This is a genomic window from Streptomyces sp. NPDC036815, assembly GCF_055609205.1.
Genome location: NZ_JBVJPW010000006.1, coordinates 56,139 through 286,824, shown reverse-complemented (window position 1 = coordinate 286,824; position 230,686 = coordinate 56,139). Strand labels below are relative to the sequence as shown.

158 protein-coding genes and 1 pseudogene (2 of these 159 only partly in view) are annotated in these 230,686 nt (G+C 73.0%); 103 read left to right on the top strand and 56 right to left on the bottom strand.

Translation table 11 applies throughout. The annotated features are described in order from the left end of the window. From ACZ69I_RS15985 to ACZ69I_RS15960, 6 genes are all read left to right on the top strand, one after another. Positions 1-707 carry the 3' portion of a beta-galactosidase trimerization domain-containing protein gene (locus ACZ69I_RS15985; protein ID WP_470832710.1) on the top strand. Its footprint begins 1,201 nt before the window's first position, so the window shows 707 of its 1,908 coding nt (coding positions 1,202-1,908); its start codon lies off the left edge, out of view; it ends in the stop codon at positions 705-707. Then, the gene (locus ACZ69I_RS15980; RefSeq protein WP_470832708.1) at positions 704-1,606 is read left to right on the top strand and encodes an amidohydrolase family protein; all 903 of its coding nucleotides are present in this window, start codon (positions 704-706) and stop codon (positions 1,604-1,606) included. Before ACZ69I_RS15985 ends, ACZ69I_RS15980 begins: the two co-directional genes overlap by 4 nt. Before the next feature lie 11 nt (positions 1,607-1,617). Beyond that, positions 1,618-2,424, top strand: a complete 807-nt coding sequence (locus ACZ69I_RS15975; protein WP_470832706.1) for a class I SAM-dependent methyltransferase — start codon at positions 1,618-1,620, stop codon at positions 2,422-2,424. Continuing rightward, positions 2,421-3,731, top strand: coding sequence for a condensation domain-containing protein (locus ACZ69I_RS15970; RefSeq protein ID WP_470832704.1), 1,311 nt, complete (start codon positions 2,421-2,423; stop codon positions 3,729-3,731). Before ACZ69I_RS15975 ends, ACZ69I_RS15970 begins: the two co-directional genes overlap by 4 nt. After that, positions 3,728-4,774: an alcohol dehydrogenase family protein gene (locus tag ACZ69I_RS15965; RefSeq protein ID WP_470832703.1), complete on the top strand. Its 1,047-nt coding sequence runs from the start codon at positions 3,728-3,730 to the stop codon at positions 4,772-4,774. The genes ACZ69I_RS15970 and ACZ69I_RS15965 overlap by 4 nt, the downstream gene beginning before the upstream one ends. Before the next feature lie 89 nt (positions 4,775-4,863). Continuing rightward, positions 4,864-5,175 (top strand): phosphopantetheine-binding protein, encoded by a 312-nt coding sequence (locus tag ACZ69I_RS15960; RefSeq protein WP_467675044.1) that lies wholly within the window; start codon positions 4,864-4,866, stop codon positions 5,173-5,175. A gap of 80 nt (positions 5,176-5,255) precedes the next feature. Here the strand turns inward: ACZ69I_RS15960 and ACZ69I_RS15955 are convergent, their stop codons facing one another. From ACZ69I_RS15955 to ACZ69I_RS15925, 7 genes are all read right to left on the bottom strand, one after another. Beyond that, complete coding sequence (locus tag ACZ69I_RS15955) at positions 5,256-6,587, bottom strand: ATP-grasp domain-containing protein (RefSeq protein ID WP_470832701.1); 1,332 nt, start codon at positions 6,585-6,587, stop codon at positions 5,256-5,258. A gap of 34 nt (positions 6,588-6,621) precedes the next feature. After that, entirely contained in the window at positions 6,622-7,044 is a 423-nt protein-coding gene (locus tag ACZ69I_RS15950) for an ectoine synthase (RefSeq protein WP_470832699.1), read from the bottom strand. A 104-nt stretch (positions 7,045-7,148) separates the two neighbouring features. Then, entirely contained in the window at positions 7,149-7,913 is a 765-nt protein-coding gene (locus tag ACZ69I_RS15945) for a metallophosphoesterase family protein (RefSeq protein ID WP_470832698.1), read from the bottom strand. Further along, positions 7,910-8,164, bottom strand: coding sequence for a hypothetical protein (locus ACZ69I_RS15940; RefSeq protein WP_467675052.1), 255 nt, complete (start codon positions 8,162-8,164; stop codon positions 7,910-7,912). The genes ACZ69I_RS15945 and ACZ69I_RS15940 overlap by 4 nt, the downstream gene beginning before the upstream one ends. Continuing rightward, entirely contained in the window at positions 8,161-8,847 is a 687-nt protein-coding gene (locus tag ACZ69I_RS15935; protein WP_470832696.1) for a nucleotidyltransferase family protein, read from the bottom strand. Before ACZ69I_RS15935 ends, ACZ69I_RS15940 begins: the two co-directional genes overlap by 4 nt. 193 nt (positions 8,848-9,040) lie before the next feature. Continuing rightward, entirely contained in the window at positions 9,041-9,529 is a 489-nt protein-coding gene (locus ACZ69I_RS15930) for a DUF5709 domain-containing protein (protein ID WP_470832695.1), read from the bottom strand. Positions 9,530-9,668: 139 nt separating this feature from the next. Then, a complete protein-coding gene (locus ACZ69I_RS15925; protein ID WP_470832694.1) occupies positions 9,669-10,859 on the bottom strand; it encodes a glutamate--cysteine ligase in 1,191 nt (396 codons plus the stop codon). 74 nt (positions 10,860-10,933) lie between these two features. On the opposite strand from ACZ69I_RS15925, the gene ACZ69I_RS15920 reads away from it, so the two are divergent. From ACZ69I_RS15920 to ACZ69I_RS15905, 4 genes are all read left to right on the top strand, one after another. After that, on the top strand, positions 10,934-11,899 hold the full coding sequence (locus ACZ69I_RS15920) for an LLM class F420-dependent oxidoreductase (protein WP_467675062.1): 966 nt from the start codon (positions 10,934-10,936) through the stop codon (positions 11,897-11,899). Positions 11,900-11,931: 32 nt separating this feature from the next. Continuing rightward, entirely contained in the window at positions 11,932-12,360 is a 429-nt protein-coding gene (locus ACZ69I_RS15915; RefSeq protein WP_470832692.1) for a hypothetical protein, read from the top strand. Between the two features lie 159 nt (positions 12,361-12,519). Continuing rightward, on the top strand, positions 12,520-12,924 hold the full coding sequence (locus tag ACZ69I_RS15910) for a hypothetical protein (RefSeq protein ID WP_470832690.1): 405 nt from the start codon (positions 12,520-12,522) through the stop codon (positions 12,922-12,924). 83 nt (positions 12,925-13,007) lie between these two features. Next, entirely contained in the window at positions 13,008-13,694 is a 687-nt protein-coding gene (locus tag ACZ69I_RS15905) for a DUF6766 family protein (RefSeq protein ID WP_470832689.1), read from the top strand. A 4-nt stretch (positions 13,695-13,698) separates the two neighbouring features. Here the strand turns inward: ACZ69I_RS15905 and ACZ69I_RS15900 are convergent, their stop codons facing one another. From ACZ69I_RS15900 to ACZ69I_RS15885, 4 genes are all read right to left on the bottom strand, one after another. Next, positions 13,699-14,748: an iron-containing redox enzyme family protein gene (locus ACZ69I_RS15900; RefSeq protein WP_470832687.1), complete on the bottom strand. Its 1,050-nt coding sequence runs from the start codon at positions 14,746-14,748 to the stop codon at positions 13,699-13,701. After that, positions 14,745-15,017: a CDGSH iron-sulfur domain-containing protein gene (locus ACZ69I_RS15895; RefSeq protein ID WP_470832685.1), complete on the bottom strand. Its 273-nt coding sequence runs from the start codon at positions 15,015-15,017 to the stop codon at positions 14,745-14,747. Before ACZ69I_RS15895 ends, ACZ69I_RS15900 begins: the two co-directional genes overlap by 4 nt. Then, the gene (locus ACZ69I_RS15890) at positions 15,001-15,696 is read right to left on the bottom strand and encodes a HemK2/MTQ2 family protein methyltransferase (RefSeq protein WP_470832684.1); all 696 of its coding nucleotides are present in this window, start codon (positions 15,694-15,696) and stop codon (positions 15,001-15,003) included. The genes ACZ69I_RS15895 and ACZ69I_RS15890 overlap by 17 nt, the downstream gene beginning before the upstream one ends. 284 nt (positions 15,697-15,980) lie before the next feature. Continuing rightward, positions 15,981-16,490 (bottom strand): DUF6328 family protein, encoded by a 510-nt coding sequence (locus ACZ69I_RS15885; RefSeq protein ID WP_467675588.1) that lies wholly within the window; start codon positions 16,488-16,490, stop codon positions 15,981-15,983. 161 nt (positions 16,491-16,651) lie between these two features. On the opposite strand from ACZ69I_RS15885, the gene ACZ69I_RS15880 reads away from it, so the two are divergent. After that, positions 16,652-16,882, top strand: coding sequence for a DUF5133 domain-containing protein (locus tag ACZ69I_RS15880; protein WP_467675076.1), 231 nt, complete (start codon positions 16,652-16,654; stop codon positions 16,880-16,882). Between the two features lie 28 nt (positions 16,883-16,910). Here ACZ69I_RS15880 and ACZ69I_RS15875 read toward each other — a convergent pair whose 3' ends face one another. Then, a complete protein-coding gene (locus ACZ69I_RS15875; RefSeq protein ID WP_470832683.1) occupies positions 16,911-18,308 on the bottom strand; it encodes an NADP-dependent succinic semialdehyde dehydrogenase in 1,398 nt (465 codons plus the stop codon). Positions 18,309-18,441: 133 nt separating this feature from the next. Continuing rightward, a complete protein-coding gene (locus tag ACZ69I_RS15870; RefSeq protein ID WP_470832682.1) occupies positions 18,442-18,915 on the bottom strand; it encodes a nuclear transport factor 2 family protein in 474 nt (157 codons plus the stop codon). 169 nt (positions 18,916-19,084) lie between these two features. Between ACZ69I_RS15870 and ACZ69I_RS15865 the strand changes: the two genes are divergently transcribed. After that, positions 19,085-19,636, top strand: coding sequence for a TetR/AcrR family transcriptional regulator (locus tag ACZ69I_RS15865; protein ID WP_470832680.1), 552 nt, complete (start codon positions 19,085-19,087; stop codon positions 19,634-19,636). Positions 19,637-19,671: 35 nt separating this feature from the next. Further along, positions 19,672-20,109 (top strand): nitroreductase/quinone reductase family protein, encoded by a 438-nt coding sequence (locus tag ACZ69I_RS15860; RefSeq protein WP_470832679.1) that lies wholly within the window; start codon positions 19,672-19,674, stop codon positions 20,107-20,109. Between the two features lie 70 nt (positions 20,110-20,179). On the opposite strand, the gene ACZ69I_RS15855 is transcribed toward ACZ69I_RS15860, so the two are convergent. Further along, positions 20,180-21,070, bottom strand: coding sequence for a glycoside hydrolase family 19 protein (locus ACZ69I_RS15855; protein ID WP_467675086.1), 891 nt, complete (start codon positions 21,068-21,070; stop codon positions 20,180-20,182). A 262-nt stretch (positions 21,071-21,332) separates the two neighbouring features. On the opposite strand from ACZ69I_RS15855, the gene ACZ69I_RS15850 reads away from it, so the two are divergent. From ACZ69I_RS15850 to ACZ69I_RS15840, 3 genes are all read left to right on the top strand, one after another. Beyond that, complete coding sequence (locus ACZ69I_RS15850) at positions 21,333-22,091, top strand: FadR/GntR family transcriptional regulator (RefSeq protein WP_470832678.1); 759 nt, start codon at positions 21,333-21,335, stop codon at positions 22,089-22,091. A 35-nt stretch (positions 22,092-22,126) separates the two neighbouring features. Then, positions 22,127-23,398 carry a CynX/NimT family MFS transporter gene (locus tag ACZ69I_RS15845; protein ID WP_470832677.1) on the top strand — a complete coding sequence of 424 codons (1,272 nt, stop codon included), beginning with the start codon at positions 22,127-22,129 and terminating at the stop codon, positions 23,396-23,398. 72 nt (positions 23,399-23,470) lie between these two features. Then, entirely contained in the window at positions 23,471-24,325 is an 855-nt protein-coding gene (locus ACZ69I_RS15840) for a GNAT family N-acetyltransferase (RefSeq protein WP_470832676.1), read from the top strand. Here the strand turns inward: ACZ69I_RS15840 and ACZ69I_RS15835 are convergent. Next, positions 24,322-25,254 carry an NAD(P)-dependent oxidoreductase gene (locus tag ACZ69I_RS15835; protein WP_470832674.1) on the bottom strand — a complete coding sequence of 311 codons (933 nt, stop codon included), beginning with the start codon at positions 25,252-25,254 and terminating at the stop codon, positions 24,322-24,324. The genes ACZ69I_RS15840 and ACZ69I_RS15835 overlap by 4 nt on opposite strands. 134 nt (positions 25,255-25,388) lie before the next feature. Here ACZ69I_RS15835 and ACZ69I_RS15830 point away from each other — a divergent pair, with 134 nt between their 5' ends. Further along, positions 25,389-25,769 carry a winged helix-turn-helix transcriptional regulator gene (locus ACZ69I_RS15830; RefSeq protein ID WP_470832673.1) on the top strand — a complete coding sequence of 127 codons (381 nt, stop codon included), beginning with the start codon at positions 25,389-25,391 and terminating at the stop codon, positions 25,767-25,769. A gap of 27 nt (positions 25,770-25,796) precedes the next feature. Here the strand turns inward: ACZ69I_RS15830 and ACZ69I_RS15825 are convergent, their stop codons facing one another. Next, positions 25,797-26,951 (bottom strand): serine hydrolase domain-containing protein, encoded by a 1,155-nt coding sequence (locus ACZ69I_RS15825; protein WP_470832672.1) that lies wholly within the window; start codon positions 26,949-26,951, stop codon positions 25,797-25,799. A 242-nt stretch (positions 26,952-27,193) separates the two neighbouring features. Here ACZ69I_RS15825 and ACZ69I_RS15820 point away from each other — a divergent pair, with 242 nt between their 5' ends. The 6 genes from ACZ69I_RS15820 (at position 27,194) to ACZ69I_RS15795 (ending at position 34,843) form a co-directional block, all read left to right on the top strand. After that, positions 27,194-29,095, top strand: coding sequence for an ABC transporter ATP-binding protein (locus ACZ69I_RS15820; protein WP_470832670.1), 1,902 nt, complete (start codon positions 27,194-27,196; stop codon positions 29,093-29,095). Between the two features lie 134 nt (positions 29,096-29,229). Then, entirely contained in the window at positions 29,230-30,447 is a 1,218-nt protein-coding gene (locus ACZ69I_RS15815; RefSeq protein ID WP_470832669.1) for a metallophosphoesterase, read from the top strand. Between the two features lie 347 nt (positions 30,448-30,794). Next, the gene (locus tag ACZ69I_RS15810) at positions 30,795-31,271 is read left to right on the top strand and encodes an ATP-binding protein (RefSeq protein ID WP_470832667.1); all 477 of its coding nucleotides are present in this window, start codon (positions 30,795-30,797) and stop codon (positions 31,269-31,271) included. Positions 31,272-31,463: 192 nt separating this feature from the next. Beyond that, a complete protein-coding gene (locus ACZ69I_RS15805) occupies positions 31,464-33,869 on the top strand; it encodes a molybdopterin oxidoreductase family protein (protein WP_470832666.1) in 2,406 nt (801 codons plus the stop codon). Next, positions 33,866-34,366 (top strand): hypothetical protein, encoded by a 501-nt coding sequence (locus tag ACZ69I_RS15800; RefSeq protein WP_470832665.1) that lies wholly within the window; start codon positions 33,866-33,868, stop codon positions 34,364-34,366. Before ACZ69I_RS15805 ends, ACZ69I_RS15800 begins: the two co-directional genes overlap by 4 nt. Positions 34,367-34,516: 150 nt before the next feature. Then, positions 34,517-34,843, top strand: coding sequence for a plasmid stabilization protein (locus ACZ69I_RS15795; RefSeq protein ID WP_467675109.1), 327 nt, complete (start codon positions 34,517-34,519; stop codon positions 34,841-34,843). Positions 34,844-34,906: 63 nt separating this feature from the next. Here the strand turns inward: ACZ69I_RS15795 and ACZ69I_RS15790 are convergent, their stop codons facing one another. Together ACZ69I_RS15790 and ACZ69I_RS15785 are read right to left on the bottom strand one after the other, a co-directional pair. Continuing rightward, positions 34,907-35,248: a hypothetical protein gene (locus ACZ69I_RS15790; protein ID WP_470832664.1), complete on the bottom strand. Its 342-nt coding sequence runs from the start codon at positions 35,246-35,248 to the stop codon at positions 34,907-34,909. A gap of 148 nt (positions 35,249-35,396) precedes the next feature. After that, positions 35,397-35,987, bottom strand: a complete 591-nt coding sequence (locus tag ACZ69I_RS15785; protein ID WP_470832663.1) for a TetR/AcrR family transcriptional regulator — start codon at positions 35,985-35,987, stop codon at positions 35,397-35,399. A gap of 51 nt (positions 35,988-36,038) precedes the next feature. Here ACZ69I_RS15785 and ACZ69I_RS15780 point away from each other — a divergent pair, with 51 nt between their 5' ends. After that, positions 36,039-36,590, top strand: coding sequence for a GNAT family N-acetyltransferase (locus ACZ69I_RS15780; protein ID WP_467675115.1), 552 nt, complete (start codon positions 36,039-36,041; stop codon positions 36,588-36,590). 243 nt (positions 36,591-36,833) lie between these two features. On the opposite strand, the gene rox is transcribed toward ACZ69I_RS15780, so the two are convergent. Continuing rightward, positions 36,834-38,306, bottom strand: a complete 1,473-nt coding sequence (gene rox / locus ACZ69I_RS15775) for a rifampin monooxygenase (protein WP_470832662.1) — start codon at positions 38,304-38,306, stop codon at positions 36,834-36,836. Between the two features lie 294 nt (positions 38,307-38,600). Between rox and ACZ69I_RS15770 the strand changes: the two genes are divergently transcribed. Together ACZ69I_RS15770 and ACZ69I_RS15765 are read left to right on the top strand one after the other, a co-directional pair. Further along, entirely contained in the window at positions 38,601-38,906 is a 306-nt protein-coding gene (locus ACZ69I_RS15770) for a hypothetical protein (protein WP_470832825.1), read from the top strand. Continuing rightward, entirely contained in the window at positions 38,831-39,457 is a 627-nt protein-coding gene (locus ACZ69I_RS15765; protein WP_470832821.1) for a methyltransferase domain-containing protein, read from the top strand. Before ACZ69I_RS15770 ends, ACZ69I_RS15765 begins: the two co-directional genes overlap by 76 nt. Positions 39,458-39,512: 55 nt before the next feature. Here ACZ69I_RS15765 and ACZ69I_RS15760 read toward each other — a convergent pair whose 3' ends face one another. Beyond that, entirely contained in the window at positions 39,513-40,268 is a 756-nt protein-coding gene (locus ACZ69I_RS15760) for an anti-sigma factor (protein WP_470832661.1), read from the bottom strand. Further along, on the bottom strand, positions 40,265-40,849 hold the full coding sequence (locus ACZ69I_RS15755) for a sigma-70 family RNA polymerase sigma factor (protein ID WP_467675123.1): 585 nt from the start codon (positions 40,847-40,849) through the stop codon (positions 40,265-40,267). The genes ACZ69I_RS15760 and ACZ69I_RS15755 overlap by 4 nt, the downstream gene beginning before the upstream one ends. A gap of 290 nt (positions 40,850-41,139) precedes the next feature. On the opposite strand from ACZ69I_RS15755, the gene ACZ69I_RS15750 reads away from it, so the two are divergent. After that, complete coding sequence (locus ACZ69I_RS15750) at positions 41,140-42,777, top strand: molybdopterin-dependent oxidoreductase (RefSeq protein ID WP_470832660.1); 1,638 nt, start codon at positions 41,140-41,142, stop codon at positions 42,775-42,777. A 160-nt stretch (positions 42,778-42,937) separates the two neighbouring features. Then, complete coding sequence (locus ACZ69I_RS15745; protein WP_467675127.1) at positions 42,938-43,588, top strand: fasciclin domain-containing protein; 651 nt, start codon at positions 42,938-42,940, stop codon at positions 43,586-43,588. A 2-nt stretch (positions 43,589-43,590) separates the two neighbouring features. Here ACZ69I_RS15745 and ACZ69I_RS15740 read toward each other — a convergent pair whose 3' ends face one another. The 3 genes from ACZ69I_RS15740 to ACZ69I_RS15730 form a co-directional block, all read right to left on the bottom strand. Further along, entirely contained in the window at positions 43,591-44,565 is a 975-nt protein-coding gene (locus ACZ69I_RS15740) for a helix-turn-helix transcriptional regulator (RefSeq protein ID WP_470832658.1), read from the bottom strand. Between the two features lie 66 nt (positions 44,566-44,631). After that, complete coding sequence (locus tag ACZ69I_RS15735) at positions 44,632-45,759, bottom strand: FAD-dependent monooxygenase (protein ID WP_470832657.1); 1,128 nt, start codon at positions 45,757-45,759, stop codon at positions 44,632-44,634. A 124-nt stretch (positions 45,760-45,883) separates the two neighbouring features. Further along, entirely contained in the window at positions 45,884-47,086 is a 1,203-nt protein-coding gene (locus ACZ69I_RS15730) for a PucR family transcriptional regulator (RefSeq protein WP_470832655.1), read from the bottom strand. 583 nt (positions 47,087-47,669) lie between these two features. Here ACZ69I_RS15730 and ACZ69I_RS15725 point away from each other — a divergent pair. The 16 genes from ACZ69I_RS15725 to ACZ69I_RS15650 all read left to right on the top strand — a co-directional run bounded on the left by ACZ69I_RS15725 (position 47,670) and on the right by ACZ69I_RS15650 (position 62,471). Next, positions 47,670-49,109, top strand: a complete 1,440-nt coding sequence (locus ACZ69I_RS15725) for a DUF6801 domain-containing protein (protein WP_470832653.1) — start codon at positions 47,670-47,672, stop codon at positions 49,107-49,109. A 66-nt stretch (positions 49,110-49,175) separates the two neighbouring features. Then, positions 49,176-50,279 (top strand): ABC transporter ATP-binding protein, encoded by a 1,104-nt coding sequence (locus ACZ69I_RS15720; protein WP_470832651.1) that lies wholly within the window; start codon positions 49,176-49,178, stop codon positions 50,277-50,279. Then, the gene (locus ACZ69I_RS15715; protein WP_467675137.1) at positions 50,276-51,073 is read left to right on the top strand and encodes an MlaE family ABC transporter permease; all 798 of its coding nucleotides are present in this window, start codon (positions 50,276-50,278) and stop codon (positions 51,071-51,073) included. Before ACZ69I_RS15720 ends, ACZ69I_RS15715 begins: the two co-directional genes overlap by 4 nt. A 3-nt stretch (positions 51,074-51,076) precedes the next feature. Then, positions 51,077-51,907 carry an MlaE family ABC transporter permease gene (locus tag ACZ69I_RS15710; RefSeq protein ID WP_467675139.1) on the top strand — a complete coding sequence of 277 codons (831 nt, stop codon included), beginning with the start codon at positions 51,077-51,079 and terminating at the stop codon, positions 51,905-51,907. Further along, positions 51,904-53,223 (top strand): MCE family protein, encoded by a 1,320-nt coding sequence (locus tag ACZ69I_RS15705; protein ID WP_470832648.1) that lies wholly within the window; start codon positions 51,904-51,906, stop codon positions 53,221-53,223. The genes ACZ69I_RS15710 and ACZ69I_RS15705 overlap by 4 nt, the downstream gene beginning before the upstream one ends. After that, complete coding sequence (locus ACZ69I_RS15700) at positions 53,220-54,254, top strand: MCE family protein (RefSeq protein ID WP_470832647.1); 1,035 nt, start codon at positions 53,220-53,222, stop codon at positions 54,252-54,254. Before ACZ69I_RS15705 ends, ACZ69I_RS15700 begins: the two co-directional genes overlap by 4 nt. Next, positions 54,251-55,330, top strand: a complete 1,080-nt coding sequence (locus tag ACZ69I_RS15695) for an MCE family protein (protein WP_470832645.1) — start codon at positions 54,251-54,253, stop codon at positions 55,328-55,330. Before ACZ69I_RS15700 ends, ACZ69I_RS15695 begins: the two co-directional genes overlap by 4 nt. Beyond that, positions 55,330-56,493, top strand: coding sequence for an MCE family protein (locus ACZ69I_RS15690; protein ID WP_470832644.1), 1,164 nt, complete (start codon positions 55,330-55,332; stop codon positions 56,491-56,493). The genes ACZ69I_RS15695 and ACZ69I_RS15690 overlap by 1 nt, the downstream gene beginning before the upstream one ends. Then, positions 56,490-57,671, top strand: a complete 1,182-nt coding sequence (locus ACZ69I_RS15685; protein WP_470832643.1) for an MlaD family protein — start codon at positions 56,490-56,492, stop codon at positions 57,669-57,671. Before ACZ69I_RS15690 ends, ACZ69I_RS15685 begins: the two co-directional genes overlap by 4 nt. After that, on the top strand, positions 57,671-58,903 hold the full coding sequence (locus ACZ69I_RS15680) for an MlaD family protein (RefSeq protein ID WP_470832641.1): 1,233 nt from the start codon (positions 57,671-57,673) through the stop codon (positions 58,901-58,903). Before ACZ69I_RS15685 ends, ACZ69I_RS15680 begins: the two co-directional genes overlap by 1 nt. After that, positions 58,903-59,400: a hypothetical protein gene (locus ACZ69I_RS15675; RefSeq protein ID WP_470832640.1), complete on the top strand. Its 498-nt coding sequence runs from the start codon at positions 58,903-58,905 to the stop codon at positions 59,398-59,400. Before ACZ69I_RS15680 ends, ACZ69I_RS15675 begins: the two co-directional genes overlap by 1 nt. 131 nt (positions 59,401-59,531) lie before the next feature. Then, the gene (locus tag ACZ69I_RS15670) at positions 59,532-60,098 is read left to right on the top strand and encodes a hypothetical protein (RefSeq protein ID WP_470832639.1); all 567 of its coding nucleotides are present in this window, start codon (positions 59,532-59,534) and stop codon (positions 60,096-60,098) included. A gap of 11 nt (positions 60,099-60,109) precedes the next feature. Beyond that, positions 60,110-60,655, top strand: coding sequence for a hypothetical protein (locus ACZ69I_RS15665; protein ID WP_470832638.1), 546 nt, complete (start codon positions 60,110-60,112; stop codon positions 60,653-60,655). Between the two features lie 11 nt (positions 60,656-60,666). Continuing rightward, positions 60,667-61,332 carry a hypothetical protein gene (locus tag ACZ69I_RS15660; protein WP_470832637.1) on the top strand — a complete coding sequence of 222 codons (666 nt, stop codon included), beginning with the start codon at positions 60,667-60,669 and terminating at the stop codon, positions 61,330-61,332. Between the two features lie 75 nt (positions 61,333-61,407). Further along, on the top strand, positions 61,408-61,986 hold the full coding sequence (locus tag ACZ69I_RS15655) for a hypothetical protein (protein ID WP_467675156.1): 579 nt from the start codon (positions 61,408-61,410) through the stop codon (positions 61,984-61,986). A 47-nt stretch (positions 61,987-62,033) separates the two neighbouring features. Then, complete coding sequence (locus ACZ69I_RS15650) at positions 62,034-62,471, top strand: glutaredoxin domain-containing protein (protein ID WP_470832635.1); 438 nt, start codon at positions 62,034-62,036, stop codon at positions 62,469-62,471. A 34-nt stretch (positions 62,472-62,505) separates the two neighbouring features. Here ACZ69I_RS15650 and ACZ69I_RS15645 read toward each other — a convergent pair whose 3' ends face one another. After that, entirely contained in the window at positions 62,506-63,642 is a 1,137-nt protein-coding gene (locus ACZ69I_RS15645) for a DUF6801 domain-containing protein (protein ID WP_470832633.1), read from the bottom strand. 90 nt (positions 63,643-63,732) lie between these two features. Beyond that, positions 63,733-64,980, bottom strand: a complete 1,248-nt coding sequence (locus ACZ69I_RS15640) for a DUF6801 domain-containing protein (protein WP_470832631.1) — start codon at positions 64,978-64,980, stop codon at positions 63,733-63,735. A gap of 413 nt (positions 64,981-65,393) precedes the next feature. Between ACZ69I_RS15640 and ACZ69I_RS15635 the strand changes: the two genes are divergently transcribed. Beyond that, positions 65,394-66,386 (top strand): DUF6801 domain-containing protein, encoded by a 993-nt coding sequence (locus ACZ69I_RS15635; RefSeq protein ID WP_470832630.1) that lies wholly within the window; start codon positions 65,394-65,396, stop codon positions 66,384-66,386. A gap of 168 nt (positions 66,387-66,554) precedes the next feature. Here the strand turns inward: ACZ69I_RS15635 and ACZ69I_RS15630 are convergent, their stop codons facing one another. Both ACZ69I_RS15630 and ACZ69I_RS15625 read right to left on the bottom strand, forming a co-directional pair. After that, positions 66,555-67,577, bottom strand: a complete 1,023-nt coding sequence (locus ACZ69I_RS15630; protein WP_470832628.1) for a COG1470 family protein — start codon at positions 67,575-67,577, stop codon at positions 66,555-66,557. Positions 67,578-67,749: 172 nt separating this feature from the next. Further along, entirely contained in the window at positions 67,750-68,823 is a 1,074-nt protein-coding gene (locus ACZ69I_RS15625; RefSeq protein WP_470832626.1) for a DUF6801 domain-containing protein, read from the bottom strand. Positions 68,824-69,323: 500 nt separating this feature from the next. On the opposite strand from ACZ69I_RS15625, the gene ACZ69I_RS15620 reads away from it, so the two are divergent. The 9 genes from ACZ69I_RS15620 (at position 69,324) to ACZ69I_RS15580 (ending at position 87,630) form a co-directional block, all read left to right on the top strand. After that, a complete protein-coding gene (locus tag ACZ69I_RS15620) occupies positions 69,324-76,487 on the top strand; it encodes an SDR family NAD(P)-dependent oxidoreductase (RefSeq protein WP_470832625.1) in 7,164 nt (2,387 codons plus the stop codon). A 7-nt stretch (positions 76,488-76,494) separates the two neighbouring features. Beyond that, positions 76,495-80,967 (top strand): beta-ketoacyl synthase N-terminal-like domain-containing protein, encoded by a 4,473-nt coding sequence (locus tag ACZ69I_RS15615; protein ID WP_470832623.1) that lies wholly within the window; start codon positions 76,495-76,497, stop codon positions 80,965-80,967. After that, the gene (locus tag ACZ69I_RS15610) at positions 80,964-81,272 is read left to right on the top strand and encodes an acyl carrier protein (RefSeq protein WP_467675174.1); all 309 of its coding nucleotides are present in this window, start codon (positions 80,964-80,966) and stop codon (positions 81,270-81,272) included. The genes ACZ69I_RS15615 and ACZ69I_RS15610 overlap by 4 nt, the downstream gene beginning before the upstream one ends. Before the next feature lie 2 nt (positions 81,273-81,274). Next, complete coding sequence (locus ACZ69I_RS15605) at positions 81,275-82,138, top strand: alpha/beta fold hydrolase (protein ID WP_470832622.1); 864 nt, start codon at positions 81,275-81,277, stop codon at positions 82,136-82,138. Further along, positions 82,135-83,346 carry a glycosyltransferase gene (locus ACZ69I_RS15600; protein ID WP_470832620.1) on the top strand — a complete coding sequence of 404 codons (1,212 nt, stop codon included), beginning with the start codon at positions 82,135-82,137 and terminating at the stop codon, positions 83,344-83,346. Before ACZ69I_RS15605 ends, ACZ69I_RS15600 begins: the two co-directional genes overlap by 4 nt. A 128-nt stretch (positions 83,347-83,474) precedes the next feature. Then, entirely contained in the window at positions 83,475-84,413 is a 939-nt protein-coding gene (locus ACZ69I_RS15595; RefSeq protein WP_470832619.1) for a class I SAM-dependent methyltransferase, read from the top strand. A gap of 1 nt (position 84,414) precedes the next feature. After that, positions 84,415-85,671 (top strand): lipase family protein, encoded by a 1,257-nt coding sequence (locus tag ACZ69I_RS15590; RefSeq protein ID WP_470832618.1) that lies wholly within the window; start codon positions 84,415-84,417, stop codon positions 85,669-85,671. A gap of 26 nt (positions 85,672-85,697) precedes the next feature. Further along, positions 85,698-86,894, top strand: a complete 1,197-nt coding sequence (locus ACZ69I_RS15585) for a lytic transglycosylase domain-containing protein (RefSeq protein ID WP_470832617.1) — start codon at positions 85,698-85,700, stop codon at positions 86,892-86,894. A gap of 10 nt (positions 86,895-86,904) precedes the next feature. Next, a complete protein-coding gene (locus ACZ69I_RS15580; RefSeq protein WP_470832615.1) occupies positions 86,905-87,630 on the top strand; it encodes a dienelactone hydrolase family protein in 726 nt (241 codons plus the stop codon). Between the two features lie 61 nt (positions 87,631-87,691). Here the strand turns inward: ACZ69I_RS15580 and ACZ69I_RS15575 are convergent, their stop codons facing one another. Further along, positions 87,692-89,161: an FG-GAP-like repeat-containing protein gene (locus ACZ69I_RS15575; RefSeq protein WP_470832614.1), complete on the bottom strand. Its 1,470-nt coding sequence runs from the start codon at positions 89,159-89,161 to the stop codon at positions 87,692-87,694. 174 nt (positions 89,162-89,335) lie between these two features. Between ACZ69I_RS15575 and ACZ69I_RS15570 the strand changes: the two genes are divergently transcribed. The 13 genes and pseudogenes from ACZ69I_RS15570 to ACZ69I_RS15510 all read left to right on the top strand — a co-directional run bounded on the left by ACZ69I_RS15570 (position 89,336) and on the right by ACZ69I_RS15510 (position 154,467). Beyond that, complete coding sequence (locus tag ACZ69I_RS15570; RefSeq protein WP_470832613.1) at positions 89,336-90,514, top strand: cytochrome P450 family protein; 1,179 nt, start codon at positions 89,336-89,338, stop codon at positions 90,512-90,514. 622 nt (positions 90,515-91,136) lie between these two features. Beyond that, positions 91,137-92,108, top strand: coding sequence for an ACP S-malonyltransferase (locus ACZ69I_RS15565; protein ID WP_470832612.1), 972 nt, complete (start codon positions 91,137-91,139; stop codon positions 92,106-92,108). A 1-nt stretch (position 92,109) separates the two neighbouring features. After that, entirely contained in the window at positions 92,110-93,216 is a 1,107-nt protein-coding gene (locus tag ACZ69I_RS15560) for an arylcarboxylate reductase (protein WP_470832611.1), read from the top strand. Positions 93,217-93,325: 109 nt separating this feature from the next. Further along, on the top strand, positions 93,326-107,332 hold the full coding sequence (locus ACZ69I_RS15555) for a type I polyketide synthase (RefSeq protein ID WP_470832610.1): 14,007 nt from the start codon (positions 93,326-93,328) through the stop codon (positions 107,330-107,332). Positions 107,333-107,349: 17 nt separating this feature from the next. After that, a complete protein-coding gene (locus ACZ69I_RS15550; protein WP_470832608.1) occupies positions 107,350-122,202 on the top strand; it encodes a type I polyketide synthase in 14,853 nt (4,950 codons plus the stop codon). 61 nt (positions 122,203-122,263) lie between these two features. Then, positions 122,264-122,311 (top strand): annotated as a pseudogene (locus ACZ69I_RS15545) (polyketide synthase docking domain-containing protein); the annotation flags it as partial. Then, positions 122,312-134,050, top strand: coding sequence for an SDR family NAD(P)-dependent oxidoreductase (locus ACZ69I_RS15540; protein ID WP_470832820.1), 11,739 nt, complete (start codon positions 122,312-122,314; stop codon positions 134,048-134,050). 46 nt (positions 134,051-134,096) lie between these two features. Continuing rightward, the gene (locus ACZ69I_RS15535) at positions 134,097-144,542 is read left to right on the top strand and encodes an SDR family NAD(P)-dependent oxidoreductase (protein ID WP_470832606.1); all 10,446 of its coding nucleotides are present in this window, start codon (positions 134,097-134,099) and stop codon (positions 144,540-144,542) included. Then, positions 144,535-150,765 carry a type I polyketide synthase gene (locus ACZ69I_RS15530; protein WP_470832604.1) on the top strand — a complete coding sequence of 2,077 codons (6,231 nt, stop codon included), beginning with the start codon at positions 144,535-144,537 and terminating at the stop codon, positions 150,763-150,765. The genes ACZ69I_RS15535 and ACZ69I_RS15530 overlap by 8 nt, the downstream gene beginning before the upstream one ends. Positions 150,766-150,793: 28 nt before the next feature. After that, the gene (locus tag ACZ69I_RS15525; protein ID WP_470832602.1) at positions 150,794-151,732 is read left to right on the top strand and encodes a 3-hydroxyacyl-CoA dehydrogenase family protein; all 939 of its coding nucleotides are present in this window, start codon (positions 150,794-150,796) and stop codon (positions 151,730-151,732) included. A 41-nt stretch (positions 151,733-151,773) separates the two neighbouring features. Continuing rightward, positions 151,774-152,058, top strand: coding sequence for an acyl carrier protein (locus tag ACZ69I_RS15520; protein ID WP_470832818.1), 285 nt, complete (start codon positions 151,774-151,776; stop codon positions 152,056-152,058). A gap of 19 nt (positions 152,059-152,077) precedes the next feature. Continuing rightward, positions 152,078-153,277, top strand: coding sequence for an acyl-CoA dehydrogenase family protein (locus ACZ69I_RS15515; RefSeq protein WP_470832816.1), 1,200 nt, complete (start codon positions 152,078-152,080; stop codon positions 153,275-153,277). A 140-nt stretch (positions 153,278-153,417) separates the two neighbouring features. Beyond that, positions 153,418-154,467 (top strand): HAD-IIIC family phosphatase, encoded by a 1,050-nt coding sequence (locus ACZ69I_RS15510; protein ID WP_470832814.1) that lies wholly within the window; start codon positions 153,418-153,420, stop codon positions 154,465-154,467. A gap of 63 nt (positions 154,468-154,530) precedes the next feature. On the opposite strand, the gene ACZ69I_RS15505 is transcribed toward ACZ69I_RS15510, so the two are convergent. Continuing rightward, on the bottom strand, positions 154,531-155,193 hold the full coding sequence (locus ACZ69I_RS15505; protein WP_470832600.1) for a class I SAM-dependent methyltransferase: 663 nt from the start codon (positions 155,191-155,193) through the stop codon (positions 154,531-154,533). Between the two features lie 528 nt (positions 155,194-155,721). Between ACZ69I_RS15505 and ACZ69I_RS15500 the strand changes: the two genes are divergently transcribed. The 6 genes from ACZ69I_RS15500 (at position 155,722) to ACZ69I_RS15475 (ending at position 160,633) form a co-directional block, all read left to right on the top strand. Continuing rightward, positions 155,722-156,237 carry an EF-hand domain-containing protein gene (locus tag ACZ69I_RS15500; RefSeq protein ID WP_470832598.1) on the top strand — a complete coding sequence of 172 codons (516 nt, stop codon included), beginning with the start codon at positions 155,722-155,724 and terminating at the stop codon, positions 156,235-156,237. A 264-nt stretch (positions 156,238-156,501) separates the two neighbouring features. Next, on the top strand, positions 156,502-156,933 hold the full coding sequence (panD, locus tag ACZ69I_RS15495) for an aspartate 1-decarboxylase (protein ID WP_467675207.1): 432 nt from the start codon (positions 156,502-156,504) through the stop codon (positions 156,931-156,933). Between the two features lie 72 nt (positions 156,934-157,005). Next, complete coding sequence (locus ACZ69I_RS15490; RefSeq protein WP_470832812.1) at positions 157,006-157,644, top strand: aspartate/glutamate racemase family protein; 639 nt, start codon at positions 157,006-157,008, stop codon at positions 157,642-157,644. A 176-nt stretch (positions 157,645-157,820) separates the two neighbouring features. After that, entirely contained in the window at positions 157,821-158,039 is a 219-nt protein-coding gene (locus tag ACZ69I_RS15485; RefSeq protein ID WP_470832597.1) for a hypothetical protein, read from the top strand. Positions 158,040-158,246: 207 nt separating this feature from the next. After that, the gene (locus tag ACZ69I_RS15480) at positions 158,247-159,233 is read left to right on the top strand and encodes an acetylxylan esterase (protein ID WP_470832596.1); all 987 of its coding nucleotides are present in this window, start codon (positions 158,247-158,249) and stop codon (positions 159,231-159,233) included. Positions 159,234-159,355: 122 nt separating this feature from the next. Next, on the top strand, positions 159,356-160,633 hold the full coding sequence (locus tag ACZ69I_RS15475; RefSeq protein WP_470832595.1) for a transglycosylase family protein: 1,278 nt from the start codon (positions 159,356-159,358) through the stop codon (positions 160,631-160,633). A gap of 32 nt (positions 160,634-160,665) precedes the next feature. On the opposite strand, the gene ACZ69I_RS15470 is transcribed toward ACZ69I_RS15475, so the two are convergent. Beyond that, positions 160,666-161,769 carry a DMT family transporter gene (locus ACZ69I_RS15470; protein ID WP_470832594.1) on the bottom strand — a complete coding sequence of 368 codons (1,104 nt, stop codon included), beginning with the start codon at positions 161,767-161,769 and terminating at the stop codon, positions 160,666-160,668. A gap of 259 nt (positions 161,770-162,028) precedes the next feature. Here ACZ69I_RS15470 and ACZ69I_RS15465 point away from each other — a divergent pair, with 259 nt between their 5' ends. The 3 genes from ACZ69I_RS15465 to glgC are packed head-to-tail and all read left to right on the top strand — an operon-like array spanning position 162,029 to position 165,207. Next, positions 162,029-162,751 (top strand): (2Fe-2S)-binding protein, encoded by a 723-nt coding sequence (locus tag ACZ69I_RS15465; protein ID WP_470832811.1) that lies wholly within the window; start codon positions 162,029-162,031, stop codon positions 162,749-162,751. A 47-nt stretch (positions 162,752-162,798) separates the two neighbouring features. Further along, positions 162,799-163,965, top strand: coding sequence for a glycogen synthase (gene glgA / locus ACZ69I_RS15460; protein WP_470832592.1), 1,167 nt, complete (start codon positions 162,799-162,801; stop codon positions 163,963-163,965). Between the two features lie 21 nt (positions 163,966-163,986). After that, positions 163,987-165,207 (top strand): glucose-1-phosphate adenylyltransferase, encoded by a 1,221-nt coding sequence (gene glgC / locus ACZ69I_RS15455; RefSeq protein ID WP_470832591.1) that lies wholly within the window; start codon positions 163,987-163,989, stop codon positions 165,205-165,207. Between the two features lie 9 nt (positions 165,208-165,216). Here the strand turns inward: glgC and ACZ69I_RS15450 are convergent, their stop codons facing one another. The 5 genes from ACZ69I_RS15450 to ACZ69I_RS15430 form a co-directional block, all read right to left on the bottom strand. Continuing rightward, entirely contained in the window at positions 165,217-166,212 is a 996-nt protein-coding gene (locus tag ACZ69I_RS15450; RefSeq protein ID WP_470832810.1) for an ABC transporter permease, read from the bottom strand. 29 nt (positions 166,213-166,241) lie between these two features. Beyond that, positions 166,242-167,159, bottom strand: a complete 918-nt coding sequence (locus ACZ69I_RS15445) for an ABC transporter permease (protein ID WP_470832808.1) — start codon at positions 167,157-167,159, stop codon at positions 166,242-166,244. Positions 167,160-167,229: 70 nt separating this feature from the next. Beyond that, positions 167,230-168,753 (bottom strand): sugar ABC transporter ATP-binding protein, encoded by a 1,524-nt coding sequence (locus tag ACZ69I_RS15440; protein ID WP_470832589.1) that lies wholly within the window; start codon positions 168,751-168,753, stop codon positions 167,230-167,232. Position 168,754: 1 nt separating this feature from the next. Continuing rightward, the gene (locus tag ACZ69I_RS15435; protein WP_470832588.1) at positions 168,755-169,858 is read right to left on the bottom strand and encodes an ABC transporter substrate-binding protein; all 1,104 of its coding nucleotides are present in this window, start codon (positions 169,856-169,858) and stop codon (positions 168,755-168,757) included. 169 nt (positions 169,859-170,027) lie between these two features. Beyond that, on the bottom strand, positions 170,028-171,041 hold the full coding sequence (locus ACZ69I_RS15430) for a LacI family DNA-binding transcriptional regulator (protein ID WP_470832587.1): 1,014 nt from the start codon (positions 171,039-171,041) through the stop codon (positions 170,028-170,030). Positions 171,042-171,213: 172 nt separating this feature from the next. Between ACZ69I_RS15430 and ACZ69I_RS15425 the strand changes: the two genes are divergently transcribed. Further along, entirely contained in the window at positions 171,214-173,844 is a 2,631-nt protein-coding gene (locus ACZ69I_RS15425) for a PA14 domain-containing protein (RefSeq protein WP_470832586.1), read from the top strand. 18 nt (positions 173,845-173,862) lie between these two features. Here the strand turns inward: ACZ69I_RS15425 and ACZ69I_RS15420 are convergent, their stop codons facing one another. The 4 genes from ACZ69I_RS15420 to ACZ69I_RS15405 all read right to left on the bottom strand — a co-directional run bounded on the left by ACZ69I_RS15420 (position 173,863) and on the right by ACZ69I_RS15405 (position 180,148). After that, positions 173,863-176,721, bottom strand: coding sequence for an NHLP bacteriocin export ABC transporter permease/ATPase subunit (locus ACZ69I_RS15420; RefSeq protein WP_470832585.1), 2,859 nt, complete (start codon positions 176,719-176,721; stop codon positions 173,863-173,865). Between the two features lies 1 nt (position 176,722). Next, complete coding sequence (locus tag ACZ69I_RS15415) at positions 176,723-179,008, bottom strand: NHLP family bacteriocin export ABC transporter peptidase/permease/ATPase subunit (RefSeq protein WP_470832583.1); 2,286 nt, start codon at positions 179,006-179,008, stop codon at positions 176,723-176,725. Beyond that, complete coding sequence (locus ACZ69I_RS15410; RefSeq protein ID WP_470832582.1) at positions 179,005-179,811, bottom strand: hypothetical protein; 807 nt, start codon at positions 179,809-179,811, stop codon at positions 179,005-179,007. The genes ACZ69I_RS15415 and ACZ69I_RS15410 overlap by 4 nt, the downstream gene beginning before the upstream one ends. A 109-nt stretch (positions 179,812-179,920) precedes the next feature. Beyond that, the gene (locus tag ACZ69I_RS15405) at positions 179,921-180,148 is read right to left on the bottom strand and encodes a type A2 lantipeptide (protein ID WP_361728297.1); all 228 of its coding nucleotides are present in this window, start codon (positions 180,146-180,148) and stop codon (positions 179,921-179,923) included. Between the two features lie 528 nt (positions 180,149-180,676). Here ACZ69I_RS15405 and ACZ69I_RS15400 point away from each other — a divergent pair. Together ACZ69I_RS15400 and ACZ69I_RS15395 are read left to right on the top strand one after the other, a co-directional pair. Next, on the top strand, positions 180,677-182,047 hold the full coding sequence (locus ACZ69I_RS15400) for a wax ester/triacylglycerol synthase family O-acyltransferase (RefSeq protein WP_470832580.1): 1,371 nt from the start codon (positions 180,677-180,679) through the stop codon (positions 182,045-182,047). A gap of 70 nt (positions 182,048-182,117) precedes the next feature. After that, positions 182,118-183,614: an SDR family NAD(P)-dependent oxidoreductase gene (locus ACZ69I_RS15395; RefSeq protein WP_467675241.1), complete on the top strand. Its 1,497-nt coding sequence runs from the start codon at positions 182,118-182,120 to the stop codon at positions 183,612-183,614. Between the two features lie 23 nt (positions 183,615-183,637). On the opposite strand, the gene ACZ69I_RS15390 is transcribed toward ACZ69I_RS15395, so the two are convergent. After that, the gene (locus ACZ69I_RS15390; protein WP_470832578.1) at positions 183,638-184,474 is read right to left on the bottom strand and encodes an SDR family oxidoreductase; all 837 of its coding nucleotides are present in this window, start codon (positions 184,472-184,474) and stop codon (positions 183,638-183,640) included. Positions 184,475-184,687: 213 nt separating this feature from the next. On the opposite strand from ACZ69I_RS15390, the gene ACZ69I_RS15385 reads away from it, so the two are divergent. Further along, positions 184,688-184,861, top strand: a complete 174-nt coding sequence (locus tag ACZ69I_RS15385; RefSeq protein ID WP_467675245.1) for a hypothetical protein — start codon at positions 184,688-184,690, stop codon at positions 184,859-184,861. Between the two features lie 111 nt (positions 184,862-184,972). Here the strand turns inward: ACZ69I_RS15385 and ACZ69I_RS15380 are convergent, their stop codons facing one another. Further along, positions 184,973-186,703, bottom strand: coding sequence for a pentapeptide repeat-containing protein (locus tag ACZ69I_RS15380; RefSeq protein WP_470832576.1), 1,731 nt, complete (start codon positions 186,701-186,703; stop codon positions 184,973-184,975). Positions 186,704-186,965: 262 nt separating this feature from the next. Here ACZ69I_RS15380 and ACZ69I_RS15375 point away from each other — a divergent pair, with 262 nt between their 5' ends. After that, positions 186,966-188,531 carry an alpha-L-fucosidase gene (locus ACZ69I_RS15375; protein ID WP_470832574.1) on the top strand — a complete coding sequence of 522 codons (1,566 nt, stop codon included), beginning with the start codon at positions 186,966-186,968 and terminating at the stop codon, positions 188,529-188,531. Positions 188,532-188,923: 392 nt separating this feature from the next. On the opposite strand, the gene ACZ69I_RS15370 is transcribed toward ACZ69I_RS15375, so the two are convergent. After that, positions 188,924-189,937 carry a LacI family DNA-binding transcriptional regulator gene (locus ACZ69I_RS15370; protein ID WP_467675253.1) on the bottom strand — a complete coding sequence of 338 codons (1,014 nt, stop codon included), beginning with the start codon at positions 189,935-189,937 and terminating at the stop codon, positions 188,924-188,926. 303 nt (positions 189,938-190,240) lie between these two features. Between ACZ69I_RS15370 and ACZ69I_RS15365 the strand changes: the two genes are divergently transcribed. From ACZ69I_RS15365 to ACZ69I_RS15345, 5 genes are all read left to right on the top strand, one after another. Beyond that, a complete protein-coding gene (locus ACZ69I_RS15365) occupies positions 190,241-191,539 on the top strand; it encodes an extracellular solute-binding protein (protein WP_470832573.1) in 1,299 nt (432 codons plus the stop codon). A 132-nt stretch (positions 191,540-191,671) separates the two neighbouring features. After that, positions 191,672-192,655 carry a carbohydrate ABC transporter permease gene (locus ACZ69I_RS15360; protein WP_470832571.1) on the top strand — a complete coding sequence of 328 codons (984 nt, stop codon included), beginning with the start codon at positions 191,672-191,674 and terminating at the stop codon, positions 192,653-192,655. Between the two features lie 89 nt (positions 192,656-192,744). After that, positions 192,745-193,566: a carbohydrate ABC transporter permease gene (locus ACZ69I_RS15355; protein WP_389722467.1), complete on the top strand. Its 822-nt coding sequence runs from the start codon at positions 192,745-192,747 to the stop codon at positions 193,564-193,566. A 55-nt stretch (positions 193,567-193,621) separates the two neighbouring features. Then, positions 193,622-194,899, top strand: a complete 1,278-nt coding sequence (locus tag ACZ69I_RS15350) for a glycoside hydrolase 5 family protein (protein WP_470832569.1) — start codon at positions 193,622-193,624, stop codon at positions 194,897-194,899. Positions 194,900-194,980: 81 nt separating this feature from the next. Beyond that, a complete protein-coding gene (locus ACZ69I_RS15345; protein WP_470832568.1) occupies positions 194,981-197,998 on the top strand; it encodes an alpha-mannosidase in 3,018 nt (1,005 codons plus the stop codon). Positions 197,999-198,004: 6 nt separating this feature from the next. On the opposite strand, the gene ACZ69I_RS15340 is transcribed toward ACZ69I_RS15345, so the two are convergent. Further along, a complete protein-coding gene (locus ACZ69I_RS15340; protein ID WP_470832567.1) occupies positions 198,005-198,718 on the bottom strand; it encodes a hypothetical protein in 714 nt (237 codons plus the stop codon). A gap of 134 nt (positions 198,719-198,852) precedes the next feature. Between ACZ69I_RS15340 and ACZ69I_RS15335 the strand changes: the two genes are divergently transcribed. Then, on the top strand, positions 198,853-199,941 hold the full coding sequence (locus ACZ69I_RS15335) for a hypothetical protein (RefSeq protein WP_470832565.1): 1,089 nt from the start codon (positions 198,853-198,855) through the stop codon (positions 199,939-199,941). A gap of 72 nt (positions 199,942-200,013) precedes the next feature. Here the strand turns inward: ACZ69I_RS15335 and ACZ69I_RS15330 are convergent, their stop codons facing one another. After that, on the bottom strand, positions 200,014-200,724 hold the full coding sequence (locus ACZ69I_RS15330; protein ID WP_470832563.1) for a FadR/GntR family transcriptional regulator: 711 nt from the start codon (positions 200,722-200,724) through the stop codon (positions 200,014-200,016). A gap of 183 nt (positions 200,725-200,907) precedes the next feature. Between ACZ69I_RS15330 and ACZ69I_RS15325 the strand changes: the two genes are divergently transcribed. Genes ACZ69I_RS15325 through ACZ69I_RS15290 form a run of 8 tightly spaced genes read left to right on the top strand, consistent with a single transcriptional unit; the run spans position 200,908 to position 208,955 of the window. After that, positions 200,908-202,026: a sugar ABC transporter substrate-binding protein gene (locus ACZ69I_RS15325; RefSeq protein ID WP_470832562.1), complete on the top strand. Its 1,119-nt coding sequence runs from the start codon at positions 200,908-200,910 to the stop codon at positions 202,024-202,026. Positions 202,027-202,034: 8 nt separating this feature from the next. Beyond that, entirely contained in the window at positions 202,035-203,570 is a 1,536-nt protein-coding gene (locus ACZ69I_RS15320; protein ID WP_470832560.1) for a sugar ABC transporter ATP-binding protein, read from the top strand. Further along, entirely contained in the window at positions 203,563-204,600 is a 1,038-nt protein-coding gene (locus tag ACZ69I_RS15315; protein ID WP_470832559.1) for an ABC transporter permease, read from the top strand. The genes ACZ69I_RS15320 and ACZ69I_RS15315 overlap by 8 nt, the downstream gene beginning before the upstream one ends. Positions 204,601-204,648: 48 nt before the next feature. Next, a complete protein-coding gene (locus ACZ69I_RS15310) occupies positions 204,649-205,989 on the top strand; it encodes an L-fuconate dehydratase (RefSeq protein WP_470832557.1) in 1,341 nt (446 codons plus the stop codon). After that, positions 205,986-206,741 (top strand): SDR family NAD(P)-dependent oxidoreductase, encoded by a 756-nt coding sequence (locus ACZ69I_RS15305; RefSeq protein WP_470832555.1) that lies wholly within the window; start codon positions 205,986-205,988, stop codon positions 206,739-206,741. The genes ACZ69I_RS15310 and ACZ69I_RS15305 overlap by 4 nt, the downstream gene beginning before the upstream one ends. Continuing rightward, on the top strand, positions 206,738-207,781 hold the full coding sequence (locus ACZ69I_RS15300) for an aldo/keto reductase (RefSeq protein WP_470832554.1): 1,044 nt from the start codon (positions 206,738-206,740) through the stop codon (positions 207,779-207,781). Before ACZ69I_RS15305 ends, ACZ69I_RS15300 begins: the two co-directional genes overlap by 4 nt. Next, complete coding sequence (locus ACZ69I_RS15295; protein WP_470832552.1) at positions 207,778-208,092, top strand: L-rhamnose mutarotase; 315 nt, start codon at positions 207,778-207,780, stop codon at positions 208,090-208,092. The genes ACZ69I_RS15300 and ACZ69I_RS15295 overlap by 4 nt, the downstream gene beginning before the upstream one ends. Then, positions 208,089-208,955, top strand: coding sequence for an amidohydrolase family protein (locus ACZ69I_RS15290; protein ID WP_470832550.1), 867 nt, complete (start codon positions 208,089-208,091; stop codon positions 208,953-208,955). The genes ACZ69I_RS15295 and ACZ69I_RS15290 overlap by 4 nt, the downstream gene beginning before the upstream one ends. A 3-nt stretch (positions 208,956-208,958) precedes the next feature. Here the strand turns inward: ACZ69I_RS15290 and ACZ69I_RS15285 are convergent, their stop codons facing one another. The 3 genes from ACZ69I_RS15285 to ACZ69I_RS15275 form a co-directional block, all read right to left on the bottom strand. Next, on the bottom strand, positions 208,959-209,252 hold the full coding sequence (locus tag ACZ69I_RS15285; protein WP_470832548.1) for a hypothetical protein: 294 nt from the start codon (positions 209,250-209,252) through the stop codon (positions 208,959-208,961). 214 nt (positions 209,253-209,466) lie between these two features. Beyond that, entirely contained in the window at positions 209,467-209,799 is a 333-nt protein-coding gene (locus ACZ69I_RS15280; RefSeq protein ID WP_470832547.1) for a hypothetical protein, read from the bottom strand. Between the two features lie 69 nt (positions 209,800-209,868). Next, entirely contained in the window at positions 209,869-211,302 is a 1,434-nt protein-coding gene (locus tag ACZ69I_RS15275) for a lipase maturation factor family protein (protein ID WP_470832546.1), read from the bottom strand. A 156-nt stretch (positions 211,303-211,458) separates the two neighbouring features. Between ACZ69I_RS15275 and ACZ69I_RS15270 the strand changes: the two genes are divergently transcribed. Genes ACZ69I_RS15270 through ACZ69I_RS15260 form a run of 3 tightly spaced genes read left to right on the top strand, consistent with a single transcriptional unit; the run spans position 211,459 to position 215,635 of the window. Beyond that, a complete protein-coding gene (locus ACZ69I_RS15270) occupies positions 211,459-212,586 on the top strand; it encodes a DUF6777 domain-containing protein (RefSeq protein WP_470832544.1) in 1,128 nt (375 codons plus the stop codon). 58 nt (positions 212,587-212,644) lie between these two features. Then, on the top strand, positions 212,645-214,765 hold the full coding sequence (locus tag ACZ69I_RS15265) for a SpoIIE family protein phosphatase (protein WP_470832542.1): 2,121 nt from the start codon (positions 212,645-212,647) through the stop codon (positions 214,763-214,765). 9 nt (positions 214,766-214,774) lie between these two features. Further along, positions 214,775-215,635, top strand: coding sequence for an Fpg/Nei family DNA glycosylase (locus tag ACZ69I_RS15260; RefSeq protein WP_470832541.1), 861 nt, complete (start codon positions 214,775-214,777; stop codon positions 215,633-215,635). Positions 215,636-215,642: 7 nt separating this feature from the next. Here ACZ69I_RS15260 and ACZ69I_RS15255 read toward each other — a convergent pair whose 3' ends face one another. After that, on the bottom strand, positions 215,643-215,903 hold the full coding sequence (locus ACZ69I_RS15255) for a zf-HC2 domain-containing protein (RefSeq protein ID WP_470832539.1): 261 nt from the start codon (positions 215,901-215,903) through the stop codon (positions 215,643-215,645). Between the two features lie 89 nt (positions 215,904-215,992). After that, a complete protein-coding gene (locus ACZ69I_RS15250; protein WP_470832538.1) occupies positions 215,993-216,505 on the bottom strand; it encodes a hypothetical protein in 513 nt (170 codons plus the stop codon). 288 nt (positions 216,506-216,793) lie between these two features. On the opposite strand from ACZ69I_RS15250, the gene ACZ69I_RS15245 reads away from it, so the two are divergent. Next, positions 216,794-218,023, top strand: a complete 1,230-nt coding sequence (locus ACZ69I_RS15245; protein WP_470832537.1) for a CapA family protein — start codon at positions 216,794-216,796, stop codon at positions 218,021-218,023. Here the strand turns inward: ACZ69I_RS15245 and ACZ69I_RS15240 are convergent. Further along, the gene (locus ACZ69I_RS15240) at positions 218,010-219,446 is read right to left on the bottom strand and encodes an amino acid permease (protein WP_470832536.1); all 1,437 of its coding nucleotides are present in this window, start codon (positions 219,444-219,446) and stop codon (positions 218,010-218,012) included. The genes ACZ69I_RS15245 and ACZ69I_RS15240 overlap by 14 nt on opposite strands. Positions 219,447-219,564: 118 nt before the next feature. Continuing rightward, positions 219,565-220,521, bottom strand: a complete 957-nt coding sequence (locus ACZ69I_RS15235; RefSeq protein ID WP_470832535.1) for an Lrp/AsnC family transcriptional regulator — start codon at positions 220,519-220,521, stop codon at positions 219,565-219,567. A gap of 122 nt (positions 220,522-220,643) precedes the next feature. Here ACZ69I_RS15235 and ACZ69I_RS15230 point away from each other — a divergent pair, with 122 nt between their 5' ends. Further along, on the top strand, positions 220,644-222,206 hold the full coding sequence (locus ACZ69I_RS15230; RefSeq protein ID WP_470832534.1) for an MFS transporter: 1,563 nt from the start codon (positions 220,644-220,646) through the stop codon (positions 222,204-222,206). Between the two features lie 17 nt (positions 222,207-222,223). On the opposite strand, the gene ACZ69I_RS15225 is transcribed toward ACZ69I_RS15230, so the two are convergent. Then, positions 222,224-222,685: a universal stress protein gene (locus tag ACZ69I_RS15225; RefSeq protein WP_467675309.1), complete on the bottom strand. Its 462-nt coding sequence runs from the start codon at positions 222,683-222,685 to the stop codon at positions 222,224-222,226. A gap of 110 nt (positions 222,686-222,795) precedes the next feature. Between ACZ69I_RS15225 and lysX the strand changes: the two genes are divergently transcribed. Beyond that, positions 222,796-226,092: a bifunctional lysylphosphatidylglycerol synthetase/lysine--tRNA ligase LysX gene (lysX, locus tag ACZ69I_RS15220; protein ID WP_470832533.1), complete on the top strand. Its 3,297-nt coding sequence runs from the start codon at positions 222,796-222,798 to the stop codon at positions 226,090-226,092. A 70-nt stretch (positions 226,093-226,162) separates the two neighbouring features. Beyond that, the gene (locus ACZ69I_RS15215; RefSeq protein ID WP_470832531.1) at positions 226,163-227,008 is read left to right on the top strand and encodes a polysaccharide deacetylase family protein; all 846 of its coding nucleotides are present in this window, start codon (positions 226,163-226,165) and stop codon (positions 227,006-227,008) included. 24 nt (positions 227,009-227,032) lie between these two features. Here the strand turns inward: ACZ69I_RS15215 and ACZ69I_RS15210 are convergent, their stop codons facing one another. Next, entirely contained in the window at positions 227,033-227,713 is a 681-nt protein-coding gene (locus ACZ69I_RS15210; RefSeq protein WP_467675315.1) for a class F sortase, read from the bottom strand. A gap of 348 nt (positions 227,714-228,061) precedes the next feature. On the opposite strand from ACZ69I_RS15210, the gene ACZ69I_RS15205 reads away from it, so the two are divergent. After that, the gene (locus ACZ69I_RS15205) at positions 228,062-228,556 is read left to right on the top strand and encodes a hypothetical protein (RefSeq protein ID WP_467675610.1); all 495 of its coding nucleotides are present in this window, start codon (positions 228,062-228,064) and stop codon (positions 228,554-228,556) included. Positions 228,557-228,685: 129 nt separating this feature from the next. Here the strand turns inward: ACZ69I_RS15205 and ACZ69I_RS15200 are convergent, their stop codons facing one another. Beyond that, on the bottom strand, positions 228,686-229,246 hold the full coding sequence (locus ACZ69I_RS15200; protein ID WP_470832530.1) for a hypothetical protein: 561 nt from the start codon (positions 229,244-229,246) through the stop codon (positions 228,686-228,688). Positions 229,247-229,511: 265 nt separating this feature from the next. Then, positions 229,512-230,686, bottom strand: partial view of an alpha/beta hydrolase gene (locus ACZ69I_RS15195; protein WP_470832529.1) — the 3' portion only. The gene runs 145 nt beyond the window's last position; the window shows 1,175 of its 1,320 coding nt (coding positions 146-1,320); its start codon lies beyond the right edge, outside the window; its stop codon occupies positions 229,512-229,514.

Here is a 230,686-nt window from a genome sequence, read left to right as displayed (position 1 = left end):
ACCTGGAGCGGCACGCGCTGGTGATCTGCCCCTCGGCGCGGCAGCTGTCGTTGCCCGACCGCCACCGCCTGGCCCGGTACGTCACCTCCGGTGGAGTGCTCCTGTACTCCACCGGCAGCCTGCTGGACGCCGCGGGCGACGAGGAGTTGTTCGGCGTCCGCGTGCGGGACTTCACCCGCGCCGACGACACCCGCGCCCACTTCACCTGGGCGGGCGTCCGCTTCCCGCTGCGCTGGGAACCCGGCCCGATCCCGGTGATCGACACGGTGGGAGCCGAGACCCTGGCCGCGTTCGCCGACGGCTCGCCCGCCCTGACCCGCCACCGCCTGGGCGAGGGGACCGCCTACTACCTCAACGCCCCCCTGGAGGCGCAGCTCAACGCCCCCTACCGCCTCGAAGAGGCCGCCTGGCACCGGCTGTACGAGGAGGTCGCCGAGGAGGCGGGCATCCGTGTGCCGCTGACCGCGGACGACCCGTCGGTGGAGGTCACGGTGATCGGGCGCGGCGACGAACGCTGCGGTGTGGTGATCAATCACGCCCCCGCCCCGGTCCGCACGGCCCTGCGGAGCAGGCCGGGGAACGGCGCCCCGGAGACCACGGAGCGCCTGAGCCTGGAGCCCAAGGAGGTGCGCCTGCTGTTCTGGCGCGGCGACGCACCGGCTCAGGGCCTCGGTTCGGGGGAGCGGCCCGAGGAGCGCCGGACGTGATCATCGACGCGCACGTGCACGCGGGGGAGTACTACCGCCACTACTCGGCCCGCTTCGCCGAACAGATGACGGCCACCACCGACCTGGCGCCCGAGGACCTGTCCGCGCCCGAGGCGAAGCTGCTCGCCGAGATGGACGCCGCCGGCGTCGACCGCGCCGTCCTGCTCGCCTTCGACGTGCGCCGCGTCGAGGGGTTCTCGGTGCCGAACGAGTTCGTCGCCGAGCTCTGCGCGCGCCACCCCGACCGGCTGACCGGCTTCGCCTCCGTGGACGCCGGCACCCCGGGCGCCGCCGGACGCCTGCGCGAGGCCGTGACCGGCCTCGGCCTGCGCGGACTCAAGACCGCCCCCTGCTACCTGCGGATGTCACCCGCCGACCGCCGGTGGTACGACGTGTACGAGACCGCCCTGGAGCTCGGCATCCCGGTGCTGATCCACACCGGGTACACGCCCTCGCGCAACGCGGACGCCCGGTTCTTCTCCCCGCTCCTCGTCGAGCAGGTGGCCCGGGACTTCCCCGGACTGCCGGTGATCCTCGCCCACCTCGGCACGCCCTGGACCCGGCCGTGCGTCGACCTGCTCGCCCGGCACGCCAACCTCTACGCCGACCTGTCCATCTTCGGCTCCTACCAGCCGCCCGCGACGGTGGCCCGGGCACTGGCCCACGCCCGCGAGAGCGGCGTCCTCGACCGGCTCCTGTGGGGCACCGACTTCCCCTTCGCGACCATGACGGCGGCCGCGGCCCGCATGACGGCACTGGCCCGGGACCCCGGGCCGTGGCCGCCCGGTAGCGACCCGCTCTCACCGCGCGAGTACGAGGCCCTCATGGGCGGCACCGCGGCGCGCCTGCTCTCCCTCGCCGCACCCAACACCCCGCAGGCTCCCCGTCCGACCCGATGACTCGAGGTGTCATGACCTTCTCTTCCGGATACGAGTTCGACGCCATGTCGCGCCGCCCCCTGTACGGCGACGTGACCCAGCGCCTGGTCGACATCTGCGAGGCCCCCGACGGCGGCGTCGTGGCCGACGTCGGCTGCGGCTCGGGCCTCGCCACCGAACTGCTCCTGGAGCGCTCCGCGCACGTGGGCGCCATCATCGGCATCGACCCCTCGGAGCACGAACTGGCCATCGCACGGCGGAGGTTGCGCGACCCCAAGGTCCGCTTCGTGCAAGGGCGCGCGCAGGACGTCGAGTCCCTGGCCGGGCCGGTGGACGTCGCCGTCCTGAGCAACGTGATGCACCAGATACCGGCGGCCGAACGAGGTCCCGTGCTGGCGGGCTGCCACCGGCTGCTCGCACCGGGCGGGCGCTGCGTCCTCAACACCCTGTTCTACGAGGGGGCCGTGCTCCCCGAGACCCGCGCCTTCTACGCCCACTGGCTGCGCGCCACCCGCGACGTCCTGCGGCGGAGAGGCGACGACCTCGTCCTCGCACGCGACAAGCCGGTCGCCCTCCAGACGCTCACGCCGCACCGCCACGAAGAGCTCTTCACCGAGGCGGGGTTCTCCCGGACGAAGTCCGAGGAAGCCGTGTACGCGTGGACGCTCCAGGACTGGGAGGCCCTGTGCACGTACTCGGTGTTCGTGGAGGGTGCCACCGGGATCAGCGACCTGGCCCTCGGCTCCGAGGCGCTGATCGAGGGCCTGCGGGCCACCTTCGAGCGGCTGGAGCTGACCGAGGTCCCCCGGCGCTGGCTCTTCGCCTGGGGCGACAAGTGACCGTGGCTGAGCGGCAGTTCGACGACGTGCCTCTCTCGTACGCCCAGCAGAGCGTGTGGTTCCTGGAGCGGCGGGCCGGTCGCACGCGGTACGCCGACCCCATGACGTTCCGTCTCGTCGGTGCGCTGGACGCGACGGCCCTGCGGGCGAGCGTGGAGGACCTCGTGCGCCGTCACGAGGCGTTGCGCACCAGCTTCCCCGTCGTGGACGGCCTGCCCGTCCAGCGCGTGGCCCCGCGGGCCGAGGTGCCCCTGCCGCTCACCGACCTCACCGCGCTTCCCGCCGCGGAACGCGAGGAGGCCGCCGAACGGTTCCTCGCCGAGGAGCTGCGCCGCCCGTTCGACCTGGCCCACGGCCCCGTCGTACGGGCGGTCCTGCTCAGGGTCGCGCCGCGCGAGCACATCCTGCGGGTCACCCTGCACCACCTGGTCTCCGACGCCTGGTCGTGGTGGGCGGTACTGCTGCGCGAACTGGAGCGGCTCTACAACGCCCACCTGCACGGACGCGCCTCACCGCTGCCACCCGTGCCCGCCCAGTACCGGGACTTCGTACACCGACAGCGCGAGTGGCTCGCCGGTCCGGCCTATCCGAAGCAACTCGCCTACTGGAAAAATGAGTTGGCGAACGTCACTCCGCTGCCACCGCTCACCCTGGCCTCCGCCGCCCCCCAGCGGACCGAACAGCCGCCACGGACCCGGTGGTCGGACATTCCGGCGCCCCTGTACGAGCGGCTGCGGACGGCCGCCCGGCGCGAGCGCGCCACCCTGTTCATGCTGTTGCTCGCCGCCTCCGCCCGGGTACTGCGCCGCTACGTGGACACCGACGACATCCTCGTGGCCACCCGCGGCGGATACCGCACCCGGGCCGAGTTCGAGAAGGCCGTGGGCTTCTTCGTGAACCTGCTGCCCGTACGGACCCGGGTGCCCGCGGCCGGAGACTTCCACGAGCTGCTGCACCAGGTCCGCCGCAACCTGATCGGGGTGTACTCCCACCGGGACGTGCCGTTCGAGCGGCTGGCCCCCGACCTCGGGCTGTGGCGGCCCGGATTCGGGTCGGCGATCAGCGTCTGCGTCTCCTTCCAGAGCACGCCGGAGGTGCCGCCCGCCCTCGAAGGACTCGACGTGACGCCGATCAACCACGACCCCTTCTCGCCCTACCCCCTGGACCTCGGCTTCTACGAGGACGGCGGCACGCTGCGCGCCCTGCTGATCCACCACCCCGGCCAGTACGACGACCCGGCGGCCGCCCGTCTGCTCGACGACCTGCACCAAGAGCTCGACGCGGCGGCGTCGTGGGGAGAGGCATGAGAGCGCTGCAGTGGCACGGCACGCGCCGGGCGGCCGTCGCGGACGACGTCCCCATGCCCCGTATCGAGGAACCCCGCGACGCCGTCGTCCGCGTGGTGCGCAGCGCGATCTGCGGCACCGACCTCCACCCGTACCGCGGGGAGATCGACGGGTTCGGGCCCGGCACGGTCACCGGCCACGAGTTCACCGGCGTGGTCGAGGAGGTGGGGCCCGAGGCGCGGGGGCTTCGGCCCGGTGACCGGGTCGTCGCCTCGGACATCATCGCCTGTGGGCACTGCCGGTCCTGCCGTCGCGGCTGGCACTACCAGTGCGCCCGGGTGGGTCTGTTCGGCTACGCGACCGTGGTGGGCACGCAGGCCTACGCCGGGGGACACGCCGAGTACGTACGGGTGCCCTACGCCGACACGGTGCTGCTCCCGATCCCCGACGATGTCGGCGACGAGCGGGCCCTGTTCGTCGGCGACGTGCTCGCCACGGGCTACGCCTGCGCGGTGGGCGCCGAGGTGCGTCCCGGGGACACGGTGGCGGTGGTCGGCTGCGGCCCGGTGGGCCTGCTCGCCCTGGAGGCCGCCCGGCTCTTCGGCGCCGCGCGGGTGCTCGCCGTCGACCCGCTGGAGAGCCGGCGGAAACTGGCCGCCGAACGCGGCGCGTGCCCGGTGCACGGCTCGACCGGCATCGAGGAGCAGGTCGCCGACCTGACCGACGGGCGCGGGGCGGACGCCGTCCTGGAGGCCGTGGGCACCGACGCCTCCCTGCTGACCGCGCTGAACCTCGTACGGCCGCGCGGAGTGGTGTGCGCCGTGGGCGCCCACGCCTCCGAGGCCATGCCCATGCCGACCCGGCTCGCGTTCGCCAAGGAGGTCACCCTCCGCTTCGCCGTCGGCGATCCGATCAGGGACTGCGAACCCCTGATGAACCTGGTGCGCGCCGACCGCGTCGACCCCACCTTTCTCATCTCGCACCGGATGCCCCTGTCCGAGGCCGCGGAGGGCTTCCGGCTCTTCGACTCCGGCGAGGCGAGCAAGGTGGTGTTCATCCCGTGACGTCGTCCACGACCGCCAACGCGCCGCCCGCGCCCCTTCCTGTCCCTGCCCCCGGCGATCAGCCGTACATCGTGACCCATGGAGGAACCGTGACGGACAACCTGACCGACCCCAAGACGCAGCTCGCCGTGGACGCGGCGGAAGTGGTGCGCCGGATCTGGGCGGAAGTGCTCGAAGTGGACGCCGAATCCGTCGACGTGCACCACAGTGACTTCTTCGAAATGGGTGGATATTCGCTGCTCGCCCTCCAGGCGATAGGGAGGATCCTGACGGAGTACGGGGTCGACGAAGTCGAATCGGTGGAATGGGAGGGAGAACTCCTGAACCGCCTCTTCGACAATGCCACGCCCATGGCCCAGGCGGAATTCCTGGCGGAAAAGGGCTGCCGACTCGTCTCGTAGCAGCGCACAAAACAGCGCCTGACCGGTGCCGAAAACACACCGGTCAGGCGCTGTTCCGTTTTCCTGTCCAGGTCTTTCTGTCAGGCCTTGGCCAGCGCCGCCTCGGCGCCGCACACGGCCGCGTTGACCGCTCGGTGGGCCTCCTTGGCGATGCGCTCGGCCTCGGGTCCGCTCCCGGCGCAGGCCACGATGCCCAGCGAGGGCCGGTGCCCGCCGAGGGCGCGGATGGTCGACGGATAGGCCCGCACGCCCCGCGCCCAGAGGTCCTCGAACACGGGACGGACGTGTGCCGGGTACGACGCGACGCCCGGGAGCCGCAGCGGCAGGGCGTCGTGGACGTAGGCGACCGGACTTTCGTCGGCCCACCGGTGGGCGAGGGCGACCGCGTGCATGGCGCCGGAACGCCGGGCGTTGATCTCGGTGACGTAGAGGTCCCCGTCCAGACCGAGGAGGCAGTCGACCGTCAACCAGCCCCGGTACCCCAGGGACCGGGCGAACGCGTGAACGGCCTTGCCCAGTGCGGAGAGCCGCCCCTCCAGACCGGCGTCGAGCACCCCGGGGCCGAGGACCAGGCTGCGGTACCGCAGCCCGTCGACGCCGAGCGCGCTGAACTCCATCCGCGGTTCCTCGTCGTCACCGACGAGGACGTCCACGGCCGGGACGTCGGCCGCGTGCTCGACGTAGTCCTGCACGAGGAGCGGGAACGTGCCGAAGAAGGGTTCGCGCCGCAGGGACTGCCAGAAGCGCCGGACCGTCCCGTCGGACTCGCTCTGCGCGACGGCGGAGCCGTAACCGCCCACGCCGTACATGCTCTTGACCACGGCCCGGCCGCCGTTGCCCGCGATCGCCGCGACCGCGCCCTTGAGCTGCTCCCAGCTGGCGACCGAGATGCCCCGCGGCACGCGGAACCCGGGGAGGTGCGAGGCGAGGTCGACGCAGCTCGTCTTCGATTCGAGGTACTCGCACGACCAGTAGTGCTCCGGGTCGGCGACGTCCAGCCGCACGTCCCGGCCCTGGCCGCGGAGCACCGAGGCCAGGGAGTACAGCTCGGGGGAGGCCCCGAAGGAGACGAACCGCACCACGCGCGCTCCGGCGGTCGCGGCGTGCAGTGCGGCGAGCGCCACGTCGTCGTGGAGCAGGTCGTGGACCAGGCGGCCGGTGCGCGGTTCCGGCGATACCACCGGAGGCACGGGGCCGCCGAGCCCGGCGTGGACGTCGGCGAGCCACTCCGGGGACCAGCCGGCCGGCAGCACGAGCACGCGGTTGTCGGTGCTCCAGAAGACGCACTGGTCGGTGAGGCCCGTGCCGTGATCGACGAGGTCGCTCTCGACGCCCGGGTCGAAAGCCAGCAGGTCGCGCTTCAGGTTGAACTCGACGACGTTCGGGATCACCAGGTCGATGGTTTCGGGCATGCTGTCCTGCCTTCCCTGAAACCCGGTCCGCCTCCTAGTAACTGGAGTGGACACCGGGCGTGAGCAGGTGCCTCTCCGGACCGAGCAGGGCCGGCGTGAACACGCACATCAGCGTCATGCCGTCCTGCGAGCGCAGCACGTGCGGCTCACCCGTGCCCGGGGCGTACAGCATTCCCGGCTTGATGTCGAAGATGCCGTCCGCCGTTTCCACGGAACCGGATCCGGAGACGCAATAGCAGACCTCTTGGTGGTTGTCGTACCGAAGGTACGACTCGCTGCCGGGCTGCACATAGGTCTCGGTCAGGCTGAATCCCAATTCATCGGCCTGCACGAGTAATCGTCGGCTTGTCCCGTTACCCCAGTCAACGTCGCATTCGCTTCCCACGACATCTTCAACCGCGCGCACCAGCAAGGGTCCACCTGCCCAGGAGTCAGTTTTTCTGTCAGGGTCGGGCATCGAGTCTATGGAATACGGGACCGGCATTCCACGGGAAGTACGGGTATGCCCACGTGGCTATGCCTGTCGGTGCGCGCTCACAAACCCTGACGGCGATTCCCTTACTACGTGGTGCTGTGGGCGGCCGTGGCGGGCTCGGCGGGGTGGCCGCCCCGGAGGTGGTACACGCTGAACGCCTTGTGGATGACGGGCTGGGCGACATTGCGCACCGGGACGCCGCCGCTGGTCATGCCGTGCTCGGTGCCCGCGTGGGCGTGGCCGTGGACGGCCAGGCCCGCGCCCGCCGAGTCGACCGCCTCCGCCAGCAGATAGCTGCCGAGAAAGGGGTAGATCTCCAGGGGCTCGCCCGCGAGTGTGTCGGCCACCGGCGCGAAGTGGGTCAGCGCCACCCGCGTCTCGCACCCCTGCTCGGCCAGTTCCTCCAGGGAGGTCCGCAGGCCGTCGGCGCAGCGCCGGGTGTAGCGGATGAACTCCTTCATCAGCGGCTCGCCGAACTCGCTGCCGCAGCGGCCGACGAATCCGCCGCCGAATCCCTTGGTGCCCGCGATGCCCAGGCGCGCCCCGTCGACCTCGACGACGGTGCCCTGCCCTTCGAGCACGCGCACGCCCGCCTCACGGAGGACGGCGGTGACCTCGTCGGGCCGCTCGTCGTGGTGGTCGTGGTTGCCGAGCACGGCCACGACCGGCACCGGCAGACCGGCCAGCTCCCGGGCGACCACCCGCGCTTCCTCCGGGGTGCCGTGGCGGGTCAGGTCTCCGGCGAGGAGCAGCACGTCCGCGCAGTCGTCGAGCGTCTCGAAGGCGGGCCGGAGCACTCCTTCGCTGTCCGGCCCCATGTGGATGTCCCCCACGGCCGCGATGCGGATCATGTCACTTCCTCCGAGTGGTCCGGGGCCGTCGCGTCTGCCACGGCGACGTCGAAGTGGACTGTCCGGTCGTCGAGTTCCTCGTGCACGGTGCGCAACAGCTGCTCGCGGCACTGCGCTGTGGACACCGTTCCGACAACGACCACGGACGACCCGCGGGCCTCGACACGGATGCCCAGTTCACCCAGTTCCTCGGCGGCGAGCCGCTCCTTGAGATGCGCGATGCGGTACTCGACGTTGGCTGGGTCGTTCATCGGTCTTCTCCTCGCGGCGCGATGACTTCCAGGCGTTCCAGCAGGAAGAGAAAGGCGGCCGGCATCGGTGTGGCCCCGTACTCCTCGCGCAGCGCCTCCCAGTCGACCATCTCGCGCAGCTGCCGCGCGATCGGCAGGACGGCGCCGAAGTCGCAGTGGTGCTCGGAGAAGGCGGCGAGCAGGGCCCGGACCAGGTCGGTCGGCGAAAGGACCGGCATGTGCACGGAGTCCACCGGCAGTTGCGCGGCGCGGCCGAGCAGCTCGGACGTGACCGGCTCATCGGCCAGTTGGAAGATGAGGTCGATGTCCTGGCCGAGGCACTTGGCCTTGAGCAGCCAGTCCTCCGGCGGCGCGTAGACCGGCAGCCCCGCCTCCTCCAGCGAGGCCGCCACCGCCTCGGCGTCCTCGGGCCTGATGCAGAAGTCGGCGTCGTGCTGGAGGTTGCCGGTCCCGCCGTGGGCGTGGACGGCGACGCTGCCCGCGAGGGCGAAGTCGTGTCCTCGTCTCTTGAGGATCGCGGCGACCTGCTTGGTCGCCTCCAGGATGGCCTGGTTGAGGTCGGGCGGAAGTTCCGCCGCGCACACCTCGTGGTGCGGGGAACCCCCGGCCGGGGCTCCCGCCGGACGCGGCCCGGCGCCCGGCTTCGGCGCGTCGGGCGTCGTGTCGTGTGCGTTCGGGCTCACCTGCTGCTCCGTTTCCGGACGCCGGCTGCTGCACTGACCGCGCGGGTTGCCGGTCACCGACGATCCCTGCTTCAGGTAGCACCGGTACCCGGGCCTCCGGGTTCGACACGGGCCAATTGCTGTACGGGTCGCCCTTCCCTTATACCGCAGGCCGAACCGGGCCACCTCCCCGGGCGACCCGGCCCCGCGCCCCTCAGTCGAGGCGGTCGGGAGCCGGGGGCAGGTCCTCCTCGGGGACGACGTGCACCGCCGCCTCCTCCGCGGTCGCCGCACCGCCGTCGATGCCCTGGTCCGTGGCGACGGCCTCCTTGGTGGTGTCCGCGTGGGCGCCCTCGTCCGGAGCGAGCAGACGGCCCGCGCGGTCCGCCCCGGCCTCGGGGTCCACGGGTTCGCCCTCGCCGTCCGGCAGGTCGCCCACGCCGTCCCCGTCGGGCGCCTCGGTGTCCGGCACCTCCTGCCGCAGCCGCTCGTCGAGCGACTCGCCCTCCTGCTGTTCCGCCGCCGTGGTGCCGCTCTTGTTCACGCCCAGGGGCTTCTCCGGCGGGGAGTAGCCCTCGTCGAGCATGTCGTCGTACGTGCGCTCGTCCAGCGCGTCCTGGAGGTCCAGCGGCGTGGCGTCCTCCTGCTCCTCGTTGTCACCGGTGGGCTGGTAGGCGTCGTCCGCCATGTTCTGCTCGCTCATGACTGCCTCGCGCTCCTCGGGGTCTGGGGTGGTCGCGCTTGCCCTTTGATGGTCGCGCGCCGGCCCATCGATGTGCCCGCGACACACGCTCCCAAACGATCTCTCCCGAGGTCCGTGGGCTCGTGCCGGGTCGCGTTTCTCACGTCGCCTGCGTGCGGCGCACGCACTCGGCGATCACGGCAGCCAGGCTCCCCGTGCGGTCGAGGAGGTCCCGCTGGATGCGGGCGCCGGTGCCGTGTTCCAGCAGGCCGTCGATGGTCGTGCGCACCAGGTCGAGGTCGCCGCTGTCCTCCAGGGCGTCCCGCAGGTGGTCGACGAGGGCCCGCAGGACCTCACGGCTGGGCGTGGGCCGCATGGTCAGGGGGTGGAGCAGGTCGTCCTCCAGGCCGGACCGCGAGGCCCGCCAGGCGGCGAGCCGCAGCAGACCGGTGCTGTGCGCCGCCGGTGGCCGGCCCGCCCGCCATTCGCGTGAGGCCGTCTCGACCAGAGCCCGCGCGAGGGCCGCGACCAGGACGGTGGACGACGCCTCCAGGCAGACGTCAGCGACCCGGATCTCGACGGTGGGGTAGCGGTGGGAGAGCCGGGCGTCGAAGTAGACCATGCCCCGGTCGCGCAGCACGCCGGAGTCGACCAGCCCGCGCACCTCGTCCTCGTACCGCTCGGCGGAGCCGAAGATCTCGGTCGGGCCCGCCATCGGCCAGCGGCCCCACACCTGGCTGCGATAGCTGCTGTACAGGCTGTCGTGCCCCTGCCAGAAGGGCGAGTTGGCGCTCAGGGCGACCAGGACCGGAAGCCAGGGCCGGATGCGGTCGATGACGGCCACGCCCTCCTCGTCCGACCCGACCGACACGTGGACGTGGCAGCCGCAGGTCAGCTGCTCCTGGGTGGTCAGCCCGAACTGTTCCTCCATCCACTGGAAGCGGCTGCCGGTGTTGACCGACGGGCTCACGGGCAGGGGAGAGGTGGCGAGGGCGGCGACCGCGGCGCCCACGTCGCCGGCGTGCCGCGCCGCGTCGGCGCGCCACCGGACCACCTCGTCCGCGAGGCTGTCCATGCTCTCCCGCGGCTGCGTGGCGAACTCGAGCTGCTGCCCGTGCAGTTCCCGCTCGAAGGCCTCCTCCTCGGGCTCGCGGTAGTCGCTCTCGTGCTTCTCGGTGTCCGGGGTCTCCGCGGTGTTCTTGGCCGCTCGCGCCAGGACCGCCGAGGAAAGGGCCCGCGGCTCGCCGCTGCTGCGGTCGATCAGGAGGAGTTCTTCCTCCACTCCTACAGTGCGCAAAGGAGGCTGCCTCTCTGTCCGTCGTGGCTGGTGGTTCCCCCTTACCCCCGGCATCGGATCCCAGCCGCTCGCGGACCCGTTCGACCGTAGGATGTTTCAGCGGAGGCGATTCGGCAAACCGATCATTTATGGTGCAAATCGGCTACACAATGATGACCGAGCAGGCCGGACCGCGCGCGCTCGTCGACGACCTGGTCGCGGCGGAGAAGGCGGGCTTCGACTTCTCCGTCACCTCCGACCACTACTTCCCGTGGCTCGACTCGCAGGGGCACTCCCCGTACGCGTGGAGCGTGCTCGGGGCGGCGGCGCAGGCCACCTCGCGCATCCCGCTCATGACCTACGTGACCTGCCCGACCACCCGCTACCACCCCGCCGTGGTGGCGCAGAAGGCCGCGACGATGCAGCTGCTCTCCGAGGGCCGCTTCCGGCTGGGACTCGGCTCGGGCGAGAACCTCAACGAGCACGTCATCGGTGGCGGCTGGCCCTCCGCACGGGTCCGCCTCGACATGTTCGAAGAGGCGGTCGGCATCATCAAGGCGCTCTTCACGGGCAAGAACGTCAACCACGAGGGCACCCACTTCGACGTGGCGAACGCCCGGCTGTGGGACCTCCCCGACGAGCTGCCGCCCATCGGCATCGCCGTCTCCGGCGAGCGGTCCTGCGCGCTGGCGGGGAAGTACGCGGACCTCGTCATCGCGACCGAGCCCAAGGCCGACCTCGTCGAGTCCTTCGAGCGGCACGGGGGCGCCGGAAAGCCCAGGGTGGGCCAGCTGCCCGTCTGCTACGACACCGACAAGGACGCGGCCATCGCGCGCGCCCACGACCAGTTCCGCTGGTCCGTCGGCGGCTGGCCGGTCAACTCCGAGCTGCCGGGCCCCGCCGCCTTCGCCGGAGCCACGCAGTACGTCACCCAGCAGGACATCGCGGAGCAGATCCCGTGCGGGGACAACGTGGACGACTTCGTCGAAGCCGTCCGCCCCTACGCCGACGCGGGCTTCACCGAGATCGCCCTCGTCCAGGTCGGCGGCGACCACCAGCGCCCCTTCATCGACTGGGCCGAGAAGAAGCTGCTGCCCGCGCTGCGGGAACTGTGACGCGCCGGGCGCCCACGAACCGAGGAGACACCGTGCACCACACACCGACCCCCGCCTCACCCGCCGAGGACCCCGGGTCCCACCCCTCCGCGGACCTCGTACAGGTGGTCCTGGGCGAGTGCTCGGTGGCCGACGCGGACACCGTCTTCACCGTCCTGCGCGCCCACTTCCCGTCCGATCGCGGGGTGGACGCGCCCCGCCAGACCGAGCAGGAGTCGCCCGCCGTCTGGACCGGCGAGTTCCGCGTCGCCGGGAGCCCCGGCCCCGCCCGTGGCGTCCTGCTCGCCGGCCCGGTCACCGCCGACCTGCAGGGCGGTCCCGTGGCGGTGGCCCACCTGCGCGAGGCGCTCGAAACGGCCTTCGTCGTCTCGCCCGTCGGCACCGTCTCCGGCGACCAGGAGATCGAGGTGCAGCTTCGCCTGACCGGCGTCGAGCACGGCGCGCCGCCCGGGGGCGCCTGAGCGGGTGCGCTCCGATCGGGTGCACGCCCGCGTGTCGCACCGGCAGGTTCCGCCCGCCGGGACGGGGTGCCGCATCGTCGGAAGGGCCCGCACGCGCCCGGAACACCGGGGCGGTGCGGTGGCCACCGACCGACGGGGCAGCGAAGGAGCGCGGAGCACGTGCGCGGAACGAGACAGGGCGTGGCCGTGGCGCTGCTGTGCTGCGCGCTCGCCGGGTGCGGTGGCGTCGCGGCCCGCGAGGACGCCGCCGCACGGGCGGTGAGCCGCTTCGAGGCGAGCCTGCGGACCTCGGACACCGCGCGCGGCTGCGGGGCGCTCGCGCCCGCCACTCTCGACGAACTGGAACAGTCCGCCGAACTGCCCTGCGCCCGTGCGCTGCCCGAAGCGGGACTGCCCACGGCCGCCGAGGTGCGGCACGTCGACGTGTACGGGCGCCAGGCACGCGTCGTGACCGACCGCGACACGCTGTTCCTGTCGTCCTTCCCGGGCGGCTGGAAGGTCACGGCCGCCGGCTGCACCGCGCGCCCCGAGAAGCCGTACCAGTGTCTGATCAAGGGCGGTTGACCGATGCGGACGATGTTCCTGCTGTATCTGCTGACGGTGACGGCCGGGCTGGCCTACTGCCTGGCGCTGGGGCTGACGCAACGGTGAGCCGGGCACGGCGCTTCCTGCGCGAGAACAGCCTCACCCTGGCCTTCGGCGCGGGGTTCCTCCTCACCCTGGCGGGTCAGGCGATCGCCGGGCACGCCGAATTCAACAACCAGCTCGTCGCGTCGGACCTGGCCCCGATGAGCTTCGGCAGCTACCTCCTGACCTCCGACTTCGCCGTGGACGTGACGGAGAACTGGCAGTCCGAGTACCTGCAGTTTTTCCTCTACATCTTCGGCACGGTCTGGCTGCTCCAGCGGGGCTCGCCCGAGTCCAAGGAAGTCGACAAGGCGGGCCCGGAGTCCGACGAACAGCAGCGGGTCGGCGCGCACGCCCAGCCGGACTCACCGCGCTGGGCCCGCGCGTCAGGCGCGCGTCAGGCCTGGTACGGCAGGTCGCTCGGCATCCTCATGTGCACCCTGTTCCTGCTCTCGTGGCTGGCCCAGTCCGTCGCGGGCGTCGCCGCGTACAACGAGGAGCACCTGCGCGAACTCCAGGCGCCCATCGGCTGGTTCGGGTATCTCGGGGCCGCCGAGTTCTGGGGCCGCACCCTGCAGAACTGGCAGTCCGAGCTGCTCGCCGTGGGGTCGATGGCCATCTTCTCCGTCTATCTGCGCCAGCGCGGATCGCCGGAGTCCAAGCCGGTCGGCGCGCCGCACGACGCGACCGGCGTCGAGGGCGGCTGACCGCTCACCCGGGCGCGCCCGGCGCGTCGGCCAGGGGAGTGCGCAGGGCGCTCCGCCCCTGGCGCCACGCCTCGAGGAGCCGCTCGCCGAGGCGGTCCTCCAGGAAGCCGGTGGCGTGGACGCCGAAGGCGACGTCCGCCGAGAGCCCGGGCTCGGCCGCCAGCAGACCGCCGACGACGTCGCGGCGCACCACCTGCTCGTGCACGGCGTCCGCCTCCACGTGCTCGTCGTAGAACCGCTGCGCCGCGGGGCCCGCGCCGGTCCGCCGCAACGCCGCGGCGAGCCGCCGCGAACCGGGCGAGGAGGTCACCTCGACAGCGGCGAAATGTCCCACCAGCGCACCGCGTTGGGCCCGGTGCAGCCCGAACAGGGACATGAGGTTCACGGTGGCGAGGGCCTCGGCGGGGGCCGCGTCCACATAGCGGCCGTACGCCGTCTCCAGACCGAGGTCGGCCATGAGGTCGGCGAACAGCCGGGCATGGATGTCCTCGGCGCGCCCCGCCCCGAACTCGTCGTACTCGATGGCCACCATCGCCGCCTTCGCCCGCCCGTGCAGGCGGGGGATGACCCAGGCGTGCGGGTCGGCCTCCTTGAGGTGGTAGAGGGAGCGCAGCGCCGCGTACTCGCGGAGCTGCCAGGTCTCCCCGTCGCGCTGGAGGTGGTGGCTGACGCTCGCCGGATCGTGCCCGACGGGCTCCACGAGGAGCGCGCCCAGCGCCTCCCAGGCGTCCTCGCACCGGGGCACGTCGGCGTGCAGGGCGTCGAGGAAGCGCCGCTCCAGCGCGCGCCGCAGGGCCAGCAGCCCGGGATCCCACTCCCACGCGTCGGCCACTCCGGAGAAGCCCTGGTAGTGGAGTTCGTAGAGGACGTAGAGGGTGAGCTGGAGGTCGTCGCCGTAGGCCTCGGCCCGTTCCGCCTCCGGCGGGCCGGGGACCGGTCCTTCGCCGCGCAGCGCGGCCAGGACGCCGCGGGACAGATCGCCGCGGGCGGTGGGGAGTTCGGGGTTGCGGTGGCGTGGTTCGACGGGGGTGGTCGCTTCGGCGGGGGCGGTCATGACGAGGCCTCCGGCTCCTCGGTGTCGGTCGTGTCGGTGGTGGATGTGCCGGTCGTGGACGGCTCCTCGCGGTGCTTCACCCGCCGCCGGTGACTGGTGTCGCACCAGGGGTACGTTCGGCTGCGCCGGCAGGTGCAGACCGCGACGGTGAAGCGGCGCGAGACGGAGACGGTCCCGTCGTCGGCGACCACCTCGACCGGGCCCTCCATCAGGAGCGGGCCTTCGGGGTCGACCGTGACGCGGCGGGGGCGGTCAGCGGCGTTCGGCACGGACGACCACCAGTTCCTCGCTCGTCCCGTCGGCGCCGAGGAGATCGTGACGGCGCAGCCAGGCCTGGCGCGAGCGCAGCACGGGCCCGAACGGGATGAGCCGCCGGTCGGTGACCTCGGCGTCCATGTCTCGCGAGGCCAGCCGTTCCAGCGTGGCGTCCACGTCGCAGAGCGCGGAGTGCACCATCAGCAGCACGCCCCCGGGGCGCAGCGCCCGCGGGGCCGTGTCGCAGACGCGGTCCACGACCAGCCGGCCCGCAGGTCCGCCGTCCCACGCGCGCGCCGCGCCGCGCCGGGGGAGCAGCGGCGAAGGGGAGGGTACGTAGGGCGGGTTGCTGACGACCAGGTCGAAGGGGCCCGACGACGCCCCCGTGGTCAGGTCGCCGCGGCGCACGGCGACGGACTGCCTGCTGAGCCGCGCGTTGAGCCGGGCGGTGAGCACGGCCCGCCAGGAGATGTCGAGGGCCGTCACCCGGGCCCCGCGCCGGGCGGCCGCCACGGCGAGCGCCCCGGAACCGGTTCCCAGGTCGAGCACGGAGGTGCCGTCATCGATGTCCTCGCGGTCCAGGGCCCGGCACAGCAGCGCGGTGTCGTGCTGCGGCGCGTACACGCCGGGCAGAGTGATCAGCGGCGCCGGACGAACCGGCGCCGGCATCGGTGTACGTGCGTGCGTGGTCATGCGGCATCTCCCGTCGACGGGAACTCCACGAGGGCGCTCCTCCTTCCACGCTCCGCCGGTTCACGGCCGACCACCACTCGAACGGTGACAGCTCGTGACAAGTGGCGGTAGATGGTGACTTTCCGCGAACAGGGCGGATTTCACTGCCTTGCTTCGGTCCTGAACCTGGGTGCCCCCGGTCCGGTGATCCACACCTGCGAGGGCGGCCGTTGCCCGCGGGGCGGCAGAGGGAGGGAAGCGCCGCCTCCCGGCAGCTCATCGTGACGGAGGTGGTGCGGGCCCGGTCAGTCCGGTGTCGTGTGCCGGTGGCGCGCCCAGGCGGGCAGCACGAACCAGCACAGCAGGTACCAGGCGACGACCCCGCCCACCAGCCAGGGCACGAGGGTGTTGTCGGTGGCGACCCGCAGGATGAGGAGGAGGGCGGCGGTCAGCGTGCCGAGCAGCAGGAGGAGCCCGAGGAACGTCAGCCGGGACGCCCACACCACCGCGTGCGGCTTGATCTTGCGGCCCGAGACGATGCGGTGGAACGACACCGGGCCGATCAGGGCGCCCGTCGCCGCCGAGCCGAGGATCACGGTCACGACGTAGATCGTCCGGTCGGTGTCGCTCAGCTCCTGGAACCGCGGGGTGAAGGCGACCGTCAGGAGGAAGCCGAACAGGATCTGTACGCCGGTCTGGGCCACCCGCACTTCCTGGATCAGCTCGCTCCAGCGGCGGTCGGCGCGCTCGGTCTCGGTCTCGCGGCGGCCGTCGCTCCTGGTGCGTGCGCGGGGCTCGTCGGCAGACTCGTCCACGGGGTCGTCTCCGGGCTCGCTTTTCGACGCGTCCACATCATGATTCTGCCCCGCGGACCACCGAGTCGACAAACGGGAGCGCCCATGCTGATTCGAGTGGCCGCGGGCGGGCAGGCGGGGTGCTGAGTGATCGTGTAACCCGACCCCCAGGGAGGCACTCCGTGCTGCTGGCCCACCCCGTCGTACTGGAAGACCTGCTGGAGCGCTACAAGGCCCTCGCCCTGCTCCGCGCCGATCAGGGAAGTGCCGAGAGCCGGCAGGCGTACGAGGACGTGGCGTACAGCCTCTGCCTGGCCACCGGCACCAGCGACGTCGACGCCGCCGTCGTCGCCGCGGGCCACCGGCTGCCGGGCGCGAGGACTCTGGACGACTCCCTGCTGACGGCTACCTGAACCGTCGGCCCGACGGCTCGGGGCGGGCTCACTCCTCCGCGCCGTGCCAGACGGTCGTGGCGTTGCAGAACTCGCGGATGCCGTGGCCCGAGAGCTCCCGTCCGTAGCCGGAGCGCTTGATGCCGCCGAAGGGCAGGCCGGGGTGGGAGGCGGTCATGCCGTTGAAGAACACCCCGCCCGCCTGGAGATCCCGCACGCACCGCTCGACGTCGGCCTCGTCGCGGGTCCACACGTTGGAACTCAGCCCGAACGGCGTGTCGTTGGCCAGCGTCACCGCTTCGTCCAGGTCCGCGACGCGGTAGAGCGTGGCCACCGGGCCGAACGCCTCCTCGCGGTGGATCCGCATCCGCGGGGTGATGTCGGCGAGGACCGTCGGGGCGTAGTACCAGCCCCGTTCCCGTGCGTCGGGGCGCTGACCGCCGCACAGCGCGGTGGCGCCGTGGGCCAGCGCGTCCTCCACGAGTTCTTCCAGGTCGTCGCGGCCCTGCTCGGTCGAGAGCGGGCCCACGTCGGTGTCCTCGTCCATCGGGTCGCCGACCGTCAGCTCCCGCATGCCCGCGACGAAGCGGTCGCGGAAGGCGTCGTAGACGTCGGCATGCACGATGAAGCGCTTGGCGGCGATGCACGACTGACCGTTGTTCTGCACCCGGGCGGTCACCGCGGTCTTCGCCGCGCGCTCCATGTCGGCGCTGGGCAGCACCACGTAGGGGTCGCTGCCGCCCAGTTCGAGGACGGTCTTCTTGATCTCGTCGCCCGCGGTGGACGCGACCGAGCGTCCCGCGGGCTCGCTGCCGGTGAGCGTCGCCGCGGCCACCCGTCCGTCGCGCAGGATGTCCTCGACGGCGTCGGAGCCGATCAGCAGCGTCTGGAAGCAGCCCTCCGGGAAGCCCGCGCGGGTGAAGAGGTCCTGGAGGTAGAGGGCGGTGCGCGGCACGTTCGACGCGTGCTTGAGCAGGGCGACGTTGCCCGCCATCAGGGCGGGGGCGGCGAAGCGCACGACCTGCCAGAGCGGGAAGTTCCACGGCATCACGGCCAGCACGACGCCGAGCGGGCGGTAGCGGACCACTGCCCGCGAGGCCCCGGAGTCGGTCACGTCCTCCTGCGCGGGATGCTCGTCCGCGAGCAGCCCCTCGGCCCGCTCCGCGTACCAGCGCATCGCCTTGACGCACTTCGCCGCCTCGGCCCTGGCCGCCTTCACCGGCTTGCCCACTTCCGTGGTCATGGTGCGCGCGATGTCCGGTGTGTCCTCCTCCAGGAGGTCGGCGGCGCGGTTGAGCAGCCGGGCGCGCTCGGCGAAGCCGGTGGCGCGGTGCCGGGCGTAGGCACTCTCCGCCGTCGCCAGCCGGTGCTGGATCTCGTCGGCCGTGAGCGGCTGGAACGTCTGGAGTGTCTCCCCGGTGGACGGGTCGACCGTGGCGATGGGCATACGGTTCCTCCTCGGGGTCCTCGGTGCCCAGGTCCTGGTGCGGCATGCGGTGCGGCCCGGGAATTTCAGCCTAGGCGGCGCAGGAGGAAGGGGCATGCGGGGATGCGGCCCCGCTGCCCGGTGTGCCGCCGGATCAGAGGCCGAGTTCGGTCAGACCGGGGTGGTCGTCGGGGCGGCGGCCGAGCGGCCAGTGGTAGAGCCGGTCGGCCTCCCGGAGGGGCAGGTCGTTGATGCAGGCGTGGCGCACGCGCATCAGGCCGTCGTCGTCGAACTCCCAGTTCTCGTTGCCGTACGAGCGGTACCACTGCCCGGAGTCGTCGTGCCACTCGTAGGCGAAGCGCACCGCGATGCGACGGCCGTCGTGGGCCCAGAGTTCCTTGATCAGCCGGTAGTCGAGCTCGCGGTCCCACTTGCGGCTCAGGAACCCGACGACGGCCTCGCGCCCGGTGACGAACTCCGCGCGGTTGCGCCAGCGGGAGTCCTCGCTGTACGCGAGGGCCACCTTCTCGGGGTCGCGGCTGTTCCAGCCGTCCTCGGCCAGGCGGACCTTCTCGATCGCGCTCTCCCGCGTAAACGGCGGGACGGGGGGACGGGCAGCGGTGGTCATGGGGCGCTCCAGGGGGTGGTGGGCAGGACGGACCGAGCGGGGAGAACGTGCGTTCTCTCCGCCCGTCGGCCACCCTAGGAGAACGTTCGTTCTCCCGCAATGGCGCGCGGCCCCAGTGGGCGTAGTAGCGTATGAGAACGTTCGTTCTCGATCACGGGTGGGAGCCCTCATGGATCACGTGGAGGCGGAGGCCAGACTCCTCGACGCCGCCGAGGCGCTCTTCTACGAGCGCGGCATCCAGGCGGTCGGCATGGACCAGGTCCGCGCCGGGTCGGGCGTCTCGCTCAAGCGGCTCTACCAGGTCTTCCCGTCCAAGTCGGAGCTGGTCCGGGCCTGTCTGGAGCGCCGTGACCGCCGCTGGCGCGAACGCCTCGCCGCGTACGTGGACGACCGCACCGGCGGCGACGAGCGCATCCTCGCCGTCTACGACTGGCTGTACGCGTGGTTCGGCGAGCCGGACTTCCGCGGCTGCGCCTTCGTGAACTCCTTCGGCGAACTCGGCGCCGTGGACCCGGCGGTGGCCCGTACCGTCCGGGCCCACAAGGCTGCCTTCAGGGACTACATGGCCGGTCTCGTGGCCGACGCGGGACGCCCGCAGGAGGCCGTCGGGCCGCTGGTCCTGCTCGCGGAAGGGGCCATGACGGCCGCCGCCATCGCCGGTTCCCCGGACCCGGCCCGCCAAGCCCGCGGCGGCGCGGTCCAGTTGCTGGCCACGCCGTAAGCTCCGACCGTTCGAAGGACGGACGAGGAGGGGTGATGGCGAAGACATATCGCGTGACGCCGGGCACGCGCGTGATCAACCGGGTGTTCCACGCGATGACCGGGCTCGGGCTCGGCAAGGCGTACCGGCACAACCTGAGCGTGCCGGGCAGGAAGTCCGGGCGGGTGTACTCCACCCCGGTCGACGTCATGACCGCCGGCGGTGAGCGGTGGGTGGTCGGCGCCTACGGAGTGGCTGAGTGGGTGCGCAACGCGCGCGCGGCCGGGCGGATCGGCCTCAGCCGGGGCGGCAGCTCGGAGAGTGTGGGGGTGGTCGAGCTCGGCCCCGCGGAGAGTGTGCCGGTGCTGCGCCAGTACCTGCGCGAAGTCCCCGTCACCCGGGCCTACTTCGACGTGACCGCCGACTCGACCGACGAGGAGTTCGCCGCGGAGGCGGCCCGGCATCCGGTGTTCCGGCTGGTGCCCGCGGAGTGAGGGGGGGCGAGCCCGTGTGCCGGGCCCGCCCGGTGGTGCCGGCCTGGAAATCGGCCGGCGGGGAGCCGCGTCAGCAGCTGAGGTTCGAGCCCGGTGTGGTGCCCAGGATCTGGGTGAACGCCTTGTAGCGGTCGATGCGGCTCTGGACCTGGCCGGGATTGCCGCCGTTGCACTCCAGGCTGCCGTTGATGGCGCGGATGGTCTCACCGAAGCCGGCGCCGTTGACCATCGCGTTGTGCGGGGTCATGGTGCCGGGGCCGTTCTGGGTGTTCCAGTACCAGAGGCCCGTCTGCCAGGCGATGGCCGGGTTCTGCTCGACGAGGTAGGGGTTGTTGAGCAGGTCGATGCCGAGCGCGTCGCCCGCCGCCTTGTAGTTGAAGTTCCAGCTGAGCTGGATCGGGCCGCGGCCGTAGTAGGCGGCCTGCCCGGCCGGACAGCCGTAGGGCTGGTTCCTGTCGCAGTAGTGCGGGTAGTTGGCCTGGTTCTGCTCGACCACGTGCACCAGGCCGCCCGTCTCGTGGCTGACGTTGGCGAGGAACGCCGCCGCCTCCTGCCGCTTGACCGTGTCGCTGCCGGTGTTGGCGAAGGCCGGGTAGGACTTGAGCGCGTCGGTCAGGCCCTTGTACGTGTAGAACGAGTTCCGGCTCGGGAACATCTGGTTGAACTGGGCCTCGCTGACGACGAAGCCGGACGGGTCGGGGTTGCCCGGGTCCGTGCCGCCGCCGCACGAGCCCTGGTCCGACCAGACGTCGGCGCGGCCCGGGGTCTCGTTCTGGGTCCACCACTTGGCGGTCCAGTTGTGGCCGTTGTACGAGGCCGACTTGCCGCCCGTGTAGACCGACGAGGAGTTCCACGGCGCGGCGCACTCGGCGGCGGACGCCGAGACGGCGGCCGGGCCCAGGACGATCATCGCGCCGAGGGCGGCGAGCGCGGCCGCGAAGCCGGTGATGCGTCTGATCATGCCAACTCTCCTTGTGAGCGGCGCGGTTGCGGGGGCGCGCCGCCATGGGGTGCTCGCGACTCAAGCGAAATGGTCTGAACCTGTCAAGGTCTAGACCAGAGGGTGAAGGTAAAACCTCGGACGGTCCAGCGGGCCTCGACGCGCGCTTCGATCGGTTGACAGCCGGAAACATGGGATGTTCCCATGTCCGGGATACATGGGATGTTCCCATGTATGACGCCCCTGGCCCCGAGGGGCGCCCCGAGAGAGAAGGTGCCGCCCGATGCCGTTGCGCAGCGCAGCCCGGACCAACCTCGTCGACCTCGTCATCGCCCAGATGGAGAGCCTCATCACCGACGGCGAGTGGAAGGTCGGCGAGAAGATCCCGGCCGAGCCGCTGCTCGTGGAGCAGCTCGCCGTGGGCCGCAACACCGTGCGGGAGGCGGTCCGCGCCCTCGTGCACACCGGCATGCTCGAACCCCGTCAGGGCGACGGCACCTACGTACGGGCCGACAGCGACTTCGGCGCGGCCGTGCAGCGCAGGCTGCGCAGGGCGGGGGTCCTGGAGGCGTACGAGGTCCGCGCCTGCCTGGAGCGGGACACCGCCCGGTACGCCGCGGAACGCCGGACGGACGAGGACCTCGCCACCCTGCGGGCCGCCCTCGCCGAGCGCGACGCGGCGTGGCGGAGCGGGAACACGGCCGCGTTCGTCGACGCGGACATGGCCTTCCACCGCACCGTCGCCGAAGCGGCGCACAACAGCGTCCTCGCCGAGCTGTACGGACACCTCAGCGACGCCCTGCGCTCCACGGTGCAGTCCGTGATCGGCGCGCCCGTCCCCGATTCCGTACGGCACCAGTTCGCGGCGCACGAGGCGATCGTCGACGCCATCGAGGCGCGCGACGCCGAAGCGGCGGAGGCCGCGGTGCTCGCCCATCTCGCCGAGGGCATGGCCGCGCTGCGCGAGCAGCCCCTCGACGGCTCCGACGAGGACAGCGGCGAAGCGGGGGCCACGCACGAGAAACAAGCGGGCCGTACATGAGAAACAAGCAGAACAACAGCCGAAAGCAGCAGCGCATGAGCAAGACAGCAGCGACGGCCACCGGCGAGGCCGCACACGACCGCACCGCCACGGCCCCCGAACCCCCCGCGCCCCCCGCCCCGGTGGCCGGGCGCCGCGCCCTCTACCTCGCCCTCGGCGTCGTACTCCTCGCGCTCAACCTCCGCCCCGCCCTCGTCGCCGTCTCCCCGCTCGCCGACACGATCCGCGACGACAGTGGCATGTCGGCCGCCGCGACGAGCCTGCTCACCGCGCTCCCGCTGCTCTGCTTCGGCCTCCTCGCCCCCGTCGCGCCGCGGCTCGGCCGCCGCCTCGGCATGGAGCGGGCGCTGCTCGCGACCATGGTGCTGATCTGCGCGGGCACGGCCCTGCGCCTGGCCGACTCGGTGGTCGCGCTCTTCGCGGGCACCGTCGTCATCGGCGCGGGCATCGCCGTCGCCAACGTCCTGCTGCCCGGTCTCATCAAGCGCGACTTCCCCGCGAAGGCGGGCCTGATGACCGGCCTCTACTCGATGTCGCTGTTCGGCGGCGCCGCGCTCGCGGCCGGCGTCACCCTCCCCGTGCAGCAGGCCAGCGGCATGAACTGGCGTACCACCCTGGCCTGTTGGGGTGCCCTCGCCGTCATCGCCCTGGTCGTGTGGCTGCCGCAGATCCGCTCGCGCACGCGGGTGAGCGCCGCGACGGCACGACAGGCCGCACACCCCGTACGGGGCCTGTGGCGCTCCCCGCTCGCCTGGCAGGTCACCGCGTACATGGGCCTGCAGTCCCTCAACTACTACGCGGCCGCCGCGTGGTTGCCCACCGTCTTCCAGGACGCCGGGATGGCCCCGGGCGACGCGGGCTGGATGCTCTCCTTCTCCTCGCTGCTCGGCATCGCGGGCTCCTTCCTCGCCCCGGTGATCGTCGGGCGGCGGCTGCGCGCGGGCACCCTCGCCGCGCTCGGCGCCCTGCTCTGCGCACTCGGCTTCGGCGGTCTGCTCGCCGCGCCGGTCGGCGGCGCCTACCTGTGGATGACGCTGCTCGGCCTCGGCCAGGGCGCGGCCATCAGCCTGGCGCTGCTGTTCATCGTGCAGCGGGCCCCCGACGCCCGGCACGCGGCGCAACTGTCCAGCATGGCCCAGTGCTTCGGCTACATCCTCGCGGCGACCGGACCGACCCTGCTGGGCGCCGTCCATGACGTCGCGCACAGCTGGACCGTGCCGCTCGTCCTGCTCCTCGCCCTGCTCGTGCCGCAGGTCGTGGTGGGATTCGGCGCCGCGCGCGACCGGCACGTGGCGGGCATCGGCTGACGCCGGGTCGGGCAGGATGCATCCGGTGCGGTTCTCCACGGCGCACCGTCTCGGATCGAGAAGGGTGCAGCGATGACGGATTCGGCCGGGCAGTTCGCGGTCTCACGGGCGACGCTCGACGACTGGCGAGTGGTGACGGGCTGGGCGGCGGACGAGGGCTGGAACCCCGGCCTCGGCGACGCACCCTCGTTCTTCGCGCAGGACCCCGACGGGTTCTTCCTGGGGCGGATCGACGGCGAACCGGTCTCCGCGATCTCCGTGGTCAACTACGGGGAGAGCTACGCCTTCCTCGGGTTCTACCTCGTCCGCCCCGACCTGCGGGGCCGCGGCCTCGGCCTCGCCACCTGGCAGGCCGGCCTCGCCCACGCCGAGGGCCGCACCGTGGGCCTGGACGGCGTCCCGGCCCAGCAGGGCAACTACCGGCGCTCCGGCTTCCAGCTCAAGCACGGCACCCTGCGCTACATCGGCCCGCTGCCCGCGGTCGACGTGCCCGACCGGCACGTGCGTCCCGTCGAGGCGGCGGGCCTGCGGGCGCTCCTCGCGTACGACAGCGCGTGCCTGCCCGCGGACCGGCGCCCCTTCCTGGAGTCCTGGCTCGCCGCCCCCGGGCACCGCGCCCTCGCCCGCATCGTCGACGGGAGACTGACCGGCTTCGGAGTGCTCCGTCCCGGCCGCGACGCCCGGCGCGTCGGGCCGCTGTTCGCGGACACCCGCGCCGACGCCGAGGCACTCCTGGACGCGCTCGCCGCCGAGGCGGACGGCGACCTCGTCGCGATGGACGTGCCCGAGACCAACCGGGAGGCGGTGGCGCTCGCGGAGGCGCGCGGCATGAAGCCCACGTTCGACACGGCCCGCATGTACACCGGCCCGATCCGTGCCTACGCCGAGGAACGGGTCTTCGGCGTCACCTCGCTCGAACTCGGCTAGCGCGCACGCAGGGCGTCGACGAGGGCCGCGGTGTCCATCGCGCCGCCGCCCTCCGCGACACGGCGCCGCATCAGGGCGAAGACCGGGGCGAGCAGGTCGGTGCGCACGCCGTACTGCTCGGCCGTCCCCGTGAAGGTCGGCACGCCCGCGGCCTGCATGCCCAGGCCGGAGACCACGCCGGTGGTGTAGTCGCCGCTCTCCAGACGGGCCGCCGTGTCGTGCACCACGCCGCTCATCGCGCCCAGCCAGCCGGCGAGCAGCGGAGCGAACTCGCTGGGCCTGATGTCCTGTTCGCCGCGGATCAGGGCGAACGCGTGGGTGATACCGGCGAACATGCCGTACATGCCGCTCAGCAGCGCGATGTCGTGCAGGGCGGCGAACCCGGCGTCCGTACCGACGAAATGGGTACCGAGCGGGACCGCGAGGGTCTCCCGGTGGGCGTCGAACAGGTCGCGGGAGCCGCTGTAGAAGACGTAGCCGCCCGCCTCCGGGACGCCGACCATCGGCGGGACGGCCATGATGCCGCCGTCGAGGAAGCGCGCGCCGCGCCCGGCCGCCCACGTCGCGCGGGCCCGCGCCGACTCCGGGGTGCCGGTGGTCAGGTCGACCAGGTCCTTGCCGCTCAGGTCGGCGCCGTCGAGCGCCGAGGCGACCGAGGCGTCGTCGAGCAGGACCGTCACGATCAGCGGGCCCGCGGCGACGGCTTCGGCGGCGCTCGCCGCGACCCTCGCACCCTCCTCCGCGAGGGCGGTGGCACGGGCCGGCGTGCGGTTCCACACCGTCACCTCGTAACCGGCGGCGAGCCATGCGCGGGCGAGGGCTCCACCCATCGCGCCGAGCCCGAGGAGCGTGACCTTCCGGCCCCTACCGCCCCCGGTCAGGGGAGTGTTCTTGCTGGTCAGCGTGTTGTACGTCAGGTTCTCCGTCATGTCGGCAACCCTCGCCCCGCGGGCCGGGACCCACAAGTACGCACTGTGAAGTCACTGGTTACCGGGAGGGAAGCATCCAGGTCCCCGCGGTGTTGCGAGGGTGGGAATATCCGTACGGGGAGGGTGTGGGGACGATGGCGAGTGAGCGGATGCGGCCGGGGCGCTACCACTGCGGGGTCGACGCCGCGCTCGGCGTGATCGGCGGCAAGTGGAAGGTGCTGCTGATCTGGGCGCTCGACGCGTACCCCGGCATCCGGTTCGGGGAGCTGCAACGGCAGGTCCCGGGCATCAGCGTAAAGGTCCTCGCCTCCCATCTGCGGGAGCTGGAGGAGGACGGCATCGTGCGGCGCGTCGCGTACGACGAGGTGCCGCCCCGTGTCGAGTACTCGCTCACCGACGCCGGTACGCGCCTCAACGCGGCCCTCGCCCCGCTCGGCGCCTGGGGCCGCGACCACGTCCTCGGGGGCGGCCACGGCCCGCGGGCGGAGTACGCCGAGGCCACGGCCTCCCCCTAGGACCCGCTCACGCCACGACCCCTCTTCCTAGGACCCCTTCTTCTGGTTCTTCTGGCACATCACCCGGTCCACGAGGCCGCTGATGGCCTTCTGGGTGTGCTGGTCGCCGTCGCCGGTGGCGAGCACCACGGCGGTCCTGCTCGCGTCCGGGGAGACACCCACCCACGTGCGGTAGCCGGACACTCCGCCCGGGTGGGTGAAGTAGCTGCCGCCGCAGGACAGCGGGAACTTGCCGAGCCCGAGTCCGTACTCCGCGCCCAGCGCCGGGGCGGGCACCGTGGTCGTCATCTCGTCGAGTTGCGCCGGTTCCAGGAGCCGGCCGTCGAGCAGGGCGGTGTAGAACCGGCTCAGGTCGCGAGCGGTGCTGATGATGGAGCCGGAGGCGTCCACCGCGCTCGGGTTGAACCGCGTGACGTCGGTGGTCGTGCCGGTGCTGAAGGCGCTGTAGCCGTGGGCGTGCGGGCCCGGGAGATCGGGGACGGTGCCGGGCGCGCTGGTGTCCGCCAGGTCCAGCGGGTCGATGATGCGGGCCTTCACCTCTTCCGCCCAACTCCTGCCGGTGACCTTCTTGATGATCATCCCGGCCAGGATGTAGTTGGTGTTGGAGTACGCCCAGCGGGGCGCGTCGTCGGGGGTGGGGTGCCGTAGCGCCAGCGCCACCAGTTCCCGTGGGGTGTACGTGCGGAACCGCTCGGTCCGGTAGCCCTCGGCGGTGTTGAGCGCGGGGATGTCGCCCAGCACGTCGGGGATGCCGCTGGTGTGCTGCAGCATCTGCCGGACGGTGATCAGCCTGCCGTCGTGACCCTCGCCGCGGACCACTCCCGGCAGCCAGCGCTCGACGGTGTCGTCCAGGGACAACTCGCCTTCGGCCACGAGTTGCAGCACGACGGTGGCCGTGAAGGTCTTGGTGGCGCTGCCCGTCCGGAACGTGCCGTCCCACGGCACCGGCTTCCCCGTGCCCAGCTCGGCCCTCCCGGCGCGTGCCCTGTCGCGCCCGTCGGGCGACCTCACCTCCGCGAGCACCCCGGCGGTTCCCGTCCGGTGAATCGCGTCCACCTCGTGCTGAAGGGGATCGGCCGGCCGCGGCGCCGCCGCTGCCACCCCCGACGATGCGGCCAGGAGGGCCGCGGCGAGTCCGATCGGGACGAGCAGCCCGCGCCGACGTCTACCGGATACATGCATGGTGTTCCCCAGTCTGTAGGTCGGCGTCCATCCCAGCAGCGGAGGGCGGGCCGTCCCATCCGGCTTTCCCCCGGCCGGACCGTGGGTCACCCTCAGGCATGACCTATGGCCAACCCCCTTACAGGGATTGGTTCTTGGGGGTATGAAGGTCGCGCGGCGCGGCGCGCGGGGAGGCGAGGAGGGGGTGAAAAAGAGGCCCGAGCCTTGACCTCAAGTTTAGTTGAGGTTCTAACGTTGTCCGCATGAGCATGGAAACGACGGCATGGACGCAGATGTACAGCGTCATGCATGCCCAGCAGGACCGCCGCCCCTTCGCCCGGGCCACCTTGCGCCGCATCGGCGTCTTCGCCCGGCCCCACCGCCGACGCATCTGGCAGTTCGTGCTGCTGAGCGTCGTCACCGCACTGCTCGCCGTGGCGACACCGGTCCTCGCCGGGTACGTCGTCACCGCCATCGTGTCGGGCGACGACTCCTCGACCGTCGTACGCTACGCCCTGCTCATCGCGGGCATCGCACTGGCCGAGGCCGGGCTCGGACTCGTCAGCCGCTGGCTGTCGGCGAACCTCGGCGAAGGGCTCATCCTCGACCTGCGGACCGCCGTCTTCGACCACGTGCAGCGCATGCCCGTCGCCTTCTTCACCCGCACCCGCACGGGAGCGCTGGTCAGCCGCCTCAACAACGACGTGGTGGGCGCGCAGCGGGCGTTCAGCAACACCCTGTCCGGCGTCGTCGGGAACATCGTCACGCTGCTGCTGACCCTCGTCGTCATGATGACGCTCTCCTGGCAGATCACGCTGCTCGCCCTGGTACTGCTGCCGATCTTCGTCGTCCCCGCCCGCCGGATGGGCTCACGCATGGCCCGGCTCCAGCGCGAGGCGGCGCACCACAACGCCGCCATGGGGACGCGGATGACCGAACGCTTCTCGGCGCCCGGCGCCACCCTCATCAAGCTCTTCGGCCGGCCCGGCGACGAGTCCGCGGAGTTCGCCGAGCGCGCCCACCGGGTGCGGGACATCGGCGTACGCACCGCCATGGCGCAGTCCGCGTTCATCACCGCGCTCACCCTCGTGTCGGCCCTCGCGCTCGCCCTCGTGTACGGCCTCGGCGGGTACTTCGCGCTGGAGGGCTCGCTGAAGGCGGGAGCCGTCGTGTCCCTCGCGCTGCTGCTCACCCGGCTGTACGCGCCGCTCACGTCGCTGGCCGGTGCCCGCGTCGAGGTCATGAGCGCGCTCGTCAGCTTCGAGCGGGTCTTCGAGGTGCTCGACCTGAAGCCGCTCATCGAGGAGAAGGCGGAGGCGGTACCGGTGCCCGACGGGCCCGTCGCCGTCGAGTTCGACAACGTACGGTTCGCCTACCCCTCCGCCGACAAGGTCTCCCTCGCCTCCCTCGAAGAGGTCGCCACGCTCGACACCCGCGGCGGCGACGAAGTGCTGCACGGCCTGTCCTTCCGCGCCGAGCCCGGCCAGACCGTCGCCCTCGTCGGATCCTCCGGAGCGGGCAAGTCGACCATCGCGCAACTGCTTCCGCGCCTGTACGACACCGACGAAGGCGCCGTGCGGATCGGCGGCGTCGACGTACGGGACCTGTCCGCCGAGTCCCTGCGGGCCACCCTGGGCATGGTCACGCAGGACGGCCACCTCTTCCACGAGTCCGTCCGCGCCAACCTGCTCCTCGCCCGGCCCGGCGCGAGCGAGGACGAGCTGTGGGACGTCCTGCGGCGAGCCCGCCTCGAAGACCTCGTACGCTCCCTGCCCGACGGTCTGGACACCGTCGTCGGCGAACGCGGCTACCGCCTCTCCGGCGGTGAACGACAGCGCATGACCATCGCGCGGCTGCTCCTCGCCGGACAGCGGGTCGTCATCCTCGACGAGGCGACGGCCCACCTCGACAACACCTCCGAGGCCGCCGTCCAGGAAGCGCTGAGCGAGGCGCTCGAAGGCCGCACCGCCGTAGTGATCGCCCACCGGCTTTCCACGGTGCGCTCCGCGGACCAGATCCTCGTCGTCGAGGCGGGACAGATCGTGGAACGCGGCACGCACGACGAACTCCTCGCCCTGGACGGACGGTACGCGGAGCTGTACCGGACGCAGTTCGCGAAGGGGACGGAGCCGGCGGACGCGCCGGAGGTCGTGGAGGCCGCCTGAGAAGCGGCAGTCCCGCCGCGGGGGGTGGGGCTGCCGCGGCTCGCGTCGTTCCAGGTGCGAGCCGTGTCCATTCGTCCACCAGGAGTTCATCGGTTCCCCACCATCGTCACGCGCTCCCGTGAGAGAAACCCTCCATGTGCGATGACGAGCTGATACCGCCGAGCGCGGATCTGACCGAGGACCAGTGGCTGCGGGCCGATCCGGCCCTGGCCGAAGGACCGGTGGGGGAGCGGGTCCGGGAGATGCGGGCGCCGCGGCGGCGGGCCGTGCTGGGTGGTGTGGTGGCCGGAGCGGCCGCCCTGACCGTCCTGCCGGGCGGGGCGCCCGCCCCCGCGGCCGCCGCGGCCCGCACCGGCAGGTTCCCCCTGCCGACCGCCCCGAACCGGTCCGGGGAGTACGCGGTGCTGCTCACCGGCGACGCCGGCACGGGCGAGGAGGCCCAGCACGCGGTGGCCGCCGCCGCCCGCGAGGTGTGCCGCGCCGAAGGCATCGGGCTCGCGGTCGGCCTCGGCGACAACATCTATGAGAACGGCCCCGAGTCCGCCGACGACTCGGAGTTCCGCACCAAGTTCGAGGACCCCAACACCGGTCTCGACATTCCCTGGCTGATGGTCCTCGGCAACCACGACTGCTCCGGCCTGATCCCGGGCAGCGGGGGTGACCCCTCGCGCGGCGACCGCGAGGTCGCCTACGCCACGGGCTCCCGGCGCTGGTACATGCCGAGCCGCTACTACAACGTGGCCCTGCCCGGCGCCGACGGCGACCCGCTGGTGGAGTTCTTCGCCCTCGACACGAACCCCGTCTCGTCGTACGTCACCCAGCTCGACCCGCACTACCGGTGGAACGGCCCCTACATGCGCGAGCAGCGCGCATGGCTGGACGGCGCCCTCACGGCGTCGCGGGCCCGCTGGAAGATCGTCCTCGGCCACCACCCGTACCTGAACAACGGCCAGCACGGCAGCGCCGGATCGTACGACGGCTTCGTGATCGGCCACTACACCAGCGGTATTCACCTCAAGGAGCTGTACGAGGAGGTGGTGTGCGGGCGCGCCGACGTGATCCTGTCCGGCCACGACCACACGCTGCAGATCCTGGAGCCCACGGCCCGCACCCGCGGCACCCGGCAGATCGTGTGCGGCGCCGCGGCAAAGTCCGGGGACGGCGAGGCCCACTTCGACCATCCGTCGACCTGGCAGAACTTCTCCGAGCACGGCTTCATGGTGCTGAAGGTGTCCGAGCGGGCGATGACGGTCGAGGCCTACACGGTCGACATCGCCACGCGCACGGCCCGCCTCGCCCACCGCACGCGCACCCGCTCTCCCCTGCGCGACGGGGCCGGCGCGCTCCGCTGACCCCCTCCCCTGGTGGCGGCTCCCGACCCTGGGCACTCCGGTGCGGCCCGGTGGATGTCCAGGGCGCCGTCGCCCCGCGCGGCCACGATCGCCCAGCCCCGTGCCGCCGCGCACCCCGTCATGCCGACCTCGCGGGACTCGCCCGTAATATCGTGTACGAGGGCCTGCGCCTGCCCGATCCGCCGGAGTTCCCCGACAGCTGAGGCCGTGGGGAACAGGCCTGGTCCGAGCGTCCGCGGGGCCGCTCCCGGACCACCGTCCGTGGCAAGCGTGTGCGGGGCATGCGGTGGTGATTCCGGGGTAAGCGGGTTGTTGAATGACGACGCTTCGGCAGTGAGGCGAACTGTATGAACCTGGCTGGGCAGAGCGAGGAGCACCGACCCCTCGCGGGCCGCCCCATCGAGACGTCCGCGGCGTTCGACGGCAGCGAAGAGATCGCTGTCGCGCGCGGGATGGCTCGTGACTTCCTGACATCGTTGCAGTCCCTGCACGGACTACCGGTGTCGTCGAGGGTGGCCGGCATGATTCAACTTGTCGTGAGCGAGCTGGTGACCAACGCCCGCAAATACGCTCCCGGGCCGTGCCTGCTGACCCTCGGGGTCGGTGAAGGCGCGGTCGAAGTGACCGTGTGGGACAGCAGCGCCACGATGCCGGTGGTCCTCGCCCCCGACGCGAGCCGGATCGGCCAGCACGGACTGGAGATCGTGACGGCGGTGTGCCGCAGCTTCGAGGTGCACCGCGAACCCGTGGGCAAGCGCATCAAGGCCGCCGTGGTCCTGGCCGACGAGCCGGCCGGAGAGACGGCGGACCGCCAGGTGGTGTGATCGGGCGGCGCCCCACGCCGAGGAGGCCTCGGCCCCGGTCCGCCCCCGCGGACGGGCGGCTCACGCTGCCACGCCCCGGAGCACCCCTCACCCGTCACGAGCGGCGGATCCTCCGGACGGCTGCCACAGTGAAACGAGTGGGGCCCGGCGCGGCGGGCCGTCGCGCGGGCGCCCTCACGAGAGAGGTGACCGGTGGCAGCTTCCGAGGACCGCATCGCCCGGCCGTGGGGGACCCGTACGCCCTACGACCGGCACGGCACCTGGCCCGTCAGGGTCGACACCCAACTCGCCGAAGGCGTCGCGGAAACAGCCGTCGAGCGCTGGGTGCGCAGTGCCTCGCTCCTGCACTCCGACGGTGACGCCATGGACATCGCCGTGCGGGACGGCGCCATCGTCGGCGTACGGGGCAGGGCGGGCGACCGGGTCAACCGGGGGCGCCTCGGACCCAAGGACCTGTTCGGCTGGCAGGCGAACGCCTCGCCCGACCGCCTCACCCGCCCGATGGTGCGCGAGGGCCCGGAACTCGTGGAGACCGACTGGCCGACCGCGATGGACCGGATCGTCGCGCGCTCCAAGGACCTCCTCGAGCGGCGCGGACCCGGCTCCATCGGGTTCTACACCAGTGGGCAGCTCTTCCTGGAGGAGTACTACACGCTCGCGGTGCTGGCCCGCGCGGGCATCGGCACCAACCACCTCGACGGCAACACCCGGCTGTGCACGGCGACGGCGGGCGAGGCGCTGAAGGAGTCGTTCGGCAGCGACGGCCAGCCCGGCAGCTACGACGACATCGACCACGCGGACGTCATCGCGCTGTACGGCCACAACATCGCCGAGACCCAGCCGGTCCAGTGGATGCGCGTCCTCGACCGGCTGGCGGGCGCCGACCCGCCCCGCCTGGTCTGCGTGGACCCGCGCCCCACCCCGGTGGCCCGCCGCGCCGCCGTCCATCTGGCCCCGCGGACCGGCACGAACCTGGCGCTGCTCAACGCCCTCCTGCACGAGATCATCCGCACCGGCCGGATCGACCGCGCGTTCATCGACGCGCACACCGTGGGCTTCGAGGACCTCGCCGACGGTGTCGCGGGGTGCACACCGGAGTGGGCGGCCGGGATCTGCGACGTACCCGCGAGCCGCATCGAGGCGGCCGCCGAGCTCATCGGCGGCACGGACCGGCTCCTCTCGACGGTCCTCCAGGGCGTCTACCAGTCCCACCAGGCGACCGCCGCGGCCGTGCAGGTGAACAACCTCCACCTGCTGCGCGGCATGCTCGGCCGGCCCGGCGCCGGGGTCCTGCAGATGAACGGGCAGCCGACCGCACAGAACACCCGCGAGTGCGGCGCCGACGGCGACCTGCCGGGCTTCCGCAACTGGCAGAACGACGAGCACGTGGCCGACCTGGCGCGGATCTGGAACGTGACGCCGGACACCATCGCGCACTACGCGCCGCCCACCCACGCCCTGCAGATCTTCCGGTACGCGGAGCAGGGCTCGCTGGGCATGCTGTGGATCAGCGGCACCAACCCCGCCGTGTCGCTGCCCGAGCTCTCCCGCGTCCGCTCGATCCTGCGGCAGGAGAGGCTGTTCGTGGTGGCGCAGGACCTGTTCCTGACGGAGACCGCGCAGCTCGCGGACGTCGTCCTGCCCGCGGCGACCTGGGGCGAGAAGACCGGCACCTTCACCAACGCCGATCGCACGGTGCACCTCTCCGAGAAGGCCGTCGAACCGCCGGGCCAGGCCCGCTCGGACCTGGACATCTTCCTCTCCTACGCGGCGGCCATGGACTTCCGCGACAAGGACGGCGCCCCGCTCGTCGGCTGGGACGGACCGGAATCGGCGTTCGAGGCGTGGAAGCGATGCAGCGCCGGCCGCCCGTGCGACTACACCGGCCTCGGCTACGACAAGCTGCGCGGCGCGAGCGGCATCCAGTGGCCGTGCACCGAGGACGCTCCCGACGGCACCGCACGGCTCTACTCCGACGGGGTCACGTGGGCAGGGCCCGGCAGCTGCGAGTCGTACGGGAAGGACCTGGCGACCGGAGCCGCGTACACCGCGACGGACCACCGGTCGTTCAACCCGGAGGGCAAGGCCATGTTCCGCACGGCCGAGTACCTTCCGCCGCACGAGGAACCGAGCGGCGACCACCCGTTCAGGCTGACCACGGGCCGGACGATCTACCACTTCCACACCCGTACGAAGACGGGACGCGTCCCGCGGCTGAACGCGGCCGCTCCCGACGTGTGGGTCGAGATCGCCGTCGAGGACGCCGCCGCCCTCGGGTTCGCGGAGGGCGACCTGGTCGACGTCTCCACCCCGCGCGGCACGGTGCGCGGCCGGCTGCGGGTGACGGAGATCCGCGCGGGCCTGCTGTTCATCCCGTTCCACTACGGCTACTGGGACACCGCGTCCGGACACGCCCCGCAGGACGGCACACCGGGGCGGGCGGCCAACGAGGCGACGAGCACCGACTGGGACCCGGTCTCCAAACAGCCCCTGTTCAAGACGGCCGTCGCGGCGCTGCGCCTCGTCGAACGCGGTGGCGGAACGCCTTCGCCCGCCCCCACGACGGGCGCCTCCGCCCCCACGGGAGGCGACGGATGAGCGGCATCGTGACGACCCTGTGGGCGCTGCGCGCGGGAGAGAACACCTTGGCGGCGGAGCTGCACCTGGTCGCCGAGCGCCACCGCGACGAGCCGGAGGTGGTCCACGTCGCCGGGGACCTGGCCCGCTGGGCGGGGGAGAACGAGCAGAGGCTCGCCGCCGAGATCGAGCGGCAGCAGGGTGACCCGGCGCGAGCCGCCGGCCCCGGCGCGACCCCGACCGCCTGCCTTCCCGCGCTGGCCGGACCGGGCGACCCCGCCGACGGGGACGCGGGCGCGCTGCTCCTGCACGACCTTCGCCACCTCCACCTGCGGGCGTCCGAGAACTCCCTGTACTGGGAGATGCTCGCCCAGGCCGCGCAAGCCGTCCGTGACCCGCAGCTGCTGGGCGTGGCCTCCGCGGGGCACTCACGGAGCCTGCGGCAGATGCGCTGGACCAACACGATGATCAAAGTTCTCGCGCCGCAGATCCTCACCGTCCCCGCGGAGCAGCCCTGAATTCCCGTGTACGTCCGGTGGCGCACGGCGGGCCGATTGGCCGGGCGGGGTCAGGGTACTGGTGTGAAACTGGGCGCTATGCCCACAAAGGAGGCTGCCGCGCGCACCATCCCGTGCTGTGTGCGGCGTCGATGAGGAAGCGAGGTCACCATGCCGGCCGGATCCAGCAACAAGCGTGAGCGCCAGTACGAACACATCAAGGACAGTGCCGAGGACCGAGGGGCGTCCAAGGGCCGCGCCAAGGAGATCGCGGCGCGCACGGTGAACAAGGAGCGGGCCCGCTCCGGCGAGTCGAAGTCCGCGAGCAAGACGTCGACGAAGGACCCGAAGTCGGCTTCGCAGCGCGGCGGGGAACGCTCGCACAGCGGCGCCCAGGGCCCCACGAAGGACCAGCTCTACGAAGAGGCCAAGAAGAAGAACGTCGAGGGCCGTTCCTCGATGAACAAGCAGCAGCTGAAGAAGGCGCTGGGGCGCTGAGCGACGAGGGCTGACGCCCGCGGCGGGAACGGCTGCCGCGGGGCGTCAGGACGTTCCGGCCGCTCAGGACGGGACGCGGCTGCCGATCGTCAGCTCGACCTCGGCTCCTTCCGGCGTGAACTCCCGTACCAGCCAGGCGCGTTCCTCGATGCGGGTGCCGGCGGCGGTGGTGTGGGCCGGGACGGTGAGCACGGGGCCGTCCTCGTCACCGGTGTGCAGCTCCGCATCGACGGACACCGCGTCGGAGAAGCGCAGGTCCACGCCGATCGAACGGGGCGCGCGGGCGAAGGCGCGAGGGTCGGACAGTCCCTGCAGGCGGCACCGGGCGCCAGGGAACAGGTGCGTGTGGCCGCAGAGGGCAGGGACGGTGTCCGGCTCGGAGGGGTCTGCGGTGGGCTGGGGCATGGGCGGGCTCCGGGAGTCGGCGGGCGACCGGTCCCGCGCAGTCTGGCGGCCGCGGACAGCGGGGCGGGGGATACGGCGGCCGCGCCGCCCCGCGGCCACCCGGTCGGCGTCGCGGCCGCGTGCCCGACGGTGGCGCCGACCGGCGTGGTCACGTCCGCGTCGTCAGCGCGGCGAGGTAGTCGTCAAGCAGCTTCACCTGTCGCTGTGGTGGGAACGCCGAGGGGTCGAACAAGGCCTGGACCACCAGGCCGAGAGTGAAGGACTCCGCACCGGCCGCGACGTCCGCGGGGTCGCCGGGGGGCAGCTCACCGAGCTCCTGGGCCGCGATCACCCGCTCGCGCACCCTGTCGCGGCCCTGGGCGTACTTGCGGGCGTAGTCGGCGCTCAGGGCGGGGTCGGACAGTGCGGTGTCCCACGAGGAGACCCAGATCCGGTTGCTGTCGACTGCCTCGGGGGTCAGCGGCAGGATGTCGAGGAGCGCGTCCCTGAGGGCAGCCAGGCCCTTGCCCGACGCACGCCGTGGGCGGTTGAGCGTGCGCTGTTCGAGCAGGTCGAGGGCGTACTCCACGAGGGCCCGCTTCGTGGGGAAGTAGTGCGTGAGCAGGCCGGTGGTCGCCCCGAGCTCGGCGGCGACGGCGCGCAGCGTCAGACCCGCGAAGCCGTGCGTGGCCATGACCTGCCAGACCGCCTCGGACACGTCGCGTCGGCGGGCTTCGTGATCTCCCTTGGTGCGTGGCATGCTGCCACGGTACATTGCCGTAACGCGTGTTATGTAAATAGGGAGGCCCTCATGTTCTCGCTGTCGCTGCGCGATGGTGTCCGCCTGGCTCCGCTGGAGGTCTGGCATGCCGAGGAGTTCGCCGAGCACCTGGACCGGGCCCGCGAGCACATCCGCCCGTGGGTCGGCGCCAAGTTCGTCACCGACGACGTAGCGGGCGCGCGGGCCACGCTCAAGCGCTATGCCGAGCGCCAGGCGGACGACGGTGCCCGCCTTTACGGGATGTGGCGGGACGGCGTCCTCGTCGGTGGCGTGATGTTCACCGACTTCGACGCGGCTGCCGGAATGTGTGAGGTCGGCTGCTGGCTGGAGCCGTCCGCCGAGGGCCACGGTCTGGTCACGCAGGCGTGTGGCGTCCTGCTGGACTGGGCGCTCACGTCCCGGGGGCTGCACCGCGCCGAGTGGCACTGCCGGGCCGACAACGAACGCAGTTCGGCGGTGGCCAAGCGGCTCGGTATGACGCTGGAGGGCGTTCGGCGCGAGGCGTGGCCGTACGGAGGCGCGCGCCACGACAAGCAGGTCTGGGCGGTTCTCGCTCCCGAATGGCGAGCCCTGAACCGGTGACCGACGGGGCTTCGCCCCCGTGTCCGGCGCGGGAAGCGGGCGCGGGCATCGCGCGGCCGGGCGGGCGGCGTCCGGCACGCACGCTCGCCGCGTTGCCGAAAGGCCCTGGTAGTTCTTCCCCCAGGCATTCAGGGCCCGGGGGACCTCCCATCCAGGACTTCCCGGCGCCTTGCGATCGCACGCACCAGACGCCGCCCGCTGGTCCGACCGCGCACGGACACGGCGCGGTGCTCCGCCGCCGCGTCAGCCGACGGGCCCGCCGAACCAACGGGAGAGATGGACGTCGAGGTCCCGCTGGTCGTCGCCGATCCAGGCGACGTGGCCGTCCGGGCGCAGCAGGACGCACGGAACGTCCAGCGCCGCCGTGCGATCCGCGAGGTGGTCGACCCGGTCCGACCAGCCGCCGACGGTCAGGCGTCCGGTGCGGTCGAGCAGCAACCCCCGGCCGCCGTGCAGCAGGTCGTAGAGGCGGCCCCGTTTCACGTCGATGTCGCGCAGACGGCGGCCGAGCAGGTCGGGGCCTTCGCCGACGTCGTAGCGGATGCCGATCGCGGTGATCTTCTCGATGAGGCGGCGGTTCACCTCGTCCAGGTCCATCAGTTCCGTGAGCAGTCTGCGCACGGCCCGCGGGCCCGGTTCGGGGGAGTGCAGTTCCATCTGGGCGCGGGTGTTGTCGAGGACGTCCTCGGCGACCGGACGACGTTCCGCCTCGTAGGTGTCGAGGAGTGTGTCCGGCGCCCAGCCGCGGATCTGCGCGGCCAGTTTCCAGCCGAGGTTGAACGCGTCCTGAACGCCGAGGTTCAGGCCCTGTCCGCCGGTGGGCGGGTGGATGTGTGCCGCGTCGCCTGCCAGCAGCACCCGCCCGACCCGATACCGGTCCGCCAGCCGGGTGGCATCCCCGAAACGGGACAGCCAGCGCGGGGAGTGCACGCCGAAATCGGTTCCGGCGACGGCGCTCAGCTGCTGCTTGAAGTCATCGAGGGTGGGCGGTTCCGCGCGGTCGCTGACCCCCGCGGCGGGCACCACGACGCTGTAGGCCTCTTCGCCGAAGGGCCTGAGCCAGAATCGCTTGTTGGTCCTGCCGATGTCGGCCACCTTGGCGGCGACCTCCTCCCGCGGCACGCCCACCTTCATCTCGCCCATCAGCGTCTCGGTCCGCGAGGGCTCGCCGGGAAAGCCGACACCGAGCAGTTTGCGCACCGTACTGCGCCCGCCGTCACAGCCGACGAGGTAGCGCGCACGCAGCCGCTCGCCGTCGCCGAGCTCCACCGTCACCCCCTCGCCGTCCTGCTCGAGACCGGCCACCGCGGCACCGCGCCGGATGTGCGCACCCAGGTGGGCCGCGTGTTCCTCGAGCTGGGCGACGAGGACCGGCTGGGGGATGCCCAGCAGATAGGCGTGCGCGGAATCCAGGTCCTCGGGCGCCGGTTTGTCGATGGCGGCGAAGAAACCGGCGGCCGGGCGCCGCCTGCCGTGGGGGAGGAGGCGGTCGAGCAGTCCGCGCATCGCCATCACCTCAAGGCTGCGGATGTGCAGACCGACGACGCGGACGAACGAGACGGGGTCGGTTTCCTTCTCCAGGACGAGTACCCGTACGTCGTGCAGCCGCAGTTCGGCGGCCAGCATCGCGCCGGTCGGCCCGCACCCGGCAATGATCACGTCGAACACGCGGGGTGCGTCGGGCGACGACGCGGCGGTGCATCGCGGAGAGTCCATGGGTGTTGCCCTTCAGGAGTGCCTTGTGGTCGAGGCGCTCCCGGCGACACCTGGTGTCAGTCGCCGGCCGTGACGCAAAGGGGGAGCACCCACGTCGATACGTTCATGGGTCTCACCTCCTCGGGCGGTGTCACGGACGAGCGCAAGCTACAAGTCCGGGCAGCGCACCGTCCAACCCTTTTCCCGGACTGCCGGACTGCCGGACTGCCGGACTGCCGGACTCCCTGACGCGGCCGCGCGAGCGTGTCCGAAAGCTGGGTTTGTGCCGGGCCGTCCCTGCCGAGGAATGCCCCCATGGCTGAGGACGATGCGGCGCGAGCCACCGATGTGGCCCGCGCGTACTACGACACCGACGACATCGACGCCTTCTACGCCCATACGTGGGGCGGCGAGGACATCCACGTCGGGGTGTACACGGACGAGGTGTACGGGGACGGGCAGGCGGGGATCGCCGCGGCCGCCGGGCGAACCGTCGCGCGGATGGCCGCGACGGTGGGCGACGGGCTCGGCCCCGGCAGTCGCTCCTGGATCTGGGATCCGGCTTCGGCGGCGCGGCCCGCAGGCTGGCCGGTGATTTCGGCTGCCGCGTCGTGGCCCTGAACATCAGCGAGGTCCAGAACGCCAGGCACCGCGAGCTCAACGCGCGGCGCGGCCTGGACGACCGGATCGAGGTGGTGTCCGGTTCCTTCCAGGACATCCCCGCCCCCGACGCGTCGTTCGAGGTCGTCTGGTCCCAGGAGGCCCTCTGCCACAGCGGCGACCGGCCCGGTGTGCTCCGGGAGGCACGGCGGGTCCTCGAGCACGGCGGCCACCTGGTGTTCACCGACATCATGATCGCCGAAGGTGCCCCCGCCGACGCGCTGCGGTCGGTCGCGGAGCGCCTGAGCCTCACCGACTTCGCCACGCCCGGGTTCTACGTCGAGCAGCTGCGGTCACTCGGGTTCACCGACGTCGGATTCGAGGACCTGAGCGAGCACATCGAGACGCACTACCGCCATCTGACGGAGGCCGTCCGCACTCCGTCCCCGGGCCTGGTGGACGGCGTCAGCTCCGCGTACATCGACCACCTGCGAACCAGCCTGCCCCAGATGACCGCCGCCTGCCGGGACGGTCACGTGAAGTGGGGCATCTTCCACGGCCGGCGCACCTGACGCCGGAACGCTCCCGCCCCCTCAAGCGGGGAACCCCCTCAAGCGGGGAAGCCCCTCAAGCAGGGAAGGCCATCAGCGCCACCGGTGCGCCGGTGGGCCGGGAGGAACCGCCGGCGGGTTCCAGTGTGACGCCCATGCCGACCGCCCGGCCGACCTGCCCGTCCAGCAGCAGGGAGTCCGTTTTCCTGCCGGGGTCCAGGAGGCCGGCGGGCCGCATGGTGCCGTCGTCGTTGAACCACAGTTGGTAGACCTTGCCCCGCGGGGGAGTGGGCAGTCCGGTCGCCAGGAACGCGGCCTGGTCACGGCTCGCGGACACGACCACGGTTCCGCTGCCGCCGCCGGAGAGTTTGCCGGTGCGGCTCCTGGCGTCCGGGGCCGCGAGCACCGCCGCGACGCCGTCCGCCTCACGCTGCGTCCGCTGCGCCCGCTCGCGGGCGTCCTCGGCCTGCTGATGCTGCCAGACGGTGGTGCCGCCCAGGCCCGCCGCCACAGCCAGGCAGGCCGCGAGCGCCCAGCGGGAGAAACGGTGGGCCCGCTGCCGTACGGCGCCCGGAACGGGGTCCGGCTTGGCGAGCGGGACGTCCTGCCGGACGGTGGTGATGCGGCGCAGCACCTCGTCCTTCATGCTCTGGCGGGGGGTGACCGCGGTGGCCTGCCCCAGGCGAGCGGTGGTCGCGGTGAACTCGCGCACCTCCTGTGCGCAGGCGTCGCACTCCGCGAGGTGTTCCTCCACCGTGGCGCGTTCCTTGTCGTCCAGCGCGTGCATCGCGTAGGCGCCGGTGAGCGTGTGCGGATCGTCGATGATGCTCATGCGCTGATCCCCAGGCAGTCGCGAAGGCGGATGAGTCCGTCCCTGAGGCGGGTCTTGACCGTCCCCAGCGGGAGAGCGAGGAGTTCGGCCACCTGCCGGTAGGTCAGGCCACGGTAGTACGCCAGGGTGACGGACTGCCGCTGGACCTCGGTGAGGGCACGCAGGCACCGGCGTACCTGCTCGTGCTCGAGGCGGGTCTCGACCTGCTCGCTGACCTCGTCGAAGTCGCGGTCGCGCGCCAGGAGCGCGGCCTTGTGGTCGCGGGCCGCGGACGCTTCGGCCGAGCGCACCCGGTCCACCGCCCTGCGGTGGGCGAGCGTGAGGATCCAGTTCCGCGCCGTCCCCAGGTCCGGCCGGTAGCGGGGCGCCGTGCGCCAGACCTCCAGCAGGACCTCCTGGGCCACTTCCTCGGACTGGGCGTGGTCGCGCAGCACGGCACGGACGACCCCGAGCACGGGTCCGGCCATGGCGTCGTACACGCCGGAGAAGGCCTCTTGGTCCCCCTGGGCGACCTGGGCGACGAGCTCTTGGAGATCGGGTCCCGGAGTGGTCCGGGACCCGATGTGCACGACTTCCTTCACGCAGCGGTCCTCCACGGAACAGGCGTACGGCGCTGGCTACTCCCATGATTCGGAGCCGACGGCGGTGGCGGATTGGTCCGCCCGTCGCACAGGTGATCCGGAGCGGACTTTGGTGCGGATTGCCCGTAATGTCAATCTTCTTGGTCGGGCGGATTCGCGGTCCTGCGGCTTTCACCTGGACACGGCCGCGAAGTCGGGCGACCGTCAGAGGCGTGCCCCGGACGGTGGTACGAGAGGGCCGTACGCGTGAACGACCAATCCGGACCCGGGGCAAGGACGGATTCCCGAGCATGGACAACGTGACACATCAGCCGCTCCGTGGCATCGGGCGGCTGGCCCTGGGCGCCCTGAGCGGCGTGCTCGCCGGATACGCCGCGGTCGCGGTCGCCGAACTGGTCGCCGCCGGAGTACGGCCCGAGGCGGGGTCCGTCATCGCGGTCGGCGGGGCGGCGATCGACCGGACACCGGCGCCGGTCAAGGACTGGGCCATCCGCCAGTTCGGGACCAACGACAAGCTGGTCCTGCAACTGGGCATCCTCGCCGTGCTGGGCGTGCTCGCCCTGGTCCTCGGCATGATCGCGACCCGGTGGCGACCGGCCGGTCCGAGCGGTCTCCTCGCCTTCGGCGTCGTCGGAGCGCTGGCCGCCGTCAGCCGTCCCGACTCGACCGGAGTCACCGACGCGCTGCCTTCCGTCCTCGGCGCCGTCGCGGGGGCCGCCCTGCTGTACTGGCTGATCGGCCGTCTCGACCGGACGACGGGTCCGACGGCACCGGCGGACGGTTCCGTGCCGTCGGCGGACGACGGGGCACCGGCGGGTGCGACGGCAGCCGAACCCGGCTGGGACCGGCGGGGATTCATCCTCGCGGCCACCACCGCGGCCGCCGCTTCGACCGGCGCCGGTCTGGCCGGGCGGGTCCTGAACGGCACACAGGGCCAGAAGGCGGTGGCCTCGCGCAACGCCGTGACGCTGCCCGTCCCCTCATCGAAGGCCGCGCCCGTGCCGCGCGGGGCCGCCCTGCGGATCAACGGCATCAGCCCGTTCACCACCCCCGACGGCGACTTCTACCGCGTCGACACCGCCCTGGTCGTACCCAAGGTCGACGCCACCCGGTGGCGGCTGCGCATCCACGGCCAGGGCGTCGGGCGTGAAGTCGGGCTCTCCTTCGACGACTTGCTCGGCATGCCGCTGATCGAACGGGACATCACTCTGACCTGTGTGTCCAACGAGGTCGGCGGTCCCTACGCCGGCAACGCCCGCTGGATCGGCGTCCGGCTCTCCGACCTCCTGGAGCGGTGCGGGGTGAAGCCTCCCTCCAAGGGCGGCTCCGCGGACCAGCTGGTGGCCCGCTCCGTGGACGGAATGACCATCGGCACCCCGGTGGAGGACGTCATGGACGGCCGTGACGCGATGCTCGCCGTCGGCATGAACGGGCAGCCGCTGCCGTTCGAACATGGCTTCCCCGTCCGCATGGTGGTGCCCGGCCTGTACGGCTACGTGTCGGCCTGCAAATGGATCGAGGACATCGAACTCACCACCTTCGACGCGTACGACTCCTACTGGGTGAAGCGGGGCTGGGCCCAACGCGCCCCGATCAAGACCCAGTCGCGCATCGACACCCTCAAGCCCTTCGGCCGCCCGAAGGCCGGTACGGTCATGGTCGCCGGTGTGGCCTGGGCGCAGCACCGCGGCATCGACAGAGTCGAGGTCCAGGTGGACGACGGCCCTTGGCGGGAGGCCCAGCTCGCCGCCGAGGACACCCGTGACACCTGGCGCCATTGGTCGTACGCATGGCAGGCGACCAAGGGCAGCCACACGGTCAGCGTCCGCGCCACGGACCGCACCGGAGAGACCCAGACGGACGAGCGCACCCAGACCGTCCCCGACGGCGCCAGCGGCCGGCACTCCGTGGCCGTCACCGTCGACTGATCCCTCTGCCGCCGGCTGCTCCTCCGCCTTCGGCCGACCCCCGTGCCGTGAGGGCGTCTCACGCTTTCGGGTGGTGGACCAATCCGCGGGGCGATCAGTTCCGGATTCCGGGTGATGAGGGCAGAGGGCCCTCACGGAAACCGATCGTCGAGGGATTGCCATGCAGACTCGTATCCGCCGTGTAGCCGTCGCCGTCGCCGCGGCCGCCCTGCTGCCGCTGGGGCTGACGGCCTGTTCCGACGGTGACTCCAAGGACAAGGCGTCCGACAGCGCGTCGAAGGCGTCCACGGAGGGAGCCGACAAGTCCGGCCCGTCCAAGGACACGGGGAGCATGAACGAGCCGTTCGGCCCGGCCTGTTCAACCGTTCCCAAGGACGGCAAGGGCAGCTTCGAGGGGATGGCCGAGGACCCGGTCGCCACCGCGGCCTCGAACAACCCGGCCCTGTCCACGCTCGTCACGGCCGTGAAGAAGGCCGGTCTCGTCGACACGCTGAACAACGCCAAGGACATCACCGTCTTCGCCCCGACCAACGACGCCTTCGCCAAGATCCCCAAGGCCGACCTGAACAAGGTCCTCGCCGACAAGGACCAGCTCACCAAGATCCTCACCTACCACGTGGTGGGCAAGAAGCTGGCCCCCGAGGACCTGGTGGACGGCTCCTTCGAGACGCTGGAGAAGACGAAACTCACCACGTCCGGATCCGGTGAGTCGTACAAGGTCAACGACAGCGCCGACGTGGTGTGCGGCAATGTGCGGACCGCCAACGCCCACGTCTACATCATCGACACCGTCCTCATGCCCAAGAGCTGACGCTACCGGCGGGCCGCGGTGTCGGAGGGCAGTTCGCCGAAGCGGCCGCGGTAGTCGGCGGCGAAGCGCCCCAGATGGGGTACGCCCCACCGATAGGCGATGGCGCCGATGGCGTCGGTGGTGGTGAGGATGTCCTGCCGGATCCGGTCCAGACGCAGGTTGCGTACGTAGGCCATGGGCGACAGGCCGAGCCGGTCACGGAACGCGGAGCTGACGGTCCGCGGGGCGCAGCCGGCGGCGCGGGCGATGTCGTCGAGGGCGATCCGCTCGGCGAGATGGTCCTCGACGAAGGCGAGAGCTGCCCGCAGGGAGCGCGGATGGCCCGGTCGCGGCCCGTCCCGCAGCGCGTCGGTGTGGGAGTGCGGCTGGGCCAGGAGCAGCGCGGTGACGATGCAGCGAAGTTGGCCGCGCTGCAGTTCGGCGCGCTGGAACAGGGGGTCTCCCGAGTCCAGTTGCTCAAGGAGGGAGCGCACGAGGAGGCGTACGGCCCGGCCCTTCGGCCCGGCCAGATCCAGGGCGAAGTCGAAGCGGACACCGGACTCCGGCGGGCCCCCGGTCAGCTCCGCGTACGCCTGGTCGACCAGAGCCGCATCGATCCGAAGCCCCAGGAAACGAGCGTGGGTTGACGCCACGGGGCGCAGCTCCTGGGTGTCGCCGGGGTTCACCACCCCGGCCGTGGCGCCGTCGAGGGTGGCGCCCAGGCAGCCGCGGGAGGCGGCGATCGCACCGGACACACCCATGTTGACGAAGTAGGAACTGCGCCCCGCCGCCGACGAGACGCGTACGCCGAGCGGCGAGGCGAAGTAACCGATGGCGAAGTCGTGCGCGGCCACCCCGCGCAGTTCGTGATGTCCCCCGCCCAGGCCGTCCAGCGGTGACGTGGCGACGGAACCGCCGAACAGGCGGGTGGCGGCGTTCAGGAGGTCGACGGGGTTCCGGGAACGCGTGATCAGGAAGTTGCGCAAGAGGCCCGGCAACGGGTTCGCCTCCTTCGGGGAGCCCGCCACGGCGTCCGGGACCACGGAGGTGCGGGCGCGCTCAAGCTACACGGGCTCTGCCATCAGCCGGTGGCAGGCGTCGGTCAGGGGGTACGCCTCGTCGTGGCGCTGGGCCTGCTCCAGGAGGGCGACGGCGACCGAGGTCTCCACGAGCGTCCTGCACCGACGCGCGCGTCGGCCCACGAACGCCTTCAGCCCCGCCCCGACCGACGCGTGCCGCCCCAACTCCTGGGCCAGTACGAGGCCGTCCTCGACGGCCAGGGCCGCGCCGCTGGCCAGCTGCGGTGCGGGGGCGTGGGCGGCGTCGCCGATGACCACCGTGCTGCCGCGGTGCCAGTCGCCATGGAGGAAGGTCGTCCGCACCGGGCGGCGTACCACCGACGCGGCCTCGGCCACCAGCGGCACGAGCTCCGCCACCCGGCCGGGGAACGGGGCCAGCAACTCCAGGAGGCGGGAGGTGAGTTCCACGGACGGGAGGACGCCCTGCTCCACCCCGTTCTCCGTCAAGAACACGTATGCCTGGCTGTCCGACAGAGGGACGAGGCCCGCCGTGTCGGTCGCCCCGGCGAACTGATGGATACCGGTGGCCCACGCCGGACGCCGCACCAGTGCCCGCCACACCATCTGCCCGTGATAGTCGAGCGAGGGCCGCAGGCCCAGCAACTCCCGTACCGAGGAACCAATTCCGTCCGCCCCGACGACGAGCGCGGTCCGACGCTCGGTCCCGTCCGACAGCCGCGCGCGGACCAGCTCCGCCTCCTGCTCCACCGCCACGACGGTCACTCCGTGGCGCACCACCACGCCGCACCGTTCGGCTTCCGCGTACAGGATGCGGTGCAGTACGGGACGTGCGATGCCGGCCATCGCGGGGCGCCGCGCACCGAGCAGACGCGGCAACCGGGCCCGGCCCGTGATCTCGCCGTGCACATCCACCAGCGTGACCTCGCTCATGCCGTGGCCCTCGGCCAGACACGTCTCCGCGAGCCCCAACTCGGCCAGCGCGCGCAGTGACGGCCCGGTCAGGCACAACCCCCAGCCGGAAGTCGTTCTTGACGGGCTGATCTCGACGATCTCCACCCGCCACCCCGCGCGGGCCAGGGCCGTGGCCGCCGACAGACCAGCGACACCCGCGCCCACGATCAGGGCCGTCCGCACACCTCGATAGCTGTCCATATACGCCTCCAGAGCACCACTGGTTTCTCCGGAACCGTAAGTTTCCCCGCCCCTTCGTGTTGTCCGCGGATGGCGGCGAGTATCCGATATCGGCAACGTCCCCGAGTCCGACCGGACCGTCCCGTCATGGTCGGCGCGAGCGTAACTCCAGGGCGCGCAGCACCATTTCCGTGGCGAAGCGGCGGTCCGGCGAGGCCAGCAGGTCGCCGAAGACCTTCTCCAGGTTGCGCAGCCGGTAGCGGACCGTCTGCGGGTGGAGATGGAGCGCGTCGGCCATCTGTAGGACGTTTCCCCGGGTGTCGAGCCAGGCGCGCAGGGTGTGGATGAGCCGGTCGCGCTGGTTGGCGGTGAGCCCCGCCAGAGGGGCGAGCTGCTGCTTGGCGAGCGCTGTGATCAGGCCGGGGTCGGCGAAGAGGGTGAGGGTCACAAGATGGTCCTCGCAGTAGACGTACGAGGTGTCGTCGAGGATCCCGGCCTCGGCGAGGCTCAGGGCTCTTCGGGCCCACTGCAGGGACTCCGCCGCGTCCGCGAGCGGCACCGTCAGGCCGACGGCCGCGCGGATGCTGCGCGGAGCGGCGTCCATGAAGGCGCGGCGGCACTCGTCGACGGCGCCGGGGATCAGGGCGTGCGGGAGCGGGGAGCTCAGGTCGACCAGGACGTCCTCGGAGACCGCGCCCCGCTCGGGCTTGCCGTCGGCGCTGAACGCGATCGGCGTGACCTCGTCGGGCAGCTTCCACTTGGCGCGCTCGGCGAGTTCGACGAGGGTCGCCCGGGGAGCGGCCACGTCCGAGAGCAGGTGTTTGAGGAGCCGTTGGCGCTGGATGTCCTGGCCCTGCTCCATCTCCGCCCGAGCTTCCAGGTAGCCCTCGCGGGAGACCTCGATCAGGTTGTCCACGTAGAGCAGCAGGGCGTCGGCGAAGGAGAGCATCAGGCCGGCCGGCAGGTTGAGCCGCCGGAGCACCCGCTTGGCCCGGTTGAGGGCGAGCCGGGTGCCGAGCCGGAAGATCGCCTGCATGGTGTCCAGGCTCCGGCCCTCGTAGGCCTCGAAGCGGCCGAACATGCGGCACACCTTGTCGCGTTGGACGGTGGAGGTGTCCGGGGCGGCGACCTGGTCCACGAAACTCGTCAGATTGTGCTCGACGACGAGGTGCACGGCCCGGGAGTAGGGGCCGTCGAGGACTTCGGCGTACTCGGGGTAGGAGCGGCGGATCTCGTCGATGACTTCCTGGATCAGGCCGGGCAGTTCGGGCCGCATGACCGCGGCGAACTCGCGCGGCAGAGCGGACGCCGGGTGTCCCGCATCCACCGCCTTCAGTGAAGCTGTCATGGAACTCCCCTTACTCCGCCCGTGATCGAAACCGCTGACCGGTGGTGATGGGGAACACGACCGGTCCCGGGCGACCTCGGTGGTCGCCGGCTGGCGGCAGGTCATAATTGATCTTGGCGCTTCGGGACCTCTGGCACGTTAGACCATGGGCAGTCGGTGTGCACCCTGCTCGCCACTCCCATCTGACAACTCCGTCCCTTCGGTGCCGTGTTCAGGGCGCCCTGCTCGTGCGCGGTCCGTCAAGGGTCTGGCGGCAGAGTGCTCACTTATGGACGAAGCCGCCCCCGGAATTGCTGCCCTGGGGACAAGGAAATGCCAGGTGGCCGCGGGCCGGGGCGCTTTTGCAATTCGACCGTTGCGCGGCTCAGTTACCCGTGCGTAAGGTCCGGATCGCAAGCTGAACAGAAAGCAGATCGGGCCTTGTCAGAAGGTATTTCCCGACGCCTGTTCCGGTCCTCCGAGGTGCGGATCTCCCCTTCGCACATGTGGCCCCGACGGCTTCAGGACCACTTGAGGACCTTCCCGACCGGACCCCGCGGCGGCCCCCCTGCCGCGGGGTCCGCCCTCTGATCGGAGAGCAGCGATGACCGGTGCCCTGAGCGGCGGGCGTACCACCCGAGCGGTGGCGGTCGCCGTCGTGGCCTGCGTGCTCGGTCTGCTGCCGGGCTCGGGCTCCGCCGCACGGGACCAGCGGGAGGCCCGGCTCACGGCCGCGTACGACTGCGCACTGCCGTCGGGCAGCCGGCGGATCCAGGTCGCCTTCGACGCCACGTTTCCCGAGCGCGGCGTGGCCGGGAAGCCGGTCAGGCCTCTGGCGGTGGGCGTACGGGCGAGCCTGCCGCGGCCGGTCCTCGCGGAGCTGCTGCCGGAGGGCACGACGTCGGTGACGGGGGCGGCCGCGGTCGCCATGGCGGTCGCGCAGGGGCGCGAGCGGGCCCGGGCCGAGTGGGCCGACCTGACGTCCGCACAGGTGCGGCTGCCCGCGCGGGGCTCCGTCGAGCTCGGCTTCGGCGGCGACGTGCCGTATGTGACGGTCGGCTCCGGGGGCGATGTCACCTTCAGGGCCGGGGAGTTGACCCTCACGCTCGACGCCGCCACGGCCCCGGCCACCGGCGGCACGGGCTCGACGTCCGCCCCGGCACGGCTCGCCTGCGCCCCCGCCCGGGGCGCGGACACCCTGCTCGCGACCGTCCCCGTCGCGGCCCCCGCATCGAGCACGCCGTCGGCACCGAACACCGGAAGCGGCGCCCCGGACAGCGGCGCCCCGAGCGGCACGCCGAAGGGCGTGGACACCGGCCCGCAGCCCCGCGCCGCCGCCACGGACGCGTGCCCTGCGGAGCCGCCCCAGGGCAGGCTCGACCCGGAGCGGCTGCCGCCCGTGCCCGCGGGCGGCGAGGTCAGCGAGCTGGAGCCGACCTCGACGTGCGCGGTGCCGGTGGGCTTCGCCACCCTGCGCAAACTGAAGAGCTCCACCCTCGTCAACGACCCGCGCGGAAGCCGGGTCGGGCTCATGCACCTGGCCATGCGGCTGCGGGAGGTCAGGGCGCCCGGATACGTGGAGTACGACCACCTCGGAGACATGCGCCTCCCCGACGCCGAGGGCACGTTCCTCACCTTCGGGTTCCAGCCGACCACCGCCAGGATCCGCTTCGAGCCCGAACCGGCGACCATCGTCAACGTCATCCGCCCCGGCAGGCCGCCGATGACCAGGGTCGGCTACCGCCAGCACCTGCGCCTCTACGACGTACGGGTCAACGGCGTGCCCCTGGACGTCGGACCCCGATGCCGCACCTCGCGCCCCGTGGAGACGGAACTGACCGGCAGCTATCCGGTGAGCGAGGGCGGGCTGCTGCAAGGAGAGCTGGACATCCCGCCGCTCGAAGGGTGCGGCGTGCGCGGCGAGGACCTGGACGTACTGCTGTCGGGCGCGGTCTCCGGACCCGGCAACGCGCTCAAGATCCGCCAAGGGCGCGTGTGCGGCGCCGGATCGCCGTGCACGGTCCCGGAGCTCCCCGGCCTCTGACCGGCGGGCGGGCGCGAGGCCGAAGCGTGAAGAGCGAGCAACCCGAACTCTGAGCAAGGAGGTGCGATGGGAGTCGAAGTGGTCGTCGAAGGTCTGACCAAGTCGTTCGGCCGGCAGAACATCTGGCAGAACGTGACGCTCACCCTGCCGCGCGGCGAGGTCAGCGTGATGCTCGGCCCGTCCGGCACCGGCAAGACGGTCTTCCTGAAGTCGATCGTCGGCCTGGTCCGCCCCGAGCGCGGGCACGTCCTCGTCGACGGCGTGGACATGGTCAACAGCCGCGAACGGGACGTGTACGAGGCCCGGAAGCTGTTCGGTCTGATGTTCCAGGACGGTGCGCTCTTCGGCTCGCTCAGCCTCTTCGACAACGTCGCGTTCCCGCTGCGCGAGCACACCCGCAAGAAGGAATCGGAGATCCGCCGCATCGTCATGGAGCGGCTCGACCTGGTCGGCCTCGCCGGCGCCGAGAAGAAGCTGCCCGGCGAGATATCGGGCGGCATGCGCAAACGCGTGGGCCTGGCCCGGGCCCTGGTCCTCGACCCGCAGATCATCCTGTGCGACGAGCCGGACTCGGGGCTCGACCCGGTCCGCACGTCCTACCTCTCGCAGCTCCTCATCGACATCAATGCCGAGATCGACGCGACGATGCTCATCGTCACCCACAATCTCGACATCGCGGCGACCGTCCCGGACAACATGGGCATGCTCTTCCGCCGCAACCTCGTGATCTTCGGGCCCCGCGAAGTGCTCCTCACCAGCGAGGAGCCGGTGGTCGAGCAGTTCCTCAACGCCCGCAGGGCGGGCCCCATCGGCATGTCCGAGGAGAAGGACCAGGCCACCCTGGACCTGGAGGCCGCGCACGGCATCGTCGCCGGGCCCGCCACGGAGCGCGCCATCGTGCCGCAGCTCGCGCCCACGCCCGGACTGCCGGAGCGCAGGGCGGTGCGCAGGCGCCGGGAGCGGGTCCGGGGCATGCTGCACGAGCTGCAGCCCGCGGCCCGCCGCGCCGTCGAGGCGAGCCTGCGGGGCGAGGAGGCGAGCTCGCGGGGCGGCGACGCGCACCGGCGGAGCGGCGAGGGGAGCCCGCAGGGCGGTGGGGCGAGTCGGCAGAGCGGCGGGGACGCGCCCACGCTCGCCGCGCCCCGCCTGAGCCGGGGAGCAGGCGCATGACCGCTCCTCCCGCCGCGCACAGGCCACTGCCGGGCCTGGGCGTACTGCGCGAGATCGGCCAGATGTTCATGCTCGCGGTGAGCGTCCTGCGACTGACCTTCAAACGGCCTTTCCAGTGGCGGGAGTTCGTCGAGCAGTTCTGGTTCATCGCGAGCGTCACGATCCTGCCCGCGATGCTGGTGACGATCCCGTTCGGGGCGGTGATCGCCCTCCAAGTCGGCTCTCTCATCGAGCAGTTCGGCGCTCAGTCCTTCACCGGCGGCGCCAGCGTCCTCGTCATCATCCAGCAGGCCAGCCCGCTGATCGTCTCCCTGCTCATCTCCGGCGTCGCCGGGTCCGCGATCTGCGCGGACCTCGCCTCGCGCACCATCCGCGAGGAGCTCGACGCCATGCGCGTCATGGGCGTCTCGCCCGTCCAGCGCCTCGTCGTCCCCCGGGTGCTCGCCGTGATGCTGGTCGGCCTGCTCCTCAACGGCCTGGTCTCCGTGGTCGGCATCCTCGGCGGCTACTTCTTCAACGTCGTGATGCAGAACGGCACTCCGGGCGCGTACGTCGCCAGCTTCTCCGCGCTGGCCCAACTGCCCGACCTCTACGTCAGCGAGCTGAAGTCGCTGGTCTTCGGCTTCATCGCCGGTGTCGTCGCCGCGTACCGAGGGCTCCATCCGAAAGGGGGGCCGAAGGGCGTGGGTGACGTGGTGAACCAGTCCGTCGTCTTCACCTTCCTCATCCTCTTCTTCGTCAACATGGTCATGACGGGCGTCTATCTGCAGCTCGTCCCCCCGAAGGGGCTGTGACCCATGGCCCTGACCGAACGCGGACGCAGGAGCCGCGCCTTCGCCTGGCTGGACCGGCCCGGCGACGAACTCCTCTTCTACGCGCGGGCGTTGTCCGGCATCCCGCGCGCCGTGCGCCGCTACCCGAAGGAGATCCAGCGGCTCCTCGCCGAGGTCGCCTTCGGCAGCGGCGGGCTCGGGGTGATCGGCGGCACCGTCGGCGTCATGATCGGCATCACCGTCTTCACCGGCACGGTCGTCGGCCTCCAGGGGTACGCGGCACTCAGCCAGATCGGCACCGACGCGTTCACCGGATTCGTCTCCGCCTATTTCAACACCCGTGAGATCGGCCCGCTCGTCGCCGCCCTCTCCCTGTCCACCACGGTCGGCGCGGGCTTCACCGCCCAGCTCGGCGCGATGCGCATCAACGAAGAGGTCGACGCCCTGGAGAGCATGGGCGTGCGCTCCACGCCGTTCCTCGTGAGCACCCGCATCGTGGCCGGCACGCTCGCGATCATCCCGTTGTACGGCATCGGCCTGCTCGGCTCCTACCTGGCCTCACGCGCCACGACCGTGCTGTTCAACTCGCAGTCCACGGGAACGTACGACCACTACTTCCATCTCTTCCTGGTCCCCGCGGACGTGCTCCTGTCCTTCCTCAAGGTGCTCGTCTTCAGCGTGCTCGTGATCCTCGCGCACTGCTACTACGGCTTCCGCGCCTCGGGCGGACCGGCCGGGGTCGGGGTGGCCGTCGGCCGCTCGGTACGGACCGCGATCGTGCTCATCAGCGTCACCGACTTCTTCCTCAGCCTGGCGCTCTGGGGCGCCACGACCACGGTGAAGGTGGCCGGATGAGCGCCCCGACGACGACTCGGCCCGGCCCGGCGGCGGTGCGGGTGCCGCACGCCCGCCCCACGGACCGCGCGCTGGCCCGCCGCAGACGGCTCGCCGGAGTGGTGTACCTCGTCGTGCCCGCCCTGCTGGTGTGGCTGTCGGTCGCCGTGTACGAGAAGAAGTTCACGGACTCCGCGACCGTCGTCGTCGAGACGGCGCGGGCCGGCAGTGAGATGCACCCGAGCGCGGAGGTCAAGCTGCGCGGCGTCGTCGTCGGCGAGGTCGAGAAGATCGACACGGGCGGCTCCATGGCGCGGCTCACCCTCGCCCTGCGGCCCGACAGGATCGGCCGGATCCCCGCCGACGTCCGGGCCCAGCTCCTTCCGACCACCCTCTTCGGGCAGCGGTACGTGGCCCTCGTACCGCCGGAACATCCCTCGACGCGGCCGCTCGCCGCGGGCAGCGTCATCCCGCAGGACCGCAGCAGCGGCGCCGTCGAGCTGGAGCAGGTGCTCGACAATCTGATGCCGCTGCTGACCGCCGTACAACCGCAGGATCTCTCGGCCACGCTGTCCGCCCTCGCCAAGGCCCTCGAAGGGCGGGGCGAGAAGCTCGGCGACTCGCTGGTCACGCTGAACGGCTACCTGAAGGACTTCAACCCCCACCTGCCGTCCCTGAACAGGGACATCAAGGAACTCGTCGAGCTGAGCGACACCTATGCCGAGGCGGCCCCCGACCTCGTCGACGCGCTGCACGACGCCACCGTCACGAGCGCCACCATCGCCGAGCGGCGGACCGAGCTCTCCGCCCTGTACGCGTCGGTGACCAGCGGCGCCCAGGAGTTCGGCGGCTGGCTGCGCGCCAACCGGGCCAACCTCATCCGGCTGACCGCGACCGGCCGGCCGACCCTGGAGATCCTCGCGCGGTACGCGCCCGCCTTCCCCTGCACCCTGCGCACGGTCGCCGGCTTCGTCCCCGCCATGGACGCCGCCCTCGGCAAGGGCACGGACCGGCCGGGCCTGCGCGTCGACGTACGGGTCGTCCCCTCGCGCGGCGCCTATGTGCCGGGGCGGGACGCGCCCCGCTACGAGGCGGGCGGCGGGCCGCGCTGCTACCCCGTCCCCTACACGGGCGGCTCGTACACCACGCGGCAGAGCACGGCCACCACCCTGAGCGGTGTGTCCGGCGGTCTCGGCGTGGCCAACTCGCCGCAGGAGAACGACCTGGTCACCGAACTCCTTGCCGCACCGGACCGGGCGCGGAGCGGCCCCCTGCCCGACTGGTCGAGCGTGCTCGCCGGACCGGCCTTCCGAGGGGCGGAGGTGAGACTGAGGTGAGCGGACAGCGCAGCCTGACCGGCCCCGCCGTGAAGTCCCTCGTCTTCATCGTGGTGACCGCCCTGGCGACCACCGTGCTCGCCCTGAGCGTCGCGGGCACCGAGGTCGGCAGGACCCACGGCTACAAGGCCTGGTTCACCGATGCCACCGGTCTGAACGAGGGCGACTCCGTGCGCATCGCCGGGGTGAAGGTGGGCCGGGTGTCCTCGATCGAGATCGTCCAACGCCGTTACGCCGAGGTCGAGTTCGCGCTGGACGCGGACCGGACCATGCCCGCGTCCGCGACGGCGTCCATCAAGTACCTGAACATGATCGGGCAGCGCTTCGTCGAGCTGGGCCGGGGCGCGGGTCCGGTCGGCCGCACCCTGCGCCCGGGGCAGACCATCCCGCTGAGCCGCACCACCCCGGCACTGGACCTGACGCAGCTCTTCAACGGGTTCCAGCCGCTGATGCGAGGCCTGTCCCCGAAGGAGACCAACCGGCTCGCGGCGTCGATCGTGCAGGTCCTGCAGGGCGAGGGCGGAACCGTCGAGAGCCTGCTGCGGACGGTCGGTTCGCTGACCACCACGGTCGCCGCCAAGGACCGCGTGATCGGAGAGGTCATCAGCAACCTCAACCGGGTCCTCGCCTCGGTCAACAACCGGCAGAAAGGCTTCACCGAACTCATCGGAACCGTCGAGAAGCTGGTCTCCGGATTCGCCGACGACCGCAGGACCATCGGCCGGTCCGTCGACTCCCTCGGCAAGCTCAGCGTGAGCACGGCGGACCTGTTCCGTAAGGGGCGGGCGCCCCTGAAGGCCGGGGTCCGCGACCTGGGGCGGGTGTCCGGGACCCTCGCCGCCCACGCGCCGCTGGTCGAGGACTTCCTGGAGAAGACACCGCGCAAGATGGCCGCCGTCTCCCGCATCGCGTCCTACGGGTCGTGGCTGAACCTCTACCTCTGCCAAGCGAAGCTCAGCGGCGTCACCACGTACGACAACAGCCCGCCGCCGACCGGGCTCGCGATCAAGGACGCGAGGTGCCGGGCATGAAGTCCCTGCGCGGGAAGCGGCCCGGACCGCGGAGGTTCCGGCGTCCTCGCCTCAAGCCCTTCGGGGAGCGCAACCCCCTAGCCGTCGCCCTGGCCGGGCTCCTGGCCATGGCCCTCGTCGGGCTGCTCGCCTACAACGCCGCGTCGCTGCCCCTGATCGGCGGTGGCGGCACCCGCTACACCGCCGACTTCCGGGATTCGGTGGGGCTCAAGGCGGGCGACGAGGTGCGGATCGCCGGCGTACGGGTCGGCGAGGTGGCGGACGTCGCCCTGGACGGCCCGAAGGTGAAGGTCACCTTCGAGGTGCGGGACGCCTGGATCGGCGACCGCAGCACCGTCGGCATCGCCATCAAGACCCTCCTGGGCGCCAAGTACCTGGCGGTGGACCCGCTCGGCAGCCGGAAGCAGGACCCCGGCAAGCGCATCCCGGCCCGGCGCACCACCTCCCCGTACGACGTCATGGAGGCGTTCAACGGCCTGAGCCGCACGACCGGTGACCTGGACGAGGACCGGCTCGCCAAGAGCTTCGAGGCGATCACCGGAGCCTTCGGGAAGACCCCGCCGCACGTCCGCAAGGCCATGACGGGTCTCGCCTCGCTGTCCCGGACGATCTCCAGGCGCAATGACGAACTGTCCGAACTCCTCGACGGATCAGCGAAGTTCACCACGTCCCTGAACAGCAGGAGGACGGAGTTCGAGCGGTTGCTCGACAACGGCAACCTGCTCCTGGAAGAGGTACGCCACCGGCGCAAGGCCGTCCACGCGCTGCTCACCGGCGCCCGCGACCTCGGCACGGAGATCAGCGGCCTGGTCGACGACAACGAACGGCAGCTGGGGCCCGCGCTGGCCGCGCTCGACCGGGTCACCGACGTGCTGGCCAAGAACCAGAAGAACCTCGACAAGGCCCTCGGGGCCGCCGGGCCGTACTACCGGCTCGTCGGGAACACTCTCGGCAACGGGCGCTGGATGGACGGCTATCTGTGCGGCCTCGTCCCCAAGGACTATCTGCGTGGGGGCACGGGCCCGGACGCCGGATGCATGCCGCCGAGGACGCCGGAAAAGGGAGGCGGCCGGTGATGGCCCGAAGACGTTCGACGCCCCGTACCCGAGCAACGGCCCGCGGATACGCCCGCGTGGTCATCCTCGTCCTCGTCGTCGCGCTGCTCGTGGCGGGCGGGATCGTCGGCGTGACCGCGCTCGCGGGCCGCGGCGACGGCAAGCACGTCACCGCCTACTTCGACCGGGCCGTCGCCGTGCACGAAGGCTCCGACCTCAGGGTGCTCGGGGTCCGTGTCGGCAGCGTCGAGGAGGTCCGGCCGGAGGGCAGACAGGTCAGGGTGCGGCTCACGCTCGACGAAGGGGTGAAGGTGCCCGCCCGGGTCCAGGCCGTCGTGGTGGCCCCCAGCGTGGTGTCCGGCCGGTTCGTCCAGCTCGCCCCCGCCTACGGAGGAGGCCCGCAGATCCGCGACGGCGCCGTCATCAGGGCAGCGCACACGGCGACGCCCGTCGAGGTCGACGAGCTCCTCGAGAGCCTGACCGACCTGAGCGACGCCCTCGGCCCCGAGGGCGCGAACAAGGACGGCGCACTCGCCGGGCTCGTCAAGGCGGGCGCGGAGAACCTCGACGGCAACGGCAAGGACATCGGCGACACCCTCCACCAGCTCGGCGGTGCGTCCGCCGTCCTCAACGGGAACAGCGGCGACGTCGTCCGGACGGTCGAGCAGCTCCAGCAGTTCATCAGCATGCTCAAGCGCAAGGACGGCCAAGTGCGGCGCGCGGTCACCCAGTTGTCGGACGTCGCGAGTTTCCTCGCCGACGACAAGGACGACCTCGCCGCCGCCCTCGGACAGCTGGGCAAGGCCCTCGGCCAGGTCAAGGGCTTCATCAGCGACAACCGGGGCCGACTCAAGTCGAACGTCGACAAGCTGGCGGGCCTCACCCGCTCCGTCGTCGACCAGCGGGCCTCGGTCGCCGAGGCCCTGGACGCGCTGCCGCTGGCCGCGGCCAACCTCGAACGGGCCTACAACCCGCGCACCCGCACCATCGACGGCCGGGCCAACATCAACGAACTCGCCGGGGCGTCGGGGACCGGGCTGGCGGGCCCGGCCGCACGCGGCGCCGCCGCCGACCGTCTCGTGGCCCTCCCTCACGAGCGGGCCGAGCACCTGCCCGCCCTGCCGCTGCCGCCGGTCGGCAGCGTGTACGGCACGCCGGACGGCGCCGGGGGAGGCCGACGATGAAGCGCCGCACCGCGCGCTTAGCGCTGGGCCTCTCCCTCACCGTGACCCTCGTGGGCCTCGCCCTCGGCGCGGGCGGCCTCCCGGACTTCGACGGTCTGCAGGACCTGCCGCTGCCCGGCGGGGCCGACCTCGGCGACCATCCGTACGAGATCACCGCGGAATTCCAGGACGTCGTGAGTCTCTTCCCGCACTCCGCGGTCAAGGTCGATGACGTCGACGTCGGCCGCGTGACCCGGATCGGCCTCGCCGACGACGGCTGGGCCGCCCGCGTCACCCTCCAGGTCAACGGCGACGTACGGCTGCCTGCCAACGCCTACGCCAACCTCGAACAGTCCAGCGTCCTCGGCGAGAAGTACGTCCAGCTCACGGCCCCCGACGACATGCGGGCCCGCCCCGACCTGCAGAGGACGAGGACCGGCACCCGGGCGGCCTACGCGCGCAACCGGGGCCGGTTGCGCGACGGGGCCGTGATCCCGGTCGCCCGCACCAACCGCAACCCCGAGATCGAGGAGGTCTTCGGCGCACTGTCGATGGTGCTCAACGGCGGTGGCGTACAGCAGATCCAGACCATCTCCCGGGAACTCAACAAGGCGCTCGGCGGCAATGAGGGCCAAGTCCGTTCCGCACTGCGGCAGATCAACACCACCGCGAAGAGCCTCGACAAGAACAAGAAGCACATCACCGCCGCCCTCGACGGCATGAACCGGCTCTCCACCACCCTCGCCACCCGCGACCGCAAGATCGGCGACATCCTGTGGGACCTGCCGCCGGGCCTGAAGGTCCTCAGCGACCAGCGCTCGTCGCTCGTGTCCATGCTGCGCGCCCTGGACTCGCTCTCCGGGGTCGCGGTGGACACCGTCGACCGCACGAAGAACGACCTCGTGGCCGACCTCAAGGCGCTCGCCCCGGTCCTGCGCAACCTGGCCGACTCGGGCGCCGACCTGCCGGAATCGCTCCAGGTGATGTTCACCTATCCGTTCACGGACGAGGTGCTCACCGGTGTGAAGGGCGACTACCTCAACGTCTATCTGAAGATCGCGGCGGCCCCCGGCACGGAGATCGTGCCACCGGTCCGTGGCGGTGGCGATGGCGGTGGCGGCGGTGGTGGCAGCGGTGGTGCCACTCGCTCCTCCCTGCCGCTGCCCGCGGTCACCGGAACGTCAGGAGGCGACTCCTAGTGCTCCCCCTCTCCACCCACCTCAAGAACATCGCCTTTCTCGTTCTCGGCGCGCTGGTCCTCGCCCACATCGCGACGGCGTACGCGGACCTCGGGCGGTACGTGGGCGCCCGCGACTACTACACGGTCAGGGTCGAACTCGCCGAGACCGGCGGCCTGTTCAGCCGCGGCAACGTCACGTACCGGGGCGTCGACGTGGGCCGGGTGGAATCCGTCGAGCTGACCGACGACGGGGTCGAGGCCCGTATCCGCATCAAGGACTCGGCACCGAAGATCCCCGCCGATCTGGAGGCGAAGGTCGCGAACCTCTCGGCGGTCGGGGAGCAGTACCTCGATCTGAGCCCGCGCACCGACGGCGGGCCCCACCTCGCCGAAGGCTCGGTGGTCCCGCGCTCGGCCACGCGGACACCCGCACCGGTCACCGACGTACTGACCAGCGTCGACCGGCTCGCCTCCTCGGTGGACACCGCCGCACTGCGCACGGTCGTCGACGAGCTCGGCAAGAGCTTCGAGGGGCGCGGGCAGGACCTGCAGATCCTCATCGACACGGGCAGCGAGTTCATCCGGGCGGCCGACAAGGCACTGCCCGCCACCACCAGACTCCTCATCGACGGCGAGACGGTCCTGCGCACCCAGAACGAGCGGTCCGACGCCCTGAAGTCCTTCGCGAGCGGAGCCGCCGAACTGGCCGAGCAGCTCAAGAAGTCCGACCCCGACCTGCGCCGCCTCATCGCCCGGACCCCGGAGGCGGCGACCGAGTTCACCGCGCTCCTTCGCGACACCGACCCGGGCCTCGGCGTCGTGCTGGCCAATCTCGTCACCACCTCCGAACTCCTGGTGACCCGCCAACGCGGCATCCGGGAACTGATGGTGCGCATCCCACGGGTCGCCTCCACCGGAGCGACCGCCATCGGCCCCGACGGAGTCCGCTTCGGCATGGTCACCACCTTCTTCAAGCCGCTGCCCTGCACGGCCGGATACGGCGGCACCACTTACCGCAACGGCCTCGACACCTCTCCGGCCCCCACCAACACCGAGGCGGCCTGCACGGCGGCTCCTGGAAGCGGCCAGAACGTACGCGGCTCAGCGAACGCGCCGCGCGGCGGCGTGCCCACCCCGGCCCGGCCCGGATCGGCCTGGCCCGGAGCGGCCTGGCTCGCGCGGAGCGACGCCCCGTCCGACGGTCCGAACACCCCGAACGGCTTGGCCGGCCTGCTCGGGATGGGGGAGTGATGAGGCGACGGTGGGTGTGGTCGGCCGCGCTGCTTCTGGGCGCCCTGTTCTGCGGCTTCGCGGCATGGACCTACGCGCAGGCGCGAGGCGACGACGATCTCGCGCATGCCCGCGACCGCGACGCCGCACTGGACGCGGCCCGCGAGCACATCGCGGTGCTCAACACCATGGACGGCACGGACGTACGGGCCTCGCTGCGCGCCTGGGCACGGGTGACGGACGGGCCGCTCGCGGACGAGTTGCGGCGCACCGGGGACGACGGCGCCAAGGCCCTCGAACAGGAGGGCACCAGCACCCGCGCCACGGTCACCGACGCGGCGGTCGTGGCCCTCGACACCCGTTCGGGCACGGCGAAGGTCATCGCCACCGTCCGCGTCGAGGTGACCGAACGCACCGGAAGGTCCACCACCGACCGCAAACGCTTCGAGGCGGGCCTCGACAAGGGCGCGGGCTGGAAACTCAGCTCGCTGACGGCGATACCGGCCGGAACGGAATAGGGGTGCGGCGGAATGAGGGGACGCGGATGAGTGCGGGACTGAGCCCCCGGGGTGGGGCGCCGACTGATGCTGTCGGGACAGCCGACGCCATCGAAACAGACGATGCTCATGGGACGGACAGTGCGCTCGGGGTGGAGGATGCCGCCGAGGACACGAACGACGGCGCGGGTACGAAGGCACCGCCCGCCTCCCGTCGCCACCACCCGGCCGCCCGCACCCCACTGGCCCTCCTCCTCGCCGCGCTGCTCCTGACCGGCGGCGGGCTCCTGGTCCTCAGCGACCGGACCGCTGACACACCCGCCGCCGCCAACCACGCGCTGACCGACAGCGAGTGGACCCGCCGGGTCGTCGGGGACATCAGCGACGCGCTCGCAGCGCTCTTCACCTACACACCCGAGGACCTGGCCACCACCGAGCGACGCGCGCGCGACGTGCTGCGGGGCAAGGCCGCCGAGGACTACCGGGCCCTGTTCGGCAGGCTCCGAGGGAAAGTCCGGAAGCAACGGCTGTCGCTCACCACGCAGGTGGTCCGCGCCGGAGCCGTCGAACTCGGCGACGACCGCGCGCGGTTGCTGTTCTTCCTCGACCAGCGGGCCGAGCGCGAGGGCGCCAGGGCGACGACCGCCGCCGCCCAGCTCTCGGTCACCGCGCGCCTGGCCGACGGCCATTGGACGATCACCGACATCAAGCCCCGTTAGGGGAGGCGGACATGGCACGTACGACATCGCGGGAGCGTACGAGACTCTCGCTCATCGCCGCGGCGGCGGTCCTCGCCCTGGGGTGGGCGGGCTGGACGGGCTCGTCCTGGTACGCGGCCGCCCACGACGACTCCGCGCGGTTCGCGGAGACCCGCGACGAGGTGCTCGCGGCGGGCGAGCAGGCCGCACTCAACATGAACACCCTCGACCACCGGGATCTGGAGCACGGCCTCGACGCCTGGGAGCGGTCCGCCACCGGGGATCTGCTCGAAGAACTACGCAAAGGCAGAAGCGAGTTCGAGAGGCAGGTGCGTGCCGCGCGCACGGTCACCACCGCCGAGGTGCTGTCCGGCGCCGTCACCGAACTGTATGAGAGAGAAGGCCGGGCAGGGGTCATCATCGCGATGCGGATCACCGTCGATCCGCCGAAGAAGAGGCCGAGCAGCAAGGAGAGCCGACTGCTCGGCGAACTCACCCGCACCGGTGAGGGCTGGAAGCTGAGCGGGCTCGGCCAGGCCCCCGCGGGCGAAGCGCCCACCGACACTCCGTCAGACTGAGGGGCCGTTCCATGTCGACGACACGCCATGTGGTCAACAGACAGCGGCGGTTGGCCGCGGTCGAGAGCCGGAAGGCAGCACCCGCGCCCGCGCCCACACCCGCGCGGCGAGTCCCGCGCCCGAAGCCCCGGGATCGGACCGCCCGCACCGTGCGCAGGCCCGTCCCCCGGCCCCTGCTGCTCGCTCTGCTCGGCCTGCTCGCCGTACTCGCCGCGGCCTTCGCGTTCCTCGCCCACACCCGGGCCGAAGACCTGCGCGACGTGCCCGCCCTGCGTAACGCGGCGCTCACCGACACGGTCCGCACCAGCGAGGTGAAGGGCACGGTCGGCCGGGCCGTCGACGCGGTCTTCTCCTACGACCACACGGACCCGGCCCGTACCGACAGGGCCGCGGACAAGTACCTCACCGGCAAGGCGGTCGGCCAGCACCGGGAGATGCTCGCGCAGGTCCGCGCCCAAGGGGCCCGGCAGAAACTCGTCCTCACCACCAGCGTGACGCACAGCGGCGTCCAGGCCATCGACGGCGACAGGGCCCGGGTCCTGGTCTTCGCCGACCAGAGCAACACCAGTACGGCCAAGGGGGGTTCGGCCACCCAGGCGGCAGCCATGTTCGCCGTGGACGTGGTGCGCCGGGGCGGGACCTGGCGGATCGCGAACATCGACACGTTCAGACGTTGAGGCGGAGCCGGACATGGATGAACGAACAGAGCCGGACATGGATGAAGCAGAGCCGGAGACGAAGGAGAGCCAGGCGTGAAGAGCACGGGACAGAAGCGGCGGACCGCCGCGCTCAGGCCCGCCGTCCTCGGAGTCGCGGTCGCGGCCATCGTGTCGGCGTGCAGTTCGCGGGTCGACGACGGTCCGCAGGTCGACTGGGCCTCGGACGTCTGTGACAGCGTGCAGGACGTCGGGTCCAAGCTGACGCTCCCGGCCTCGGGTCACAAGGACGCCAAGAAGTACCACTCGCAGGTCGTCACCTTCATGGACGCGCTGGACCGGCAACTCGGCGCGCTGGACGGCAAGATGCGCAAGGAGGGCGCGCCTCCCGTGGAGGGTGGCGACGCCGCGTACAAGAAGGCACTCGCGAACCTGCGCGGAGCCCGGAGCAAGCTCGCGGGCACCACCGCCGAGCTCAAGAAGGCGGATGTCACCGACGAGAAGTCGCTGAGGACCGCGTTGAAGAAGGCGGCCGAGGGCTTGGAGCGGGCGGGCGCGTACCAGGGTCCCGCCCAGGACTTCCGCGCCGACCCCGCGCTCAAGCGCGCCTTCGACAAGGCGCCGGAGTGCTCGGGGCTCAACGGCGCCGGGCACTCGGCGGCGTCGGCCGACTGAGAGCCTGGGGCGTATCCCCGGTCGGCCCACCGATAGCCTTCGTCCTCATGACGCGCGCCTGGATCTTGCCGATGCTGCTGCTGCTCTGCGGCTCATTGCTCGCGGCCGGTCGGATCGTCAGCGGGACCCCCGGCGCGGCCGCCGCCCTCCTCCTGGGGTTCGTGCTGCTCGCAGGCGTGAACTCGCCTCTGATCTTCCCGAGGGCGATCGGAGCGGTGGAGGCGCAACGCCGCAGCGCGGTCGACGGCCGGCCAGTCGTCTTCTGGCGACCCGGCTGCAAGTACTGCATACGACTGCGCATCCGGCTGGGGCGCGCCGCCCGACAGATGCACTGGGTCGACATCTGGCGCGACCCGGCCGGAGCCTCGGCGGTGCGGGCAGTCAACGACGGCAACGAGACCGTGCCGACCGTCATCGTGGCGGGCCGATCGCACACCAACCCCGATCCCGCATGGATGCGCGAGCAACTCTCCCGTTCCGGGTGATCGGAACGCCGCCGAGGTTGAGGGACCAGCTGAGCTACTTCTCGTAGGTGAGGTCCATGTCGACGGTGTTGCCGGGGCCCGCGGTGAAGGCGCTGATGACGTCGTTGAGGGCGCCGCAGCCCTTGAGGCCGGGCAGGGTGTACGTGCCCTTGAGCTTGCCGCCCTTGTAGGGGTCGAAGCGGCCCTCGCCGACGAGGTCGATCCTGGCGGGTTCGGCGGTCGTGCAGTCCGGCCCGCCGCCGATGGGCAGGCCGAACGCGCTCACGCCGGTGAGCTTGACGCGCGTCTCGGAGTGCGACGTGAGACTGCCCGCCGCGTTGACGGCTCCCGTCGTGCGGGCGGTCTGCTCGAAGGCGATGTCCGCGACTGCGGGCAGGAAGCCGAGCAGGGTGAACCGGGCCGTGGTCGGTTCGAGCCGCAGGTCGGCGTCGAAGGTTCCCTTGTCCAGGTCGTAGCGGGTGTCCAGGTCGCCCGCCAGCGGAAAGCCGCCGTTGCCCGCCTTGATGGACGAGTTGCCCCTGATGCCGAAGCCGAGCGGCACCGGTTCGCCGCCGGGGTCCGTCGGCGCCGGTTCCACCTGGATGGTGCGCAGGGTCTTGTTCTGGTCGGCCGGGTCGAGGGCGCACTCCGTCTCGAAGGTGTCGAGCGCGGTCTTGTCGCCCGCCGCGTCCCGCGCGGTCATGGTGAGGAGCAGGCTGGCGACGTCGATCCGCACGGCGCCGGGCTGCCGGAACGTCAGGGGCGGGGTGTGGCCGGTCGCGGTCACGTGGAAGGCGGCGGGCGGGTCGGGCAGGGGGGTCTTCCCGATGGTGTTGTCGATGCCGATGCTCAGCGGCCCCTCCGGCATGTGAACGGTGACGCCGGCCGTGGCTACCCCTTCGAGGGTGACGCCGCCGACCGTGCGCAGGGCGGCTGCCGCGGCCTTGCTGACCTCGGCCACCGAGACGACCTCGGAGGCCGGGACCCGCGCGCCGACCTGGACCTTCTCCGGCAGATCCGTCTTGATCACGACGGTGAGCGGGTCGTCCTCCATGATGGGGAACACGCACTTGTACGTCTGCGTGAGGGGCGCCGGTTCCGCGGCGGCCGACGGGCCGGAGCCGAAGCCGGTCAGCACGGCGAGCAGCGCTCCGGCGGAGGCGAGGCGCAGCGGTATCTCGCGCGATCTCAACACTGTCTCTCCAAGTCCTGTGGGGAACGGTCCGGCCCCCCGCCTGGAGTGGCGGGGGGCCGGGTCGGGATGCGGACTCACCACGGGGGGCTAGTTCTTGTAGGTGAGGTCCATGTCGATGGTGTTGCCGGGGCCCGCGGTGAAGGCGCTGATGATGTCGTTGAGGCCGCCGCAGCCCTTGAGGGCGGGCAGGGTGTACGTGCCCTTGAGCTTGCCGCCCTTGTAGGGCTGGAAGCGGCCCTCGCTGGCGAGGTCGATCTTGGCGGGTCCGCTGGTCCTGCAGTCGGGGCCGCCGCCGATGGGAATACCGAAGACGTTGACGCTGCCGAGCTTGACGGCCATCTCGGAGTGCGACTTCAGGGCACCGGCGGTGTCCAGCGTTCCGTTGGTCTTCCCGGCCTGCTCGAAGGCGATGTCCGCGGTCGTGGGCAGGAAGCCCATGATGGTGAACTGGCCCTTGGTCGGGTCGAGCTTCAGGTCGGCGTCGAAGGTGCCCTTGCTGAGGTCGTAGCGGGTGTCGATGCCGCCGGAGAGCGCGGCGTTGCCGTTGGCGGCCTTGATGAACGACGTGCCCTTGATGCCGAAGTTGAGCTTCACCGGCTCGTCACCCGGCGGGTCGGTGGGGGGATCGGTGGGCGGGTCGGTGGGCGGGTCCGTCGGCGGATCGGTCGGCGGGTCCGTGGGATCCGTGCCGCCGCCGTTGATGGTCATCGTGTGGAGGGTGGTGGGCTGCCCCGCGTCCATGGTGCAGGTAGCGGTGAACTCGTCGCCGTTCGGCGGCAGTTGGACCGGCTTGCCGTCCGCGTCCCGGGCGATCATGTTGTGCAGCTTGAGCCCCGTCACATCGAACTTGGCCGTGCCCTCCTTCTCCCAGGTCAGCAGGGAGCCGGGCGACTTGCCGCTGGCGATGACGGTGAACGCGGCGGCCGGGCTCGGAATGTTGGCCTTGGCGACGGTGTTCACGACCTTGATGGGCAGGTTGCCGCCGCCGCCCGGCAGCGTCACGTTCACATCGGCGGTCGCCTTGCCTTCCAGCGTGACCGCGCCGAGCACACCGAGGCCTTGGGCGGCCCGCGAACTGACCTTGGTGACGGCCTTGATGTCGTACTCGGGGACGGTCTCGCCCACCTTCATGGTGGCGGGCATGTCGGCCGTGATCTCGACCTCGATCGGGTCGTTGTTGATGATCGGGAACTTGCAGGTGTACTTCTGTGCGAGCTTCACCGGGTCGGCGGAGGCGGAACCGCCGCCCAGGCCGACCAGGCCGGCGACGAGGCCGGCGGCCGCCACCGTGCTCAGGGCGGTGCGTGCCCTGACTTGTCTCTTGTGCGCTCCCATGAGCTACCTCTCGGGCTACGTGAATGAGCACGAACGAACGTCGGTGCCACCTCTGCGATTCCGGACTCGCCGGCCCAGCCGTCCCGGGAAATCGGAGATGCGAAATGTTCCGCCGCGAGGGAGTTTTCCCGCTGAATTCCGGGGGTGATACGGCGGTGTTTCGAATACGCAAACTACTGATGGGTAGCGGGAGGGTCAAGGCCTGTCCCGACCTGTTGGTGAAAGGCGGTCGGCGGGCCGTCGGTTTTTGTGGTGGTGGTGAGCACGCGATGGTGCGTGGATGACAAATTGCGCACCCCGGCCCGTCGTGCTGTGCCGAACGGGTTGACGGGCTCCCCGCCCATGCGTAGTCATTTCTCGATTGCGCCAATTCTCGGTCAGGGCCACGCAGGGGAGATCGCATGGGGAACCGTATGAGAGAGCAACCAGGGAAAACCACGGCGAGGTTGGCGCGGGGGTCCGCCCTGACCGGGGTCGCCGCGGTGTTCCTCGCGCTGGTCGGTGGTGGTGGCAGCGCTTCGGCCGATCCGGTGTCGCTCACGCAGAAGTACACGTGCAAGTTCCCGATCATCAACAACGACGCCATCGAAGCCGCGATCACCACGGACATGCCCGCCACCATGAAGGTGGGCGAGACCGTCCCCGAGTACGACATCAAGGCCGTCACCAAGGTCAGTTCGCGGGCCGCCCAAGGCCTCGGTGTGCTCGGCGCGGTCACGCTGGAGGGCAAGGCCACGGCGGATGTCGTCGTCACCCAGCCCGGCGGCGACGGCGCGCTGCCCATCAAGGTCGTGAACACCGTCGCCAAGGCCGACATCCCCGACCCGCCCGCCGCGTTCGAGGTGACGGCCACGGGCAAGTCGCCCGGTGGGCTGCTGACCTGGGGCAAGGCGGGCGAGGCGGCCTTCGATGTGAAGGGCCTGAAACTGCACAACATGATCGCCCGGGACGCGGACGGCAAGCCGGTGCAACTGCCGCCGAACGGCGACGAGTTCACCGCGGAGTGCACCCTCGACGCGGGTCAGAAGACGCTGCTGCACAAGATGACGATCACGGGCGGCGGCGGCACGGACCCGACCGATCCCCCCACGGACCCACCGACCGATCCTCCCACCGACCCTCCCACGGATCCGCCGACCGATCCTCCGACGGACCCGCCCGCCGACCCCGTTGACCCCACCGACCCGGCCGACTCCGGCCTTCCGGCGACCGGCGGCGGGTCCACGACCGGCGGCTCCGGCGCCCAGTTGGACACGGAGGTGACCGGCGGCTCGGGCAGCCTCGCGTCGACCGGCCTGCCTGGCATCGGCCTGCTGCTTGCGGCGGCCGGAGGCCTCGGCACCGTCGGCGTAGTGGCCTTCCACTACCTCCCGCGGCGCTTGCGGCGGGACGGGGAAGCGGCCTGATCCGACTGCCGTGCGGCGCCCGGGACTTCGCGTTCCCGGGGCACTCCCCGCCGTACGGCAGCGCAGTGGGCCCGGAGCGGCAGCGGCGCTCCGGGCCCGCGGTCGTCTGCCGTCAGGGGCGGCTCGTCGCAACAGCCGTACGCCTCACCTCCCCCGCGGTCGTACGGCTCAACTCCCCGCAGCGGTACGGGTTCTGCGGCGCCGCACCACCACCCCCACCACCAGGAGCACCACCACCAGGGCGCACGCCACGAGCACGCCCCGGTTCACCGTGCGGTACGCCGTGCTCGCGCTCTCCACCAGCTCGCCGCCCTTGTCGCTCGCGGTCAGCTCGACGCTGCCCCAGTCCAGCGGTGGCGGCGCGGCCCACTTCTGGGTGATCCGCACCCGCTGGCCCGGCATGAGCTCGGCCGGCAGCGTATTGCCCGCACTGTCGAAGGACGTCCGGCCGAACAGGCCTTCGGCCTTGAGGTCGACCCTCGGCTCCAGCAGCACGTTTCCGCTGTTGACGAGGGTGTACGTGACGGTGGCGTCCTTGCCGAGGCCGGGCAGCAGGGGGACGTCGTAGTCGAAGCGGACGTCCTGGACGCGCAGGCCGGGCCTCCGCTCGCCCTTGACCTGGAGATAGATCCGGGCGCCGACCGCCTGGCGGATGCCGACGCCGGTGCCCTTGGCGCGGGCGACGCGCTTGTCCAGGGCGATGACGGCTCCGGGGTGGTCGCCGGGCGGGGCGGTGCGCGGGAGGTCGACGGTGAACGGGACCGTCACTCTGCCACCGGCCGGGACGGTGACCTCCGAGCGTTCCAGGTGGGTCCACACTCCGACGGACCGCTGCTTCGCGGTGGCTTCGCGGACCGCGAATCCACCGTCGCGCGGGGTGTTGTAGGCGTCGGCGGCGTAGAGCAGAAAGGTCACCGGCTCCTTGGCGAGATTGGAGACGGTGACCTTGTCGTGCACGGTGCGGCCGGGATCGGCCTTCATCCGGAAGTACGCCCGGCGCTTGCCGTCCTTGGCGGCCTTCTTGCCGGATTCGGCGGACGAGGCGGCGGGGAAGACGGACCAGCGGCCGTTGTCAGCGGCGTACGCGCCCGGTGGAGGGCTCGCGGTGAGCAGGCCCAACGCCAGGGTCAGGGCGGTGACGAATACGGCGGCGTGTCTGCGATGCGCGAGCAGCGCGCGAACGGGTTTCATACGGCCCCCGGAGCGAGATGGACGATGGGAAGAGGAGAAAGGAAGAGGAGGGGGAGGAGGGGGGAGGAGGGGGAGAAAGGAAGAGATGGGGGAGGAGGGGAGAGGGTGGAGCAACGCGCGAGAGGTGGACCGGCCGTCGCACAACGGCCGGTCCACCGGGCAGGGCGCGGAATCAGGTCAGCGTCAGCGTGAGCACGGCCGCGTAGTCACCGGCGGCCGCGGTCTTCGGCACGTCCAGCGCGAGACCCGCGCCGACCGTGAACTCTCCGCCGGTCCGCGCCGCGTCGGGCGCACTCGCGAGCGTGGCGCCCACCGTGCCGACCGGCCCCCGAGTGCCCGGCACACAGGTGCTCGCCGATCCGGCCGCCGTCGCGCAGGACGGTGTCCAGGCGAGCTTGTCCGCGCCGATGCTGCCGGCGCCGCCCGTGAAGTCGGTGACCTTCCCGGTGAGCGACCAGCCCGTGGCGCCGTTACGGGCGTCCTTGACGGTCACCTTCTGCAGATCGCCGGTCGAGTTGCCGCCCGCGCCCTCCTCGACCGGGGACAGCGCGACGGTGTCGCCCGCCTGGGCCATGGTGAGCTGGCCGCCGCCCTGCTTGGGCGTGACCTTGGTGTTCACGTTCTGCTTGCCGGTCGTGGGGCCGGGGCCAGGCCCGGGGCCGGGGTCGTCGCCCTGGATCTCCATCGTGTGCAGGAGCGTCGCCTGTCCCGCGTCGAGCGCGCAGGTGGCGTCGAACTCGTCACCGAACGGCGGGAGTTGGATCGGCGCGCCCGCCGAGTCCCGGGCGACCATGTTGTGCAGCTTCAGACCCTTCACGTCGAACTTCGCCGTGCCGGGCTTGGCCCACGTCAGCAGGGAGCCGGGCGACTTGCCGCTGGCGTTGACGTCGAAGGCGGCGGCCGGGTTGGGGATGTTGGTCTTGGCGACGGTGTTGACGACCTTGATGGGCAACGTGCCGTCGCCGCCGGGCAGCGTGACGACCACGTCCGCCGTGGCCTTGCCCTCCAGGGTCACCGCGCCCATGACGCCGAGGCCCTGGGCCGCTCGCGCGCCGACCTTGGTGACGGCCTTGATGTCGTACTCGGGGACGGTCTCACCCACCTTCATGGAGGTGGGCATGTCCGAGGAGATGTGGATCTCGATCGGGTCGTTGTTGATGATCGGGAACTTGCAGGTGTACTTCTGGTCCAGCTGCACCGGATCGGCGGCGGCGGTGCCTGCCGTCAGGGTGACCAGTCCGGCCACCAGTCCTGTGGCCGCGACTGTACACAGGACGCGGCGCGTCCTGGTTCTCTTTCGCTGAGCTCTCATCAGCTGCCTCTCGTACTGCGTGAAGGAGCAGAACGGGTGAAGGGAGAATGGCCGCACTTGTCGCTGTCCTCGCCAGTTACGGCCCTGTTTTGGATTCGTAAACTACTGACGGGTAGTTGGGCGGTCAAGGTGTGGATTACCAGGGGTATCCCGTTGCTCGTATTCGGTGACGGCTTCATCGCTGGGTGAGCATAGAGGCGCTGGGATTCATACGCGGTTGCCAAAAAACGCGGAGTGGTTCCGGATGACAAGTACTCCCGACTGCGTACTCACCGCACAACAGAACTTCGGTGCGCGGCGAAACGTCCCTTGACCTGTTTCTCGGGACGCCATAACTTCCGCTCTCGACTCGTTTTTCCATTCAACGTAAATGCCTGCGAAGCCGAGCGGTCGGAGTTCTGGTGCTGTTTTCTGAGGAAAGCCTGGACGCAGTCATGGGCGTGAGCCCTTTCGGCCGCCCGGATGCCCGTCTGGTGAGTGCGGTGTGCCGGGCCGGCGGTCTCGGCATGCTCGACCTCGGCACCGGCGACCGGCACGCACGCGAGGAACTCGCCCGGCTCTGCCGCTGGGAGCCCGACCGCTTCGGCGTACGGGTGGGGGAGCGCTGTGCCCTGCGCCCGGGCGACCTGGACGCGTCCGCGGACGGGCGGCCGCACACCGTACTGCTCGGCGTGGACTCCGCCTGGCTGCCGGGTGAACTCGGCAACTACTACTCCGTGTTGGTCGAGGTCACCACGCGGGACGAGGCCGTGCGGGCGGTGGCCGACGGGGCCGACGGCCTGGTCGCGCGCGGCAGTGAGAGCGGCGGACGCGTCGGCGACCTCAGTACGTTCGTCCTGTTGCAGCAGCTCCTCGCGGACCCCGAGGTGTCGCTGCCCGTGTGGGCGTGCGGTGGCATCGGGCCCCGTACCGCCGCGGCCGCCGTGCTCGGCGGTGCGAACGGGGTCGTCCTCGACACCCAGCTGGCCCTGCTCGCCGAATCCGGCCTGCCCGAAAGGGACCGGGCCGCGCTGGAAGGGATGGACGGCACGGAGACGGTGGTCGTCGACGGCAGGCGGATCCTGCGCCGAAGGGGCGTGGTACGGGGAGCGGCGGGCGGTGAGGCGCGGGGCGGCGACGCCCGCGACACCCGCGGCGCACGCGACACCCGCGGCGCACGCGACACCCGCGGCGCACGCGACGGCCTCGGCGAAGAGCCGGCGCTCCCCGTCGGCGAGGACGGCTTCCTGGCCGCCCGGTTCGCCGCGCGGTGGGGGACGACGGCGAAGGCGATACGAGGGATGCGTACCGCCCTCGCGGAAGCGGTGGCCCCCGAGCCCCCGTCGGCAGGCGTCCAAGGTGTCGAACTCCCGCTGGCACAGGGCCCGATGACCAGGGTGAGCGACCGGCCCGAGTTCGCCGCGGCCGTCGCCGACGAGGGCGGGCTGCCGTTCCTGGCGCTGGCCCTCGCGGACGCCGAACAGGCCCGCGCCCTCCTCAGCGCCGCCCGTGCCGCGTTGGGCGACCGCCCCTGGGGCGTCGGCATTCTCGGCTTCGCCGACGAGGAGATCCGCGAGGCGCAGCTCGCGGCGGTACGGGAGGCCCGGCCGAGCCACGCCGTCATCGCGGGCGGCAGACCGGGGCAGGGGGCCGAACTGGAGGCCGTCGGTATCCGGACCTTCCTGCACGTCCCGTCGGCCGGACTGCTGCGGCAGTACCTGGAAGCGGGCGCCCGCAGGTTCGTCTTCGAGGGCTCCGAGTGCGGCGGACACGTCGGGCCGCTTGCCTCCTTCCCGCTGTGGGAAGCGCAGTTGGCGGTCCTGGAGGATTACGCGGCCGACCACCCCGGCTCCCTCGCGCGGGTCCAGGTGATGTTCGCCGGTGGCATCCACGACGCGCGGTCCTCGGCGATGGTCACGGCCCTCGCCGCCCCGCTCGCCGCGCGGGGCATGGCGGTCGGCGTGCTCATGGGAACCGCGTACCTCTTCACCGAGGAGGCCGTCGCCCTCGGCGCCGTACAGCCGCGCTTCCAGGAGCAGGTCGCCGCGGCTCGGACGACCGCGCTCCTGCGTACCGCGCCCGGCCACGCCACCCGGTGCGTGCCGAGCCCCTTCACCGCGGATTTCGCCGCCGAGGAGAGGAGGCTGCGGGAGCGGGGCCTCGCGCCGGAGCGGATATGGGCGGAGCTGGAACGCCTGAACCTGGGTCGGCTGCGGATCGCGACCAAGGGCGTGGAGCGCCGCGACGGTGAACTGGCCCCCGCCGACGAGCAGCGGCAACTGGCCGCCGGAATGTTCATGGCCGGGCAGGTGTCCCTGCTCCGTACGCGAGCGACCACGATCCGCGCGCTGCACCTCGAGGTCGGACTCGGGGCACGGCAGTTCCTGGACGGGCAACGAGCCCTTCTGCAAGCCCGGTTCGCGCCCCCGGCGCCGAGGACCGTCGCCGCTCCCGAGCCGCTGGACGTCGCCGTCGTCGGCATGGCCTGCATGTTCCCCCAGGCGGACGGTCTCGACGCGTACTGGGCGCAGATCCTGGCCGGGACCGACGCGGTCACCGAGGTCCCGGCCGATCGCTGGGACCCGGCCGTGTACTGCGTCGGCGGCCCCGACGCCGACGCCGACGCCGACCTCGGTACCGGTGCCGGTACCGGGGGCGAAGGTTCACCCTCGCGCTGGGGCGGCTTCCTGCCCCGTATCGCCTTCGACCCCCTGTCCTACGGCATTCCGCCCGCCTCGCTCGGCGCCATAGAGCCCGTTCAGCTCCTCGCCCTCGAAGCGGCCCGCCGGGCACTCGACGACGCCGGGTACGCGGACCGCGCGTTCGACCGCTCCCGCGCGTCGGTCGTGTTCGGCGCGGAAGCGGGCAGCGACCTCGCCCACGCCACCACCCTGCGCACCGTCCTGCCCTCCTACCTCGACTCCGTGCCCGAGGCCCTGTCCGCCCAACTGCCGCGCCTCACCGAGGACTCCTTCCCTGGCATGCTCGCCAACGTCATCTCCGGCCGCATCGCCAACCGCCTCGACCTCGGCGGCGCCAACTACACGGTCGACGCGGCCTGCGCCTCCTCGCTCGCCGCCGTGGACGTCGCCTGCAAGGAACTCGTCCAGGGCGCCAGCGACCTGGTGCTGTGCGGCGGCGCCGACCTGCACAACGGCATCAACGACTACCTGCTCTTCTCCTCGGTCGGCGCCCTGTCCCCGACCGGCCGCTGCCGCACGTTCGACGCGGACGCCGACGGCATCGCACTCGGAGAGGGAGTGGCCTGCGTGGTGCTCAAGCGGCTCGCCGACGCCGAACGCGACGGCGACCGCGTCTACGCCGTGATCAGCGCGGTGGGCCGTTCCAGCGACGGCCGCGCCCTCGGCCTCACCGCGCCAGGACCCGCGGGCCAGCGCCTCGCTCTGGAGCGCGCCTACGCCCAGGCGCGTGTCTCACCGGCCGAGGTCGGTCTCATCGAGGCCCACGGAACCGGCACCGTAGTGGGCGACCGTACCGAACTGAGCGTGCTCACCGAGGTGTTCACGGAGGCGGGCGCCCGTGCGGGAGCCTGCGCGCTCGGCTCCGTGAAGTCGCAGATCGGGCACACCAAGTGCGCCGCGGGCCTGGCCGGCCTGATCAAGACGGCCCTGGCCCTGCACACCGGCGTTTTGCCGCCCACCCGGCAGCTCACCCGCCCCAACCCGGCCTGGGACCCACGTTCCAGCCCCTTCGCCTTCCACACGGTCGCCCGCCCCTGGGCGACAGGGCCCGCCGAACGCCGCGCCGGGGTCAGCGCCTTCGGATTCGGCGGCACCAACTTCCACGTGGTCCTGCTCGCCCACGAAGGCGGTGCGCCTCCCGCGCACGGGTACGCCCACTGGCCCGCGGAGCTGTTCACCTTCCACGGCGACGACCACGAAGGAGCCGCCCGCGAGGTACGGCTGCTGCTCGACCTGATGGACCGGCAGCCCGGCCCACCGCGCCTGCGGGACCTCGCGGCCGCCGCCGCCCGGCGGGCCGCGCGGCGCACCGGGCCGGTACGCATCGCCGTCGTCGCCTCCGACCCGCACGGCCTGCCCGTACTGCTGCGTCGAGCCGTGGCAGGTGAACACGACCCGGCAGCCGGGATCTTCCTCGCCGAGGCGGACACGTACACGTACACCGGCGCGGGCGCGTATGCGGAGAACCGGATCGCCTTCCTCTTCCCCGGCCAGGGCAGCCAGCGCCCCGGCATGAGCGGTGACCTGTTCATCGCCTTCCCCGAGGTGCAGCAGCACCTCCGCCGCGGATCCGCCTGCGTCCCCGCGCTCTATCCGCCCACCGGCTTCACCTCCGACGCCGACGAACGACAGCGCGCCGGGCTCACCGACACCCGCAATGCCCAACCGGCCCTGGGCATTGCGGGGCTCGCCACCGCCGATCTGCTCGCCCGCGCAGGGGTGCGGCCGCACATGGCCGCCGGGCACTCCTACGGCGAACTCGTGGCCCTGTGCTCGGCGGGCGCCCTCACCCCGGACGCCCTGATCGCGCTGAGCGGCCGCCGTGCCGAGGTCATGCTCGACGCGGCGGGCGACGTCCCCGGCGCCATGGCCGCGATCGGGGCGGGCGCGGCCCCGATCCTGGACGCCCTGCGCGCCGCCGGGCGGGCGGACCGGGTGGTCCTCGCCAACCTGAACGCCCCCGCCCAGAGCATCATCTCCGGCCCCGCCGACGCGGTGCGCGACGCGGTGAGCGCGCTGCGCGAGGCCGGTCACAGCGCCAAGCTACTGCCCGTCGCCTGCGCCTTCCACAGCCCGCTTCTCGCGGGCGCGGGACCTGCGTTCGGCGAAGCCCTCGCCGAAGTGGCCGTAGGTGTACCGGAGTTCGACGTGTGGGCCAACGCCACCGCGGCGCCCTACCCGGCCTCGCCCGAAGCGATCCGTGCCGGGCTCGCCGAGCAGATCGCCTCGCCCGTACGGTTCGCCGAGCAGATCGAGGCGATGTACGCGGCCGGGGCGCGGGTCTTCGTCGAGGCGGGCCCCGGCACCGTACTGAGCGCGCTGGTCGGCCGGATCCTGGGCGACCGCCCGCACCACGCTATTCCCACCGAACCGCGGGCCGGAGCCGGACTGCCCGGCTTCCTCACCGCCCTCGCCCGGCTCGCGGTCGCGGGCGTGCCCGTGGCCACCGGGTGGCTGTTCCACGGCCGTGCCGCGACCGGCCCCGAGCCGTCCGCGCCCGCCAGGACTGCCGCCTGGACCGTCGACGGCCACCTCGTCCGGGACGCCTCGGGCGAGCCCCTGCCCGGCGCGCTGCGTCCGGCCCGACGCATCACTCTGGAGCCCGACATGACCGGTACGAGCGCGCACCATGACGGGGGAGCGGGGGGCCGGGACGCGTTGCTCGCCGACTTCCTCCGTGGCACGCGGGAGCTGGTGGCGGCCCAACGTGACGTGCTGCTCGCCCACTTCGGTGCCTCGTCGGCGACCGGCGCCGAGGTCTTGCCCGCCGCCCCGGTACGAGACGGGCACGCCGCGCGCCCGGAGGCAGGCCAGTCGGAGCAGGAGCAGGAGCAGGGGCAGGAGCACGAGCAGGGGCACGAGCAGGAGCCGGTACGGCCGCGGCCCGTGACCGACGCAGACCTGCTCGGTGCCGTTCTGCGGATCATCAGCGACCGCACGGGCTATCCCGCGGACATGATCGAGCCCGACCTCGACCTGGAGGCCGACCTCAGCATCGACTCCATCAAGCGTACGGAGATCGCCGGGGAGCTCGCGGGGCTGCTCGGCGCGGGAGCGGACGCGGTACGGCTCGACGACGCCGCACTCGAAGCGCTGTCCCGGGCCCGTACCGCGGAGGCGATCACCGAGTGGCTGAGGGCACGCGCACAGGCGGGGCCTGCGGAGGAGGGCGATGCCCTCGGGCTGTCTGCGGATGGCCGCCTGCCCGAGGCCGGACCGTCCGAGGCCGGACCGTCCGAGGCCGGACCGTCCGAGGCCGGACCCCCCGAAGCCGGACCGCCCGAAGCCCCGGCTCGGGAAGACGCGCCGCCGACGGCACTCCCGGCAGCGGCCCCCCGACGCTACGTCGTCCGACCGGAACCCCTGGCGAGCCCGACAGGGGGCGCGGACCTCGACCTCACCGGTCAGCGATTCGCGGTGCTCGGCGAGGCGCCTGCGGGCCCGGGACCGGCTGACACCACCGGCGCGGACCAGAACGCCGAGCAGGTCGACCAGTCCGACCGGGCCGACCGGACTGACCGGGCCGACCAGGCCGACCGGGCAAGCCGCGTGACCGCCCTGGTGACCGCCGCCCTCCGGCAGCGCGGGGCCGACGCCATCCCGCTCGGCCGTGACCACGTGCTGACCGACGCTTTCGGCGCGCTGGACGGCGTCGTCCACCTCGGCGCGCTGGCGGACGACGCCGGGCCCGCGCTCCCCGCCGGGTTCGCGGGACTCGCCGCCGCGCTGGCGCGCCATCCCGCCCGGCTGATCTGCGCCTGCCCGGCCTCGGGCCCGGCGGGTGCCGGTCTGGCCGGTCTGTTCCGTACGGCGGCGCGTGAACACCCCGCCACGAGCGTGCGGTTGGTGCGCTTCCCGCAGTGGCCCCCGGACGCGGCCCTCGCCGACGCTCTGGTGGCCGAGTTGTCCGACACCCGCACCGACCTCGGGTCCGAGCCCGTGGTCGACCACACGCCCCGAGGCCGGTTCGCGCCACGCCCACAGCCCGCCGTGCTGGGCGCGTCCGCGCAGCGCGGCGCGGGACCCGCGGCCGACGGCGGGGCCGAGGCGGCGGCCTGCGGGCTCACCTCCGAGTCCGTCGTGGTCCTCACGGGAGGCGGGCGCGGCATCACCGCCCGCTTCGCCCTGGCTCTCGCCGCCGCCGCACGCTGCCGCGTCGAACTCCTGGGCCGTACCCCGCTGCCCGACGCCCCCGAACCCCCGGCCACAGCCGTGGCGCGGGACCGCGCCGAGCTGCGTGCGGCGCTCGCCGCGCGGGGCGCTCGCTCCCCGGGTGAGGTCGACCGGGCCGCCGGGCTGATTCTCGCGCAGCGCGAAGTCGCGGCCACGCTCGACGAGTTGACCCGCCTCGGCAGCCCCGCCCGCTACCACGCCGCCGATCTGCGCGACGCGGACGCCGTCGACAGGGTGCTGAAGGAGGTCATGGCCGAGCACGGCAGGATCGACGGCGTCGTCGGCGGTGCGGGCGTCATCGAGGACCGGATGATGGCCGACAAGGACGCCGCGTCGTTCGGCCGGGTGTACGGCACCAAGGTCGACGGGGCCCGGCACCTCCTGGACGCGGCGGCCGCGCTCTCCGAAGGGCGGCAACGCCTGTTCGCCGTCCTGTTCGGCAGCGTCTCCGCCGTGCTCGGCAACCGCGGCCAGTGCGACTACGCCGCCGCCAACGACGCGTTGGAGAGCCTCGGCGCCGACTGGTCCGCTCGTACGGGGCACCGCGCGCTCACCGTGCACTGGGGGCCCTGGGCACCCGTCGGCGCTCACACCGGCATGGTCACCCCGGAGCTGGGCCGCGACTACACGCGCCGCGGCATCGGACTGATCGACCCCGACGAGGGAGTGCTCGCCCTGCTCCGCGAGCTCGCCTGGGGCGACCCGGCGTCGACGTCCGTCGTCCTCACCGCGTCGGGTCTGTGAGGCCGCGATGACGGATGTGGCCATCGTCGGCATGGCGGTCCTGCTGCCCGGCGCCCCCGACCTCGCTGCGTACTGGCGGAACCTCGTCGCCGGAGCCGACGCCATCGCCGAGGTGCCGGGGCACCGCTGGGACGCCTCTCTCTATCCGGAGCGGATCTACTGCCGGCGCGGTGGCTTCGTCGACGAGTTCGCCACGGTGGACGCCGCGGGCTTCGGTGTGATGCCGGACTCCGTGCACGGCACCGAACCCGACCAGTTGATCGCTCTGAAGGTCGCCGCCCGCGCGATCGCCGACGCGGGCGGCGAGGAGCGCCTCCCCGGGCGCGACCGCATCGGTGTCGTCCTCGGCCGCGGCGGCTACCTCACCCCGGCCCAGGCCCGCAACGACCAGCGGGTGCGTACGGCCCGGCAACTGCGGCACACCCTGGGGGAGTTGCTGCCGGAACTGAGTGCCGACCGGCTCGCCCGCATCGAGGACGCCTTCGTCGGACAGCTGGGTCCCGACCGGCCCGAGGCGGCCATCGGCCTGGTCCCCAACCTCGCCGCGTCGCGCATCGCCAACCGGCTCGACCTGCGGGGACCCGCGTACACGACGGACGCGGCCTGCGCCTCGTCGCTCATCGCCGTCGACCAGGCGGTGGCCGAACTGACCACCGGGCGCTGCGACATGGTGCTCGCGGGCGGCGTCCACCACTGTCACGACATCACGTTGTGGAGCGTCTTCAGCCGCCTCGGGGCCCTGTCGCCGTCCGAGCGCAGCCGTCCCTTCCACGCCGAGGCCGACGGCATCCTCATCGGTGAGGGCACCGGCATCGTCGTCCTCAAGCGCCTCGCGGACGCGACGCGCGACGAGGACTGCGTCTACGCGGTCGTCCGCGGTACGGGCGTCGCGGCCGACGGCCGCGCCGCGAGCCTGGTCAGCCCCGATCCGGGCGGCCAGGCCCGGGCTGTCCGGCAGGCCTGGCGGGCGGCCGGGCTCGACCCGCGCGCACCGGGCGCCCTCGGCCTCCTGGAAGCCCACGGCACCGGGGCCCCGGCCGGTGACGCGGCCGAACTCGCCACGCTGGCAACGGTGTTCGGGCCACCGCACGGGAGCTCCGCGGACGAGCGACGCGGCGTCATCGGCTCGGTGAAATCGATGATCGGCCACACCATGCCTGCCGCGGGCGCCGCGGGTCTGATCAAGGCCGCGCTCGCCCTGCACCACGCGACGCTGCTGCCCACCCTGCACTGCGAGGACCCGCACCCGGCACTCGCTGCCACCCGCTTCCGGCCGCTCAGTGCGGCACGGCCGTGGGACGCCGAGGTCCGCAGGGCCGCGGTGAACGCCTTCGGATTCGGCGGCATCAACGCCCACGTGGTCCTCGAACAGGCTCCGCGGCCCCCTGCCGCACCGGCCCGCACCGTCGTCCGTGAGGCGGAACCGGTGCTCCGCCTCACCGCCGAGAGCCCCGAACTCCTCGCCGACCGGCTCACCGCTCCCGACGCCGCCCTGCGCGACCGTGCGGACACCGAGCCGCCGCCGGGCCGGATCCGCCTCGCGGTCGTGGCCCCCGACGCCAGACGCCTCGCCCTGGCCCGCCGCGCGGTGGCCAAGGGACGTGCCTGGCGGGGCAGGGGAGACGTGTGGTTCGCCCCGGACCCCCTGCTCACTCCGGAGGCCGGCGGCAGACTCGCGTTCGTCTTCCCCGGTCTCGAGGCGGAGTTCGCGCCCCGGGTCGGCGAGGTCGCCCGGCACTTCGGACTGTCGCTGCCGACGGGGAACGCCCCGGTCGTCGGCGACGTCGGACGCCACGGCATCGGCGTGCTCGCCGTCGGCCGCGTCCTTGACGGGGCCCTGCGCGCCCTGGGCATCGAACCCGACGCGGTGGCCGGACACAGCATCGGCGAGTGGTCGGCGATGCTCGCGGGCGGCCTGTACGATACCGCCACGGCCGACGCCCTCCTCGCGGACTTCGACCCCGACTCCCTCAGCGTCCCCGGCGTCGCGTTCGCCGCGCTCGGCACGTCCGCCGAGCAGGTCCGGGCCGTGCTCGGCGACCGTACCGACGTGGTCCTCTCGCACGACAACGCCCCGGCCCAGTCCATGATCTGCGGCCCGAAGGACGCGGTCGACGTCCTGGTGCGGGACTTCCGCGAGCGGCGGATCGTCGCCCAGATCCTGCCGTTCCGCTCCGGCTTCCACACACCGATGCTCGCGCCCTATCTGGCCCCCCTGACGGCCGGTGTGGACCGTGCCCCCGTGCGCACGCCCCGTATCCCCGTCTGGTCGGGCACCACCGCGGCGCCCTTCCCCTCCGGCGAGGCCGACGTCCGGGCCCTTTTCGTACGCCATCTCCTGGAGCCGGTCCGCTTCCGGCCGCTGATCGACGCGATGTACGAGGCCGGGTTCCGGGCCTTCGTGCAGGTGGGCACCGGTCGCCTCAGCTCCCTGATCGACGACACCCTGGCCGGCCGCGAGGGCCTGACCGTCGCCGCCGACACGCCCCGCTGCGGCGGTCTCGCCCAGCTGCGCCGCGTCGTCGCCGCGCTGTGGGCCGAGGGCAGCCCCCGGGCCGCGAACGCGCCGCTGCCCCGCCGTGCCACCGCCAGGACACCGGTACGCCTCGACCTCGGGGCCGCGTCCGTGTCGCTGCCCTCCGCCGTACGAGCGGAACTGCGCGCGGACCTGCTCGCCGCGCTGGACCGCACCCCGCCGCCCGCGCCCGGCCGTCTCGACGCGCTCGCGACCCGGTTCCCCGCGGCGGCCGAACTGCGGTCCGCGCTGGCCGAGACGGCGGACACGGCGGTGGCGCTGTTCACCGCGGCCGCGGCGTCCGAGCGGGCCACGGCCCCGCCGGGCCCGGCATCGCCCGCGACGCCGTCCACCGCCCGAACGGAACCGACCCGCCCCGCGGGGCGCAACACCCGCACGGCGCCGACGGCCCCCGAGCCCCTCGACCGCACCCGGCTGACCATCGACACCACCGCGATGCCCCACCTCCTCGACCACTGCTTCATCCCGCAGCGCCCCGGCTGGCCCGACCTCTCCGACCGGCACCCGGTCGTCCCCGCGACCACCGTCGTCCACCACATGATGCGGGCCGCCGAGCGGGCCCTTCCCGGGCGCCGCGTCGTCGCGGTGTACGACGTAAGGCTGGAGCAGTGGCTCGCGGCCGAGCCCGCCGGCCGGGTCGAGGTCGTCGTGACGCCCGAGCCCGACGAGCGGCTCGTGCGGGTGGCATTCGGGCCGTATGCGCGGGCCGTGCTCGAACTCGCCGACGGCTACCCCGGCCGACCGCCCGCAGCCTGGCCCCTGGAAACGGGCGAGCGGCCCTGCGCGATCACCGCCGAGGACCTCTACCGGGACCGGTGGATGTTCCACGGCCCGGCCTTCCAGGGGATCACCGAGCTGACCGGCATCGGCGACCGGCACGTCCGCGGGACCATCACCGCCCCGGCCGCCCCCGGCGCGCTCCTCGACAACGTCGGCCAGCTGCTCGGCCACTGGATCCTGGCCGAGCACACCGAGCGCACCGTCGTCTTCCCCGTACGGATGGATGCCTTCCGCTTCTTCGGCCCGCATCCGGCCCCCGGCACTCCCGTCGGGTGCCACGTCAGAATCGTCTCCCTCACCGGCCCCGCGCTCACCGCCGACGTACAACTGCGCGTCGGCGGCACGGTCTGGGCCGAGATCACCGGCTGGCAGGACCGCCGCTTCGACGTGCCCGGCGCCGACCGGCCCGGCGGCTACCCCGAGCGCCGCACCCTGTCGGAGGCCCGGCCCGGCGGCTGGACGCTGCTCACCGACGCCTGGCCCGACCTGGCCTCGCGCGACCTGGTGATGCGCACCCAACTGGGCGCCGCCGAGCGCGCCGCCTACGAACAGCACCCGCCGCGCGGCCGGCGACAGTGGCTGCTCGGCCGGATCGCCGCGAAGGACGCGGTACGGCACTGGCTGTGGCGGCGGTGCGCGGACGCGGTGTACCCGGCCGAGATCGCCGTCCGCAACGACGCCGAAGGACGGCCGTACGCCGTCGGCGTGCACGGCAGGGAACTGCCCGCCCTCGACCTGTCACTGGCCCACCGCGCGGAGACCGCCGTCGCGCTCGTACGGCCGCGCGGCGAACGGGAGCACCCCGACACGGGCGTGGGCATCGACGTCGAGGTCGTCGCCGAGCGGACCGATGCCACCCGGCACCTCGCGCTGGACGACCGGGAACGCGCCCTGCTCGCCACGGCCGCGGGCGGGGAGCGCGAGGCCGTGTGGTTCACCCGTTTCTGGGCGGCCAAGGAAGCCGCGGCAAAGGCCGAGGGCCTTGGCCTGCGCGGCCGGCCGCGGCGGTTCGCCGTCTGCGGGGTGCGCCCGTACGGACTGGTCGTCGAGACGGACCGGCAGCGCCACCACGTGCGCTGCGAACACCTGGGGCCCGCCCCCGCGCCCGGAACTCAGCACAAGGACTACGTCGTGGCCTGGACAGCGAAGGAGAACGACCTGTGAAGACGACCGCGGCGCCCGACGAGCGCCACGTGCTCGGAGAAGTCGCCGAGATGATCACCACGGTGCTCGGCGACTACGCCCCGGACACCGACGGGATCGGCCCGCACTCCCGCTTGGGCGACGACCTGGAGATGGAGAGCATCGACCTGGTCACCCTCGCCGGGCTGCTCGCCGACCGGTACGGGCCCGACGCCAACTTCGCCGCCTACCTCGCGAGCCTGGAGCTCGACGAGATCATCGCCCTCACGGTGGGCGATCTCGTCGCGTACCTCTGCCGCGCCCTGCGGCCCGGCGCGGGAGGCTGACCGTGGCCAGGGTGCGGGCGAACGGCCTCCTCCACCACGTACAGCGGCTTCCCCACCGGTCCGGGGCGCACGTCACGACGGCCGACGGCCGCGTGCCGACCGTCGTCTTCCTGCACGGCGCCTTCATCGACAGCCTCGCCAGCTTCTACTTCACGCTCGGCCCGCAGTTCGCGGACGCGGGCTTCGACGTCCTCATGTACGACCTGCGCGGGCACGGCCGCAGCGAACGCCCGCCCACCGGCTACACCCTGGAGGACTTCACCGGCGACCTCGTCGCCCTGCTCGACGCCCTGGGCATCGACGAACCGGCGCACCTGGTCGGCAACTCCTTCGGCGGCACGGTGGCGCTGGACTTCGCCGTGCACCACCCGGCGCGTACGGCGTTCGTCACCGTCGTCGAGTCGGGACCCGCGACCCGCGACTGGGCCGCCACGATGACCGGGGCCCTGCACCGGGCCACGGGGGAGCGGTCCGAGGAGGAGGCGCTCGCCTGGTTCGTCGCCGAGTACGGGGCGCTCGCCTCCACCCGGCAGGGCGACGCCCTGCACGACGCGCACATCGCCCGCCTCGGACGCGCCGCCGGGCGGCTGATCGCCACCACCTCCATCACGCGGGACATCCCGGGCGGCCGCACCCTCGCCGACGAGCAACTCCGCGCCCTCGACCGCCCGGTGCTGCTCGTCAACGGCCAGGGCGGCCTCGTCGCCGAGGAGACCGCCCGCCTGGCGGCACTCCTTCCGGACTGCGACGTCGTCGTGGTGCCCGGCCAGAAGCACTCGGTCCTGGTGGAGGCCGCCGAACACGTCGGCGCCCTCACCCTGGACTGGACGGTGCGGCGGCTGCTCTCCGGGGGCGTCGCCCGATGAGCCGCTTCCTCTTCGTCGTGCCGCCGCTCGCCGGTCACATCAACCCGGCCTCGGCCGTCGCCGCCGCCCTCACCGCCCGGGGCCACGAGGTGGCCTGGGCCGGGCAACCGGCCGCCCTGCGGGGCCTCGTGGCCGCGGACAGCCGCGTCTTCCCCTGCGCGGGCGCGCCGGGCATCGAGGACCGTCCCCGCGAGCTGCGCGGCGTGGCGGCCCTGAAGTTCCTGTGGGACGACTTCTTCGCGCCGCTCGCGTACGCCATGGCGCCCGGAGTGACCACCGCCGTCATGGAGTTCGGACCCGACCTGCTCGTCGTCGACCAGCAGACGGTCGCGGGCGCGCTGGTCGCGGAGCGGCTCGGCGTCCCCCACGTCACCTCCTCGACCACCTCCGCCGAGCTCTCGGGCAGCCTCATCGGCATCCCGAAGGTCGACCAGTGGCTCACCGACCTCCTGGACGGCCTGCGACAGCGCCTCGGCGACCCCTCGGCCCGCCACGACCCGCGCTTCTCGCCACGGCTCACGCTCGTCTTCTCGACCAGTGAACTCACCGGCCCGCCGGCGCGGGACCGCGGCCCGGTCCACTTCGTCGGACCGGCACTCGGCTCGCGCGGCGACATCGCCGACTTCCCCTGGAAGTGGGTCGACCGGGACGACGGCCGGGCGCTGGTCCTGGTCTCCCTCGGCACCGTCAACGCCACGGTGGGCGCCCGCTTCCTCGCCCGGTGCGTCGACGCCGTACGCGCCCGCTCACGCGACCTGCGCGCGGTGGTCGCCGATCCGGGCGGACTCCTCGGCCCGTCGCGCGGCGACGACGACGTCCTGATCCGCCCCGCGATTCCCCAACTCGCCCTCCTGGAGCGCGCGGACGCCGTCGTCTGCCACGCCGGTCACAACACCGTCACCGAGGCCCTGTGGCACGGGGTCCCCCTGGTGGTCGCCCCGATCCGCGACGACCAGCCCGTGGTCGCCGCGCAGGTCACCGACGCGGGAGCGGGCGTACGGGTGCGGTTCGGCCGGGCAGACGCCCAGACCGTCGGATCCGCTCTCGACACCGTGCTCGGGCAGCCCCACTACGCCGAGGCAGCCCGCCGCATCGCCCGGTCCTTCCGCGCGGCGGGCGGAGCGCCCACCGCGGCCGCACATCTCGAAGAGCTCACCGCCGAACACGTCGCAGAACAGGAGAACCCGTGGCACGGACTGCAGATATAGCCGCGCGAAGGCCCCACTACCAGCGGCTGCTCGCCGAGGGAACGGGCCGGTTCTTCCGGCCCCCGCGCACCACCTGCCCCTGGTGCGCCTCCGACCGGCTGCAGCACCGGCTGCGCAGCCGGGACCACGTGCAGAACAAGCCGGGGACCTTCGTCCTCGACGCGTGCAGCGACTGCGGGCACGTCTTCCAGAATCCGCAACTCACCTCCGAGGGACTCGACTTCTACTACGGCGACTTCTACGACGGCCTGGGCGGGGAGACGACGGCCAGGATGTTCGCCGGGCGCGGCAGCGTGAAGCGCTTCCGGCACAGCGCCCGCGCCCTGCGCGCCCACGCGAGCCCGCGGCGCTGGCTGGACGTCGGCACCTCGCACGGCCACTTCTGCGCGACGGCCAGGGAGGAGCTCCCGGACACCGAGTTCCACGGCCTCGACATGGGGGAGAGCGTCGAACTCGCCGTGAAGGAGGGGCGGATCGCGGCCGCGTACCGGGGGCAGTTCACGCTGCTCGCCGAGGAGCTGGCCGGACGCTACGACACGGTGAGCATGTTCCACTACCTGGAGCACACCCTGACGCCGCGTGGCGAACTCGTCGCCGCCCGCACCGCTCTGCGGCCCGGCGGGCACCTCCTCATCGAGGTCCCCAATCCCGAATCCCCGCTGGGCAGGCTCTTCCGCGGCCGCTGGATGCCCTGGTTCCAGCCCCAGCACCTGCACTTCGTGCCGATCGGGAACCTCTGCCGCGAGCTGGAACGCATGGGCTTCACCGTCGTGTCCGCCCACCGCCGCGGCGACCAGCACATCCCGGTCGACCTCGCCTGCGCCACCTGGTTCTGGGCGGCCCGCGCCATGCCCAAGGAGGACGCGCCCTGGCTGGCGCGACGGCCGGGGCGGGCCGCGGTCGCCGTCCGCTGGGCCGTGGCGCTCGCCGCGCTGCCGCCGGTCCTCGCCGCGTACGGCCTCGACCTGCTGCTCGCGCCGCTCGTACGGCGGACCTCGCTGAGCAACGCCTACCGGGTGATCGCCCGCCGCGGCCCGGACGACGCTCCCGCGAGCGGAGGGAACTGACATGCCGGTACCGGTCTTCCGCCGAGCGGGACGACTCGGCGTAGCCCTCGCCCTGATCCTCGCGGCCTGCACGCTGTCCGCGGGCACGGCGGGCGGCGAGCCCCGCCCGGCCCCCGCGAGCGCCGCCGCGACGCTGCCGCCCGACGACTTCTACGTACCCCCGGACGCCCTGCCCGACGGAAAGCCGGGCGACGTGATCCGCTCCCGCAAGGTCGACCCCGGCACCCCGACACCCCGCGCCCTGGCCGACACCTGGCAGGTGATGTACCGCTCGACGGACGCGCTCGGCAAGCCCCACGCGGCGACCGCCACCGTCCTGGTGCCCAAGGGCGGCGCCCCCGCGTCGCGGCCCGTCGTCGGCTGGGGACCCGGCACCCAGGGCCCCGCCTTCCGCTGCACCCCGTCCCGGCTGATCGCCAAGGGCGCCCTGTACGAACAGTGGGTCATCAACGCCATGCTCGAGGCGGGCTACGCGGTCGCCGTCCCCGACTACGAGGGCTACCGGCCCACTCCGAAGACGACGTACATGGTCGGCCGGTCCCTGGGCCCCGCTCTCATCGACGCGGTCCGCGCCGCCCAGCGACTGCCCGCCGCCGGGCTCTCCGCCGACGCGCCGGTCGTGTTCCGCGGCTACTCGCAGGGCGGTGGCGCCGCGCTGTGGGCGGGGGAGTTCCAGCCGGACTACGCGCCCGAGCTCAAGCTCAGGGGCATCGTCGCGGGCGGCGTACCCGGCGATCTCATGGAGGTCGCCCTGCCGCTCAACGGACGCCCCGGCTCCGGCTTCCTCCTCTACGCCCTCATCGGCCTCGACCACGCGTACCCGGAGCTCAGGCTCGGTGCCGTGCTCAACGACGCGGGACACGCCATGGTCGCCGACCTCGAAGCGGGCGGTTGCGCCCTGGAAATGATCAACAAGTACGGCAACAAGCCGCTGTCCGCGTACGTCACCCGCAGTCCGCTCGTCGACGCGCCCTGGGTCGCCCGTTACACGGAGAACACCCTCGGCAGGACGCCGAAGATCAAGGTGCCGGTGTTCCAGTACCACGCGACCCAGGATGCCCTCGTCGAACCGCACCAGGCCGACGCCCTGCACAAGGAGTACTGCGCGCAAGGCGTGCCGCTGACCTGGAAGACGTACGACACCACGGGCCGCGCGCCGGTCGCCGACCACCTCTGGCCGATCCAGGCGGCCAACGCCGAGGCCATGCGGTACCTCGCCGACCGTTTCGCCGGCCGACCCGCCGCCTCCACCTGCTGAGCGCCGCAAACCCCGAGAGGTGAGCCATGGCAACGAGCAACAGGCACCGCAGGAAGGGCAGCCGCCGCTTCCGCCGCGGCATGTCGGGCACCGTCGTCGCGGCCCTCGTGATGGCCGGGCTCACCGCGTCGGCGGCCCCCGACGGCCCACTCGCTCCGCCCCGCCACGGCGCCGCCCCGGAAGGCGGCACCGGGGGCGGCGGCTGGGATCCGCCCGCCGGGTCGTCGGCCGACTCCTACCACACCGAACTCCCGCCCCTGCGGGCGGGAAAGGGCGTTCCGGTCGGCAGGAGGGAGGCGGCCGCGGCGCGGGCCCAGTCCGGCATCCCGGCCACCGTCCTCGCCGCCTACCGGCGCGCCGAGGCCGCCCTCGCCGCCACCGACCCCGGCTGCGGGCTGCCCTGGCAACTCCTCGCGGCCATCGGCAAGGTGGAGTCCGGGCAGGCCAGGGGCGGCCGGGTCGACGCGGACGGTACGACGCTGACGCCCATCCTCGGGCCCGTCCTCAACGGCACCGGATTCGCCCGGATCCCCGACACCGACGACGGCGCGTACGACGGTGACACCACCTACGACCGGGCGGTCGGGCCGATGCAGTTCATCCCCTCCACCTGGGCCCGCTGGGGCGCCGACGGCAACGACGACGGCCGCGCCGATCCCAGCAACATCCACGACGCCGCGCTCGCCGCCGGACGCTATCTGTGCGCGGGCGACCGGGACTTGGCGGACGAGGCGGACCTCGACCGGGCGATCCTCAGCTACAACCACTCGGCCGCCTACCTGCGCACCGTCCTGGCCTGGCTGGACTTCTACCGACGCGGCGTCCACGAGGTGCCCGACGGCCGGGGCCCGTTGCCGACCGGCCCCGGGCCGGGTGGCAGGACGCCCGCGACCCGGCCCGCCGGCGTGGTCGTCGGCCCCCGGCCGTCCCACCCCTCCCGCCCGCGCCCGGGCGACTCCTCCTCCCCGAACCCGCCCCGCCCCGGCCCCAGCCCTTCCGCCCCCGGAACGAGCCCCGCCCCTTCCGACCCCGACCCCACTCCGACCCCGACCCCGACCGACCCGGAGTGCCCCACCCCCACCCCTTCCGGGGAGCCATCCCCCTCCGGCACCCCATCCCCCTCACCTACGGGACCGTCCGACCCGCCCCCCTCGCCCTCACCGTCGGATTCGGTGTTCTGCCCGTGGCAGAACAACGGCCCCATCGGGCGCGACGATCACTAGGGTCCGTCCCATGACAAGGGTGACGACGCGTACGGTGACGTATCCGGCCGACGGCCTGACCATGGTCGGCCACCTCGCGCTGCCGGGCGGTGCGGGCCGCCGCCCCGCGGTCCTGGTGGGGCCCGAGGGCACGGGGCTCAGCGATGTCGAGCGCCAACGGGCCGACGCACTGGCCGAGTTGGGGTACGTCGCGCTCGCCTTCGACATCCACGGCGGGCGCTATTTCAGGGACCCCGAGGAGATGCTGGCGCGGTGCATGCCGCTGCTCGCCGACCCCGGGCGGATGCGGAGCATCGGCCATGCGGCGCTCGACGTGCTGCGCGCCGAACCGCGTACCGATCCCGACCGCATCGCCGCCGTCGGCTACGGCACCGGGGGCGCGATCGGCCTGGAGCTGGGACGCGACGGTGTCGGTCTGCGGGCGATCGGCACGGTCAACGCACTGACCACGGGCCGGCCGGGCGAGGCGGCGCGCATCCGCTGCCCGGTGTGGGCCGGGGTCGGGTCCGAGGACCCGATCATGCCGCCCGCCCAACGGGAGGCGTTCACCGCCGAGATGCAGGACGCGGGCGTCGACTGGCGCCTCGTGGTCTACGGCGGCGCCCTGCACGCCTTCCACCATCCGCCGGTCGACCAGCCCGTCCTCCCCGGCGTCGGCCACCACCCGCGCCACGCCCAACGGGCCTGGCGCGACATCGTCGGCCTGCTCGCCGAGTGCCTGCCCCTGACGGAGTGACCCGACCCACCCGGCCCCGGCCGCCCCGAGCCGCCGCGGCCCGCGTGCCGCGGCGGGCCGTTCAGTGGCTGCCCAGCGGCTTGCCGTACTTCTGAGCCGTGGAGAGGTAGGGGAGGCCGAGCGTGCGGGGCGAGAAGGCCGTCGAGCGGGCGGCCGATCCGCCGGGCAGGAGCCACGCGGCGCCAAGGGAGGCGTTCTCGCCGGGGGAGCCGACCGTGACATCCGGAACTCCGTCGGCGTTGTGATCGCCCCCGGCGACCGCCGCGCCGAAGGCGTCGCCCGCCTCCGCGACACCCGGGACGCCGGGCGTGTCCTGGTTCCGGGCGACGGACGTGGCGGCGCCGCCCGCGTCGAGCAGGCCCTTGGCGCCGCCGCTGAGCAGCCAGGCGGCGCCCGCCCCCGCTTCGCTTCCGACGGCCTCGCCGGGAGCGCCCGCGATCAGGTCGTCGCGGCCGTCGCGGTTGACGTCGGCGACGGCGAGTGCGGCGCCGAAGCGGTCACCGTCCTCTGCCACTCCGGGGACGCCCGCCGTGTCCTGGTTGAGGGTCTGGGCGCGGCGGCCGAACGGGCCGCCCTCGGGGCTCCCGTAATGGACGTGGATGCCGCCCCCCTTGGCGAGCCGCTCGGGGCCGCAGGGGTCGTCGATGTTCTCGTCGGCGATCTCACGGCACTCGCCGAGCGCCAGGTCGTCGCGGCCGTCGCCGTCGAAGTCTCCGGCGGCCAGGGCGGTCACGCCCGCGTTGTCCGTGTTCCAGAAGTTGGCCATCTCGGACCGGTCGGCGTCCCACTTCCACAGGCGCACGTGGGACTGCGTGCTGGGGCTGCCCGCCGTCCAGTACGCGACGGCCAGGTCCGCCGTGCCGTCGTCGTCGAAGTCACCGGTGGCCAGGACGGGGGCGCGGCCGCCCATGGGGGCGGCGACGACGGTGGTGACCATGCTGTCCTCGCCGACGATGACGCGGGCGACGACCTTGTCCGTACCGCCGATCACGATCGTCTTGTTGCCGCCGCGGGTGAGGTCGGCCGCCGCGATCGAGGTGCCGTACGCCGCCGAGGGCGAGGGCCCGGTCAGGACCGTCGAGCCGGGGCCCGGGCCGGTCTCCGAACCGCCCACGGCGATGACCGTGCCCGCGTCCGTGCCGCGGTCGGTGACGTCCTCGCCGGGGGCTCCGGCGAGCAGTTCCGCGATGCCGTCGCCGTTGAGGTCCGTCAGGGCCACGGACGCGCCGAAGCGGTCGCCCGCCTCCGGGGTGCCGGGCACTTCGGCAGTGGCCTGGGTGACGCGCATGCTTCCGTGCGCGCCGACGCCCCTCGGGCCGCCCCGGACGACGTTCACGTACCCGGCCCCGGCCTTGCCGCCCACGGTCCCGTTCGGGACGCCGACGGCGAGGTCCGCGTAGCCGTCGCCGTTGAAGTCGCTCGTGGCGGAACGGGGTGCGGCGGCGGAGGCACCGGCCGGAAGGACGGCCCCGGCGGTGACCGTGGCGGCGACTGCGATGGCGTACGTCAGGATGCGGCGGCTGTGCTGCATGGAGGCCCACTCGGTCGACGGGTTGCGGGTTTACCTGATGTGACCCCCGAAGGGCGGAGCTGGTTGTACGGAGTTCACCGGCAGGTGGCGCCGGGTTCACGCAAGGCCCCTCGTCGGACGTGGCTATCGTTGGCGCCGACGACGGCAGGCCGGAACCCCTTGGAGCCCGAGCACATGAGCGACCCGACTCGGGATCCCGACTTCCTCCAGGACCCCTATCCCGCCTACGCGGCCATGCGGTCCACCTGCCCGGTGCGGTCCGTGCCCCTCGGTTCCGGAGGGCATCAGGGCTATGTGGTGACCGGCTACGCGGAAGCCAGAGCGGCCCTGGGCGACGCCCGGCTCTCGAAGGACACGGCCGTCTTCTTCGCGGGCAAGGAGTCACGGCGTCGCCTGCACCCGGCGGTCGCCCACACCATGCTGGCCAGCGACCCGCCCCGGCACACCCGGCTGCGCAAGCTGGTCACCAAGGCGTTCACGACCGGTGCCGTCAAGGAGCTGCGTCCGTTCATCGCCCGCGTCACCGATGAGCTCCTCGACCAGTGGCGCGCGGGCGAGCGGTTCGACTTCGTGGCGGGCCTCGCGGTGCCGCTGCCGGTCATCGTGATCTGTGAACTGCTCGGAGTCCCGCAGGCCGACCGGCCGCACGTCCGGCGCTGGTCGGCCGAGCTGTTCGCGGCCGGACAGCCCGACGTCATCGACGCGGCCTCCCACGCGATGGCCGACTACATGACGGACCTCATCTCGGCGAAGCGCCTGGCCCCGGGCGACTCCCTCCTCGACCGGCTGATCTCGGCCCGCGACGGGGACGAGCGCCTGAGCGAGGAGGAGTTGGTCTCCCTGGCCGTACTGCTCCTCGTGGCCGGACACGAGACCACCACCAACTTCCTCGGCAACGCCCTGCTGGCGCTGCTCCAGCACCCGGCCGAGCTCCGTCGCCTCCAGGACGACCCGGACGACATCCCCGCCCGGCTGGACGAACTGCTCCGGTTCGACTCCCCCGTGAGCACGGCCACGTTCCGGTTCACCACGCAAGCCCTCACGCTCGGCGGCACCGAGATCCCGGCAGGCGTCCCGGTGCAGATCGCTCTCGGAGCGGCCAACCGCGACCCCGCGCGTTTCCTCTCGCCGGACCTGCTCGACCTGGACCGCGACGCCGCCGCCCACCTCGCCTTCGGCCACGGAATCCACCGCTGCGTCGGCGCCCCCCTGGCCAAGGCCGAGGCGGAGGTCGCCCTGCGAGCGGTGCTGACCCGCTTCCCCGGCACACGCCTCGCCGTACCCGCCGACCGACTGGACCGGCGCCGCACGCGACTGGTCCGCGGACTCGTGTCGCTTCCTGTCGTGGCGTAGTGACCGGGAGAGCCAGGTGGTCTCCACACGATGATTCGGGTGCGCCCGGACGATGGGCCGTGAACACGCCAACTCCGTGGCGCGGTGCGGGTGGCCGGAGGCCGTCGCCGGTTCGAGGGTGTGTGCTCGCGTGACGTCTCATTCGAACGGTTGACTAAGGCTTTGCGCCACCTCCGGCGGGGTGGCTGCTTGGGGCGGGAGGGGCGGCTGCGTCGTCCTGCCCGTGTGGCAACCGCTTTTGGCATGAGCCGCTGGCGCGTTCCCGGCCCTGGGTGGAGGCCGGGCGGGAGTGGTGGAGAACGCCGTTCCGGGCGTGGGGGAGCGCGTGCCGCGGCGTGCGCGGCGGATTGAATTCCCAGGCGCCCGTGGCGTTCGGCGCTGGCCTGTTTGCGCCTTTCCGCCACGGAGGTCCGGACCAATGGGGTAATGGCTGAATCGGGAAGGTCCCGTTCTGTCCCGGCGGTCCCGGTGTTAGGCTCGCCGAAGTTCATTCCCGTACCTCTTACCGTCCTTATGCCGCCGCCCGTCCGGCTCGGCCAGCATTTTCATTTCTCAACGTTCGTGAGTCACTCCTGAATGTCCGTGCGGTAAAGAACGTCCTGAAGTGTGAACAGGAGTAAGCATGCCCCTGGGGTACTTGTTCGGCGGTGGCGTCGGGGCCGAGCCACACGGGATCGAACTGTATGAGTCCTCACCACTCGTACAGCGGCTGTACGGAGAGATATCCGGGTGGACCGGCCTGACGGCGGAGCAGATCCTGCGCGGCGAACTGCCCGAGGGGCGGGAGCGGCGGCAGAGCGCGGGCACGATACGTGAGGCGGCGCTCGCCATCGCCGTGCACGACCTGCTGGCGGAGGCGGGCCTGCGCCCGGACGTGCTCGGCGGGCTGAGCCTGGGCGCGATGACGGCCAGCTGTCTGGCCGGCGCCCTGGACCGCGAGTCCCTGTTCAGGATGCTGGCCCGGACGGCCGACGCCCCCGATCCCCTCCCCGGTGCCGCCGACGAGGGCATGGCCCTCGCCTTCCAGCAGGCCGGGGACGCGGAGTCCCCGCCCCCCTGGCAGGGTCTCCCGGACGTCCACCTCGCCGGTGACTTCGGCCCCGTCGCGGACGGGTCCCAGCGCATCGTCATGCTCGCCGGTCACCGTACGGCGATCGAGCGCCTGGCCGCCGAGTCCGCACCCGGCGCGATCGTGCCGCTGCCCGACCGCACCATCGCCGTTCACTCGCCGCTGCGGGGGCCCTTCCGCGAGTTCCTCGCGCCCCATCTGGCACAGCTGCCGTTCACCGCACCACGCATTCCACTGCTCTCCTGTCTGGAGCGCGGCGAGCTGAAAACGGCGGACGAAGTGCGGGACATGTTCGAGCGCAATCCCACCGACCCGATCAGCCTCGTCGACATCTACGAGGGAATGCGAAGTCATGACGTACGACTCGGCCTCGTCATGGGCCCCGCCATTCCCGAAGGAATCCTCGCTTTCCCGTTCCCGGTCGTCCATGTGGAGAATCCCGAGCATATTCAACTCGCCGTCAGTACCGCCTATGATCTCGGAATCAGGATCTCGCAGGGCAACTCCGGCGCGTGGGAAAGCTGATATGCGGCGAACCGACCGTACGGCGGAGCCGCAAGGAAAGGACGTGACCGACCCCGACGCGCTCGTCGCGAAGTGGCTCGGCATCGACATCGACGAATGGACCCGCGCGGTCGTGCGGCGCACCTTCGACGCCGACGGGGGAAGCCCGTACTGGCTGAGCCGCCGCGAACGGCTCGACTTCGACCCGTACGACATCAAGCGCTACGAAGAACTCACGGCCTTCGGCCCGTTCCCGCTCGCCGACCTGCGCGGCGTGGACCCGGCGGACCTGGTGCCACGCGCCGTGCGCAGGCCGCTCGCCGGCCGCGTCTGGGACACGGGCGGCACCACCGGCAGGCCCTGCCGGGTCTTCTACACCCCTGCCATGCTCCATCACCGCGCCGTCTGGCGCCGCTGGTCCTTCACCCACGAAGGGTTCGTGCCCGGCCGCGGCTGGCTCCAGGCGACCCCCACCGGACCGCACCTCATCGGGCACGGCGCCTGGGAAGTCGCCGACCTGTACGCGGGCCTGGTGTACGCCATCGACATGGACCCCCGCTGGGTCAAGCGACTCATCCGCGAAGGCCGTCCGGCCGACGTCGAGCGCTACACCGGCCACCTCCTCGACCAGATCACCGACGCTCTGGACCAAGGCGGCATCGACTACCTCAACACCACCCCCGCCCTCTTCGCGGCGCTGTGCAGACACGCGCCCGAGCGCGTCGCGGCCCTCGCCGGGGCACGCCTGAGCGGCACCCAGATCAACGGCGCGATGCACCGCGACTTCCGCGCCGCCCTCGACGGCGGGATCTGCGGCATCAGTTACGGCAACACCTTCGGCAACGCCGCCTACATCGGCGTGCCGGAGAGCGGCGGCCCGATCCCGTACATGCCGAACTACCCACAGGTGACCATGGCCGTGGTGCGCAAGGACGACTGGCGCGAGGTCGTCCCGCCCGGCGCGAGCGGACAGGTCCGGCTCACCGTGCTGCACGACGACCTCTTCCTGCCCAACATCCTCGAACGCGACCAGGCGGTACGCCACCTCGACGCCGAGTGGCCCTGCGACGGCGTGGCCGACGTCCGTCCGCTCCAGACCGCCACCACCGCCGTCGAGGGCCTGTACTGACGGGCCTCGGCGCCGCGAGCCACCTGTACCGACGCGGGCCCCGCACCCCGGCCCGCCCTCACCCCCGCCCCGCAGTCCCTGTCCCCCGTGCGTGCTGAGGAGCCATGGCGTGAACCTGCCCGATTCCGCTGCCAGGACCCCCCTCCTGTGGGCGCTGTCCGGCGACAGCAGGGGCGCCCTCGCGGCCCAGGCGCGACGGCTGCGCGCCCACCTGGACACCCTGCCCGAGTGGAGCCCGGCGGACGTCGGGCTCGCCCTCGCGCACGCCACGACCGCCCGGGGACGGCGCGCCGCCCTCGTGGCCCGGGAGCGCGAGGAGTTCCTGGACAGCCTCGACGCGCTCGCCCGCGGGCGCCGCGCCCCGGGCCTCGTCGAGGGGCCCGGCGGGGACGGCGCCGGTGCCGCCTTCGTCTTCCCGGGGCAGGGCTCCCAATGGCCGGGCATGGCCGCGGAACTCCTCGCGTCGGAGCCCGGGTTCAGGAGGCGCGTGGACGCCTGCGCGCAGGCCCTCGAGCCCTTCGTCGACTGGTCCCTGATGGACGTGCTGGGCGCCGCCGACGGCGCGCCCGCCCTGGAGCGCCCCGACGTCGTGCAGCCCGTCCTGTTCGCCGTGGGAGTCGGACTGGCCGGTCTCTGGCGCGACCACGGCGTGCAGCCTTCCGCGGTCCTGGGCCACAGCTGCGGCGAGATCTCCGCCGCGGCCGTCAGCGGAGCGCTCTCCCTCGACGACAGCGCCCGTGTCGTCGCCCTGTGGAGCCAGGCGCAGGCCACCCTCTCCGGACGCGGGGAGATGGTCTCCGTCATGGCCCCCCTTGCCGAAGTCACCACCCGACTGGAGGCGTACGAGGGTCAGTTGGGGGTCGCCGCCGTCAACGGGCCGGGCGCGGTGATCGTGTCGGGCGACACCGCCGCAGCCTCGGAGTTCGTCGTCCGGCTCACCGCCGAGGGCGTCCACGCACGCCGTATCGCCGTCGGACTCGCCGCTCACTCTCCCCACATCGACGCCATCGTGCCGCGTCTCCTCGCGGACCTGGCCGCCGTCCGGCCGCTGCGCGCCGACCTCCCGTACTACTCCGGTCTCACCGGTGGCCTGCTTCCGGAACCGGTTCTGGACGCGGACTACTGGGCCCGCAACCTGCGCGGTACGGTCCGTTTCCACGAAGCCACCGCGGCCCTGCTGCGAGACGGCCACCGACTTGTCCTGGAGATCAGCCCGCACCCGGTCCTCACCACCGCCCTCCAGGCGACCGCCGCCGAACAGGACGTCACCGCCCACACCGGCGCGACGCTGCGCCGCGGTCACGGCGGACGTGCCCAGTTCCTCACCGCGCTCGGCGAGACGTACGTGCACGGCGCCACCCCCGACCACGCGGCCGTCTTCGAAGGGCTCGACGCCCACCCCGCCGAACTGCCCGCCGACCTGCGGGAGTCGGACGACGACGCGGACACGGCGGACCCCGGGGCCGCCCTCCGCGACGAGTTGGCCGGCCTCACCGCCGTCGGACAGCGCGAGCTGCTGCTGCGTGTCGTGGGCCAGGAGGTCGCCGCGGTGCTCGGCGGCGCGGGGCCGATCGACCCCGACGCCACCTTCACCGGCCTCGGTCTCGACTCCGTGACGGCGGTCGAGATCCGCAACCGCCTCACCGCGCTCACCGGTGCCGGGACGCTGCCCGTGACGGCCGTCTTCGACCATCCGACGCCGAGGCGGCTCGCCCAAGCGCTCGGGGAGGAGTTGCCGGCAGGCCCGCGAGCGGCGCGGGAGGGCGCGGAGGAACGCGACTCGGCCGACGCGGCCCCGGACGACGACCCGGTGGCGATCGTCGCCATGGGCTGCCGGTACCCCGGCGGCGCCGACAGCCCGGAGCGCCTGTGGCGGCTCCTGACGGACGGCACCGACGCCGTGACGCCGTTCCCCGCCAACCGCGGCTGGAGCACCGAGGGCGCCTGCGCCCCCGAAGACGTCGCTCCGGGCCGTCATTACCAGCGCGAAGCCGGGTTCCTGCTCGACGCCGATCGCTTCGACGCCGAGTTCTTCGGCATCTCGCCCCGCGAAGCACTCGCCATGGACCCGCAGCAGCGACTCCTGTTGGAGACGTCCTGGGAAACCCTCGAACGCGCCGGGATCGACCCGCACACCCTGCGCGGCAGCCGCACCGGGGTCTACGTCGGCGCGATGACCATGGACTACGGCCCCCGCCTGCACGAGGCGACGGAGGGCAACGGCCACCTCCTCACCGGCAACACCGGCAGCGTCGCCTCCGGCCGCGTCGCCTACGCCCTCGGCCTCGAAGGCGCCGCCGTCACCGTGGACACGGCCTGCTCCTCCTCGCTCGTGGCCCTGCACCTCGCGGTGCAGGCGCTGCGCCGCCGCGAGTGCGCCCTCGCGCTCGCCGGCGGCGCGACGGTGATGCCGACGCCGGGCATGTTCGTGGAGTTCAGCAGCCAGGGCGGCCTGGCGGCCGACGGGCGCTGCAAGGCGTTCTCCGCGCAGGCCGACGGGTTCGGACTGGCCGAGGGCGTCGGCGTCCTGCTCCTGGAGAGGCTGTCGGACGCCCGCCGCAACGGTCATCCGGTGCTCGCCGTGGTGCGCGGGAGCGCGGTCAACCAGGACGGCGCGAGCAACGGCCTGACCGCTCCGAACAGGCCCAGCCAGCAGCGGGTGATCCGCGCGGCGCTGGCCGACGCCGGACTGTCGGCGAAGGACGTGGACGCGGTCGAGGCCCACGGGACCGGCACGCGCCTGGGCGACCCGATCGAGGCCCAGGCGCTGCTTGCCACGTACGGGCAACAGCGTGCGCAGGGGCGGCCGCTGTGGCTCGGCTCCCTCAAGTCCAACATCGGCCACACCCAGGCCGCCGCCGGTGTCGGCGGCGTCCTGAAGATGGTCCTGGCGATGCGGCACGGACTGCTGCCCCGGTCCCTGCACATCACCGAGCCGACGCCGTACGTGGATTGGGCCGCGGGTGACGTCCGCCTGCTCACCGAACCCACACCGTGGCCGGTGGGCGAGGGGCCCCGGCGGGCCGGGATCTCCGGGTTCGGTATCAGCGGGACGAACGCGCACGTGATCGTGGAGCAGGTGCCGGAGCCGGACGCTCCGGCGGCCGCCGACCCGGGTACGCCGATGCCGTGGGTGCTGTCCGCCAAGTCCCCGGAAGCGCTGCGCGAGCAGGCGGCGCGCCTGGCTCGGGCGTGCGGCGTGCAGGTACGGACCGGTGACGTGGGTCTGTCCCTTGCGGAGACGCGCGCGCGGCACGAGTACCGGGCCGTAGTGGCCGGGGGACGCGGGGAACTCCTGGCAGGAGTACGGGCGTTGGCGGCGGGTGAGCCGTCCCCGTTCGTGGTGGAGGGCCGGGCGGCGACGGCCGGTGGGACGGTGTTCGTGTTCCCCGGGCAGGGGACGCAGTGGCTCGGGATGGCGCGCGAACTCCTGGACGAGTCGGCGCCGTTCGCCGCCTCGATGGAGGAGTGCCGGGCCGCGTTGGCGCCCTTCGTCGAGTGGTCGCTGCCGGACGTGGTGCGCTCGGGCGACGGGCTCGACCGGGTGGACGTCGTGCAGCCCGTGCTGTTCGCGGTGATGGTGTCACTGGCGCGGTTGTGGCGTGCGTTCGGCGTGGTGCCGGACGCGGTGGTCGGGCACTCGCAGGGGGAGATCGCGGCCGCGGTGGTCGCCGGAGGGCTGTCGTTGGCGGACGGGGCGAGGGTGGTCGCCCTGCGCAGCCGGGCGATCGTCCGGCTCGTCGGACACGGCGGGATGGTCTCGCTGGCGCTGGACTCGGCGGCGGCCGAGGAGCGCCTCTCCGGCTGGCACGGGCGGTTGTCGGTGGCCGCGGTCAACGGCCCCTCGGCCATGGTGGTCTCCGGAGACCCCGGCGACCTCGACGAACTGCTCGCGTCCTGTGCGGCGGACGGGGTGCGGGCGCGGCGGATCGAGGTGGACTACGCGTCCCACTCGGCCCAGGTGGAGCGCGTCGAGAGCGAGGTGCTTGAGGCGCTGAAGGGGATCGAACCGGCCCGCGGGCAGATACCTCTGCTGTCCACGGTGACGGGGGAGTGGCTGGACACCTCGGTGATGGACGCGGGGTACTGGTACCGGAACCTACGGGGCACCGTCGGCTTCGAACCCGCCATCCGTACCCTCGCCCACCAGGGCTTCGGCGCGTACGTCGAGGTCGGCCCGCACCCCGTGCTGACCATGGCGGTCGAGGAGACCCTGGACGCGGCCGGCGCGACGGGCGTGGTCCTCAGCACCCTGCGCCGGAACGAGGGCGGCCTGCGGCGCATGCTCCTGGCGGTCGGCCAGGCGCACGCGCGGGGCGTCGCCGTGGACTTCTCGCCCGCCTTCGACGGCACCGGGGCCACCCGGATCGAGCTGCCCACCTACGCCTTCCAGCGCGAGCGGTTCTGGCTGTCCGCCACGCGGCAGGCGACCGGTGGACCCACGGAGCCGGACGGGCTGTGGGAGGAGCTCGCGGCAGCGGAACCGCCGCGGCTGGCCCAGACGTTGGGAGTGACACCGCAGGCCCTGGACGAGGTGCTGCCCGCGCTGACCGCCTGGCGGGCCGACCGGACGCGGAAGCGGCGCGTCGACTCCTGGCGGTACCGCGTGGCGTGGCGGCCGCTGGACCTGCCGCCCGCCGCGGCGCCGCCCGGACACTGGCTCGCCGTGTGCCCCGAGGAGGGGGCGGCCGACGTCGTGGACGGGCTGGCGGCGGCCGGCCTCGATCTGACCGTGGTGAGCGCCGGGGAGCCCGGGCAGGGCCGCGCCGCGCTGGCCGCCGCGCTGACGGCGGCCGCAGGGCAGCGGCCCGTGGCCGGAGTCGTCTCCCTGCTGGCGGACGAGACCCGCCCGCATCCCGGGCACACCGACCTGCCCGGCGCGCTCGCGCTCACCCTCGCACTGGTCCAGGCCCTCGGTGACGCCGGGATCGACGCGCCGTTGTGGTGCGTGACGCGAGGCGCCGCCGTGGTCGGGGCCGGGGAGCGGCCGGGCGCGGCCCCGCACGCGGCCGTCGCGGGGCTCGGCCGCTGCGCCGCGCTGGAACACCCCGACCGCTGGGGCGGCCTCGTCGACCTTCCCCACGAGCCGGACGAGCGGACGCTGCGGCGGTTGTGCGCCGTGCTGACGTCCGTGACCGACGAGGACCAGGTCGCGGTGCGGGCGACCGGGGTCCACGGACGGCGCCTGCTGCCCGCGCCGGTGCACGGCGAGCTGCCGGTGCCGGACGCGGTGTCCGGGCACGGCACGGTCCTCGTCACCGGCGGCACCGGTGGGGTGGGCTCCCACGTGGCGCGGTGGCTGGCCGCGTGCGGTGCCGGGCATCTGCTCCTCGTGGGCCGACGCGGGCCGCGGGCGCCGGGCGCGGACGCGCTGCGGGCGGAGCTGGAGGCGTCGGGCGCGGCCGTGACCGTGGCGGCGTGCGACGTCGCCGACCCGGAGCAGGTGGCGGAACTGCTCGGCGCCCTGCCGCAGGACCGTCCGCTGACCGCGGTCGTGCACGCGGCGGGTGTGCTCGACGACGGCGTCCTCGACGCCCTCACTCCCGCCCGGCTCGCCGTGTCGCTCCGTGCCAAGGTGACCGCCGCCGAGGTGCTGCACGAGGCGACCGAGGGCCTCGGCCTCGCCGCGTTCGTCGTCTTCACCTCGCTCATGGGGGTCGTGGGCAACGCGGGGCAGGCGGGGTACGCGGCGGCCAACGCCGCGCTGGAGTTCCTCGTCGCCGCACGGCGGGCCGCCGGGCTGCCCGGCACGGCCCTCGCCTGGGGCGCCTGGGCGGCCGGTGAGGGCATGCTCGCCACCGGGGTCGCGGACCGGCTCAGGGAGCGCGGTCTGGCCTCCATGGACCCCGCGGCGGCCGTCACCGCCGTCGGGCGCGCCCTGGCGCAGGACGACGCGCTGGTCGTGGTCGCCGACGCGGACTGGCGGCGGTTCGCCGACGCGACGGGCCCCCGCGCCGCCGCCCTGCTCGCCGAGCTGACCGGCCGGGACGACGACGAGGGCGGAAAGCGGGCCGACGCGCCCCGAACGGCGTTCGGCGAGCGGTTCGCCGCCGTGCCCGCCGCCGAACGGGCCCGGTTCCTCACCGACCTCGTACGGACACACGCGGCAGCCGTCCTCCGGCACGCCGCCCCCGACGCCGTACGCCCCGAACGGGCCTTCACGGACATGGGGTTCGACTCCCTGACGGCGGTCGAGCTGCGCAATCGCCTGGCCGCCGCCACCGGCGTACGACTGCCCGCCACCGTGCTCTTCGACCGGCCCACACCGGCCGTCCTCGCCGACCACCTCCTGAGCGAACTCGGTACGCCCGGCGAGCTCGGCACGGCGGGCGGGCCCGTCGGCGCCCGGGCTCTGCCGGAGACGTCCGCCGCCCAGGACGGCGAGCCCATCGCCATCGTGGGCATGGGCTGCCGGTTCCCCGGCGGCGTACGACGCCCCGCCGAGCTGTGGCGACTGCTCAGCGAGGGCCGGGACGCGGTCACCGACTGGCCGGCGGACCGGGGCTGGGACGCGGCGGCGCTCCACGACCCGGACCCGGACCGGACCGGCACCACCTACTGCACGCGGGGCGCGTTCGTGACGGACGCCGCCGACTTCGACGCCGAGTTCTTCGGGATCTCGCCGCGCGAGGCGCTCGCCATGGACCCGCAGCAGCGGCTCCTCCTGGAGACCTCCTGGGAGGCCGCGGAGCACGCCGGGCAGGACCCGGCCGCGCTGCGCGGGCGCCGGGTCGGCGTGTTCGTCGGCACCAACGGCCAGGACTACATGGGCCTCGCGGGCGCCGACCCCGAGGTGTCCGAAGGGCACCTCCTCACCGGCAACACCGCCAGCGTGATGTCCGGCCGCATCTCCTACGTCCTCGGCCTCGAAGGGCCCGCCCTCACCGTGGACACGGCCTGCTCCTCGTCGCTGGTCGCCGTGCACCTCGCCGCCCAGGCACTGCGGCGCGGCGACTGCGACCAGGCGTTCGCGGGCGGCGTCACGGTGATGAGCACGCCCCGGCTGTTCGTCGAGTTCAGCCGCCAGCGCGGCCTGGCCCGCGACGGACGGTGCAAGGCGTTCGGGGCGGGCGCCGACGGCACCGCGTGGGGCGAGGGCGCCGGAGTGCTGCTTCTGGAGCGGCTGAGCGACGCCCGCCGCAGAGGCAGCCGGGTGCTCGCCGTGATCCGGGGCTCGGCCGTCAACCAGGACGGCGCGAGCAACGGCCTGACCGCCCCCAACGGACCCGCCCAGGAGGCGGTCATCCGCGCCGCGCTCGCCGACGCGGGCCTGCACCCCCACCAGGTCGACGCCGTGGAGGCGCACGGCACCGGCACCGTGCTCGGCGACCCCATCGAGGCGCAGGCCCTCCAGGCCGTGCATACGGGGCGACCCGCCGAGAGGCCGCTGTGGCTCGGCTCGGTCAAGTCCAACATCGGGCACACCCAGGCCGCTGCGGGAGTCGCCGGGCTCATGAAGACGGTGCTCGCGCTCGGCGCCGGAGAGCTGCCCGGCACGCTCCACGCCGACGAACCGAACCCGCACATCGACTGGTCCGCGGGCGAGGTGCGGCTGCTCACCGGGCCCACGCCCTGGCCCGAGACGGGTGAGCCGCGGCGGGCCGGAGTCTCCTCGTTCGGCATCAGCGGCACCAACGCCCACATCGTCGTGGAACAGGCGCCGCCCGCTCCCGCCCCGACGCCGGACGGCGTCCCCGGGACGGCTGTCACCGTGCCGCTGTTGCTGTCCGCCCGTACCCCGGACGCCCTGCGCGCCCAGGCCACCCGGCTGCGCACGCACCTCGGCGAACACCCCACCGACCTCGCGGACGTGGCCCGCACCCTCGCCACCGGACGTGCCGCGCTCGACCACCGCGCCGCCGTCCTCGGCCGCGACCCCGACGCCGTCCTGGCCGCACTGGACGCCCTGGCCGACGGGTCCTCCGCCGGGCGGCTCGTCACCGGTCACGCGGGCGCGCCCGGCCGGACGGCCTTCCTCTTCCCCGGCCAGGGCAGCCAGCGCCCGGGCGCGGGCGCCGAGCTGTACCGCACCGAACCGGCCTTCGCCGACGCGCTCGACGACGTCCTCACCCACCTGGCACCCCACCTCCCCCCGGACCTCGAACAGCCGCTGCGCGACGTCATGTTCGCCGCCCCCGGCACCGCGGGCGCCGCACTCCTGGACCGCACCGCCCACACCCAGCCCGCGCTGTTCGCCCTCCAAGTGGCGCTGTTCCGGCTGATGGAGCACTGGGGCGTACGCCCGGACGCACTGCTCGGGCACTCCGTCGGCGAGCTCGCCGCCGCCCACGTGGCCGGGGTCCTCGACCTGCCGGACGCCTGCGCCCTGGTCGCCGCGCGCGGCCGCCTCATGGACGCGCTGCCCGGCGGCGGCGCCATGGCTGCCGTGGAAGCCGACGAGGCGGAGGTACGGGCGCTGCTCGCGGACCCCGGCGCCGACGCGGACGGCGTCTGTGTCGCCGCCGTCAACGGGCCGCGCTCCACCGTCCTGTCCGGCGACCGCGCCCCCGTCCTGCGCCTCGCCGAGGCCTTGCGGGCACGGGGACGCCGCACCAAGGAGCTCGCGGTCAGCCACGCCTTCCACTCGGCGCGCGTGGAGGCGATGCTCGACGCGTTCCGTTCCGTGGCACGGCGCATGACGTACGAGCCGCCGCGCATCCCCGTCATCTCCAACCTCACCGGCGAGCGCGCCACCGCCGACGACCTGTGCGACCCCGAGTACTGGGTGCGGCACGTGCGCGGCACCGTCCGCTTCCTCGACGGCGTCCGCACGCTGCTCGCGGAGAACACCACCAGCTGTCTCGAACTCGGCCCCGCCGGCGTGCTGTCCGGCGTCGTCGAGGAGTGCCGTACCGCCGGGGACGACTGCCGCGCCGTACCGCTGCTGCGCGAGGGACGCACCGAAGCCGAGTCGCTTGCCGGAGCCGTCGCCGCCCTGCACGTACGGGGCGTGCCCGTCGACTGGACCGCGGGCACCGCGCCCCGCACGCCCCCGCTGGACCTGCCCACGTACCCCTTCCAGCACCGCAGGTACTGGCCCGCGCCCCGCACCGCCCGTACCGCCGACGCGGCGGACGCCTGGACCTACCGCGTCACCTGGCGCGCCCTGCCCGACCCGGCCCCCGCCCGCCTGACCGGAACCTGGCTGCTCGTCGTCCCCGAGGCGGCCGTCGGCGCTCCGCTCACCGAGGTGTGCCGGAGCGCGCTCACCGGGACCGGCGCCGACGTCTCCGTCCTCGGAGTCCCCGACGGCACCGACCGGTCCGGGCTCGCGGCGCGCATCCCGTCCGGCGTGCGCGGCGTGCTGTCGCTGCTCGCCCCTTCCACCGGGCCCGAGGCCACCCTCCTGCTCGTCCAGGCCCTCGGCGACGCGGGCGCCGACGCGCCGCTGTGGTGCCTCACCACCGGCGCCGTCGCCGTGGACGGCCGGGGCCCCGACCACCCCGAACAGGCCCAGGTGTGGGGACTCGGCAGGGTCGCCGCGCTCGAACACCCGCAGCGCTGGGGCGGTCTCGTGGACCTGCCCGAACGCCCCGACGACACCGCCCTGCGGCGCCTGTGCGCCCTGCTGTCGGGGTCCGTGCGCGCCCGGGACGGCGGCTGCGCCGAGGACCAGGTGGCCGTCCGTGCGGACGCCTTCCACGGCCGCCGCCTGGTCAGGGAGCCCGCCGCCGGTGGCCGTGCCACGCCGGACGGCGCCTCGCCGGAGTGGAGCGTACGCGGCTCGGTCCTGGTCACCGGCGGCACCGGCGGTCTCGGCGCCCACGTCGCCCGCCGTCTCGCCCGAAGCGGCGCCGACCACCTCGTCCTGACGAGCCGTCAGGGGCCGCGGGCACCCGGCGTGGCCGAACTCGTCCAGGAGCTCACCGCGTCGGGTACGCGTACCACCGTCGCGCCCTGCGACGTCGCCGACCGGCATGCGCTCGCGGACCTCCTCGACCGCCTCGCGGCCGAAGGCGACCCCGTACGGGCCGTCTTCCACGCGGCCGGGGTCACCTCCGACACCCGGATCGCCGACTGCACGCCCGCGCTGCTCACCGAGGAGACCGCGGCCAAGGTACGCGGAGCGGCCCACCTGGACGCGCTGCTCGGCGACGACCTGGACGCCTTCGTGCTCTTCTCGTCGGTCTCCGCCGCCTGGGGCAGCGCGGGGCAGGCCACCTACGCGGCCGCCAACGCCTTCCTGGACGCCGTCGCCGCCCGGCGGCGCGCACAAGGGCGCGCCGCGACCTGTGTGGCCTGGGGGCCGTGGGCCGGGGCGGGCATGGCACAGGGGGAGACCGGCGCGAAGCTGCGCCGCCTCGGCCTGGTGCCGATGGCGCCCGAGGTGGCGCTGGACGCGCTGTGGCGGGCCCTGGAACGCGACGACAGCGGCGTCGTCGTCGCGGACATGGACTGGGCGCGTTTCGCCCCGGCCTTCCGCTCCGGCCGTGAGAGCGCTCTGTTCGGCGACCTCCCCGAGGCCGCGAGCGGGACGGCGGGCGAGCGGGCGCCGGACACGGGATCCGACGCGGCGGCCCGCTGGCGCGAGCGGCTCGCCGCCCTGCCCAGTGGCGGAGAACGGCACCGCCTGCTCACCGAGTTCGTGCGCACCGAGGCAGCCGCCGTCCTGGGGCACGACTCGGTGGCGGCCGTGGACGCCGGACGGCCCTTCCACGACATCGGCTTCGACTCGCTCACCGCCGTCGAACTGCGCAACCGCATCACTGCCGCCACCGGCCTCACCCTGCCCGCCAGCACCGTCTTCGACCACCCCACGGCCACCGCGCTCGGGGAGCACCTGCACGGCGAACTGAGCGGCATAGGCGCCGAGTCGCAGGCCTCTCCCCCCTCGTCCACCGCCGCTGCCGCCGACGAGCCGCTGGCCGTGATCGGCATGGCCTGCCGCTTCCCGGGAGGGGTACGCAGCCCCGAGGACCTGTGGGACCTCGTCACGAGCGAGCGGGACACGATCGGCCCGCTCCCCGACGACCGCGGCTGGCCGCTCGACGCCCTTTACGACCCCGACCCCGCGCGCGAGGGAACGTTCTACACGAACGGCGGCGGATTCCTGGACGGCGCCGGGGACTTCGACGCCGAGTTCTTCGGGATCTCGCCGCGCGAGGCGCTCGCCATGGACCCGCAGCAGCGGCTCCTCCTGGAGACCTCCTGGGAGGCGCTCGAACGCGCGGGCATCGACCCCGGGGCGCTGCGCGGCAGCCAGGGCGGCGTCTATCTGGGCGTCGCCGGGCAGGGCTACGGCACCGGCCCGCAGGACCCGGCCGCCGACGTGGAGGGCCACCTCCTCAGCGGCACGGTCACGAGCGTCGCCTCCGGGCGGATCGCCTACACCCTCGGCACCGAGGGCCCCGCCGTCACCGTCGAGACCGCGTGCTCCTCCTCACTGGTCGCCCTCCACCTGGCCGGGCAGGCGCTGCGCGCGGGGGAGTGCTCCTTCGCTCTCGTCGGCGGCGCCGCCGTCATGGCGTCCCCCGACGCCTTCGTGGAGTTCAGCCGCCAGCGCGGGCTCTCGCCCGACGGCCGCTGCCGGTCCTTCGCGGACGCCGCCGACGGCACGGGCTGGGGCGAGGGCGTCGGCGTCGTGGTGGTCGAGAGGCTCTCCGAAGCTCGCCGCCAGGGGCATCGGGTCCTCGCCGTCGTACGGGGCTCCGCCGTCAACCAGGACGGCGCGAGCAACGGGCTCACCGCCCCGAGCGGCCCCGCGCAGGAGCGCGTCCTGCGCCGGGCGCTCGCCGCCGCCGGGCTCACCGGGGGCGACGTCGACCTCGTCGAGGCGCACGGCACCGGCACCACCCTCGGCGACCCCATCGAGGCGCAGGCCGTCCTCGCCGTCTACGGCCAGGACCGCCCCGAGCAACGGCCTTTGTGGCTCGGCTCGTTGAAGTCCAACATCGGTCACACCCAGGCAGCGGCGGGCATCGCGGGCGTCATCAAGACGGTCATGGCCCTGCGCCACGGCCTGCTGCCCCGCACCCTCCACGTCGACGCACCGACCACCAAGGTGGACTGGTCCACGGGCGCGGTACGGCTGTTGACCGAGGCGCGGCCGTGGGGCGGGGCCGGCCGTCCGCGCCGTGCCGGGGTCTCGTCGTTCGGCATGAGCGGCACCAACGCGCACGTGGTGCTCGAACAGGCCCCGGACGACAGCCCGTTGGCCCCGCCGCCCGTCGCGCCCACCGCACCGGAACCGATTGCGGGCGACACCGTGGCGCTGCCGCTGTCCGCCGCCTCCGCGCCCGCCCTGCGCGCTCAGGCCCGCCGCCTGCGGGAGTACGTCGAGGCCGACGCCGAGCGGCCCCTCGCGGACATCGCCCACGCGCTCGCCACCACCCGCACCCCGTTCCGCCACCGCGCCGCGGTGACCGGCCGCACCCGGCAGGAGATCCTCGGCGCGCTCACGGCGCTCGGCGACGGAGCGCCCGCACCCGGAGCCGTCACCGGCCGCGCGGGCGAGGCGCGGACCGTGTTCGTGTTTCCCGGTCAGGGGTCGCAGTGGGCGGGGATGGCGGGTGAACTGCTTGAGGGGTCGCCGGTGTTCGCGGCTCGGGTTGTGGAGTGTGCTGAGGCGTTGGCGCCGTTCACTGACTGGTCGTTGCTGGATGTGCTGCGTGGGTCTGGTGGTGCCGTGTCGTTGGAGCGGGTGGATGTGGTGCAGCCGGTGTTGTTCGCGGTGATGGTGTCGTTGGCGGAGGTGTGGCGGTCGTGCGGGGTGGTGCCTGCTGCGGTGGTCGGGCATTCGCAGGGGGAGATCGCCGCTGCTTGTGTGGCGGGGGCGTTGTCCCTGGAGGACGCTGCCCGTGTCGTCGCCCTGCGCAGCAGGGAACTCCTGCGTCTGGCCGGGCGCGGCGGCATGGCGTCCCTGGCCGCGCCCGAGGATCGCGTACGGGAGATGCTGCTGCCGTACGGCGAGCGGATCGGGGTGGCCGCCGTCAACGGCCCGGGGGCCGTCGTCGTCGCGGGCGAGCCCGCCGCGCTGGAGCGGCTCCTCGCCGACTGCGCACGCGAGACCGTACGGGCCCGGCGGCTCCCCGTCGACTACGCCGCCCACTCCGCCCAGGTCACCGACGTCGGCGACGCGTTGCGCTCCGCCCTCGCCGGAGTGCGGCCCCGGACACCGGACGTGCCGCTGTATTCCACCGTGACCGGCGACGTCGTCGACGGCGCCGCGCTGGACGCCGCCTACTGGTACCGCAACCTGCGCGAGCCGGTCGAGTTCGCGCGGGCCACCGAGACCCTGCTCGCCGCCGGGCACGACCTGTTCGTCGAGATGAGCCCGCACCCGGTGCTGACCGCCGCGGTCGCCGGAACCGCCGAGCGGGCGGGGCGGCCCGCGGCCGCCGTCGGCACGGTCCGCCGCGACGACGGCGGCACCGACCGCCTCCTCGCCTCGCTCGCCGAGGCATGGACGCACGGCGCCCCCGTGAACTGGCCCGCCGTGCTGCCCACGCCCACCGGCTCCCACGTCCCGCTGCCCACCTACCCCTTCCAGCACGAGCGCTACTGGCTGCCCACCCCGGGCCGGACCGCCGTCACCGCGACGGTGCCGGTCACCGCCCCGGAGCCCGCGGCCGGGCCACCCGGCTCGGACCCGGCGGCCGAACTCGCCGCCCGACTCGCCCCCTTGGACGAGACCGACCGCCGCCGCACCGTCCTCGACCTGGTCGTCGCGCACGCCGCCGCCCTGCTCGGACACTCCGGCACCGCGGCCGTCGAACCCGAACGGCCCTTCTCCGAAGCGGGGTTCGACTCGATGCTCGCGGTCACCTTCAGGAACCGCCTCGGTGCGGCGACCGGCGTCCCGCTGCCGCCCACCGCGGTCTTCGACCACCCCACGCCCGCCGCGCTCGCCGCCCACCTCCACGAACAGCTCGCCGCGCCACCCGAACCGGAGCGGCCCGTCCTCGCCCAACTGGAGCGCCTCGCCGACGCCCTGGCCACCGCGGGCACGGACACGCCGGACGCCGACGAGATCGGCGCCCGCCTGCGCGACCTGCTGCGCGCCTGGAACGGCCGCCGCCCGCGGGAGTGCGACGCCGACGGGGCGGAGGGCGCCGACACGTCCACCGCCACCGCCGACGAACTCTTCGAACTGCTCGACAACAACTACGGCGCCTGAGGGAGAGCGAGACACCCATGCCGGACAACGACAAGCTCCTCGAATACCTCAGGCGTGCCACCGCGGACCTGGGCGACGCCAGACGGCGCCTGCGCGAGGCGGAGGACGCGCACCACGAGCCCGTCGCGATCGTCTCCATGAGCTGCCGCTACCCCGGCGGCGCCGACACCCCCGAGCGGCTGTGGGACCTCGTCGACAGCGGCACCGACGCCATCACCGAATGGCCCACCGGCCGCGGCTGGGACACCGAGGCGCTCTACCACCCGGACCCCGACCACCCCGGCACCTCCGCCACCCGCCACGGCGGCTTCCTGCACGACGCCGCCGACTTCGACCCGGGCTTCTTCGGGATCTCGCCGCGCGAGGCGCTCGCCATGGACCCGCAACAGCGCCTCGTCCTGGAGACCGCCTGGGAGGCGGTCGAACGCGCGGCCATCGACCCGGCCGCGCTGCGCGCCACCCCGACCGGCGTGTTCATGGGCGCGATGCGCAACGACTACGGCAGCGCCTCGCGCGACGTCCCCGAACTGCAGGGACTCCTCGACACCGGCACGGCCACGAGCGTCGTCTCGGGCCGCGTCGCCTACACCCTCGGCCTCGAAGGCCCCGCGATCAGTGTCGACACCGCCTGCTCGTCGTCCCTGGTGGCCCTGCACCTCGCGGTCCGTTCGCTGCGCGCCCGCGAGTGCTCCCTTGCCCTCGCGGGCGGTGTCGCGGTGATGGCGACACCGGACGCGTTCGTCGCCTTCAGCCGCCAGCGGGCCCTGTCCGCGGACGGGCGCTGCAAGGCGTTCGCGGCCTCCGCCGACGGCACCGGCTGGTCCGAGGGCGCCGGGGTCGTCCTCCTGGAGCGCCTCGCGGACGCCCGGCGCAACGGCCACCAGGTCCTCGCCGTGATCCGCGGCTCGGCCGTCAACCAGGACGGCGCCAGCAACGGCCTGACCGCCCCCAACGGCCCGGCCCAGGAACGCGTCATCGCCGACGCCCTCGCCGACGCCCGGCTCGCGCCCGGCGAGGTCGACGCCGTCGAGGCGCACGGCACCGGCACCCGCCTCGGCGACCCCATCGAGGCGCAGGCCCTGCTCGCCGCGTACGGGCAGGGCCGTTCCGGTGAACAGCCCCTGTGGATCGGCTCGTTGAAGTCCAACATCGGCCACACCTCGGGTGCGGCCGGCGTCGGCGGCGTCATCAAGATGGTCATGGCCCTGCGCCACGGGCGGCTGCCCCGCACCCTGCACGTGGCAGAGCCGACCCCGTTCGTCGACTGGTCGCGGGGCGCCGTCCGCGTGCTGACCGAGTCCCGTCCCTGGGAGCCGCGGGGGCGGCCGCGCCGGGCCGGAGTGTCCGCCTTCGGCGTGAGCGGCACCAACGCCCACCTCGTCCTCGAAGAGGACACCGCACAGGACACCGAGGAGGCGGCCGCCGCACCGCGGAGCGCCCCCGCCGCGGGCCCGCTGCCGTGGGTGCTCTCCGCCCGCGACGAGGACGGCCTGCGCGCCCAGGCCGCGCGCCTGCTCGCGCACGTCGAGGCCGCGGCGGGGGACACGGCGGGCGACTCGGCCGGGCCCGTCCCGGCCACGGACGGCGCCGTCGGCCGGGCCCTCGCGACCACCCGGTCCGCCTTCGAGCACCGCGCCACCGTCGTGGCGGACGACCGGGCCGGATTCGTCGAGGGACTGACCGCGCTCGCCGCGGGAACCCCCTCTCCGCGCCTGGTGCGGGGAGCCACCGGGGCCGTCGGCAAGACCGTGTTCGTCTTCCCCGGGCAGGGCTCGCAGTGGCCGGGCATGGCGGTCGGCCTCCTCGACACCGCCACGGTGTTCGCCGACCGGATGGCGGCCTGCGAACGGGCCCTCTCGCCGTACGTGGACTGGTCGCTGGAAGAGGTCCTGCGCGGCACCGAAGGCGCCCCGTCCCTGGAACGCGTCGACGTGGTGCAGCCCGTGCTGTTCGCGGTGATGGTGTCACTGGCGGTGCAGTGGCGCTCGTACGGGATCGAGCCGGACGCGGTGGTCGGGCACTCCCAAGGGGAGATCGCCGCCGCCTGCGTGGCGGGCGCGCTCTCCCTCGACGACGCGGCCAAGGTCGTCGCCCTGCGCAGCCGGGCCCTGGCGGACATCGCGGGGCGCGGGGGCATGGCGTCCGTGCCGCTGCCCGCGGCCGACCTCGGCCCGCACCTGGAACCGTGGGCCGGACGGCTGTCCGTCGCGGCCGTCAACGGGCCCTCGACCACGGTCCTCTCCGGGGACCCGGAGGCGATCGAGGGGGTGGTGGCCGCCCTCGCCGAGCAGCACGTGCAGGCCCGCGTCATCCCCGTCGACTACGCCTCGCACTCCGCGCACGTCGAGGAGATCGCGGAACGGCTGCACACCGCCCTGGCGGGCATCGCGCCGCGCGCCGCCGAGGTGCCGTTCTACTCGACGGTCGACGCCGACTGGGTATCCGACACGACGGTCCTCGACTCCGCGTACTGGTACCGCAACCTGCGACGGACGGTGCGCTTCGAAGACGCCGTCCGCGGCCTGCTCGACCAGGGGTACGGCTTCTTCGTCGAGGTCAGTGCCCACCCGGTACTCACCCCGGGTGTGGAACAGACCGCCGAGTCCGCGGGCCTCGAACGGCCCGCCGCCGTGCTCGGCACGCTCCGCCGCGACGACGGCGGGCAGGCCCGCTTCCTGCTGGCCCTCGGCGAGGCCCACACCCGCGGTCTCTCCCCCGACTGGTCCCGCGTGTTCGACGGCCACGCGGCGGCGGCCGACCTGCCCACGTACGCCTTCCGGCGGCGCCCCTACTGGCTGGAGACGCCACCCGCGCCGACCGCGGCGGCCCCCGTCGATCCCGTGGAGGACCGCTTCTGGGAGGCCGTCCGCACCGGCGACCTGCCCGAGCTGACCGCCACCCTCGGCGTCGGACCCGACGAACCGCTCAGCGCCGTCCTGCCCGCGCTCGCCACCTGGCGCGAGCGGCGCGCCGCGCTCGCCACCGTCGACTCCTGGCGCTACCGGCCCACGTGGCGGCCCCTGCCCGAGCCCGCCGCCGCGCGCCTGTCCGGCACCTGGCTCGTGCTGGCGCCCGCCTCGCCCGCGTCGCCCGCCGGGGACGCGTGGAGCCTCGCCTGCGCACGCGCCCTGGAGGACGCCGGGGCCACCGCGGTCACCGTCGTCCTCGACGAACCCGACGCCGCACGCGGTCCGCTCGCCGCCCGGCTCACCGACGCCCTGGCGGGCGCCGTGCCCACGGGCGTCCTCTCGCTGCTCGCCACCGACGAACGGCCGCACTCGCGCCACCCTGCGGCGCCCGTCGGCGCCGCCCTCAACCTCGCCCTGGTGCAGGCACTGGGCGACGCGGGCATCGCCGCACCGCTGTGGTGGGCCACCCGCGGCGCCGTCGCCGTCGGCCCCGCCGACCCGGTCGTCAGCCCCGCCCAGCACGTCAGCTGGGGCCTCGGCCGCTGCGCCGCCCTGGAACACCCGCGCCGCTGGGGCGGTCTCGTCGATCTGCCGCCGGAGCCGGACGTACGGGCCGCGACCCGGCTCTGCGCGGTGCTCGCCGAGCCCGGCGACGAGGACCAGCTCGCCGTGCGCGGCGCGGGCGTGCACGGCCGACGGCTCGTCCGCGCCCCGCTCGGCGACGCCACGCCCCGCCGCACCTGGACCCCGCGCGGCACCACGCTGATCACCGGCGGTACCGGCGGCCTCGGCGCGTACATCGCCCGCTGGCTCGCCCGGCGGGGCGCCGAACACCTCGTCCTCGTCAGCCGCCGCGGCCCCGAGGCACCCGGCGCCGACGCACTCGTCGAGGAACTCGCCGACCTGGGCTCCCGCGCCACCGTCGCCGCCTGCGACATCACCGACCGCGACGCCCTCGCCGCGCTCGTCGCGGACCTGGCGGCGGACGGCCGCGAGATCCGGTCCGTGCTGCACGCCGCCGCCGGGGGCTCGCTCGTGGCACTCGACGAGACGGATACGGCCGAGTTCGCCGACACCCTGCACGCCAAGGCGCTGGGCGCCACGAACCTGGACGCGCTGTTCGACGGGGACACGCTCGACGCCTTCGTGCTGTTCTCGTCCATCTCCGGCGTATGGGGCAGTGCGATCCACGGCGCGTACGCCGCCGCCAACGCCCACCTCGACGCGCTCGCCGAGAACCGCAGGGCGCGAGGGCTCACCGCCACCTCCGTCGTGTGGGGCATCTGGAGCCCCGAGGGCGGCGGCATGGCGGCGAACCTCGCCGAGGACCAACTGCGCGCCCAAGGCGTGGTGTTCATGCCGCCCGCCACCTGTGTCACCGCCCTCCAGCAGGTCCTCGACCACGACGAGACCCTCACCGTGATCGCCGACATCGACTGGGGCCGGTTCGCCACCGTCTTCACCACCGGCAGGCCGAGCCCCTTCATCGGCGGTGTCCCCGAGGCCGGGGCCGCCCTGGAGCCGGGCACCGCCCCGGCCCACGAGGACGTGGCCCCGGCCGCCGGAAGCCTCCGCGACCGGCTGCGCGACCTGGCCGAACCCGAGCGCGAACGCGTCCTGACCCACCTTGTGCGCACCGAGGCCGCCGCCGTACTCGGCCACGACGACGCGCACTCCATCGCGCCCGAGCGCGCCTTCCGCGACCTCGGCTTCGACTCGCTGACCGCGGTGGAGATGCGCAACCGGCTCACCGCCGCGACCGGTCTGCGGCTGCCCGTCACCGTCGTCTTCGACTACTCCTCGGCCGGCGCCCTCGCCCGCCACCTGCGCACCGAACTCCTGGGCGGCCCGGTGCCCGGGTCCGCCGCGCCGGTGGCGCGCGCCACCGCGGACGACGACCCGATCGTCGTCGTCTCCATGAGCTGCCGCTACCCGGGCGGCGTCACGACCCCCGAGGAGCTGTGGCGGCTCGTCGCCGAAGGCCGCGACGCGGTCGCCGAATTCCCCGCCGACCGGGGCTGGAACCTCGACGCGCTGCACGACGCCGACCCCGGCCGGTCCGGCACCGGCTCCGCGGCGGCGGGCGGCTTCGTCTACGACGCGGGCCGCTTCGACGCGGACTTCTTCGGGATCTCGCCGCGCGAGGCGCTCGCCATGGACCCGCAGCAACGGCTCCTCCTGGAGACCTCCTGGGAAGCCCTGGAACGGGCGGGCATCGACCCGCACACCCTGCGCGGCAGCCGCACCGGCGTCTTCGCGGGCGCCGCCTACCAGGGGTACGGCGGCAGCATGGACGACATCCCCGAAGAGCTCGAAAGCCTCTTCGTCGCGGGCATCTCCACCAGCGTCCTGTCCGGCCGCATCGCGTACACCCTCGGTCTGGAGGGCCCGGCCGTGACCGTGGACACGGCCTGCTCGTCCTCGCTCGTCGCCGTCCACCTGGCCGCGCAGGCGCTGCGTGGCGGCGAGTGCGCCCTCGCCCTCGCGGGCGGCGCCACCGTCATCGGCTCGCCGCTGACCTTCACCGGGTTCAGCCGGCAGCGCGGGCTCGCCTCCGACGGCCGCTGCAAGTCCTTCGCCGCGTCGGCCGACGGCTTCGGCATGGCCGAGGGCGTCGGGCTGCTGCTCCTGGAGCGGCTGAGCGACGCCCGGCGCCTCGGCCACCCCGTGCTCGCCGTCCTGCGCGGCTCCGCCGTCAACCAGGACGGCGCCAGCAATGGCCTGACCGCCCCCAGCGGCCTCGCCCAGCAGCGCGTGATCAACGAAGCCCTCGCCGACGCCGGTCTGTGCGCCGCCGACGTCGACGCCGTGGAGGCGCACGGCACCGGCACCACGCTCGGCGACCCCATCGAGGCGCAGGCCATCCTCGCCACGTACGGACAGGACCGCGAAAAGCCCCTGCATCTGGGCTCGTTGAAGTCCAACATCGGGCACAGCCAGGCCGCCGCCGGCGTCGCGGGCATGATGAAGATGATCCTCGCCCTGCGCCACGAGCTCCTCCCGGCCACCCTGCACGTGGACGCACCCTCCCCGAACGTCGACTGGTCGACCGGAGCGGTCTCGCTGCTCACCGAACCCGCGCCCTGGCCCGCGGACGGCCGCCCCCGGCGCGCCGGAATCTCCTCCTTCGGTCTGAGTGGCACCAATGCCCACGTCATTCTCGAACATCCGCCCACGCAGCAGGAGTTAACGCAGGCCGAGGCTCCGGTCGCGGACGTTCCGTGGGTGCTCTCCGCGCGGACCCCCGAAGCCCTGCACGAGCAGGCCGTGCGGCTGCGCGCCCACGTCGCCGACCGGCCGGGACTGCGCCCCGCCGACGTCGGGCACTCCCTCGCCACCACGCGCACCGCCTTCGAACACCGCGCCGCCGTCGTCGGCCGCGACCGGGACACCCTGCTCGCCGCGCTCGACACCCTCATCGACGGACGCACCGGCCCCGGCGTCGTACGCGGTACCGCCGCCCGGGACCACCGCGCCGTGTTCGTGTTTCCCGGTCAGGGGTCGCAGTGGGCGGGGATGGCGGGTGAACTGCTTGAGGGGTCGCCGGTGTTCGCGGCTCGGGTCGTGGAGTGTGCTGAGGCGTTGGCGCCGTTCACGGACTGGTCGTTGCTGGATGTGCTGCGTGGGTCTGACGGTGCTGCGTCGTTGGAGCGGGTGGATGTGGTGCAGCCGGTGTTGTTCGCGGTGATGGTGTCGTTGGCGGAGGTGTGGCGGTCGTACGGGGTGGTGCCTGCTGCGGTGGTCGGGCATTCGCAGGGGGAGATCGCCGCTGCTTGTGTGGCGGGGGCGTTGTCCCTGGAGGACGCCGCCCGCGTCGTCGCCCTGCGCAGCAAGGCGCTGGTGGCCCTGACCGGCCGGGGCGCGATGCTGTACGTCCCGCAGCCCGTGGAGAGCGTCGAGGCCCGACTCGCGCCCTGGGCGGGCCGGTTGGACATCGCCGCCGTCAACGGCCCCACGACGGTGACCGTCTCGGGAGACCCCGACGCCCTGGCCGAGCTGCACAACGCGCTCGCCGACGACGGCGTGCTGTGCTGGCCCATCCCCGGCGTCGACTTCGCCGGGCACTCCCCGCAGGTCGAGGAGATCCGCGACGAACTGCACACCCTCCTCGCCGGAATCACCCCGCGCCCCGCCCGCGTGCCTTTCTACTCGACCGTCACCGGCACCGAACTAGACACCACCGGCCTCGACGCCACGTACTGGTACCGCAACCTGCGCGAGCCCGTCGCCTTCCGCCGTGCCGTGGACGCCCTCCTCGCCGCCGGGCACCGCCTGTTCGTCGAGGCCAGCACCCACCCGGCGCTCACCGTGTGGATCCAGGAGGCCCTGGACGCAACCGACGGCGCCGGTGGCGTGGTGGGCACCCTGCACCGCGACGAGGGCGGCCGTGCCCGCGTGCTCACCTCTCTCGCCGAACTCCACGCCCTGGGACACCCGGTGGACTGGGACGCGGTCTTCGACGGCACCGGCGCCCGCCGGTGCGAGCTGCCCACCTACGCCTTCCAGCGCCGCCACCACTGGCTGGAGCCCGCGCCCCGGAGCGCGGTCACGGACGGCGCCGGCCCCGTCGACCAGGGCTTCTGGGACGCCGTGACCGACCAGGGCCCGGACGCCCTCGCCGACCGCCTGCGCATCGAGGACGACGACGTGCGCGCGGCCATGAGCACGGTGGCGCCCGCGCTCTCCGACTGGCTGCGCGGCAGCCGGACCCGGTCCACGCTGCACTCCTGGCGCCACCGCGTCACCTTCAAGGCCCTGACCCAGGAGGCGGGTACGAGCCTGGCGGGGACCTGGTGGCTCGCGATACCCGAAGCCGCCGCCGACACCCCGGCCGTCGCCGCCTGCGCCCGGAGCCTGCGCGAGCACGGCGCGCACGCCGTCCTGGTCGAACTGGGCGCCGAGGACGCGGGGGACAGCGGTCGGCGACCGCTCGCCGACCGCCTGCGCTCCCTCGCCGAGACGTCCCCGGCCGACGGGGTGCTGTCCCTGCTGGCCCTCGACGAATCCCCGTACGCCGACGGGACGGCCCTGCCCACGGGCCTGGCCCTCACGACCGCACTGCTGCAGACGCTCGGCGACGCCGACGTACGGGCCCCACTGTGGTGCGCGACCAGGGGCGCGGTCGCCGTGGGCCGCTCCGACCGCCTCGGCGCACCGCTCCAGGCGCTGCACTGGGGCCTCGGCGGGGTCGCCGCCGTCGAGTACCCCGAGCGCTGGGGCGGGCTCGTGGACCTGCCCGAACGCCTCGACGAGCGGGCCCTCGGCAGGCTCGCCGCCGCCCTCGCGCACCCCGGCGGCGAGGACCAGCTCGCCGTACGCGCCTCCGGAGTCTTCGCACGGCGCCTCGCCCACGCCGAACCGCGGGGCGAGCGCGCGAGCACCGGCTGGACGCCCGACGGCACCGTCCTCGTCACCGGCGCCACCGGCGGGCTCGGCGCCCGCATCGCCCGCAGGCTCGCCGACAGCGGCACCGCACACCTGCTGCTCACCAGCCGCGGCGGCCCCGACGCCCCCGGCGCCGCGGCACTCGCAGCCGAACTCACCGCCATGGGAGCGGAGTTCACCCTCGCGGCCTGCGACGTCGCCGACCGCGACGACCTCGCACGGCTCCTCGACGCCATCCCGGCGACGCGGCCGCTGCGTGCCGTCTTCCACGCCGCGGGCGTCCTGGACGACGGCGTCCTCGACACCCTCACGCCCGAGCGCGCCGCCGCAGTGCTGCGCCCCAAGACCGACGCCGCACTCCATCTCGACGCGCTCACCCGGGACGCGGACCTGACGGCGTTCGTGCTGTTCTCCTCGCTCGCCGGGACCCTCGGCGGCACCGGACAGGGCAGTTACGCCGCCGCCAACGCCTTCCTCGACGCCCTCGCCCGGGCCCGCCGCGACCGAGGTCTGCCCGCCACCTCCGTGGCCTGGGGCCTGTGGGGCGGTGACAGTCTCGCCGCGGGCGCCACCGGCGAACGGCTCGTCAGGGACGGCCTGCCCGCCATGGACCCGGAGCTCGCCGTCGACGCCCTGTGGCAGGCCCTGGACGACGACGAGACCCGTCTGATCGTCTCCGACTTCGCCTGGGACCGCTTCGTGCGCGCCTACACCGCGCTGCGACCCAGCGCCCTCCTCGGCGACCTCCCGGAGGTGCGCCGCGCCCTTGCCGAGAGCGCTGCCGCGCCCGGCGGGGGAGCGGACGGTTTCGCCGCCCGGCTCGGCGCCCTGTCCGAGGCCGAGCGCACCGGGCAACTGGCCGCCCTGGTGCGGGCGCGGGCCGCCGACGTCCTCGGTCACGACGACCCCGCCGCGATCGAACCGGAGCGGGCGTTCAAGGATCTCGGCTTCGACTCGCTGACCGCCGTCGAACTCCGCAACCGCCTGGCCGAGGCCACCGGCCTGCGCCTCCCGGTCACCCTGGTCTTCGACCACCCGACCACCACGGCGCTCGTCGAGCACCTGCGCGCGGAACTGCCCGGCGCCCCGGCGGCCGACGCCGTGCCCGCCCCCGCGCCCCGCACCGCCCTGGACGACGACCCCGTCGCGATCGTCGCGATGAGCTGCCGCTTCCCCGGCGGCGTCACCAGCCCCGAGGAGTTCTGGCGGCTCCTGGCCGACGGCACCGACGCGGTCTCCGGATTCCCCACCGGCCGAGGCTGGGACCTGGAGGGGCTCTACGACCCCGACCCGGAGAAGGCGGGCCGCACCTACACCCGCGAGGGCGGCTTCCTCTACGACGCCGACCACTTCGACCCCGCCTTCTTCGGCATGTCGCCCCGCGAGGCCCTCGCCGTCGACCCGCAGCAGCGGCTCCTCCTCGAGACCGCCTGGGAGGCGTTCGAACGCGCGGGCATCGACCCGCGGACCGTCAAGGGCCGTGACGGCGGCGTCTTCGTCGGCTCCAGCCACCGCGACTACGGCTCCCGCGTCACCGAGCCGCCCGAGGAGCTGGAGGGCTACCTCGGCATCGGCAGCGCGGGCAGCGTCGCCTCCGGGCGCATCGCCTACACCTTCGGTCTGGAGGGCCCGGCCGTGACCGTGGACACGGCCTGCTCGTCCTCGCTGGTCGCCCTCCACATGGCGGCGCAGGCGCTGCGCGGCGGCGAGTGCTCCCTGGCGCTCGCGGGCGGTGTCACCGTGATGGCGACGCCGGGCGCGTTCGTCGAGTTCAGCCGCCAGCGCGGTCTCGCGGCCGACGGCCGGTGCAAGCCGTTCGCGGCCGCCGCCGACGGCACCGCGTGGGCCGAGGGCGCGGGCATGGTGCTCCTGGAGCGCCTGTCGGACGCCCGCGGGAACGGCCATCCCGTCCTCGCGCTCGTACGCGGTTCCGCCGTCAACCAGGACGGCGCGAGCAACGGCCTCACCGCGCCCAACGGGCCCTCCCAGCAACGCGTCATCCGCCAGGCCCTCGCCGGCGCGGGCCTGGCGCCCGGCGACGTCGACGCCGTGGAGGCGCACGGCACCGGCACCAAACTCGGCGACCCCATCGAGGCGCAGGCCCTGCTCGCCACGTACGGGCAGCAGCGCCCCGCGGAACGCCCGCTGCTCGTCGGGTCGTTGAAGTCCAACATCGGGCACAGCCAGGCCGCCGCGGGCATCGCGGGGATCATCAAGATGGTCCTCGCCATGCAGCACGGCACGCTCCCCGCGACGCTCCACGTCGACCGGCCGACGCCCTACGTGGACTGGTCCGCGGGCCACGTGCGGGTGCCCACCGAGAACACCGCCTGGCCCGAAGGCGACCGCCCGCGCCGCGCCGCCGTCTCGTCCTTCGGCGTCAGCGGCACCAACGCCCACACCATCCTGGAACACGTCCCCGCCCCCGCGACGCCCGCCCAGACACCTCCGGCCGGCCCCTGCCTGCCCTGGCTCCTTTCCGCCCGCGGCGAGGAGGCCCTGCGTGCCCAGGCCCGCCGCCTCCTCGACCACGTCACCACCGCACCCGCGCCCGCCCCCGACGCCGTCGCGAAGGCCCTGGCCACCGGACGCAGCTCCTTCGCGCACCGGGCCGTCCTCCTCGGCGCGGACCCGGCCGCCCGGACGGCCGCCCTGACCGCGCTCGCCGACGGCACCGCCTCGGCCGACGTGCTCACGGGCATCGCGGGGCGGGGCGGCAAGACCGCCTTCCTGTTCCCGGGTCAGGGCAGCCAGCGCCTCGGCATGGGGGCCGAACTCCTGGCCCGTTTCCCGGTGTTCGCCGATGCCTTCGACGCGGTGTGCGCGGAGTTCGAACCGCTTCTGGACCGGCCGCTGCGCGACGTCGTCCACGCCGCGGCGGGCAGCGAGGAGGCGGCGCTGCTCGACGCCACGGCCTACACCCAGCCCGCCCTGTTCGCACTCGGCGTCGCCCTGCACCGGCTCGTCGAGTCCTACGGGGTGCGGCCCGACCTCGTCACCGGGCACTCCGTGGGGCAGCTGGCCGCCGCACACGTCGCAGGAGTGCTCTCGCTCCCCGACGCCGCCACCCTGGTGGCCGCCCGGGGCCGTCTGATGCAGGCCATGCCCGACGGCGGCGCGATGATCGCGCTCAGCGTGCCCGAGGCGGAGCTGCTGCCCCAACTGGCGCGCAGGGAAGGTGAGATCGCCGTCGCCGCCGTCAACGGGCCCGCCGCGACCGTCCTGTCCGGCGACGCGGCGGCCGTCGAGGAGATCGCGGCCCACTGGCGCTCCAAGGGCGCCAGGACCCGGCGGCTCACCGTCAGCCACGCCTTCCACTCGCCGCACATGGACGGCATGCTGGCCGCCTTCCGGGCCGTCGCCGAACAGGTCACCTACCACGAGCCGCTAATCCCCGTCGTCTCCGATCTGACCGGCGGCCTCGCCACCGCCGACGAACTGCGCGACCCCGGCCACTGGGTCCGCCACGTCCGCTCCACCGTCCGCTTCCACGACGTCGTACGCACCCTGGAGGCCGAGGGCGCCACCGCGCTGGCCGACCTCGGACCCGACGGGGCCCTGGCCGCGCTCGGCCAGGACTGCCTGACCGGGGCGGCGGACGACGTCGCCTGGGCGCCGCTGCTGCGCAAGGACACGCCGGAGCCCGCCGCCCTCACCGCCGCCCTGGCCCGCCTGCACGTCCACGGCGTGCACGTCGACTGGGCGCCGCTCTTCACCGATGTGCCCGACACCCATGTCCCGCTGCCCACGTACGCCTTCCAGCGCTCCCGCTACTGGCTCGCGCCCACCCCGGCGGCGGGCGACATGCCCGCGGCGGGCCTTCTGCCGTCCGAGCACCCGCTGCTCGGCGCCGGCTCCCCGCTCGCCGACACCGGCGGCTTCCTGTTCACCGGACGGCTGTCCGTGGCCGCCCACCCCTGGCTCGCCGACCACGCCGTCCACGGCGGCCCGCTGTTCCCCGCCACGGCCTTCCTCGAACTCGCCGTCCACGCGGGCGACCGGACCGGCTGCGCGGAGGTCGATGAACTCACCCTGGAAGCGCCCCTGACCCTGCCCGAGCGAGGCGCCGTCACCCTCCAGCTCACCGTCCAGGCACCCGACGCGACCGGCGGGCGGGCCTTCGCCGTCCACGCGCGGCCCGAGCACGCCGCGCCCGACGAGCCCTGGACCCGGCACGCGAGCGGCCGCCTCGGCGACGGCACACCGCCGCGGACCCACGACCTCACGGCGTGGCCGCCCGCCGGCGCCGAACCTCTCGACGTCGACGACCTCTACGAGCGCCTCGCCGCAGGCGGCTTCGCCTACGGGCCCGCCTTCCAGGGCCTGCGCGCCGCCTGGCGGCTGGGCGCCGACGTCTACGCGGAGGCGCGCCTGCCCGAGGCGCAGCAGCCGGACGCGGGACGCTACGGCCTGCATCCGGCGCTCCTCGACAGTGTGCTGCACTCCCTTGCGTTCGGCGTGCTCGAAGGCAGCGAGCAGGGCTGGCTGCCGTTCTCCTGGAGCGGCGTGCGGCTGCACGCGTCGGGCGCGGCGGCCCTGCGGCTGCGCATGACGCCCACGGGGCGCGACACCGTCGCCCTGACGATCGCCGACCCCACCGGAGCCCCGGTCGCCGAGGCCCGCTCCCTGGTGCTCAGGCCGGTGACGGCCGAACGGCTCCAGGAGTCCCGCACGGGCGCGTACGAAGACATGTTCCGGCTGGAATGGCCCGTCGCCGCGTCCGGCGCGCACGGCCCCGATTCGCTGGTCGCGCTCGGGGACGGCTTCACCGGGCTCGCGCCGGTCCACGCCGACCTCACCGCCCTGGGCGCGGCGGTCGACGCGGGCGCGGAGGTGCCCGATGTCGTCATGACCGCTCTGCCGGGCACGGACAGCGGTGATCCGGCTCGGGGCGTGCATGAACTCACCGCTCACGCCCTGCGGTTGGTGCAGGACTGGCTCGCCGACGAGCGCTTCGAAGGGGCGCGGCTCGCCTTCGTCACCGAGGGCGGCGTCCCCGTGGAACCCGCCGACGACGTGCCCGACCCGGCGCACGCCGCCGTGTGGGGCCTGGTCCGCACCGCGCAGACCGAGAACCCCGACCGGTTCGTACTCGTCGACACCGACGGCGACGCCGCCTCGCGCGCCGCCCTGACCGCGGCGCTCGCCACGGGCGAGCCCCAACTCGCCCTGCGCGCCGGGCAGCTCCACACCGCACGGCTGGCCCGCGTCCCCGGCTCCCTGCCCGCGGGCGAAGCACCCTGGGACCCCGACGGCACCGTACTCATCACCGGTGGCACCGGCTCCATCGGCGCCCTGGTCGCCCGCCACCTCGCGGGCCGGCACGGCGTGCGCCACCTGCTGCTCGCCAGCCGCACCGGACCCGCGGCCGACGGCGCGGACGCCCTCCGCGACGACCTCGCCGCCCTGGGCGCCGACGCCGAGATCGTCGCCTGCGACGCGGCGGACCGGGACGCCCTGGAGAAGCTCCTGGACGGCCTGGAGCACCCGCTGCGCGCGGTCGTGCACACCGCGGGCGTCATCGACGACGGCGTGGTCGCCGACATGACGCCCGAGCAGCTGCACCGCGTGCTGCGCCCGAAGGTCGACGCCGCCGTCAACCTGGACGAGCTGACCGCCGGGCACGACCTGCGCGCGTTCGTCGTGTTCTCCTCCATCGCCGGTGTCTTCGGCGGCATGGGGCAGGCCAACTACGCCGCCGCCAACGCCTTTTTGGACGCCCTCGCCCACCGCAGGCGCGCCCGCGGCCTGTCCGGCGTCTCGCTGGCCTGGGGCCTGTGGGCCACCGGCGGCGGCATGACCGGGCACCTCGGCGCCGCCGACCTCGCCCGCATCGCCCGCGGCGGCATCGTCGCCTTCGCGCCGGCCGACGGCATCGCCCTCTTCGACACGGCCACCGCGCTGGACGCGCCCGCCCTCCTGCCGCTGCGCCTGGACACCCGCGCCCTCGCGGAACAGGCCACCGCGGGTGGGGTGCCCGCCTTCCTGCGCGGACTCGTGCGCACCCCCGTACGCCGCGCCGCCGCGGGCGAAGGGCCCGGCCCCGACGCCGCGGACGCGCTGCGCGGGCGGCTGGCGGGCCTGCCGCCGGCCCAGCGCGAACGGGTCCTCGTCGACGTGGTCCGCACCCACGCCGCGCTGGTGCTCGGCTTCCCCGACCCGGTGGCCGTCGCCGCCGAACTCCCCCTGCTCGACCTGGGGTTCGACTCGCTCACCGCGGTGGAGCTGCGCAACCGGCTGCGCGCCGCCACCGGCCTGCCGCTGCCCGCGACCCTGCTCTTCGACCACCCCACGGCCGCAGCGGTCGCGCGCCACCTCACCGAGGAGCTCGCCCCCGAGGACGTCGCGGGCCGGCCCGCCCCCGCGGTCCTCGCCGAACTCGACCGCCTGGAGGCCGCGGTCCGCGACACCGTGCGGGACGACGGCGCCCGCAGCGCGCTCACCGCCCGCCTCCAGGACCTCCTGGAGACGCTGCGCCCCGACACCGGCCCCGGAGCGGACGACGTCGAGGACCGCATGGGCTCCACCGACGACGAGCTCTTCGACTTCATCGACGGCGAACTCGGCAGGCCATGAGGCAACCCCGCGCCGCCCGCACGCCCCCGACCGCCCCGCGTACCAAAGGTGACGATGCCCGGTGAATGACGACAAGCTGCGCGACTATCTCAAGCGGGTGGCCGCCGACCTGCACCGGACCAAGCAGCGCCTCGGCGAGGCCGAGGCCAGGGAGCGGGAGCCGATCGCCGTCGTCGCGATGGGCTGCCGCTACCCCGGGGGCGTGCGCACCCCCGAGGACCTGTGGCGCCTCGTCTCCACGGGCACCGACGCGATCACGGCCTTCCCCGCCGACCGCGGCTGGGACCTCGCCGACCTCCACGACCCGTCGGGGGAGCGCCCCGACACCACGTACAGCGCCGAGGGCGGCTTCCTCGACGACGTCGCCGGATTCGATCCCGCGTTCTTCGGGATCTCTCCGCGCGAGGCCCTCGCCATGGACCCGCAGCAGCGGCTCTTCCTGGAGACCACCTGGGAGACCTTCGAACGCGCCGGGATCGACCCGCACACCCTGCGCGGCAGCCGCACCGGCGTCTTCGCCGGGGTGATGTACCAGGACTACGCGGTCCGGTTGCGCCAAGTGCCCGACGACGTCCGCGGCTACCTCGGCAACGGCAGCTCCGACAGCGTCGCGTCCGGCCGCATCGCCTACACCTTCGGCCTCGAAGGACCCGCCGTCTCCGTCGACACCGCCTGCTCCTCGTCACTGGTCGCCCTCCACCTGGCCTGCCAGGCGCTGCGGCAGGGCGACTGCACGCTCGCGCTCGCCGGCGGCGCCATGGTGATGTCCACGCCGGTGCCGTTCGTGGAGATGAGCCGGCAGAACGGCCTGGCCGCCGACGGACGCTGCAAGTCCTTCTCGGCCGCCGCCGACGGCACCGGCTGGGGCGAGGGCGTCGGCATGCTCCTCCTGGAGCGCCTGTCGGACGCCCGCGAGAACGGCCACCCCGTGCTCGCGCTCGTACGCGGCTCCGCCGTCAACCAGGACGGCGCGAGCAGCCGCCTCACCGCGCCCAACGGGCCCTCCCAGCAACGCGTCATCCGCCAGGCCCTCGCCGGCGCGGGCCTGGCGCCCGGCGACGTCGACGTCGTCGAGGCCCACGGCACCGGCACCCCGCTCGGCGACCCCATCGAGGCACAGGCGCTCCTCGCCACGTACGGCCGTGAGCACACCCCCGAACGGCCGCTCCTGATCGGCTCGTTGAAGTCCAACATCGGCCACACCCAGGCCGCCGCAGGCGTGGGCGGCGTCATCAAGATGGTCCTCGCCATGCGGCACGGCGTGGTGCCGCCCTCCCTGCACGGCACGGACCTCACCCCCCAGGTCGACTGGTCCACGGGGTCACTGAAGCTCGTCACGGACGCCACCGACTGGCCCGCGACCGGGCGCCCGCGCCGCGCCGCCGTGTCCTCCTTCGGCGTCAGCGGCACCAACGGCCACGTCGTCCTGGAACAGGCAGTCCTGGAACACGCAGAGGAGCCCACCGAGGAGCAGCCCCCCGCCGACGCCCACGCGGGCCCCGTACCCTGCGTCCTCTCCGCGCGCGGCGACGACGCCCTGCGGGCCCAGGCGGCCGCCCTGCGAACCCACCTGGTGGACCGGCCCGACCTGCGCCCGGCGGACGTCGCCCACACCCTGGCGACGGGCCGGGCCGCGCACGAGAACCGGGCCGCCCTCGTCGTCGAGGACCGGCAGGCACTGCTCGACGGGCTCGCCGCGCTCGCCCGCGGCGCCGACCCGCTGCCGCCCGGCATCGTGCGCGGCGCCGCCCGTACCGGCGAGGCCGTCGCCTTCGTCTTCCCCGGCCAGGGCTCCCAGTGGCCCGGCATGGCCCGCGAACTCCTCGACACCTCACCGGCGTTCGCCGACCGCCTCGCCCAGTGCGCCGACGCGCTGGCCCCGTACACCGACTTCGCCCTCCTGGACGTGGTCCGCGGTGCCCCCGGCGCCCCGGGGTTCGACCGCGTGGACGTCGTGCAGCCCGCCCTGTTCGCGGTCCTCGTCTCCCTCGCGGAGGCGTGGCGCGCCCACGGCGTCGAGCCCGCGGCCGTGGTCGGGCACAGCCAGGGCGAGATCGCCGCGGCCTGTGTCGCCGGGGCCCTCACCCTCGACGACGCCGCGAAGGTCGTCGCCCTGCGCGCGCGGGCGCTGCGGGCGCTCGCCGGGCGCGGTGGCATGGCGTCGGTCGCGCTGCCCGCCGACCGCGTACGGGAACGCGTCGCACCCTGGGACGGGCGTCTCGCGCTCGCCGCCGTGAACGGCCCCGAGTCGGTCGTCGTCTCCGGCGACCCCGAGGCCCTGGCCGAGCTCCTCGCCACCCTCGAAGCCGAGGGCGTACGGGCCCGCGCCGTCCCCGTCGACTACGCCTCGCACGGCCCGCACGTCGAGGAGATCCGCGCGGAGCTGGCCGAGGCCCTGGCGGGCATCGTGCCGAGCCCGGCCGCCGTGCCCTTCTACTCGACCGTCACCGGCGGCCGCCTGGACACCGAGCGCCTCGACGCCGCCTACTGGTACGACAACCTCCGCCGCACCGTGGAGTTCGAGCAGGCCACCCGCGCCCTGCTGGCCGACGGCCACCGCGTGCTCGTCGAGGTCAGCCCGCACCCCGTGCTGACCGCCGCCCTCCAGGACACCGCCGCCGCCGCGGGCACCGACGCCCTCGCCCTCGGCACGCTGCGCCGCGCCGACGGCGGCCCGTCCCGCCTGCTCACCGCGCTCGCCGAACTGCACGTGCGCGGCGTCCGCGTCGACTGGGACGCCGCCCTCGCCCGGCACCACCCCCGCCGCGTCGACCTGCCCACGTACGCCTTCCAGCGGGAGCGCCACTGGCTGGAGGAGACCGGGGCGCCCTCGGGTGACGCCGCCGCCCTCGGCCTCGACCCCTCGGGGCACCCCCTCCTCGGTGCCGTCGTCGCACTCGCCGACAGCGACAGCCTGGTGTTCACCGGCAGGCTGTCGCTGCGCACCCACCCCTGGCTCGCCGACCACCGCGTCCAGGGCGACGCCCTGCTGCCCGGCACCGCCTTCCTGGAACTCGCCGTCCTCGCGGGCGACCGCACCGGCTGCTCGCGCGTCGACGAACTGACCCTCGAAGCTCCGTTGACGCTGCCGCCGGACGGAGGCGTCGTGCTGCGCCTGTCCGTCGGCGCACCCACCGCCGACGGCACCCGCACCCTGGCCCTGCACGCGCGGTCCGACGACCCGGACACCGACGAGGAGTGGACCCGCCACGCCACCGGCGTACTCGCGCAGGCGGTCCCCGCCTCCGTCGACGGCGACCCGGGAGCCTGGCCCCCGCGGGGGGCCGTTCCCGTCGATCTCGACGGCATGTACGCGCGCTACGCCGAGGGCGGCTTCGCTTACGGGCCCGCTTTCCAGGGGCTGACGGCGGCGTGGCGGCTCGGCGACGAGCTGTACGCCGAAGCGGTGCTGCCGCCCGGACTCCAGCCGGACGCCCAGAGGTTCGCCCTGCATCCGGCGCTGCTCGACGCCGCGCTGCACGCCAGTGGGCTCACCGCCGAGGACGCGAGGGGCGAGGGCGGCCGCATGCCGTTCGTCTGGACGGGGGCGACCCTGCACGCCTCGGGCGCCGCCGCTCTGCGCGTGCGCCTGACCCGGACCGCGCCGGACACCCTCGCTCTCGATGTCGCCGACGCCACCGGAAGCCCCGTCGCCTCCGTGGACGCCCTGACCCTGCGCCCGGCCGCACCGGACACCGGCGCGGCCCGCACCCACCACGACTCGCTGTTCCAGGTGGAGTGGGCCCCCCTCACCTGCCCGCCCGCTCCGGCGCCCGCCGACTGGGCGGTCATCGGCCCCGACGACAGCGGCCTGCCGACGTCGACCGCGTACGCCGACACCGCCGCCCTCGTCGCCGCCCTCGACGCGGGCGCGGCACCTCCCCGGCTCGTGTTCGCGCCGCAACTCGCGTGCCCCGGCGCCGACATAAGCAGTCTGGAGGACGTGCACACCGCCGTCCACCGGGCGCTGGACATCCTCCAGGCCTGGCTCGCCGACGAGCGTCTCGCCGGTACGCGGCTCGCCCTCGTCACCCGGGGCGCCGTCGGCGACGCGCCCACCGACGCGGCCCGCGCGGCCGTGTGGGGCCTGGTGCGCTCCGCCCAGTCCGAACACCCCGGCCGCTTCGTCCTCCTGGACCTGGACCACGAGGCGGCCACGGAGACCGTCGCCGCGGCGCTCGCCACCGCGGAACAGCAACTCGCCGTACGGGGCGACACCGTTCTCACCCCCCGCCTCGCCAAGACCTCCGCCGCCGACCCGGCCCCGGTCGCCCTCGACCTCGAGGGCACCGTCCTCGTCACCGGTGGCACCGGCCTGCTCGGCTCCCGCGTGGCCCGTCACCTCGTGACCCGGCACGGTGTCCGCCACCTCCTCCTCGCCGGGCGGCGCGGACCGGCCGCGCCCGGCGCCACGGAGATCACCGCGGAACTCACCGCGCTCGGTGCCCACGTCACCGTCGCCGCCTGCGACGCCGCCGACCGGGACGCGCTCGCCGCCCTCCTCGACGCCGTCCCCGCCGACCACCCCCTGACGGCCGTCGTGCACGCCGCGGGCACCCTCGACGACGGTGTCCTCACCTCCCTCACACCCGACCGCCTCGACACGGTGCTGCGCCCCAAGGCCGACGCGGCCCGGCACCTGCACGAGCTCACCCGGGACATGGAGCTGCGGGCCTTCGTCCTCTTCTCCTCCGCCGCGGGCACCTTCGGCGGTCCCGGACAGGGCAACTACGCCGCCGCGAACGCCTACGTGGACGCCCTCGCCCGGCGACGCCGCGCCCTCGGCCTGCCCGCCCAGTCCCTCGCCTGGACCCTATGGGAGCAGCGCTCCGGCCTGACCGGCCACCTCGACGACGCCGACCTGCGCCGACTGGCCCGCTCGGGCATGCCGCCGCTCACCACCGACGAGGGCCTCGCGCTCCTGGACGCGGCCCTCACCGTCGACGCCCCGGTGCTGCTGCCGCTCCGGCTCGACCCGCGGGCGCTGCGGGCCCGGGCCGCCGAGGGGGAGCCGGTTCATCCGCTCCTGCGCTCGCTGGTACGGGTACCCGTACGCAGGTCCGCCGTCGCCGCCGCGCACCCCGGGGGCTCCGACGCCGCACTGCCCGAGCGCCTCGCCGCACTGACCGGGGACGAACGCCTGCGCACACTGGTCCGGTTGGTGTGCGCCCAGGCCGCCGCCGTACTCGGCCACACCTCCGACGAGGCGGTCCGGCCCGCGCGTGCCTTCCGCGACCTCGGCTTCGACTCCCTCGCCTCCGTCGAACTGCGCAACCGCCTGAACGCCGCCACCGGCCTGCGGCTGCCCGCCACGCTGGTCTTCGACCACCCGTCGCCGGAGGCGCTCGCCGCGCACCTGGGGGACGAGCTCGCCGGGGACGACTCACGGCCCACCGCGCCCGCGTCGTCCGCCACCCCTGCCGCCCCTGCCGCGTCCGCCGCGGACGACCCGATCGCGATCGTCGCGATGGGCTGCCGCTTCCCCGGAGCGGTCCGCACCCCGGAGGACCTGTGGCGCCTCGTCGCCTCCGGCGGCGACGGCATCTCCGCCTTCCCCACCGACCGCGGCTGGGACCTCGACGCGCTCTACGACCCCGACCCCGCCCACACCGGCACCTCGTACGTGCGCGACGGCGGGTTCCTGTCCGGCGCCGGCGACTTCGACCCCGACTTCTTCGGCATCTCGCCCCGCGAGGCGATCGCCATGGACCCGCAGCAGCGCCTCCTGCTCACCCTCACCTGGGAGACGTTCGAGCGCGCGGGCATCGACCCGGCCGCGCTGCGCGGCACCCCCGCGGGTGTCTTCATCGGCCTGATGCAGCAGGACTACGCGGTACGGCTGCTGCCGCACGTTCCCGAGGACGTCGAGGGCTTCCTGGGCACCGGCAACTCCGGCAGCGTCGTGTCCGGCCGCATCGCCTACTCCTTCGGCCTCGAAGGCCCCGCCCTCACCATCGACACGGCGTGCTCCTCCTCGCTCGTGGCCCTGCACACGGCGGTGCAGTCGCTGCGCCGCGGCGAGTGCGCCCTCGCGCTCGCGGGCGGGGTCACCGTGATGTCCAGCCCCGAACTCTTCGTGGAGTTCAGCAGGCAGGGCGGCCTGGCGGCCGACGGCCGCTGCAAGTCCTTCGCCGCGGCCGCGGACGGCACCGCCTTCGGCGAGGGAGCTGGAATCCTCCTCCTGGAGCGGCTCCCGGACGCCCGCCGCCAGGGGCATCCGGTGCTGGCGGTCGTGCGGGGGAGCGCGGTGAACCAGGACGGCGCGAGCAACGGCCTGACCGCTCCGAACGGTCCCTCGCAGCAGCGGGTGATCCGCGCGGCGCTCGCGGACGCGGTCCTGTCGGCGCGCGACGTGGACGTGGTGGAGGCGCACGGTACGGGTACCACGCTCGGGGACCCGATCGAGGCGCAGGCGCTGCTCGCCACGTACGGCCAGGAGCGGCCGGAGGGGCGGCCGTTGTGGCTCGGCTCGCTGAAGTCCAACATCGGCCACACCTCCGCCGCGGCCGGCGTCGCCGGAGTCATGAAGATGGTCCTGGCCATGCACCACGGACTGCTCCCGCAGACCCTCCACGTCGACGAACCGACCCCTCAGGTCGACTGGTCGGCGGGCGAGGTGCGGCTGCTCGCCGAGGCCCGTGCCTGGGAGACCGACGGCGGGCCGCGGCGGGCCGGAGTCTCGTCGTTCGGCGTCAGCGGAACGAACGCGCACGTGATCGTGGAGGAGGTGCCGGAGGAGGCCCGCGCGGACGCTCCCGAAGTGCGTGCGCCGGTGCCGTGGGTGATGTCGGCGAGGTCGCCGGAGGCATTGCGGGAGCAGGCGGAGCGGCTGCTCGGGGTGTGCGGTGAGGACGTGCGGGCGGCGGACGTGGGTCTCTCGCTGGCCGTCACCCGCGCCCTCCACGAGTACCGGGCCGTGGCCGCCGGGAGTCGGGAACAACTGCTGCTCGGCGTACGTGCCTTGGTGGCCGGGGAGCATTCGCCGTTCCTCGTCACGGGGAAGGCGCAGGCGCCCGGCGGGACGGTGTTCGTGTTCCCGGGGCAGGGGGCGCAGTGGGTGGGCATGGCCCGTGAACTCCTGGATCAGTCACCGGGGTTCGCCGCGGCCATGGGGGATTGTGCGGCGGCTCTCGCGCCTTTCGTGGAGTGGTCGTTGCTGGATGTGGTGCGCTCGGGCGAAGGCTTCGAGCGGGTGGACGTGGTGCAGCCCGTGCTGTTCGCGGTGATGGTGTCGCTGGCGCGGTTGTGGCGTGCGTACGGAGTCGTTCCCGACGCGGTGGTGGGGCACTCGCAGGGGGAGATCGCGGCCGCGGTGGTGGCCGGTGGTCTCTCGCTTGCCGACGGGGCGAAGGTGGTCGCCCTGCGCAGCCGCGCGATCGTGCGGCTGGCCGGGCGCGGCGGCATGGTGTCGCTGGCGCTGTCCTCCCGTGCGGCGGAGGAACGTCTGGCCGTCTGGGACGGCCGGGTGTCGGTGGCCGCCGTCAACGGGCCTTCAGCCGTGGTGGTGTCGGGTGACTCCGACGCCCTGGAGGAGCTGCTGGCCGGTTGCGAGGCGGACGGAGTGCGGGCCCGTCGCATCGAGGTGGACTACGCCTCGCACTCGGCTCATGTGGAGGAGATCGAGGCGGAGTTGCGGTCGGCCCTGGCGGAGATCGCGCCGGTCGCCGGGGACGTCCCGCTGTTCTCCACGGTGACCGGCGACCGGCTCGCCACCGAGGCGATGGACGCCGGGTACTGGTACACGAACCTGCGCCGCACCGTCGCCTTCGAGGCCGCCGTCCGCACGTTGGCCGCCGAGGGATTCGGCGCCTTCATCGAGGTGAGCCCGCACCCCGTCCTGACGATGGCGGTCGAGGAGACGCTGGAGTCGGCCGAGGCGACGGCTCCGGTCCTCGGCACGCTGCGCCGTGACGAGGGCGGCCTTGATCGGATGCTCCTGGCCCTCGGTCAGGCCCACGTCCACGGAATCCCCGTGGACTGGTCGCCCGCCTTCGAAGGCGCCGGGGCCACCCGCGTCGACCTGCCCACCTACCCCTTCCAGGAGCGCCGCCTCTGGCTGGACGTCCCGACCACCAGCTGGGACGTCGCCTCGGCCGGCCTCGGTACGACGGGACACCCGCTCCTCGGCGCCGCCGTGGAGATCGCCGACACGGGCGAACTCCTGTGCGCGGGGCGGATTTCGCGGCGCACGCACCCGTGGCTCGCCGAGCACGCGGTGCGAGGCGCCGTCCTGTTGCCCGGCACCGCCTTCCTGGAGCTGGCGCTGCGCGCCGCCGCCGAAGCGGGATGCGCCACGGTGGACGAACTCACCCTGGCCGCACCGCTCCTGCTGCCCGACGAGGGCGCCGTGCACCTCCAGGTGCGGCTCGGGGCGCCCGACGGTGACGGGCGGCGGACGCTCGGCCTCTTCTCGCGGACCGAGCGCGCGGCCGAGCCGGAGCCGGGGGCCGCGCCCCCGTGGACCGCCCACGCCACCGGAGCCGTCGCCCCCGCGTCCCGCCCCGCGGGGCCCGCCCTCGTGGCCTGGCCGCCACCCGGAGCCGAGGCCGTGGACATCGGGAACCTCTACGAGCGGTTCGCGGCCGCCGGATACGCGTACGGGCCCACCTTCCAGGGAATCCGCGCCGCCTGGGCCCGGGACGGCGAGATCTGCGCCGACGTCGTGCTCGACGAGCGGCAGCACGCCGACGCCCCCGGGTACCGTCTGCACCCGGCGCTCCTGGACGCCGCCCTGCAGAGCGCCGCGCTGCTGCCCGGCCGCGACGACACCGCGCGGCTGCCCTTCAGCTGGCACGACGTGACCGCGCACACCACGGGGGCCACCGCCGTACGGGCCCGGCTGACCGCAGAGGGGCCGGACGCCGTCGCCGTGACGGTGTACGACCTCGCGGGGCAGGAGATCCTGTCGGCCGGTTCGCTCGCTCTGCGCCCCGCTCCGGCGCCCGGGCCCGGGCGCGCGGGCGACGGCAGGGACGGGCTGTACCGGGTGGACTGGGTGCCCGTGCCGGACGCCAACGGCCTTACGCAGATGCCCGATTGGGGCGACCTGGCCGCCCTGCGCGCCGAACCGGACAGCCCCGTGCCCGCCTTCGTCGTCGCGGACTGCCCGCGGCCGGGAGCCGTACACGGCAGCGCGGCCGGGGGCAGCAGCGGGGACGAGGGGGCGGAGTTCCATGCCGTCGGCGCCGAATGCCTCGCCCTCGTACAGGAATGGCTGGCCGACGAGCGGTTCGACGGCTCCGTCCTCGCGGTCGTCACCCGAGGCGCGGTGAGCACCGGACCCGGCGACCGGGCGGCGGACTGGACGCGGTCCGGCACGGCGGGGCTCCTGCGGACGGCGCAGACCGAACACCCGGGCCGGTTCCTGCTCGTGGACCTGGACGGCCACCCGGAGTCGCGCGCGGCCCTGCCCGCCGCGCTCGCCTCGGGCGAACCCCAGATCGCCGTGCGCGCTGGGCAGGTGCTCGTGCCGCGCCTCACCGCGGGGCCCGGCCGGGACACCCTGGTGCCGCCCGCCGACGGTACGGACGGCTGGCGGATCGCCCTGTCCGGGGACGGGGCGGTCGACGGGCTCACGACCGTGCCCGCGCCCGACGCGCACGCCCCGCTCGGCGCGGGCCAGGTGCGCGTCGCCGTACGGGCGGCGGGCCTCAACTTCCACGACGTGGTGGTCTCCCTCGGGCTAGACCCCGACCAGACGACGCTCGGCAGCGAGGGCGCCGGAGTCGTCACCGAGGTCGGCGCGGACGTCGGCGACCTCACGCCCGGGGACCGGGTGATGGGCGTGTTCGGCGATGCCTTCGGGCCGACCGCCGTCGCCGACCGGCGCACCCTCGCGCGGATTCCGGCCGACTGGACCTTCGCGCAGGCCGCGTCGGTGCCGGTCGCCTTCCTCACCGCGTACTACGGCCTGTTCGACCTCGGCGGGCTGCGGCGCGGCCAGTCGGTCCTGGTGCACGCGGCGGCGGGGGGCGTCGGCATGGCCGCCGTCCAGCTCGCCCGGCACGCCGGGGCCGAGGTGTACGGGACGGCGAGCCCCGCCAAGCAGGGCGTGCTGCGGGCGGCCGGTCTGGCCGACGACCACATCGCCTCCACGCGCACCCTCGACTTCGCCGACCGCTTCCTGGGAGCCAGCGGCGGCCGGGGCGTGGACGTCGTCCTCGACTGTCTGGCACGGGAGTTCGTCGACGCGTCACTGACGCTCCTGCCGCGCGGCGGCCGGTTCGTGGAGATGGGCAAGACCGACGTACGCGACGCCGACGACGTCGCACGCGACCACCCCGGTGTCCGCTACCGGGCCTTCGACCTGATGGAGGCCGGAGCGGAGCGGGTCGGCGCCATGCTCGCCGAGGTCCTCGCCCTGTTCGAGCGCGGAGTTCTGACACCGCTGCCGCTCACCTGCTGGGACCTGCGGCAGGCCCCGCAGGCGTTCCGCCACCTGAGCCAGGCCCGGCACATCGGCAAGAACGTCCTCACCCTGCCCGCGCCCCTCGACCCGGAAGGCACCGTTCTGATCACCGGCGGCACCGGCACCCTCGGCGGGCTCGTCGCCCGCCACCTGGTCACCGCCCACGGGGTACGCCGTCTCCTGCTGACGGGGCGCCGGGGCGCGGACGCCCCGGGGGCCGGACTGCTCGTACGGGAACTGGTCGAGGCAGGCGCCGATGTGACCGTCGCCGCCTGCGACGTGACCGATCGCGCCGCGCTCGCCGACCTCCTCGCGAGCGTACCCCGGGCCCACCCGCTCACCGGTGTCGTGCACGCCGCCGGAGTCCTCGACGACGCCACCGTCACCGCGCTCACACTCGAGCGGCTCACCCGCGTGCTGCGGCCCAAGGCGGACGCCGCGCTCGCCCTGCACGAGCTGACCCGGGGCTGCGACCTGGCCGCCTTCGTCCTCTTCTCGTCCGGCGCCGCCCTGCTCGGCGGCGCGGGCCAGGCCAACTACGCCGCGGCCAACGCCGCGCTCGACGCACTGGCCGCACGGCGCCGCGCGGAAGGGCTGCCCGCCGTGTCCGTCGCGTGGGGCATGTGGGAGGCACGCAGCGCCCTGACCGCGCACCTCACCGATGCCGATGTGCGGAAGATGGCACGGGGCGGCGTGGGCGCGCTGCCCACCGGAGCGGCCCTCACGCTCCTCGACGCCGCGCTGACCGCGGCGCAGCCGCACGTACTGGCAGCCGAGGTCGACCTGGCCATCTTGCGCGCGGCCGCCGCCGCGGGCTCCCCCCTGCCCCCGCTGCTTCGCGGCCTGGTGGGCGGTACGCGCAAGGGCGCCGCACCCGCGCCCGTCGCGCCCTCCGCCTCCTCCCTCACCGTGCAGCTGGCGGGCCTGCCACCCACCGAGGCGCAGCGGGCCCTGCTCGACCTGGTGCGCGGCAACGCGGCCGCCGTCCTCGGCCACGCCTCCACCGAACTGATCGGAGCGGAAAGGCCGTTCAAGGAGCTCGGCTTCGACTCGCTCACCGGCGTCGAGCTCCGCAACCGGCTCATGACGGCGACCGGGACACGGCTGCCGGCCGCGCTCGTCTTCGACCACCCCACCCCCCAGGCGCTCGCCCGCCATCTCGCCGCCCGGCTCCTCGCCGGTTCCGCGCCGGCCGCGCCACCGGGCACCGCCGAACTCGACCGGCTCGACGCGCTCGCGGCCGAACTCGCCGACGCGGGCACCGACGGGGCCCAGCGGCGCGCGGACCTGGCCCGACGGCTGCGCGGCGCGCTCGCCCGCCTCGAACCGGCGACGGAGCCCGCGGGGGCCGACGGCGGCGCGGACTCCGCCGAAGCCGTCGAGTCCGCCACCAACGAAGAGATCTTCGACCTCATCGACAAGGAGCTGGGCATCTCGTGAGTCCCGTCCAGACCACGCCGTCCCGACGCGCCCACGGAGGGGCCCGGTGAGCGAACAGAACGAGCAGAAGCTGCGCGACTACCTCAACCGCGTCACCATCGACCTGCGCGAAACCCGCCGACGGCTGCGCGAGGCCGAGTCCCGCAGCCGCGAGCCGATCGCCGTCGTCTCGATGAGCTGCCGCTTCCCCGGCGGCGTCCGTACCCCCGAGGAGCTGTGGGACCTCCTGGCCGAGGGCCGGGACACCGTCACCGGCGTGCCCGGCGACCGGGGCTGGGACTCCGCGCGGCTCACCGCGGGCGGCGTGCCCTGTCAGGGCGCGTTCCTCGACGGCGCCGCCGACTTCGACGCCGAGTTCTTCGCCGTGTCGCCGCACGAAGCCGTCGCGATGGACCCGCAGCAGCGGCTGCTGCTCCAGACCGCGTGGGAAGCCGTCGAGCGCGCGGGCATCGACCCGGCGTCGCTGCGCGCCACCCGCACGGGCGTGTTCGCCGCCGCCATCGACCAGGGCTACGCCCAACTCGGCGCAGGCGCACCCGAGATCGTCCAGGGCTTCCTGATGACCGGCAACTCGATGAGCGTCATGTCCGGCCGCGTCGCGTACGCGCTCGGCCTGGAGGGCCCTGCGGTCACCGTCGACACCGCCTGTTCGGCGTCGCTCGTCGCCCTGCACCAGGCGGCGCGGGCGCTGCGCGCCGAGGAGTGCTCCCTCGCCCTGGCGGGCGGTGTGACCGTGATGTCGCGGCCGTCGGTGTTCACCGAGTTCAGCCGCCAGGGAGCCATGGCCGCCGACGGCCGCTGCAAGCCGTTCTCGGCCGCCGCCGACGGCACCGGCTGGGGCGAGGGCGTCGGCGTGCTCCTTCTGGAGCGCCTGTCGGACGCCCGCAGGAACGACCACCCCGTCCTCGCCGTGCTGCGCGGCTCCGCCGTCAACCAGGACGGCGCGAGCAACGGACTCACCGCGCCGAACGGCCCCAGCCAGCAGCGCGTCATCCACGCCGCCCTCGCCGACGCGGGCCTGTCCGCCGCCGACGTCGACGCCGTCGAGGCCCACGGCACCGGCACCACCCTCGGCGACCCCATCGAGGCCGACGCGCTGCTCGCCACGTACGGCCGGGACCGTCGCGGCGAACAGCCCCTCTGGCTCGGCTCGTTGAAGTCCAACATCGGCCACACGCAGGCCGCCGCCGGGATCGCGGGGGTCATCAGGACCGTCCTCGCGTTACGCCGAGGACGGCTGCCCGCCACCCTCCACATCACCGAGCCGACCCCGCACGTCGACTGGAGCCAGGGCACCGTCGCACTTCTGACCGAGGCCAGAGAGTGGCCCGGTACCGGCGCGCCGCGCCGCGCGGGCGTCTCCTCCTTCGGCATGAGCGGCACCAACGCCCACGTCATCCTGGAACAGGCCCCGGAGCCCGAGCCGCGGCCGCAGCCCGCGGGCACCGCCCCGGACGTCGTGCCCTGCGTGCTGTCGGGGCGCACCGCGGCCGCCCTGCGCGACCAGGCCGTACGGCTCAGGGCGCGCCTCGCCGCCGATCCGGAGGCGCGCCCCGTCGACGTCGGCTACTCGCTCGCCACCACGCGGACCGCGTTCGCGCACCGCGCCGCCGTGACGGCCGCCGACCGAGGTGAACTCCTCGCGTCGCTCGACGAGGTGGCCCGCGCCCCCGAGAGCGCGGTGGACGCCGTCACCGGCCTCGCGGAACCCGGGCCCGGCCGGGTCGTCATGGTCTTCCCGGGGCAGGGCGCGCAATGGCCCGGCATGGGACGCGAACTCCTCGACACCGCACCGGAGTTCGCCCGCTCCATGGTTGCTTGCGAGGACGCGCTGTTCCCCTACGTCGACTGGTCGCTGCACGACGTCGTACGCGGCGCACCCGGCGCGGTCGCACTGGATCGGGTCGACGTGGTGCAGCCCGCGCTGTTCGCCACGATGGTGTCGCTGGCCGCCCTGTGGCGGTCCTGGGGCGTCGAGCCGGACGCGGTGGTGGGGCACTCCCAGGGGGAGATCGCCGCGGCGGTGGTCGCCGGGGCGCTGTCCCTGGCGGACGGGGCGAAGGTCGTCGCCCTGCGCAGCCGGGCCATCGCCGCGCTCGCGGGCGACGGCGGCATGGTCTCGCTCGCGGTGCCCCCTGAGCGGGCCGAGGAAGTGACCGCCCCCTGGGCCGGACGACTGTCCGTCGCCGCCGTCAACGGCCCCGCGTCCGTGGTGGTCTCCGGTGCCGCGGCGGCCCTCGCCGAGCTGACCGAGGCGTGCGCGGCGAGCGGTGTCCGTGCCCGCACGGTCCCCGTCGACTACGCCTCGCACTCCGCGCACGTCGAGGGCATCGAGCAGGAGATCCTGACGGCCCTCGCCGGGATCGCCCCGGCCGCCTCCCGCGTCCCGCTCTTCTCCACCGTCACGGGAGAGTGGCTGGACACCACGGCCATGGACGCCGGGTACTGGTACCGGAACCTGCGCCACACCGTGCGCTTCGAGACCGCCGTCCGCGCACTCGCCGAGCAGGGCCACGGGGTCTTCCTCGAAGTGTCCCCCCACCCCGTCCTGACGGTGCCGGTCCAGGACACCGTCGAGTCCGCGGGCGTCCCCGACGCCGTCGTCACCGGCACCCTGCGCCGCGACGAGGGCGGCCCGCGCCGCGCCCTGACCTCCCTGGCCGAACTGTGGGCGCGCGGCGTGCCGGTGGACTGGCGAAAGGTGTACGAGGGGTGGGACGCGCACCGCGTCGACCTGCCCACGTACCCCTTCCAGCAGCGGCGCCACTGGCTGACGCCCGTCCCGCCGCAGCCGCCCGTCGAGGGCGACGCGGACTTCTGGGACCTGGTGGCACGCGGCGACGTCCCGGAAGCGGCCACCGCCCTCGCCGTCGACGCCGCGCCCCTCGGCGAGGTCCTGCCCGCCCTGAACCGCTGGCGCCGCCGCAACACCACGGACGCCTCCGACGCGTGGCGCTACCGCGTGGACTGGCACCCGGTCCCCGACCCACCGGCACCCGCGCTCACCGGGACGTGGCTGGTCCTGGTCCCCGAGGGACACGAGAAGAGCGAAACGGTGCGGGGGGCCGTGCGGGCGCTTCGGGCACATGGGGCCGAGGTGGTCGCGGCGGGGGTGGGAGAGGGGGCGTACGGGAGGGGCACGGGGCCCGCGATCGGTGAGGACGCCGAACTGGACGAGGCCCGTCGCGCCCACGAGGCCCGTCGCGCCCACGAGGGCCGTAGCGCCGACGGGACCGACTGCACCGACTGCACCGACGAGGCCGACCGCGCCGACGAGGCCGACCGCGCCGACGAGATCTGTCGCGCCGACGGCCCCCGCCGCGCCGTCGAGACCGACCGCCCCACCGAGCTCTCCACCTCCGACCGCGCACGTCTCGCCGACGTCGTCACCACCGCCACTGTCACTGCCACCGGCGACCGTCCCCTCGCCGGGGTTCTCTCCCTGCTCGGGCTCGCGGACCAGCCGCACGTCCGTCACCCGGGGCTGCCCACCGGCACGGCCCTGACCCTCGCGCTCGTCCAGGCGCTCGGTGACCTCGGCGTCACCGCGCCCCTGTGGTGCGCCACGCGTGGTGCCGTCTCCACCGGCCCGGACGATCCGCTCACCGCGCCCGCGCAGGCGCAGGTGTGGGGCACCGGCATGGTCGCCGCCCTTGAACACCCGCGGCGCTGGGGAGGGTTGATCGACCTGCCGGACACGGTCGACGCCCGGTCCGGTGAACGGCTCTGCGCCGCGCTCGGCGGCCCGCAGGGTGAGGACCAGCTCGCGGTGCGCCCCACCGGCCTTTTCGCCCGCCGTCTCGTCCGCGCCCCCCGGCCCGCCCGCGCCGCCCGCGCCTGGAAGCCCCGAGGCACCGTCCTGCTCACCGGAGGCACCGGCGCCCTCGGCCCGCACCTGGCGCGCTGGCTGGCCCGAGGCGGTGCCACGCACCTGGTCCTGCCGGGGCGGCGCGGAGAAGCCGTGCCCGGCGCGGCCGGACTCCGCGCGGAGCTGGCCGAGTCGGGCACGACGCTCGCGATGCCCGCCTGCGACCTGGCCGACCGCGCCCAGGTCGAGCGGCTCCTCGCCGGGCTCGACGCGGACGGCACGCCCGTCACCGCCGTCGTACACGCCGCCGCGCACATCGCGCTCGCCCCGCTCGCCACCATCCCCGCGGCGGCATACGAGCGTGTCGTCGCCGCCAAGGCGGCGGGCGCGGCACACCTCGACGCGCTGCTCGACCGCGAGCTCGACGCGTTCGTGATGTTCTCCTCGATCGCCGGAGTCTGGGGAAGCGGCGACCACGGCGCGTACTCCGCCGCCAACGCCCACCTCGACGCCCTCGCCCAGTACCGGCGCGGCCGCGGTCTGAGCGCGACCACCGTCGACTGGGGCATCTGGCGGGCGACGCCCCCGGCCGGGGGCGGCACGCCGTCCACCGAGAGTGCCGACCTCTTCAACCTCGAAGAGCACGGCCTGCCCCGGATCGACGCCGAACGGGCACTCGGGGCGCTCCAGCAGGTCCTCGACGACGACGAGACACTCGTGACCGTCGCCGACGTCGACTGGGAGCAGTTCGCCCCGGTCTTCACCTCAAGCCGCCCAAGCCCGCTCCTGAGCACCGTCCCCGAAGCCCGCCGCGCCCTGGAGGGGCACGGCGAGGACGACGCACCGGCCGCCTCCGGGCTGCGGCGGCGGCTCACCGCGCTGCGGCAGCCCGCCGAGCGGGACCGGCTGCTGCTCGACCTCGTCCGCGGCCACGCCGCCGCCGTCCTCGGCCACGACCGCACCGAGGCCGTACCACCCGGAAAGGCGTTCCAGGAGCTGGGCTTCGCCTCCCTCACCGCCGTCGAACTCCGCAACCGCCTCAACAAGGCGACGGGCCTGCGGCTGCCGTCGACTGTCGTCTTCGACCACCCGTCGGCAGCCGCGCTCGCCGCCCATCTGAAGTCCTGCCTGCTCGACGCGGACGAGGCGGCGGCGATGGCTGCGGTGGTGTCGACGGGCGTGGCGGACCCCCGTCCCGACGCGGCCGACGAGCCGATCGCCATCGTCTCCATGGGCTGCCGCCTCCCCGGCGGCGTCACCTCACCCGAAGAGCTGTGGCGGCTGCTCGCCGACCGGGGCGACGCCGTCACCGGATTCCCCGCGGGGCGCGGCTGGGACCTCGACGCGCTCTACGACCCCGATCCGGAGAACCCCGGCACCTCGACCACCCGGCACGGCGGATTCCTGCACGACGCCGCCGACTTCGATGCCGCCTTCTTCGGCATCTCGCCCCGCGAGGCCCTCGCCATGGACCCGCAGCAGCGGCTCCTCCTGGAGGTCTCCTGGGAGGCCCTGGAACGCGCGGGCCTCGATCCGGAGTCGTTGCGCGGCAGCAGCACGGGTGTCTTCACCGGCGTCAACTACAGCGACTACGGCGCCGCGGTGGCCCGCTCCGCGGAGGGGGAGGGCCATCTGCTGACCGGCAGCGCCCCCAGCGTCGTCTCCGGGCGCGTCGCCTACACCCTGGGTCTTGAGGGCCCCGCGGTCACCGTCGACACCGCCTGCTCGTCGTCCCTGGTCGCCCTGCACCTGGCCGCCCGCGCGCTGCGCGCCGGGGACTGCTCGCTGGCCCTGGTCGGCGGCGTCGCGGTGATGGCGACGCCCGGAGCCTTCATCAGTTTCTCCCGGCAGCGCGGCCTCGCGGCCGACGGCAGGTGCAAGGCGTTCGCGGAGGGCGCCGACGGCATGGGGATGGGCGAAGGAGCCGGCGTGCTGCTCGTCGAGCGGCTGAGCGAAGCCCGCAGGAACGGCCACCCCGTCCTCGCCGTGCTGCGCGGCTCCGCCGTCAACCAGGACGGTGCCAGCAACGGCCTCTCGGCCCCCAACGGGCCAAGCCAGCAGCGCGTCATCCGCGCCGCCCTCGCCGACGCGGGCCTCTCCGGCGCGGACGTCGACGTGGTGGAGGCCCACGGCACCGGCACCACTCTGGGCGACCCCATCGAGGCGCAGGCGCTCCTCGCCACGTACGGGCAGGACCGGCCCGAGGGGCGGCCCCTCCTGATCGGCTCCCTCAAGTCCAACATCGGGCACACACAGGCCCTTTCGGGTGTCGCGGGCGTCATGAAGACGGTCCTGGCCCTGCGCCGCGCCCTCGTCCCGGCAACGCTCCACGCTGAGCGGCCGACCACCCACGTCGACTGGACCGAGGGCGACGTGGCGCTCGTGACCGAGGCCGAGCAGTGGCCCGAGACGGGCAGGCCGCGCCGCGCGGGCGTCTCCTCCTTCGGGCTCAGCGGCACCAACGCCCACGTAGTCCTGGAGCAGGCCCCGGAGGCCGCGCCGGAGCCCGACCAGCCGGAGCCCGAGCGCGCCCGCACGGTCCCGGTCGTTCCGTGGTGCCTGAGCGCCCGGTCCGCCGAGGCCCTGCGCGACCAGGCCGAGCGCCTGCTCCACCGGCTGACCCGGGCGGATCCGGCCGACGCGGCGGACGTCGCCCTGTCCCTCGCGGGGCGCACCGCGTTCGCGCACCGCGCCGTCCTCGTCGGCGGGCCGGACCGTCTGCTGTCCGCCCTGGAGGAGTGGGTGGCGGGCGCACTGCCCGCGGCGGGTGGCGTCGCCGACCCCGAGGCCCGCACCGTCCTGGTGTTCCCGGGGCAGGGCTCGCAGTGGACCGGCATGGCCCGTCAACTCCTCGACGAGAGCCCCGACTTCGCCGACTCGATGCGCGCCTGCGCGGACGCGCTCGCCCCGCACGTCGACTGGTCGCTGCTCGACGTCGTGCGCGACGGCGGCGGCCTGGACCGCGTCGACGTGGTGCAGCCCGTCCTCTTCGCCGTGATGGTGTCGCTCGCGCGGCTGTGGCGTGCGTACGGCGTCGAGGCGGACGCGGTAGTGGGGCACTCCCAGGGGGAGATCGCCGCCGCGGTGGTCGCCGGGGCACTGTCCCTGGCGGACGGGGCGAAGGTCGTAGCCCTGCGCAGCCGCGCGATCGCCCGGCTCGGCGGGCCCGGCGGCATGGTGTCGTTCGCGCTGGGTTCGCGGCAGGCCGCCGAGCGGATCGCCGGGTGGGAGGGGCGGCTGTCGGTGGCGGCGGTCAACGGACCGTCAGCGGTGGTGGTTTCCGGTGACGCGGACGCGCTGGACGAGCTCGTGGCGGGGTGCGAGGCCGACGGGGTGCGCGCCCGGCGCGTCGACGTCGACTACGCGTCCCACTCCGCGCACATGGAGGCCCTCGAAGCCGAACTGACCACCGCCCTCAAGGACATCGAGCCCACCGTCGCGGACGTCCCGCTGTACTCCACGGTGACGAACGGCTGGCTGGACACGGCGACGATGGACTGCCGCTACTGGTACGCCAACCTCCGTCGCACCGTGGGCTTCGAGTCCGCCGTCCGCGCCCTCGCCGCGGCGGGCCACCGTACGTTCATCGAGGTGAGCCCGCACCCGGTCCTCACCCCGGCCATCGAGGAGACCCTGGAGTCGGCGGGCGCCGAGGCGGCCGTGCTCGGCACCCTGCGGCGCGACGAGGGTGGCATGGAGCGCGTGCTCCTGTCCCTCGGTGCCGCCTGGGCGCACGGCGCTCCCGTCGACTGGGCGCCGCTCTTCGCGGGCACCGCCGCCCGCCGCGTCGACCTGCCCACGTACGCCTTCCAGCACCGTTCCTACTGGGCCGTGCCGGGCCCGGCGCGCGACGGCGATGTCACGGCGGCGGGTCTCGGCGCGACCGGACACCCCCTCCTGGGCGCGGCCGTCGAGCTCGCCGACAGCGGCGAGACGCTGCTCAGCGGGCGGATCTCGGTGCGCACCCACCCCTGGCTCGTGGACCACGCCGTATCGGACGTCGTGCTGCTGCCCGGCGCCGCGTTCGTGGACCTCGCCGTCCGCGCCGGTGACGAGGCCGGATGCCCCGTCCTGGAGGAACTGACCCTCCAGGCACCGTTGTTGCTCCCCGCGACCGGCGGCGTACAGCTCCAGGTGCGCGTCGGCGCCCCGGACCGCACGGGACGCCGCACCGTGGAGGTGCACGCCCGGCCGGACGCGCCCGACGCGCCGTGGACGCCGCACGCCTCCGGGTTCCTGTCGGAGGCGGTAGCGGACGGGCTACCGGTGGACGGGGGGAGCCGTCCACCCGCCGGTGCGGAGACGGTCGACGTCGGCGACCTCTACCAGCGGTTCGCCGCGGCCGGATACGGCTACGGCCCCGCCTTCCAGGGGCTGCGCGCCGCCTGGCGCCACCGGGGCGACCTGTACACCGAGGTATCCCTGGACGAGGACCAGCAGACGACGGCCGGATCCTTCGGCATCCACCCCGCGTTGCTCGACGCCGCGCTCCAAGGGCTGTGGCTGGCGCCCCAGGGTGCGGGTGCGGGTGCGGACCTCGCGCCCGGCGCCGCGCGGCTGCCGTTCGCGTGGACCGGCGTGACCCTGCACGCCTCCGGAGCCACCGCCCTGCGCGTCCGCCTCTCCCCGGACCCCGACGGAACCGTCTCCCTCACCGCGCACGACCTCTCCGACCGTCCGGTGATCACGGTGACCGGCCTCGCCGTCCGCCCCTTCGACGTAGCCGCCCTGCGCACCGCCACGACCCCGACGGCGGACGACGGCCTGTACCGCGTGGAGTGGAAACCGTTGCCCGGCGCCAACGCCCGTTCTGCGCCTTCCCGTTGGGTCACCCTCGATGCAGGTGTGCCGCTGCCCGACGCCCAGCCAGACCTCGCAAGCCTCATCGCCGCCATCGACAACGGGGCACCCGTGCCGGACGTCGTCCTCGTGCCGTGCCCGGTCGCCGACGGTGACGGCGATGGCGATGGCGATGGCGATGGCGCGGCCACCGTACGGACCGTCGTGGGCGCCACCCTCGCGCTGCTCCAGGCATGGCTCGCCGACGAACGGTTCGCCGACACCCGCCTGGTGTTCCTCACCCGCGGTGCCGTCCGCACCGGGTCGGACGACAGCCCGGGCGACCCCGCGGCCGCGGCCGCCCGGGGCCTGGTGCGCTCCGCCCAGTCCGAGCACCCCGACCGCCTCGTCCTCGTCGACGCGCCGGACCACGCGGAGCTTCTCACTCTGCTGCCGGGAGCCCTGGATCTCCGCGAGCCCCAACTGGCCCTGCGTGACGGCAAGGTGCTCGCCGCGCGCCTCGCCCCCGTACCGGCACCGGAGCCGCCCGGTGAACGTCCCACGACACTCGACCCCGGAGGCACCGTCCTCGTCACCGGGGCGGGCGGCGTGCTCGGCGGGCTCGTGGCCCGGCACCTCGCGGCCCGGCACGGGGTGAGGCACCTGCTCCTGGCCGGGCGCCGCGGAGCCACCACGCCCGGGGCCGACACGCTCCTCGCCGACCTCCAAGCCCTCGGCTGCGACGCGGAGTTCGCGGCCTGCGACGTCGCCGACCGGGCGGCCGTCGCGGAGCTGCTCGCGAGGGTGCCGGCCGAGCACCCGCTGGCAGGCGTCGTGCACGCCGCCGGCGTCCTCGACGACGGCGTCGTCACCTCGCTCACACCCGAACGCCTCGACCGCGTCCTGCGCCCCAAGGCCGACGCGGCCCTCGTCCTGCACGAGGCGACCCGCGACCTGCCGCTGTCCGCGTTCGTCCTCTTCTCCTCCGCCGCGGGCGTCATCGGCAACGCCGGTCAAGCCAACTACGCGGCCGCCAACGCCTACCTGGACGCCCTGGCCGAGCACCGCGGCGCCGCGGGTCTGCCCGCGCAGTCCCTCGCCTGGGGGCTGTGGGAACAGCGCAGCGAGATGACCGGCACGCTGGACGGGGCCGGGTTCCGGCGGATGGCCCGCGGCGGTGTCGCCGCGCTCTCCGACGACCAGGGCCTCGCGCTCTTCGATGCCGCGCTGGGCCTCGACGACACCCTGCTCGTGCCCGTACGGCTCGACACCGCCCGACTGCGGGCGGACGCCGCGCGTGGCTCCGTGCCGCCGCTGCTGAGGGGCCTGGTGCGCGGCGCCCGGCCCGTCGCCGCCAGGGCCGACGGCAGCCAAGTGGCATCGCTGCGCGAGCAGTTGGCGTCCTTGGGCGGCGAGGAACGCCGGGCGCGGATCGAGGAGCTGGTACGGGCGCGCGTCGCCGACGTGCTCGGGCACGGCGGCCCCGAGGCGATCGACCCGGAGCAGGCGTTCAAGGATCTCGGCTTCGACTCCCTGACCGCCGTCGACCTCCGCAACCGCCTGAACGCGGCCACCGGCCTGCGCCTGCCCGCCACCCTCGTCTTCGACCACCCGACCCCGGCCGCGGCGGCCGCGTACGTGACCGCGCGCCTAGCCCCGCCCGCCGAACAGGCCGCCCCCGCCCGACCGGACGACGACCGGGAGCTGCGACGGCGGCTGGCCGCCGTCCCGGTGGCGCGGCTGCGCGAGGCCGGACTCCTGGACGCGGTGCTCCGCCTCACCGAGGCCGACAGCGGGGGAGCGGGCAGCGCGGGTCCGGACCTCGCGGACGACCCCGACGCGATCAGGGAGATGGAAGCGGACGCACTCGTGCGCATGGCACTGGGCGGCGGCGAGCGTGGCTGACCCGGCGCGGGACGAAAGGAAGCACATGTCCACGGACCAGGTGGTCGAGGCCCTGAGGGCCTCCCTCCTCGACAACCAGCGCCTGCGCAAGGAGAACAGCAGGCTCGCCGACGAGGCCGACGGCGCCCGCGAACCGGTCGCCGTGGTGGCGATGAGCTGCCGCTTCCCCGGCGGCGTCGACTCCCCGGAAGACCTCTGGGAACTGCTCGTCAAGGAACGGGACGCCGTCACCGGCTTCCCCACCGACCGGGGCTGGGACCTCGACGGCGTCTTCGACGACGACCCGGACGCGCCGGGAACCTCGTACACGCGCGAAGGCGGATTCCTCCACGACGCCTGCGCCTTCGACGCCGGCTTCTTCGGGATCTCGCCCCGCGAGGCCCTCGCCATGGACCCGCAGCAGCGCCTGCTCCTGGAGACGTCATGGGAAGCGGTCGAGCGCGCGGGCATCGACCCCCGCACGCTCAAGGGCACCCGCACCGGCGTTTACGCGGGCGTCATCTACAGCGAGTACGGCTCCCGTCTCGCCCGCGTCCCCGAGGACCTGGAGGGCTTCCTCGGCACCGGATCCATCCCCAGCGTCGCCTCCGGACGCGTCGCCTACACCCTCGGCCTCGAAGGGCCCGCGGTCACCCTGGACACCGCCTGCTCCTCCTCCCTCGTCGCCCTCCACCTGGCCTGCCAGGCCCTGCGGGCGGGCGACGCCACCCTGGCTCTCGCGGGCGGCGTGACCGTGATGGCCACGCCCGGCTTCTACGTCGGGTTCAGCAGGCAGCGCGGCCTCGCTCCGGACGGCCGCTGCAAGTCCTTCTCCGCCGCCGCCGACGGCGCGGGCTTCGGCGAAGGCGCAGGCATGGTCCTCCTGGAGCGCCTGTCGGACGCCCGTCGCCACGGTCACCCGGTCCTCGCCGTCGTCCGTGGCTCCGCCGTCAACCAGGACGGCGCCAGCAATGGCCTGACCGCCCCCAACGGCCCCGCCCAGGAACGTGTCATCCGCCAGGCCCTGGACAGCGCGGGACTGACCCCGGCCGAGGTCGACGCCGTCGAGGCGCACGGCACCGGAACCGTGCTCGGCGACCCCATCGAGGCACAGGCGCTCCTGGCCACGTACGGGCAGCGGCCCGCCGGGACGCCGTTGTGGGTCGGCTCCCTGAAGTCGAACCTCACGCACACCCAGGCGGCCGCCGGGGTCGGCGGCGTCATCAAGACGGTCCTCGCGCTCCGCCACGGCGTGCTGCCGCGCACCCTGCACGTCGACCGGCCCACCCCCCAGGTCGACTGGACGGAAGGCGGCGTGTCCCTGCTCACCGCCGCGACGCCGTGGCCCGCCACGGGCCGCCCACGCCGCGCCGGGGTCTCCTCCTTCGGGGCCAGCGGCACCAACGCCCACGTCGTCCTGGAGCAGGCGCCGGAAGAACCGGCGGGGGAGCGGGAGGAGTTCGCGGGACCCATCGCCTGGCCGCTGTCCGCCAAGGGCGCGGCGGCGCTGCGCGGCCAGGCCGCCGCCCTGCACGCCCACGTCCTGGCCCGGCCCGAACTGTGCCCCGCCGACATCGGTCTCTCCCTGGCCACCGGCCGCTCCCGGTTCACCGACCGCGCCGTCGTGGTGGGCTCCGACCGCGCCGAACTCCTCGACGGCCTCGGCGCACTGGCGCGCGGCGAACTCCTCACCGAGGGCGCCACCGGCACCGCCCCGCGCGGCGGCCGCAAGGCGGTGTTCGTCTTCCCCGGGCTCGGCGCGCAGTGGCCCGGCATGGCGTGCGGACTCCTCGACGCCTCACCGGTGTTCGCCGCCCGCGTCGCCGACTGCGAGCGGGCCTTCGCCCCGTACCTCGACTGGTCGCTGGGCGCGGTGCTGCGCGGCGAGCCGGGCGCGCCGGCCCTGGACCGCGTCGAGGTCCTGCAGCCCGCGCTGTTCGCCGTGATGGTGTCCCTCGCGGCCGTGTGGCGCGCCCATGGTGTCGAGCCCGCGGCGGTCGTCGGCCACAGCCAGGGCGAGGTAGCCGCGGCGTGCGTCGCCGGAGCCCTCACCCTGGAGGACGCCGCCCGCGTCGCGGCCCTGCGCAGCCGCGCCCTGGCCGGTGTCACCGGCGGGGGCGGCATGGCCACGCTGATGATGTCGGGCCAGGAGGCCGAGCGGCTGCTCGCCGAACGCGGCGGAGAGGTGGAGGTCGCGGCGGTCAACGGCCCCCGCGTCGTGGTCGTGGCGGGCCCGTCCGCGGCCGTCCGCGACCTCGTCGCCGACCTGTCGGAGCAGGGCGTCATGGCCTGGAACATCCCCGTCGGCTACGCCTCGCACTCCGGCGCCGTGGACGCCGTGCGGGACGAACTGCGCACCGCGCTCGCCGGTATCGAGCCGCGCACGCCCGACGTGCCGCTGCTCTCCGCCGTCGACGCCGACTGGCTGACCGCCGACGGCATCACCGCCGGATACTGGTACCGCAACCTGCGCGAGCCCGTCCGCTTCCACGCGGCCGTGAACCGGTTGCTCGAAGCGGGCCACCGCACTTTCGTCGAGGTGAGCCCGCACCCCACCCTCACCTACGGCATCGCGGACACGGCGGCCGACGCCGACCTGCACGACGTGGAGGTGCTCGCCACCCTGCGCCGCGACGAGGGCGGCGGGCGGCGGCTGTTGCTCGCCCTGGGCGAGGCGTACGCGGCCGGGCTCCCGGTGGACTGGCGGCCCGCGTACGAGGCGACCGGGGCCTGGCGCGTCGACCTGCCCACGTACGCCTTCCAGCGGCGGCGCTACTGGCTGGACGCGGCCGCCCCCGGCGGCGACCCGGCCGCGACCGGCCAGGGCGATCCCGGCCACCCCCTGCTCGGCGCCGCGGTCGACCTGCCGGACGGCGGCACCCTCCTCACCGGGCGGCTGTCGACGGCCGCTCACCCGTGGCTCGCCGACCACGCCGTCTCCGGCACCGTCCTGCTGCCCGGCGTCGCCTTCCTGGAAATGGCGGCCCACACCGGCACCCTGCTCGACTGCCCGCAGGTCGAGGAGCTGACCCTCGCCGCCCCGCTGCCCCTGCCCGGCGCCGACGAGGCGACAGGCGTCCAACTGCGGCTCCACGTGAGCACCGTGGACGAGCGGGGGCGGCGCGCGGTCGCGTTCCACTCCCGGCCCGAGGACGCGCCGGACCAGGACTGGACCCAGCATGCGAGCGGCCACCTCGCACCCGGTGCCGCGCAACACCCGACGCCCGCCGGGCCCGCGCTCTGGCCGCCGGAGGGCGCCCGGCCGTTGAGCGTCGACGGCCTGTACGGCGCGATGGAGTCCCGGGGCGTCGAGTACGGCCCCGCCTTCCAAGGGCTGCGCGCCGCCTGGGGCCTGGGGGGCCGCGTCTTCGCCGAAGTCACCCTGCCCGACGGCGTGCAGGACGCCTTCACCGTGCACCCGGCGCTGCTCGACGCGGCCCTCCAGACGGCCGGACTGCGCACCCCCATCGACGGTGACGCGGGCAGCGACGGGGCGGCGGGCGTCCCCCTGCCGTTCTCGTGGAGCCGCGTCACCCTCGGCTCGGGCGCGGGGCGGACCCTGCGCGTGTCCCTGCGCCCCGACGGCACGGACGCGGTGAGCGTGCACATCACCGGCGAGGACGGCCGACTCGTCGCGGACATCGGGTCGTTGACCCTGCGCACGGCCTCGTACGACGGACTGCGCACCCTCGGCCGCTCGCTGTACCGGGTGGACTGGATCCGGGTGGAGCAGCCCACCGCCCCGCCCGTCCGTGGCCGCTGGGCGGTCTTCGCGGAAGCAGACGCCCGGCTGCTGCCGACGGGGTTCGCCGCCACGCCCCTCGCGGCCGCCGACGCCGCCCTGCTGCCCTGCCCACCGCCGACCGGACCCGACACGCCCGAGGCCGTCCACACCGCCACCGCGGCCGTCCTCGACCGCCTGCGTGCCTGGCTCGCGGACGCCGAGTCCGCCGCCGTCCCGCTGGTCGTCCTCACTCGGGGAGCGCCCGGGCCCGGCACGGAATCCGGGCGTGCCACCTCCGCCGCGGCCGCCGCCGTCTGGGGGCTGCTGCGCTCGGCCCAGCTCGAACACCCCGGCCGGTTCGTCCTGCTGGACACCGACGACCCGGACGCGACGGCCGCGGCCCTGCCCGCCGTACTCGTCACCGATGAGCCTCAACTCGCGCTGCGGGACGGCGCCTTGTACGCACCCAGGCTCGTGCGTGCCGAACCGGCCGCCGTGAGCGGCGAGGCGCCGTTCGACCCGGACGGCACCGTCCTGCTCGCGGGCGGTGGCGTCCTCGCGGACATCCTCGCCCGCCACCTCGTCACGCGGCACGGCGTACGCCACCTGCTGCTGCTCGGTCGCCGAGGAGCCGAGCGCCCCGGCATGGCCGAACTGGTCGCGGAGGTAAGGGAATTCGGGGCCGAGGTGACGATCGCGGCCTGCGACGTCACGGACCGCGAGGCGGTCGCCCAGGTCCTGGCCGGGATACCGGCACAGCACCCGTTGCGCGCCGTCGTCCACACCGCGGGAGTCCTGGACGACGGTCTGGTCGAGACGCAGACCGCCGAGCGGCTGCGCGCCGTGCTGCGCCCCAAGGTGGACGGCGCCCACCATCTGCACGCGCTCACCCGCGACGCGGACCTGACGGCGTTCGTCGTCTACTCGTCCGCCGCCGGGATCTTCGGCAGCCCCGGCCAGTCCACGTACGCCGCGGCCAACGCCGCACTCGACGCCCTCATGGCGGAGCGGCACCGTCTCGGCCTGCCCGCCACCTCACTGGCCTGGGGCCTGTGGGAGCAGCGCAGCGGACTGACCGCCGAGCTGTCCGACACCGACCTGCGGCGCATGAACCGCAGCGGCGTGCGCGGCCTTTCGGCGGCGCGGGGCATGGCGCTGTTCGACGGCGCGCTCGCCGCGGACGGGTCCGCCGGGCCCGTCCTCGTTCCCGTCGACCTCGACCTGGCCGCCTACCGCGGCCAGGCCGTGCCGCCGCTCCTGCGCTCCCTCGTCAAGGCACCGCCCGGATCTCGAACCGTGGTCGACGGTGAGTCCCTGCGCCGACGCCTGGCCGCCGCCGACGGGGACGAGCGCGGGCGCGTTCTCCTCGACCTCGTCCTGGGCCAGGCCGCGGACGTGCTCGGGCACGCCACCCCGGAAGTCCTGGGCGCGGACGAGGCGTTCCTCTCCGTCGGCTTCGATTCGCTGACCGCGGTCGAGCTGCGCAACCGGCTCGCCGCCCGCACCGGCCTGCGTCTTCGCCCCACCACGGTCCTCGACAGCGGCACCCCGGCCCGCCTAGCCGAGCTGCTGCGCTCCGAACTGGCCACGGCGACCGCGGACGACGACGGATCCGCGACCGAGCGCACGGCGACCGCGGATTCCGTCGGCACCCCGGATTCCGTCGGCACCCTGAATCCCGTCGGCACCCTGTTCCGGCAGGCCTGCGAACTGGGCCGGGTCGACGACGGCATCGCCCTGCTGAAGCACGCCGCGGCCCTGCGCCCCGACTTCCGCACCGGCAGCGAACTCCTGGCCGCGGAGGCCAAGCCGCAGCTGCTGCGGCTGTGCCGCGACGACAGCGCCCCGCAGCTGGTCTGCTTCGGCTCCGTCGTCGCGCTGGGCGGCGCGCACCAGTACGCGCGCTTCGCCGCCCGGTTCCGCGACCGCTACGGCGTCAGCGCGCTCGCGGCCCCCGGCTTCCTGCCGGGTGAACCGGTCCCCGCCGGGATGTCTGCACTCCTGGACTTCCAGGCGCGGACCCTGCGCGAGGAACTCGGCGAGCGGCCCCTCGTCCTGATCGGCTCCTCCTCCGGCGGCACCCTCGCCCACGGCGTCGCGGCGCGCCTCGAAGAGCTGGGCGCGGGCCCGGCCGCGGTGGTGCTGCTCGACACCTACCTCTCGGACAACGAAGGGATGACCCAGTTCAACGACGTACTGATCGGCGGCATGTTCGCACGCGAGGAACGGGCCGCCCCCATGGACGGCACCCGGCTCACCGCCATGGGCCGCTACTTCCGGCTCCTGGACACCTGGACGCCGCCCGACGTGAAGGCCCCCACCCTCCTCGTCCGCGCCCGGGAACCGCTCGGCGCACCCGATCCCGACGCGGGCGACTGGCGCGCCACCTGGCCGACCGCCCGGAGCGTCGTCGACGTGCCCGGCGACCACTTCTCCCTCATGGAGGAGCACGTCGACACCACGGCGCGGGCCGTCGCCGACTGGCTCGGCACCGTCCTCGCCCCCTCGACCACCCCCTGATGTCCCCTCAGCACGCTAGGAGAGGCGCATGACGCGAGCGCCGCACAGCCGGCCCGACCCGAATATCAACCACCCCGACCCGCGCACCCCCCTCGATCCCGGCCCGCAGCCCGCCGCCGGACCCCACCGGATCGCCGTCCTCGGCGCCGGGGTCATGGGGGTCGGCATCACCGCCCTCGCGCTCGGTCACGGCGTACCGGTCCTGCTCGTCGACGTCGACGAGGAGCGACTCGACCGGGCCCGGGACGACATCGACCGCGAGCTGCGCACGGCGCAGCTGATGGGCCGCCTCCCGGCCGCCGCCGACACCGGCGCCCTGGAACTGGCCACCAGCGCCACTGGCGTCGGCGACGTCACCGCCGTCGTCGAGGCCATCACCGAGGTCGCCGAACTCAAGGCGAAGGCCCTCGCGGAGGTCTCGGCCCGGGTGCGCCCCGGCACCCCGTTGATCTCGAACACCTCGTCCATCCCGATCGACGAGCTCGCCGGACACGCGGAGCGCGCCGAGGACGTTGTCGGCACGCACTTCATGAACCCGCCCTACCTGATTCCGACCGTCGAGGTCATCCGGGGCGCCCGGACCGGCGAAGGGACCATGACCGCCGTCAGCGCTCTGCTCACCGCCCTGGCCCGCACCCAAGTCGTCGTACGGGACGCCCCCGGCTTCGTCACCAGTCGCGTCCTGCACCCGATGATCAACGATGCGGCCCGGGTCGTGCAGGAGGGCACCGCGACGGTCGAGGCGGTCGACGCCCTGATGGAGGGCTGCCTCGGCCACCCCACCGGACCGCTGCGCACCGCCGACCTGATCGGCATCGACAACTTGGTGGACTCGCTGCGCGTACTGCACCAGCACACCGGAGACGAGGGCTGCCGCCCCTGCGACCTGCTGCTCGACAAGGTCCGGCAGGGCGAACTCGGCCGCAAGACCGGCCGCGGATTCTACGCGTACCAGGAGGAGAACTGATGAACAGCTTCGACGCGGAGGCCATGGAGCCCATGAAGCCCATGGAGGCCCCCGAGGCCCCCGAGGCCCCGGAGGCCATCGAGAAGGAGATCCTGCGCTTCCTGGAGGCACGCACCAAGCGTTCCTGGGAGACCGACGCGGACCTCTTCGCCTCCGGCGGGCTCTCCTCACTGTTCGCGATGGAGCTCGTCGTGCACCTGGAGAAGTCCTTCGGCGTCTCCGTCCGCGGCGGCGACCTGCGGCTCGACAACTTCCGTACGGTCGTGTCGATGACGGCGCTCGTGCTGCGGCTCAGGACGGCGGCGGCCGGAGGAACCGGTGAATGACCCGGTGAGTGACCCGGTGATGGACGTGCCACGGCCCGGCTCACCCGGCCTGGGGGAGGCGGCTGCCCTGGAGGAGGCGATCGCCGAGGTCACCGCCCTGGTGGCCGGTGAGGCCGATGCCTGGGACCGTGCGGGGTTGCTGCCCGTAGCCCTGCTGCGGAAGCTCGGCGCCGCCGGGCGGCTGTGTCCGCAGGTGCCGTCCGCGTACGGCGGGCTGGGCCTGTCCAGCGCGGCAGGCGGCGCGTTCACCGCGCACGTCGGCAGCCTGTGCAGTTCGGTGCGGTCCGTGCTGACCTCGCAGGGCATGGCCGCCTGGACCATCGAGCGCTTCGGCACGGCCGAGCAGCGTGCGGCGTTCCTGCCCCGGCTCACCGGCGGCGACCTCGCGGCGGCCGGGTTCAGCGAACGTGGCGCCGGCAGCGATCTGTCCGCCATGACAACCCGCGTACGCCGCGACGGCGACGCGGTCGTCCTCGATGGACACAAGGTCTGGGTGACCGCCGCGCACTACGCCGACCTGCTCGTCCTGTTCGGCAAGTACGACGGCGACACCGACAGCGGCAGTGACGGGAACGGCGACGCGGGCGTGCCGAGCGGGGACGAGGCGGTGGCCGTCGTCGTCCCCGCGGACACCCCTGGCGTCCGCGTCACACGCGTCGCCGACCCCCTGGGCTGCCGCGCGGCCGGGCACGCGGACATCACCCTCGACGCGGTACGTGTTCCGGCCGCGCACGTGCTCGGCGGCTCGTCGCTGCCCTTGCCACTGCTGGTCACCACCGCCCTCGCCCATGGCCGCATGTCCGTGGCCTGGGGGTGCGTCGGCATTCTGCGCGGCTGTCTGACGGCCGCCGCCCGGCACGCCGCCACACGTGAGCAGTTCGGCGCCGTACTGGGCGAGCACCAGCTCGTCGCCCGCCATCTCGCCGAGCTCTTCGTGGCCGAGCAGAGCGCGACCCGGGCCTGCGAGCACGCCTCGCGCTGCTGGGACGACGGCTCACCGGAGCAGGTCGTGGCCACCGTCATGGCCAAGCACGTCAGTGCGCGCAACGCGGCCCGCGGCGCCGCCACCGCCGTCCAGATCCTGGCCTCCGCGGGAGCTCAGGACGGGCACGTGGTGGCCCGCGCCCACCGTGACGCCAAGCTGATGGAAATCATCGAAGGCAGCAATGAGATGTGCCAGTTGATGCTGGCCCGCCACGTCCTCGGCAACAGCGTGTGAAGGGAATCGGAGTGACGACATCCGGAGCGAACTCGCCCACGGCGGCCGTGTCGACCCCGTCGGCCACCTCGGCCACGGGGACGCACGAGGCGCCGGTCGGGCCCCCGGCGCCTACGCCGCCCCCTGCCCCGACCCCCGTACTGAAATGCCTGGTCTGGGACCTCGACAACACCCTTTGGCAGGGCACTCTCCTGGAGGACGGCGAGGTGACGCTGCCGGACGCGATCCGTGAGGTCGTCGTGGAGCTCGACTCCCGCGGCATCCTGCAGTCCGTCGCCAGCAAGAACGACCACGAGACGGCGTGGGCCCGCCTGGAGAAGCTCGGCATCGCCGAGTACTTCGTGCTGCCGCGGATCGGCTGGGGACCCAAGTCGGACTCCGTACGCCGGATCGCCGACACGCTGGGCTTCGCACTCACCACCGTCGGCTTCATCGACGATCAGCCCGCCGAACGCGCCGAGGTCACCCACCACCTGCCCGAGGTCCGCTGCTACGAGGCCGAGGCCGCCCAACTCCTGCCCACTCGCCCGGAGTTCACCCCGCCCGTGCAGACGGTGGACTCCCGGCGACGCCGCCAGATGTACCAGGCGGGCTTCCGGCGCGAGGCCGCCCGGGACGAAGCGACCGGACCGGACGAGGACTTCCTGCGCTCCCTCGAACTGGAGATGCGCATCGGCCGGGCCACCGACGTGGAGCTGTCGCGCGTCGAGGAACTCACCCTGCGCACCAGCCAGATGAACGCCACCGGGGTGCACTACTCCGACGCCGACCTGCGCCGGCTCCTCACCGACCCCGGCCACGAGGTCCTGGTGGTCACGCTCACGGACCGCTTCGGCCCGCACGGCGCGGTCGGCGTACTGCTCCTGGAGCGCCGCCCACAGGCGTGGCACCTCAAACTTCTGGCCACCTCCTGCCGCGTGGTGTCGTTCGGCGCGGGCGCGACCATTCTCAACTGGCTCATCGACGAGGCGGCCCGAGCGAACACCCATCTGGTGGCCGACTTCAGGCCGACCGAGCGCAACCGCATGATGGAGATCGCCTACCGCTTCGCGGGGTTCACGGACGCCGACCCGTGCTCCTGCGTCGCCACCCTCCCGCAGGCGGCGAACGACCTCCAACGCCTGCACCTGCGGCCCGCGCCACGCCCGGAGTCCACGACGATCAAGGTGAGCGCGGCGGCCCTGACCTGACCCGAGCCGCGAGGGCGGCCCCGGTACGAACGCCGAACGCACCCGGAGCCGCCTCGCCCCGACTCAGCGCTTGCGGGCCAGGGTGATGCCGTCCGCCATCGGCAGAAGGGAGATGTCCACGCGCTGGTCCGCGGCGAGCGCCGTATTGAGGTCGCGAATCGCCACGGTGTCCGCGTCGTCGAATTCAGGGTCCGCTACGCGCCCGAAGAAGAGCGTATTGTCGATGACCAGAAGCCCGCCGCTCCTGGTGAGCGTGAGTGATTTCTCGTAATAGGCCCGGTAGTTGGCTTTGTCGGCGTCGATGAACACGAAGTCGAACGCCTCGGCACCCCGCTCCGCGAGAAGATCGTCCAGGGTATTCGACGCCTCCCCGACACGCAGCTCGATACGGTCGTCGACGCCGTCCCGTTTCCAATAGGCGGCGCCGATGTCGGGCCACCGGTCGGTGACGTCACATGTCACGACCTTGCCGTCGGCGGGCAGCGCACGAGCCATGCAGAGAGCGCTGTAACCGGTGAAGGTTCCGAGGTCCAGCACCGTTCGAGCCCCAGTGAGCCGGACGAGCAAAGCCAGTAACTGGCCTTCTTCCGCCATGACCTGAAGGGTCGTGCCACCGGGCAACTGCGCCGTCTCCTCCCGCAGTTCTCTCAGGATCTCGTCGTCGCGAAGGGACACGTCCCTGACGTAGGCGAGGAGGTTCTCGGTAGAGCCGATCTGATGGGCCATAAAGGCAACGCCTTTCTCTTGTCTGCCTCTTGTCTGCGCACTGAACGCAACCCCTTCACGACCGTAGCAGCGAATAACGTGACCGACTCCCGAAGTAGCCGAACAGGTAAGGAAGATGACCGGAATCCCCGCACGCGCAGTACTTCCGGCCGCTCTCGGGCATCACGGCCCGCCAGCCTTGTTGAACACCCGAGCACCCGAGGACTCAACGGCCGCTCGGCCACCATGCACGGCCTGATATCGGCCTCGGACCCGGACGATTACGGCCACGACGGCGACATCGCGTCCGACGCCCGTCCGGGCCGGTCCGGGGTTCCGGGACAGTCGTGGGACTCCAGATACGAAATGGCCGCGAGTGATGGATCGGATGCGATGCAATTCGGAATTTCAGGTCGCCGAGAACGGGGGTGAGTCGCTTGATCCGGCCATCATTACGTGCACCCAACCCGACCATTGAACAGTCTTTGCCGGGGTGTCTACGATTCACCGAAATGATCGCCGGACCTGGCAGAGAGGTGGGTACGGGAAGTGAGCATCGAACAAACCGAGAGCCAACGCAGCAGGGTGAGCAAGGCATTTGATCTGATGGACCGCGACGGTAGCGGCGAACTGGGCATCGATGACATCGAGTCGTTGGCCGAGCAGTTAGTCGGTCGGTTCGGTTTCGCTACCGGCTCGCAGCCGCACGAGGACTTCCGTCGGGTGACCAAACAGCTGTGGGAGGGCGTGGTTTCCGACATCGGCCTGAGCGCCGGCGACAAGATCAGCCGCAAGGAGTACGTGGACTTCTACGCGGACGCCGAGCCGTCAGCGGTCCAGCGCACCATGGCTCCGTTCACCGAGCAGCTCTTCAAGCTGTTCGACGCCGACAGCGACGGCAAGGTCTCGAAGAGCGAGTTCGAGCGCTACCACCGCGCGTGGGGTGTTCCCCAGGAACGGATCGAGGGAACGTTCGACCAACTGGACACGGACCGCAGCGGCGATCTGTCGAAGGAAGAGCTGCACAAGTACCTGAGCGGGTTCATTTTCGGAGAATTCCGGTAACACCTCACCGGGAACAGTCCGGAAGCAGTCCGGTCTGAAATGAGGGCTTGCCCGGTCGAACGCCGCACGTCGGCGCGCGACCGGGCAAGTCTGTTTTATGTGACATGAAATTCCGCGCGTCGAACCCAGGGAATGCTTATCGGTGCGTATCGACCTGGAGTGACGGTGGTCACGGACGTCCGTACGCGACTCGCTGTAAAGTTGGGGGAACAGCCCTTGACCTGCAAAAACGCAGGCAGGGAGCCTAGGACCAGGAGTAGCTTCATGCTGCGGACCATGTTCAAGTCCAAGATCCACCGCGCCACGGTGACCCAGGCCGACCTGCACTACGTCGGGTCCGTCACCATCGACGCGGACCTTCTTGACGCCGCCGATCTGCTGCCCGGCGAGCTCGTCCACATCGTCGACGTCACCAACGGCGCCCGCCTGGAGACGTACACCATCGAGGGGGAGCGGGGCAGCGGGGTCATCGGGATCAACGGTGCGGCCGCCCACCTCGTTCACCCCGGCGATAAAGTGATCATCATCAGCTACGCCCAGGTCGAGGACGCCGAGGCGCGGGAGCTGCGGCCGCGGGTCGTCCACGTGGACGAGGGCAATCGCATCGTGGCCCTCGGGGACGATCCGGCGGAAGCCGTGCCGGGCGATCCGGACATGGTGCGCAATCCGTCGAGCCGCCGCCGGGTCTCCGCCTGATCCGTCCTCTCGGGCCCCGGGCAGGCTCCGGCTACGAGGAGAGCGATGAGTGGTGTCCCGCGGGAAACGGCGATGCTGGGGCTTCTGCATACGTCCCCCGTCCACGTACCCGTCTTCGACGGTTTGCGGGACGCGGCACACCCGGGGGTGGAGCTCCGGCACCACGTGGCGGAAGAGCTCCTTGCGCGGGCCCGTCGGGAGGGGCCTGACGCGGTCGCCCCGGACGTTCGGGACGCCCTGGTGAGGGTCGTCGGGGACGGAGTGGGGGCCGTGCTGTGCACCTGCTCCACCATCGGGGGCATCGCCGAAGCGGCCGGGGCGGACCTCGGGGTTCCCGTCGTCCGGGTCGACCGGCCGATGGCGGCCGCGGCCGTCGCCGCCGGGCCTCGCGTCGTCGTGCTCGCGGCGGTCGCGTCGACCCTTGGGCCCACCTCGGCGCTGGTCGAGGAGGAGGCGCGGCGGGCCGGGCGGGAGGTCTCGGTGCGGGCCGAGCTGGTCGAAGCGGTGTGGGAGAGGTTCGAGGCGGGGGACCCCGAGGGGTACGTCGAGGGCGTGGCCCGGGCGGTGCGCGCGGTGCGGGACGCGGATGTCGTCGTGCTCGCACAGGCCTCCATGGCCGGGGCGGAAGCGCTCGTCACGGATGTCCGGGTGCCGGTGCTGTCCAGCCCCCGGGCGGGTCTCGCTGCGACGGTTGCCCTGATGTCGGGGTAGCGCGGCCTCCGGGGGCCCAGGGAACTCCGAGAGCACACGGAATCCCGGGAGACCCGGACGTACCGGAGCACCGACTCCGCCCCGGGCACGGACCGCCGAACCGTGGAAGGCTTGGGCGCGGGGGCGTCGGGTACGCGGGGAGGAGCCGCTGGCGTACCACTTGCTGGAGGAGTGCAATGACCCACCCGTACCCAGATCCCGCACCGGCCCCGGGGCCGGTCAAGCCGTTCCCGGACCCCGACCCCGTGCCGCCGGAGCCGGGCAGGCCCTTCCCGGGGCCCGACCCCGTGCCGAACCCGGAGCCGCGGCCGACCCCGGATCCGCCGCCCTCCCCGATTCCCCAGCCGCCGGGCCCCGACCCGGCCCCCGAGCCCCAGCCGGGGCCGATGCGCTGAGGCGGCCGACGCAGCCGACGTACTGGTGGCGGGCGCGGACCTGTGAGTCCACGCCCGCCGTCGGCTGCCCGGGGCCTCTTCCGGTCCCTACGCCTGCCCCTGCCCCTGCCTTCTCCCGGCCGCCCTGGCCGGTAAGACTCCCTGTCGGGCGTGGGCGCCCCTGGCATAACGTGATCTCTCCACGTCCTTGCCAAGGAGGAGCCGCCGGTGCCCCAGTTCGATCTGCCCCTCGACGACCTGCGCCGTTACCGTCCCGACCTGCCCGAGCCGAGGGACTTCGACGCCTTCTGGGAGAAGACGCTGCAAGAGGCGCGCCGGCACGGTCTTGACGCGCGGTTCGAGGCGGTTGAGCTGCCTCTGACGGGTGTACGGGTCTTCGACGTCACGTATGCCGGATTCGGCGGGCACCCGGTCAAGGGATGGCTGGTTCTGCCCGCCGGAGCGGAGGCGGAGGCCGAGCGGCCGCTGCCCGCCGTCGTCGAGTACATCGGCTACGGCGGCGGACGCGGGCTGCCCCACATGCATCTGCTGTGGGCCGCCGCAGGGTACGCGCACTTCGTGATGGACACCCGGGGCCAGGGCAGCGGCGGCTGGGCGCAGGGCGACACCCCGGACCCGGTGGGGAGCGGCCCCGCGTACCCGGGGTTCATGACCCGCGGGATCGAGGACCCGCACGACTACTACTACCGGCGCCTGTACGTCGACGCGGTGCGGGCCGTCGAAGCCGTCCGCGCCCATCCGCTGGTGGACGCCACGCGGGTGGCCGCGCTCGGGGTCAGTCAGGGCGGCGGCGTCGCCCTCGCGGTCGGCGGGCTCGTGCCGGATCTGGCCGCCGTCGCGGCCGACGTGCCGTTCCTCTGCGACTTCCCGCGGGCGACGACGCTCACGGACCGGCCGCCGTACAGCGAGATCGGGCTCTACCTGAAGGCGCGCAGGGACGGCCAGGAGCGCGTCTTCACGACCCTCTCGTACTTCGACGGCGTGCACTTCGCCGCCCGGGGGCGGGCGCCCGCGCTCTTCTCCGCCGCCCTGCAGGACCAGACCTGCCCGCCGTCCACGGTGTTCGCCGCCTTCAACGCCTATGCGGGCAGCGAGCGTTCGATGGAGGTGTACGGCTTCAACGATCACGAGGGCGGTGGCCCCTACCAGCAGGGCGTCCAACTGCGGTGGCTGAAGGGGTACTTGAGGCGCTGAGACGCTCAACCCGGCCTATGCACCCGGCTCTTGTCACGGATTGGTCCGACCGGCTAGCTTGCGGGCTTGTCGTGTGTCCGCTGTGCGCGATCCGTGATGACGCGTGTCCGAGGGAGCTCCCAATGGCCGTACGGGGCCGGCACCGCCGGTATCAGCCGAACCGCATCAACCGCGCGTCGCTGACCGTCACGGCGGGCGGCGCCGGAATGGCGCTCCCGCTGACCGTCGCGGGCACCGCGGGCGCGGCCGACGTCGACACCTGGAACAAGGTCGCGGCCTGCGAGTCCGGCAACAACTGGAGCATCAACACCGGCAACGGCTACTACGGCGGCCTCCAGTTCAAGCAGTCCACCTGGGAGGCGTACGGCGGCACGGCCCACGCGCCGCGCGCCGACCGCGCCACCAAGGACCAGCAGATCTCCGTCGCGGAGAAGGTGCTGGATGCCCAGGGCCCCGGCGCCTGGCCGGTGTGCTCGTCGAGGGCCGGGCTCGCCCGGGGCGGCGGCACACCCGAGGTCACCCCGGCCCGCGCCCCCGCCGCGCCGGAGCGGTCAGGGCGCCACGTCAAGGACGTCAAGCCCGAGGTGACCCCGCAGTCCACCGCGGGCACCGCCGAGATGTACACGGTGATCCGCGGCGACACCCTCTCCGGCATCGCGGGCGAACGCCGGATCCGGGGCGGCTGGCAGCAGTTGTACGACACCAATCGCCGCGTCATCGGCGACGACCCCGACCTGATCACGCCGGGGCAGCGGCTCTCGGTGCACGGGCAGGGTGCCGTCAAGCAACGCCCTGGGGACCGTCCCGACGCGCGGCCCCGGCAGGAAGCGCCGGAGAAACAGGCGGCTGACAAGCGGGCGGCGGAGAAGCGGGCCGCAGAGAAACAGGCCGCCCAGAAGAGGGCCGCCGAGAAGAAGGCAGCCGAGCGGCGGGCCGCCGAGCGGGCCGCCGCGGAGAAGAAGCGCGAGAAGCCGCGCTCCTCACAGGCGTCCGCGCCGGGAGCCGTCGCCCCCGTAGCCGCCTCGCCCAGCACCCCGTACCGGGCGGCCGGCGGCTCCTGGTCGAAGGGCTACCACACGGGCGTCGACTTCCCCGTGTCCACCGGGACCTCCGTGAAGGCCGTCGCCGCAGGCCGGGTCGTCTCCGCGGGCTGGGGCGGCAGCTACGGCTACCAAGTCGTCATCCGTCACACCGACGGGAAGTACAGCCAGTACGGCCACCTGTCGGCGCTCTCCGTGAGAGCCGGACAGCAGGTCGGCGCCGGGCAGCGCATCGCGAGGTCCGGGTCGACGGGCAACAGCACGGGCCCGCATCTGCACTTCGAGGTGCGGACGGGGCCCGGTTTCGGTTCCGACGTCGACCCGCTCGCCTATCTGCGGGCGCGCGGCGTGCGGATCTGACAGGTCGTTGCGACCGGCGGGGCCGGTCGGCGTCAGGACACCATCCGCTCGTGCCGCCCCTGGTGTCGCGGCCGACTCCTGCGGTGGGCCGTCGGCGGCTGCTGGGACGGCACGGCGGGCAGCACGTCCGCGGTGGGGCGCGGCCCGGGGCCGTCCGCCGCCCCGGATGCGGAAGCAGAAGCGGAAGGAGAACCGGAGCCGGAGGAGCCCTGTTCCGTCGGCCGACGCGAGGCCGGGCCACCCTGCGCCACCGGACCACCCTGTGCGACCGGACGCCCCTCGGCGACGGCCGCCGTCGACGTCTCCCGCGCGATCCGCTCGGTCGTCAGCAGGACCAGGCCGGTCGCGGCGACGACCCCGCAGGCCAGCGCCAGGACCGCGCCCGCGGCGCCGTGGCGGAAGGATTCTCCGAAGAGGGTCAGACCGACCGCCGCCGCCACCACCGGGTTCACGACGGTCACCGTCGCCAGCGGAGCCGCCAGGCCCGCGCCCCGGTACGAGGCCTGCGAGAGCAGCACACCGGCCGCCGCGAGCACCGCGATCGCCCCGAGGGTCGGCAGCTGTTCGAGCAGCGCGACGTCCCGGTCCCAGTCCACCGCCACCGTCTTCGTGAACACCGACGCGATGCCGAAGGCCCCACCGGCCGCACAGGCCAGGAGCACGCTGCGCATCACGGGGTGGCGGTGCACCGCGTGCGCCGCCACCATCAGCGCGAGCACGCCGCCGCCCGTGGCCATGGCGAGCATCAGGCGCTCCGCGTCGGCCAGGGTCTGCGAGTCGGACGACGAGGTGAGCGACAGGAGGCCGGCGAGCCCCAGCGTCGCCATGAGCGCGCCCCGCCAGGCGGTGGCCCCGGCCCGGCGCCGTACGAACACGGCGGCCATCGGCAGGGCGAAGACGATGGTCAGCGCGCCGAGCGGCTGGACCAGGCTGAGCGGACCGTAGGCGAGCGCCACCACGTGCAGCAGGGCGCCCAGGCCGTTCAGGGCGATCGCGGTCCACCAGACACCCCGGCGCAGCGGCGCGTACCCCTGTCCCGTCGACGTCGCCGCCACGCGCTCCTGGAGGATCGCCCCGCCGGCGTACGCCACGGCTGAGACGAGGGAGAGCAGCACGGACAGCGCCAGAGCACTCATGAGGTGCTCCGCGGGGTGCGGTGCGTCCGGTGTTCCCGGTCTGGCGAACGGTCTGCTTCCATACTGACAAGAATGACTCCGGAAGCCCTCTGAGTCGTCGTACCTGAGCAGGCAATTGGTCCTACTGCCGATGGAGTACGACCTTTCCCATGTCCTCCCCAAGAGGGGTTACCTCCTGGGCGCGGAGAGTGACCCTCATGGCGACCCCGAGGCCGCCCGGCGGCGCGGGACTTGCTGTACTTCTGTCGTGACCACCCTCATCGACCTGGCAGAACTCGGTACCGTCGGCGGATTCTTCGCCCTGCGCGGCGCTCCGGCGCACGACAGCGGCGCCCGGCCGCTCGCGGAGGCGTACGCGACGCCCACGACCGGCACCGACCCGCTCACGTTCCGTGTCCGCAAGGTCGCGGAACGGCTCGGCGCGCCCGAGGACCGCATCGCGGTGTCCGTGGCCCAGCTGGGGCTCGCCGCCCGGCTCTGGTCCGTCGCGCTCGGCTCCGCCGCGCTGTACGGCAGGGTGCCCGACCTCGACCCCGCGCTGCTGTGCTGGGACGCCGACGGCACCTCGCCCGACGACCTGTGGCTGAGCGACGTACGCCCGCTGCCCGGCGATGCCGGGACCGTGCGGCAGGTCGTGCAGCACGGCCATCTGGCGCCGCTCTCCGCCGCGTTGCGCGACCGGTACCGGGTCTCCGCCGGGCTCCTGTGGGGCAACGCGGGCTCCGCGCTCGCGGGCGCGGTGCGTGAACTGCACGGCTGGGCGGCGCGTTCGGGGCGCCCCGACGTCGGGGAGCGGGCCAGGAAACTGGCCGCCGAGCTCTTCGACCACCCCGACCTGTCCGGCACCGGCACGCTGCGGGGCACCGCCTTCCGGCGGCGCAGCTGCTGCCTCTACTACCGGTGCCCCGGCGGCGGGTTGTGCGGCGACTGCTGCTTCGAACGCCCGCCGCAGCGGTCTTCCCCCGAGGCCCCGTCTGGGTGACCATGAGATGGCGCGGCCGGCATCGGGCGGACGACGGAGGGTTCTGCGTGAAGGTGGGACTGCTCACCCGGGAGTATCCGCCGGACGTCTACGGCGGAGCCGGTGTCCATGTCGAGTTCCTCGCACGGGAGTTGCGCGCACTCGTCGACCTCGACGTGCACTGCTGGGGGGAGGGCGCGGCCGACGGTCTCGTGCGCCACGGGGGTTGGCCCGCGCTCGACGGCGCCAACGACGCGCTGCGCACCTTCTCCGTCGACCTCTCCATGGCGGCGGCCCTCGCCGGACGCGATCTGATCCACTCCCACACCTGGTACGCCGCACTCGCCGGGCACCTCGGCAAGCTGTTGCACGGCATCCCGCACGTCATGACCTCGCACTCCCTGGAGCCGCTGCGCCCCTGGAAGGCCGAGCAACTGGGCGGCGGATACGCCCTGTCGAGCTGGGCCGAGCGCACCGCGGCCGAGTCCGCCGACGCGGTCATCGCGGTGTCCGGCGCGATGCGCGAGGACATCCTCGCCTGCTATCCGGCGGTCGACCCGGCAAAGGTGCACGTGGTGCACAACGGCATCGACACCGCCCTGTACCGTCCCGACCCCGGCACCGACGTACTGGAGCGGCTCGGCATCGACCCGGACCGGCCGTACGTCCTCTTCGTCGGGCGGATCACCCGGCAGAAGGGCGTGCCCCATCTGCTGCGCGCGGCACGGAAGCTGGACCGCGACCTTCAGATCGTTTTGTGCGCCGGGGCGCCGGACACCCCCGGCATCGACGTCGAGTTCCGCACTCTCTTCGAGGAGTTGAGCCGGGCGCGCGCGGGTGTCCAGTGGATCCCTGAGATGCTGCCGCGCCCGGAGATCGTGCAACTGCTCACCCACGCCGCCGTGTTCGTCTGCCCTTCGGTGTACGAGCCGCTGGGCATCGTCAACCTGGAGGCGATGGCGTGCGGCACGGCCGTCGTCGCCTCGCGGGTCGGCGGCATCCCGGAGGTCGTGAGCGACGGGACGACGGGACTGCTCGTACCGTACAAGGAGAGCGACCCGGAGGGCTTCGAGCACGACCTCGGGCTGCTCCTGAACAGGCTGGCCACCGACCCGGAGCGGGCCGCCGCGATGGGCGCGGCCGGGCGCCACCGCGTGCTCAGGGAGTTCGGCTGGGACGCGGTCGCCCGGCGCACGGTCGAGGTGTACGAGGAGATCCTGCACGCCGACAGATAGCCGACAAGTAGGGGGCCTGGGATGCGCGGTGGACCTTCGGTGCTCGGAATCGTGCTGGCCGGCGGGGAGGGGAAGCGGCTGATGCCGCTCACCGCCGACCGGGCCAAACCAGCGGTCACGTTCGGCGGCACCTATCGCCTCGTCGACTTCGTGCTCTCCAACCTCGTCAACGCCGATATCCTGCGGATCTGCGTCCTGACGCAGTACAAGTCGCACTCCCTGGACCGGCACGTGTCGACGACCTGGCGCATGTCGAGCCTCCTCGGCAACTACGTCACCCCCGTCCCCGCCCAGCAGCGCCTGGGCCCGCGCTGGTACCTGGGCAGCGCCGACGCCATCCTGCAGTCCCTCAACCTCGTCCACGACGAACAGCCCGACTACATCGCGGTGTTCGGCGCCGACCACGTCTACCGCATGGACCCGCGGCAGATGCTGGTGCAGCACATCGAGAACGGCGCGGCGGTGACCGTCGCGGGGATCCGGGTGCCGCGCTCCGAGGCGTCGTCGTTCGGCATCATCACCCCCGGGCGCGACGGCACGAAGGTCGAACGCTTCCTGGAGAAGCCCACCGACCCGCCCGGGTTACCCGGCGCCCCGAACCAGGTCTACGCCTCCATGGGCAACTACCTCTTCACCACCAAGACCCTGGTCGACGCCCTCCAGCAGGACGCCGAGGACGGGGAGTCCGCGCACGACATGGGCGGCTCCATCCTGCCGCTGCTCACCGAGCGTGGGCTGGCCCAGGTGTACGACTTCGACGACAACTACGTCCCCGGCGAGACCCCGCGCGACCACGGCTACTGGCGCGACGTCGGCACTCTCGACTCGTACTACGAGGCCCACATGGACCTGATCTCCGACCAGCCCGTCTTCAACCTGGACAACCGGCGCTGGCCCATCTACACCCACTCCGACGGTCTGCCGCCCGCCAAGTTCTGCGCGGGCGGCATCGCGGGGGAGTCCATCGTCAGCCCCGGCTGCGTCATCCGCGGCCAGGTCACCCGCTCCGTCCTCTCGCCCGGCGTGACCATCGAGGAGGGCGCGGTCGTCCAGGGCTCCGTGCTGCACGACAACGTACGGATCGGACGGGGCGCGGTGGTGCGCGGAGCCGTCCTCGACAAGAACGTCGACGTGCCGCCGGGTGCCACGATCGGAGTCAACCCGGAACGGGACGAGGAGCTGTACACGGTGTCGAGGGGTGGCGTGATCGCGTTGGGGAAGGGCCAGGCCGTGCCGGTGTGAACGCCCCGCTCACAGCACCCGCCGCCGACGCCCCAGCCACGTCTGCGCGATCACCACGACCGCCAGGAAGGCGCCGCTGACCACCTGCTGGTAGGCGGAGTCGAGCGAGCCGATCTGGTTGATGACGTTCTGGATGACCTTCAGGAGCAGCACGCCCGCCAGGGAGCCGCTGATGAAGCCGAAGCCGCCGGTGAGCAAGGTGCCGCCGATGACGACCGCGGAGATCGCCTCCAGCTCCATGCCGGAGCCGAGGATCGTCACCCCGGAGACCAGCCAGGCCGCGTTGAGGGCCCCGGCGAGCCCCGCGCAGAGCCCCGAGACCGTGTAGACGGTGATCTTCGTACGGGCCACGGGGGCGCCCATCAGCGCCGCCGCGTCCTCGTTGCCGCCGACCGCGTACACGTACTGGCCGAACCGGGTGCGGCGCAGCACGACCGCGCCCGCGACGAACAGGGCGACCGTGATCCACACCGGCGCGCCGACGCCGAGCACCCTGCCCTGGCCGAGCGTCGCGAAGAACGAGTCCTTGTCGACGAGGTAGGTCTTGGCGCCCTCGTCGGTGACCGACAGGAGGATGCCGCGCGCGCCCAGCATCGCCGCGAGGGTCACGATGAACGGCGCGAGCCGGGAGCGGGCGATCAGCAGGCCGTTGACCAGGCCGATCAGCCCGCACACGGCGAGCGGCAGGAGCAGCGCCACCGCCGTGCCGTACCGCGAGCCCCAGGCGGCGAGCACCCCGCCGAGGGCGAACAGCGAGCCGACGGACAGGTCGATGCCGCCGGTGACGATGACGAAGGTCATGCCGAGCGCGACCACCGCGAGGAACGCGGAGGACACGGCCATGTTCTGCAGGTTGTCGCCCGTCAGGAACGTGTCGAAGCCGACCGACGCGGCGGCCACCGCCACGATCAGCGTGACGAGGGCGCCGTGCTGCTGGGCAAGGGCGCTCAGCCGCTCGGCGCGGGTAGGGCCCGCGGCCTGTTCGTCCTGGACGGCCTGGCTCATGGGGTCCGCCGCGGTCTTCGTGTCGGTGGTCATCGCTTGCCCCTCTCGCGTGCCGCGTAGACGGCGAGGACGATCACCACGGCCTGGGCGATCTGCGTCCACGACGGCGGCAGGTCGTGCTTGATGAGCGTGGCGGTGAGCAGCTGGATGAGGACGGCGCCCGCCACGGTGCCGCCGATCCGGACGCGCCCGCCGCTCAGCGGTGTCCCGCCGACCACCACGGCCGTGATCGCGGAGAGCTCCATCAGATTGCCGAGCGACGTCGGGTCGCTCGCGCTCAGGCGGGCGGTCGCGAGGACACCGGCGAGTGCGGCGAGGGCGCCGGAGACGACGTACACGACGATGAGCACGCGGCGCACCGGCAGGCCCGCGAGCAGGGCGGCCGGGCGGCTGTCGCCGATGGCGAGGAGCTGCCGGCCGAACGTGGTGCGCCGGACGACGAAGGCGACGGCCAGCGCGAGGGCCGCCGCGATCAGCACCAGATACGGGACGCCCGCCACGTCGCCCGAGCCGAGCGACGCCATGGTCGGGTCGCGCACGTCCTTGAGCTGGGGGAGCAGCACCTGGGCGAGGCCACGGCCCCCGACCATCAGGGCGAGTGTCGCCACGATGGGCTGGACGCCGATGAGGGCGACGAGCGAGCCGTTCGCCGCGCCGACCGCCATGCCGCCGAGCACCGCCACGATGAGGGCGATCCACATCCCGTATCCGAGATAGAGCGAGATCAGGGAGGTGGAGAGCGCCATGACCGAGCCGACGGAAAGGTCGACGCCCTCGGTGCCGATGGCCAGGGCCATGCCGAGCGCCACGACGAGGACGGGCGCGACCTGGACGGCCTGAGTGCGGAAGTTCTCGCCGGAGAGGAAGTGCGGGGTGAAGAGGACGTTGACGAGGAGGAGGACGGCGACGCCCAGATAGACGCCGTAGTCCTGGAGGAGGCGCAGCACGCGTTCCCGGTCGTGGGGGAGCGCGGCGCCGCCCGGCCCCGGCGGGGCGGCGAGCGCGGTGGGGGAGGGGTCACTCACCGCGGCCTCCGGTGGCGGTCCGAGGGGTGGCTATGGCGCGGAGCAGGCGGTCCTCGGTGACGTCGGAGCCGGTGAGTTCCCCGACCACGGCGCCGTCCTTGAGGACGACGACCCGGTCCGAGCCCTCGATCAGCTCCTCCATGTCCGAGGAGATCAGCAGCACGCCGAGGCCGTCCGCCGCCAACTCGTCGATCAGGCCCTGTACTTCGGCCTTGGCGCCGACATCGATGCCGCGCGTGGGTTCGTCGAGCAGGAGGACCTTCGGGTGCATCGCGAGCCAGCGGGCGAGCAGCACCTTCTGCTGGTTGCCGCCGGACAGTTCGCCGACCTTCTGGTGCGGTCCTGACGCCTTGATGCGCAGCCGCTTCATGAAGGTGTCGACGACGGCGTCGACGCGGTCCTCGTGCACGAGGCCGAAGCGGGAGAGGCGGGGGAGCGCGGCCAGGGCGATGTTCTCGCGGACCGAGAGGCCGGGGACAATGCCCTCGGCCTTGCGGTCCTCCGGCAGGAGGCTGATGCCCGCCCGGATGGCCGCGGGGGTGGACCCGGTGCGGATGCGGGCGCCGGCGAGGACGATCCGCCCGGAGTCGGGAGGCAGCGCCCCCGCGATGGCCTTCGCGGTCTCGCTGCGGCCCGAGCCGAGCAGTCCGCCGAGGCCGACCACCTCGCCGGGCCGGATGGTGACGGAGACCCCCTTCAGACGGTGACGAACCGTCAGTCCGGTTGCCTGCAGCACTGGTTCGGTATCCGCACGGTGGTCGCCCGTGAAGCGGGTGAGCCCCTCGTCCTGCACGGTCTCGATCTCGCGGCCCAGCATCAGCGCCACCAGGCGGAGCCGGTCGAGGTCGGCAAGCGGCCCGGTGTGCACGACCTTGCCGTCGCGCAGCACGGTGACGGCGTCGCAGACCTCGTACAGCTCGTCCAGGCGGTGACTGACGTAGATCACCGCGATGCCGCGCTCGCGCAGCATGCGGATCACGCCGAACAGGGTGCGCACCTCCCGGGGTTCGAGGGAGGAGGTCGGCTCGTCCATCACGACCACGCGCGCGTCGACCGAGACGGCGCGCGCCAGGGCCACCATCTGCTGGGCGCCGATGCCGAGTTCGCGCAGCGGGCGGCGTACGTCGACGCGGACGCCGAGGCCCCGCAGCGCCTCGTCGGCCTCGCGGTGCATCCGCCGGAAGTCGATCAGGCCCAGGCGGCCGCGCGGCTCGCGGCCCAGGAACAGGTTGCGGGCCACGCTCATCAGGGGGACGAGGTTGACCTCCTGGTAGATGGTGGAGATGCCCGCGTGCTGCGCTTCGAGCGGGGTGGCGAACCGTGCCGGGCGGCCGTCGTACGCCAGGTCGCCCGCGTCCGGCCGGTACACCCCCGTCAGGACCTTGATGAGCGTGGACTTGCCCGCGCCGTTCTCGCCGATCAGGGCGTGCACCTCGCCCGCGCGGGCGGTGAAGTCGACCGCGTCCAGGGCGCGGACGCCGGGGAACGTCTTGGTCAGGCCGGTCACCGACAGCATGTCAGTAGGCCTTGCCGAGATCGGACTCGGCGTTCTTCCCGGTGTACGCGTTGTCCTTGATGACGATGTCCTGCGCCACCTTCTGCCCCTTGGTGAACGTGTCCAGGGTCTGGAAGGCGAGCGGACCGAACCGCGGGTTGGACTCGACGACGCCGTCGATCCAGCCGTCGACGATGCCCCGTACCGCGCCCTTCGTGCCGTCGATCGTCACGATCTTCACGGCGCCGGCCTTCTTGCCCGCGCCCTTGAGGGCGTTGACGGCGCCGAGCCCCATCTCGTCGTTCTCCGCGTAGATCCCGGTGATGTCGGGCCTGGACTGGATGAGCTGCTCGGTGACCTGCTGGCCCTTCTCGCGCGCGAACTCGCCGGTCTGCTTGAAGACGACCTTGAGCCCCGGGGCCTTCTCCTCGATGCGGTTCTCGAAGCCCTTGGTGCGCTCGGTGGTGACGTTGTTGCCCGCCGCGCCGAGCAGGATCGCGATCTCGCCCTTGCCGCCCGTCGTCTCGATCATCCGGTCCGCGGCCCGCTTGCCCTGCTCGACGAAGTCGGAGCCGATGAAGCTCACGTAGTCCTTGCACGCGGTCGCGTTGATCTTGCGGTCGATGGTGACGATCGGGATGTGCTTGGCGCCCGCGGCACGCAGCACCGGCTCCCAGCCGTCGGAGTTGAGCGGTGCGACGACGAGGAGGTCGGCGCCCTTGGCGATGAGGTCCTGGACGTCGCTGATCTGCTTGGAGAACTGTGACTGGGCGTTGGCGGTGAGGAGCTTGACGCCGCGCTTCCTCGCCTCGGCCCGGATGGACGCCGTCTCCGCGATGCGGAAGGGGTTGGCCTCCTTCTCGGACTGGGAGAAGCCGACGGTCGCCTTGGCCAGGTCCAGCTTCCTGCCGCCGTACGCGCCGATCGCGCAGGTCCTGCCGCTGCCCCCGCCCGAGGACGCCACCTCCTGCCCGGCGTCGCCCCGGTCCTGCGACGAGGCGCCGCCGCCGTCGGACGCGTCGTCCTCGGACTTCGCGCAGCCGGCGGTGAGGACGAGGCCCGCGGCGAGGCCGACGGCGGCGAGGGTCCTGGCTGAGGTACGGCTGAGGAGTGTGGTCGGCTTCATGGAAGTCCCCAAACGGCACGGCCCCCGGCACTGAGAGCGCTCACGGGAGAGACGGCACTTGCGGTCAACTCGGCGGTACGGGGAGCTTTTTACATCGTTGAAAGAGTGCTGTAAACCCTCCGCGCACGCTTCGCCGCACCGCGCGGGCCCGGCGGCATGACCCGGACTCTCACCGCCGGCCCAGCGTGCTCTCCCGCTCCACCAGCCGGAAATCCGCGACGAGTTCGCGTCCGCCGAGCTCTTCCGGATGCGCCAGACTGCGCAGCAGCGACTCCACCGCGAGACGCGCGATGGCCTGCTTGTCCGGCGCCACCGTGGTGAGCGTGACCGCCCCGAACTGGCCCTCCGCGATGTCGTCGAAGCCGACCACCGCCACGTCCCACGGCACGCGCAGGCCGCGCTCGTGCAGCACCCGCATCGCGCCGATCGCCACCAGGTCGTTGTAGGCGAACACCGCGTCGGGCCGCACGCCCGCGTCCAGCATCCGCGCCATGGCCTTCGCCCCGTCCCACCGGTCCCAGCCGCCGACCGGCCCCACCAGGCTCTCCGGCGCGGCGATCCCGGCCGCCGCCAGCTCCTCGCGCCAGCCCGCGAGGCGCAGGTGGGCGGGGCGGTTGGCGGAGTCCGTACGGGCGCCGAGGAACGCGATGTTGGTGCGGCCGCGGCCGATGAGGTGGCGCACCGCGGTGCGGCTCGCCGCGACGTTGTCGATCGCGATGTGGTCGTAGGGCAGGGCGTACTCGCGCTCGCCGAGCAGCACCAGCGGCACGTCGTCCTCGCGCCCCCGCAGGTCCTCCGACTCCAGCTCGATCGGGCTGAGGATCAGGCCGTCGATCACCCGGGCCCGGAAACCCTGGCTGACCAGGACCTCCTGCTCGCGTTCGCCGCGCGTGTGGTCGAGGAGCACGGTGAAGTCGTGCTCGGCGGCGGCGTCGATGACGGCGCCCGCGAGCTCGGCGAAGTAGGGGTTGCCGAGCTCGGGGACGGCGAGCGCGATGATGCCGGTGCGGCCCTTCCTGAGGTGGCGGGCCGTCAGGTTGGGCCGGTAGCCGAGCTCGTCGATGGCCTCTTGCACGCGGGCCCGCATCGCCGGGGTGACGTGCTGATACTTGTTCACCACGTTCGAGACGGTCTTGATGGAGACGCCCGCGCGCTCCGCGACGTCCTTGAGGCTTACCCGCACTGCTTCTCCCTGCGTCGGTGGCCGCCCCGGTCCTTCGAGGCGTGTGTCATGACCCTGGACAGCGCGCCGGAGCGCGTGCTGTCATGCCAACTGCCGTTCCTTCCAACGTTGTACAGATTCGTTGTACAGACTGCAGCGACGAGCCGCCACCCTTCCTCACCAAGGAGGATCCGTGCGCATCAGACGACATCCCGGACTCCCCGGACGACTCGGCCGACCCCTCGCCCTGCTGCTCGCAGGGGCCCTCGGCATCGCGGGGCTGACCTCGGCCCCCGCCGCGACCGCCGACGACGACCCCGTCGAGATCCACGGTCTCAAGGGGGAGTACTACACCCAATCCGCCCCGGGGGCCTTCGACTTCGACCAGCTCAAGGCGACCGGCCTCGACCCGGACATCGACTTCGGCAACCTGGAGTCCCGCCTCAAGGCCACCACCGGACGCGCCGACGACGTCAGCGTCCGCTGGACCGGCCGGATCGTGCCGGAGAAGACCGGCGCCACCACCTTCTCGATGATCGGCGACAACGGCTTCCGCCTCTGGGTCGACGGCAAGCTCGCCATCGACCACTGGCAGGACGACTGGGACAGGGAACAGACGTCCCGTCCCGTCGAGTTGGAGGCAGGCAAGACCTACGACATCAAGGTCGAGTACTTCGAGCACTACGGCGGCTCCAACCTGCGTCTGCGGTGGACCCAGCCCGGCGGCGAGAAGAAGGCGGTCCCGCGGTCCGCCCTGCGCATCCCCGCCGACTTCGACTACGACGGCGCCATCGACGCAACCGTCCTCGGGGACGGCCGCAGCCTCAAGCTGGACTTCGCCCAGCCGCTCGCCGCCCCGCCCGCCGGCCTCACCGACCACCTCGACGCCGTCATCGGCGGCGCCAAGTGGCCGCTCGGCACGGTCGAGGCAGACCCCTCCGACGACCACAGCCTCCTCGTCGGCCTGAAGGAACCCGTCGTCGGGAAGAAGGGCGGCGCCGCCCCCGGCCTCGCCGACATCCGCTACGACGGCAAGGGCGGCCTCACCGGCACGGACGGCAAGCCCGTCGGCCAGTTCTGGACCAGCGGCCCCAACCACTCCGAGTACGAGCTGCGCACCAAGTGGGCCGACGACGTCACGCCCGGCAACGCGCACCGCGAGTACCCGCGCCCCCAGCTGGAGCGGGCCGACTGGCGCAACCTCAACGGCAGCTGGCAGTTCGCCGCGGCCGGGGCGGGCGAGCGGCCACCGGTCGGAAAGCGCCTCAAGGAGAAGATCCTCGTCCCTTACCCCGTGGAGTCCCAGCTCTCCGGCATCGAGCGGCACGAGGACCGCATGTGGTACCGCCGCACCTTCACCGTCCCCAAGGACTGGAGCATCGGCGACGGCAAGCGGCTCAACCTGAACTTCGGCGCCGTCGACTGGCAGTCCGAGGTCTACGTCAACGGCAAGAAGGTCACCGAACACAAGGGCGGCTACGACAAGTTCAGCGCCGACATCACCGACGCGCTGAAGCCGGGCCGCACCCAGGAACTGATCGTCGGCGTGTACGACCCGACCGACGCGGACGACGGCGCCAACCCGCCCGTCGGCAAGCAGCGCCTCGACCCCAGCGGCATCTGGTACACCCCGTCCTCCGGCATCTGGCAGACGGTGTGGATGGAGCCGGTGGCCACCGACCACGCGGACTCCCTCAAGATCACGCCGGACGTCGAGGGCGAGCGGGTCGCGGTCGAGGCGCGGGGCGTGCGCGACGGGGTGCGGTTCACGGCCGCGGCGTACGAAGGCCACAAGAAGGTCGCCGAGGTCAGCGGGCGCACCGGACAGCCGCTGAAGCTCAGGATCACCGACCCGCGACTGTGGTCGCCGGACCATCCGTTCCTCTACGACCTGCGGGTGCGGGTCGGCAACGACCGCCTCACCAGCTACTTCGGGATGCGCTCCATCGCCGTCGAGAAGGTGAACGGCACCCCGCGCACCATGCTGAACGGCAAGCCCGCCTTCCTGATGGCCACGCTCGACCAGGGCTTCTGGCCGGACGGCCTGCACACCGCGCCGAGCGACGAGGCCCTCGCGTACGACCTGAAGATGCACAAGGCGATGGGCTTCAACTCGGTGCGCAAGCACATCAAGGTAGAGCCCGACCGCTGGTTCTACTGGGCCGACAGGCTCGGGCTGCTCGTCTGGCAGGACATGCCCGCCATGGAGGCCGGGCGCACCCCGGACGCCGCGGCCCGCGCCCAGTACGAGCGCGAGCTGAAGGAGATGATCGACGAGCATGCGAGCAGCCCCTCGGTCGTCATGTGGGTCACCTTCAACGAGGGGTGGGGCCAGTACGACGTGGGCCGCATCGCCGAACAGGCGAAGGCCTGGGACCCCACGCGCCTGGTCAACAACATGTCGGGGCTCAACCTCGGCGCCGACGGAGGCACCGGCGACATCATGGACGAGCACGGCTACCCGAGCCCGGCCCTGCCGCCGCGCCCCGACGGCCGCAGGGCCCTGGTGAGCGGCGAGTACGGCGGCCTCGGACTGGCGGTGCCCGGGCACGCCTGGGCCGTGCAGCAGAGCTACGTCGACGTGGACCCGGCGACGTACACCGACGACTACATCGCCAAGCTCGCCGAGGTGCGCGCCCTCGCCTGCAAGGGCAACAACGGCGCCGTCTACACCCAGATCACCGACGTGGAGGGCGAGTTGAACGGTCTGCTCACCTACGACCGCAAGGTCGTCAAGCCGGACGTGCGGCGACTGAAGACGGCCCACCAGGCGCTGATCCGTGACGCCTCGCAGGCCACGGTGCCGGGCTGCCCCGGCGCCTGATCCTCAGGAGCAGGCCCCTCACCGCATCTGACGCCGTACCAGTTCATGCAGACGCCCGCCCGTGTCGGCCAACAGCCGCGCGGGCGGGCCCTGTTGGGCGATGCGGCCCTCCGCCATGACGATGACGCGGTCGGCGTCCATGACGGTGGAGAGCCGGTGGGCGATCACGACACGGGTGGCGTTGAGGGCCCGGGTGCTGTCGATGACCGTGCGCTGCGTCTCGTTGTCCAGCGCGCTCGTCGCCTCGTCGAAGAAGAGGAGGCGGGGGCGGCGGATCAGGGCCTGGGCGATCATCAGACGCTGGCGTTGGCCGCCGGAGACCGCGCCGCCGCCGGAGATCATCGTGTGCAGCCCCATCGGCATGCGCTTGATGTCCTCGGCGAGCCCCGCCATCGCGGCCGCCTCCCACGCCTCCTCCTGCGTGAACGACTCGGCGCCGCAGATGCAGTCGAGGATGGAGCCGGTGAGCGGCTGGGCGTTCTGCAGGACCACGCCGCACTGGCGGCGCACCGCGGACTGATCGAGGGCCGACAGGTCCTGGCCGTCGTAGAGCACGCTGCCCGAGACCGGCTCGTCGAAGCCGATCAGGAGGCGCAGGAGCGTCGACTTGCCGCAGCCGCTCGGACCGACGACGGCCACGAACTCGCCCGGCCGGATCGAGAGCGACACGTCGTCGAGGACCAGCGGCCCGTCGTCGGCGTAGCGGAAGGACAGCCCGCGCGCCTCGATCCCGCCCCGCAGCTCGCCCGGCTGCGTGCTCCCCGCGCGCACCTCCGGCGCCTCGTCGAGCACCGGCTTGATCTGCTCGAACATGGGCAACACCGCGGCCGCCGAGATCAGCGCGCCGGTGAGCTGCGTGACGGAGGTCAGGAGCATCGTCACGGCGGTGCTGAAGGTGAGGAACTCGCCCGCGGTCAGGCTGCCCCGGGCCGGGCCCGCGAGCAGCACGAACATGATGAGCGTGCAGAGTGGCAGATAGACCGAGTTCAGGACCGTCGTCACGTTTTTGATGCGGCCCGCCCGCTGCTGCAGCTCCCGGCTGCGCGCGAACTCCCCCGCCCAGGCCGCGTACGCGAAGCTCTCCGCACCGGCGACGCGGAGCTTCGGCAGCCCGCGCAGGGTCTGGAACGCCTGGTTGTTGAGTTTGTTGCCGAGCTCCACCAGGCGCCGCTGCCACCGCAGTTCCCACAGCCCGAGGGTGAGGAACACGGTGGCGATGACGGCCAGCATCGCCAGGGCGGCCAGGGCCAGGGGGACGCTGTAGAGCAGCAGCAGGACCACGTTCATCGCGCCCACCGAACCGGCCTGCAGGGTGACGGGGCCGATCCCCGAGAGGACCCGGCGGATCGCGCTGACGCCCATCGCCGCGCTCGCCAGCTCGCCGGTGGAGCGGGAGGCGAAGAAGCGGGTGGGCAGCCGCAGCAGCCGGTCCCAGACGGCGGGCTGGAGGGCGCTCTCCATGCGGCCCTCCATGCGCAGGACGGTGAGGTTCTGCAGGAGCATGAAGGCCGCCGAGACGATGCTGGTGATCATGACGGCCAGGGAGACCTGGACGATGAGGCTCGTCTCGGCGTTCGGCACGAACACACCGAGCACCTGACCCGTCGCGACGGGCACGAGCGCGCCGATCGCGACCGTCACCAGACCGGCGAACACGAGGTTGCGCACGTCGGCCCCGGTGCCGCGCAGACTGAAGCGGAACAGCCGCCACGGCGTCAGGGGCCGGTCCGGCAGCGGCCGGTAGAACATGACGCCCTGCGGCTCGAACTCGTCGGCGTTGGAGGCGTCGACGCGGGTGCGCCGTCCGGACGTGGGGTGCACCGACTCGTAGCGGCCGCGCCGCCACAGCAGGGCGACCGGTGTGCCGCTCGCCGTACGGTGCCCGACCAGCGGGCCCGCGTCCTCGCGCCACCAGGGGCCGTCGAGGCGGACGGCACGGGTGCGGATTCCCGAGGCCACCGCGACCTGTTCCACCGGGTCGATCCGGTCGCTCACCGCGCCGCCCTCCGCGGCCCCGGACAGCGTGATCCCCGCCGCCTCGGCGACCAGCCGGCAGGCGGCGTACGTCGCGTCGTGACCGTCGCGGGACCCGGCGCGGCGCGAACCGCCCCTGCCCGCACGGCCGATGGAGGCGATCAGGGTCCGGTCGGCCTGTTCGCGGACGTTCTCGCCCGCCTTGATACCGGCTGCCGTACGGTCCTCGTGGGCCCGCTCCAGGCGTTCGATCCAGCGGTCGAGGGTGGCGAGCAGCCGGTACTGCTGGTTGACCATCCGCTGCCACATCGCGGCGTCCACGAGCAGGTCACCGGTGGCTTCCGCACTGTAGGCGGACCCGTACTGCACGCTGCCCGGCGCCACCGGCATCCAGAGGATGTCGTCGTCGGCCACCACGTCGTCGCCCATGGTGCGGCCGTCGAGCGGCGCCTCGAACAGGACGCGGTGGCCGCGCCCGATGCCGAGCGCGAAGGCGTGCTCAAGGATGCTGAGCGCCGCGTCCTGGGCGTCGTACCGGCTGGGGTACTGCTGCTCGTAGGACCAGGTGTCGCCGTAGTCGGGCCGGTACAGCTCGCGCAGCGGGACGCGGCGCAGCTCGCAGCCCTGGAGGGGACGGCCGACGAGGGTGTGCTGGGGGCCTTCGACGGGGCCGAGGAGCAGGGCGCCCGGTTCGAGGCGGCCGAGGTAGTGCCAGTGGCCCTGCCGCACGGCGTCCACCGCGAAGAGGTCGAGGGCGCCGGCCACGACGAGCCACAGCACCTGCGGGCCCTCCAGGTGCACGCTGCGCAGGCCCGTGCAGTCGACGGGGGTGCCGAGCGCGCCGAACGCCGCGCCGACCGCGTCGTGCCCGTACGGGGTGTGCTGCTCCGGTAGCGACGTCACCTCAGTGCTCCTTGACCAGGTCGGCGTAGGGGCCACCGGCGGCGACGAGGTGTTCGTGGCGCCCGCGCTCCACGACCTTGCCGTGGTCGAGCACGACGATCTCGTCGCTGTCGCGCACGGTGCTCAGGCGGTGCGCGATGACGACGCAGGCGCAGCCGCGGCGCCGCAGGTTGTCGATGATGACCTGCTCGGTCTCCGCGTCCAGGGCGCTGGTCACCTCGTCGAGCACGAGGATGCTCGGCCGGCGGACCAGGGCCCGCGCGATCTCCAGGCGCTGGCGCTGCCCGCCGGAGAAGTTCCGGCCGTCCTGCTCGACCCGGCCGTGGATGCCGCCGGGCCTGCGGGCCACGACGTCGTACAGGCAGGCGTCCTTGAGCGCGGTGACGACGGCGTCGTCGGGGATGGAGGGGTCCCACAGGGCGATGTTGTCGCGGATGGTGCCCTCGAAGAGGAAGACGTCCTGGTCCACGAAGGAGACGGAGGCCGAGAGCGCGCCGCGCGGGATGTCCTCCAGGCGCTGCCCGTCGATGCGGATCGTGCCCTCCCACGGGCTGTAGAGCCCCGAGATCAGCCGGGACACGGTCGACTTGCCGCTGCCCGAGCCGCCGACGAGCGCCACCTGCTGCCCCGGCCCGACCGACAGCGAGAAGCCGGTCAGGAGCGGCTTGTCGAGGGGGCTGTAGCCGAAGGTGATGTCGTCGAGGGTGACGTGGCCGGTGAGGCGGCGCGTGCTGGCCGCCGGTTCGGAGCGGGAGTAGAGCGCGTCGACGGGGAAGTTCTCGACGTCCTTGAGGCGGGCGACGTCGGCGGCGAAGTCCTGGATGCGGCCCGCGACTCCGTTGAGACGGGTGATCGGCGCGGTGAAGCGGGTCACGAGCGCCTGGAAGGCGACGAGGAGTCCGATCGAGAGGTGCCCCTCCACCGCGCGCAGACCGCCGATCCACAGGATCAGCGCGCTGTTGAGGGTCGCGAGGGTCGGGGCGACGACCCCGAGCCAGGCGCTCGGGACGCCGAGGCGCTGCTGCTCCTCCAGGGTGGTGGCGTGCTGACCCGCCCAGCGCCGGAAGTAGCCGTTCTCACCGCCGGTGGCCTTCATGGTCTCGATCAACTGCAGTCCGGTGTACGAGGTGTTGGTGAGCTTGGCGCTGTCGGCGCGCAGCTTCTGGGTGCCGGTTGCGCGCAGCCGGATGACGACGCGCATCGCCACGATGTTCAGGAGTGCGATGCCCACGCCGACGAGGGTGAGCTGCGGATCGTAGGTCCACAGCAGGGCCGCGTAGAGGAGGACGACGATGCCGTCGACCCCGGCGGCGGTGAGGTCGCGGGCCAGGGTCTCGGCGACGGCGTCGTTGGAGGCGAGGCGCTGCACGAGGTCGGCGGGGGAGCGCTGGGCGTAGAACGTGACGGGCAGGCGCAGCAGATGGCGCAGGAAGCGGGCGCTGCCGAGGGTGGAGGAGATGATGCGGCCGCGCAGCAGGTTCGCCTGTTGGAGCCAGGTGAGCACCACGGTGAGCGCGACCATCGCGCCCATCGAGGCGAACAGCGCGCCCAGGAGCGAGGTCTGGTGGCCGACCAGGAACAGGTCGATGTACGTCCGGCTGAGCGCGGGCAGCGCGGCGCCGACCGCGACGAGCAGCAGGCTGGCCAGGAGCGCGGCGACCATCGTGCCCGTGGTGCCGCGCAGCCGCGCGGGCATCGCCCTCAGGACGCCGGGCCTGCGGCCGCCGCTACGGAAGCCGGGGCCCGGTTCGAGGACCAGGACGACCCCGGTGAAGCTGGTGTCGAAGTCCTCCGACGGTACGAAGCGTCGGCCCTTGTCGGGGTCGTTGACGTACACGCCCCGGCGGCCGAGGCGGCGCCCCGTGCCGTCGTACACGACGTAGTGGTTGAACTCCCAGAAGAGGATCGCGGGCGCCTTCACCTCGGCGAGCGCGGCCGGTTCCATCTGCATGCCCTTGGCCGTGAGGCCGTAACTGCGGGCCGCCTTCAGGACGTTGCTGGCGCGTGAGCCGTCGCGGGAGACGCCGCACGCGATGCGCAGCTCCTCCAGGGGGACGTGCCGGCCGTGGTGGGCGAGGACCATGGCGAGGGCGGCGGCGCCGCACTCCACGGCCTCCATCTGCAGGACGGTGGGCGTACGGACGGTGCGGGGGCGTCTGCCCTTGGACGAGGGGCGCGGCGCCGCCCTGCGGCGGCCGCGCCGCGGCGGCTCGGGACGCTGCCTGCGGCGGCCGCCGGGCGGCGGCAGTTGCTGCTGGTGCGCCGGGGAGGGGTGCGGTGCGGTCACGGAAGCAGCCAATCGATCGGGTGCTGCCCGGCGAGGTGGAAGGCGCCGGCGGCCGGCGTCATGGAGTCGGGCGCGAAGGGCGGGCCACCGGCGGTCGACCACGCGTAGCCGGACTTGGTGGCGGAGGACTTCTCCAGCCGGACGAGGACGGCCACGGGCGGGCCGTCCTTCGTGAACTGTCCGGCCAGCTCCTTGTCGCCGAGGAAGCCGGTGATCTTCTGCCGGGTCTGCGCGGCCCGGCCGATCGCCTTCACGCGGCCGCGCAGCGTGCCGTACTCCTCGGAAGGGACGGACTGGACGGTGAGATCCACCGAGGCCCCGACGGGGACGGTGGCCGCGCTGTCGGCGGGTACGTAGAGCATCGCGAGGAGCGGGTCGTCGGCGCCCGCGACGCGTTCGACGGTCGCGACGTCGGCGCCGGTGGTGACGACCGTGCCGATCCTCGCGACGAGCGAGCTCACGCGGCCCCCGGCGATGGCGCGCACGTACGTGTCGCCGCGCTCGGTACGGACCTTGAGCACGGGCGCGCCCGCGGCGACCGGTTTGCCCTCCTCGGCCACCACGCGGGTCACCTGACCGGTGACGGGACTCTGCAGGACGTAACTGCCCTGGCCGTGGGTGAGGATGCCGGGTGCCCGGAGCGTGGCGTCGACGGTGCCGGTCACGGCCCAGACGGCCGCGGCGGCCATGACGACGAGGGTGACGGCGAGGACGAGCAGGCCCTGGGGGCGGGCGTAGCGCACCGGCAGGTCGAGTTCCTCGGGCGACTGCAGTTTGGACAGGGCCTGCTGGCGGAACTGCACGGAACGCTTCCCTTACTGTGCCTGTGGCAGCGGTGCCTGTGGCGTCCGAGAGCCCCGGAACCTAAGGTTCCGGGGCTCACGAATCATGGCGTCTCGATGAGCGGGAGGCTCAGAGACCGGCGGTCAGGCCGGAGGCCAGGCCGGTGACGGCGCCGGTGTTGAGACCGGTGGCACCCTCGACCGTGCCGACGACGCCGCCGACGACGCCCGAGACGGGGGCGATGGAGTCGACGGTGCTGGTGACGTTGCTCGCGACACCGGCGACGAGGCCACCGGAGACGTTGTCGAGGTCAGCGTCGGAAATCTCGAGGGTCTCGACCTGGGGGACGTTGTTCATGGTGTGAGACTGCCCTTCTCATGAATGGTGCATAGGTGTTTCCAACTCCGCGGAACCTGGGGATTCGAATTCCGCGGCGAGTCAGGATCAAAGCACGTTCGCAGCTCGGACATCCAATCGGCGAAGTGACCGTCAGTCGAGGTTGCGGCGCTGCATCACCGCTGCGTGCAGGCAGGTTCACCGCGTGATGGCAGCTCCTTCACAAGATTCACAGAAGGAAATCGGGGGCGGGATGCGATTCCTTCCAACAAATCGGACACTCTGCCGCCGAAACGCCTTCCGGATGCCCCCTGCATGGAAATTCGAGGGGAGCGCGCATCGAATAGCGTGACCGGGCTGCGCATTCGGTGTGCAGGTTTACTGAAGGCGGGCCCATTCGTGACCGAAGGGGACATCGGGGGGCAGACCCGCCGCAGCCCGGCCAGTCGTTAACGCTGTGTAACTCGACCGTACTTGACCGTAGTTGCCCGGAACGATTGACTTCACGTTCGTCATCCCCCGCATCGTCCTCGACGCGAGAGCGAGTCCGTGACTTCATCGTCTGTTCAGAGCTCTGACCTGCTCGTCCCTCTCGATCTGGCCTTCTGGAACATCGAGACCGCCGCGCACCCCATGCATCTGGGCGCACTCGGCGTCTTCGAGGCCGACGGACCCGGCGCGGCGGACCGGGCCGCCGAGCTCCTCGCGGCCCGCGCGGCCGCCGTGCCCGGCCTGCGCACGCGGATACGCCCCGTCTGGCTGCCCGTCGGCGGCGCGATACGCGTCCCGATGCCCGCCTTCGACCCGCTGGAGCACGTACGGCTCGCGGCGCCCGTTGCGGACTTCCAGGCCGCGGCGGGCGAGCTCATGCGCCGCCCGGTGGAGCGCGGCCGACCGCCCTGGGAGGCCCACGTACTGCCCGGCGCGGACGGTACGGCCTTCGCGGTCCTCTTCAAGTTCCACCACGCCCTCGCCGACGGGCTGCGCGCGCTGACGCTCGGCGCCGCCCTCCTCGACCCCGTCGACCTGCCCGCCCCCCGCGAGCGGCCCCCGGCCCCCACCCCCTCGCCGTGGTCCGCCCTGGACCCCCGCACCCTGCCGGGACGCCTGCGGGGCACCGCCGCCGCGGCGGGGCAGGCCCTCGGCATCGGCACCTCCCTCGCCCGCGCCACCCTGGGCGTACGCTCCTGCGCCGCGCTCACCTCCACCGCCACCGGCACCCGCCGCGCCGCGGGCGTCGTCCTCGACCTGGACGACGTGCACCGAGTGCGCAAGGCCGTGGGCGGCACCGTCAACGACGTACTGATCGCCGTGGTCGCGGGCGCCCTGCGCCGCTGGCTCGACGAACGCGGCGACTGCAGCGAGGGAGTCGAGCCGCGCGCCCTGATCCCCGTCTCACGCCGCCGCCCGCGCACCGCGCAGCCCCCGGGAAACCGGCTCTCCGGATATCTGGTGCGCCTCCCCGTCGGTCACGAGGACCCCCTGGTCAGGCTCCGCAGCGTGCGCGCCGCCATGGACCGCAACAAAGAGGCGGGCCCCGAGCGGGGCGCGGGCGCCGTGGCGCTGCTCGCCGAGCACGTCCCGGCGCTCGGGCACCGCATCGGCGGCCCCGTCGTCGCCCAGGCGGCCCGGCTGCTCTTCGACATCCTCGTCACCAGCGTCCCGCTGCCCGGCGTCGGGCTGCGGCTCGGCGGCTGCCGGCTCACCGAGGTCTACCCCTTCGCGCCGCTCGCCCAGGGGCAGTCGCTCGCCGTCGCCGTCTCCACCTACAAGGGACGGGTGCACTACGGCCTGATCGCGGACGCCGCCGCCGTGCCCGACCTGGAGCTGCTCGCACGCAGCCTGCGGGACGAGCTCGACGGCCTCGTGGCGGTGTGCGCGCGGCAGGCGGGTTTGGTGACCGGGCCCGCCGCTACGTAAACTCCTCCTTTTGGAGCTTCCGCGGACGACCAGATGCGCCGTGGCACGGAATGACACGAGGACAGCGGCGATGACGGTGACAGACGAAGGCCATGAGGGCCCCGTCGAGTACGCGGCGTACGGACCCGGTATCGACCCGGACCGTCTCGCCGTCTGCCTCAGCGTGCTCGACGAGCTCGACAAGCTCGACGTCGACCACCCCGACGCGATCGCCGTGCGCCGCGCCACGGCCGGGATCTACCGGACGGTGAAGCAGCGCCGCCGCCAGGAGCGCCGCGCCGCCAAGACCGCCCACGACAAGGCCGTCACCGAGGCCACCGCCACCGGCTCCGCCCAGCGCATCGACGACGAGACCGAGGGCCTGCTGCCCTCCTCGCAGACGGAGGAGGGCCGGATCGCGGGGATACTCCAGCGCCCGCGCTCCTGCTACACCTGCAAGACCCGGTACGTGGAAGTCGACTACTTCTACCACCAGCTCTGTCCGGACTGCGCCCGCCTGAACCGGACCAAGCGCGACGCCCGCGCCGACCTCACCGGCAAGCGCGCCCTGCTCACCGGCGGCCGCGCCAAGATCGGCATGTACATCGCGCTGCGCCTCCTCCGCGACGGCGCCCACACGACGATCACGACCCGGTTCCCCAAGGACGCCATCCGCCGCTTCAAGGCGATGGACGACTCGGCGGAGTGGCTGCACCGCCTGGAGGTCGTCGGCATCGACCTGCGCGACCCGGCCCAGTCCGTGGCGCTCGCCGAGCGGATGACCGCGGCGGGACCGCTGGACATCCTGATCAACAACGCGACGCAGACCGTGCGCCGCCTGCCGTCCGCCTACGCCGCCCTGGTCGACGGCGAGAGCGCGCCGCTGCCCGCCGGAGAGCTCCCCGCCCACTCCGTCATCGGCGCCTTCAACTCCGGTGCGGTGGACGGCCTGGCCGCGCTGCCCGTCGGCACCAGCGGCCTGGACGCGCAGCAGGTCGCCGACCTCGCCCTCGTCGCGGGCAACGCCAGCGTCGCCCGGCACCTGGACGGCACCGCCATCGACGCGGGCGGCCTGGTGCCGGACGTCGTCGACAGCAACACCTGGGTGCAGACCATCGAGCAGATCTCCCCCGTGGAGCTCCTCGAGACCCAACTGTGCAACTACACCTCGCCGTTCATCCTGATCAGCGCGTTGCGCCGGTCGATGGCCGACGCCGCGAAGAAGGCGCCGAGCGGTCGCGCCCACATCGTCAACGTCTCGGCGATGGAGGGCGTCTTCGGCCGCGGCTACAAGGGTGCGGGCCACCCGAACACGAACGCCGCGAAGGCCGCGATGAACATGGTGACGCGGACCAGCGCCCAGGAGATGTTCCAGACCGACGGCATCCTCATGACCTCGGTCGACACGGGCTGGATCACCGACGAGCGCCCGCACTACGACAAGCTGCGCCTCGCCGAGGAGGGCTTCCACGCCCCCCTCGACCTGATCGACGGCGCCGCCCGCGTCTACGACCCGGTCGTGCGCGGCGAGTCGGGCGACGACGTGTACGGCGTCTTCCTGAAGGACTACGAGCCCGGCAAGTGGTAGCGGCCCCCGGCCGCATCCGGTGATCACCGGCTGTCGGGGCCCGTCGTACGCAGGCGCTCGTGCACCGCGTACGACGGGCCCTTCGCCGTGGACGCCGCACGCACCCGCGTACCCCCGTCGACCAGCAGGTCGGCGCCGGTGATCCAGCGGGCGGCGTCCGAGACCAGCCAGGCCACCGCCCGCGCCACGTCGGCGGGCTCCCCGATGCGGCCGAGCGGGAGCCCCGCCGCCACCTGCTCCTGCGACCCCGCCCAGACGAAACGGGCCATCTCGGTGCGGACGAGGCCGGGGGAGACGGAGTTGACCCGCACGGCCGGGGCGAGTTCGCCCGCGAGCTGACGGGTGAGGTGCAGCAGCGCGGCCTTGCTCGTGCCGTACGCGCCGACGTTCGGGCCCACGTGCTCGGCGCCCTCCGTGCAGATGGTGACGACCGCGCCGCCGTGCTCCGCCAGCCAGGCCCGCCAGGCGAGTTGGGTCAGGCGCAGGGCCGCGTCGACGTTGACGGCGAAGGCGGTGCGCCACGTCTCGGGATCGGCGTCCATCAGCGGACCGTAGGGCGCGTTCGTCGCGGCGTTGTGCACGAGGACGTCGATCCGGCCGAACTCCCGCATCGCGAGGTCCACGCAGGCTTCGAGGTGCGCGGGGTCGGCGACGTCGCCCGCGCGGCCGACCGCTTTCACGCCAGTCGCGCGCAGTGCGTCCACGGCGGCCCGCACCCCCTCGGCGTCACGCGCGGTGACGACGAGCCGATGGTCCGCCGCCCCGAGTGCCTCGGCCACGGCGAATCCGATCCCACGGGAGCCGCCGGTCACCAATGCCACTGCCGACTGCTCCCTTTCGTGCCCCGCCTGGTCCGCCATTGTCCGGAATCAACCCCTACCTTTGGAGCCCCATCGAGCGAGGGACTGCTCATTTGGTTAACCTAGGGCGAACGGGTACCCATCAGGGAGCCACAAGCCTCCCTCGGTCGCCCGGGGACAGGCCGGTAATCACGGCCGCGGTCCCGCCAGAGAACGGCGCCACCGCGACCGAACTGCCCTGACCTTCCGTTACGCGACACAGAGGAGTGCGCGGTGACACCCGATCTGACGAAGCACGAGAAGCGACCGGCCGACGGCGGCGGTGAACGGGCCGGCAGGCCCGCGAAGCTCCGCAACCTGGAGGCGTGGGCCAAGGCGGCCCCCATCCGTCTGGCCGGTTACGAGGACGACCTCGCCGAGCCGCACATCCTCCCGGGCATCGACTGACCCCATACCGGTCCGAGGTTCTCCCGGCCGGCTTCGCCACGCGCCCCCGGCCTCTTCCCGAGGCCGGGGGCGCGGGTGTGTCCGCGCGGGTGTCTTCGCGGGCGCGTTCCCTCACCTCTTCAGCCGTCCCCGGACCGCCAGGGCGCCGAGCCCGAGGAGGACCGGCTCGGAGAAGCGGGACGCCATCTCGACGTACTCGCCGGTCGTGGTCATGTCCTGGCCGCTGGAGCGGAAGACGACGGAGTTGAGCGTGACCCTCAGCGCCTTGTCGAAGCGTTTCGCCGTGAACCGGTGTCCGGTCGGGTTCTTCGGATCGCCCTTGTCGATCTCGAAGGTCACGGTGCCGCCGCCGGACGGCACGGTCCCCGAAGCCTCCTGCACGGGCGCGGAAGCGGGCATGCCGAAGCCCATGAGGAGCAGGACGGTCGTCATCATCGCGAGGGCGAGCCAGCCCAGCGCCCGTGAGGCGCGCAGTCCGTAGCCGGACAGCAGCCAGTACGCCTGGAGCAGCCAGCGTTCCGCCTCACGCCAGCTGTGACTGTGGCGGCGCATCTCCATCTCGCCGTAGTAGAAGTCCGCGGCGCCCGGTTCGTCCTTCGCGTCCTCCAGGGACTTGCGCAGGTCGCGGTAGGTGGCGGCCAGCACCGAGAAAGTGCGGCGCCGCTGTTCGTGCGGCGGGACCGGTGACCTCGCCCACGCCTGGTCGCCCGGCCGGGCGTCGCGTATGCGCCATTCCTCGATCAAGGTCCGGCGCCGCGTCCAGTGAAAGGGAACGACCCCGTGGCGTCCGGTCCAGCCCGTGGGCGTGGAGGCGAAACGGCAGGCTCCCTCGATACGTGTCTGGTCCAGGTTGATCGCCCCGGCGAATCCGCACCGGGACAGGTCGACATTGACGAGGCGCAGCAGCGAGGCGTCGGTGGCGGCGATCGACAGGACGCTCACGTCATCGTTGGTGACTCCCCGAATGGGATCTTCCGTCAGCACGTTTCCCTCCGGGCCGAATGGCCTTCGCTGTTTCATCACCGCCAGCGGTGCGGCGAAGGACGCCATGAAGAAGGTGAGGGAGGCGTAACGGACCCGGAGGGTGGCGGCGGCCTCCCAGGAAGAGGCGGTGCAGTCGATGTGCGGGGCGGCGATCAGCAGCGCCGTCTGCCCGTGAAACGTCGCGTCATTGAAGTGCACCGTCTCGGCACACACGAGGGGGCCGATGAGTTGCTTGCCCGTGAACTCGGCCCTGCGCAGCACCAGATCCCCGTAGAGCCAGGCGCACGTCAAGTTGAGTCGCCCTGCGAATCTCGCGTCCAGGAACCCCGCCGTCGCGTGAAAGGTCGCATCGGCGAAGCTCGCCCACTCTCCGCCGAACTCGGCGCCTTTGAATCCCGCGTACCTGAGGAACACGGACCCCGTGAAGTCACAGGTATCAATGAACTTCGCGTCCCCGAAGAACGCGGAGCCCTCGAAATCCGTGTCGATGAAACACGCCTCCTTGTGAAAGGTGGCACCGGCGAAGTAGGCGGGCCCGGTGAAAACGGTCCTCTCGAAATCGGCGGTGTCGACAAAACCGGCGCCTTCGAACCGGGCGGTGCCGATCCTCGGCCTTCCGGTGGCCGGGTCGCGCACGGACCTGAGCAGCCGGGTCAGGAGGTCGGCGTTCATGGCGGTGCCGCGGTGGTCGATGTCGGCGCCGGGACTCAGGCCCGCGAAGTAGTCCCGTGTGTGCTCCGGCGCGAGATGCGCCAGACATGCCCGGTGCGGGGCGACGGTCCTCCCCGGACATGCCGATCCGCCCCCGCCGTCACAGTGCGGTCCTTGCGCGGCGGCGGGGAGCGCTGAAGGTGTCATGCGGACAGGAATAGCGGATGCGGTACGGTGCCGCGCCTCGTTCGGGATTCATCCGATGGCTCGGTGGGATGGGGTGGGCTCGGTGAAGCGCGGCGCAGGGCTGCGGTGCGTCGGGGTTGTGGAAAGGTCCAAGTCCCCACGGTGTGCGATGCATTGACACCTCTGCGCCAGCGCTTGAATCATCGGACCTCATGACCGCCGTGTGTTCGCTTCTCGCCGCCGCTCCGCTCCTCTTCCCGTCCCCGAAGGAGATCGGCACCCCATGACCGTCAGCAGACGCCTCTTCATGGCCGCCGCCATCACCACGGCCCTCGCCGCGTCGAGCACCTCGCTCGCCGTGGCCGCGGTCCGCCGCCCGCACGACGGCGCGGAGCCGCCCCACCGCATCCGCATCGGCCCCGGGGACACACCCGAGACCCTCGTGGCCAAGGCTTCCCGCGTCCGCCCCACCGCCCGCCAGATCGCCTGGCAGAAGCTGGAACAGACCGCGTTCCTGCACTTCGGCGTCAACACCTTCACCGGCCTCGAATGGGGCACCGGTGACGAGGACCCGGACGTGTTCCAGCCGACGGAACTCGACACCGACCAGTGGGCGCGAGCCCTGCGCGACGGCGGCTTCAAGCTCGCCGTCCTCACCGTCAAACACCACGACGGCTTCGTGCTCTACCCCTCGCGGTACACCGACCACACGGTGGCGAGCAGCAGTTGGCGCGGCGGGAAAGGAGATGTGCTGCGCTCCTTCGCCGATTCGCTGCGGCGGTACGGCATCAGGGTCGGCGTCTACATCTCGCCCGCCGACGAGAACCAGTACCTCGACGGTGTCTACGCCAACGGGAGCGAACGCTCCACCCGCACCATCCCCACCCTCGTGCCGGGCGACGACCGGTCGGGCAAGGATCCGCGCACCTTCGCCCTCGACGCCACCGACTACGGCGCCCACATGCTCAACCAGCTCTACGAGGTGCTCACCGAGTACGGACCGGTCGACGAGGTGTGGTTCGACGGAGCGCAGGGCCGCATCCCGCCCGACAAGGTGGAGACGTACGACTGGGACAGCTGGTACGCGCTGATCCGCTCGCTCGCCCCGGACGCTGTCATCGCCGTGCGTGGGCCCGACATCCGCTGGGTCGGCAACGAAGGCGGCCTGGCGCGCGAGAACGAGTGGAGCGTCGTCCCCGTCAAGGACTCCGGCAACGGCAGCGTCGATTACGCCCTCAAGTACGACGCCCCCGACCAGGGCAGCCGCGAGGCACTCGTCGAGGCGCGCCCCGTCGCCCAGTACCTGCAGTGGTGGCCCGCCGAGTGCGACGTCTCGATCAGGCCCGGCTGGTTCTACCACGAGGACGAACGCCCCAAGTCCGTCGATGAGTTGACGGACATCTGGTTCCGCTCGGTGGGGCGCAACTCCGTACTCCTGCTGAACATTCCGCCGGACCGCCGCGGCCGGCTCCCGGACGCGGACGTGGCGCGACTGCGCGAGTTCCGCGAGCGGATCCGCGGGGAACTGCCCCGGGACCTCGCCCGCGGCGCCCGGACCCGGCACGACCGGGGCACCGGCACGGTCACCGTGGAGCTGGGCAGGGCCCGTGAGGTCGACCGCGTCCGCCTCGCCGAGGACATCCGGCACGGGCAGCAGCTGGAGCACGCGGTCGTCGAGGCCCACACCGGCCACGGCTGGCGGACCGTGACCGAGGTGGACACGGCGGGCGCGAGCCGGGTGCTGAGACTGGCCGCTCCGGTGACGGCGCGGCGGTGGCGGCTGCGCGTGACACGGTCACGGGACACGGTGCGGATCGCGGAGTTCGGCCTCTACCGCTCGCAGGTGTGAGGGAACCCGCGTTGACCTGCGGGGGAGCGGGTGTCTGCCAGCACTGCCTGGCGTTCCGCGACGCTCTGGAGTTCCACCACACCGGTGAGGACGCGCACCTCTTCCCCGTGATGGCGGGCCACCCCCTCCGAGCCACGCGCAACCTTCGGCCGGCTGGCCGAGGAGCACCGCACGGTCACCCGTCTCCGGGGCGAACTGGCCACGCTCCTGGCGGACATCGGGAGAGCGGAGCCCGTCCGCTTCCGTGCCGAACTCGCGCGGAGGGAGCCGGAGTTGACCGCGCACCTCGACCATGAGGAGGCGGCGCTGCTGCCGATCCTGGCGGCGCTTCCGCGGCCGCCGGTGGCGCCGGGCGGCTGACGGGTCGGGCGGCTGCCGGGGAGAGCCTGCGCTCAGCTCCTGACCGGCCCCGTGCTCTCCCGTTCGATGAGCCGCGGCAACGGCACCTGGACCGTGGCGGCCGGACCGTCGTCGAGGAGGGCGAGGAGCTCGCGGGCCGCCGTGCGGCCGAACGACACCGTGTCCCGGGACAGGGCCGTCAGCCACGGATGCACCATCCGGCAGAGCGCCGAGTCCTCCCAGGCGACGACCGAGACGTCGCCCGGGATCGTGAAGCCCAGGGAGCTCGCGGCGGCGACGCCTGCCACGGCCATCACGTCGTTGTCGTACACGAGAGCCGTCGGCGGCTCGGCGGACTCCAGGACCCGCCGGGTCGCGGCGGCGCCCTCCGCGTCCGAGTAGTCCGTCGTCACCGAACGCACCCCCGAAAGGCCCCGGCTCGCCGCCTCGGCGCGCAGGGTGCGGATGCGGCGCTCGGTGTGCGCGAGCCCCTCCATGCCCGCGACGTGCACGATCCGGCGGTGCCCCAGCGCGTGCAGATGGCCGACCACCGACGCCATCGCGCCCGCGTCGTCCGCCCACACCGTGGAAAGGCCCGGGTGCCCGGCCTCCGGGTCGGGCACGCCGCCCGTCACCACCGCGGGGAGCCCGAGCTCGTCCAGGAGGGCGGGCCGCGGGTCGTCCGTGCGCGGGTCCACGACCAGGACGCCGTCCACCCGGTGTTCGGCCCACCAGTGGCGGTAGACCGCGCACTCGGCGGACACGTCCTCGACCACCTGGAACAGCAGGCCCAAGTGCCGCTCCGCGAGCACCTCCTGGATGCCCGAGATCAACTGCAGGAAGAACGAGTCGATGCCCAGCGTCGCCGCCGGGCGCGCCACCACGAGGCCCACCGTCGCCGAACCCTCGCCGGACAGGGCGCGCGCCGCCGTGCTGGGCCGCCAGCCCAGCTGCTCCGCGACCCTGCGGACCCGGTCGCGGGTGATGTCGGAGACGCCGGGCCGGTCGTTGAGCGCGAAGGAGACGGCGCTCTCGGAGACCCCGGCGCGACGCGCGATGTCCTTCATGGTCGGCCGGCGTGCCGGTGACCGCTTGCCTTGCACCCGGTGCCCCTTTCCTGGCTCACGGAGACTAATGCGCTTGAGCTGTTCGACCCTAAAGCGCATTAGTCATCTGCCGCAAGACTCTCAACCTGCCTACCTGACCTGGGTGTTGTCCGGAGGATCGACCGATCTTGGAATTCTTTTCCACGAATCCATTGACTTTGCGCCACAACTCCATGCAGGGTCTGCCTCGGCGTGGATTGCCCGGTTCGGACGGTCGCAGTCACCGCCGTCTCACGCTGGGCCGAGCAAAGGAGCCGTTTCACCGTGCGTATCTCCCGTAACCCCCGCAGAGCGGTCGCCGCAGGCGCCGTCCTCGCCGTCCTGCTGCCGCTGAGCGCCTGTGGCGACGGCGATGACGGCGGCGGTTCCCAGGACGCGTCCGGGAAGATCGAAGGCAAGATCACCTTCCAGACCTGGAACCTCAAGGCGAACTTCAAGCCGTACTTCGAGGGCCTGGTCGACGAGTTCGAGAAGAAGTACCCCGGCACCGAGGTGCGCTGGGTCGACCAGCCCGGCGAGGGCTACGCCGACAAGATCAGCGCGGACGCCGCCGCGGGCACCCTGCCCGACGTCGTCAACGTCTCGCCCGACCTGGTCGCCCCGCTCGCCAAGGCGGGCCTCGCCCTCGACCTCGGCAAGGCCGCGGGCAAGTACGAGAAGGAGTACCTCCCCGGCGCCTGGAAGAGCCACCAGATACCGGGCATGGACGGCACGTACGCCTTCCCCTGGTACCTCAACACCGGACCGCTCTTCTACAACAAGCGCCTCTTCAAGAACGCGGGCCTCGACGAGAACAAGCCCCCGAAGACGTACGACCAGCTCTTCGACCAGGCACTGCAGCTGGCCGACAAGAGCGACGGCAAGGTCGCCACGCTCGCCAACGTCCCCACCGTCGAGGACTTCGGGCGGTACGGCGTCCCGCTCATGAACAAGGAAGGCACCGCCTTCACCTTCAACGACGCCAAGGGCATCGAACTCCTCACCAAGTACAAGAAGTTGTACGACGCCAAGGCGCTCGACGGGCAGGCGCTGACCGCGACCCCGGAGTCGACGGGCAAGAAGTTCCTCACCGAGTCCGTGGCGATGAACCCCGGCAGCGCCCTGGACCTGGAGAAGTTCAAGAAGGACGCGCCGAACCTCTACAAGAACATCGGCATCACCCCGCAGATCAGCAGTACCGGCAAGGACAACATGTACGTGATGGGCGTGATGGTGAACGCCCGCACCAAGCAGACCCCGGCCGCCGTCGCCTTCGCGCACTTCGTCACCGACGCGCAGCACCAGATGTCGTTCGCCAAGAAGGTCGCGATCTTCCCCAGCACCAAGGGCTCCCTCGACGACCCGTACTTCACGAAGCAGGACGGCAAGGAGGAGACGCGGGTCCGCGTCGCCGCCGCGAAGTCCATCAAGACCGCGGTGAACTACACGCCGGTGATGTTCAGCGAGCAGATGAAGGTCGAGCTGCGCAACAACGTCGCCAAGGCGCTGCAGGGCAAGGAGAGCCCCAAGGACGCGCTTGACAACGCTGTCAAGAACTGCGACCGACTGCTGCAGCAGAGCTGAGCCGAACGCAGGGCTCGGCGCGGAGCTGACCGCAGCGCACAGCGCACAGCACAGAGCGCGGAGCCGAACGCCGAGCCGACCGGCGCAGCGCCGAGCTGAGCCGTGCCGAGCCACGACCCGGGAACACCAGCCATGAAGAGTCCCAGTCCCACCGCCGACAAGGCGACCCCGTCCGACATGAGCACCGCGGGCCCGGCGCTCAAAGGCCTGCCCGCCGGCGGCCGCCGCGGCGCGGGCGGCACCCGCATCCGGCGCCAACTGCCCACCAGCCCCTGGCTGTTCGCCGCCCCCGGGCTCGTGATCGTCGCCGTCTTCATCCTCTATCCGTTCATCAGCACGCTCAACAACTCCTTCACGGACAAGCGGACGCTGATCCCCGGCGAGTACGTCGGCTTCGCCAACTTCTCGGAGCTGCTGCACGACGACATGTTCTGGATCGGGCTGCGCAACAGCACGATCTACGTCCTCGGGGTCGTCCCCGCGCTCGTCCTGCTGCCCCTGCTGCTCGCGATGCTCGTCCAGAAGCACATCCCCGGCATCACCTTCTTCCGGTCCGCCTTCTACACCCCGGTGGTCGCCTCGATCGTCGTCGTGGGCCTCATCTGGGTCTGGATGCTCGACGAGCGCGGCCTGGTCAACGCGGTCCTCGAAGCGGTGGGCGTCGGCAAGGTCGGCTTCCTCAGCGACCAGTGGCTGCTGCTGTTCAGCGCCATGGCCGTCACCATCTGGAAGGGCCTCGGCTACTACATGATCATTTACCTCGCGGCGCTCGCCAACGTGCCGCGCGAGCTCCACGAGGCGGCGGCGGTCGACGGCGCGGGAGCGGTGCGCCGCTTCTTCACCGTCACCGTGCCCGCCGTGCGCTCCACCATGGTCCTGGTGGGCGCGCTCTCCTCGGTCGCCGCCTTCAAGGTGTTCTCCGAGGTCTATCTGATGGCGGGACCCACCGGAGGCCCGGCAGGCGAGGACACCACCCTCGTGATGCTGGTGCAGCGCGTCGGGACCGGCCTGACCGGACGGGTCGGCTACGCCTCGGCGATCTCGGTCGTCGTCTTCGTCGTCACCGTCGCGCTGATGCTGCTCGTGCTGCGGGCGGACCGCAAGGAGGACGCGTGACCACCACCGAGCAGATCCCCCCGGCGGCCACGGAACGCGCCGCGCGCCCCAGGCCCCGTCGGCGCGTCACCGACGAGAACGGCCGCCGGATGCCCGTATGGGAGATCGTCCTGCGCTACGGACTCCTGCTCGCCGTACTGGCGTTGATGATCGGCCCGTTCCTCTGGCAGCTCTCCACGTCCCTGAAGGGACCGCACGAGGACATCTTCAGCTCCCCGCCGAAGTTCCTGCCCTCCGACCCGACCTTCCACAACTACGAGCGGGTCGCCGACACCATCCCCGTCTGGGACTACGCGCTCAACTCCCTGAAGGTGGCCGCCGCCAACGTCGTCACCAACTGCGTCGGCGCCACGCTCGCGGGCTACGCCCTGGCCCGCCTGCGCTACCGCGGCCGCAAGGCGGCCACGGTCGTCTTCATCCTGGCCATGCTGGTGCCCGTCGAGGGCATCATCATCGCCCAGTTCACGACCATGCGTGAACTCGGTCTGAACAACACCCTCATCGGTGTGCTGCTGCCCGGCTGCGTCTCCGCGCTCAACGTGCTGCTGATGCGCAACGCCTTCCTCAACGTGCCCTACGAGATCGAGGAAGCCGCCTTCGTGGACGGCGCGAACGTCTGGCAGCGCTTCCTGCGCATCGCGCTGCCCGCCGTCAAGGGCACCCTCGCGGTCGTCGCGATCTTCGCCTTCATGGGCGCCTGGGACGACTTCCTGTGGCCCCTGATCGTGCTCAGCGACCCCGACCGGTTCACGCTCACCATCGGCCTCAACTACCTGCACGGCACGTTCGCCAACGACGAGCGCCTCGTCGCCGCGGGCACGGTCATCGCCGTGCTGCCGCTGATCGTCCTCTTCGCCTGTCTCCAGCGGTACTTCTTCCGCGGGGTCGGCGAGGGCGCGGTCAAGGGCTGAGCGACGTCAAGAGCCGAGCGACGCCTTCCCGAACTCCCAGAACCAGGATCAGCATTTGCCTTCCGCAACGCCTTCCGCCCCGCCCCCCGAGGCGCCTTCGGGCGCGCCGCGCTTCGGCGTCAACTACACCCCGGCGCAAGGGTGGTTCCACCACTGGCTCGACTTCGACCTCGACGCCGTACGCGCCGACCTCGACGCGATCGCCGCGCTCGGCCTCGACCACATTCGGGTCTTCCCGATCTGGCCGTACTTCCAGCCCAACCGGACCCTGATCCGCCCGCGCGCCGTCGACCAGCTGGTCCAGCTCGCCGACGCGGCCGGCGAACGCGGCCTCGACGTCAACGTCGACGGTCTCCAGGGGCATCTGTCCAGCTTCGACTTCCTGCCCGCCTGGACCCAGACCTGGCACCGGCGCAACATCTTCACCGACCCCGACGTGGTCGCCGGGCAGGCCGCGTACCTGCGCACGCTCGCCGCCGCCCTCGCCGACCGGCCCCACTTCATCGGCATGACCATCGGCAACGAGATCAACCAGTTCTCGGCGGGCCCGCACCCCGACCCCGACCGCGTCACCGAGGAGCAGGCGGAGACCTGGCTGCGCACCGTCCTCGCCGCCTGCGAGGAGGGCGCCCCCGGCAAGCTGCACCTGCACGCCGAGTACGACGCCGCCTGGTACCAGCACGACCAGCCCTTCACCCCGGCGCAGGCCGCCCGGCTCGGCGCGGTGACCGCCGTGCATTCCTGGGTCTTCAACGGCACGGCCCAGCGTCACGGGCGCACCGGCACGGCCACGCGCCACCACGCGGCGTACATGATCGAGCTGTCCAAGGCGTGGGCGCTCGATCCGGGCCGGCCCGTCTGGCTGCAGGAGGTCGGTGCGCCCGCGCCGCTGATCCCCGCCGAGCACGCCGCCGCCTTCACCGAGGAGACGATCGCCGCCGCGCTCGACTGCCGGGACGTGTGGGGCGTGACGTGGTGGTGCTCCCACGACGTCTCGCGGGACCTCGCGGACTTCCCCGACCTGGAGTACAGCCTCGGGCTGCTGACCAACGACGGGCAGGTCAAGCCCGCGGGTGCCGCGATCGCCCGCATCGCGAAGGAGTGGCGCGGCCGCGACCACGCGCCGGCGCCCCGTACGACGGCGCTCGTCGTGGACGACGCCACGTCGCGGCGGTCCGAGTGCGCCCCCGGCGGGGCGGTCTTCGAGGCGTTCGCCCGCCTGGTGGCGGACGGCGTGCGGCCCGCGGTGGTCCTCGCGAGCCGGGCGGCCGACGCGGAGCACCTCGCCGCGCGGGGCATCGCGGAGGTCGTGTCGCCGGAGGTGGTCCGCTAGGCCGGGACGCCGCACCGTAGATCGCGCTTCGCGCTCGTCCTCACACACCGGACGGGCTGACTATTCCTTGGGAGACCCCTCATGCATGACGACCGCACCCTGGTCGAAGCCCGCCTCAAGCGCGTTCTGGACGAGCGCATCAGGCCCGCCGTGTATCCCGCCTCCGTACCGCTCGACGTCGCCGTGTGGAACGCGCCGGGCGAGCCGGTGCCGGTCGCCGAAGGGCTCGCCGCCGAGCCGTCGCCGACCGCCGTCGGGGAGCGGTGGGGCGCGCCCTGGGGGACCAGCTGGTTCCGGGTGACCGGGACCGTGCCGAAGGAGTGGGCGGGGAAGACCGTCGAGGCGATCCTCGACCTCGGCTTCGACGAGAACATGCCCGGCTTCCAGTGCGAGGGCCTCGTCTACCGACCCGACGGCACCCCGGTCAAGGGTCTCAACCCGCGCAACCAGTGGGTGCGGATCGCCGCGCCCGCCGAGGGCGGCGAAGAGGTGCGCCTGCACGTCGAGGCCGCCTCCAACCCCGTCATCCTCGACTACCACCCCTTCCTGCCCACCCAGTTGGGCGACAAGGAGACCGCGGGCAGCGAACCCCAGTACACGCTGGAGCGCATGGATCTCGCCGTCTTCGACGAGACGGTGTGGCAGCTCGTCATCGACCTCGAAGTGCTCGGCGAGCTGATGCAGGAGCTGCCCGCGGACTCCGGGCGGCGCTACGACATCGTGCGCGCGGTCGGCCGGGCGCTCGACGCCGTCGACCTCCAGGACGTCAACGGGTCGGCCGCCGCGGCCCGCGCCCGGCTCGAAGGGGTGCTCACCACCCCCGCCGAGCCCTCCGCCCACCGCATCAGCGCCGTCGGCCACGCCCACATCGACTCCGCGTGGCTGTGGCCGCTGCGCGAGACGGTGCGCAAGGTGGCGCGTACGACGTCCAACATGACCGCGCTCATCGAGGACGAGCCGGACTTCGTCTTCGCCATGTCGCAGGCCCAGCAGTGGGCGTGGATCAAGGAGCACCGCCCCGAGGTGTGGGCGAGGGTCAAGAAGGCGGTCGCCGACGGGCGGTTCGTGCCCGCGGGCGGCATGTGGGTCGAGTCGGACACGAACATGCCGGGCTCGGAGGCGATGGCCCGTCAGTTCGTGCACGGCAAGCGCTTCTTCCTCGACGAGTTCGGCGTGGAGAACGACGAGGCGTGGCTGCCCGACACCTTCGGCTTCGCCGCCGGACTCCCGCAGATCATCAAGGCGGCGGGTTCCAAGTGGCTGCTCACGCAGAAGATCTCCTGGTCGCAGACCAACCGCTTCCCGCACCACACCTTCAACTGGGAGGGCATCGACGGCACCCGGATCTTCACGCACTTCCCGCCCGTCGACACCTACAACTGCTCGATGAAGGGCAGCGAGATCGCCCACGCGGCGAAGAACTTCAAGGACAAGGGCGTCGCACGGCACTCCCTCGCGCCCACCGGCTGGGGTGACGGAGGCGGCGGCACCACCCGCGAGATGATCGCCAAGGCGGCGCGACTGCGGGACCTGGAGGGCTCGGCGACCGTCGCGTGGGAGACCCCCGCCGCCTTCTTCGAGAAGGCCGAGGCGGAGTACCCGAACGCCCCCGTCTGGGTCGGCGAGTTGTACCTGGAGCTCCACCGCGCCACCCTCACCAGCCAGGCCGGCACCAAGCAGGGCAACCGCCGTAGCGAGCACCTGCTGCGCGAAGCGGAGCTGTGGGCCGCCACGGCCGCCGTCCGGTCGCCCGAATTCGCTTACCCCTACGAGCAGTTGGACCGAATCTGGAAGACGGTGCTGCTCCACCAGTTCCACGACATCCTGCCCGGCTCGTCGATCGCGTGGGTGCACCGCGAGGCCCGCGCGACCTACGCGGCGCTCGCCCAGGAGCTGACCGGCATCATCGACAAGGCCCAGCGCGCACTCGCGGGCGAGGGCACCGGCGCGCTGGTCTTCAACTCCACACCGCACACCCGGGACGGGGTCCCCGCGGGCGGCGCCCGGGCCGCCGCCGTCGACGGCCGTTCGACGGTCGTCCCGCGAGAGGAGGGCGGCTTCGTCCTCGACAACGGCCTGCTGCGGGTGGAGATCGACGGTCGCGGTCTCGTGGTCTCGGCGTACGACCTGCTCGCCGACCGCGAGACCGTCGCTCCGGGCCGGGCGGCGAACCTGCCGCAGATCCACGCCGACTTCCCGAACATGTGGGACGCGTGGGACGTCGACGAGTTCTACCGCAACACCGTCACCGACCTCACCGAGGCGGAGGAGGTCACGGCGGGCGAGGGCGCCTCGGTCCGGGTGGTGCGCACGTTCGGGGACTCGCGCCTCACCCAGGTCCTTACGCTGACGCCCGGCACCCAGCGCCTCGACATCGACACCGAGGTCGACTGGCACGAGACGGAGAAGTTCCTCAAGCTGGCCTTCCCGCTGGACATCCACGCGGAGCGGTACGCGTCGGAGACCCAGTTCGGCCACTTCTACCGCGCCACGCACACCAACACGAGCTGGGAGGCCGCCAAGTTCGAGGCGTGCAACCACCGCTTCGTGCACGTCGAGGAGCCGGGCTGGGGCGTCGCGCTGGTCAATGACTCGACGTACGGGCACGACGTGACCCGCACGGTGCGCGAGGAGGACTCCGGCACGACCACCACGGTCCGCGTCTCGCTCCTGCGCGCTCCGCGCTTCCCCGACCCCGAGACCGACCAGGGCGTGCACCGCTTCCGGCACGCGCTGGTGCCGGGCGCGGCGATCGGCGACGCGGTGCGCGAGGGCTACCGGATCAACCTGCCCGAACGCCGGGTCACCGGCGGCGCCGACGTGGCGCCGCTGGTGACGGTCGACAACGACGCGGTGGTCGTGACGGCGGTCAAGCTCGCCGACGACGGCAGTGGCGACGTGGTCGTCCGCTTCCACGAGGCCCACGGCGGCCGGGCGAAGGCCACGCTGACGGCCGGGTTCACGGCGGGCTCGGTCGCGGTGACCGACCTCCTCGAGCGGCCGCTCGAGGAGGCGAGCGCACCGGAACTCCGGGGCGACGCGGTGTCGGTCTCCCTGCGCCCGTTCGAGCTGGTGACGCTGAGGTTCACGCGGGCCTGACGCACTTCACCCGTCGGCCCGCAGCCACACGCGCAGCGGGCCGACGGGCTCGAACCCCTGACGGACGGCGGCGGCCAGGTCGTCACCGCCCTCGTACCCGACGACGGGCACGCCCGGCCAGAGCCGGTCCGTGGCCGCCAGGCAGGAGCGCCAGGCGGCGTCGAGGTCACCGTCGGCGGCGAAGAGGTTGGAGACGCCGACCACCGAGGCGGCCGGGTAGGCGATGGCGCCCGCCGTGATGCTCGCAGCGGCCGTGTCCGCGAGGAACACCGCGCCCTCGTCGAGCAGGCCGGGCCGGAACAGCCCGTCACTCGTCCCGTCGCCGTTCCACGACGCCTCCCATGCGGAGAGCCGGCCGGCGTCTTCGACCGCCTCCCAGCCGCCCGGCTCCCGAGCGGGTTCCGTCACGTGCCGGTGGATCCACCGCGCCTCGAACAGCACCTCGAAGCCGGCCGCGGACAGGTCGAGCACGCCGAAGCTGTCCTTGACGGAGGCGCCGGGGGAGGAGAGGTCGATGCGGGGCAGGACGTCGTCGGGTGTCGCGGCGGAGGAGAGCGTCACGGCGTCGGGGTACAGCGGAGGCGTACGCCGAGCGCTGGCCCACACGCCTCGTTCGACGGTACCTCCTACCCCGTGGGAGCGGCAGACGGCGTCGCACCAGAGGGCGTTGTTGCGTACGGCCGCGGTCAGGGACGGGGCGGCGCGCGAGTCGGTGATCACCTGGGGATGGTGTCAGAACCGGCCCGTGCGGGTCGCCCGTATTTCTTTCGGCCGCCCTGCGGGGACAGGGGTGCCATCCGTGGGCCGGTGCAACATGATGAGCTCCAGAGGCTGTCGCGCAACGGGGGTGTGGCATGGAGTCGACGGAGCTCGCGGTGCTGGCGGTGGGTGTCGTCACCGCGGTGGCGACCGGAGCGGCGACCGGCGTGGGGGAGGGGGCCGGAGCCGCCGTCACCGAGCTGGTCCGCTCGCGTCTGGCCCGCACGGAGCGGGGGCGTGCGGCGCTGGAGGGGATCGACGGGGACGGTGCGGGCGGACCCGTGCGGTCGCGGCCCGAGGGCCGGTCGCAGGCGCGGACTCGGGCGCAGAGCGTCCTGCGCGAGGAGATCGAGGCGGACCCCGAGCTGGGGCGGCAGTTGGCGTTGCACCTCAACGCCCCCACGACGTACAACCGGGACGCGGTGGTCATCGACCGCAGCACGATCACGCGCAGCCACATCGCGCTCGGGCCGATCACGGTCAACAAGACCCCGGGCGCGCTCACCGTCCTGGCGCTGACCGGCGTACTTCTGCTGGCCCTGGTGGCGCTCGGCGTGTACGGGGGGACGCGGCTCATCGCCGACGACGGCCCGCGGGACGCCTCGGCGCAGGGGAGTGGAGAAGGCGGCGAGCACGAGGGCAAGGGCGCGCCGGAAGAGGGGAAGGCCGCCGACGCCGGAGACGACACGGCCGACCGCAGGCGCGCGCTGACCGTGGCGCAGACGCGCGACGCCCTGCCCACGCCGAAGGACTTGTCGCCCGGCTGGGTCCAGCAGGGCCCGCCCGGTGTGGCGGAGGCGGAACGGTCCGGCGGCTGCCACACGGGAGGCACGCGGTACGAGATGGCGTCGGGGTCCGGGGCCGTCAGGGCCGAGTTCCAGGTCCACGCCTGCACGTCGCCCGCCCAGGCCGAGCGTGTGCACAAGCAGCTGGTCCGTGAGCAGTCCGGCTACGACAGGACGACACCGCTCTCACTGCCGCCCCTCGGCGACAAGAGCTCGACCTTCACGTACTACAAGGAACCCGAGGACAGTACGAACGCCATGGCTGTGGTCCGGGTGGGCAGCACCGTGGCCTGGCTCCGCTTCGGAGAGGTGAACGACCTGCCGGGCTACGAGGCACAGCTCGACGAGCTGGCGCGCGCGTTCGTGGACCGGATCGAGCGGACCCTGGCTGACGGCTGACGGCTGACGGCTGACGGCTGACGGCTGACGGCTGACGGCTGGCCGTGCCCGGGAGCAGGGGGCGAGCGGGGTTCACCCCGTCACCTGGGCCCGCAGCCACTCCTCCACCTCGCCCACGTGCGCCGCCGCCGCGGCGCGGGCCGCCTCCGGGTCCCGGGCCACGAGTGCGCGATGGATGCGGGCGTGCTCGCGACGCGTGCGCTCGAAGGCGCCCTCCTCCTGGTAGCCGCGCCAGACCCGGGCGCGGAACGTCCGGGACGAGAGGCCCTCCAGGATCGCGGCCATCGTGTCGTTGCCCGCCGCGAGGGCGATCGTGCGGTGGAACGCCAGGTCGTGGGAGAGGATCTCCTCCGGGTCGTCGGTGGCGTTCATGGCCTGCAAGTGCTTCTCGACGTCGGCCAGTTGGTCCGGCGAGATGCGTGCGGCCGCCAGCGCCGTCGCGGTGGACTCCAGGACCCGGCGCACCTCAAGGAGCTCGACCAGGCGCGGTCCGCGGGACAGGTCCGCCACCACCCCGAAGGTCTCGAGCAGGTCGCCGGCCTCCAACTGCGTGACGTAGATGCCGGAGCCGTGCCGGGCCTCCAGGACGCCGAGGACCGTCATCGCCCGGATCGCCTCCCGCATCGAGGAGCGCGATATGCCCAGCTGCGCCGCCAAGTCCCGCTCGGTGGGCAGGCGTTGGCCAGGCTCAAGGCGGCCCTCGCCGATCATCGCCTTGATCTGCTCGATGGCCCGCTGCGTCACGGTGCCCTTCTGCGGGGCGGACTGGTCTGGCTGGTCCACGTAACGCTCCTCCACTAGCCGAGTGCGCCGCAGTCTAGTCAGAGATGTGGTCCGACCACTACGGCCGGAAAGCGCGAAAAGTTGACGACGAGGGGTGTTGTGGGCGCCAAGTGGTCTGATAAATATTCGCGTCATCGGATCCCGGATTCCCCGTTCGATCTCCCTCGATGAGGAGCCGTCAAGATGGCCGGCAGGAATGTGCGCAACAGGCCCAGCAAAAGGACCGGCAAAAGTCCCGGCAACAGGCCCGGCAACGGGGGGACTTCGCGGGCGGTGCGCGCCGCCGCGGCGGCCGCCTGCGCGTCCCTCGTGCTCGCGGCGTGCGGCAGCACCAAGGACACCGCGTCGCCCGGTGGCGGAGGCGGCGGCGAGGGCGAGGTCGGGGTGGTGCTGCCCCTGCTGACCTCGCCGTTCTGGCAGTCGTACAACGACTACGTGCCCAAGATGGCGAAGTCCGAGGGCGTCGACGCGATGAAGACCGTCAACTCCAACAGCGACCCCTCGCAGCAGATCACCGACATCAACAACCAGCTCAACCAGGGCGTGAAGGGCCTCGTGGTCGCGCCGCTCGACAGCGCCGCGATCTCCGCGGGCCTCGACCAGGCCGAACGCAAGGGTGTGCCCGTGGTCGCCGTCGACGTCGCGCCCGAGAAGGGCAAGGTCGCGATGGTGGTGCGGGCCGACAACGTGGCGTACGGCCGGAAGGCGTGCGACTACCTCGGCAAGCAGGTCAGGACCGGCGAGGTCGTCCAGATCATGGGAGACCTGGCCTCCGTCAACGGCCGCGAGCGTTCCAAGGCGTTCCGCGACTGCGTCAAGAAGGAGTTCCCGCGGCTGAAGGTCCTGGAGATCCCCGCCAAATGGGAGTCCGACACGGCCGCCTCCAAGCTCGACACGCTGCTCAACTCCCATCCCGGCCTCAAGGGCATCTACCTGCAGGCGGGCGGTGTCTACCTCGCGCCCACCCTGCAGACCCTCAAGTCCAAGGGGATGCTCAAAGAGCCGGGGGAGAAGGGGCACATCACCGTCGTCTCCAACGACGGCATCCCGCAGGAGTTCGACGCGATCCGCAAGGGCCAGATCGACGCGACCGTCTCGCAGCCCGCCGACGCCTACGCCAAGTACGGCATGTACTACATCAAGGCCGCGATGAACGGGAAGAAGTTCAAGCCCGGTCCGACCGACCACGACTCCGAGATCGTCGAGCTGCCCAGCGGCATCCTGGAGGACCAGCTGCCCGCCCCGCTGGTCACCAAGGAGAACGTCGACGACTCCGAGCTGTGGGGCAACACGGTCGAATGAGCGCCCCGATGACCAAGCCCCCCACGGGCCCCGCCGCCGTACCGCCGCTCGTCGAGGCCTCCGGCATCGTCAAGCGGTACGGACCCACCGTCGCCCTGCGGGACGGCCGCCTGACCGTCCTGCCCGGCGAGTCGCACGCCCTCGTCGGCCGCAACGGCGCGGGCAAGTCCACCCTCGTCACCGTCCTCACCGGGCTCCAGGCACCCGACGCGGGCACCGTCCGCTTCGACGGCGAGCCCGCGCCGCCGCTCACCGACCGCGACGCCTGGCGCCGCAAGGTGGCCTGCGTCTACCAGAAGCCCACCGTCGTCCCCGAACTGACCGTCGCCGAGAACCTCTTCATCAACCGGCAGCCCCAGGGCCGCGGCGGTCTCATCAGCTGGCGCAGACTGCGGGCCGAGGCCGCGGAGGTCCTCGGCACCTGGGACGTGCGCGTCGACCCCGATGCCCGCACCGCCGACCTCAAGGTCGAGGACCGCCAAATGGTCGAGATCGCGCGGGCGTTGAGCTTCGGCGCGCGCTTCATCGTGCTCGACGAGCCGACCGCACAGCTCGACAACCGGGAGATCGAGCGCCTCTTCACCCGCATGCGCGCGCTCCAGGAGTCCGGCGTCACCTTCCTGTTCATCTCGCACCACCTCCAGGAGGTGTACGAGGTGTGCCAGACCGTCACCGTGCTGCGCGACGCCCGCTGGATCACCAGCGCGCCCGTCGCCGAACTGCCGCGCGCCGCCCTGGTGGAGGCCATGGCCGGCGAGGTCATCGCCGAACAGGCCGAGGCCGAGCGGGCCGTGGCGCGGACCGAGGTCCCCGCCGACGCCCCCGTCCTGCTCGCCGTCGAGGGGCTCACCAGCGAGTCCTACGCCGACATCGACCTGACCATCCGCAAGGGAGAGGTCGTCGGCCTCGCGGGATCCTCCGGCAGCGGCAAGATCAACCTCGCGGAGAGCTTCGCCGGACTGCACACCCCGACCGCGGGCACCGCCCGGCTCGACGGCGAGCAGCTGCCCTTCGGCGACGTGACGGCCGCCCTGCGCGCCGGAGTGGGCTGCGTTCCGCGCGACCGGCACGGCCAGGGCCTCGTCCTCGGCATGACCATCGGCGACAACGCCACCCTGAGCGTCCTGGACCGCCTCGGCCGCCACGGCTTCGTCGGCACCGGCGCCAGGCGCCGCCTCGCCGAGGACCTCATCGACCGGCTCGACATCCACGCCGAGGGGCCCGACCAGCCCGTCTGCGACCTCTCCGGCGGCAACGCCCAGAAGGTCGTCATGGCCCGCGCGCTCGCCTGCGACCCCCGCCTGCTCGTCCTCATCAACCCGACCGCGGGCGTCGACGTGAAATCCAAGGAGTCCCTGCTCGCGCGCGTGGACCACGCCCGCGAGGACGGCACCGCGGTCCTCGTCGTCTCCGACGAACTGGACGACCTGCGCCGCTGCGACCGCGTCCTCGTCCTCTTCCACGGCCGCGTCGTCGCGGAGTACGGGGCGGGCTTCCACGACCACGAGCTGATCGCCGCCATCGAAGGAGTGGACCATGGCTGACCTGAAGGCCCCGTCGGCCTCGACCCCGACTCCCGTACGCCTGGGGCGCGACACGGCGGCCGCGAAGACCGTGCTGCTGCGCCGCGCCCGCGAACTCGCCCTCGTACCGGCTCTGTTGCTGCTCATGGTGTTCGGCGCACTGGTCAACGACACGTTCCTGACCGAGCGGAACCTCATCTCGATCCTCGGCGCCTCCGCCGCCCTCGCGATGGTCGTCCTCGCCGAGTCGCTCGTCCTCATCACCGGCAAGTTCGACCTGTCCCTGGAGTCCGTCGTCGGCATCGCGCCCGCCGTCGGCGCGCTCCTCGTCCTGCCCGCCGCGCAGGCCGGATTCGGCACGGACCTGCCCGCGGCCGTGGGCCTCCTCGCCATCGTCCTCGTCGGCGCGGTCATCGGCGCCTTCAACGGCGTCCTCGTCGTGAAGCTCAAGCTCAACGCGTTCATCGTCACGCTCGCCATGCTGATCGTGCTGCGCGGCCTGCTCGTCGGCGCCACCGAGGGCAAGACCCTCTTCGGCATGTCCGACGCCTTCTACACCCTCGCCACCACCACCTTCCTGCACATCCCCATGTCGGTGTGGCTCGCGGCGGCCGCCTTCGGCGTCGCCGGGTTCGTCCTGAAGTACCACCGCGTGGGCCGCGCCCTGTACGCGATCGGCGGCAACCCGGACGCGGCACGCGCCGCGGGCATCCGCGTCGACCGCGTCATGCTCGGCGTGTTCGTCGTCGCCGGAGCCCTCGCCGCGGTCGGCGGACTCATGCAGACCGGTTACGTCGGCGCCATCAACGCCAACCAGGGCCAGAACATGATCTTCACCGTGTTCGCCGCGGCCGTCATCGGAGGCATCAGCCTCGACGGCGGCAAGGGCACCATGTTCGGCGCCCTCACCGGCGTCCTGCTGCTCGGCGTCGTGCAGAATCTGCTCACCCTCGCCCAGGTGCCGTCCTTCTGGATCCAGGCCATCTACGGCGGAATCATCCTGGTCGCCCTGATGATCGCGCGCGTCACCACGGGCCGCGCACAGGACTGACCTCCCGACGGTTCCCCCGCGCCCCGTCCCCTGCCGGAAAGGCCTCCTGTGTCCCCGACCTCCGCCCGCATCACCGCGGTCGACACCTTCGACATACGGTTCCCGACCTCGCGGGAGCTCGACGGGTCCGACGCGATGAACCCCGACCCCGACTACTCCGCCGCCTACGTGGTGCTGCGCACGGACGCCGGTGACGGCCTGGAAGGGCACGGCTTCACCTTCACCATCGGCCGGGGCAACGACGTCCAGGTCGCCGCGATCCGGGCCCTGCGCCACCACGTCGTCGGCCGCCCGGTCGACGAGCTCTGCGCCGACCCCGGCACCGTCAACCGCGCCCTGATCGGCGACAGCCAGCTGCGCTGGCTCGGCCCCGAGAAGGGCGTGATGCACATGGCCGTCGGCGCGGTCGTCAACGCCGCCTGGGACCTCGCCGCCAAGCGCGCCGGCAAACCGCTGTGGCGGCTGCTCGCCGACGCCACCCCCGAATGGCTCGTCTCCCAGGTCGACTTCCGCTACATCGCCGACGTCCTCACCCCCGACGAGGCCCTCGGCCTGCTGCGGGCCGGCCGGACGGGCGCGGCGCGGCGCACGGCCGCCCTCATGGAGCGGGGCTTCCCCGGCTACACCACCTCGCCGGGATGGCTCGGCTACAGCGACGAGAAGCTCACCCGGCTCGCCCGGCAGGCCGTCGCGGACGGCTTCACGCAGATCAAGCTGAAGGTCGGCGCGGACCTCGCCGACGACATCCGCCGCTGCCGCACCGCCCGCGAGGCGATCGGCCCGGACATCCGCATGGCCGTCGACGCCAACCAGCGCTGGAACGTCGACGAGGCGGTGCGCTGGACCCGCGCCCTCGCCGAGTTCGACCCCTACTGGGTCGAGGAGCCCACCAGCCCGGACGACGTCCTCGGCCACGCCGCGATCCGCACCGCCGTCGCCCCGGTCAAGGTCGCCACCGGCGAACACGTACAGAACCGCATCGTCTTCAAACAGCTCCTCCAGGCCCGCGCCATCGACATCCTCCAGATCGACGCGGCACGGGTCGGCGGCGTCAACGAGAACCTCGCGATCCTGCTGCTCGCCGCGAAGTTCGGCGTCCCCGTCTGCCCGCACGCGGGCGGCGTCGGCCTGTGCGAGCTCGTCCAGCACCTGTCGATGTTCGACTACGTCGCCCTCGCGGGCACCACCGAGAACCGCGTCATCGAGTACGTCGACCACCTCCACGAGCACTTCACCGACCCCGTCGTGCTGCGCGCGGGCCACTACACGGCCCCCACCGCACCCGGCTTCTCGGCGACCATGCGGGCCGATTCCATCGCCGAATTCACCTATCCGGACGGCACGTTCTGGGCCGCCGACCTCGCACACGACAAGGGAGCCGCCGCATGACCGACTTCCAGGGACTCACGGCCCTCGTCACCGGCGGCGCCTCCGGCATCGGCCGGGCCACCGCCGAACTCCTCGCCGCGCGCGGCGCCCGGGTCGCCGTGCTCGACCTCGACCCGAGCGGCGCGGAGGAGCCCCTGCACCCGTACACCGCCGACGTCACCGACGACGCCTCCGTACGGGCGGCCGTCGCGTCGGCCGCCGCCGACCTCGGCGGGCTCGACGTACTGGTCAACAACGCGGGCATCGGCGCCCAGGGCACCGTAGAGGACAACGACGACGCCCAGTGGCACACCGTCCTGGACGTCAACGTCCTCGGCGTCGTCCGCACCACCCGCGCCGCCCTGCCCCACCTGCGCGCGTCGTCGAGCGCGGCGGTCGTGAACACCTGCTCCATCGCCGCGACCGCCGGGCTCCCGCAGCGCGCCCTGTACGCGGCGTCCAAGGGGGCGGTGCTCTCCCTCACCCTCGCGATGGCCGCCGACCACGTGCGCGAGGGCATCCGCGTCAACTGCGTCAACCCCGGCACCGTCGACACGCCGTGGGTCGGCCGCCTCCTGGACGCCGCCCCCGACCCGGCCGCCGAACGCGCCGCGCTCGCCGCCCGCCAGCCCGCCGGACGCCTGGTCACCGCGGCCGAAGTCGCGGGCGCCATCGCCTACTTGGCGAGCCCGCTGTCCGGCGCCACCACCGGCACCGCGCTCGCCGTGGACGGCGGCATGCAGGGCCTGCGGCTCCGGCCGGTGACCCCGTGAGCGGCCTGCCGCGCCGCCCCCTCGGCCCCGGCGGCGTCGAGGTGACCGAGCTGTCCTTCGGCGCCGCCGGCATCGGCAACCTCTACGCGCCGATCACCGACGAGCAGGCGGCCACCGCCCTCGACCACGCCTGGACCGCGGGCATCCGCTACTTCGACACCGCCCCGCACTACGGCCTCGGCCTCTCCGAGCGCAGGCTGGGCGGGGCACTGCGCGGCCGGGACCGCTCCTCGTACGTCATCTCGACGAAGGTCGGCAGGCTCCTGGAGCCCACCGACGACGTCACGGGCGACGACCTCGCCGACGGCGGCTTCGCGGTGCCGAGGACACACCGCAGGGTCTGGGACTTCAGCGCGGACGGTGTGCGCCGCTCGATCGAGGCCAGCCTCACCCGCCTCGGGACCGACCGGGTCGACGTCGTCTTCCTGCACGACCCCGACCACCACGCGGAGGAAGCCTTCCGCGACGGCTACCCGGCGCTGGAGGAACTGCGCTCCGAAGGAGTCGTCGGCGCGATAGGCGCGGGCATGAACCAGGCCGCGATGCTGACCCGCTTCGTCCGCGACACGGACGTCGACGCCGTCCTCTGCGCCGGCCGCTACACGCTCCTCGACCACACGGCCCTCACCGAACTGCTGCCCGCCGCGAGCGAGCGGGGCGCGTCGATCGTCATCGGCGGCGTCTTCAACTCCGGCCTGCTCGCCGACCCCCGGCCCGGCGCGCGTTTCGACTACACCGAGGCGCCACCCGGGCTGCTCGCGCGCGCCCGGGCCCTGCGGGCCCTCGCCGAGCGGCACGGCACCACCCTCCGCGCCGCCGCCCTCGCCTTCCCCTTCGGCCACCCCGCGGTCGCCAGCGTCCTGGTCGGCATCCACGCTCCGGAGCAGGTCACCGACGCCGCCGCACAGTTCGCCGCCGACGTACCCGCCGACTTCTGGCGGGAGGCACGCGAGACCGGGCTGCTGCCCCCGGAAGCCCCGGTGCCCCAAGAGGTCCGGCCAGACATACCGAGGGGCGTACGGGGAAGGGACCGGCTGTGAGAGTCGCGCTGCACACCAAGGTCCGCGCCGACCGCGTCGAGGAGTACGACGCCGCGCACCGCGAGGTGCCCGCCGAACTCACCACCGCGATCCGCGCCGCGGGCGCCTCGTCCTGGACGATCTGGCGCAGCAGGACCGATCTGTTCCACGTCCTGGAGTGCGAGGACTACGCCCTGCTGCTCGCCGAGCTGGAGAAGCTGCCGGTCAACGTCGCCTGGCAGGCCCGGATGGGCGAGCTCCTCGACGTCGTCCACGACTACTCCGCCGACGGCGCGGGAGCCGGGCTGCCCGTCGTGTGGGAACTGCCGTGACCGGGCCCGCCGGGACCGCGCCGTCCCTCGTCGACGCCCATCACCACGTGTGGGACCTGTCCGCGCGCGACCAGGAGTGGCTCACCGGCGAGGCCCACGCGGGGCTGCGCAGGAACTTCTCCCTGGCCGATCTCGCGCCCGAGGCCCGCGCGGCCGGCGTCACCGCCACCGTCCTCGTGCAGACCGTCACCGTCCCCGAGGAGACCCCGGAGCTCCTGGCCCTCGCGGCCGACAGCGAACTGGTCGCGGGGGTCGTCGGCTGGACCGACCTCACCCGCCCGGACGTCCCCGGCGCGCTGGCCGCGCTCCGCGAACTCCCCGGCGGGCAGCGCCTGGTGGGCATCCGCCACCAGGTCCAGGAGGAGCCGGACCCCGAGTGGCTGCTGCGCCCCGACGTCCGCAGGGGCCTCGCAGCGCTCGCCGACGCGGGCCTCGCCTACGACCTCGTCGTCCTGCCCCACCAACTGCCCGCCTGCGCCAGGATCGCGGCGGAGCTGCCCGAACTCACCTTCGTCCTCGACCACGTGGGCAAGCCGCCTATTGTCACGGGTGCCCTCGAACCCTGGGCCTCGGCGGTCCGCGCGCTGGCCGCCCGCCCCAACACGGTGTGCAAGCTCTCCGGCATGGTCACCGAGGCCGACCACAAGACGTGGACGGTGGACGACCTGCGGCCCTACGCGGACACCGCCCTGACCGCCTTCGGCCCGGGGCGGCTGATGTTCGGCTCCGACTGGCCGGTGAGCACCCTGGCCGCGTCGTACGTCGAAGTCCTGGACGCAGCACGGCTGTTGACCGGTTCGCTCGACGCCGAGGAGAGGCGCGAGGTCTTCGGCGGTACGGCCCGCCGCGTCTACGGGCTCTGAGAGCTATCCGAAGCTGCAGCTGGTCTTCGTCGCCATGTCCCCCCAGTCGGACGGAGCCCACGTCACCCAGAAGTAGTGCGTGGTGATGGTGCGTCCGGTCGGCCTGTGGATGAAGACCGATGTGTGGTCGTAGTGCCAGGCGTAGCCGCTCGCCCCCTGGTCGCGCGCTTCGCACACGGGCGGCTGCACCGCTGGTGGCGGCGGCCGGAGGAGGGTGGCGGGCGACGCGCTGACCGCGCCGCCCGCCCGGACGGGCGCAGCCGCTGCCGCGACCGTCGCCGGAACGAGGACTGCCACTGCGGTGACGAGAGCAGCGCTTACGGCGCGTGCCGCCCGGAGCATACGAATGGCCATATCGCCCTTTCTTGACGGGATGAGTGGTCCGGTTTCAGGAGTATGAATCCCGGTCCCGTCGACATTCCGGTGAAAGATGCGGGCGCGTCCGCGCGTTCCGTGGATGAACGATCCGCCGTCACTCGACCGGCTCAGAAGGAACGGTCCCGAACCGGCGTCAGTCCACTTGCCGGCAGTTGGCGTGCCACCACATGCCTTCGTGTTCGATCTGCCGGCCCGAACACAGGGCCACGTCCCTGCCGGACTGCTCCTCGAAGAGCGCGACCGTCGGGTCGCCGGTCCAATAGGGCTCGGTGCACCCCGCGCCGAGACTGATCCAGACGCCGTCGATCTTTCGTTCCGTGACGGCCTCGCATGCCATCAGGACCTTTCCGGTGTCACGGGCTTCCTGGGCCGCCGCATTCATGGTCCATTCTCCGGCGACCGCCGGAGCGGTGAAGGCCACCGTGAGGAGCGTGACCGCAGCGGCGGCGTTCGAGACGAATTTCATGGCGCTGATGTTCCCATTGAACAATCGGCGTTTCGGCGCGGCTCCACGGCGTGCGGAAGCCCGGTCATTTCACGTTCGCTCCCCGTGCGCCCCCGCGGCGAGCCGTGTCGGCGACAGGAACTCACGAACGTACGTACGCTCCCAGCAGGCGCCCGTCTCGCGCAGCTCCCGCCAACTCGTGTACCGGTAGCGGTAGAGCCGGGCGCGGATGTACGCGGGCGGGGCGCCGGGCGGGAACGGCGAGCTCCGCAGCAGCCGCAGGGTGTCGCGGTCGCCGTCCAGGAGGTGCTCCACCAGCGGGCCGAACCACGACCCGGCGTACGCGGGCGAGAGCCCCGCGAACCACATCATCCAGTCAAGGCGCAGGTGGTAGGGCGCGAACTGGCGCGGCCACCGCCGCACGTCACCGGGCTTGCCCTTGAACTCGTACGCCCGCCAGTCGGAGTCCTCGCGCGGCACCGCATCCGCCGTGCCCTCGATGACGACTTCCTGGCGGACCCGGCTGACGCTCCCGAACGCGCCGTACGCGTTGACGAGGTGCAGCGGATCGAACGAGCGGTTCATGACCTGCCGCCGGGACAGCAGGTTGCGCACCGGGCGGTAGCTCAGCGCGAAGAGGCCCGCGGCGACGGCCGTGACCACCACCTCGTACCAGAGCGGCGGGCCCGCGACCTCGGGCGCCGTGTGCCAGGGCGACAGGTCGAGCGCGGACGCCGCGAGCACGACGGTGAGCCAGTTCAGCCACGAGAAGTTGCCGGAGAGGACCAGCCACAGCTGGGTCACGATCATCAGGCAGGCCGCACCCGTCGCCACCGGTCCTGGCGTGAACAGCAGGAAGGGAACGGCGAGTTGGGTGACGTGGTTGGCCGCGACCTCCACCCGGTGCACGGGCTTCGGCAGATGGTGGAAGAACCAGCTCAGCGGCCCCGGCATCGGCTGCGTCTCGTGGTGGAAGTCCAGACAGGTGAGCGCGCGCCAGCACGCGTCCCCGCGCATCTTGATCAGCCCGGCGCCGAACTCCACGCGGAACAGCACCCACCGCAGGAGGAAGAGCACCAGGACGGGCGGCGCGACGCGGTCGTTGCCGAGGAAGACCGCGAGAAAGCCCACCTCCAGGAGGAGCGACTCCCAGCCGAAGCCGTACCAGGTCTGTCCCACGTTCACGATCGAGACGTACAGCGCCCACGGGACCAGCCACAGCAGCATCGCGCCCCACAGCGGCAGCCGACCGTCCAGACCGGCGAGCAGCGCCACCGCCACCCCGCACCCCGTCCACGCGCAGAGCGCGAAGAACCGGTCCGAGTAGTGCAGATGGAACAGGCTCGGCGCCCGCCGGAACGGCACCCGGGCGACGAACCGCGGCACCGGCAGCATCCCGCGCTCGCCGAGGAGCGCCCGGAACTGCAGGGCGGCCCCCAGGAACGCCACGAGATAGACCGCGGCCAGGGCCCGCTGGAAGATCAGCCGGCTCAGCCAGTACGCGTCCGCCGTGAACCACTCCACGGGCCCATTGTGCCGCTGGTCAGGGATTTCGGCAGGGACGCCGGGCGGGCGCCGAGGGCGGCCCGTCCGCTTGCGGGCCCGCCCGACCCCCTGCAGACAATGGCGGCACGCCTCCGGAGGCCGGGGGCGCACGGCACGGCAACGGCGGGAGAACCGGTGCGCGCACCCACCAGGACCCACGCGATCGTCCTCGCGATATCCGCGGCCCTCGCGGTCGCGGGCTGTTCCGGCGACGGCGAGAAGAAGACGGCCGACGGCGGCGGCGAGCTGTTTCTGCAGCCGGTGGCCGCCCAGGGCCCCGACCCCTTCACCGACTCCACCGTGCGGGACGCCGGATCCCCGCCGCCCGTCACCCGTTCGCCGCAGCCGTCGCCCACCGGCTCCGCGACACCAAAGGGCACCCGCTCCGTCTCGGGTGAGACCCCCGGGCTGTACGGCGGCACGCACTCCGTGGGCAGCTGCGACGTCGACCGGCAGGTGCGCTTCCTCACCGCGGACCGGACCAAGGCGAACGCCTTCGCCCGGACCTCCGGCGTCAACCGGGCCGCCGTCCCCGACTACCTGCGGAACCTGACCCCCGTCGTCCTGCGGTCCGACACGCGCGTCACCAACCACGGCTTCCGCGACGGCTCCGCGACGGACTTCCAGTCCGTCCTCCAGTCGGGCACCGCCGTCCTGGTCGACGACCGCGGACTGCCGAGGGTGCGCTGCGCCTGCGGAAACCCGCTCACGCCGCCGGTCGCCTCGAAGAGCACGCCCCGCCACCGCGGGAAGCCGTGGAGCGGCTACCGGCCCGCGCAGGTCGTCGTGGTGACCCCGGCGCCGCGGCCGATCACCGACATCACGATCGTGAACCTCGTCGACAACACCTGGATCGAGCGGCAGACCGGCGACGAGCACGCGGGCAACGACCGCGCGACCGAGCCGCCGTCGCCGCCGACCCCCACGCCCACGTCGCCCCCGCCCACCACCCCGGACGAGACGGATCCGGACGAGACCGGCCCCGGCGAGCAGGACCGCGACCGCAGCGGCGCCCCCGACGAGAGCCCCGACCCCGGCGACTCCTCGACCGACTGCCCCACGCCGACCGGTACGCCCACCGACCCGTCCTCGCCGCTCCCGTCCGGCTGCCCCTCGTCGCCGGCGCCTCCGACGGACACGCTCCCGGCGCCGGACGAGCTCACCGAGGGCCCCACCGAGGAGGAGGACGGCCTCGTGCCGGACGACCCCTACCTGTCGGAGAACCCGTTCTCCGACAGCGACCCCGGCACCTTCGACACCTGACGCCCGCCGCACGCGCTCCCCGCATGCGCACGCGCGGGGCTCCGCCTAGCGTGGGCCCATGGAGCACGACCCGGCGGGGCACTGCCGCTGCGGGCAGCCGGCCGGGGAGTCGGACGGCTGCTTCCTCGCGTTGTACGGGGCCGCGCTGCGCATGGGCCGCTTCGACTGGGACCTGGACACGGGGCAGATGACGATGGACCCCACCGCCCACGAGGTCTTCGACGTACGCCCCGACGAGTACGACAACCGCCCCGAGTCCCTCGCCTTCCGCGTACCGACCGTCGAGGCGCACCGCCTGGACCAGGCCGTGTCGCACGCCCTGAAGGACGGCAGCGAGACGTACGGCGCGTACTTCCGGATCCGCTGCCGCACCGGCACCCTGCGCTGGACGCACACCCAGGGCCGCATCGAACGGGACGCCACGGGCCGGCCGCACCGCATCGTGGGCCTCGTCAGGGACGCCACCCAGGAACTCGGCGACAGCCCCGCCGCGCTGCGCGAGCGCGCCGAGGAGGAGGCCGACCGCCGCCGCACGACGAGCATCGTCCAGGGCACCACGGCGGCGCTGGCCCACGCCCGCACGGTCAGGGACGTCATCGACGTCCTCCGGGACGCCCACGGCCTCGCGCACCTGGGGGCGTCGAACCTCGTGATGGGCCTCGTCGAGGCCGGGCGGATCCGGCTCGTGGCGGAGGGGCCCGCGGGCAGCTTCGTCCCCGGCACCCGCCTCACGGGCGTCGACGAGGAGTACCCGATGAGCGAGGTCGTCCGCACCCTCGCCCCGCGCTACATCGACACCGCGGACGACTTCGCCGAGTCCTACCCGCTGCTCTGGCCGCACATCGACGAGCTCGGCATCTCCGCCGCCGCGTACCTGCCGCTGATCGCGCAGGGCCGTGCCGTCGGCGCCCTCGGCCTGCTCTACCAGGACAAGACCGGCTTCACCACGGAGGAGCGCAACGTCCTGGTCGCGCTGGGCAGCAGCATCGCGCAGAGCCTGCAACGCGCCATGTTCTACGAGCAGGAGAAGGACCTCGCCCAGGGCCTCCAGCAGGCCATGCTGCCGCGCACCATCCCCGGCGTGCCCGGCGCGGAGATCGCCGTGCGGTACCGCTCGGCGGCGCTCGGCAGGGACATCGGCGGCGACTGGTACGACGTGATCCCGCTGCCCGGCAGCCGCGTCGGCGCCGTCATCGGTGACGTCCAGGGCCACGACACGCACGCGGCGGCCGTCATGGGCCAGCTCCGCATCGTGCTGCGCGCCTACGCCACCGAGGGCCACATGCCCGCCACCGTCATGGCCCGCGCCTCCGGCTTCCTGCACGAACTGGACACCGACCGCTTCGCGACCTGCCTGTACGCGGAGGCGGACCTGTCGACGGGAGTGGTGCAGTTCGTCCGGGCCGGCCACCTCGACCCGCTCGTCCAGCTCGCCGACGGCTCCTGCCGCCGGGTGCCGGTGGACGGCGGTCTGCCGCTCGGCCTCTCCGCCGAGTTCGGGCAGCTCGACTATCCCGTCACCACCCTCGAACTCGACCCCGGCCAGACCCTGTTGCTCTGCACCGACGGCCTCGTGGAGGAGCCGGGCGCCGATCTGGACGACGGCATGCGGGCGCTGGCGGAGCTCGCCGCCGTCGGACCCCGGGATCTGCAGCGGCTCGCCGACCGGCTCTGCGGCCTCATCGACGGCCGCGGCGGTGACGACGACGCCGCGCTGCTCCTGATGCGCCGCCGCACGCTCGACACGCCGCGCTCGGGCGGGCGCCTGCGGCAGCACGTCGCGCCGAGCGACCCGGAGGCGCTGGCCGACGCCCGGCACATGATCAGGGCCGCGGTACGGGCCTGGGGCGCGGGCGACCGCGCCGACGAGATCGAGCTGGTCGCCGACGAGGTGATCACCAACGCCCTGATGCACACCGACGGCTCCGCGGTCGTGACCCTGCGCGTCCTGAGCGGCACCGAACGGCGGCTGCGCGTGGACGTCGAGGACGCGTCGAGCGCCATGCCGCGCCGCCGCGACGCGGGCGACTCCGGGGTCTCGGGCCGCGGTCTGCTCCTGGTGGACCGGCTCGCCGACGAGTGGGGCGTGGAGGCGCGTGGCAGCGGCAAGTGCGTGTGGTGCGAGTTCGTCGTGCCCTCCACCGCGGGGCGTGGACACGGGGCTGAGGGAGAGAGCTGAGGGAGCGAGATGCCTGAACTTCCTGAAGTCGAGGCTCTGAGGGACTTCCTGACGGAGCATCTGGTCGGCCGCGAGATCGTGCGCGTACTGCCGACGGCGATCAGCGTCCTCAAGACGTACGACCCACCGCTCACCGCCCTGGAAGGGCGCACCGTCACCGGTGTGGAGCGACACGGCAAGTTCCTGGACATCGACGCCGGCGGCCCGCACCTGGTCACCCACCTCGCCCGCGCGGGCTGGCTGCGGTGGCACGACAGGCTCCCCGACGGCGTGCCACGCCCCGGCAAGGGCCCACTGGCGCTGCGCGTCGCCCTGGAGACGGGGGAGGGCTTCGACCTCACGGAGGCGGGCACGCAGAAGCGCCTCGCGGTGTACGTCACCGAGTCGCCGGAGCAGATCCCGGGCATCGCGCGGCTCGGCCCCGACCCGCTGGCCGCCGACTTCGACGAGGAGCGGTTCGCGGGGCTCCTGGCGGGTGAACGGCGCCAGATCAAGGGGGCGTTGCGCGATCAGAGCCTCATCGCGGGCATCGGGAACGCCTACAGCGACGAGATCCTGCACGCGGCCCGCATGTCGCCGTTCCGGCTCACGTCGAGCCTCACGAAGGAGGAAGTCCATGGGCTGCATGTGGCGCTGCTGGATACGCTGACCGGCGCGGTGGAGCGCTCGCGCGGGGTCGCTGCGGGCCGCCTCAAGGCGGAGAAGAAGGGCGGCCTGCGGGTGCACGGCCGGACCGGCGAGCCGTGCCCGGTGTGCGGCGACACGGTCCGGGAGGTCTCCTTCGCCGACTCCTCGCTGCAGTACTGCCCGACGTGCCAGACGGGCGGCAGGCTGCTGGCCGACCGGCGGATGTCGCGGCTCCTGAAGTAACCCGCGCTCACCGGAACCGGATGTGCATCCGGACCTGCCACAGGAGCCGGTCCAGAAGGCCCGCGGAGAGCGCGGCGAAGGGCTCCGCAGCGGTCGGTGTCACGTGTGCGTACAGCTTCAACTGCCGTGCTGGCGCGCCGAGTTCACCGCACGCGCGCAGACACGTGGGACAGCCCGGGAGGTGATCCTCGAAGCGGGAGGCGTCCGCGGGATCTAGGACGCCGAGCGCGTAGGCGCCCGCGTCGCGGTGCCGCTCCAAGGAGCTCATGGCGTTCCTCGCCGTTCGGTGTCGGTGGGGGTGCTGCTCACCCTCCGGTACGCGGCGAACCGCCGAAACACTCAAGGGCCGCGAGGGGCTCAGAACAGATGGATCGCCAGGTGCCCGAGCGGCAGCCCGAGGCGCCACGCCGGGGTCCATACCTTCGGCCCGTCCTCCTCGCCCGGCACGGCGCGGCCGGGCACCGCGTCCAGGTCGGGTGCGAGGAGCTCGGTCTCCTGGAGCCAGCGCCACGCGCGGTCGGCGAGCTCCAGGTCCGGCCGGGGCCCGCCGGTGGCGACCGCTTCCGCCGTGAGCTGCGTGAGCCGCTCCCGGACCCAGTCCTGCCACGGCTGGCCGTACGCGGTCAGGGTCAGCCAGGTCTCCAGCTGCGAGACCACCCGGATCCCGGACAGCTCGCCCCGGGTGTCCGACAGGAAGATCGTCAGCGCGAGGGCGTCGCGTCCCGCCCGGTACTCGAAGGAGGTGGGAGGCATCAGATCGCCGGTGCGCAGCAGCTCGTCGGCGATGTACTCGGCGTACAACCACGCCATCGGGACGGCCAGTTCGCCGCCCTGGGGGCCGTCGGTGTTTCCTCTGCTCTCGTGCCGCATCCGCTCCGCCTTCCTCCGTCCGTGCGCGTCACCGGCCTCTGGCCCCCCAATCCTGCACACGGTGAGGAACAGCCGATTACCCAAGAGGGGTGCCGAGCAAGGCGCTTTACGGAGCCTTGACCCGGCCTACGGTTTCACCGCAGGTGAGCCGCCCTGTGTTGTTCGCGTCACAGGCTGCTGCGTTTGACTCCGTTTCAGGGACTATGACGGCAATGATCCTTGATTTGATGTTATTTCCGTACGTGTATTCGTGTGGCCGAATATCGTCCCAGCCACGGAGCTCGATCGATGACGCAGCGCGTACGGATCCCACGGCACACAAGAACCCCTTCCACCTCGCGAATCACCCGGCAGGCGGGTCGTTCGCGCCCCGCGACGGCAGCGGCGGCGGCCCTTCTGCTCGTGGGCATCGCGGGCGCCGCGGCATGCTCGGCCCAGCCGTTGGCGGGCGGGCAGCACTCCCCGAGCGGCGGGGCCGCGGCCGGGTGGCGCCCCTTCACGCTCGTCGCCTCCGGCGACGTCCTGCCGCACGCCTCGATCATCCGCCAGGCCAACGCCGACGCGGACGGCGACGGCTACGACTTCGAGCCGATGCTCGCGGGCGCCAAGCCGGTCGTCGCCGAGGCCGACCTGGCGATCTGTCACATGGAGACGGTCTACGGAGCCGACGGCGACTACACCGGCTACCCCAGCTTCAAGTCCCCGCCCCAGGTGGCCCGCGCCCTGAAGTCCACCGGGTACGACTCCTGCTCCACCGCCTCCAACCACACCCTGGACGACGGCGCGGCAGGGGTGCGGCGCACTCTGGACGCGCTGGACGAGGCGGGCGTGAAACACGCCGGCTCGGCCCGTTCGGCCGCCGAGGACAAACGCCCGGCCTGGCTGCGGGCGGGCGGCGCGAAGGTCGCCCAGCTCGCGTACACCTACGGCACGAACGGCTACCCGCTGCCGAAGGGCAAGCCGTGGACGGTCGACCTCATCGACCGCGACAAGATCGTCGCGGACGCCAGGGCGGCCCGGAAGGCGGGCGCCGACGTGGTGGTCGTCAGCGTGCACTGGGGCACGGAGTGGCAGGACGAGCCCGACCGCCGGCAACTGCGGCTCGGCAAACAGCTCACGGCCTCCCGCACGGGCGGCCGCCCCGACATCGACCTGCTCCTCGGCACGCACGCCCACGTGCCGCAGGCCTACGAGAAGGTGAACGGCACCTGGATCATCTACGGCATGGGCGACCAGATCGCCGGAGACATGATCAACTACGAGGGCGCGCACGACCCGCGCGGCAACCAGGGCACCATCGGCCGCTTCACCTTCGAGCCGCCCGCGAACCCCGGCACCCGCTGGCAGGTGAAGAAGGCCGAGTTTTTCCCGATGCTGTTCGACACCGACGCGGGCCGCGTCGTCGACCTCAACAAGGCGCTGGAGCGTGGCGCCGAGCTGGGAGATGTCCGTGACCGGATCCGCCGGGTCGTCCTCAGCCGGGGCGGCGGCAAGGCCGGCCTGGTCATGGGGAAGTAGGCCCGTCCGAGGACGGCGCGGTCCGCGCAAGCTCCGACTTCCGGTACGAGTACCCGAAGTACACGCCGAGACCGAGCACGAACCACACCGCGAACCGCACCCAGGTCTGCCACTGCAGGAACGTGATCAGCCAGATCGAGAAGACCACCCCGAGCGCGGGCACCACCGGCATCCCCGGGCAGCGGAAGGTGCGCGGCAGCTCGGGCCGCTTGTAGCGCAGCACGATCACCGCGATACACACCACCACGAACGCCAACAGGATCCCGATGTTGGTCAGTTCGGCCGCCTCGCCGATCGGCAGGAACCCGGCGATGGCGGCCGACGCGACCCCGACGATCCACGTCACACGGGTCGGCACGTGCCGCGTCGGGTGCGTCTTGGCGAACCACTTGGGCAGGAGGCCGTCCCGGCTCATCGAGAACCACACACGTGTGCAGCCGAGCATGAACGTGAACATCACCGTGAGGATGCCGATGATCGCGCCCACCGCGATGACATCCGCGAGCCCGCCGAGCCCCACCGACTTGAAGGCCGTCGAGAAGCCGCTCTCCGGGTCGACGTCCTTGTAGCTCTGCATGCCCGTCAGGACCAGGCAGGCGAGCACGTACAGCACCATCGAGATGGCCAGGGAGTAGAGGATCGCCTTCGGCATGTGCCGCTGGGCGTCCTTGGACTCCTCCGCCGCGGTGCTCATCGCGTCGTATCCGAAGACGGCGAAGAAGACGGTCGCCGCGCCCGTGAACGCGCCGCTGACCCCGTAGGGGAAGAACGGGTCGTAGTTGCCGGTCTCGATGTGGAAGAAGCCGACCGCGATGACGACGATCACCACGATCACCTTCAGCACGACCACGATCATCTCGAAGCGCGCGGCGTTCTTGATGCCGAGGGTCAGCAGGTACGCGATGAAGAGGCACAGCACCGCGGCGAACAGGTCGACCTTGTGCCCGTCGCCGGTGCCCGGCGCGCCCATCATCCAATTCGGCAGCTCGGCCCCCAGCTCCTCCACCAGGAAGCCGAAGTAGCCGGAGATGCCGATCGCGACGACGGCGACGATCGCGGTGTACTCCAGGAGCAGGTCCCAGCCGATGAACCAGCCGGTCAGCTCGCCGAGCACCACGTAACCGTAGGTGTACGCCGAGCCCGCCTTCGGGATCATGCCCGCGAACTCGGCGTAGGAGAAGGCGGCGGCGGCGCTCGCCACGCCCGCGATCAGGAAGGAGATCAGTACCGCGGGCCCCGCGGTGCCGTTGGCCACGGCGCCGGCGAGGCTGAAGATGCCGGCACCGATGATGCCGCCGACACCGATCGCGGTGAGCTGCCAGAGCCCGAGCGACTTGGAGAGACCGCCGCCCGCCTCTGTCTCCTCGATGTGCTCGATGGGCTTGCGGCGCAGTACGCCCTGTCCCATCCGGAGTCCCGACATGAGCTCCACCTCTTCGCAGACGGCGTCGGCTGATGGCGGATCATGATGGCCCAGCCCGGGCCGGTACGGAAGACGCCACACCCCGGGCGTCCGGGGGGTTCTTGCGGCGGGCCGCCGTTCAGGGCAGTGCGGGGGCCAGCCGCTTGACCTCGCGCAGGGTGGGGGAGGTCTCGATGCTCTGGATGCCGGGCAGCGGGCCGATGCGCCGGTCGATGTAGTCGTACAGCTCGCCGGGGCCGCGGAAGACACCGCTGGCCACGAGGTTCGAGGTCCCGGTGACGGCGGCGGCGAACGCGGTCGAGCGGTGCGCGGCGAGGCTCTCGCCGACGGTGCGCAGATGGGCGGGGGAGACCTTCAGCCAGAGCTGGGTGGTCATGTGGTAGCCGAGGAGCTGGGGGTCGAAGTCGACCCCGAAGCTCAAGGCGCCCTCGGCGCGCAGGCGTTCGAGGTGGCGCCGCACGCTGGACGGCGAGCGTCCGGTGGCCTTGCCCAGCTCGGGCAGGGTGGCGCGGCCGTCGCGTGCCAGCTCGGCGAAGAGGGCGCGGTCGGTGGAGTCCAGGGACAGGGGTGGCGCGTCCGGCGTGCCGGAATCCACCGGCGCCGACTCGGGGGTGCGGAACCGCGTCGCGTGCCAGGTGCTGGTGGTGCCCATGAAGATCCGCAGCATGCAGTGCGCGCTCACGGAGAGCACCTTGGGCGTGCGGGGCAGTTTCTGCAGCAGCAGGGCGTTGCGCTCGTCGGCGCTGCGGGTGTTCACGGCGCAGGTGATCTCGGTGCCGCCGGATGCGAGGGTGACCCAGCTGGTGTCGGGGCGGCGGGCCAGGGCCTCGGCGATGGTGCCGGCCGCGTCCGGGGTGCAGTGCAGCCGCAGCAGCCAGCGGACCAGGCCGAGACGCACGGGGTTGGCGTGGCCCACGATGCGCAGCCCCAGGCCCCGCAGTCGCTGGTAGCGCCGGGCCAGGGTGCGCTCGGAGACCTCGAACCGTCGGGCGAGAGCGCTGAAGGGGGCCCGGCCGTCGTGCTGCAGGGCTTCGAGCAGCCGGTGGTCGAACTCTGCGAGGGCGCTGGAATCCACCGCGTCGCCTCTCCTGGATGCCGGAATCCGCCACAACGCAGCGTACGGCTTGGGCGGCCGCCGAGGGGGCATCGAAGGTGGCCGGGTCCTTGCTCCTTCCCCTTCCTCCGGGAGTCCTTGTCATGCGTATCTGGGGGCCGCTGGCCGCCATCTGTCTGGGCAGTTTCATGCTGCTCATCGACGTCACCATCGTCCTTGTGGCCCTGCCGTCCATGTCGGAGTCGCTGGGCTCCTCGCTGGCGCAGCTGCAGTGGGTCGCCGACGGCTACGCGCTCGCGGTGGCCGCCGCGCTGCTCGGCGCCGGGATGCTCGCCGACCTGCACGGGTGGCGCCGCGTGTACGCGGTCGGCCTCGTCGTCTTCGCGCTGGCCTCGGTGGCGTGCGCGCTCGCCCCCGGCATGGGATGGCTGATCGCCGCCCGGCTGGTCCAGGGACTCGGCGCGGCGGCGATGTTCGCCACCACGCTGTCGCTCATCAGCACCCTGTACTCGGGCCGCCGACTGGGCCTCGCCTTCGGGGTGTGGGCGGCGGTGGCCTCCAGCGCCGCCGCGCTCGGCCCGGTCCTCGGCGGTCTGCTCACCGAGGCGCTCGACTGGCGATGGATCTTCTACGTCAACGTGCCCGTCACCGTGCTCGCGCTGGCGATGACCTTCCGCTACATCCCCCGCTCACCCCGCGCGCGGGACGGGGCGCGGCGCCTGGACGTGCCCGGAGTGGTGCTCTTCGCCCTCGCCGCCGGCGGTTTCGTCTACGCGCTGACCGAGTCGCACGCCCACGGCTGGACCTCGGCGGCGACGCTGGTGCCGCTCGCGGGCGCCCTCGTGGCCCTCGCGGTCTTCCTGGCCGTGCAGCGGCGCGGGACGCACCCGCTGCTCGACCTGTCCCTGTTCCGGCGCCCGGCGTTCACCGCGGCGATGCTCACGATCGCGGTGGGGGAGGGCGCGGTGTACGGGATCCTGCCGTACACCTCGATGTGGCTGCAGTCCGTCCAAGGGCTCTCGCCGGTCGGCGCGGGGCTCGTGATCCTTCCGCACGCGGCGGCGGCCGCACTGGTGGCGGTGGTGAGCGGCAGGTGGATGCCCAGGCCTTCGCCGCGCGTGGGCGCCACCCTCGGCCTGACTCTGGCCGGTCTCGGCGTGGCCGCGCAGGGCTTCCTCGACGCCGGCTCCGGCTGGCCCGTCCTGGTCGGCGGCCTGGCCCTGAGCGGCCTGGGCATGGGGCTCGTCTTCCAGGTCGCCGCCTCGCTGGCGCTCGGCTCGGTGCCGCCCGAACGGGCCGGGATGGCCAGCGGCACGTACAGCACGTTCGAGCAACTCGGTTACGCCTTCGGGGTCGCCGCCTTCGGCACCCTGGCCGTCTCCACCATGAGCCGCTCCCTGGCCGACGACGTCGCCGATCCGGACGCGGCCGCCCAGAGCCTCTCCGGCGGCGGGGCCGGGGCGCTGCTGGAAGCCGTCCCCGCGGGGCAGCGGACGTCGTTCGAGCACACGCTGCACGCGGTGTTCGCCACCGGTCACAACACGCTGGCGCTCACCGCGGGGGCCGTGGCGCTGGCGGGTGCCGGGTTCGTCCTCTGGCTGACGCGGTCCTCCGCCGCGCGTCCGGCGGAGGTTCCCGGGCAGCCCGGCCCGGCCGACCCGGAGGGTACGGGGAAGGCCGCCACGTCAGCCGTGTCGCCCGGCTAGCGCGGCGCGCCGGCCGGTCACGGAACCACGGTGACCGGCCACCGGCCCGCCTTGACCAGACGCACGGCGACCGAACCGACGATGCGGTGGCCCGCCTGCTCGGAGGCGCCGACGATCACGGCGTCGGCCTTCAGGTCGTCTGCGGCGGTGACGAGACCGGTGTAGGGGTCACCGCGGAATGTGTGGAACTCCCACCGGACGTCGAATATCCCCTTCACCCGCTCGGTCGCGGCCCGGATCTCCGTGATCAGTCCCTCGGCGATCTCGTCCGTGGTCTCGGCGACCGGCGCGCCGAACGCCGCGCCCGCCGCGAGCACCGGCTGGATGTACACGACGGCGAGCAGGGCCCGCTGTCGCCGCGCCAGGCCTCCGGCGTAGGCCGCCGCCCGCAGGGAGGAATCGGAGCCGTCGACTCCGACGACGATCACCTTGGGCCCGTCGGTGCCGCGTTCGAACTGCTTGGACTGATCTTCACTCACGCCGAGAGGTTAGCGGAGGCACTCATACCGCATGCGCTCCGGGCGGCCGCCGCCCACCGCCCGCGCCGCTCGACGCGCGCCGCGGCCCAGCTCTTCCTACAGTCGTGACCATGACGGTCAGCACGGAGGAGCCCGAGGCCAGAGACCCGATACCCACCAGGAGCGGCTTCCTCGGCCGCGTTCCGGAGGCCTTCGCCGCCTTCTTCGGCACCCTCGGCATCTTCTGCGCGGTCCTCGCGGTGATCGCCCCGCTGCGCCGCCTCCTCATGCCGGTCATCCGCGTCCTCGACCTCGTCACCGTGCCGGTCAGCCCGAACCTCGCGTACGCCGTCTTCCTCTTCCTCCTCGCCGGCGCGACCGCGGCCCGCAAGAAGGTCGCCTGGTGGCTCGTCATCAGCTACCTGGGCCTGCTCCTCGCCTTCGACGTGCTCGGCGCCGCCCTGGGCTTCTGGGCGGAGTCGCTGCCGTCCTTCGTCGTCTGCGGCATCGCCTTCGTCCTGCTGATCCTCGCCCGCAAGGAGTTCTCCGCGGACTCCCGGCGCGCCGCCGTCCGGCGGGCCCTCGCGGTCCTGGTGGCGGGCCTGGCCGCCGCGGTCCTTCTCGGCTGGGGCCTGGTGGAGCTGTTCCCCGGCACGCTGGTGCGCGAGGAACGGCTGCTGTGGGCCGCGAACCGCGTCTGCGGCGGACTGATCCACGGCCACGACTACTTCGACGGCGCACCGCCCCGCGGCCTCCACTTCTGGCTCGGCCTGTTCGGCGCCCTCGCCCTGCTGAACGCGGCCGCCACCCTCTTCCGCTCCCAGCGCATGGAAGCGGCCCTGCACGGCGACGAGGAACCCCGCATCCGCGCACTCCTCGGGGCGTACGGAGCGCAGGACTCGCTCGGCTACTTCGCCACCCGGCGCGACAAGGCCGTCGTCTTCTCACCCAGCGGCAAGGCCGCCGTCACCTACCGCGTCGAGGCCGGGGTCTGTCTGGCCAGCGGTGACCCCGTGGGGGACCGCGAGGCCTGGCCGCACGCGATCGGCGCCTGGCTGGCCGTGGCCCGGCGGTACGCCTGGCAGCCCGCCGTCATGGGCGCCTCCGAGGACGGCGCGACCGCGTACGCCCGCGCCGGGCTCGGCGCGCTGCAACTGGGCGACGAGGCCATCCTGCACGTCGCCGACTTCGACCTGGACGGCCGCGACATGCGCGTCACGCGGCAGGCCGTGAACCGGGTCCGCCGCACCGGCGCCACCGCCCGCGTCCGACGCCACTCCACCCTCACCGACGAGGAGATGGAGGAGATCATCGACCGGGCCGACGCCTGGCGCGACACCGAGACCGAGCGCGGCTTCTCCATGGCGCTCGACCGGCTCGGCGACCCCGAGGACGGCGGCTGCCTCCTGGTCGAGGCCCTGGGCGAGGACGGCAAGCTCCTCGCGCTGCTCTCCCTCGTCCCCTGGGGCAAGGACGGCGTGTCCCTCGACCTGATGCGCCGTGACCGCACGGCGCCCAACGGCGTCATGGAGTTCATGGTCGCCGAGCTCTGCGCCGCGGCGCCCCGCCTCGGGGTGCGCCGCATCTCCCTGAACTTCGCCGTGTTCCGCTCGGTCTTCGAGGAGGGCGGCCGCATCGGCGCGGGACCCGTCCTGCGGCTGTGGCGCAAGCTGCTCCTGTTCTTCTCCAAGTGGTGGCAGCTCGAAGCGCTCTACCGCTCCAACGCCAAGTACCACCCCGAGTGGTACCCGCGCTTCATCTGCTACGGCGACAGTGGCGCCCTCGCCCGCATCAGCCTGGCGTCGGGCATCGCCGAGGGCTTCGTCTCCGTACCGTCGCTGCGCAAGCTCTGGGGCAAGGGCCACAAGCCCCGCGGCGTCAGCCAGCCCACGACCACCGAGGGCCTGCCCTCGATCGCCGCGCTCGGCCTCGCCGGCCGGGACGAAGCCGCCGCCGACCCCACGTCGAAGCTCCCGGAACAGATTCGCGTCCGCCACCACAAACTCGACCGGCTGCGCGCCGAGGGCATCGACCCCTACCCGGTCGGCCTGCCCCCGCGCACCCACGAGCTGGCCCGCGTCACCCGCGACCTGACGGGGCTGCGGGTCACCGTCGCGGGCCGCGTCATGCTCCTGCGCGACTTCGGCGGCATCGTCTTCGCCGCGCTGCGCGACTGGTCGGGCGACCTGCAGATGGCCCTCTCCCGCGACGCCTCGGGCCCCGCCGTCCTGGACCGCTTCACCGCGGGCACCGACATCGGCGACCACATCAGCGCCACCGGCACGGTCGGCACCAGCGACCGCGGCGAACTCACCGTCTTCGTCACCGACTGGCGGCTCACCGGCAAGTGCCTGCGCCCGCTGCCCGACAAGCGCCGCGGCCTGACCGACCCCGAGGCCAAGGTCCGCCGCCGCTACCTCGACCTGGTCGCGAGCCCCGGCGCACGCGATGTGGTGCGGGCCCGCTCCGCCGCCGTGCAGGCCCTGCGCCAGGGGCTGCTCGACCGCGGCTATCTGGAGGTCGAGACGCCGATGCTCCAGCAGATCCACGGCGGCGCCAACGCCCGGCCCTTCACCACCCACATCAACGCCTACGACCTCGACCTGTACCTGCGCATCGCCCCGGAGCTGTACCTCAAGCGGCTCTGCGTGGGCGGCATGGAGAAGGTCTTCGAGATGGGCCGCACCTTCCGCAACGAAGGCGTCTCCTACAAGCACAACCCCGAGTTCACGATGCTGGAGGCCTACCAGGCCTTCGCCGACTACGACGTGATGCTCGACCTCACCCGCGAACTCGTCCAGGGCGCCGCGACCGCCGCCTTCGGCTCCCCCGTCGCCCGCAAGGCCGATGCCAGGGGCCGGCTCGTCGAGCACGACATCTCCGGGCCCTGGCCCGTCAAGACGGTGTACGGCGCGATCTCCGAGGCGCTCGGCGAGGAGATCGACGCCGACACCCCGCCGGCGGCCCTGCACCGGCTCTGCGACCGGGCCGGTGTCCCGTACACCGTGGACGACGGACGCGGCGACGTCGTCCTGGAGATGTACGAGCGGCTCGTCGAGGAGAAGACGACGCTGCCCACCTTCTACAAGGACTTCCCGACCGACGTCTCCCCGCTCACCCGGCAGCACCGCACCGACCCGCGGCTCGCCGAGCGCTGGGACCTCGTCGCCTTCGGCACCGAACTGGGCACCGCCTACAGCGAGTTGACCGACCCCGTGGAACAACGCCGACGGCTCACGGCGCAGTCGCTGCTCGCCGCAGGGGGAGACCCCGAGGCCATGGAGCTCGACGAGGACTTCCTCGACGCCCTGGAGTACGCGATGCCGCCCACCGGCGGCCTCGGCATCGGCGTCGACCGGCTCGTCATGTTCCTCACCGGCCTCACCATCCGGGAGACCCTGCCCTTCCCCCTCGTCCGCCGCGTCTGATCGGGTGCTTTCGGCGGCCGCCCCGGTGTTGATGTTCCGCGCCGGCCTTCGGCCATGCGACGGATTGGTCATGAAAGATGATCAGCTGACGCCAGGGCGCCGGGTCCTGCTCCGTGCCGCCGCGGTTCTCGGCCTGGGCGCGGCCTCGGGATGCGCCGACACGGACCGGCCCGCCGCCCCGCGGGCCACCGCCGGCGCGGGAACGGCCGCAGCGGGCCCGCAGGCCGCGCAGGCCCGCAGGCCCTCCGCGTATCGCCTGCAGCCCATGGCGGGATACGGGCCCCCGCGCGCCGGGCGGGCCCTGCCCCGGGTGCGCAAGGCGCCCATCCTGCGCATGCCGGGGCGCGACCGGTCGATGGTGCTCACCTTCGACGACGGCCCCGATCCGCGCTACACGCCCCGCATCCTGCGCACGCTGCGCAAGCACGACGTCCGCGCGGTGTTCTTCGTCTGCGGCGAGATGGCCGTCGACAACGTGGACCTGCTGCGCGAGATGGCCGACGACGGCCATCTGATCGGCAACCACACCTGGAGCCATCCGCTGCTGACCCGGCTGGGCCGGGCGCCGATGCGCGAGCAGATCGAACGCACCTGTGACGTCATCGAGAGCGCGACCGGCGAGTACCCCGCCTGGTTCCGGGCCCCCTACGGCGCGTGGAACCGCAATGCCTTCCAGCTGGGGGCCGAGTTCGGCATGGAGCCGCTGGCCTGGACCGTCGACACCCTCGACTGGACCGAACCCGGCGCCAGGACCATCGTGCGGCGCGTGCGCGCGGGCGCGGGGCCGGGCGTCGTGGTGCTCTCGCACGACGCGGGCGGCGACCGCTCGGGCAGCGTCGAGGCGCTGCGCGACTACCTGCCGGAACTCCTCGACTCCGGCTACCGGATGACGCTGCCGAGCCACGAGCCGACATGACCGCCCACCCGGCTGGTTCCCGTGTCAGCGCACGGCGACCAGTCGGGCGAACACCACCACGTTCCCGTCGTACCCGGCCTTCTCCGAAAAACCGCCGCCGCAGGTGATGACGCGCAACTCCGGAGTTCCACTGTTCCCGTAGACCCGCTCGCCCGGGAATTTCGCCTTGTCGAAGACTTCGATTCCGTAGATCTTGAAAATGGCCGTCTTCTTGTCCTTGCGCCTGACCTCGACGTGATTGCCCTTCTTCAGCGATCCCAGGCCGTAGAAGACGGCGGGACCCTGCTGGTTGTCCACGTGGCCGACGACCACGGCCGTGCCCTCCTCGCCGGGTGAGACAGCGCCGGTGAACCAGCCCGCGAGGTTCGGGTCGTCGGCGGGCGGCGCGTCCACCCAGCCCTCGGCGTCCAGGCCCACCTGTATGACCGGCGCGTCCACCTGGATGCCCTTGATGCGCACGCGTTCGGCCGGCGAGAACGTCAGGGGGGTCGGGGTGCCGGGCGCCGCGTCGGGCGTGCTGTCCGCGGCCGCGGCGGACGCGGGCTGGGGCGGGCCCACGTCGAATTCCCCGGAACCGTTGCGGATCAGCGCGAGGCCGGTCAGCAGGACGAGTGCCATCACGCCCCACGGCGCGCGCTTCTTCGGTTTCTCGTCCTCCTGGACGTCCTGGAACTCGAAATCGTCGGCCGGATGGGACGAAGGCATTCTCTATCCCCTCTCAACGCGGCGTGCGGGCCGCGTCCGTTGCGCGTAACAGCACGCTAAGCGCGGGGCGCGCGGCGTGCGAAAGGGCGGGAGCGAACGGGTGGCGCGAGCGGCACGGTGCGCCATCCGAGTCGCCCCGGGCAGGAAATTTCTGACGGTCCGTGACCTGCGGCGATGTCGGGTTGCCGTGACCCGCCTCGGCGTGTCGTCTCACCAGGACGGCCGAGCGCCGACATGCGGCCCCGCGCACGGCATCTGAGGGTCAGTCTGGGAGGCGCTCTCGCCGATGGACCGGGGACGGTATCCCCGGGGCGTCTTCCGCGGAGGATTGCCATGCGTACATCCCGTATGCGGACCACTCGTGCCCTAGCGGTCGCCGTCGCGGCCGTCGGGGTCGTCGGGCTCGCCGCCCCGGCCGCGTCCGCCTGGGCCGACCCGACCAACATCGTGGCGATGCCCAGCGTGATCCCGCGAGGGGGTCACCTGACGGTCACCGTCGACGGATCGTCCTGCCAGTCGTCCGGCAGCAAGATCACGTCGCCCGCCTTCCCGGACACGGAGCTGCGGGGCATTCCGGGCGGCAGCGCGGTGAGCGCCACCGCGATCGTGCACCAGCACGCCCGGCCCGGCGCGTACGACATCACGGCCCACTGCGGGGGCAAGACCCTGACCCGTCCTGCCGCGTTCACCGTCATCCACGGCGGTGTCCGCGGTGGCCTGGGTGGCAGCACGCACTCCGGGGCGACCGGCACGGACATGGCGATCGGTGGTGCCCTGGTGGCCGCCGCGGTGGTCGGTGGCGGGGTCTTCTGGATGCGCCGCCGGTCCGAGAACCGCGTCTAGGGGTTCCGGCCGGGCCGACGCGACCCCCTTCCGCTCCGCGCCCGGCGTACCCGTCTCGCACCGCGGGTGGCAGCGCTTCGTCCCCGGGATCTGGAGACGTCCCGGGGGCGAAGTGCTGCCGGGCGTGGGTCAGGAGTGGTCTCCGCCGGTGCGGCGGCGCACCTTGTAGTACGCGGTGCCGATGGTGCCCAGGATCAGGGCGCCGCCGAGGGCGATCTCGTGCGCGTCGAAGCCGCCGAGGCTGCCGCCGGTACCGGCCTTGACACCCTTGTGGACGCCGTGGTCCGGGCGGTGGGTGTTGTGGTCGGGGTGGTGGCTGTTGTTGTCGGGGCGTCCGGTGGCGATGGTGAGGTCGGTCTTGTCGCTGCCGGGGTTGCTGCCGTTGCAGGTGAACGTCACCTCGTACATCGCGCCGGGCTTGGCGTCCCAGAACACCTGGGCGGTCGCGGACTTCTGCCCCTTGGGGATGGTGGTGTCGTCGAAGACGCCGGAGGTGACCTTCGTTTCGCCGTCGCAGCCGTCGACGTTCAGGGTGATCTGACCGCCCGCGGCGATCGTCGTGGGCGTGATGCTGAAGCCGAACGCGGTCACGTTCTCCTCGTCGAGGACGGCCGCGGCCGCGGCCGGGACCGTCACGGCAAGCGCGGAAGCGGTGAGCAGAGCGGCCGAAGCGACGCGTATCGCGCGCATGATGTTCCTCCGGGTCCTCCGAGGAGCAGCTGCGGACTCTTCTTCCGCTGACGCCTGAAATGCACCTCGATGACCGAAACGCTAGGTACGGACGCGGGGCGCCGCTATCCGTGTCGTGCGAACGGGGCAATCGTGTGGGCCGGTCGGGCGAACGGCGCGGCGTGGCGGGCCGGGTGGCGGCCGGGGATGTGCGACAGCGCGTGCCGGGCGTCGGGGCGCAGGCGGGGATTCGAGTTCGGGCTCCGAGGGGATGTGGCGCAGGCCCTCAGGGCGTCAGGCCGATGTGTGACGCCAGCCACGGGAGCTGCTTCTCCAGGCCCGGGCGCCACACCTGCCAGCTGTGCCCGCCCGGCAGCTGGACGAGCTCGGCCTTCATCCCGGCCTTCTTCGCCGCCGCGTACACCGTGAGCGCCTGCGGGCGGTACGTCGAGTCGTCGGTCCCCGCGACGAACGCCCCGGCCGTGTCAGGGAACCTCTCCCGCGCCATCACGTCCACCGGGTTGACCTTCTCGAACGCCGCCTCGTCCCCGCCGAACGCCGCGTCCACCGTCTTCCGTCGGCTCCCGAGCGTCGGCTCGTCCTGGCCGGAGATGTCCAGGAAGGTGCCGTAGCGCCGCGGCGCGTTGACCGCCAGCTGCAGGGCGCAGGTGCCGCCGTTGGAGAGGCCGGAGACCGCCCAGTGGGCCCGGCCCGTGGCCGTCTGCAGATGCCCGGCCGCCCAGTCCGGGACGTCCTCGGCGAGGTATGTCTGCACCTTGCCGAGCCGGGAGTCCATGCACAGCGGATTGTCGAAGGAGGAGCCCAGCGGGTCGACCACCAGGACGACCGGCGCGAGACCGGCGTGCCGGGCGGCGAAGTCGTCCATCATGTCCGGCAGCTGACCCGAGGTGATCCAGTCCTGCGGGGCGCCGGGCTGACCGGCCATCAGGACGAGCACGGGCAGTGGGGGGCGGGGCGAGGCCCGGTAGGCCGGGGGCAGATAGACGTAGGCGTCGCGGGCCTTGAACCCCGACTTCGCGCCCGGAATCGAGGCGGTCGAGACGGTGCCCTTGGCGGGCAGCCCGGCCGGTGCCTTCCACACCTCGGAGAGCGCCTTGCCCGCGGGCACGTCGAGCGTCGGTTCCCTCTGGCCCGTGGCGTCCTTGAGGCTGACGGTGTCCTGGGGGCCGAGCATGGTCCGCGCCGTCGGGTAGTTGTCGTAGTGGATGTTCACCTCGGAGAGCCCGAGGACGACGACGAGGAGGCCCGGGAGCAGGGCGCCCGTGCGACCGCGCAGGCGCAGGGTCGGCAGCCGGAAGAGGGTGAGGCACACCCCGAGAAGGGTGACGCCGATCCACCCGACCACGTCGCCGGGGAGCTTGTCGGGGAAGGGCTGCCACCAGTCGTCGACGGCGACCTCGACCAGGAGGGTCAGGAGCGCCGCCGTGACCACGGCGAGCG

Coding starts and splice junctions, on each gene's coding strand:
- ACZ69I_RS15975 (WP_470832706.1), top strand. CDS start 1,618: ATGACCTTCTCTTCCGGATACGAGTTCGACGCCATGTCGCGCCGCCCC.
- ACZ69I_RS15965 (WP_470832703.1), top strand. CDS start 3,728: ATGAGAGCGCTGCAGTGGCACGGCACGCGCCGGGCGGCCGTCGCGGAC.
- ACZ69I_RS15955 (WP_470832701.1), bottom strand. CDS start 6,587: ATGCCCGAAACCATCGACCTGGTGATCCCGAACGTCGTCGAGTTCAAC.
- ACZ69I_RS15950 (WP_470832699.1), bottom strand. CDS start 7,044: ATGCCCGACCCTGACAGAAAAACTGACTCCTGGGCAGGTGGACCCTTG.
- ACZ69I_RS15945 (WP_470832698.1), bottom strand. CDS start 7,913: ATGATCCGCATCGCGGCCGTGGGGGACATCCACATGGGGCCGGACAGC.
- ACZ69I_RS15940 (WP_467675052.1), bottom strand. CDS start 8,164: ATGAACGACCCAGCCAACGTCGAGTACCGCATCGCGCATCTCAAGGAG.
- ACZ69I_RS15930 (WP_470832695.1), bottom strand. CDS start 9,529: ATGAGCGAGCAGAACATGGCGGACGACGCCTACCAGCCCACCGGTGAC.
- ACZ69I_RS15925 (WP_470832694.1), bottom strand. CDS start 10,859: ATGCCGGGGGTAAGGGGGAACCACCAGCCACGACGGACAGAGAGGCAG.
- ACZ69I_RS15920 (WP_467675062.1), top strand. CDS start 10,934: ATGGTGCAAATCGGCTACACAATGATGACCGAGCAGGCCGGACCGCGC.
- ACZ69I_RS15900 (WP_470832687.1), bottom strand. CDS start 14,748: ATGACCGCCCCCGCCGAAGCGACCACCCCCGTCGAACCACGCCACCGC.
- ACZ69I_RS15890 (WP_470832684.1), bottom strand. CDS start 15,696: ATGACCACGCACGCACGTACACCGATGCCGGCGCCGGTTCGTCCGGCG.
- ACZ69I_RS15875 (WP_470832683.1), bottom strand. CDS start 18,308: ATGCCCATCGCCACGGTCGACCCGTCCACCGGGGAGACACTCCAGACG.
- ACZ69I_RS15870 (WP_470832682.1), bottom strand. CDS start 18,915: ATGACCACCGCTGCCCGTCCCCCCGTCCCGCCGTTTACGCGGGAGAGC.
- ACZ69I_RS15865 (WP_470832680.1), top strand. CDS start 19,085: ATGGATCACGTGGAGGCGGAGGCCAGACTCCTCGACGCCGCCGAGGCG.
- ACZ69I_RS15860 (WP_470832679.1), top strand. CDS start 19,672: ATGGCGAAGACATATCGCGTGACGCCGGGCACGCGCGTGATCAACCGG.
- ACZ69I_RS15855 (WP_467675086.1), bottom strand. CDS start 21,070: ATGATCAGACGCATCACCGGCTTCGCGGCCGCGCTCGCCGCCCTCGGC.
- ACZ69I_RS15850 (WP_470832678.1), top strand. CDS start 21,333: ATGCCGTTGCGCAGCGCAGCCCGGACCAACCTCGTCGACCTCGTCATC.
- ACZ69I_RS15845 (WP_470832677.1), top strand. CDS start 22,127: ATGAGCAAGACAGCAGCGACGGCCACCGGCGAGGCCGCACACGACCGC.
- ACZ69I_RS15840 (WP_470832676.1), top strand. CDS start 23,471: ATGACGGATTCGGCCGGGCAGTTCGCGGTCTCACGGGCGACGCTCGAC.
- ACZ69I_RS15835 (WP_470832674.1), bottom strand. CDS start 25,254: ATGACGGAGAACCTGACGTACAACACGCTGACCAGCAAGAACACTCCC.
- ACZ69I_RS15830 (WP_470832673.1), top strand. CDS start 25,389: ATGGCGAGTGAGCGGATGCGGCCGGGGCGCTACCACTGCGGGGTCGAC.
- ACZ69I_RS15825 (WP_470832672.1), bottom strand. CDS start 26,951: ATGCATGTATCCGGTAGACGTCGGCGCGGGCTGCTCGTCCCGATCGGA.
- ACZ69I_RS15820 (WP_470832670.1), top strand. CDS start 27,194: ATGAGCATGGAAACGACGGCATGGACGCAGATGTACAGCGTCATGCAT.
- ACZ69I_RS15815 (WP_470832669.1), top strand. CDS start 29,230: ATGTGCGATGACGAGCTGATACCGCCGAGCGCGGATCTGACCGAGGAC.
- ACZ69I_RS15810 (WP_470832667.1), top strand. CDS start 30,795: ATGAACCTGGCTGGGCAGAGCGAGGAGCACCGACCCCTCGCGGGCCGC.
- ACZ69I_RS15800 (WP_470832665.1), top strand. CDS start 33,866: ATGAGCGGCATCGTGACGACCCTGTGGGCGCTGCGCGCGGGAGAGAAC.
- ACZ69I_RS15795 (WP_467675109.1), top strand. CDS start 34,517: ATGCCGGCCGGATCCAGCAACAAGCGTGAGCGCCAGTACGAACACATC.
- ACZ69I_RS15790 (WP_470832664.1), bottom strand. CDS start 35,248: ATGCCCCAGCCCACCGCAGACCCCTCCGAGCCGGACACCGTCCCTGCC.
- ACZ69I_RS15785 (WP_470832663.1), bottom strand. CDS start 35,987: ATGCCACGCACCAAGGGAGATCACGAAGCCCGCCGACGCGACGTGTCC.
- ACZ69I_RS15780 (WP_467675115.1), top strand. CDS start 36,039: ATGTTCTCGCTGTCGCTGCGCGATGGTGTCCGCCTGGCTCCGCTGGAG.
- rox (WP_470832662.1), bottom strand. CDS start 38,306: ATGGACTCTCCGCGATGCACCGCCGCGTCGTCGCCCGACGCACCCCGC.
- ACZ69I_RS15770 (WP_470832825.1), top strand. CDS start 38,601: ATGGCTGAGGACGATGCGGCGCGAGCCACCGATGTGGCCCGCGCGTAC.
- ACZ69I_RS15760 (WP_470832661.1), bottom strand. CDS start 40,268: ATGAGCATCATCGACGATCCGCACACGCTCACCGGCGCCTACGCGATG.
- ACZ69I_RS15750 (WP_470832660.1), top strand. CDS start 41,140: ATGGACAACGTGACACATCAGCCGCTCCGTGGCATCGGGCGGCTGGCC.
- ACZ69I_RS15745 (WP_467675127.1), top strand. CDS start 42,938: ATGCAGACTCGTATCCGCCGTGTAGCCGTCGCCGTCGCCGCGGCCGCC.
- ACZ69I_RS15735 (WP_470832657.1), bottom strand. CDS start 45,759: ATGGACAGCTATCGAGGTGTGCGGACGGCCCTGATCGTGGGCGCGGGT.
- ACZ69I_RS15730 (WP_470832655.1), bottom strand. CDS start 47,086: ATGACAGCTTCACTGAAGGCGGTGGATGCGGGACACCCGGCGTCCGCT.
- ACZ69I_RS15725 (WP_470832653.1), top strand. CDS start 47,670: ATGACCGGTGCCCTGAGCGGCGGGCGTACCACCCGAGCGGTGGCGGTC.
- ACZ69I_RS15720 (WP_470832651.1), top strand. CDS start 49,176: ATGGGAGTCGAAGTGGTCGTCGAAGGTCTGACCAAGTCGTTCGGCCGG.
- ACZ69I_RS15715 (WP_467675137.1), top strand. CDS start 50,276: ATGACCGCTCCTCCCGCCGCGCACAGGCCACTGCCGGGCCTGGGCGTA.
- ACZ69I_RS15710 (WP_467675139.1), top strand. CDS start 51,077: ATGGCCCTGACCGAACGCGGACGCAGGAGCCGCGCCTTCGCCTGGCTG.
- ACZ69I_RS15705 (WP_470832648.1), top strand. CDS start 51,904: ATGAGCGCCCCGACGACGACTCGGCCCGGCCCGGCGGCGGTGCGGGTG.
- ACZ69I_RS15695 (WP_470832645.1), top strand. CDS start 54,251: ATGAAGTCCCTGCGCGGGAAGCGGCCCGGACCGCGGAGGTTCCGGCGT.
- ACZ69I_RS15690 (WP_470832644.1), top strand. CDS start 55,330: ATGGCCCGAAGACGTTCGACGCCCCGTACCCGAGCAACGGCCCGCGGA.
- ACZ69I_RS15685 (WP_470832643.1), top strand. CDS start 56,490: ATGAAGCGCCGCACCGCGCGCTTAGCGCTGGGCCTCTCCCTCACCGTG.
- ACZ69I_RS15675 (WP_470832640.1), top strand. CDS start 58,903: ATGAGGCGACGGTGGGTGTGGTCGGCCGCGCTGCTTCTGGGCGCCCTG.
- ACZ69I_RS15665 (WP_470832638.1), top strand. CDS start 60,110: ATGGCACGTACGACATCGCGGGAGCGTACGAGACTCTCGCTCATCGCC.
- ACZ69I_RS15660 (WP_470832637.1), top strand. CDS start 60,667: ATGTCGACGACACGCCATGTGGTCAACAGACAGCGGCGGTTGGCCGCG.
- ACZ69I_RS15650 (WP_470832635.1), top strand. CDS start 62,034: ATGACGCGCGCCTGGATCTTGCCGATGCTGCTGCTGCTCTGCGGCTCA.
- ACZ69I_RS15640 (WP_470832631.1), bottom strand. CDS start 64,980: ATGGGAGCGCACAAGAGACAAGTCAGGGCACGCACCGCCCTGAGCACG.
- ACZ69I_RS15635 (WP_470832630.1), top strand. CDS start 65,394: ATGAGAGAGCAACCAGGGAAAACCACGGCGAGGTTGGCGCGGGGGTCC.
- ACZ69I_RS15630 (WP_470832628.1), bottom strand. CDS start 67,577: ATGAAACCCGTTCGCGCGCTGCTCGCGCATCGCAGACACGCCGCCGTA.
- ACZ69I_RS15620 (WP_470832625.1), top strand. CDS start 69,324: ATGGGCGTGAGCCCTTTCGGCCGCCCGGATGCCCGTCTGGTGAGTGCG.
- ACZ69I_RS15615 (WP_470832623.1), top strand. CDS start 76,495: ATGACGGATGTGGCCATCGTCGGCATGGCGGTCCTGCTGCCCGGCGCC.
- ACZ69I_RS15600 (WP_470832620.1), top strand. CDS start 82,135: ATGAGCCGCTTCCTCTTCGTCGTGCCGCCGCTCGCCGGTCACATCAAC.
- ACZ69I_RS15590 (WP_470832618.1), top strand. CDS start 84,415: ATGCCGGTACCGGTCTTCCGCCGAGCGGGACGACTCGGCGTAGCCCTC.
- ACZ69I_RS15585 (WP_470832617.1), top strand. CDS start 85,698: ATGGCAACGAGCAACAGGCACCGCAGGAAGGGCAGCCGCCGCTTCCGC.
- ACZ69I_RS15580 (WP_470832615.1), top strand. CDS start 86,905: ATGACAAGGGTGACGACGCGTACGGTGACGTATCCGGCCGACGGCCTG.
- ACZ69I_RS15575 (WP_470832614.1), bottom strand. CDS start 89,161: ATGCAGCACAGCCGCCGCATCCTGACGTACGCCATCGCAGTCGCCGCC.
- ACZ69I_RS15570 (WP_470832613.1), top strand. CDS start 89,336: ATGAGCGACCCGACTCGGGATCCCGACTTCCTCCAGGACCCCTATCCC.
- ACZ69I_RS15565 (WP_470832612.1), top strand. CDS start 91,137: ATGCCCCTGGGGTACTTGTTCGGCGGTGGCGTCGGGGCCGAGCCACAC.
- ACZ69I_RS15560 (WP_470832611.1), top strand. CDS start 92,110: ATGCGGCGAACCGACCGTACGGCGGAGCCGCAAGGAAAGGACGTGACC.
- ACZ69I_RS15550 (WP_470832608.1), top strand. CDS start 107,350: ATGCCGGACAACGACAAGCTCCTCGAATACCTCAGGCGTGCCACCGCG.
- ACZ69I_RS15525 (WP_470832602.1), top strand. CDS start 150,794: ATGACGCGAGCGCCGCACAGCCGGCCCGACCCGAATATCAACCACCCC.
- ACZ69I_RS15520 (WP_470832818.1), top strand. CDS start 151,774: ATGGAGGCCCCCGAGGCCCCCGAGGCCCCGGAGGCCATCGAGAAGGAG.
- ACZ69I_RS15515 (WP_470832816.1), top strand. CDS start 152,078: ATGGACGTGCCACGGCCCGGCTCACCCGGCCTGGGGGAGGCGGCTGCC.
- ACZ69I_RS15505 (WP_470832600.1), bottom strand. CDS start 155,193: ATGGCCCATCAGATCGGCTCTACCGAGAACCTCCTCGCCTACGTCAGG.
- panD (WP_467675207.1), top strand. CDS start 156,502: ATGCTGCGGACCATGTTCAAGTCCAAGATCCACCGCGCCACGGTGACC.
- ACZ69I_RS15490 (WP_470832812.1), top strand. CDS start 157,006: ATGCTGGGGCTTCTGCATACGTCCCCCGTCCACGTACCCGTCTTCGAC.
- ACZ69I_RS15485 (WP_470832597.1), top strand. CDS start 157,821: ATGACCCACCCGTACCCAGATCCCGCACCGGCCCCGGGGCCGGTCAAG.
- ACZ69I_RS15475 (WP_470832595.1), top strand. CDS start 159,356: ATGGCCGTACGGGGCCGGCACCGCCGGTATCAGCCGAACCGCATCAAC.
- ACZ69I_RS15470 (WP_470832594.1), bottom strand. CDS start 161,769: ATGAGTGCTCTGGCGCTGTCCGTGCTGCTCTCCCTCGTCTCAGCCGTG.
- glgC (WP_470832591.1), top strand. CDS start 163,987: ATGCGCGGTGGACCTTCGGTGCTCGGAATCGTGCTGGCCGGCGGGGAG.
- ACZ69I_RS15450 (WP_470832810.1), bottom strand. CDS start 166,212: ATGAGCCAGGCCGTCCAGGACGAACAGGCCGCGGGCCCTACCCGCGCC.
- ACZ69I_RS15440 (WP_470832589.1), bottom strand. CDS start 168,753: ATGCTGTCGGTGACCGGCCTGACCAAGACGTTCCCCGGCGTCCGCGCC.
- ACZ69I_RS15435 (WP_470832588.1), bottom strand. CDS start 169,858: ATGAAGCCGACCACACTCCTCAGCCGTACCTCAGCCAGGACCCTCGCC.
- ACZ69I_RS15405 (WP_361728297.1), bottom strand. CDS start 180,148: ATGAACAACGTCCCCCAGGTCGAGACCCTCGAGATTTCCGACGCTGAC.
- ACZ69I_RS15395 (WP_467675241.1), top strand. CDS start 182,118: ATGACGGTGACAGACGAAGGCCATGAGGGCCCCGTCGAGTACGCGGCG.
- ACZ69I_RS15390 (WP_470832578.1), bottom strand. CDS start 184,474: ATGGCGGACCAGGCGGGGCACGAAAGGGAGCAGTCGGCAGTGGCATTG.
- ACZ69I_RS15380 (WP_470832576.1), bottom strand. CDS start 186,703: ATGACACCTTCAGCGCTCCCCGCCGCCGCGCAAGGACCGCACTGTGAC.
- ACZ69I_RS15375 (WP_470832574.1), top strand. CDS start 186,966: ATGACCGTCAGCAGACGCCTCTTCATGGCCGCCGCCATCACCACGGCC.
- ACZ69I_RS15370 (WP_467675253.1), bottom strand. CDS start 189,937: ATGAAGGACATCGCGCGTCGCGCCGGGGTCTCCGAGAGCGCCGTCTCC.
- ACZ69I_RS15360 (WP_470832571.1), top strand. CDS start 191,672: ATGAAGAGTCCCAGTCCCACCGCCGACAAGGCGACCCCGTCCGACATG.
- ACZ69I_RS15355 (WP_389722467.1), top strand. CDS start 192,745: ATGCCCGTATGGGAGATCGTCCTGCGCTACGGACTCCTGCTCGCCGTA.
- ACZ69I_RS15345 (WP_470832568.1), top strand. CDS start 194,981: ATGCATGACGACCGCACCCTGGTCGAAGCCCGCCTCAAGCGCGTTCTG.
- ACZ69I_RS15335 (WP_470832565.1), top strand. CDS start 198,853: ATGGAGTCGACGGAGCTCGCGGTGCTGGCGGTGGGTGTCGTCACCGCG.
- ACZ69I_RS15325 (WP_470832562.1), top strand. CDS start 200,908: ATGGCCGGCAGGAATGTGCGCAACAGGCCCAGCAAAAGGACCGGCAAA.
- ACZ69I_RS15320 (WP_470832560.1), top strand. CDS start 202,035: ATGACCAAGCCCCCCACGGGCCCCGCCGCCGTACCGCCGCTCGTCGAG.
- ACZ69I_RS15315 (WP_470832559.1), top strand. CDS start 203,563: ATGGCTGACCTGAAGGCCCCGTCGGCCTCGACCCCGACTCCCGTACGC.
- ACZ69I_RS15305 (WP_470832555.1), top strand. CDS start 205,986: ATGACCGACTTCCAGGGACTCACGGCCCTCGTCACCGGCGGCGCCTCC.
- ACZ69I_RS15280 (WP_470832547.1), bottom strand. CDS start 209,799: ATGAAATTCGTCTCGAACGCCGCCGCTGCGGTCACGCTCCTCACGGTG.
- ACZ69I_RS15265 (WP_470832542.1), top strand. CDS start 212,645: ATGGAGCACGACCCGGCGGGGCACTGCCGCTGCGGGCAGCCGGCCGGG.
- ACZ69I_RS15260 (WP_470832541.1), top strand. CDS start 214,775: ATGCCTGAACTTCCTGAAGTCGAGGCTCTGAGGGACTTCCTGACGGAG.
- ACZ69I_RS15255 (WP_470832539.1), bottom strand. CDS start 215,903: ATGAGCTCCTTGGAGCGGCACCGCGACGCGGGCGCCTACGCGCTCGGC.
- ACZ69I_RS15250 (WP_470832538.1), bottom strand. CDS start 216,505: ATGCGGCACGAGAGCAGAGGAAACACCGACGGCCCCCAGGGCGGCGAA.
- ACZ69I_RS15245 (WP_470832537.1), top strand. CDS start 216,794: ATGACGCAGCGCGTACGGATCCCACGGCACACAAGAACCCCTTCCACC.
- ACZ69I_RS15240 (WP_470832536.1), bottom strand. CDS start 219,446: ATGTCGGGACTCCGGATGGGACAGGGCGTACTGCGCCGCAAGCCCATC.
- ACZ69I_RS15230 (WP_470832534.1), top strand. CDS start 220,644: ATGCGTATCTGGGGGCCGCTGGCCGCCATCTGTCTGGGCAGTTTCATG.
- lysX (WP_470832533.1), top strand. CDS start 222,796: ATGACGGTCAGCACGGAGGAGCCCGAGGCCAGAGACCCGATACCCACC.
- ACZ69I_RS15215 (WP_470832531.1), top strand. CDS start 226,163: ATGAAAGATGATCAGCTGACGCCAGGGCGCCGGGTCCTGCTCCGTGCC.
- ACZ69I_RS15210 (WP_467675315.1), bottom strand. CDS start 227,713: ATGCCTTCGTCCCATCCGGCCGACGATTTCGAGTTCCAGGACGTCCAG.
- ACZ69I_RS15205 (WP_467675610.1), top strand. CDS start 228,062: ATGCGGACCACTCGTGCCCTAGCGGTCGCCGTCGCGGCCGTCGGGGTC.
- ACZ69I_RS15200 (WP_470832530.1), bottom strand. CDS start 229,246: ATGCGCGCGATACGCGTCGCTTCGGCCGCTCTGCTCACCGCTTCCGCG.